We start from the raw sequence: 230686 nt of genomic DNA, 5'->3' as shown, positions 1-230686 counted from the left end.
AGGTCGGTGATAATGTCATCCTTAACAGTTTCAAAGCTATCAGAACTTCCTGCATCGATTGAATTTACTTTGAATATATATACACCGAAGCCGGTTTCTATCGGGCTTGTATATTCGTCAAGACCTAAACTGAAGAGTGCTTTTGCGGCATCTTCGCCATATAAGTCGCCAAATTCTTTTTCTGTCTGCTCTCCAAATGTGCTGTCTTCTGCCGTGTCGCCCGTTTTATCGGCAAGCACTTCATCGAATGATTTTCCGCTTTGCAGATCATTATAAGCTGCTTCCGCTGTTGCTTCATCATCCATCAGCATTTGCACAAAACCGCGCTTTTCAGGTTTTGTAAAATCAGTGAGGCGGGATTCGTATGACGCAAGAGCATCTTCGTCACTGATATCTATTGTGTCAGCCAGATCACTGGCGGAAATTTCAAAATAGCTGATATCACGATATTCAGGAGCCATATATTTGTTTGTGTTTTCATCATAATATGCTTTTAGAATTTCATCATTCATCTCACCAATGCCTGTCATGGTACTGGCCGGAATGGAAAGAATCTCAGATGTTCTTTGCTCAGATGCGAATTTTGTCAGTGTTTTGGCGGTAATTTCCGGGGCGACGACATCTTCAAGCAAGGCATTGAATAGTTTTGATCGCGCCAGATCCAGTCTTAATAGATTTTCAAATTCCCGGGTTGAATAGCCTTGTGTCCTGGCGATCTGGTCAAAATAACTGCGATTAAAAGTACCCGTCTGGTCCTGAAAGGCGGGAATACTGAAAATATAATCCCGCAGCTCCTCATCAGATGTCCGAAGGCCAAGGTTCTTTGTTTCAACATCATATGCCTTTGTTTCAACAAGTCTGGCAACGGCCTGTGCGCCAAGGCCAATCTGAACAGCAAGCTGTCTTGTAATGCCTTCACCGGCATTTTGCTGCAATCTGCTGAATTCATTTTCAAATGATCGGGCAAGATCATTGGGGGTGAGGTCTTCGTCACCAACCTTGGCAATTTCAGTTGAACCAAGTGTGCTAAGCGGGTCACCAATTCCCCATAAAGCAAAACTGACGATAAGAATGGCGAGCAAACCGCCGGCCAACATGGACCCCATGCCTTTTCTGAAAAAGTCTAACATAAATATTGTTACCTGTGTTTAAGCTTTTTGTGAGCATTCATAATATATGCTCTAAAAATATAATTGCGGCATAATAGTTACCTGCCTTGCTAATCGCAACCATAAAAGCGACTAAAAACCAACAATCAATATAGAAAATTTGCTAAATATCTGTTAGGTACATGTTCAATTATTAACTAGAAGGATAAAATATTCAATGACAGCACCCAAAGCACTTGTTGCCGGAAACTGGAAGATGAACGGACTTAAGGCTTCCGCCAGTGAATTATCTAAGCTCAATACCTTAATTCAGGAAAAAGGTGCAAAGTGCGATGTGCTGATTTGTCCGCCCTATACACTGATCAATGCATTCGTCAGTTTAAATACAAAAAATGTATCAATTGGGGCCCAGGATTGTCATATGAATATGAGCGGGGCCCATACGGGCGATATTTCAGCGGAAATGATCCGTGATCTGGGTTGCGATTTTATTATTATCGGTCATTCAGAGCGCAGGGCCGATCACGGCGAAAGCAATGAAATTGTAAAAGCAAAGGCGGTGGCTGCGCAGTCGGTTGGTGCAACGGCAATTATATGTGTCGGTGAAACGATAGAAGAAAGAGAAGCCGGAAAAGCGCTTCAGGTGGTCACGACGCAGCTAAAGGCATCAATTCCGGACAGTGCGAAAGTGGAGAATACAATAATAGCGTACGAGCCTGTCTGGGCGATTGGCACAGGACACACACCAACGGCAGGTGATGTTGAAGAAGTTCACCAAGCGGTACGTGAAGTGTTGCAGTCACGTTTTGGTGATGCAGGCAGCAATATAAGAATATTATATGGCGGTTCAGTTAAAGCCTCAAACGCTCTGGAACTTATGTCGGTAAAGAATGTCAATGGTGCCCTGGTCGGTGGTGCCAGCCTTAAGGCGGATGACTTTTACGGGATAATATCCGCTTATGATAAAATTGGCTAATTTTATACTAGCCATTGTCGGTTCTTTAGAGTAAAAGCCTCTTGTAATTAACATGAATAACGCTATTTATACGTAAAGCGAAATTTAAAAAGATAGAGTAAAATAAGATGGAATCAGTCATTCTTGTTATACATTTGATGTTGGCAGTTGCCCTTGTCATTACAGTATTACTGCAGCAGTCAGAAGGCGGAGCCCTTGGAATAGGGGGTGGCCCCACAAGTATGATGAGCAGTCGTTCGGCCGCGAATCTTCTGACCCGGATGACAACAATTATTGCGGGTTGTTTTTTTGTGACCACGCTTTTGCTGGCTTGGATGGCCGAGCAGGACGCCTCAAGAACATCAGTTCTTGATGGTGTGACCCCTCCGGCAGCAGTGCAAACTGTACCTGAAGTTCCCGAAGCACAAACGGATAACGCCCCTCAGGTCCCCGTTTCAAATTAATATAAAGCGGTACCCCCGGTGCCGCTTCATTTTTATAGTAAAAAAATTTAGTTCGTATTTCTGGATAGCAAATAACTAATGGCACGTTATATATTTATTACTGGTGGTGTGGTTTCCTCGTTGGGGAAGGGACTCCTCTCCGCAGCTCTTGGTGCATTGCTGCAATCGCGCGGATATTCTGTAAGACTTAGAAAACTCGATCCCTATCTTAATGTTGATCCCGGTACCATGTCGCCCTATCAGCATGGCGAGGTTTTTGTAACTGACGATGGTGCGGAAACGGATCTTGACCTTGGACATTATGAGCGGTTTACCGGAGTTCCGGCGCGCCAGTCGGATAACGTCACCACGGGACGGATCTATTCAGATATTATTGCCAAGGAAAGACGGGGAGATTATCTGGGCGCAACAGTTCAGGTCATTCCCCATGTAACCAATGCCATTAAGGAATTTGTCACATCGGATATTGATGATGATACAGATTTCGTTCTCTGTGAAGTTGGGGGAACTATCGGTGATATTGAAAGCCTGCCGTTTCTTGAGGCGATCCGCCAGCTTGGTAATGATCTGCGTGGTCAATGTATTTATGTCCATTTGACACTGGTGCCCTATATTGCCGCTGCGGCAGAACTTAAAACCAAGCCAACCCAGCATTCAGTGAAGGAACTTCGCAGTATCGGTATTCAGCCGGATGTACTTGTCTGCCGCACGGAACATGAAATTCCCGATGATGAACGGCGCAAAATCGGGCTTTTCTGTAATGTACCGGAAAGCGCGGTTATTCAGGCGCTTGATGCCAACAGCATTTATGAAGTGCCGCTAAATTACCACGCGGAAGGACTTGATATCGAAGTGCTTAAAGCATTTGATATTGATCCCAAGGATAAAACACCAGACCTGAGCCGCTGGCTTGACGTTTCCGATCATGTCAATGAGCCGGAAGGTGAGGTGACAATTGCCGTGGTTGGAAAATATGTGCAGCTTAAGGATGCCTATAAATCACTGTCCGAAGCCCTGGTTCATGGCGGTTTTGCCAATAATGTTGACGTCAAACTTGAATGGATTGATGCGCGCATTTTCGAAGATGAAAATGCGATGAGCGCGCTTGAAGAAGTGGATGGTATTATCGTTCCCGGTGGCTTCGGTGAGCGCGGTGCTGAAGGCAAGATTGCAGCGGCAAAATTCGCCCGCGAAAGAAAAATTCCCTATTTTGGAATATGTTTCGGAATGCAGATGGCCTGTATTGAAGCGGCCCGTAATCTTGCCGGTATTGAGGGCGCGAATTCGACAGAATTTGGCAAATGCGATGCCCCGATAGTCGGTCTGATGACCGAATGGGAACTGGATGGTGTGATCCATATCCGAAGTGAGGATGATGACAAGGGCGGCACCATGCGTCTTGGCGCATATGAAGCGCATCTTGAACCCGGCAGCCGGGTTGCCGAAATTTATGGCAGCGAGGTTATTTTTGAACGTCATCGCCACCGGTATGAGGTCAATATCAATTACCGGGAAAAACTAGAGGCAGCAGGGCTTAAATTTTCCGGCCTTTCCCCGGACGGAACACTACCGGAAATTGTTGAAATTCCGGATCATCCATGGTTTATCGGCGTACAGTATCATCCTGAACTCAAATCAAAGCCGTTTGACCCACACCCATTATTCGCTTCATTCATTGGGGCGGCACTGAAACAATCCCGACTGGTTTAATGAAGTAAGAGACAAATTATGACAGCAATTATCGATATCAAAGCCCGTGAAATATTGGATAGCCGTGGTAATCCAACCGTTGAGGTTGATGTAACACTGGAAACCGGTGCGTTCGGCCGTGCGGCTGTGCCTAGCGGGGCGTCAACCGGCGCTCACGAAGCGGTGGAACTTCGTGACGGTGGCAGCCGATATATGGGTAAAGGTGTTGAAAAAGCCGTCGAGGCCGTTAATACGGAACTTTATGATGCGCTCACAGGGATGGACGCGGAAGAACAGATTATTCTGGATAATGCCATGCGTGAGCTGGACGGAACAGATAATAAATCCCGTCTTGGCGCCAATGCAATATTGGGCGTCAGCCTGGCAACGGCAAAAGCGGCCGCTGACGAAGCCGCAATGCCGCTTTACAGTTATCTTGGCGGGCCGCATGCCCATATCCTGCCGGTGCCGATGATGAATATTATCAATGGCGGTGAACATGCTGATAACCCGATTGATATTCAGGAATTTATGATTATGCCGGTTTCCGCCGGCAATATCCGTGATGCGATCCGCATGGGTGCTGAAATTTTCCACACCCTTAAAAAGAACCTGTCTGACGCGGGGCATAATACCGGAGTCGGTGATGAGGGCGGTTTTGCCCCCAATTTGAATGGAACCACGGAAGCCCTTGATTTTATCATGAAATCAATTGAAAAAGCCGGTTATAAACCGGGTGATGATGTGATGCTGGCCCTTGATGCCGCTTCATCAGAATTTTATAAAAACGGTAAATATGTGCTAAGCGGTGAGGGCAAAACCCTGGATGCCGGACAAATGGTTGATTATTACGTTGACCTTTGCAGCAGATACCCGATCCTGTCCATTGAAGACGGCATGGATGAAGACGACTGGGATGGCTGGAAAGCTTTGACAGACGCTATTGGAAATAAAGTCCAACTTGTTGGCGATGATCTTTTTGTGACCAACCCGAAAAGACTTTCCAGTGGCATAAAACAGGGTGTGGCAAATTCAATTCTGGTTAAAGTCAATCAGATCGGCACCCTTTCTGAAACTTTTGAAGCGGTCGATATGGCGCATCGTGCCTCCTATACATCCGTGATGTCACACAGAAGCGGGGAAACCGAAGATGCCACGATTGCCGATCTTGCCGTAGCAATGAATTGTGGTCAGATCAAAACCGGATCACTGGCAAGATCGGACCGTTTGGCCAAATATAATCAGCTGATCCGCATTGAAGAACTGCTCGGCACTGCCGCGAAATATGCCGGTCAGTCAATCTTGCGCTGAATCAAATAGTTCTTGAAATACTCTAACCTACTACATCTAGTATGTAAGCTATGTTACTGACTCTAGGCGATTCTTTTTTTTGGGAAAACACTTGACCCGGCGAATCGGATGTGATTCTCTGAGGGAATGAGAAACACAAAACCAATATTTTTCCGTATGAAAAAAATGACAGTACCGTTTGTAGCGTTACTGATATCGGGTTATTTTGCGGCTCACGGCGTTAAAAGCGTTACGGCACAAAAGGTTTTAAAAGAAGAAATCAGGACTTTGGAGGCAGAGCAGGCAAGAATTGAAGCCAGTAAAAAAGACCTGGAACTTCACGTGGGTCTGCTGTCAAGCAATCATGTTGACCCCGATTATCTGGATGAGCTTGTCAGAAAAGATCTTGGCTTTACCCATCCCGATGAAATTGTCATTCCCGAGAAAAAATAATTCCTATAAAGTTATAATATTGCAAAAGTCTTTTGTTTTCATATTGTTACAGAGGCATTAACCATAGCTATAAAAAATTAACAATATTATTTAATTAACTCAAATTAAGTTAATTAAAAATAAGTGTTGTATTTCAATAACTTTTGGTGATTATAGTAATATGTTTTAAGGATAATCTTTATCCTTATTTAAGGCTTTTCTACATATCTTGCGGAAAGGCCTTATAGGACTAACATCAACAATATGAGTGAGGAATATGGCTAAAAAACCTGCCCCCCGCAAAACAAAAAGCGGGAAACCCGCCGCACGCCGCAAGGAAGTAAAAAAATCTGATCCTGCGGTATCCAACGAAGAACTAATTGAATATTACAAGGATATGCTGCTGATGCGCCGCTTTGAGGAAAAAGCGGGACAGATGTATGGCATGGGCCTGATCGGTGGTTTCTGCCATCTATATATCGGTCAGGAAGCTGTTGTAACCGGGATACAGTCGGTTCTGAAGAAAGGCGACAGTGTTATCACCAGTTACCGTGATCATGCCCATATGCTTGCCTGTAAAATTGATCCAAAAGTGATTCTCGCGGAACTGACCGGAAGGGAAACCGGTATTTCAAAGGGTAAGGGCGGTTCCATGCATATGTTCAGTGTTGAACATGATTTTTACGGCGGTCACGGCATCGTAGGAGCACAGGTTCCCATCGGTGCCGGTCTTGCATTTGCCCATAAATATCGCAAAAACGATAATGTATCCGTTACATATTTTGGTGATGGCGCCGTTAATCAGGGACAGGTCTATGAAAGCTTTAATATGGCTAAACTCTGGAATCTGCCGGTTGTTTATGTGATTGAAAATAACCAGTATGCCATGGGGACATCCCTTGCGCGTGCGTCTTCGGAAATTGAACTTCACCGCCGCGGTGACAGTTTCAAAATTCACGGTGAAGCCGTTGACGGTATGGATGTGTTGGCTGTTCGTGAAGCAGCGGCCCGGGCAGTTGCAAAATGTCGTGCTGGCGAAGGCCCTGCCTTGCTGGAAATGAAAACTTATCGTTACCGCGGACATTCCATGTCGGATCCGGCAAAATATCGTTCCAAGGAAGAAGTCTCCAAAATGCGGGCAGAGTTTGACCCGATTGATCAGGTTAAAAAACGTCTTCTCGATGGAAATATCATGACAGAGGACGAACTCAAGCAGATTGATAAAGATATTAAAGAGATCGTATCGGAAGCGGCTGATTTTGCCCAGTCAAGTGCTGAACCGGCAGCTTCAGAACTTTATACCGACATCCTGGTCGCAGAATAATAAGAAGGAATAATCATTATGTCAGTAGAAATTCTTCTCCCCGCTATGTCTCCGACGATGACGGAAGGGACAATTGCAAAATGGACGAAAAAAGAAGGCGATAAAGTATCTCCCGGCGATATCATAGCCGAAATTGAAACAGATAAAGCAACCATGGAGCTTGAAACAGACGAAGAAGGCGTGATGGGCAAGATCCTAGTGTCGAAGGCGCCGAAGGCATTGCCGTCGGTACGCTTATCGCTGTGATCCTTGAAGAAGGTGAAGATCCGAAAGATTCTGGAAGGGGTGACAGCAACTGTTCATCCGACACCTATCGTACCACCAACCGTAGTTGGTGCCGATGCCGCCGATGCGGTGCACCAGCCACCAACCCCGGTTAAGGCAGCCCTTCATGAAGATGATATTCCGGAAGGGGCAACCCTCGTTAATATGACTGTTCGTGAAGCGCTTCGTGACGCCATGGCAGAGGAAATGCGCCTTGACCCGGATGTATTTGTTATGGGTGAGGAAGTCGCCGAATATCAGGGGGCTTATAAAGTAACCCAAGGCTTATTGCAGGAATTCGGCCCGGAACGGGTTATTGATACCCCGATTACCGAGCAGGGTTTCGCCGGTCTGGGTGTCGGTGCCGCGATGGCAGGACTTAAGCCGATCGTTGAATTTATGACCTTTAACTTCGCCATGCAGGCAATAGACCAGATTGTAAACTCAGCGGCAAAAACACATTATATGTCCGGCGGTCAGATCAGATGCCCGATCGTGTTCCGTGGTCCTAACGGTGCCGCATCGCGTGTTGCAGCACAGCATTCACAGAATTATGCATCATGGTATGCCCATATTCCGGGACTGATTGTTATTGCACCATATTGCGCCGCTGACAGCAAAGGTCTTCTGAAAGCGGCGATCAAAAGCCCTAACCCTGTCATTTTCCTCGAAAATGAAATTACCTATGGTTACAGCTTTGATGTGCCGGATGTTGAAGATTATACCATTCCGATCGGCAAGGCCAAAGTGGCCCGCCCGGGTTCAGATGTAACACTGGTAAGCTATTCAATCGGCGTAAAGTTTGCCCTTGATGCGGCAGAAAAACTGGCAGCAGAAGGCATTGACGCCGAAGTAATCGACCTTCGGACCATCCGTCCGCTGGATATGGATACGGTAATTGAGTCGGTTAAGAAAACAAACCGCGTTGTCTGTGTCGAGGAAGGCTGGGCCACATGTTCAGTCAGTTCCGAGATTTCGGCCCGCTTGATGGAAGATGCTTTTGATTATCTTGACGCACCGGTCATGCGTGTCACCAATGAAGATGTGCCAATGCCATATGCGGCAAATCTCGAAAAAATGACAGTCGTGAATGACGAACGCATCATCAAGGCAGCCAAAGCCGTTTGCTATAAAGAAGGAGAATAATCATGGCGATTTCACTTACCATGCCGGCACTTTCTCCTACGATGGAAACGGGTACTCTGGCAAAATGGCTTGTTAAAGTTGGTGATACTGTTGAAAGCGGTACTGTCCTTGCTGAAATTGAAACCGATAAAGCGACAATGGAATTTGAAAGCATTGATGATGGTGTTGTCGGCAAATTGCTTGTGGATGAGGGAACAGAGGATATCCCGGTCGGACAATTAATCGCTGTCCTGCTTGAAGAGGGTGAAGATGCCTCAGCGGCAGATGCCATCAAGGCCGATGCTCCGACCGCAAAAGCGGAAAAAGCACCTGAAGTAAAAGCTGAGCCGAAAAAAGAGGCTGCACCGGCTCCTGAACCGAAGCCAGCACCGGCGGCGGCACCAGTTGCTGCGGCAAAACCGGCGGCTCCTGCGCCAAAAGCCGCATCTGGTGAACGCATCTTTGCATCACCACTTGCCAGACGGATTGCAGAGCAAAGTGGTTATGACATTTCACAAATTTCCGGTAGCGGCCCAAAAGGCCGTGTGATCAAACGGGATGTAGAAAATTATACGCCGGCCGCAAAATCGGCGACAACGGCGGGTGCCGTATCACTTGAGGGTGATGCACCATATGAAGTTGTCAAGCTGAGCAATATGCGTAAAACAATTGCCAAGCGCCTTAGCGAAAGCAAGCAGACCGTTCCGCATTTTTATCTTTCAGTGGATATTGAACTTGATACGCTGCTTGCCGCCAGAAAACAGCTTAATGCCATGTCGGATGACTTTAAAATTTCCGTCAATGATTTTGTGATTAAAGCCTGTGCTGCGGCACTGATGAAAGTGCCGGAAGCCAATGTGCAATATTTGGGTGATGTGATGCATCAGTTTAAGCGGGCCGATATTTCGGTTGCGGTGGCCATTGATGGCGGTCTGATCACACCGGTAGTCCGTGGTGCAAATCAAAAAGGTCTGCGTCAGATATCCGAGGAAACTAAAGATCTGGCCAAGCGTGCTCATGAAGGGAAGCTTGCACCCGAGGAATATGCCGGCGGGACTTTCTCCATTTCCAACATGGGAATGATGGGCGTTAAGCAGTTTGATGCCGTGATTAACCCTCCACAGGCCGCAATTCTTGCTGTCGGTGCCGGCGAACAGCGCCCGGTTGTTAAAAATGGTGAACTTGCGGTTGCCACTGTGATGACCGTAACACTTTCATGTGACCATCGTGCTATTGATGGTGCCGTTGGTGCGGCGTTCCTGGCAGCCTTAAAAACATTCCTTGAACAACCATCAGCAATGCTGCTTTAAAGGAGAAAGAGATGAGCAATCAAAAATTTGATATGGTCGTGCTCGGCTCCGGCCCGGGTGGATATGTTGCTGCGATCCGTGCAGCACAGCTGGGCTTTAAAACGGCGGTGGTTGAGCGCGCGGAACTGGGGGGGATCTGCTTAAATTGGGGCTGTATCCCGACCAAGGCGCTGCTAAGATCGGCTGAAGTGTTCCATAATATGAAACATGCGGCGGATTATGGGCTGGTTGCCGGTCAGCTGGGTTTCGATCTTGATAAGGTTGTTAAGCGCAGCCGCGGTGTTGCCGCTCAGCTGAGTGGCGGTATCAAGCATTTGATGAAAAAAAATAAAATCACCGTGATTGAAGGGCAGGGAACTCTTGTTTCACCGGGTAAATTGTCGGTCGAAAAGGACGGTCAGAAAACCGAAGTTGAAGCCACCGATATCATCCTTGCAACCGGAGCTCGGGCCAAGGAACTGCCCCATCTGAAAGCGGACGGGGAACTGGTCTGGACTTATCGTCATGCGCTGGTGCCAAACACCATGCCGAAAAAGCTGCTGGTGATTGGCTCAGGCGCGATCGGCATTGAATTTGCCAGCTTCTTTAATGAACTGGGATCAGAAGTGACCGTAGTTGAAATGATGGACCGCGTCCTCCCGGTTGAGGATGAGGAAATATCAGCCTTTGCCGCCAAATCGTTCAAGGCGCAGGGAATGAAGCTGATGACATCGGCCAGTGTGACCAAACTGGATAAGAAAAAATCAACAGTCGTCTGCACCGTTGAAAGTAAAGACGGCAAGTCCGAACAGATCGAAGTGGACCGTGTCATTATCGCTATCGGCATTGACGGTAACGTTGAAAATATTGGCCTTGAAAAAAACAATATCAAAATTGATCGTGGCCATGTTGTCACCGATGAATGGGGCCATACAGGCGTCAAAGGTGTTCATGCGATTGGGGACCTTACCGGTCCACCGTGGCTTGCCCATAAAGCGAGCCATGAAGGTGTTATTCTGGTTGAAAAAATTGCCCGTGATAAAGGCAATAAGGACATTAAGGACCTTCACCCAATGGATAAGGGTAATATTCCGGGTTGTACCTACTGCCGTCCGCAGGTGGCCAGTGTCGGAATGACCGAAAAAGCGGCAATTGCCGCAGGACACAAGGTTAAAGTTGGACGTTTTCCGTTTATCGGAAATGGAAAAGCCATTGCCATGGGTGAAGCAGAAGGCATGATGAAAACGGTTTTTGATGAAAAAACCGGTGAACTGCTCGGTGCCCATATGGTTGGTGCGGAAGTGACGGAAATGATTCAGGGCTATACAGTAGCCAGAACTCTTGAAACAACCGAAACCGAACTGATGCACACAGTCTTCCCGCATCCGACCATGTCTGAAATGATGCATGAAGCGGTACTTGACGCCTTTGGTAAAGCGTTACATATATAAACCGAACATATTTTATCGGATTGACTATGAGCGAAGCAGAAAAAATAAACGAAATTAAGCGTAAGCCGGATTGGATACGGGTCAAAGCCCCTGTATCCAAAGGATATAATGAAACCCGTAACCTGATGCGGGGGCTTAAGCTTAATACCGTTTGTGAAGAGGCGGCCTGTCCGAATATTGGTGAGTGCTGGACCAAAAAGCACACAACCGTGATGATCCTTGGCGATACCTGCACACGTGCCTGCCGTTTTTGCAATATTAAAACAGGAAAAGGCAATCCGGTTGATCCTGACGAGCCAGCCAATGTTGCAGAAATGGTTGTTGTGACAGATATGAAGCATATCGTCATTACGTCTGTTGACCGTGATGATCTGGAGGATGGCGGTGCTGATCAGTTTGTAAAAGTCATTGCCGCTGTGCGCGCGGCGTCACCCAATACCACAATAGAAATCCTGACCCCCGATTTCAGGAACAAACCCGGTGCCCTAGAAAAAGTGGTGGCAGCAAAGCCGGATGTGTTTAATCATAATCTTGAAACGGTTCCGCGCCTTTATACCCATATCCGGCCGGGAGCTCGTTATTTCCATTCCCTTAATCTGCTATCCAAGGTCAAGGAAATTGATCCGGAAATATTCACCAAATCCGGCATAATGGTTGGGCTTGGCGAAAGTGAAGTTGAAGTCATTCAGGTGATGGATGATATGCGCTCTGCCGATATTGATTTTATGACTATTGGACAATATCTTCAACCGACCAAAAAGCATGTGGCCGTCGAAGAATTTATTAAGCCTGATCAGTTTCTGAAATATAAAAAGCGGGCCATGTCAAAAGGGTTCCTGCATGTTTCGTCATCACCTCTGACCCGGTCAAGTCATCATGCCAGTGAGGATTTTGAGGTTTTGCAGGCAGCCCGTCGAGCCCAGCTTGAAAAGGCGGAAAGCAAACGTCATGAAGATGCGCCGATTGATATTGAGGAAATGAAAAAACATAATCCCAATTATGAATTCTAATGCCCAGCTTTATAGAAGATAGGATTTTTCCATACACCGTCAGACAAATGTATGATCTGGTGGCGGATGTAAGAAAATATCCTGAATTTCTGCCCTGGTGTATCGGCTCGCGTGTCTATAACGAAAAACCGACAGATTTTTACGCGGACCTGATCATTGGTTTCAAGGTTTTCAGGGAACGCTTTACGTCGCATGTCATCCTGTCCGATGGCAGAATTGAAATTGATTATATCAAAGGCCCGCTAGACTATCTTCATAATTTATGGGAATTCAGGGAAATGGAAGGGGGCGGCTGCGCCCTTCATTTTGAAGTGGACTTTGAATTTAAAAATAAATTATTTCAGAAAATGGTTGGCGGATTATTCACGGAAGCGGTACATAGAATGGTCATGTCATTTGAGGGACGTGCCGAAGAATTATATGGACATAAATAAGGATTATTTTAATGACAATGATTTTTGAACCAAAAGCCACCCCGACTGTGGAGATCGCCGGAACAGACAAAAAATTTCCGGTAAACCGGATTTACTGTGTTGGCTTGAATTATGTGGATCATGTCCGTGAATTTGGGGAAGATCCGGCAAAAATAAAACCTGTTTATTTCATGAAACCGGGCGATGCCGTGGTGGCAAACGGTGTCGATGTTCCTTATCCATCCCATACCAAAAATTTCCATTATGAAATTGAACTTGTCGTTGCCATTGGCAAACGCGCCTCATTTGTCAGCGAAGCCGATGCAGAAGATTATATTTACGGCTATGCAGTCGGTAATGATCTGACGCGTCGGGATATGCAGCTTGCCCTGAAAGACAAGGGGATGCCTTGGGATCCATCAAAAGGGTTTGATAGGTCGGCTCCGATTTCTGCCATTCATCCGGCAAGCGTCATCGGTCATCCGAAACAAGGGCGTATCTGGCTTAGCGTCAATGGCGACGTCAAACAGGACAGCGATATTGATCAGATGATTGCCGGAACCGCAAAAATAATTTCCGAACTATCCGAGCTTTATACCCTGGAGCCGGGCGATTTGATTTTTACCGGAACACCGTCAGGCATTGGCCCGGTGGTTTCAGGCGATCTGATGGAAGCGGGGATTGACGGCATTGATACCCTGACAACCAGGGTGAGCTAGGGAAAATCAGTCTGGTGGACCAATATAGACCGGATTATTCGGGTTACCGGCACCGTAAGGGTTGTTAATACTATCCGGGGAATTGGGATTACCATAGCGACCATAAGGATTTGATGTGCTCTCCGGATCAAAAGGGTTACTGCTTAAACGCCCACGATAATTTCCTTGTTTATCATAAAGTTTTGGTGCGTTGGTTGCGTAAGGATTATTGGCTGACTCATTGCTGAACGGGCTGCCGCGTCTGCTATAGGGGTTATTAACGCCGTCTGATTTAAATTGGCTGCCGGCGCCAAAAGGATTGTTGATACAATCCGAATCAAACCTTGAACAGTTGCCCACCTTTTCCTGTGCTGATGCAACAGCAGGAAAAACCAGAACCAATAACGCTATCATAAAATGTTTTATTTTCATATTTCAAAAATAGAACAAATGAAGAACATTGTCAATATTTATTTACGAATAATGTTCGCTGATGCTTCGGGATGACTGGTAATCATAAAATGGCTTGCCGGTTCAATGATTTCAAGCCGGCTGTGCGGCAAATGATTATTGAGTGTTTCTGCGATGGTTTTTGCCACCTGATTTGATTTGCCACCATGAATGATAGAGACCGGAAGTTCAAGTGATTGATAGTCATCCGGCTTGCGGCTGATTGAATTGCAGATTTTCCAGTGCCGCAGATTATTTTTAGTCATGAATGACATTTGTGTTTTTATGTGGTCGGGAATAAGATCGAATGATCCGGAACCACCCCAGAAATCAATCACTTTGGCGCAGGCATTTGCTTCTCCTTTACGGGCGGCTTCCTCATAGTCCTTTACAAATTCGGTCACAGTTTTTAGTGCCGGCTGATGATTGTATGTTTTTAATATTGAAACATAAACCGGTTCAAACAGGGTAAGCTTTTGAATGGGGAGGTTTAGGGAAAGCGCCGCTTCGAGCGCCACGACTCCGCCATAAGAATGACCAATTAGATGGATGTCATCAAACTTTTGTTGATGTTTCTCTATTTCATCTAAAATAACATCAAACTCAGGGCTTAATGTAGGCTGATCAAAATCAGTCGGGTCGATCAATCCACCATGCCCCGGCAAATTGATGGCCATCAGTTCATTTTGACCATTCAGATTCTCAATAATTTTTCGCCAGCTATTTGCATTGGCAAAAGAACCGTGAATAAAAATTTTAAGGGTTTGGTGATCACGTTTATTTAATGAGGTCATAGATCTGAACATTCATTTGAATTAAAGGACATATGGCTGACCTTAAATATGGGCTATAAAACACTATATTAAAATGACTATAATGTCATATATTTAACCGGAATATTATGTCATCGTAATAATTAAAATAAAATATTGGCTAATTAACGAAAACTTAAAGTTAAAACAATAGGTTATGAAAAATAAGAAGCCCTTCGATTGCGGATATGCCGGAGGAATAAAACAAGTCGGACCCGGAATGTCATAATGAAGAAAGAAATAAAAATTGGTTTTGTAGGGGATTTTTGTCTGGCAAAAACCCATTTGAAGCCGCGGTCCTATATTGAAAATATATTTGAAGTCTGCAGTAAGTTGAATAGCCAGGTCGATTTGGCACTGGCCAATCATGAATTCTGTATCGTGCCGCCGGGCAGTGGAAAAGTCGGTGGAATGGGATTGCCGGCTGAAAATGCCGATGAAATTAAAAAAGCCGGTTTTGATATTTATTGTCTGGCCAATAATCATATCGGTGATTTTGGTGACCAGGCGATTATTCACACGAAAGAGTTTTTGGAAAAACATGACTGCATGGCAGTTGGGGTAGGAAAAAACCGGGAAGAGGCGATTGAACCATTAATCACCGAAGTGAATGGTTTTCGGGTTGCCGTTGTCAATTTCTGCGATGCCACACAATATGCCGCCGGGAAAAATTCTATTGGACTTGCCCATATTGAAAAAAAACTGCTGAGCAAATCAATCTCCAAAGCCAGAAAAAATGCGGATCTGGTCATTGTCGTACTTCATGCTGATCTTGAATTTACGAATTATCCGTCACCTGCACGGGTGAAACTTTCCAGGGAACTCGCCACACTTGGTCCAGATATCATCATTCAGCATCATCCCCATGTGCTGCAGGGGATTGAATATTATGGGAATACGCTTATTGCCTATTCACTTGGGAATTTTGTTTTTCCGGTTTATGGATCCGGGTATGGTGATAAATATCATGATAATGCCAGTGAAAGTGTCTATTTATCGGTCCATGTAAAAGAAGACGATGGTGGTAAGCGGGTGATGACGTATGACGTTATTCCGGTGCAGCTTGATAAGCAGAATAATACTTATTTTCCAGCAGAAGATAAATGTGAAGCGATTAAAGCTGATCTGAATAAATATAGTGAAGCGCTGGCAGATGATAAATTCCTGCGGGAATTTTATTATCAGGAATGCCGTAAACAGATGCGTGATCTGGTTTATGATATTTATTACAGGTCTGCCAAACAAGGGATCATGGCGGGAATCAGATATCTTTTTAAGCATCTTGAGACGAAATCACACACAAACTGGATGCGTGGTTATTTCACTTTTGGCAGATACTAAGTTGTTATTTAAAGGATATTTTAATACTAATCATTTACCAGTAATATCCGTAACATTATTCAAAAAAATTATTAGCTAAAGCAACTCTATATGTCCGAAGAACCCAGCATCAAAAAGAAAACCTTTTTTGCCACATTATGGACGGTAAGTTCACGGATGGCGATCCGTTTAATTGGCATGGTCAGCCTGGTCATTATGGCAAAAATTCTGGGACCGGAGGATTATGGTCTGGTCGGCAAAGCAATGGTTGTTTATGGTTTTCTGGAACTGGTAACGGAACTTGGACTGGAAGCGGCACTGATTACAAACCAGAAAGCCAGTCAGGATCATTATAATACTGTCTGGACTATTCATATCCTGCGCGGGCTGTTTATTGCCTTTATGCTTCTTATCCTGGCCTATCCGGCTTCCATTTATATGAATGAAGAAGAAATCCGGCCCATTTTCTACTGTTATGCCGCTGTTTCATTTATTGGCGGGTTTTACAATATTGGTGTTGTCAATTTCCGCAAGGAAATGACTTTTTCCAAGGATTTTTATTATAATCTGGGCGGAAAAATTGCCGGTTTTGTGGTGGCGGTAACGACCGCTTATATCTGGGAAACCTATTGGGCACTGGTGTTCGGGATTGTTGCAAGTACGGTTTCAAAAATTATTTTAAGTTTTGCAATGTCACCGATGCGGCCAAAACTGTCGCTGGCCGAGTTTCAGTCGCTGTTTGATTTTTCAAAATGGATGCTGCTTAATGAACTGATCAGTGCCATTTCAAGTAAAGCTGACGGGTTTATGCTCAGTGTGTACACATCGACAGCAAATGTCGGTATTTATAATATGTCCTATGAAATTTCCGGTCTTCCGTCAACGGAGATAGCGATGCCCGTTGGGCGTGCCTGTACGCCGAGTTTTTCCAAGCTTAAGGAAAATATGGATGATTTTTCGGACATGTATATCTCCACAATCAGTATTGTTCTTGCGATTGTCATTCCAGCCGCAACAGGCGTCAGTCTGCTTGCAGAACAGGTGGTTTATCTTGTACTTGATGAAAGCTGGGTTGATGCAATACCGGTAATTCAGGTTCTTTCGATGTATGGGCTTTGCCGGGCCACTTTCCCGACATATATTTCAGCGATGCTGGCCTATAACCGGCCCGATATTTTAACAAAAACATCATTCATCAGCGTGTTTTACACTGTTGCTATTTCATATATAGGGATAACCCAGTTTGGGTTTATGGGGCTTGTCTGGGGTGTTCTGCTCGTCGGTATAATCAGAGTGTCTATTGCCCAGTTGATCGCCCGTCATTTAAAAATACTATCTTTCAGGTTGCTGGCCAAAAATATCTGGCGCGTCCTTCTTGCCAATTTTGCCATGATCGCGGGGTTATTATATTATCTTCAGTTTGATATTGCGGTTCTTGACGGCTTGCTATTGATCAAATTTATCCTGGATGTCTTTGTCGGTACTTCTGTCTTTTGCATAACCTTAATTACATTATGGGTCATGTGCGGCAAATGCGAGGGTCCCGAAAAAGCAATTCTCGGGACTTTACTAAAAGGGCGCTGGGGGACAAGCTAGTCTTTAGTTCACAATTTTCTTAATGGCTTCAAGAAATTTTATCACTTCATCCGTCGTGTTATAATGACACATGGAAACCCGTACGCAGTTTTTCTGTCCCAGCGGGATCAGGATATTTCCCGAAAAATAATCATTCTTTCGCACATGAACCCGGATTCCGGCCTCGCGAAGGGCAGTGACAACATCAACACTGTCCATGCCATCAACCCAGAAGGAAACCAGACCTTTGCGGTGCGGATTATCATTTCCACCGATGATGGTGACATTTTTAAGTTCAGCCAGGCCGGGCTGTCCGCCTGCGCCATGGATCATCTGATCGGTTATATCTTTTTCGTGATGGCTGACTGCTTTGCCCGCAGCAACAAGACGTTCACGAAGGTTTGCTGAATTGCTGAAAAAACCACCAAGCCAGTTGAAATAATTCACCACTTCCGAAAAAGTTGCGTAGGACGCCGTATCACGGGTCCCGAGTTCCCACTGATCTTCAGGGGAGCCGATCAGACGGTTATGGGGCAGGGTGGCAAGGCGAGGTGATACCCAGGCAATGCCATAACCATGTCTTGAGAAAACCTTGTAGGGTGAAATGACATAACCATCAATATCATAACCATCAATATCAAGCGCACCGTGAGCGGCATGCTGAATTCCATCAACAATAATAATACAGTCAGGTGAAACCTCGCGGATAGTGGCAGCAATGGATTTCACATCAACAGATATACCGGTCACTGGACTTGTATGTAAAATGGTCGCAACCCTTGTTTTTTCTGTAACAAGCGGGCGATAATCATCAGCACTGACGCTTCCGGTTTCGTTGTCGTGGATGACTTTGACATAATCAACCCCGGCAATTTCGGCCCAGCGCGTACAGGCACTGACCGATGCCGGATGCTCTAGCGTGCTTCCCAATACTTCGCTATCCTTAGGAATGCTGAGTATCGCGGCACTGATCAGCCGAAACAATAGCTCAGTTCCGCTTTCACCAACAAAAACGGGTCCATCTGATGCACCAAAAAATGTCCTGATGTCATTTTTGGCTTTATTGATGATATTTGAAAGCTCGATTGATGCCGGATTGTCGCGGCCCTGATTATCGGGTACTGCTGCCAGTTCTTTTGAGCGCTCAACCACTGACTTCAGGGTCAGGGCGCCACCGGCATTTTCAAAAAAAATTCTTTTCCCCTGATAAGGGCAATGGTCCACCAATTCAAAGTGGTCGCGGACTTTGATCATCAACTCATTATTAAACATTGGGCATAAACCTTAAATTAAAATATGTTTATTCATAGCGACAAAATGATCAATGATCAATCACAGTAATGTGATTAAATTTGGGTGGTTAATTTTTGTTGCTTCGCTAATCTGATCATTCAATTTATAACTCAGGGGAAATATCATGAGTGATGACACTATTCTATCTTCGCAGCGGCGTAATATTGAAATTTCATTGTTGCTGATGCGTCTTACTGTTTTTCTTGTCATGTTGGTTTGGACAATTGATAAATTTACCAATCCTGGACATGGGGCCAGAATTCTTGAAAGCTTTTATTTTATTGAAGGGGCTGGTGAAACCATCGTTATGGTGATGGGGGCAGTCGAAATCGTGCTAATATTTGCATTTGTTGCGGGCCTATGGAAAAAATATACATACGGTATAATTCTCATTCTTCATGGGCTAACCACTTTTGCATCATGGAAACAATATCTGAATATGAATTTACTTTTTTATGCTGCATGGCCAATGCTGGCGGCGTGTATTGCGCTTTATTTGCTTCGTGATCTCGATGTAAAATATACTTTATCCAGATGATATTATAATCTTAAAATAATGTCCGAAATCGCACATTTATGTTCGCTTTCGGACATATTTTTTGATACTTTGATAAAAAGATTTCTATAACTGATTGAACCAAAAGCATTTAATTTTTGGCATATTTTTTGCTCTTATTATTAAAAACGGTTACGATTTTGAAAATAGGGAAGGAAACGCCGATGTTCAAAAGTTATCTGACCAGTACGTTTCGCGATATTTTTAATAATAAAGGCTATAGCGCCATTAATATTATTGGTCTGGCGGTGGCCATGGCTGCCTGTCTGCTGATTTTCTTATTTGTTAATGATGAACTTGGCTACGATAAATTTATTCCCGACGCGGAAAGTACTTACCGCATTGAAGTCACTGCAAAATCGCCAAATCGTGCGGAGGAGAAATATCCATGGTTTATGGGCGCTTATGGCCCCCTGATAAAGGAAAGATCTCCTGATATTGATGACACAACACGCTATCAGACAAATAGATTGGCAGTTGGGGTAGGAGACAGGTTTTTTTATGAAAATATCACATTCACTGATCCAAATTTTCTGGATTTTATGGGCCTGACCGCCCCAAAGGATGTTTTAAAAGATCAGCAGTCGATTGTCATTACCCAAAAAATCGCCAATAAATATTTTCCTAATGAGGACGCGGTAGGCAAAACCATGACTGTCGCGGGGACTGTTGATTATCGCGTCGCCTATGTCATGCCGGACCTTCCACGCAAATCGCATCTGGCGATTGATATGGTGGCACCATATAATCAGGAATTTTTCAGCGGTGTTAATACGGAATATATGTCCATGAACAATGCGACATATGTAAGGATGAAGCCGGGTCGGTCACCGGAACTGTTAAGACCGCTTATCTCAACGCTTATTGATGAAAATGTCCCTCAGAATGATCAGGGTATAAAGGCCAGTTCAAGCCGTATTCCCACGTTCATTGCGGTGCAGGATATCTATTTAAAATCACCGGCCGGTGTTATTGGAAAAGCCAGCGGCGATATTACCGTCGTGGTAGGTTTCATCAGTGTCGCCATTCTGATTGTCGTCATTGCAACCGTTAATTATATCAATCTGGCGACAGCCAGGGCCATTAAACGCGCCCGCGAAGTGGGCATCCGCAAAGTCATGGGGGCGACAAGGATGCAGCTTATTTCCCAGTTTTTGGGTGAATCCGTCATGATCACGCTTATTGCGGCAATTTTTGCGCTTGCCTTTGTCGAGATAATTTTACCCACATTTAATGCAGCACTGGATCGCCAGATCAATTTTGCGTTTTTTGAAGAACCGTTGATTTTATTATTGTTTTTACTGATTACGGCTTTGATCGGCATCATAGCGGGGCTCTATCCGGCTTTTTATCTTTCCGCTTTTAACCCGGCGACAGTGCTTAAGTCTGATCAGGGTGATAAAAGCACAATATTTCTTCGCCAGTTTCTGGTGTTCCTTCAATTTACCATTGCCATAACCCTGATTGCCGGGACAACAGTTGTGGTGCGCCAGACCATGTTTGCCACCAATATGGACCCGGGCTATGATAAGGAAGGTGTTCTGACCATTCATAATTTGCGCAGTAATAACCTGCTGGAAAAAGTTGAGCTATTGGATCAGCAGCTTGCGACAATTGAGGGAATTACATCCGTTGCCGCATCACAGTTTGTGCCGACTGACCTCTATGATTTTACAACGGGGATGAGCTTTGTTGGAAAACCGGATGAACCATTTGCCATGAGCATTTTATCCCATGAAGCGGAATTTTTTGATTTATATCGTTTGCGATTAAATGCAGGTCGCAAGCTTGAGGAAAACAGGCTGAGTGATAAGATTAGCAAATTCCCGGAAAAGGATAATGAAACCATTGAAACAAATGTTTTGCTCAATGAAACGGCGTCCCGCATTCTGGGTTTTTCCAAACCTGATGATGCATTGGGTCAGCAAATAAAATGGGATTTACAGGGGCCGGGACAGGCTGCCATTTTTACTGTGGTTGGGGTGATTGAGGATTTTCACTTAAGGTCTATTCATAAACCGGTCCGTCCTATGCTTTATCTGAATGCGCCGGCATTTTACCGGACCTTAAGTCTGCGTTTTTCAACCAATGATTTTTCGGGCCTTATTTCCAGACTTGAACGAAAATGGGCCGAAATCGCTCCGGGTGTCCCGCTTGGTTATCAGGTTCTTTCCGAACAGGTCGATCAGTTTTATTCATCCGAAAACAAACAAATGAAGGTGTTTGTAACCTTTGCGGTTCTTGCCATTATTATTTCTGCGATTGGTCTTCTTGGCCTGACGGCTTTTTCTGCCGAACGGCGAACCAGGGAAATTGGTATTCGTAAAGTGCTGGGGGCACGCACATTTGATATTATCCGACTTATGCTCGGTCAGTTTTCAAGGCCGGTTCTTATTGCTAATCTTGTTGCCTTACCAGCTGCATGGTTTTTGATGGACCGCTGGCTTTCCGGTTTTGAATACCGCATTGATCTTGATGTTTTATGGTTTATTGGTGCCGGGTTGGCAGCGCTCCTGATCGCATGGGCCACCGTAATCGGTTATTCCTATAAAGCGGCGCAGGCAAACCCGGCTCAATCCTTGCGCTATGAATGATAATACGATTAAATTCTACTGACCGGCGGAAAGATGCTCAAGTTTTAGCCCTTTGGCGGTTCTGGGCTTAAATCCCCTCCAGCGATTGTCACCAGTACCGTCATTGGCTTCACTTTTCAGGGACAGATAGTCGTCCATTTTTGCATCATTTTTAAGAAGCTTGCCGAAATAGGCGGTCACAAAATGATCAGCTATATTATTCATCCGCAGTTGATCCCAGACCGGATCCGAATAATGGGAATAAGCAACGCTTTTGCCGTCATTATAGGTCGCGGTGAAGGCTTCAACCGGGGCCGGAATAGGGGCAGCAGTATTATGGTTGCCATTTTCAAATGTCAGCAGATAACGGTCCGTGTTCACGGCTTTTTTAAAGATCAGTTTTGTTCCCTTTTCATAGCCGGATACATCATCGACACTACCCGAAATAAAAAACATTGGTTTTTTAATGTTTGCAAGACCTGCATCATCCCAAAATCCGCGTTCCATCCCCCAGGGGGCAATTGCGACAATGGCTTTAAAGCGCGGATCAATCAGTTTTTTGAAATTATCAGAGCCCACTGTTATTTTTGAAAGAATGCCTTCAGGGGAAGCCTCGCCCGTTTCACTTATTTTTTGGCTAACCCCGCCACCGGCGGTAATCACCGCACCATACCCGCCCATCGAATACCCAATAAGGCCGGTATTTTCTGTATCAACTATATTTTCAAGGAAATGACCTTTCTCATTACTAAAACGGGCAATTTCATCAAGTACAAATTTCTGATCGTAAGGCCGGTTCAGGAGTGTGCTTGGAAAGGCACCGGCATCCTGATAATTGCTGTCGGTATGATCAATGGCAGCAACAATATAACCATTCGAGGCAAGATGCTCCCCAAAATGGCTCATAAGAAACCGATTGCCCGGATAGCCATGGGAAATAATGACAAGAGGGTATTTCGTGCCCGAAATCGGCTTCGCGTCACGGACGGCGGCCCCATAAAGATCAACAAGCGTTTTTCCATCGCGAAGGTAAACATTATTGTATGTTCCGCCCGTTTTATCTGTATCTGCCGGGTACCACACTTCCACGGTGAGCGGCCGGTCATAATGGGGAAGGAGTTTTCCTTTTTCGATATTGACAACGTCAATCTGGTTTTTATGGATTAATTGAAGAGTACGGACACCGATTTTATAGTGACCCGGTGATGCCAGATCGGGTGCATCCGGCCATAATCCGTCAACACTGTTATCACGGGCAACTGAACTTACTGTGGCAATCATATTTAAAATAATCAGGGTCGCTATTCTTTTCATATTGCAGCCAATATCTTTATTTTCAATCATGTTAGCATAATCTCTCTTTTGGTTTACTACAAGTTGAAAAGGCCAACAAAAATTCCTGAACCTTTATGATTAATATATATCTTGACTTTTCTTTAAATTCTGTTATTTCTGTATTAACAGAAAATACTGAATATTGGAAAGTGCCATGAAATTAACACCCGTTATGGAAAAATTTATACTCTTTTGGGGAGAGATGGGAATTCGTTGGGGGGTCAATCGGTCGGTAGCACAAATTCATGCATTGCTTTATTTGGCTGAAAAGCCGTTACCGGCCGATGAAATCCAGGATATCCTTAAAATTGCCAGATCGAATGTGAGTAACAGTATTAAAGAATTGCAGAGCTGGAAACTTGTACATCTTGTTCATGTTATGGGTGACAGACGAGACCATTTTACTGCTCATGATGATCCGTGGGATATGGTGATGGCCATTGCAGAAGGACGAAAGCAACGTGAAATAGACCCGGCACTTGAAATGTTATCTGACTGTAAAGAGCGCCTTGAAAAGGATAAGGAAACACCGGATCACGTAAGGCGAAAGATTAATAATATGGCAAAATTTCTGGAAGAAACTTCTGACTGGTATGAGCAGATGCAGAATGTGCCCCGGTCCACTCTTAAGCGATTAATCAAATTAGGATCGAAAGTTGTAAAATTTATAAATAAGTGACAAACAGTGAATTGGGGAAAGTAGAATGAATATCAATATAGCATTGCATCAACGTAGCAGATATCACCCATTAAATTGGTTTAAGCCTAATTACAGGGCTGTTAATGATAATGGTAAGGTGTGTGGTCACCACGGCGATTTCCGCCCTTTGGTGGCGGGTGGAGGTTGGTATAGTCTGAGCGAAGGCATCAAATCAAGGTTTGATGCGATGGCAGAAAATCCTGCATTGGTTCGTTTTATAGGCACTATGGAAGTGAAAAGATCTAAAATTGGTGTTGTTTTTGCCTGGTTATGTAAGATTTTTGGCTCGCCCCTTACTCATCATTGTGGCAATGACGTACCGGTGACAGTTGATGTTTTTCCTGTTCCAAGCGGCGGAATGTGTTGGCAACGCATATATAATTTTAACAGACATAATAAAGTTACGGTTCAATCAATTAAACTGGTTGATAAGGAATATGGTCTGCTTGAATGTGTTGGCGGGGGACTAGGTATGCGCCTTAATGTATTTGAAAAGGGCGGGGCATTGCATTTCAAAAGTAATAAATATTTTTTTGAAATGCTGGGATTTCGTATTTCAATACCCCTTATAATAACACCCGGCGCAATTCATGTTGTTCAATCTGATGTTGATGCTGGTTTTTTCCGGTTTTATCTTTCTTTCAATCATCCCTGGTTTGGTCAAACATTTTATCAAAATGGAGTATTCACCAAAGAGGAGAAAAGCAATGAATAATGTTTTTATAGTTCTTTTGGTACAGGTCTTGTTAGGCGGATTTGATAACTTATGGCATCATGAAATTACCGAAAAATTACCGTCAAAACCCAGTGCTCTTCATGAACTGGCCATGCATTCTGTTAGAGAGTTGATTTATGGTGTAATTTTTGTTGGTTTGGCCTGGTTTGAATGGCACGGTTATTTTGCATATATGCTGGCTGGCTTATTGTTCGTAGAACTGATTGTTACACTTATTGATTTTATTATAGAAGATAAAACCAGAAAGCTTCCTGCATTTGAGCGTGTGCTGCATACACTCCTTGCAATAAATATAGGGATATTTTTTGCTGTTTTATTCCCAAGAGTATCCGGTTGGGCCGCTCAGGCCAGTGAGATGGTCTACGTTACTTATGGACTATGGAGCTGGTGTTATAGCCTTTTTGGTTTAGGTGTATTTATCTGGGGTATTCGCGATGCAATTGCCGTTATGAAATTACGCATTTTAAAAATACCCCTATGGCAAAGAAAACCAGTTAGCCATAGTGTTAAGGAAAATCCAAAAACCTACCTCATCACTGGTGGAACAGGGTTTATTGGGACAGCTCTTGTACGTGCTTTAATTATGCGTGGTGACAAAATCATTGTCCTTACACGGGATTTGGCGAAAGCTAAATATCAATTTGGTCCACAGGTAAGAGTAATAGAAGCACTGGATGAAATTTCTGATTACGAGAAAATAGATACCATCATTAATTTGGCTGGAGAGGCTTTGGCAGGTGGACTTTGGACCAAGACAAGAAAAAAATCATTTTTTGATAGCAGGATAAATATTACCAGATCTATTTTTCGGTTGGGGGAAAGACTTATTCAGAAACCACAATTATTAATCAATGCTTCTGCCATCGGGTATTATGGGAACCGGGGTGACAAGGAGCTACAAGAAAACAGTGCTCCGGAGACTGATTTTATGTCTGACCTGTGCCAGAAATGGGAAGTGGAAGCGAGAAAACTCGAACAATTGGGAATTAATGTCGTAAGATTACGTATTGGGCTTGTTCTTGGTAGGACAGGCGGAATATTTGTGCCCTTTGCCCTTTCTGCGCAACTGTTCGGTGCCATGATTTTAGGATCAGGCGAGCAGTGGATGAGCTGGATTAGTCTGAATGATCTGATACGAATGATTTTATTTATTGATGATCAAAAAGTTCAAAGCACTGTTATAAATGCAACTGCTCCGAAAGCCGTGCGCCAAAGTGAATTTATTAAAAAGCTGGCATCAAGTCTCCATCGGCCCGTATTATTCAGAGCACCGGGTTTCATACTTCGTTTTATATTACGCGATATGGCTGATTTATTTTTAAACGGACAGAAAGTTTTGCCAAACAAAGCAGAAAAACTTGGTTTCAATTTTGCTCATGAAAATATTGATGAGGCATTTAAATCAATTCTGGAAAGTTAAAATGGCAAATCCTTTATTTGAAAGAAATCTTTTAAATTATGAAAAGCTTCCTTCTTTGATTAAAGATATGCATGATGTTCAATCCATAGTAACAGCTATTGGAATATCTGATGTGGTTCTGGGAAAGAGTAAAGCAGCAGTATTTTTAGCTCGTATTTTCGGATTTCCGGATGAAGGCGTAAATTTATCCATTACTGTTACATTTGAAAAAAAAGGCAATGATGAATTACTGTTTCGTGATTATGGGAGTAGGAAGTTTCAAACTATATTTAAAGACCATCCGCAGCCTGGTTATGTTTATGAACTGTTTGGGCCACTTTGGTTTGAAGTGCAATGTGAGTGCTCAGAAGACGGAATTAAAATGATTATAAAAAAATGTAGGCTTTGGAATGTTATCCCGCTACCGTTTTTCCTTCTTCCAAAGACCAATGCAATGGAAAAAGTAAACGATGATAAGTACCATTTTGATGTTGATATCAGTATGCCCTTAATTGGTCGAATAATTTGGTACAAAGGCCATTTGGAAAAAATTATTTCCAGTCAGGCGGCGTAATCAGATTGGCGAGCAGTCTGGCCGCTCCTGGCACCTGATGTTCAAGTTGATGATGAAGGATCAGCGAGCAATGATGATGCCATCCTTCACCGATTTTGCCGCTGATCAGGCCACCTTTCAGCGGCGGTTTGCCGCGGTCCGACATGCTGAGCAGAAATTCATATTCCTTCGAGGCATGATCAACAAAATATAGCCCGCGTTCCTGGTCCCAGTTTGCCCAGTCGGCTTTACTGATTTTATTGGGCGCATTAAGCAGATGATGATCGGGGAGTAGATAAGTCACTTTCGCATATGGATCGGTAATCCGCCAGCGGAACGACGGGGTGCCGATATAAATCGGACGTGGCGGCGTTGTTTCATTATTCCAGTCGTCATCGGTGCGGTTATATTGGGTCACCAGATTGCCGCCATGTTCCACATAACTGCGAAGGAATGGACTGGTGGCTGTCAGGTCAGCCCTGAAAGCGCGAATGCCAATCACTATTGTATCATAGGCTGATAAATCCTGGGTTTTAAGATCATCAACACTGAGCATGGTGACATTAACACCAAATTGCTGAAGCCAGTAATAAACGCGGTCAGCACCGCGATCAACATACCCAACCTTAAGACGTGCCGGAATTTCAAGGTCAATCGGCTGGACATCCAGAGTGTTTGGAACAATTTTACAGGTGTTCCTGATATGGGGATAATCCATCAGTCGCACATTTTCTTGAACCTTTTGACCATCAGCTGTGGCATAAGGGGTCATAACCAGACGATCACTGCTTGTTGGGCCGGAAATGGTGAATTTATATTTTGATGATCCGGGCAGGGTGCCCTTTTTTAACCCTGTAATTTGGGGGCATAACCGTCCAGCCGCTTGGGGCATCCAGTCCGATCCTAACATCGCTCGCCATATCGGTGAATTTATCAACCGAAAGCATGGCCTGGACCGGGTCACCGTCCGTTAAGCGGTTATAAAAAATGCCGCTGGCTTCCCAGCTGAGGTTAACGGGCGGCACCACAAGAACCGGGTTCGCCGGGAGCAGGTAAGCAAGTCCCCCATCACCAACACCAATAATGGCCGAGAAATGTTCAAGCCCCCAGAAGGGTTCATAATTTTTGTTAAGCGGATTATGGTAGGGTGCATCTTTCGGCACCGACAGACGGATTTTTATGTCTTTCCGTTCTCCCGGTTCAATTTTAAAATCTTTTAAATCGATGGCTTTTGGCATTGATAAATCCGTGCCAATCACGGAAAGGCTGACTTTCGTCAAGGGCTTGTCACTGGTGTTATAGAGGGAAATTTTGCCGGTAAATTCCTGCCCGGGGCTGACAAAATTACTGTCCCAGATAATTTCGGCCCTAAGGCCGGAGGCTTCATAAATGGCAATGCCAAGTTGCTTTCTTTTGAGTTCTAATCTATGGGCAAAATCCTCGGACAGATCGTCGGAAGCTGAGCTTAAAAGACTTTGTGCTTCGGATAAATTTTCAGAAAGCATATTTAAATGATCAAGCACACGTGCACGGTCAGGAAAAGAGGCAATGGCGTCATTGACATTTTTCTGGGCCTGATTAAGCGCATTGGCCAGTTTACCATCAGCTTTATCCGCCATATCGGAAAATGTCCGCATCAGGCCGTCAAACACATCCTTTTCCTGTAATGGAATATCTATGCGGCTGTTAAGGCGATGAAGGTGGCTTAATTCGGGTGCTGCATCATACCATCGTCCCATGCCCTGGGTTAAGTGCCTGACCCGTGACCATTCGCCGATCTGCCGGTATGTGGCACCATTTATCGGGTCATAAAGCCCGGTGGGAATGGCAACAGTAGCATCCGGCGGCGCTTCACTGTCATCATAGACGGTACCCGCCCCGCTTGATGCTGAAAGATAAAGTTTTTTAACTTTCCACGCTTTAAGACCGTCTTTAGTGATTTGGTCCGGATAGGCGTTCGGGTCCGCCGCCAGATCATAGGCATCAATCGTTGCCCGTGTTACGGCGCGGTGGTGGCCGTGTTGCCCGTCCACATCAAGAAAGGTGGGGGATAAAATATCGGGCTTTTGTTCACGGATAATGCGTACGAGCCGTTCACGCATGCGTTCCTTGCCCCAATGCTCCTCGGCCTCGGCCGGGTCGGTGGAAAAGCCAAAATCATCAATTTCATCACCAAAACGGGCCGAATAAAAATGCACCGACATGGGAATTTCACTTGCTGCCGCTTCAAGTTCCTCGGTCCGGAAAGCGCCAAGATCATCGCCGGCTTCGGTGCCGATGGCGTTTTGCCCACCCTTGCCACGGGTGGCGGTGGTATACATAACGCGCACGCCCTGATTTCTCGCAAGATAGGCAAGAATATGGGATCGCTCATCATCCGGGTGAGCGCCGCAGTTCATAAAACTGCCCACATGTTTCAGCGGCGTCAGCACATTCCAAAGTCTGTTTATTCCGCTGAGCTGATGTTGTTCGTTAATTCGGCGCTGTGATTCAGTCATGTGATTTGTCCCTGTTGTTATCCGAATAATTTAACGGCTATCACGCTTAAGTCAATAGACTGGAATTCAGTTATAATTCGGTTTATGGTACTTGGAAAATTGATCAAAGAAATAATGATGAGGGGAACACAGGAGTGCGGCTTTTAACTGCCATTATTTTTATGCTTTCAATCGCTGGCAATACCCATGCGGTTGAGATCGATTATTGGCAATATAGCTATAAAACCCGTGTCGACGCCATGGATGAGCTGATTGTCGCGTTTGAGGCGGAAAATCCGGATATAAAAGTCAATCAGACCACCTTTCCCTATGCCCAGTATCGGACCAAGGTGGCGGCGTCCGTTGGTGCCGGGGAAGGGCCGGACGTAGTGCAGCTTTATTATGGCTGGCTGGGGGATTATTTAAAGGCGGGGATTTTAAAGCCCTTAAGCGAGGATAATTTTCCAACCACGGAAATTGAAACTGATTTTTTCCCGATTGTTCATAACATGAAAGTGGAAGGTCATTATTACGCCCTGCCGACAGCGGTCAGATCGCTTGGACTTTTCTGGAATAAAAAGCTGTTCCGTGAAGCGGGCCTTGACCCGGATGTGCCACCCAAAACGCTGGATGAACTTACTGAATTTGCCAAAAGACTTACAAAACGGGACCGCGCCGGCAATATTATTCAGGTTGGCATCACTGTCGGGCCTATTGATCAGGATCATAACTGGTGGCGGGAAGTGCTGGTCCGTCAGTTTGGTGGTGCGCCCTATAACGCGGATAATACAAAAGTCACCTATGATGATGAGGCGGGGTTACAGGCCTTTGACTATTATGCGGGACTGGTCACTGATCATAAAGTAAGTGTGGTTGATTTTATGGATAAGGGCGAAATCGCCTTTAAAGCGGGAAGGGCAGCGATGCATATTGACGGATCATTCGCCCTTTCCACCTTTGATCGGGCCAGACACCTTGAATACGGGGTGGCGGAGCTTCCCACCCACGAGGGGATAAAGTCAAATTTCGCATCCTACTGGGTTAACGGCATCACCAGCAAGGCTGCCGGGGAAAAGCGGATGGCGGCAGAAAAATTCCTAAAATTCATCACGTCCGAAGCGGCTATGCAGCTATGGCTTGACCGGGTGGGGGAACTTCCGGCACGGCGAGCGGTGGCAAACCGCCCTGAAAACAGAAATAACCCGAAATTTGGCCCGTTTATCAGGGGACTGGATTATGCCCACTCAACAGAATTTTATTCGGAAGCGGAACAAAGGCGAACTGTGGTTGATATGCTGGATAGGGTGGTTTTAAGTGGAATGAGCGTCGCGCGCAGTTTGCGGATTGCCGCTGAAGAAGACCAGGCCATCATTGATAAGGCGAGGATGAAATGAGCATTGGAAAAAAACGAGCCATCACCGCCTGGTGTTTCATTTCTGTGCCTATTGTTTATTTTATTCTGGTGCGTTTTTACCCGACCCTTGATGCGTTCAGCATTTCGCTGACCGACTGGAATATTGTCGGCAAAAAAACCTATATTGGCTTTGATAATTTTATCCGGCTCTGGCATGATCCGGTTTTCTGGCAGGTGCTTGGCAACACGTTTGAATATCTATTGCTCGGGGTGCCGATTTCACTTATTCTTTCCTTTATCATCGCCCATTCGCTTGATCAGGTCCGTTTTGGACATGGTTTCCTGCGTGCCTGTTATTTTATCCCGTTTCTGACCACGGCGGTGGCGATGGCCTGGGTCTGGCGTTGGTTTTATCAGCCGGTACCGGTGGGGATGATCAATCTTGCCCTTGGTCAGTTGGGCATTAAGCAGCTTGATTTTCTCCGCTCCACCACAGAAGCGCTCCCCGCCGTGCTGGCCCCGGCAATCTGGGCCGGGCTCGGTTTTCAAATAGTTATTTTTATGGCAGGGCTTCGGGCCATTCCGCAAAGCTATTATGAAGCGGCGAAAATTGACGGGGCTGGGGCTTTCCGCATTTTACGGGAAATAACTCTGCCGCAGCTTCGTCCGACCATCGTGTTTCTGACCGTGATCAGCTCAATCGGGTTCCTTCGCATTTTTGATCAGGTTTATAACATGACGCAGGAAGGGGAAGGAGGCCCCCTAAACGCCACCCGGCCACTGGTGCTGCATATTTATAAGGCGGCGTTTGAGCGTTTTGAAATGGGCATGGCGGCGGCGCAGACAGTTATTTTATTCGTCATTCTGCTGATCATCACCATTATCCAACTTAGGGTGCTTAAAAATGACTGAAAATAAAGCACCGATCCGACCCGGCAAAATTATAATCTGGAGCCTTTTATTCATCGGTGCCGTGATTATGATGACACCGATTATTTTCATGTTTTCCGCCAGCTTTAAATATAATGATGAAATTTATGAACTGGCGCTAATAAGTTCAGAACCAACATTAAGTAATTATATTTATCTATTTGAAAATACGGAATTTTTAATATGGTTTAAAAATTCAATTCTTGTCGCACTTGCCTCAACCGTTTCTGTGCTATTTTTTGACAGTCTGGTTGGGTATACACTGGCAAAATTCCGCTTCCGCGGCCGTAAACTGGTCTTCATCGCCATTTTAAGCACATTGATGATCCCGACCGAAATGCTGGTGATCCCGTGGTATATACTGGCGCGCGATTTCGGCCTGCTTGATAGCTATATCGGGCTGATATTTCCAGGGATTATGACCGGGTTCGGGGTTTTTCTGATGAAACAGTTTTTTGAAAGTGTGCCCGATGATTATCTCGACGCGGCCCGCATTGACGGGCTTTCCGAATTTCGGATATTTACCGAAATTGCCATGCCGCTGGTGGCCCCGGCCTTATCCGCGCTGGCAATTTTTACATTTTTGGGCAACTGGACAGCGTTTTTATGGCCGTTAATTGTTAGCTCAAGTGCTGAACTTTTCACCATTCCCGTCGGGCTTTCATCCTTTTCCGGTGAATTTCAAAGCGAATGGGAAAAGATCATGACCGGGGCGGCGGTGGCGACATTGCCAACTTTACTGGTGTTTTTATTTTTGCAGCGGTATATCATCCGTGGCGTGATATTAGGAGGATTAAAGGGATAATCATGGCAAACAGGCAGGATCAGGCCGGCGGCGGCATCACTGACAATTCAAAATTCCCCAATGAAACCTATAAGGAAACGGTTCTAGCCCCGCTTTTTGAGGCATCAAAAACCACATTCGCCGATTATCATTTCCGCGTGAACCTGGCCCATGCCGTGATGCTGGCGGAACAGGGCATCTTAACGGCTGCGCAGGGTGCTGACATCCTGAAAAGCCTGATTGCCATTGAAGAAAATCTTGATCTGGCGTCACTTGAATATACCGGTGAGGTAGAAGATTATTTTTTCTATGTCGAGGGCGAGCTTAAAAAAGCACTGGGCACCGATCTGGCCGGGCGGCTCCATACCGGGCGCAGCCGCAATGATATTGACCACACGATTTTTAAAATGCATCTGATGGACCTGTCCGCCGTGCTGCTGACCGAACTGAACCAGCTGATCGCAACCCTGCTTCGGGTGGCAGAGGGCGGCAAATCAACCATTATCCTTGCCTATACCCACGGGCAGCCGGCCCAACCGACCACATGGGGTCATTATCTGGGGGCTTTTATCGAAATATTGCAGCGCGATGTGGAACGGATCACCCTTGGCCGCAACACTGCGGAGCTTTGTTCGATGGGGGCGGCGGCCATCACCACCACAGGCTTTAATTTAAACCGCGAAAGAATGGCGGCACTCCTGGGCTTTGCCGCGCCGCTTGAAAATTCCTATGGCTGCATTTCCAGTGTTGATTATGTCACCGGGCTTTATAGCGCGATGAAGGTCATGTTCCTGAATATTGGCCGCTTTGTCCAGGATCTGGCCCAGCGCAGCAGTTTCGAGCTTGGCCATATTTATGTGCCCAATGAATTTGTCCAGATCAGCTCAATCATGCCGCAAAAGCGAAACCCGGTGCCGATTGAACATATGCGCCTTATGGCGTCGCTTTCCGCAGGGCATTGTGACACAATCATAAACACCATGCATAATACGCCATTCACGGACATGAACGATTCTGAAACCGAGGTCCAGACCGTCGGCCACAAGGCTTTTGAAAGCGGGGTCCGATTATTGCGGCTTTTAAATGATTTTATTGGTGCGGTGCAGATTGACGAACAGAAAATCGCCCGCCATATCGGGCAAAGCTGCGCCACCATTACCGAAATCGCTGACAGCATCGCCCGCATAGAAAAACTATCCTTCCGTGATGCCCATGAAATCGCCGCCGACATGTCACGCGAGGCCATTGCCAAAAAAATTGCGCTCGATGAATTTGACTATGGTGAATTCAGCCGAATTTATAAGGATCACACTGGAAAGGCGCCAAAAATTGACGCTGAAAAATTAAAGGAAATTGCCAGCCCCGGATATTTCATTGCCGTGCGTAAAATTACCGGCGGCCCGGCCATTCCGGCCTTTGAGGAAAGCCTTAAAAAATATACAGGCCTGGCCATTGCCCAAAGCAATGAAAATGTCGCTTTTTTTGAGCGGCTGATCGGGGCGCGTGAAAATCTGGCTGACGCGGTAAAAAAACTGACACAGAATAAGGGGAGCGATTAATGGCGAGCGTGACATTATCGGATATTTCAAAAAGTTACGGCAAAGTTTCGGTCATTGAACATCTTGATCTTGAAATCAGGGATAAGGAATTTATCGTTCTGGTCGGCCCGTCCGGCTGCGGCAAATCAACACTGCTGCGCATGATCGCGGGACTTGAGGATATTACGGCGGGTAAAATCTCCATCGCTGAACGTATGGTCAATAATCTTGAGCCGCGTGACCGCGATATCGCCATGGTGTTTCAGAATTATGCGCTATACCCGCATATGAATGTTTATAAAAATATATCCTTCGGCCTTCGTGCCCGTAAAATGGCGAAAGCCGATATTGACTCCCATGTCAACCGGGTCGCCGAAATACTGGATATTAAAGACCTGCTTAACCGTAAACCGTCGGAGCTTTCCGGCGGGCAGCGCCAGCGGGTCGCCATGGGCCGGGCCATGGTGCGTAATCCGGCGGTGTTCCTGTTTGATGAACCCTTATCAAACCTTGACGCGAAATTACGTGCCAGCATGAGGGCGGAAATTAAAAAACTGCACCGCACTGTGGAAACCACCATGATTTATGTTACCCATGACCAGGTAGAGGCGATGACCTTGGCCGACCGCATTGTCATTATGGATCAGGGCAAAATTCAGCAGATCGGTACCCCGATGGAGGTTTACAATACCCCCGCAAATCAGTTTGTCGCCGGTTTTATCGGCAGCCCTGAAATGAATTTCATTAAAAGCAAAGATGGCATCACCCTCGGCATCAGACCCGAGGATATTTATCTGGCGGATAGTGTCACCCTTGAAAAAGGTAAAAATATCAAAGCGGTGGTGGAGGTGGTCGAGCCGCTTGGCGCCGAAACATTGCTGATCGCCCTTTATGTTGGCATCAGAATAACCGCTAAACTGAACGGACTTATTGATCTGGAAGCAGGATCAGAGGTCAAACTCACCCTTGATATGTCCCGCGCTCACCTGTTCAACAAGGACGGGGAGAGGGTTTAAAGGGGGGGGTATTTAATATAACTTTAATTGTTATTTTTCGATTTTTAGTATTTATGTGATTATTTTTTGTTCATATAATATTCATAACTTCTATATTAAAGTGTCCTTCTAAAGATGAATGCTAATTTTAATTGATTATTTTACATTTACTATTTAATGTGATTTAAATACTAAGTTTAAAGTAACATTTAAAGTTCCAGGTTAGCAGTAAAGAGTTAAGTAAATTATGATGGGGGTAAAAATGCAAAACCACACATCCAAATATTTTCAGATTAATCTTCTAACATTACTAATTGTTATTGGCAGTTTTGCTATGGTTCCTTTTGCCTATGCTCAGGATAATCAGGTTAGTACCAATGAGAAGAATTTAAAGTTTAAAGTCGCTATTGGTCGTTTCAGCAATGAAACAAATTATGGCAAAAGCCTTCTTAGGGATAATGATTTGGATCCTTTGGGAAAGCAGGCAGCTGATATATTAACGGCCTATCTGGCAATGTCAGATAAATTCCTTATTTTTGAAAGACCAGACCTATCCAAAATTGAGCGTGAACAAGGACTTTCAGGTGATACAGGAATTGTTGGAGTTGATACACTCATTATTGGCTCGGTTGTAGAATTTGGCAGAGCGGCAGATGGGCAGCGGGGATTATTTAACAGAAAAAAAGTACAAACAGCACATGCAAAAGTGGCGGTGCGATTTGTTGATGTGAGAACTGGCCTCGTCTTTCATTCTGCGACTGGTACGGGTGATGCAACCAATGAAACAAAAACAGTTCTTGGTGTAGGAAGTACAGCTGGGTTTGATGCTACCCTTAATGACAAGGCTATCTCGGTCGCTATTGAAGATATGATTGAAGAGTTGGTCAAAACTTTGTCTGGCAGAACCTGGAAAACAGATATTTTGGCAGTTGAAGGATCGAATGTATATATCTCTGGTGGTGAAAAACAGGGATTAAAAGTTGGCGATCGTCTTGCCGTAATGAAGGAAGGAAAAACCGTTAAAAGTAATCAGACCGGTTTTAATATTACGCTGCCTGCTTCTAAAGTAGGTGAGTTACAGGTAATTTCATTGTTTGGTGATAATGAAACCAATGAAGGTGCTGTAACGAATGTGGTTTCTGGTGAAATTGGTGATGGGCGACCAGAAGGTCTATTTGTAACAACAGTTAATTGATTGGGGGAAGTAATGAGAGTTTTCCTATTTAAAATCTTACTCACTTGTTCTGTTTTATTCGTTTCTGCTTGTGGAAGTCTTCCAAAGCATAATGAAATTAGAGCCGATGATAAGCCGACTTTGGCAATAGCCGATGATGGAATTGGGTCACAGTTATATGTTGATGGGACATATATGGGGGTTGTGGAAGACGGTCATCAGATCTTCAATATTTCTACCGGTAACCATGCAATTAGGTTGGTAAAACCTAATGGGGAACAGATTAATAGAGAAATATTTGTCCAAGGTAATACGAGGCGCGAAATTAGTATAAGCAACTAATATGAGTGCATTTAAATAGTTTTCAAATTCGTTTTGAGGGGAACAACATGAAATTAGTTAGTATGAAGTGCTGTAAATTTATTGTTTTTACGGTGTTAATAATTATGACTTCGGCATGCGGTAATAAAAGCATGTATAATTGGGGTGGCTATAGTAATAATCTTCTTGGGTATTATAAAAATATGGATGACGAGCAGCTGCAAAAATTTTCTGACTCTTTGTACGAAGGGATAGAAAAGGCAGAAATTAAAGATAATGTCCCACCAGGAATGTATGCCGAGTACGGATACACAAAATTAGAACTGAATGATGCTAATACAGCCGCTATTTACTTTCAGAAAGAATGGGATAAATGGCCTGAGTCAAGATTTCTGATGGAAAAAGTCATGAAGCGCCTGACAACAATGGCGCCAGAACAGACAACACCATCTACTACGGGGGAAATGTAATGAATAAAATTAAAATATTTGCGGCAATATTGTCTGCAATAGCTTTATCTGCATGTGCGACTGCACCAGACTATAAGGACTTCACAACATTTATTTCTGCAGACCCACATTCAATTCTGATTGTTCCTGTGATTAATCATTCCGAAGAGGTTGAAGCGGCAGACTTGTTTCTAACAACTCTTCCTGTCCCGCTTTCGGAAAAGGGATATTATGTTTTCCCCACCAATATGGTTAAAAAAATTATGGAGGAAGATGGCCTTGGCGATCCGTTATTGGTGCATTCAGCGGACACGACACGTCTGGCGGAACTTTTTGGGGCAGATAGTATAATTTATGTAGAAATTCTGGAGTGGACGAATAAATATAGTGTCCTGTCAGCCGGCGTTCAGGTCCATTTTCTTTATACCATTAAAGATGGCCATGATGGGAAACTGCTTTGGCAGGATGAACAAAATCTTATCGTTGATAAATCACAGGGAGGTTCGGGAAATATATTTGCTGATCTGATTGCAACGGCGATTGTTGCTGCCTCCGATAGTCTTAGTTCGGATTATACATATGTCGCAAATAGTGCAAATGCCGCTGCTATTTATTCGCCTGGACAGGGTATCCCTGCGGGTCCATATTCAGCATTATATAAATCTGATACAAAACAATTTCCGGCAAACGGTACGGGAAGAATCTCTGATGCAACTGTATTGGCGGCATCTTATCAGGCCGACCCAAATATAAACATGAAAAATAAAGAAGAAAAAGGTGACGAAAATTCTGAAGAAACTAATTCATCAGAAGATTCTGATCAGAATAATTCTAACTAATATTTTTCGGGTTTTTACCTAAGCTGACCCTTGATCTGTCCCGCGCCCATTTAATTGAAAAGGATGGGCGGCGGGATTAAGGGTTATCTGTATGTAACCTCGACATATCCAAGCATCATGTTGGTATTGGGACTGTTTTTACACATGGGGAAGGTAAGCTCGGTTGCGGTGACATAATTTTTATTTTCTTCCAGATATTCGACACGGGAATATAGCGGGATATTCTTTTCAAACAATTCATGTGAAAGCATCATTAAGCGGTTGTAAGTGGATTCCATTTGCGATTTCATACTGTTGCTACTGTTATTATCAAATATTAACTGATTGGTAAGTTCCCCATATACTTTTGCAAGTTTTGTCCCAACCAAAGTCATTTTCAAATTGACCAGCTGATTATTTTCATTAACCAGCAATTCAGCCATCCAGATATTCGGCAGAAAACTGGTAAATTCCTTCGGGTTAAAATCTGCACGGTCAAGGTGGGTATCCGTATCATCCTCACCAAATAATTTATCCCAGAATAATTTCTGTGTCGGGGTAAATAAATGTTTGCTTTCTTTTGCGGGAACGAGCGTATAATTATTTGCAATCAATATGATGACTTTCCGGATTTAATAATATTCGTAATAACTTATCATAGTTTACCAATTTGTCCAGATGGGGGTGGCACTTGCGTTTACTGTTGAGCTGAAATGTTTCTTATGGCGTAATATGTAGTCATCAGAATTGCGGCTAAAATGAACTGACTTATAACTTTGGGGCGGGCGCAGATATCTAACGTACCCTGTGGTATACGACGCACATTTAATTGAAAAGGATAGGCAGCTGGTTTAACGAATACCACGTAATCATTTAGTTATTGATTTTGTTATGACCAGAAATCTTGACTTGGGTTATTATTTTTTTTCAAATTCTCATATGCTATAGATAATAACGAATTAATTTTGCGCACTATATAATATTTAGTTAGAATAATATTTAGTTAGATTTTTTCTATTTGTTAGATTTTGGTGTAGTTAAGTGGGGGTATATTGAAATGTTTGATGTATCAGATTCTAAAACAGTGTATGCAGCAAAACTGCTTTTTGACAAGATAGCGATCAAAGAGGAAGGTATAGTTCTTTGGATAGGAGCTGGTGCAAGTTCTTGGAGTGGCTATCCTTTATGGAAAGATTTGGCTTTAAAATTTCATACTGATTATCAACGTTATGATCCATCGTATGATGTAAATAATGGTCTTAAACTAATAAACGATTCAAAATTCCCTGAGTATTTCCAAGAATGTAAAGATTTGAGTATTACGCACTATAATGAATTACTTTCAGAAAATTTTAAGTCAAAGCAAATAACACCTGTTTATTCAAGATTTATAAAGTCGGTTAGAGACCTTGCCCCAAAGTGTATATTAACTACAAATGTAGATGACTTGCTTGAGAAAAATCTTCCATCTTATACACTAATTGAAAAATCAAATATAGAAAGATGCCATTATTTACTTAAAAATAATGAACCATTTATTTGTAAGTTGCACGGTTCTATGGATAAAATTCAATCTGTAGTATTTACTTCTGAAGATTATAGTAATTTAGAATCTGACGAGAGTTTTATTAAATACCTAGAGAGAATAATATCTGCTTCAACACTAATATTTATTGGATATGGTCTTAAAGATGAATATTTAATCTCATTACTTCAGAAAAACCAGAACTTAGCGACACTATTTGGAGATGGACCTCATTTCGCTATTTTGCCAAATATAACCACAAAGTTACCATCAAGTGTAAAAATATTAAGGTATTTACCTATTCCGCATAAGGATCATCGAACAACAATTTCAATAATAGAAGAACTTAAATTTAGACGACCTAAAATCAAAAAAGCAAAGTTTGAACATGAACCGGCTGCTAAAGAAAATTTATTACGAAGTGCTCACTTATTGTTTGATGTTTTACCTCCTGGCACCTGGACAAGTTCTCATACTATCGAACTTGAAGGTCAACAAAGCCAAAAAATTCAAGCCATAGTTGGAAATGGGTTTACAACAAAAGAAGTTTCAGATCATAGGTCAACAGCAATGCATGATTTTCTTGTTGGATTAATTTGCTTTGATCAGGTTATTGCGCCTATTCAATCTTTAGGGCGACTTCATATATTAATTGGGAGTGATAGGTTTTGGGGATTAGTACGGGATGACATAGTCACTTTTATAAATTGGCAACAAAATGAAGCAGTATTTTTTCCAAGCCCTGATTCAATTAATTCAGGAGATCTAGGAACTTTTTCTACATTAAATTCTGATATGACAAAAAAAACGGTTAAAGATCAAATTAGAAGTCATCTTAAACCTTCTACAGGAAACGAACACGAGGCAGAAAAACTTTTTGAGGAACTTGAACCGAAAATATATGATATTTGTGATACCCCAAGTGAATCCATACCAAATATTGTTCGCAGCTTACTTCTACGTCCTTCAATCCGAAATTTACTAGGTATTAGTGGTGGAACACCTCTAAATTCAATTACTAGATGGCAAGTATTTTCAATTCTTAGGTTAGCAAATGTTGTTAGAATTGGCTCAGCATGTCGAAATTTGATGATAAGTTCTGCAAAGTTAGACTTTGGTACATCAAATTTAGCCGGTCCAGCGTTTGCTTCTGCTGCCGGAGTAGAATTTACAGATGATTCAGCTAGTTACGTAGTGTGTGGTCGTTTTAACTGTGATCTTGGCAATATTGTATCTCAAGATGTTACATTAATAGACAGTGTCCTTGCTTTTCGCGATACTATTGAAGGAATTAACTTGAGAAAAGAGATACTGAAAAACCTTGCAATAAGTAGTAGTGCAGACGTTAATATAGCTGTAAATAGTGCCCTAATAAAAAGCATTCCAAATAAATTGCTTCAGGAAGCAAGAGATAAGTTTGTCAGCCTCTTAACACCTCAAAAATCTATAGGTTCACCTATATCTGCTATATGGAATAATGATGTACGAGCAGAAGAATCTATAAATAAATGGAAACAAACTAGTAGAGAAATCCTTAAATCTATTTGCCAAAAAAATGGTATTACATCATACGATCCTTGCCCTTGTGGGTCTGGCGAAAAATTAAAATTTTGCTGCGAAGAGGCACTGCTTTTGAATTCAAGGGCTTAAGTCCTTAATAAGCAGACAGCATAAAAATAAAAAAATATTTTTTACGCCTGATAAATGGATATATCAACGCACTTTCCAATATGATAAAGAATATGAAACAGACCGGATTGTTCCGGTTTTATTTTTCATTTGAAAGTTCATGACATGATCAAGCATCCTAATTCCTCTTCCGCGCCATTTGGTGCTGTTCTGGGGTACGGGAAAGGCAACGTTCCTGTTTTTTCATCGGATTATGAGACTGTCAATAAAGAAGAAATGCCGGACCGTCGGTCTTTCAAAAGCTATGTTGACGGTGTATTTATGGGCTATAAATGGCAGTGCGTGGAGCTGGCCCGGCGCTGGATGTATATCAACCATGGCTATGTTTTTGACGATATTTCCATGGCCTATGATATTTTTAATCTTCGTGAGGTTAAAAAAATTTCAGACGGTACAACATTGCCGCTCTATTCCTTTCGAAACGGATCAAAAAGACTGCCCGAACCCGGTGCGCTCATGATCTGGAACGAAGGGGGCGAGTTTGAAATTACCGGCCATGTTGCCGTTGTCACGGAGGTAACAGCAAACGCGATCAGGATTATTGAACAGAATGTCGATCATGTCCGCTGGACAGATGAAACGTCATGGTCACGGGAACTTCCCATGAAAATTGACCCTGAGGGAAGGGTTTTTGTCAGCTGTACTTTTGATGAGGGCAGTATTCTCGGCTGGGTTATGCAGACAAATGATCCAACCTATGCGGAAGTCATTGAAGATCCTGACCCGGCGATTTTTAATCTGGTCTCAAAAATGGCAGAGAAACAGCCGGATGAATGGCTGGATATCAGTGAGCCGGATCAGGCCGCATTTGTGCACTATATGCATGGACATAGAATGGCAACGTCAGACGAAGACAGGGAACGTTATTTTCTGATTGGGGAAACAGCCCGTAAGGAAGTCAAGCGGGCGACCAATGAACTTAATGCCATGTTTATGCGTGCAACGGATTATGTGCTGGAACATGAGGATATACTGGCAAAATTTAATCTGCCCGTAGCACTCATCCCGCGCATTCAGCAAAGCTGGCAGAACCGGAAAACACATAATATTACCGGGCGGTTTGATTTTGCACTCTCTGAAAAAGGGCTCAAAGTTTACGAATATAATGCCGATTCCGCATCATGTTATATGGAATGCGGCCTGGTGCAGGGCAAATGGGCCGATGCCTCCAATGTTACGGAAGGGCGTGATGCTGGCGGCAGGCTGACCCAGTCCCTGATTGATGCGTGGGAAAAAAGCCATGTTGATGGGGTGCTCCATATCATGCAGGATGATGATCTGGAAGAAAATTACCATGCCCTTTATATGAAAAGGGCAATTGAGGGAGCCGGGATCAAATGCAAGATCATCAAGGGTCTGAATGGCCTCCACTGGGATGATGAGGGCTATGTTGTTGATCCGGATGGTGAGCGGATACTGTGGGTCTGGAAGACATGGGCATGGGAAACGGCACTGGATCAGCTCCGCGATGAAGCAATTGATGAGGAAGACTTTCTTTTAAACCACAAGCGAAATGAAATATTTACCCATCAGCCACGATTGGTCGATGTCCTTTTAAGGCCGGACGTGATGGTGTTTGAGCCCCTTTGGACCTTGATTCCAAGCAACAAAGCCATATTGCCTGTTTTATGGATGCTGTTTCCAAATCATCCTTATCTGCTTGAATCACATTTTGAACTAACGGAGAGCTTATCGAGTGCAGGGTATGTTATAAAGCCGATTGTCGGCCGGTGCGGAAATAATATTTCCCTGATTGACAAAAGCGATCAGGTGTTGGCGGAAACCGGCGGAAAATTTGATGCCCAGGACCAGATATACCAGAAGCTGTTCAAATTACCGGATATTGACGGACTTTGGGTCCAGGTCTGTTCATTCTCGGTCGATGGCTATGATTCCGGCGTTTGTGTCCGCTGTGATCATTCGTTAATCATACGCTCGGAAAGTGATCTGCTGGCCCTCAGAATTGTGCCTGATGACTATATCCTTCATCAGGAATGAACAGATTAAACTGACTTCACGACCAGCATCAATCGCAAATGCCTGGCTTTTTGGTCTAAAGAAACCAATCAATACTTGTTCTTATACAAAATGCGATAATCGTGTCTTATGACGGCTATCGACCCAAAGCGGACGTTATGAAAATCGGATTTAATTCCTTTTTGATTTCATTGGATAAATATATAATGTTACTCCAATTGTAAAAAATATTCCAAAGAACCATGCCCAATTTAACAAATAATATTCCATTACTGATATTATATTTAGAGTTACAGCTATCCAGTAAAGTAATAGCCCATATACAATATGGATGCTAGTAGCTAAAGCTGGTTCCAATAATCGGTGACTGTAAACATCTCGCCCCCTGAATGGTCCTCTTAAAACAACAATTACCAACCAGAATATGGGATTGATATAATAGAAAATTACAGGATAAAGCGATATCATAATCGCTCCAGAGACAGGAAAATTGTGTTTATACACCACAACTATTATACACCAAAATAAAAGTGAAATACTTTCTGCCGCACGAACCTGCAACCACTTCTAAGTTCTCCAATGTGGATCCATATTCATTTGCCCCAATATTACTAGGATTATCAATTTTATATTGAAACATTCCGTTTCTATCGTCAACTGAACAAGAAAGTGAGTGTCCGCTTTGGGTCGATAGCGGTCAGTCAGATTATGGCGGCTTCGTCCTATCTTTTTTCAATATTTCCCCCATTTTTTTTGGGTAATAGAACATAATCCCTTCCAATCCGCTAAAAAATGCAATAAAACTAGTGTGCATTATTTTAATGTACTACTTACTTAAACTGGTCATTGATTGCCAACGGGGGTAATTAATACCCAAACCGGACAACCAAACCCAAAATGGGCAACTAAATTAACGAGGTAATAATGAATACTCTTAAACTTTTACTGATCTCACTTTTCGCAACCGCACTGACCGCTTGTGGTGGTGATGACAATGGTTCTGCATCTGCGACAGCTGAAAGCGCATCTGCAACAGCAAACAGCTCAATGGCGGGCATGGATGCGGAAGCAAAAGCAAAAGCTGAAGAAGCACGCAAACTGGCTGAAAAACTGGCCGCTGAGCGTGACGCTATGGAAAATCAATAAGCGGTAGATAATACGCTTTAAGGTTTCAAACGTCCGTTATGGATTATTCCATGACGGGCGTTTATTTTTTCTGCCAAAGCTGGATTAAATTCCCTTCCGGGTCTTTCAGGATAAAAAACCGGCTATTGGTTAAATCATCGGTGATAATGTCGGTAACGGTTTCGATATTCCGTCTTTTTATTTCGTTAAATAAATCATCAATATTGGAAATTGTAAAACCGGCCTTAAAAAGCCCATGCAGGTTAAAGGATGCGTTTTCATCGTCCCGCGCTTTCGCCTGGTTATGCTTAAGCAGTTCAATCATTAATCCGGGTCTGTGTAGCAGGCGGATAGTAACGCTGCCGTCCGGTACATCAATCCTGTTTATGGTGGTCAGGTTAAAAAGCTTGGTGTACCAGCTTTCCATTTTTTCGATGTCATTGACGGAAAGGGCAAAAAATGTTTCCCTCTGATCGGATAGACTGGCTCCGCTTTGTTCCTGGTTTTGCGCTTTAACGGGGATGGTCAAAAAAGCCATGTTCATCAGGCCAAAAAAGGCAAAAATGATTAAAGGCGTTTTTGCCAATGCAGGTAAATAATTCAATAGATCGCCCCTTTCACGGCCGGAACAGGATTCATTTAAATTTGGTTTTATATTTTTCCGGAATATCCGGATAGGCATTAATAAAACCATCCCGGTTTGGCATTTTGACCTTGGGCAGGGTGTCTTTATTAATCACCTTACCTTCATCGATCACACCATTTTCATATAAAAGATAAGCGGTCAGCGAATAATATTCGCTGTTGGAAAGCGACATGGGCGCCACCAGCGGCATGGCGCGGCGGATATAATCAAATACCGTGGTTGGGTAAGGCCAGTAGCTGCCGATGGTCTGCTGCAGGTTTGTTTTGCCGTTTTTGTCCTTAATGCCGAATAATTTGCCGATCTGGTTTTTGGTCGGGTCATCTTCGCCGGGCAGGTTATGGCACATGTTGCAGTTGACTTCGAAAAGCTCTTTGCCTTTGTCAGCGGTTCCTTCGCCATCAGGAAGAAATTCACCGTCCGGAAAAATGGACCAGAAGCTTTTATCAATATCGGCCTGGCTCGCGGGCACGCCAAAATGGGGCTGCTGCGCCAATACCGGCTGAGTGGTCATAAGCAGGGCGGTAAAAAGGAGTGATTTAGGGAATTTAGGCATAGACATTTTTAATCTCCCCACTGCTGGCGACACCCCAGCTTTGAATGGCGTGGAAATGATATGTCGGTTTTCTGCCGCGGGCGGTGATCAGCTGGTTTCTGGTCGGCTGAATACGGCCAAATTCATCATAGGCACGGCTTTGCAGGATAGCGGGGCCGCCGTCCCACTGCCACGGAATGCGAAAGCGGGTCAGCATTTTGGGGAGTATAGGGTCCTGAAGCATCGCATCACCCCATGTTTTGCCACCGTCGGCGGATACCTCAACCCGAGAAATTCTGCCTTTCCCGGACCAGGCAAGACCGCTAACCTCATATAAGCCTTTCTGCTTCAGGCTCATGGAGTTGGACGGTCTGGTGATGATTGATTTTACATCCTGTTCCAGCGTGAATTGCAGCGACATATTATCGGGCATCATGTCGGTATATTTGACCGTTTCCTGTATCGACATAACGGGTCGGTCCGTGACATAGATGGAACGGAGCCATTTGACGGATGTATTTCCTTCAAACCCCGGGTTAAACAGTCGCATGGGATAGCCCTGGGATGGTCTGATCCGCTCCCCATTTTGGCGGATTGCGATCATGGTGTCGTCAAGGGCCTTATCAATCGGGATGCTTCGGGTCATCATGCCGTTGTCGGCTCCTTCGGCAATAATCCATTTGGCGTCTTTTGAAACGCCGCATTCATCAAGCAGGGTCGAAAGGAGTACCCCTGTCCATTCGGCGCCGGACAGCAGGCCGTGGATTGCCTGTAACGACTCGTTTGTCGGTGTCTCGCTCCAGAGGGTACCGCTGTTGCCGCTACATTCCAGAAAATACTGGCGGGCTACGGTCGGATAATTTTCCAGCGCGTTGATATCGAACTTTAGCGGGTTTTTCACCATGCCGTGAATGACCAGAAAATGCTGATCCGGGTCAATATCGGGAATGCCCTGATGGGTGCGTTCAAAATGAAGGCCGTTTGGCGTTATGGTGCCAAGCATATGATCAAGCGGGGTTCGCGCGGTATATTTTGTCAGCCTTAAATTATAAAATTCGTCCGTCATGGGGGTGAGGCGCCGTTTTACCCGATCTTCCTCAAACCGGGAACGGTTGCCGTAAAGCTCTGCACTGCTGCCCGGGATCAGTGTCCAGTCATCCTGACCTTCTCCGACCGCTTCCTGACCATATGCCGCGCGCGCGGTGGCAAGTGCCGCGGTGGTGGCTAAGGCTGAATTTAAAAATAGCCGACGGTTGAGCACGCCGCCCTTGGCGACATGGTCCGCTGCATCAATGACGATTGATTTTCCATATTTGTCCATAATCAAGCTCCCCTTTAAAGCTTTTTGTGTGATTATTTTTATAATTTTATGTGTTGTCAAAGAGCTTAGCTCAAATATTTGATCCGGTCAAAAGATCAATTTGTGTCTGGAAAGTCGTGATAAATGACACCAGAAAAATAATAAGGATAATTCTTGCTTAAGTGCGGGATTGCTGTAGGATATCTAATTATTAATTAATTAGGAGTTCGTAAGATGGGCCAATTTTTCAGGATAAATAAATTGCGTTATTTCATCGGGATTTTTCTTCTGACGGCCTGTTCGAACCAGGGAAATTCCGGTAAAGAATCGGATAAGGAGCTTAGCTATGACCGATTTATGGAAAAGCATATTGCGGCCATGGGGGGAAGACAGGCAATAGAAGCGGTAAAAACGGTTGATGTCGAGCTTGAAATTTCCGAACCGGACACATCGGCAATAAAGCAGGTGGCGGGAAGGTCGGTAAGGGCGCATTACTGCGCCAGCCGGGAAGGGAAAATGCGCATTGATGTTTATGTTGACGGGGAACGTGTCTTTACCGAAGCATTATCATCCCCTGACAGTGGCTGGGAACTTAACGGCGGGGAGGAAGTGGCAAAATCATCAAGCGAAGAAGGAAGAATAGCTTTATTGAACGGTATATATTCAAATCTTTATGGTCTTCATGAGCTTGTCAATGTGGGATATAAACTTGAATTTCAGGGATTACAGCAATTAATGGCTCAAACTTATTATGCAATCGACGTGACCAGCCCGAACGGCAAGTCTGAACGACAGTTTTTTGACCCAAAAACCTATCTTAAAACCGCCAGCATGGATGAAAGTGCGCTACATGTTGATGTTGACCCGACCAAGACGGTTAATGTATCAATGAGCAGCGATTACAGGTCTGTTGACGGGTTGATGCGGTCATTTGCGGGTGAAGTTATTGATATGGGCCAGAATAAAGTGATCCAGAATACTAAAATTTTAAAGATTGAATTTAATAAAGAGCTGGATGAAAACCAGTTCTTAAGGCCATAAGGAAATTTTATGAAAATTATCAGCCGTAGCGAAATTGAAGCTCTATTGCCAGGATTGGACCTGATGTCGGCAATTGAGCAGGGCTTTATCGATTATTCGGCGGGAAAATGCATTGTGCCGCCGATCGGCGAGCTGATTATGGATAAAGGCGAGGTTCATATAAAATATGGCTGCATTAAAGGTGATGATTATTATGTCATTAAAATCGCCTCCGGTTTTTATGGTAATCCGAAAATCGGCCTGCCCTCCAGCAATGGTATGATGATTTTATTTTCTCAAAATACCGGTGAAGTGGTGGCGGTGCTGCATGATGAATGTATTCTGACCGATATCCGCACGGCGATTGCCGGGGCGATTTCTGCCAAATATCTGGCCCCGAAAATAGTAAATGCCATTGGCATTGTCGGCACAGGTGTTCAGGCACGGATGCAGGCAGACTATTTAAAACCCGTGACCGATTGCCGCACCATCATTGTCTGGGGCAGGGATCCTGAAAAGCTGCTTTCCTATAAAAAGGATATGACGGCAGCGGGATTTAAGGTTTTTACCACCAGCGACATGGCGGAGCTTTGCGAAAACGCCAACCTGATAATCACCACAACACCCTCGCATCTGCCGCTGATCAGCGCTGATATGATTCGCCCCTGTACTCATATAACTGCAATGGGCTCGGACACTGTGGAAAAACAAGAACTGGACGAAGAAATTCTTGCCCGGGCCGATCTGGTGGTATCCGACAGTATTGATCAGAGCCAGAGCCGCGGTGAAATTCATAAAGCGCGCATTGCGGGAAAAATTACCGACGCGGAGCTTAAGGAGCTTGGCGCAATTATCACAAGCGGCGTTGGGCGCACGTCAGAAGAACAGATTACGGTTGCCGATCTGACCGGAGTGGCGGTGCAGGATATTAAAATTGCTGAAGCTGTTTACCGGGCCTCAACAAGCGCTTAAAATTCAATGCCCTTCGCATCACAGATAAAGGCCATTAAAGGTGCCGCCGCATCAAATGTTTTGGCGACCTCATCAAGGAAACTGGCATTCGTCGTAATTTTATAATCACCGCCGTTTTTCATGGCGAAGAAGCTTTTTCGCTTTAAATCCTCAATATATTTATGATCAGCGTCATAGCCGCGTGGTGGTCTTGAAAGGCCGTCACCGCGAACTCCGTCGAATGTGTTGATAAGCTCTTCATTTTCAATGACCGCCTGCCATTTTTTGGGATAATAACAGATGCGGTCCCGGATTTCGCCGAGTGTGGCATTATCCGGCATCCAGATACCACCACCATAAAAGATATTATCTTTTTCCAGATGAAGATAATAGCCGGGCGCATGGGCGTCCTTCCCCAGTTTATGGCGAAACTGGATACCGGCATTTTCCTTATAGGGTCTTTTGTCATTTGAAAAGCGGGCATCACGGTATATACGGAACATTGAACCGCCGCTGGCCTTTGCAATTGCGGTATAATGGGGGGATATATCCTTTAATCGCTCGCCCATATCAATAATGAAATCAAGGCATGGGGTGACAACATCTGCTTTATAGCGATCCTTATTTTCGGTAAACCATTCGCGATTGTTATTTTCTTTGAGTTCATCAAAAAATTGCCAGAATGGTTCCTGAAATCCTTTAAAATTTGCCATTTAATCCCTCTAATCCTGTTATCTAATGCCGAAATCAAGCGGGTCTTTAACAATAATGCTGAAGCCGTCAAACTGATATGTTCTTCGCTTGTCGCCCTGTATATATCGGGTGGACGGATTGATTATATCCATTGTCGCCTGACGCAATTTGTTTAAATAGGATACCGGTTGCATGGTTTCGTTATGCCCCGGCATCAGGTAATCAACCTGATCATGATAGTCAAACATGACCTGTGCGGAAATAAAGAATTCTTCGAAGCTCGCCTTTTCTGAATAAAGATAGATGGGGGCAGGGTAAAAGCTGTCCCCGGTAAACATCATGCGGTTTTGCTTATCCACCAGAATAACACTGTCCGGGGAGTGGCCAGGCGTATAAACAACTTCGATCGGGCGGCCACCAATATCGATAATATCACCGTCCTCAACAAACGTATCTATGGTGTATGGTTTGCTTTCATAGGTATCGAATGAAAAATTATCAGGCAGGTTTTTCCAGACTGTATCAGGGGTCATTCCGCCTTTCATTTCTTCATGATTGTGGCCTTTGGTGTTTTCCAGTGTATAGGGGGTGTTTACACCATAAATAGTGTCATACTGCCAGTTACCGCTGACATGGTCATAGTGGCTATGGGTATTCATGACGATAATGGGAAGAGTTGTGAGTTTGTCTGTCACAGCTTTTAGATCACCAATTCCCTGCAGCGTATCAATCAGCATGGCTTTTTCCGAACCGATCAGCAGATAGCTGATTGCTTCCTGCCACTGAAAAGGCTCATAAATAGCATAGGTGTTATCGGTAAGCTTATAAACTTCAAACCAGTTCTGCCCGGTATCAATTTTTTCAAATTTTGACCAGCTTTCTCTTGGCAGGGCATCATACCAGTTGCTCTGAGAGCCACTATTATCCCCATTGTCGCAGGCGGTGACTAAAATAATAGTGAGCAGGAGAAGGGTAATTTTTCTGATCATTGTGCTACTTTCTTAAGATGGGCTCTAAGCTCGGTTTTATCCATTGCTTCCAGGTCTTCTTCTAGCATTTTTTTGATACGGTCGTCGAGTATGTGATAAATATTGTTGAAATTTTCTTCCATATTTCCAAATTGCGAACTTGGATCAGGCAGTCCCCAATGGACATGGACCGAACCCCCGACATAGGCGGGGCATTTTTCCTTTAAAACCTTATCACTGAGCGTAATAACGATATCAGGACCCCAGCCAGAAAAACTGTCCCATGACTTGCTGACAAGATTGGTCGAACTGCAGTGATTATTTTTCAGGACCCTGAACGCAACAGGGTGGATATCGTCGCCCGGATGGCTGCCGCCGCTCATGGCTTTTATGCCTTTGGCTAAATATTTGCGCGTGATGGCTTCGGCGATAATGCTGCGCCCCATATTGTTTGTGCTTAAATATAATATTTTCATTCATTAGGCCATAAATTATTATAAATCAATTTGTTAAATTACTTTCTTAAATAGATACATTAATTCATCTTTAGTCATTTCTTCAAAAGAGTCACGAAGCAGCCCCTGGGCACGTTTTTCTAAAGTTTCTATTGTCCGGTCAAAATTTTCAATCTCATTTTTATCATCTTTGGAAGGATCAGGCAGCCCCCAATGTATTTTCAGGCTTTTGCCAAAATAGACAGGACATGTTTCTCCGGCGGCCTGATCGCAGAGTGTAATCACCACATCAGGTTCCCAGTCAGCAAAGTCATCCCAGGATTTACTGGATAAATTTGATGTATCGTACCCATGACGTTTTAAATGCTTAATCGTTAGTGGATGTACTGTTCCCCGCGGGCTGCTTCCGGCACTTTTAGCTTCAATGCGGGGAAAGGCAATTTTATTGAAGACTGCCTCACCGATGATGCTTCTACAGGCGTTATGTGTGCATATTAATAATATTTTCATTGGTCTACTCTATTTTTTTATGCAATATACAGGAAGTTGAAAATAAGAAGAACTGGAAAAAGGCGTGACTATGAAGTTTATAATATTGCCATATATTATGGGTGGATTTCTAACGTTGACGGTTGGTGCTGCGGCGCAATCTCCTGTGGCCAATAATCCTTTGGTTATTGCGGCATATGCCAAATCAGAAACCCCGTCCGGTGTTGCCTTCCGGGAAAAGGAATTTGATCATTCCAGCAGGGAATGGTTCGATGGCGACCTTAATACGGCCAATATAGTTTACACATCTGCCCCATTAAAGGAAAGTTCCTATAGCTGGCGGGGACGTCGTGAAGGGTTCCTTGGACATTATGCTAAAGCCATTGAGATTTTTACAGAAGGATTAGAGCTTTTTCCTGACAGTTATGCCCTTTATCGTTATAGAGGATATTATCTGGTCAGAAACTATCAGTTTGAAGAAGGGATCGCTGACCTGCGCAAAGCCGAAGACCTGATTGAAAAGACAAATGTTTCACCGGAACAGGACGGTATACCGGGAAAATCCAATTTTAGTCCGAGCACTTTCAAGCGAAATATCTATTTCTATCTGGCGCAGTCCAGCATGGCAACCGGTGATTATAACACAGTGATCGACTATATGGATAAGGCCGCTGCGGCCAATGAGCTGCGTGATAAAGATGATTTCCTTGTTTCGACCAGCTTTTATAAATATTTGGCTCTGAGGGCTATGGACCGCGATGACGATGCCGAGAAATTAATCAAGGCGGTCCCTCAAAAGCTCGATATCATTGCAAATTTTGACTATTTCGAAGCGGTTAAATTTTTACAGGGGCGCTATAGCCGAGAACAGTTTTTAAAATCCGCTGACAGTCTTGGAAAATATGCCATCGGTATGGTCGATCATTTTAAGGGTAACGACAAAGCTGCCAAAGATATTTTGACCGACGTAACCAAGAATAATTTCAAAGGATATTGGCTTGCTGAAGCAGAACTGCTAAAACTTGGAAGCTAATTATAATAATTTCTTTCAAGGGGAGTAATATGCGGTTTTTCTGCACTTTCGTATTTATATTTGCATCTTTTATTTCGGGGTCATTTGCCCAAAGCCATGACGAAGTGGTAAAAGCGGCCTACGCTATGACACAGACACCAAGTGGTCGAGCATTTCGGGAAACCAGATATAATCCGGAAACACAGAAAGAACTCGAAGAAGATCTTGAAATTGCCAAAGCGGCAATGGAAATCGCCCCTGACCGTGAAGACAGTTATGCCTGGCTAGGCCGTCGGTACGGTTATCTGGGAATGCTGCCGGAAGCCATTGAGGTCTTTTCAGCCGGGCTTAAAAAATTCCCGGAAAGCTATAAACTTTACCGCTATCGTGGTCGTCACCTTGCCCGTAATTATCAATGGGATCAGGCCATCAGCGATTATCGCATGGCAGCTAAACTGATCAAAGATCAGCCGGACAGTTACGAGCCAAATGGCATTGCCAATGCACTGGGACTGACCATCAGCACTTTTAAACAGAATATACCCTATTATCTCGCTCAGACAAGTATGGCGACCGGTGATTATGAAACTGTCATCTCCGGCATGGATGAAGCAATAAAAGTACCTGTTCTTTTTGCCTATATGGAAGAACTGATCCCGGTCAGTTTCTGGAAATATATGGCTTATCGGAAAATGGGAAAAGATGATCTGGCCGAGGCGGCAATTGCCGATATTCCCGACACATATACCCTGATTGAAAATGATACATATCATGCGGCGGTGAATTACCTTAAAGGTAAATATTCACGTGAGGAATTTTTAAAAACGGCGGATACAATTGGAAAATATGCTGTCGCCATGAAAGACCATTTTGAAGGCAGAAATAAACAGGCGATCAAGATCTGGAATGAGCTGACCGATGCCGGTCCTCGGGGCTACTGGCCGGCGGAAGCCGAGCTTCTGATGATTTCAAGAAAATAGTCAGTTGCCGCTTATAATTTCATCATAAATTTTCTGATCGGTTGCGCCTTCGGTTCCGAACAGTAAAATCCGTGAATTTTCGCCCAATGCGAGTTCTTTTTTTAGTGTAGGAGCTTTGGCAAGTTCCATCAGCATGGCAACACCGGCAACAGCGCTTTCACCGGCTTCAACCGATGGATCGTCCCCGACGCCAAGTGCCAGCAGACACATGGCAGCTTTCACATTATCATCAGAAATGGAGACAAAATGGTCGGCATTATTTTTTAAAATATCCCAGCCAATGATGGAAACTTCGCCGCAGGAAAGGCCGCCCATCATGGTTTCCTGCTCGATATGGACCATTTTTGGTTCGCCTGCTTTGGCACTCTGGTAAAGACAGTCTGCCGTTTCAGGTTCAACAACGATAAATTTCGGACGTTTGCTGCCCCATATTTTGGCAGCGTGAGCACATATTGCTCCGGCAAGGCCACCAACACCTCCCTGAATAATGATATGGGTGGGGATAGGATTATTTTGAAGTTGGTCTATGATTTCCTGTGTCATAACCGTATAACCGGCCATGACAAATTTGGGAACATATGTGTATCCATCGTAAGAGGTATCGGAAATTATATACCACTGGTTTTCAATGGCATCCCTTTTAACTTTCAGCAGACTGTCATCATAATTGCCTTCAACCCAGACCACTTTAGCCCCAAGCAATTCAACAGCGATCGCACGACTTTCGCTAACGCCTTTGTGCATATAAATAACGCAATTAATTCCACATTTCTGCGCACCCCAGGCAACTGAACGGCCGTGATTTCCGTCAGTCGCTGTGGCGACAGTAAAATTTTTAAGGTGATCTGCATATTTCCCGCTTAATATATCGGTCTCACTGATATTATTTTCTTTCAGAACCATAGAAAGATGTTCTTTTAGAACACGGACAACGGCATAGGCACCACCTAGCGCTTTGAAGCTTTTAAGGCTAAAACGCTGACTTTCATCTTTATAATAAATTGTTCCGACACCAAGTTCACTTGCCAGTCCATTCAGACGATGCAAGGGTGAGGGGACGTAACCAGGCCAGTTTTTTATGCTTTGGTAAGCCTCTTCAAACAATTTTGGATTTAATATATTATCTGTGTTTTGATAATTTGGACTATTTTTAAAATGACGCATTATTAATGTGATCCTAAAATGAACTGTTCGGTTCTTTCAGGAATTCTTCCTCTGCTTTTTTCATGCGTCTCCCCAAAATTTTATTTCTGTGCGGATAGCGGCCAAAACGATCAATGATCGCTTTATGTTTTAATTCAAATTCATAGTAATTTTCCATGCCTTCCGCACTAAATAATAGCTCAGCGGATTTGTGGATTTCCGGACTTTCACTATGCATCAGCGGCATATAGAGAAATGCCCGTTGATCTATGGTGAGTTCCTTGTCAAAACCCTTGTCAACGGCGACCTGTGAAAGGCATACGGCGAGGGGGTCGGTGGCAAAAGCCTGCTTTTTATCCCTGAACATATTGCGGGGGAACTGATCAAGTATGATAATTTCCGCGAGGGAGGAAAGTGGTTTATAGCGCCAGTCGACAAGTTCTCCAAGGGCTGCTTTTTTATATATTTCATAAAAACGTGATTTGACATCGCGGTCGAATGCGACGTCTTTTTTCCACCATTTCTCAGGACTTATTTCATGAAACCAGAAGTCAATGACCTGCGCAGATGTTATCGTTTTCTTTTTCACCATTACCTAACCCTTTTCCCGGGATAGTACTATAAATCTGCAAAAAGAAACAACAGTTAATAAATAGTTAATAAAAGATTAATTTTTAAGCAATCGGGAAGAAGCTATCAAAGTTTTCTTTTTCTGTTTTTATGGCGCATATAATAGCCCATATACGCTATAATAACACCAATCAGTGCCGGAACAACGGCAAGCAGGGTGATAAAAATGCTCGTTGAAGATTGCATTGTAGGCGCCGTAAAATAAGAAATACTAATCCCGGTAAACACCATAAATATAGTAATACCCAGATAAAATATAAAATTGGCAATCTGCGGTGATTTGTTGAGCATTATAGGGTATTCCTCCTTAAAAAATGCACTGACCAACAAAATAAACTCAGATGATAACAAAATGTTGTTACCAATTCGTAAAAATTGGCAATCATCAAATAATGGGCGATTTTTGTTTAAATTAAAGAAAAAAGCTTTTCCCCCAAATTTATGATGAGGGAAAAGCCTTGCTTAATAGATAATTCGATGACTTTTAGTATTAGTCTTTTGCAACACGTTTATCGAGATCGGATATGGAATTCCATGCGGACTCAATTGCGGCAAACATCCAGCCCATATGGATTGGTGCCATGCCATTACCGGAAAAGAGCACACGTTTTTCGCCTTTCATCAGGGCAGGCATTTTTGTTTCAATGTTGCGACGTGACCATTGTACCCATCCTGAAAGATTATACTTTTGTTTGTGCCAGGCCATGGAAATGCCTTTGCCGTTGAAATATTTACGGAAGCGGCCGGGGTGGATCAGTTCACCAATTTCAAGGCCGCGTTCAATCCTTTCCGCGCTTGATCGGTTGCCAAGCTTGATCGCGCCGCCACGGTGCGCATAGGAGGTAAGTAAGACTCCAGTTTTACCATTGAATAATTCAGAGGACGGGTAACTGATATTGCCGCTTTCATCAATATCATTGACAGTAATGCCGCCATAAATATCTTCCTGGGTTTCCCAGAAACGCTCTGAAAACTGAAGCCCCAGTTTCACAACTGGTGCAGAAGCAGGCGCTGTCAGGCCATCTATAACATCCTGACTGAAATCGGTTTTGATTTTGTTTAGCAGCGGGAAGGGCAGGCATGATATGGCATAATCGCCTTTAAAAGTTTTCATTTTTCCGCTTTTTGTGTCCATTACGGTCACTGTGACATCACTGTCTGACTGAGAAATTTCGGTAATTTCGCAGTTAAAATTGAAAACTTTTTTCGGGATTGCCCGTTCCATGGCGCGGGCGATCTGATCCATGCCACCAACAGGCTGGAACAGGGCAGGGGTATGCTCTGAATCAGCTTCTCTCGATCCAAGTTTCATTTTTAGAAGCTCGGTAAGTTTGAACGGATCTGCCAGTTTACCCATATCTGTACCAACGGTTGGCATTCTGTCCCATCCGCGGGTAACATTTGCATGATAGTCCAGTTCTTTTCTGTCAATAAGCCCGGTTGAGCGTAAATATTCAAGCAGTGCTTCCTGATCTTCAGTTGTGATCTTTTCTTCCAGTGTGCCGCCAGAAATACATTTGGCAAGAAGTTCCTGAACATATCCCATACGGTCAGCATCAACTTCGCGCTGGCGTATTGGAACGCCGGTCAACGGTCCTTCACCCTGACTTTGATAATAATAGGCATCGAATGATTTATTTATGAAAGGCTCCAACGCCACTCCTAGCTTCCGACAATAATATAGGGTCGAATGATGGGTTGGTGGAATACGCCATGGGCCAACATTAAGATACTGATTATTTTCAAAGTCACAAACCTGCCTATCGCCACCGACATCTTCAATCACGGTTCCCTTGCGGGCAGACATACAGCGACCACCAGCCGTTGGCTTTGCTTCAAGTATCTGAACTTCATATCCTTTTTCACGAAGCTCCATGGCGCAAACCATGCCGGATAAACCGGCGCCAAGGATTAATATTTTTTTGCCTTTTCCTTCTGTGGATAATTTTGGCGGGGCCATCATGGTTGAGGCCATGGCCATATTCCATCCGGCAAGTGTCGTCATCATTGCGGCCGTGCCGCTGATTAATCCCATGGAAGTTAAAAAGTCACGTTTTGTGAATTCATTTTTATTTTCGTCAGTCATTGTTATGTCCCGAATATGTTAATTACTGATTTTATCCTTTGAATGAAAAATGCCCCTGATTTTGTCAGGGGCATCTATTTTTTTATGATTTTGCAACTCTCTGATCGAGGTCAGCCATTGTGAACCAGGCACCTTCTATTGCGCCTGCTTGCCAGCCATCCAGGATAGGGGAAAGTCCATTTCCTGAGAATAGAACTCTTCTTTCACCTTTAAGAATTGTTGGAAGTTTTTGTTCACGGCCCCGTTTGGACCAGTTTACCCAGCCACCAAGTGAGTATTTTTCTTTATGCCACGCCATTGACATCGCTTTGCCGTTATAATGCTTTCTATAAAAGCCTGGGTGAACTTTTTCACCGGCATCAAGCGCTTTTTCAATCCGCTCTGCATTCGACAGGTTGGAATTGGCAACAGCCATAGCCGAGAATTCATAATCGGATAGCAGAACACCGCCATGGGGACTGTGAAGATCATTTGAAGGATAGCTGATGATGCGGTTTCCGGGAATGTCTGTCTGGGTAACGCCACCATAAATCATTTCATCCTTTTCCCAGAAACGACGGTCAAACTGAAGACCGATTTTATAGGCAGGTGAACTGCGCGGGCTTTTCAGCGCATCGACCATTTCGGCACTGAAATCATTGTTGATTTGATTTAGGACGCCAAACGGAATTGTTGAAACGCAGTAATCGCAATTGCTGACACTTTCCTTGCCCGATTTTGTATCGAAGTAGCTGATTTGTGCGCCATTTTCGGTTTGGGCAATATTGGTCACTTCCTTGTTAAATTTCACCATACCTCGGGGTAGGGCTTTATACATGGCCTTGGCAATCATATCCATCCCGCCTTTGGGTTGGAACATCACGGCCGGGTGGTCAGCCGTATCCCAGCGTGCACCCAGTGAAATATCCAGTAAATCGGAAAAATTATAAACATCTGAAAGAACACCGAAATTCATGCCTGCGCCGGGATAGCTTGAAAATCCACGGGCGCGGCCAGCGGCATAATTTAGCTGATCGCGGTCAATAAGTCCTGTTGATTTTAAATACTCCAGCAGCTTATCCCGGTCTTCTGCGGTCATTTTATCGTCAAGTGAACCATCAGATGCACATTTTGCCAGAAGTTCATAAACATTACCCGCACGGTCAACTTCAGCATGACGGGCGCGAATACGCTTTCCATTAAGGGGACCTTTGGCATTTTCTGAATATATATAGGTCTGAGCGCTTTGATTTATCATAGGCTGAAGTTCAACACCCAGCGTATGACAATAATAAAGGGTTGAATGATGTTCCTGGGCAATACGCCATGGGCCATGGTTCAGATACTGACCATTTTCATAGGTACAGTCCTGGCGTTCGCCTCCGATTTCATGAATGAAAGTCCCTTTTCGGGATGACTGGCAGCGACCGCCGGCAAAAGAGCGGGCTTCCAGAATTTCAACATTATATCCTTTTTTGCTGAGTTCAATACCAAGAACCATTCCGGCTAATCCGGCCCCAAGAACTGTAATTTTTGTCCCTTTGCCTTCTGTTGACATTTTTGGTGGCTCAGTCATGTCTGATGCCAGTGCCTTGTCAAAACCGCCAAGTGCAGTAATAACGGCAGCTGACCCGCCAATCATTCCTAGTGCCTGAAGAAAGTCACGCTTACTAAGACTATTTATAGTATCGGTCATTATATACCCCGTATTAAATTAAAAAAATAAATATGTAATATTATTACATCCAAAATTATTGCATTAACAAGGCATATTTTTGCCTTTTTCGAAATTATTTTTAAAAACGACAATTTTGACCGGTCTTTTTACATCGGTTTACATTTGCGCTACGCGTTTATCAAACTCGGCTAACATATACCATGCCCCTTCAATAGCCCCTGTCATCCAGGCACTGTGATAGGGTGAAATACCGCCTCCAGAGAAAAGCATGCGCTTTTCACCTTTTACAATAATCGGAATATATTTATTGCGCAGTCTGACGCTCCGGTAACTTGAAGCACCGCCAAGGGCATATTTATCCTTATGCCAGGCTTTTGATATTGCGTTGCCATTATAATATTTCCTGAATTTACCAGGATGCAGCTTTTCGCCGCAGGCCAGTGTATGTTCAATTCTTTCCGCAATTGTGTGATTGGAAAGTTCAACACTTCCACCACCAAATTTATAGTTTGCCAACATCACATCGCCCTGTTTGCCAAACAGATTGGATGATGGATAACTGGTCTGGTAATGACCTTCCATATCGGAGAAGGATGAGCCTCCATATATCATTTCATCTTCTTCCCAGAAGCGTCTGGTAAACTGAAGACCAATTTTATAGGCGGGCGAGCTGGTTGCCGATTTAAGGGCATCTTTAATGTCAGCACTAAAGTTATTTTCAATGCTGCTTAATACAGAAAATGGAATTGTTGAAATGACATAATCCGATTTGACTGTTTTTTGCCTGCCCGATTTGGTGTCCATATAAGTGATTTCAACATTATCATCAGAATGAACAATATTTGTCACTTCGGCATTATAGGTTATGCTGCCGCGCTTAACGGCCTTTGCCATGGCCATGGGAATCTGGTCCATGCCACCGGCGGCCTGGAAAACCACAGCCGGATGATCGGCGGTCGGCCAACGAGTTTCAATGTTGAATTTAAGCACATCCAAAAAATCAAATGGTTCGGATAATTTCCCGGCGTCCAATGCAGTACCGGGATATTCCGCATAGCCACGGGCACGGTTTGCACGATATTCATAGGTTTTATTATCCAGAAGACCGGTATTCGCCAGATATTCCAGAAGTCTTTCTTTATCTTCCGCATTAAAAGTTTCATCCAATGCGCCGTTTGTTGCTGCTTTTGCCAAAAGTTCTGAAACATTACCGGCGCGGTCAACATCAATTTCAACCTGACGAATGCGTTTTCCCTTAAGGGGACCATCAATATTTTCACTATAATAATATGCCTGAACACATTTATTGATCATTGGCTCCAATTTAACATCAAGGGCCTGGCAATAATAAATGACCGCACGGTGCTCAGCCGGAATACGCCATGGTCCGATATTCAGATATTGATTATTTTCAAAATTACAGACCTGTGTTTCGCCGCCCACTTCTTCAATGACCTTGCCCTTGCGGGCTGACTGGCAGCGACCGCCTGGATGATCGCGGGCTTCAATTATTTCGCACTTATAGCCTTTTTTGGTCAGCTCCAATGCTGTCACCAGACCAGACAGGCCGGCGCCCAATATTATGACTTTTTTGCCATTTCCTTCATTGGCGAGCTTTGGGGGCTCTTCCATTGTCGATGCATGTACCATATCCAGTCCCTGCATTGCCGTATAAAGTGCTGCAGAACCGCCAATTAGTCCTAATTTATATAAAAAATCCCGTTTGCTGATACCAGCAAACTCGTTTAACTGATCGCTCATTGTCTCTCCCTTTTAACAAGTCCCAATTTTTTGGGTATTTTTCTCGTTAGTTAAGAAGCGTTCATAACATAAACGATATAATATAACAATAAAAAAACCCCGCAGCTATGCAGGGTTTTGTTCAAATATTTGTGATAATGATTTTTAGCCCATTCCCACACGCTTATCAAGTTCGGAAATGGTAAGCCATGCCCCCTCTATAGCGCCAGCCATCCAGCCCGACAGTCTTGGGCAAATGCAGTCACCGGCAAAGAGGACGCGTTTTTCACCTTTTAGTATGGTGGGAAGCTTTTTAACGCTGTCGCCCCGCCAGCTTGACCAGCCGGACTTGTTATATTTTTCATCCTGCCAGACGATACCGGCTGCTTTGCCGTTAAAATTGCTTCTATATTTGCCCGGATGAACTTTTTCACCGATGCCTAGCGCATATTCGATTTTCTGGTCCATATTCATTTTACTGAAATCATCAGAGCGTCCGCCAAACAAATAGGACGCAAGCAATACGCCGCCATTTGGTCCATGCATATCTGCGGCAGGGTAAGCAATACTGCCAGCCATACTGGTGGAGGAATTACCGCCATAAATCATATCTTCTGTTTCCCAGAACCGTGTTTTCATCTGGAGTCCAAATTTGGCAACATGACTTGGGTCCGGCGTTTTCATGGCATCAATCATGGCCGGGCTAAAGTCATTGTCAATTTCAGTAATGACGGCAAAGGGGATTGTCGAAATACAATAATCCGCTTTTGCGGTTTGTTCGCGGCCAGATTTCGTATCTTTATAACTAATGGTCACTCCATCGTCACTCTGGGCAATTTTGGTGACTTCTTTATTCAGCTTAATTGTGCCGCGCGGTAATGCGTCACGTAATGCGAAGGCGATCTGATCCATACCACCGACAGCTTGGAACATTACCGCCGGATGATCGGATGTGAGTTCACCCATTTCCATATTCAGTTTGAGCAGATCGCTAAACGGATAGGGGTCTGATAGTTTGCCGTAATTTTCACCTGCCCCGGGATAGGAAGAATAACCTCGGATGCTGTTTGCCTGATATTCAAAAGTTTCCCTGTTGATCAGGCCTGTGCCTTTTAAATATTCCAGAAGCTTTTCCACATCTTCCTTATTCATTTTATCGTCAAGTGCACCGCCCATGGCACATTTTGCCAAAAGCTCAGCAACATTACCCAGTCTGTCGGCCCGTGCGTGAATTCTTCTTACGCGTTTTCCTTTAAGCGGACCATCAATATCTTCTGAATAGATATAGCTTTGGCTGCTATAATTGATCATGACTTCAAGCGGCACGCCAAGCGAGCGGGCATAATAAAGTGTAGAATGATGCTGTCCGGGAATTCGCCATGCGCCGCGGTTCAGATATTGACCATGTTCAAATTCGCAAGTATGCGTGGTACCATCAGCGTGGGTTGTTTTGGTGCCTTTTCGTTCGCATGAATCGCGCCCGCCAACAAAATCACGTGCTTCAAGGATTTCGACATTATAACCTTTTTTGCCAAGTTCAAGGGCAGCAACCATTCCGGATAATCCGGCCCCGAGAATGACGATATTTTTGCCTTTTCCTCCCGTTGACAGCATCGGTGGCTCTGTCATGTCAGAGGCAAAGCTATGTTCAAATCCGCTCAGTGCGGTCATAACAGCTGCAGAGCCGCCAACCATACCAAGGGTATGCAGAAAATCACGCTTTGTAATTTGTTTATTATTCTGGTTTGTCATTTTGTATGCTCCACGTCTAATGTTTAACTAGCCTGAAGTCCCGTTCTATTTTTTATTATTAAAATAACATAATAATTAAGGGGCTAAATGTGTCAAATAAATATTGATATTGCACTTGTAATATTCTTAAATCCCCTGCTATGATCAGGCATAAAAAAATAAATCATTAAGGGAGAGACAATGATTGACAGACGTAAATTTTTAGCTGGCGCGGCAGCGTTGCCACTGGCAGCTTCATTACCAAATTTTGCTAACGCTGAAGCCAAGGGAACTCCCTGGAACGGAAAATCATTCATTTTCGATGCTATGGGTGAACTTCGTGAAGTATATGAAGACAGTCTGGTGCAGGAAATTCTGGATAGTGGTATTCGCTCTATTTGCGTAACCCTTGCTGACCCGAAATATCAGGAGGATGTGGCTTATAATCTGACAATGGATCAGCTTTTATATTATAACCGTTTTCTGGACAGCAAACCGGAATTTTACATGCGCACGACAACTGTTGCCGATATTGCAAAAGCACGCAAGCAGAATAAAATTGCCGTCTTTTATCTGACACAGAATTCAACCCATTTCAGACGCAATCTCGATAATGTGGATGTATTTTATAACCTTGGTTTAAGATCCAGCCAGATTACCTATAATTACCAAAACTGGGCCGGGGCCGGTTGCAAGGAAATTAATGGCTCGGGCTTAACCACATTTGGTCATGAGCTGGTCGAAAAAATGAATGATATCGGCATGCTGATTGACACAAGTCATTCCAATGAGGCAACAACGCTGGACACAATTGAGGCTTCTAAAGAGCCGATCATTATTTCGCACACCTGCTGTAAGGATCTTTTCGAACATGAACGCAATATGCCGGACAGTATATTACGCAGACTGGCAGAGAAAGGCGGACTTGCCGGGATTACACAGATGCGCACCTTTATGACCCATGACCAGAATACGGAAGTTTATTACGATAATATCATGCATGCAGTTGATGTTTGCGGCATTGACCATGTCTGTATCGGCTCTGACCGTGATTATCGCCGTCTGGTTATGACCGAGGAATATATTGAGGAGCTCAAACGTGAAGAGGGTGCCCAATTTGTTGCCAGTGATTGGCCGCTATATTTTGAAGACCTGAACGGGCCAAGACGAATGGAAGTGATCTGGGACGGACTAAAACGTCGCGGGCTAAGCGAAGGTCAGCTTGAAAAAATTATGGGTCTTAATGTTCTTCGGCTTTATGAAGAAGTCATCGGCTAAATAATTTTTATAAATAAACAGACTTATATAGCCCCCTGATATCGGGGGGCTATACTTTCGCGGTAGGCATCAAGATCATATTGAGCGGCACCGAGCTCTGCCGTAAGCTGGGGTATTCTTTCTTTTAGCTCACCGGATTTTTCAGCTTTTTTCTTAATTGCAAGCGCTGTATCAATGCGTTCCTGATTGCTCATATCAGTGGTGGCGAGACTGAGTGTATCTGCGGTAATCTGATCCTCTAACGATTTAAGCTGCGCCTGGGCGGATGTCAGTTGCCGGTTAACGTCATTGACATGAATTTGCCGGTCCCGAAGACCAAGACCATCCTGGTAGGCATTAACAAAGGCCGCTTCAAGATTTGACGGGCAGACATTTTCATAGCGGACACCGCGATTACCGAGATCAAATCCACGTCTTGGCTGACAATAAGTCTGAAGCCCTTCATTGCGGCCATACAAATAGGCGTCGAGATCAGGAGAAACACCATATTCAGCGCAAATTTCCCGGCGTTTGGAAAGCCATTGCTCACTTCGGCCCATATTACCGTCTTCATAACCGATGGTGCGCCAGTCAGCAACGACACACTGGTTTTCATTCATCATTTTTGAACAGCCGCCAAGCACAAGAAAGGCGGGAATGACAAAGGCGAGCGTTTTTTTCATATTTTTCTCCGATCTACGGGTATTTTTACAGATGTCGGGTTAAAAATAGGTAAAATATAGAAGGAACTGTATTTAATGGCGTCTTTAGAGATTCTTTAAGCTTTTAGGGTATTCTGTCCCTCTTATTTTAAGAGGACAAAATGAATGTGCCGTTTTTTTGGGTATAAGGGGAACCCCGTAAGGATTGCGGATTTGCTGATTAAATCCGACAATTCACTGATCGTTCAATCCATCGATGCCAAAGAAAGTGTTAAACCGGTCAACGGAGACGGCTTCGGGCTTGGCTGGTATCCGGAACATAATGACCCTGAACCGGGTGTTTTTACGAGCATTGAACCGGCCTGGAGCAATCGTAATTTAAGAAGGCTTTCTGAAAAACTGGTTTCTCACTGCTTTTTTGCTCATGTCAGGGATGCGACCATTGGCATGCCTGTTACGGAACTGAACTGTCATCCGTTTCGTTATGGCAATTATCTCTGGATGCATAACGGTATGATTGACAGTTTCAAACTGATCAGGCGCTATTTGATGCGGGATTTATCTGACGAAGCCTATAACCTGATAGAGGGTAATACGGATTCCGAATTCAGCTTTGCTTACTTTATGAACCAGATCGGACTTAAAAAAGGGCTGTCCGGTGAAGACCTGGCCGCCAATATGATTGAGATGGTTGATAAATTAAGATCGGCACTAGCCCATCTTGAAATTACCGGACCCTCCATGCTTAATTTTGCTTTGACAGACGGCGAAAATGTCATCCTCACCCGGGCAACCGCGACGGCGGACCGTGAAGCACCAACCCTATATTATTCAAAAATCGGTGACGCCGTGATTTTTGCCAGTGAACCGCTGACCAAAGTGCGTCAGGACTGGGAAAAACTTCCAACCAACTCCGTGCTGACGATTGATAAAAAGAACAGTCTGGAAATTTTACAGATTTAAGGGCCATTTAATGGTCTAATATTAAGTCAGTTTATGTATGATCAATGCTCTTGCTGGCATGGTTTTTCCTGAAAATCATATGCTGAAATTGCAAATTGCGATGAAGTGAATTTTTTCTGCGATAAACGGTCGCCGGGCTCACTTGTGGCGAACCGTATTATGGTTATCTGAAACACATGGCGGTAATTAAACCACCAAATTTATTTAACGATGTAGAAAAAGGAAAAGAAGATGACTTTGACAATACCATACAGCTTTATGGACTTAATGAAATTTTATGGAAAAGTGCCAGCTGCCGTTCAGGAGCAAAATAGCTTCATGAATGAAATTGAAACCGGCTTCCAGACATTTATGGATTTTGTCGAAGAAACCACAGATGATTATGACTTTATCAAACTGGTTCAGGATAAGGGCATAAACGTCGCATCAATAAAAGATCCTGCCAATGATAATGAGCCGGAGTTTCGTAAAGCTTCATAATGCGCATGTGGTAACATCATTGTTACCACATGTCTCCCATGTGATATGATAAGATCGCACGAATAATTAGCGTGAAATTTCAGCCAAGGGAGATTATAAGTGAAAGACGATTTTACCAGACGAAAATTTATTCAAAAGACGGGACTGGCCGTCGCAGGGGCAGGAACAGCAATGGCAATAGCCGGTGGAAATAAAACTGATAAAGCACAGGCCGCACAAATGACTATGGCCGGGACGGATGGCAAGGCACCGGATGCAGTCGCCTTTGGTAAATCATTAAGCGGTGTCGGTTTTAGTTTATTGGTCAGTGATGTTCCGGCAGGTGTAGAATTTGCCAAAAAAATCCTGCAGGCGGATGCCATGTATGCTGATGATGGTTTTGCTATTATGCGTCATGATAGCAATGTCTGGATGCTCCATGCGGATGGGACCTATCACAGCAATCCGATGCTTGGTCTTGTTGAAGGACAGGATGGTCGCGGCCGTGGTGTTGAACTCAGGATATATGACCAGGACCCGGATATCGCGGAAGCAAGTGCCCGTGAATTTGGCTATAAAGTGCTTTATGAAAGCAAAAACAAACCCCATGGTTTAAGGGAATGTTATATCCTTGATCCTGACGGATTTTGCTGGGTGCTTAGCCGCCATCTTGAAGACGGTGAAAATTAATCTAGCAATAAGCTTCTTTTAACGTTGATATAAACGCTTTAAGGGCCGGACTTATCCATTTATCTTTATGGGTAATGATCTGTAGTTTTATTTGATCGTCAAATTTCTGATCCAGATTAACCCGGCTAAGGGCGCCGCAGGCAATATCCGCCTGACAGGCGATCTTTGGCAAAAAGGAAAGCCCCATATTACTGATGACACACTGTTTAATGGCTTCGGTATTTTCAAACCACATATTGGGCATAATTTTATGGCCGCGTTTTAACATTTCGCGTGTGAAAATATCCCGATATCCGCAGGTTGGCTCAGTCAGGATAAAATTCTCATCCTTTAAATCCTCCAGACTGACACGCTGCCCATCTGCAAGCGGATGATGATTGTTACAGACGACGATAATTTCTTCTGCTCTTAAAACCTCAACATTAAAATCATTCTGGTCAAACTCTTCCTCTAGCACAATCATCAGGTCTATTGACCCGCTGCGCAGTTCTTTGAAGGCGCGCTGGGTACTATAATGGGCACGAAGCCTGAAATTGACCCGCGGGTTTTCTGCCTTGAAATTGGTGAGCAATTTTGGCAAATGGTGAACACATATGGTATTTGGGGCATGGATGTTGAGCTCTCCTGATATTTCGCCGTCCCCTTTAAGGCTGGTGATAAATTCATCTTCAATCCTCATGAAACGATTGGCATATTCCAGAACATTTCTGCCTTCGTCTGTCAGCACCACTTTTTTACCCAGTCGGTCAAATAACGTGAGCCTCAGTTCATTTTCAAGTGACCTAATTTGTGCCGAAACTGTCGATTGGGCGAAGTTGAGTTCCGCCGCGGTTTTTGAAAAATTGAGACTTTTTGCCAGGTGACGAAAGGTGTTAAGTTGTTTTGTATCCATGATAAATTCCATTAATCGGATAATACGATTATTATAATCCAATATATTCGTTTTACTCGATTAAATAATATTTGTAGGTTCCGGTCAAGATCAAATATAAAGTGAAAGGAAATTAACATGATGAATATGTCAAGTTTGAGAACGAAAATAATGTCACAGATTGACCGTGCACCAAATATTGAGGTTTATAAGGTAAATTCATTTATCTATCAGGGGCAGGGTGGCAACCCGGCCGGGGTGGTCCTTGATGCCGATAAATATAGTAACGAGCAAAAGCAGGCCATTGCCCGTGAAGCGGGCTTTCCGGAAACGGCCTTTGTGTCAAAATCGGATGTGGCTGATTTCAAGCTTGAATTTTTTACCCCCAATAAACAGATTGCCCATTGCGGTCATGCGACCGTTGCCGCTTTTTCCTATCTTAGCCAGCTGGGCCGGATTGATAAAAAGTTTGCCGTAAAAGAAACCATTGACGGCAACCGTGATATACTGCTTGAAGATGGCTATGCCTATATGGAACAGATCCCGCAATATATTAAGGATATTGAGGAAAGTGATATTGATATCGTTCTAAAGTCATTATCCCTAAAAGTTGGTGACATGAAAAAGGGCTATCTGCCGAAAATTTCAAACACCGGCGTTTCTTTCCTGATTATTCCACTGGAAAGCAACGATGCATTAAGCGCCATTGAACCGGAATTAAAAGCAATCGAAATGATCAGTGAAAAATATGACCTGATTGGCTTTTACGCCTTTACCACTGATCCCGTTGATAAGGCCCACACGGTTACCACACGCATGTTTGCGCCGCGTTATGGAATTCCGGAGGAAAGCGCCACTGGCATGGCAGCCGGGAATTTAAGTGCCTATCTCTTTAATGAGATGGATTTTAAGTGTGATAAAATCGTGGTGGAGCAGGGCTTTTTCATGAAAAAGCCATCAAAAAGCGAAATTATCGTTAACCTGACCATTCAGGAAGGCAGATTGCTCAAACTGATGGCAGGCGGCATGGCAAAAGTTGAAAACAGCACATTTGTCAATATTGGATAATAGGGAAATGTAAAATTGTGGCCTGGTGCTTATTGCCGGGCCACAAGGAATGCCGTTTCGTAATCATTTTATCCAGTATAAATATAATTTACCTTGATTGTTGTTATGGTTAACCATTATGGTTAATTTTTTAGGGATAACAGTTGAGAGTAGTTTAATGCAGCGTTTTAAACACATCATTATAAAATTTTTTATACCACTTTTTTTGGTTTTAATACTTTTCGGATGCAGCACAATTGATGGTTTTCTGGGTGGAGGAATGAATGATCCGGAAAATGTCGCCGCCGCAAATGCAGAAAAAGAAAATGGGCAAATGGCCACACCGGAGCCTGCCGAACCTGCCATGCCGACAGTGGAAGAACAACTGGCGGAAAAAGATAAGGCGCTGGTTAATCAGGGTATGAGAATTGCTGCCACTGAACGCGAGCTTCAGATGATACAGGAGGAAAATAGTAGCCTTAAAGCGGAGCTTAACGCCCTAAAAGCCGAAGCCGACGAAACAAAAGCAATGCTTGAGCAGGCCAATGAAAGCCAGGTAGCCGCAGCGTCAGAAAATGCCAGATCAAATGCCCCCAGACCAAAGGCCCCGAATGGCGGGTATGGTCTTCATTTAGCATCATATCTTCATATGGAAAGTATTGAACCGGGACTTAAAAATCTGGAAGCAAAAATTCCGGTTCTGATTGAAGGAAAACCCATTAAAATTGCCAAAGCCACAGTCAAGGGTCAGAATTATAATCGTCTGATTGTCGGCAAATTTGATAACCGGGATGATGCGCAGGCCGAATGCCGTCAGGCACTGTTGCTGATTTCTTTTTGTGAAGTTGTTGCCTTTGACGGGGAAGATTATTAAAACAGAGACAACAGGTTTATTTAAATAGGATGTCACGTGTTTAATCAGGCAAAATTTATCGGGGTGGCAATGATCGCCCTTACCATTTCCCAAAATGCATATGCGGAAGATCAGAAATGCACAGGTCCCGGCCTTTCAGCGCTTGTCAATGTTGATGTTTCAGGGTTTCGCAAAGAAAAGCTCGAAGCATCCTTTGCCAAGGCGATGGGCGGGGCGGATGCATACGCCTATTTCGATGGCGATAAGTTAAAAAAAATCACCGCTTCTTTTTCGAGCAATGCGGGAAAGGCGGATATGAATTTTTATATTCAGGACCGAAATAATTACCTGATGGAATATCATATCCTGCAAAACAGTAATTTTTATGCCGAAGCGGACAGTGTGTTGCTCACCGATGAAAAATCATTTTATCATGTCTGTGATGATAATCTACTGGCGCCGGCCTTTGGCGGTATTATCAACGAAGAAGTTTATGATAATATGAAACTGGTCTATCAGATGATCCTGACCGAAGTTGATAGTAAATAGACGAATTTAATTACTTTTCATCCATTTCAGTGTGAAATATATCAAGCGTTTTAAGGGCCAGTAAAAAATGATTGGCCTGATCCTGATTGGCTGGCGGGGCATTGCCGACATTTTTGGTAAGCGCCACCGCCCGGTTATGATCAAGGCAGAGAATCATCATGGTCAGCCCGCCGGTGCTGCCCCCCGAATGCATCACCGTATGGGGGTGACGGTCCATCATGGCGATAACATCAGCCGCCTGTTCCGGGTTTGCGGTGAAGGCCGCGCGGTAACGGTCAAAGCCGACAACCCAGCCGATCCCGTGGGGGGAGACATCACCACGGGTGAACATTTCACTTAAACTTTCCGCCCTTAAAAAACCCGGTGTCGCGTGTGCCATGGCGAATTTAACCACATCGGTGGGTGTCGCCAGAAAACCGCCCCCGGCATATTTATAACTGCTGTTAACGGCGGGGGAATTGACCAATGCACCTTCAATATAATCGTAGGATCCCTGCCGATTGGCGATAACCGGTTCGGCGTCATCAAATGTGGTGTCGGTCATGTTAAGGGGGGTGAGGACCTCATCGCGGATGATTGATTTAAAGTCCCGGCCTTCCGCCGCTTCCATCGCGGCGCTGATCAGGGTCCAGCCATAAGTGGAATAGCTATACTGGCTGCCGGGCGCGAATTTAAGCGGGTCATTTTTAAGAATATTAAGCGCATCAAGGGTGCTGTCATATTGGACGTTGGACGCAAATTCGTCGCCCTGATAATGGCGGACCCCGGCGGTATGGTTGGCAAGCTCGCGGATGGTTATTATTGCGTGGGTCCTCGGCCAGTCGGGGACATAGGTCCTGATATCGGCATCAAGGTCAATTTCCCCGCGTTCAACCTCCTGCATCAGGGCGGCGGTGGTGATCACCTTGGCGACTGAACCAATCCGCATTTTGGTCGCGGGGGACATCGGGGTTTTATCCTCAAGATTGGCATAACCGAACCCTTCCGCCCAGATCACACCGCTGCTATCTGCAACCGCCACATTGATCCCGGGGATATAGGGAAGGGCGGCAACCTCGTTAAACATCTGCTCAGCTTTTTCCGCGGCCTTATCCAGCGGCGATGAACAGCCAAATAAAAACAGCGCAAAAATAAAGGCCAGCATTATTTTGACAGATTTAATCATTTTCCCACTCCCTTTTTTTCTCCCGAGTTTAACAAAGGTCATAAATTTGGCAACGGATAAATGTTATCTTGCCTTTTGACGAGAATTGCGCTTAAGATTTGGGAAAATATTAAAGGGTGGATTATGAAAAAAATATTGCTAGCTTTGATGCTGTTGCCGATCGTTGCCAATGCGCAGGAAAGGCTGCCGGATACTATTGAAGCCGGGTGGAAGGGAAAACCGGTCTGCGTCGTGCTTTATGAGGATGATAAAATCCGCACCGGCACTTGCACCTATCCACCGGGGGTGGGACAGGACCGCCACACACACGGGCCCTATTTTACCTATGTCATTTCCGGTGGGACACTGCGGGTGACAACGGAAAACGGCACACGCGAAAGCACCAGTGTGACCGGGCGGTCAGGAAACAGCATGGGGACCAAATGGCATGAGCTTTTAAATGTCGGCGATACAACAGTGCAGTTTTTCTTCATTGAACAGAAATATCTGAACAATCCTGCGCAATAAGCTTAATCAACAACCTCAACCCGCACACGGGCAAGGCCAGCACCGATAAAATCAAGCTCTTTTGCCGCGGCGTAGGACACATCAATGATACGACCCTTAATGAAAGGCCCACGGTCATTAACGCGTAGAATGACCGATTTACCGTTCTCGAGATTGGTGACAAGCACACAGCTGGGCAGCGGCAATGTGGTATGGGCGGCTGACATCGCATTCATGTTAAATGTTTCGCCGCTCGCGGTCTGGTTTCCATGATGATTTTTCCCGTAATAGGAGGCAAGCCCGGTTTTATTATAATCCGGGTCGTGGCTTGGCACATAGCGCACCCCGCGCACCGTATAGGGACGGCCGACTTTACCGGCATCGGCTATGCAGCTGCCAGTGGTGCTGGGGGCCGCCGGTGGGGTCGGTTTTGACGCCGTGACGTTGGGGTTTTCCGGGCTGGGCGCACGGATCACCGCCACATCCGGCGTGCTGGCACAGGCGGCCAAAGTCAGGGTCAGGGCAATCAGCCCTATGGTGCGATAAAATTTCATTTTGATATTAAATCACAGGGTATCTTAAGACAGGGTTAATAAGTTGTTGACCCGGGGCATGCTTCACCGTAGCTTCACTTTCAAATGGAAACTTTAAACCCAAAAATTAATGATCCCTTTATTGCTGTGATCGGCGGTGCCAACATGGATATTTGCGGCGCGTCGACGGGGCCGCTGGTCGCTCGGGATTCAAACCCCGGTCGGGTAAGCTTAAGCCCCGGCGGCGTTGCGCGCAATATTGCTGAAAACCTGAGCATGCTTGGGGCGAACTGCCGGTTTTTGGGGGCGGTGGGTGACGATCTTTATGGCGATCAGCTGATCCGTGCCGGGGAAGAAAGCGGTATTGATATGAGCGGCGTTTTAAGGGCAGCGGGCAGGCGTACGTCAACCTATCTTGCCGTGCTTGACGGGCAGGGCGATATGGCAGTTGCCATCAATGATATGGATATTATGGAGACTCTCACCCCCGAATATATAAAAAGCCATCAGAAAACCATCAAAGAGGCCGCGGCGATCGTCATGGATACCAACCTGACGGAAGCTGCGATTGCTGAAATAGCGGCATATGGGAAAACCTGCCCGATATTTGTTGATGTGGTTTCCACTGCCAAAGCCCCAAAAATATTGCCTCACCTCGCGAACATACACACACTTAAAGCCAACAGGGAAGAAGCGGAAGCAATTTGCGGGCGGATCGCCGATCTTGATAAAATGGCGGGCTGGCTTCATGAAAAGGGCGTTCAAAATGTCATCATTACCCTTGGCGCGGAAGGCGTATATTATAGTAACGGACTTGAGCATGGCATTAATAAATCGGACAGTGAGACATCAAGACCGGTCAATGCAACAGGAGCGGGGGACGCCTTTGTCGCCGGTCTGGTCTTTTCATATCTGCAGAAATGGGATATGCCGGAAGCAATAAAATTTTCGACCTCCGCGGCAAAGCTGGCAATGGCGCATGAGGGGACAATCAACCCGGCCATGTCGGTGTTGATGGTGAAAAAAATAATGGATAATAAAAATGGTCAATAAACATATGAAAAGTTACCTTGATATACTGCCGGAAATTGCGGCGGCGATAGACGCGGGAAAGCCGGTTGTCGCCCTGGAATCGACGATCATTTCCCACGGAATGCCTTACCCGAAAAATGTTGAAACCGCGAAAGAGGTTGAACAAATGGTCCGTGACCATGGCGCTGTCCCCGCGACCATTGCCATTCTAGGCGGGCGGCTTAAAGTCGGCCTTAATGACGGGGAACTTGAATATCTGGGGAAAAGCGGACTGGACGTGATTAAAGCCAGCCGCCGTGATATCCCCTTTATCGTCGCAAATAAGGGCGACGGTGCAACCACGGTGGCGGCAACCATGATTATTTCGGCGCTGGCGGGAATTAAAATATTTGCCACCGGCGGCATCGGCGGTGTTCACCGCGGCGGCGAGCTTTCAATGGATATATCCGCCGACCTTCAGGAATTATCAAAAACCAATGTCAGTGTGGTTTGTGCCGGGATTAAATCAATCCTGGATATCGGCCGCACGCTTGAATATCTGGAAACGGTGGGGGTGCCTGTTGTCGGTTATAAAACCGATCATGTGCCCGCCTTTTATGCCAGAAGCAGTGGGTTTAAAGTTGATTACCGCCTTGATAGCGCAGGCGACATTGCGCGGGCAATGAAAGCAAAATATGATCTTGGGCTTGAAGGCGGGGTGCTGATCACCAACCCGGTACCGGAGGAATTTGCCCAAGACCCGGACAAAATAGAAGCCACCATTAACGACGCGATTAGGGAAATGGACAGGCGCAGTATTACCGGCAAGGAGACGACACCATTTCTTCTGGCGCGCATTGCCGAACAGACCGGCGGCGAAAGCCTTGAAACCAATATAAAACTTGTCCTTAATAATGCGAAGCTGGCGGCGCAGGTGGCGGCGGATTATAGCCGCCTCGAAAATGAATAAAGGCAATCAGATGGGCGGAAAAGAAAATATTGAAACACTGGCGCGCGTTGATATCGGGGCCTTTATTGACGGGACTGATGCCGAGCGGGGCAAAATTGCTGATCAGGTGGATGACATCTGCCGGGAAATAGGTTTTCTGATCATTGAAAATCATGGCATTGATCAAAAAGTGATTGATAACGCGTGGAAGGCCGCCGAACAGTTTTTTGCGCTGTCAAATGAGCAGAAATTAATGTCAAAATCAGCGGAAGCTGGCTCCCCACGCGGTTATGTGCCGGTGGAGGGCGAAAATCTCGCCAAAACCATTGGCGATGAACTGCCGCCGGACCGGAAAGAGACATTCAGCAGCGGCCCGCTGAGCCCGCCCGTGGGTCATCATGGCCATGAAGACGGATTTGATTTCTTTTATGGGGATAATATCTGGCCCGCCGAACCCGCCCTGTTCCAGAAATACTGGATCAGATATTATCTGGGTATGGATCGGCTTGGGGGGCGGATTATGGAAATGCTTGCCGTGGCCTTAAAACTGGATCCTGATTTTTTTATCCCTTATCACACCCATCATATCAGTGCGCTGCGCACGCAGAACTACCCTTCGTTATCAAGTAAAATTCTGCCCGGGCAGCTTCGCGCTGGCACCCATTCGGATTATGGCAGCGTCACGATTTTAAGACCAGACCCGCTTGTTGACGGGCTTGAGGTCAAATCCCCCCATGGCGGCTGGATCAAGGCCCCGGTGGTCAGTGACGGCTTTATCATTAATATTGGTGACCTGCTGGCGCGCTGGACCAATGACCGCTGGGTTTCAACCCTGCACCGGGTGGTGGAACCTGAACATAAGGACGGCGAGACACCAAAACGGCGACAGTCAATCGCCTATTTCATGAACCCCAATTATGATGGTATCATCGAAACCATTCCGACCTGTTTGAAAAAAGGCGAGAAAAGCAAATATGCTCCCGTTTCCGCCGGGGACTATCTGATGGCAAAATTCAGACAGTCAACCTGATCAGGCTCTATAAAGCCATTAAAATTATTTGATGAACAAATTTAAAATCAACGCCACCTTGGACAAATAATAAAAAAGAGCCTATAGTTTAAGGGGTAAACATCATGAACATTAAATTGGGGGAATTTATGGAAAAAAACACTGCTAAAAAGCAGATTGCTTTAGGGTCTGACGTCACGGCGCAGCAGGCGCAGGCTGCCTTTGTCTCGATGAATGGACCGTTTAAAAGTAAAAAATTCAAATTCCATCAAACCGATCCCAAAACGCGGGAACGCAAAGTCATGGAACTTGAAGGCAAAAAATGATGAGGTTTGGGGGTAATTTAGGTTTTTTGTTGATGGCGTTTACACTTCTTTCCGGGTGTATGGATGGCCGCCAGGGAAATTACTATCAATCCTATATTGATCCCTTAACCGCTGGAAATGTCATTGCATTAGAAGAAGGTGAGCAGCCGAAGCTGATATTTAGTCAGAATATCGAAGCTGATAAGGAAAAATATCAAAATCTTGGGTTTGTCATTATCGGGCAATCAGAATTCGATACAACCGATGAAAAACGTTATTTAAGGCGAAATGTTGATAGCCATGCCCAGCGTGCCATTGAGCAGGCAAAAAAAGTACATGCAACGCATATTCTTTATCTGCGTGAAAAGGTCAGCGAAAATATGGAAACAACCATAAAAGACGGTAAATACGAAACGGAACGATTTGAAAGGTTCAAAAATGTATCTGTTTATTTGGTTAGGGGGACTAATTAAGCTTTTAAGGAAGGTTCATATTCTTCAAATTATGTAGAGTTATATGTTTTGTCTGAATTAAAAAATGAATTTTAAAGACTTTTAAAACCTAAGAAAGTATTGGGGCTATCCTATTGGAAAATTGTAAAGGGAAAATGACGTGGCAGTCGTAAATATAATTTTGGCAATTCTTATTATTGTAGTTTTTTTTATTACAGTGGCCATTGTACTGCGCCGTTTACTTAACGGAATATTGGTACTGTCTGATAAAAGCAGGTTTAATAATTGGTTGACGACTTTAAATAGCAAAACGGATTGGTTCGTAATATCTGTACTTATAATAACTATTGTCTTGTCTTTTTTGTTGAATCGGAATGGTATTTTTATGTTTGAAAATACTAAGGTGGGTAGTGATTTTGGGGGTGAATTGGTTTCTCTTGCAGATGATTGCGACTCTAAAGATTTAGCACAATTGAAAATTGGTATGTTGAAAAATAGTTTATTCCTAGCAAGTGTGGCATTTTGTTTTTTATTAACACATGCTTCAACTTATTCTATGCATATTATGAAGGTAGTATTAAAGAAGTTCGATGAGTATGACCATTCGTTTCGAAGAGGCTTAATAGCATATCCACTTATAATCTGTGTAGGAATTTGGCAAAGTTCTAGTATGGTTTTAGACCAATTTAGTGTGGAAGATATATGTGGTAGATCGGATATTGAGTTAGGAGATGTTATGTCTTTGTCGGTATTGCCGCAATTTGCAGGATATTTCATTTATATGCTCATTGCTTTGCCTAAAGCATACATTTTATATTTTAAAAAAACTAATTAACAGGGGGTATTATGTCAAGTTTAAAAACAGTAGATAATGCAGTGGATATTATTGAAATGCAGAATTCGGGAATTCAGGGGACAGTATATTTAATTAATGTTTTTTGTTCATTATGCTAGGTTCCTTCGATGGTCAGATTAGCCCGTCTTGTTCTTACTGAAGTCCCACACCATGTCACCTAACGTGTTTGCCGCAAGGGGGCATAAGCAAATATGCTCCCGTTTCCGCCGGGGACTATCTGATGGCATAATTCACACCATCAACCTGATTAAATTTAAAGCGTGCCAAAAATCCTGTCACCTGCATCGCCAAGCCCCGGAACAATATAGCTTTTTTCATTTAACCGCTCATCAATTGATGCCGTGTAGATCGGCACATCGGGATGGGCGGCTTTCATCGCCTTTACCCCCTCCGGCGCACAGAGAAGGCAGAGGAAAGTGATATCTTTTGCCCCGGCTTGTTTGATCCGGTCAAGGGCGGCAATGGCCGAATTGCCGGTCGCCAGCATTGGGTCCACCACCAGATTAAAGCGTTCATCAAGATGGGGGGGAACCTTAAAATAATATTCAACCGCGTGCAGATCTTCATGGCTTCGGTATAGGCCGATATGGCCGACCTTTGCCGTCGGGTTCAGATCAAGCAGCCCTTTCATCAGACCATCCCCGGCCCGTAAAATTGAATGAATGCACATCCTGCGTCCGGCCAGCGTCGGTTTTGATGTTTTTGCCACCGGTGTTTCAATATCAATATTATGAAGCGGTAAATGGCGTGTGACTTCATAACCGAGCAGAAAACTTATTTCCCGAAGCAGTTCACGAAAGAGAGAAGGCGGCGTTTCCTTTTTCCGCATGAGGGTCAGTTTATGCTGGATCAAAGGATGATCGATGACAATTGGCTGGCTCATTGGAACCTCCGGTTTGATTTTTACTTGTTTGCGGAGAGTTTACAGAGTGTGTCCTTTAATGCCAAGCCTTGAAAATAAATTTATGAATTATCAAAAAGTGGCAGGAAAAAAATTAAGCCGCATTGGCGCAAATTCTGGCTGCCGGGAAGGTGATGGTGGCCGATGTCCCGACATTTATTTCACTATCCAGGGCAAATAGCCCGCCATGAAGTTCAATTAGTTTCTGAACGATGGATAGGCCAAGCCCGGTTCCCTCAACCTGAAGTTCGGGATTGCTTTCAATCTGCTCAAACGGGTTTAAAACCATTTCCAGCCTGTCTTTGGGAATGCCAATTCCGTTATCCTTAATTTCCACGGAGACAGAACCGTTTTTGTTTCTTGTGGTGGTAATTTCCACCAGACCGTCATAATCAACAAATTTAACCGCATTTGACAGGAGATTGATGAGAATACGAACAACGGCATTCTGATCACCGATCAGGTCAATTTTTTCTTTGCTGTCATAAGTTATAGTGACATTTTTTTCCCGGGAATTCTGTTTAAGCATTTTGATGGATTTTTTAATGCTTTCATCAAGCGAGAAAATCTTTTCATTGAGCACCCATTTACCGGCTTCAATTTTCGATAAATCAAGAATATCTTTTATGACCACGGCCAGATGTTCACCGCTTGATTTAATATCGTTTAAATATTCCCTGTGCTTTGGAGAAGTAAGCGGTCCGCCAATACCGGCGATCATCGCTTCGGAAAAACCGATTATGGCGTTAAGGGGGGTTCTTATTTCGTGGCTCATATTGGCGAGAAAGGCCGATTTGGCGGCATTGGCATTTTCCGCGATGATCTGTGCCTGACGCAGTTTTTTCTCAACAGTGCGCCGACGGCTGATTTCCTTACGCAGGCGGTTGTTCCAGATCAATATTGCCGCGAGAATGATGACGGCGATTATAGAAACATTCCTGACCAGTGTAAAATCCGTGCCGTTTTCCAATTTAAGAGACTGCCATTTTTGGGAAATCTGGTTTCTTTCCATCGGCGTTATGGACTCCATAGCCTTGTTAATGGCGCTGGCGAGCAGGAGATATCTTCTGCTTATGCCCATAACCGTGTCTCCCTTGAATTCGGTCTGGCCGACGACAATAATATTGGCAAACCCATTATGGGAAATGTAATGTGACGTAGTCAGAATATCAGAGATAAAGGCGTCTGCCTTTCCGGCAGAAATCATTTTTATGGCTTCACCGATTGTATCGACTTCTATTTTTTTAATTTCCGGATAGTCGTGGTTAATCCACTGATTAACCGTATAGCCCTTGACCTGTACCAGAGTTTTTCCGGCCAGTCCCTCAATATTGCCAAAAATGGCGGCATCATCGCGGGCAAAAATCATATGATTGGCGGAGAGATAATTGCTGGTCAGGAAAAACTCTTTTTCCCGTTCCGGGGTAGGAGCAATAGCAGAGATTATATGGGTTTCACCGGACAGTGTACGTTCAATCCCTTCGCTGAAATTTTTAGTGCCGGACCATTTAAAAGTGACATTCAATTTATGGGCTATTAAGTCCAGAAAGTCACCGGCAATACCATCAATTTTTCCATCTTTATTAATAAATTCAATAGGTTCCAGCTGCGGGTCTGTTGAAACATTTATAACCGGATGAGCAGAAAGCCAGGCGCGTTCCTGCGGCGATAAATTAATAGTCTGCTGGCTGGAAAGTGGAATCTGCCATTTATTCGCTATGGCCTCCAGTTCGTTATTGCTGATTGCTTTTATGCCTTTATCAAGTATATCCCTTAAAATTGGCTGGTCTTTACGGCTGGCAAGGCGAAGCTGCTCATTTTCAAATTCTTTTATGAAATTTTCTGTGCTGAGATTTTTTAAACCGGAAATAAAATTCTGGGCTATATAATAGTCAACGGTAACCGACGAAGCCGTAATTAAATCAACATCATTATTGGCAAGGGCCATTACGACACTGACTGAATCCGGATATTCAATAAGGGTGAGATCAGAATAATTTTTTGTGTAATAATTGGCATATATTGAACCGCGCACAACCCCGATTTTTTTACCCTTAAGATCTTGTGCGCTTTGGATTTGTGCCATGCCCACATGTCCATAAATTGTCGCATAGGATTCAATATAGGGGGATGTAAAATTTAAAAACTGATCGCGTGTGAAATCCTCGGAAATACTGTGAAAGACATCTATCTCATTATTTTTAATTTTCTCAAGTGCTTCCGGCCAGGTTGCCGGTTCAGCGAATGAGACGTTCAAGCCTACTTTTTCAGCTGTCAGCTTTAATATATCGACGGAAAATCCTCTGGCTTCACCGTCCCGGGAAAAATTAAACGGAACATATTGGGAAATGTTTGCGGCTCTGATCGTCGGGTGAGCTTTAATCCATTCACTTTCCTCGATCGTTAATTTTGGTGTCTCCGGCACGCTCTGTGAATAAGCAGACAGCGAAAGAATATTCATCAATAAAATTATCATAAGCTGTGCGTAAGATAGCTTTAATATGATTTTTTTTAAAAAGTAGTTAAGGTTCATCCGGTGTCTAACAAATGCATCTGATATTAATTGTGCTCAAGGGTATCCTAAAATTATTATAACTAGGTTAATTAACTTGTTAAATGACAAGCTTTTCGGCATATGATCTGATTTTTGAAAGAGTACTGTCGGGCAGGGTTTTGTCACGGTGGCCGGCAATAAGGCCGCTGTTTAATATTCCAACCGGATCGGCACCGATTATTTTTGCCGTATATTTAAGCTGGCCGGTTGTGCCGTAAAACCAGCGGGCAAGGAAACCAGGTGCCGCGGAGGAGGTGATTAAAACAGCCTTTTTTCTGGTTTCTTTTTCTTTTCTGAATTTTGGTCCATGTGCTCCCCACGGCCAATATGCATAAACGGCAAGACGTTCCATAAAACGCTTGAATATGGCGGTGATGGACCCAAGATTGGTTGGTGCCGCAAGGACATAGCCATCCGCTTCTTCAATTTTCCGGACAATCATTTCCATGGCGTCCTGCTGGACACAGGGTTCGGGTGATGGGCCTGGTTTTTGCATACATTCGCGGCAATTCAGGCAAAAATGAATAGGGTGATCCCTCAGCATAATGGTTTCTGCATCGGCACCAAGCTGCGTCAGGGCACGGCTCATTTCCTCCACGGCCTGATCGGTAATGCCATCATCCCGGTAGGAGCCGTCAATGATTAATATTTTTGTCCTTTTTGTCATGTGAAAAATTATATCAAAGTCATTCTTTCCCGACTTTGACAAAGATCAATGAATCATAATTTTTTAAGCCAGACGGTAAAATCACAATCGGTGGCAAAATCATTGATACGGTGGGCAAACAGTTCCTCAAAGGGTAGAGTATAAGACGGTTTATATCCAAGCCGGTCATACCAGACTTTCAGGAATTCCTTGCTGTCATTTTTCCAGTGGCGTGGGGTCAATAGCTCTAATCTCATGGTCTTAAATCCTGTGTGGCGGGCCCAGCTTTCCGCTGCATTGACCAGCTTGCGACCGATACCGATTCCGCGCATGGCAGGGTCCGCTGCCAGCATGCCAAATTCCCCAATTTCATCGCTCTCAATACTGATTTTGCAGACGCCGACAATATAGCCATCTTTTTCTGCGATAATAAGCATCTTTTCCCGAATAAAATTTTCAACTTCTTCATTGTTGGTCCGGTTCGCCATTCCCGCTTTCCAAAGATCGGATTCAGCATCGGCATAAACCTGATTAATCAGATCGGTGATCCGTTTTATGGTTGTGGGGCCAAGGTCCTTATCATTAACAAGTCTGGTGCTGATCATAATACCCCCTACCACGCTTTTTTGGATTTTAAATGAAAAAAGCCGCCACTCGGGCCATCATCCGGCAATGTCGCCAGCCAGACCACGGTTTCCGCCCCATCAGCGGCAGTGAGCGGCGCATCGGACCCGCCCATTTCAGTTTTGAGCCATCCGGGATGGACCGAATTGACCTTGACATTCTTTGGCATTGAACGGGCCATATTCATGGTCAGCGCATTAAGGGCCGCTTTGGTCACCGAATAGGAAACAGGCCCGGTCAGCCCGTCCGCAAAGGACCCCCAGTCCGATGTTACATTGACAATGCGGCCATATCCCCGTTCCACCATATCCGGCAAGATGATCTGGATAAGGTCAAATGCGGCAATCAGGTTCACCTGAACACTGTCATAAAAATCCGTTTCTTTAGCATCCAAAATAGACCCGTTTTTTAGGATTGCACCGTTATTGACCAGAATATCAATCGGCCCATGGTCCCGAAGCACCGCTTTTGCCTGGGCCCTTAGCTTGCTGGAATGAGAAAGATCAATATAGACGGCTTCCACGTCACCGGGGATGCTGGCGGCAATTTTTCGACCGTCCATAATATCCCGGCATCCCAGCAATATTTTTATGCCCTGTGCGGCCAGGGCTTTGCAGACCTCAAGTCCTAATCCTCTGTTACCACCGGTGACAAGCGCCTGTTTCGTCATGATCGTTCCTCCATATTTTTTTGAAGGTCAGTCTATCATGTAAAGGCAATGTTTCAACGGTGAATTATTCATATCTGAGTGCCTTGATCGGGTTTTGTCTGGCGACGGCATAACTGTTCCCGGCGACGGTGGCCCAGGCGATAAGCAGGGCGGTAAGCCCGGCCATCAGGCAAAGCGCAATAATCACCATATCGTCAATGCGGTATACGAAGCTTTCCAGCCAGCGGCTCATGGCAAGATAGGCAATTGGCCAGGCAATAATATTAGCAATCAGCACGGGTTTGCTAAACTGCCAAACCAATAATTTCACAATCTGCCAGACTTCTGCCCCGAACACTTTTCGGATACCAATTTCCTTGGTCCGCCGCTCCGCGGTAAAACTCGCCAGGCCAAACAACCCCAGACAGGCAATGAAAATGGCAAGACCGGAAAAAGCCGCGAACATAATCATCTGGTTTTGTTCTTCGGCATATTGCTGCGCAAAAGAATCCGTTGCAAAGTTAAACCCAAAGGAAACACCGGGCATCTGTTCTCGCCATATATTTCTTGCCTGATTAACGACATCCATTGGGTCACCGGAATAACGAAGAATGACATAAAGCGGTTGATCTGCGGTCAGCTGATAAAATTCCGGGAGCACTTCAGATCTTAAATCTGTAAGATGCACATCATCTATGACACCTATAACGCTTAATTCTGTCTCCAGTTTTTTCTGACCACCATCATCACTGACTGAACCCACATTCATATAAAGCATTTTTCCTATTGCCTGTTCCGGTGTGCCAAGACCAAGACGACGGACAGCAGATTTATTAAGGATAATGGATGCTGTATATCTTTCTCCTGCCTCAAGCTGTTCGTTTGTTGGTCTTTGATCCCTGTGGTTTCGGTCAAAGTCACGCCCGGTAATCAAGGGGATGCCAAAAGTCTTTAAAAAGTCATATCCGACACTTCGGGATGTCATCAATACCGGGTCAATTACGTCTGAACTTTTTGCTCGCAAGGGCCTCGTTTGCGTAAAGGTAAACTTTGTTCCCGGTTTAAAATTAGCAGTGTAGGTTACATTGGAAACGCCTTTGATTTTATTAAAACGATTGATGATTATCTCAATGTTTTCGTTAAGCTTTTCAAGGTTATCGCCCTCAATTGAGAGTAAATTTTCTCTCTCATATCCGATGTTCATATTATTGACATAAATGATTTGGCTGAAAATGACGGCCGTTGATACAAATAGTGTGATTGAAATAGTAAACTGAATAGCCACCAATAGGGTTCGAAACCGGATTGATCCATGTGTGTCATTGGATTTATTCGAATGTAATATATTTGCGGGGCGAAAATTTGATAAGATAAATGATGGATAAATCCCTCCGGCAAGTCCAATACCCATTGTGAAGATGAGGACGCATAAAATATCAAATGAAAAATAATCAAGGGTCAGGTTAATGCCGATAAATTTACTATAAAAAGGCAGTGATATTTCAACAAACATGAAAGCAATGACAAGCGCAAATAGCGCAATCAACAAAGCTTCACTTAAAAACTGAACCATAAGATTTTCACGTTTAGCACCCATGACTTTTCGTAAACTTACTTCTTTGGCCCGCTGGCTTGCGCGTGCGGTGGTTAAGTTCATGAAATTAATCGCTGCAATGATAAGGATGAGAAGTGCGACAAGTGTGAACACGATAACATTGTTTTTATTCCCTCTGGGAACTGTTTCATAATCACCACGGGCATCAAAGTGCAGATTTTCTACATTCATCAGCGATAAATGGACAGCAGTGCTGGGTTTTGTTCCAGGGGGGCCAAAGGATAAGGCGGGATAATTATTGTCAATAAATTGAGGCAGATTGTCATCAATTTTTTGAACATCTGATTTATTGGAAATTGTGACAAAAGTCTGTGTGAAATTATCATACCAGGCAGACCATAAATTGACCTTGTAGTCTTCCTCCGCCAATACGACCATTCCATGAACTTGCATAACCGTATTTTCCGGCGGGTCCTGTATCACAGCGGAAATTTTATAATCTTTAATATGATCAAAAAATTTAATGGTAACCGATTTTCCAACAGGATTAGTATCGCCAAAGAATTTTTTTGCCTGGCTTTGGTCCAGCACCAGACTGCTTTTATCATTTAAGGCATAATTTAAATCTCCATAAACGGTCTTAAAATCAAAAATATTAAGTATGTCAGGATCAACAAGGGCAAGAGAAAGTTCAAAATTATTATGATCTATGATAATCGTTTCCTTGATATCAACCAGTCGGGCAACTTCGTCAATTTCAGGGAAATTTTTTTTAATGGCCTCAGCAAGCAATGGGGTTACGCCGTTATAATATTGTGGATCCTTTCCCGGAACATCCATCCTGTTGTGAATCCGGTATATATTACCCGAATTTTTCCAGAAGTTGTCGTAGCTGGTCTCGTAGCGCACATAAAGGGCGATCAGCATGACGGCGGCGAGGCCGATCGCCAGACCCATAATATTGATGATGGAAAAAAGCTTGTGCCGCAGAATATTGCGCCAGGCCGATGTTATGTAATTGGTGATCAGCATATAATTTTCCCCTTTTTGTCATACCCGGGTTGATTGGGCATCCGTTGCCATAATTTCCCCCTTTTTGTCATACCCTGACTTGATCGGGGTATCCAAGTAGGTATGGATAGAATTATCCATTTTGAAATGGATTGCCGCTTTCGCGGCAATGACGCGGTGTGTGGTTTATTCATATCTGAGCGCCTTGATCGGGTTCTGCCGGGCGACAGCGTAGCTGTTCCCCGCCACAGTCGCCCAGGCAATCAGCAGGGCGGTGAGCCCGGCGATAAGACAAAGCGCAATAATCACCATATCATCAATGCGGTAAACGAAGCTTTCCAGCCACCTTGACATCGTCAGATAGGCAATCGGCCAGGCAATGATGTTGGCAATCAGCACCGGTTTTGAAAACTGCCAGACCAATAATTTCACAATCTGCCAGACTTCTGCCCCGAACACCTTGCGAATGCCAATTTCCTTGGTCCTTCGTTCTGCGGTGAAAGACGCCAGGCCAAACAACCCCAGACAGGCAATGAAAATGGCAAGCCCGGAAAAGGCCGCGAACATGACAGCTTCTGTAAATTCGGATTTATATTGGCTAGTAACCAAATCTGAAACATAACTAAAAGTGAAAGGTAATTCGGGTAATTGTTGTTTCCAGAGGTTTCTTACATCTCTGGTAATGGATGATTTTTCCCCGTTATATCGCAGGGATATGAATGGTCCGTTATCGGGCATTAGAAAATAGACTGTTGGGGCAATTTCCTTCTTAAGGCTATAAAGATGAAAATCAGGAACAACTCCTACAATATTATATTTACGTTCAAGTTTTTCATCAGCCTCTCCAATCTTCATAAAGAGTGTTTTTCCTATAGCCGCTTCCGCAGATCTGAAGCCGAATTTCTGCAAGCTTGCACGATTAAGAATAATTGAGCTTATTTCTCCGTTTCCGGAACGAATTTGCTCTAACGTAGTTTGTTTATCCTTTCGGTTTACATCAAATTCTCTACCTGCAAGTAATGGAATTTCATAAGTCTTAAAAAAATTATAGCCTATACCATCACTATTAATTGATATGGTTTTTCCGTATTCCATTTCAGAAGTGCGAAAATCGTCAATAATTTCATTTGTTCGCCCGGGTGCAAAAGAGGAAGTAGTTACATTGGAAATACCTGGAATTCTTTTGAGTTCACCAATTAGCAACTTCTGTTTTGCTAAAACTTTCTCATTATCAGTATCTTCAATGAGAATTAGATTTTCTTTTTTGAAACCTAGGTCTTTTATGCTGGTATATAAGATTTGGCTGTAAACGACTGTTGTAATAACAATAAGCAAAATTGATGTTGAAAACTGAATTACGACAAGAAAGAGCCTTATTTTTGATGCATAATTACTTTCACCGTTCATGTTGGATTTAAGCACTTGAACAGGCCTATATGATGATAGAACAAAGGAAGGATAAAGGCCGGAAACAATACCTACGCTAAATGCTATAATTATAATTTTAAGCATATCCCAAGAAAAATAATTTAATTTTATTTCCGCACTTATAAAATTTGATAGGAAAGGCAGTAATACTTCAACCAAACAAATTGAAATTAATAGGGCTATAGTAGTCAGCATAACTGCTTCACCAAGAAACTGACGAATAAGCATTCCGCGATTAGCCCCGGCTATTTTACGAATGCCAACTTCTTTTGCGCGTCTTGTTGAACGGGCAGTGCTTAAATTCATAAAATTAATTGATGCAATTATCAGAATAAATGACGCGACGATTGAAAAATTGATAACATTAGCCATACTTCCACGAGGCTTGGGTTCACCAATACCTTCTGCCTTTAGGTGTATATCCTGAATATTTATAGAATTAAAAGTTAGATAATCCGAATTTTTATTATCTGGTTGTAACGCTGAAAACCGGGCAAAATATTGATCCAATACATTTGGCATTTGGCCATTAATTTGATCAATATTAACCCCGTCATTCAAGCTGAAGTAAGTTTGGGTGACTGGAACGTACCAGTTTTCAAAACGTCGAGTATACTCCTTCCACTTATTTTTATTAAATAATACCATTGATGAAATATCAATCTGACTATTTGGCGGAATATCCTCAATGATAGCTGAAACAATATAATCCTGTTTAAAAAAGTTAAAATCCAGAGTTAAAGTTTTTCCAAGTGCGTCGGTATTTGGAAAATATTTGTTTGTCATTGACTGATTTAGAATTATGGCATTTGAATTTTCCAATGCTACATTGAGATCACCTGAAATGACTTTAAAATCAAATATTTTGCTGATTTCAGTATCAACCATTTCAATATTTTCTTTTGTGTAATCAGAATTATTTTGAATGATTGTTTGGGTTTTTATTATGCGACTGCCATATTTAATTTGTGGAAATGCTTTTTTTATAGTTTCTAATGTTTGGCTGGAAACATTTGTAAAACTATACGATCCAAGGCCCGGAATTTCCGACTGCATTTGCATCCGGTAAATATTATCAGCATTTTTCCAGAAGCTGTCATAGCTGGTCTCGTACCTGACATAAAGGGCGATCAGCATGACGGCGGCGAGGCCGATAGCAAGCCCCATAATATTGATGATGGAAAAAAGTTTGTGCCGCAGAATATTGCGCCAGGCCGACGTGATATAATTTGCGATCAGCATATAAACCCCCTTTGCCGAGACTCTCCCAAGTCCAGATCATTTTTACAGTTAATTTCCCATTTTAAATTGTAGCAAGGACTATGCCAGAAAAAAATATGTTTATTATCAATAGCTTAATTTTTTGATGTTCATTATCGTACAGTTGAGTTGTCCGATAATGAACGTTTTACGCGTTTCAGTCGTTGCCAACTATGCCGATTTCTGACAAAAAGTGTGAAGGTAAAATTGGAAGGGTCAGTATCATTTTGAAGCAAACCTATTTTGGAAAAACCGGGCAGGGGCCGGTGACGGAAAAAACCGGCATGGCGGCAACGTCCCACCCGCTGGCGACGGAAACGGCGCTGGATATTTTAAAAGCCGGCGGCAATGCCATGGATGCGGCTGTGGCGGCCTGCGCCGTGCAATGTGTGGTGGAGCCACAGTCAACAGGGATCGGCGGCGATTGTTTCTGTCTTTATTCACCGGAGGGGAAGGCCGATTATGTTGCCTATAACGGTTCTCCGGCCGTGCCCCGACGGCGGCAAACGGGGCATGGTATCGGGAGCAGGGGATCAGTGAGATTGTCGAAAACAGCCCCCATGCGGTGACCATTCCCGGCGCGGTGGATGCCTGGGCCAGGCTTATCGCCGATCATGGTAAATTTAACCTGGCGGAACTGTTAAAACCGGCAATTGGTTTTGCTAGAAACGGCTATAAAATTTTGGACCGGGTCGGGTTTGATTTTGCCCGCGGGGCGGATTACCTAAAGAATAGCGAGCATGCGGCAAAAGTCTTTATACCGGATGGTGTCATGCCCAAAGCGGGGGATATTCATAGACAACTGAAACTCGCTAAAACCCTTGAAATAATTGGTGAATATGGAAGAGACGGCTTTTATAAGGGTGAGGTCGCCGATGATATTGTCGGATATCTAAAATCGCTGGGCGGACTTCATACGCTGGATGATTTTGCGGGATATAGCGGCAATTACGTGACGCCGATTTCTGCCAATTACCGGGGCTATGACATTTACCAGTGCCCGCCCAACGGGCAGGGAATTATTGCCCTGATGCTGCTTAAAATTATGGAGCGGATTGAGGTTGAAAAGGACGGCCCCTTAAGCGCCAAACGCATCCATCAGGAGATTGAGGCTGGCAGGCTGGCCTACCATCAGCGGGATTTGTATCTGGCCGATCCGGATTTTAAGGATGTGCCGGTTGATAAATTGCTGGGGGAGAAGAATATAGAACGGCTGGCCGCCGCGATCACGGACAGGCGGATTGAAACGCTTGATCCCTATGACCTGCCGGATCATAAAGATACGGTTTATATCACTGTGGTCGATAAGGACCGGAACTTTTGCAGCTTTATCAATACAATTTTCCGGCAGTTCGGCAGTGGCCTTATGGCGCCGAGGTCCGGCGTGCTGCTTCATAATCGGGGCAGGGGTTTTTCCTTAAAAAAAGACCATCCCAATGAAATAGCCGGCGGTAAAAGGCCGCTTCACACAATTATCCCGGGCATGGTTGCCAAGGACGGTCGCACGGTAATGTCATACGGCGTGATGGGCGGGCAGTATCAGGCATTCGGCCATATGCAGTTTTTAACTCGACTTCTTGATTACGGACTGGATATTCAGGCGGCGATGGATTTACCACGCTTTTTTTCCGACCCGTTCTGCGGCAATGTTGAGGTTGAAAATGATATTGATGCAACTGTACAAGACATTATACAAACTAAAGGTCATAAAGTTGTGACCCCGAAAATTCCGATCGGTGGGTCGCAGGCGATCTGGATCGACTGGGAAAAAGGAACGCTGATTGGTGGATCAGACCCGCGAAAAGACGGATGCGCCGCCGGGTATAGCTAACTTAAAAAGTAACCCGGTAACTGGCTTGAACCTGCGTTTCATTGGTTTTTGCCGGTAGGCCGAAGTCGGCGCGGTCGGACCGCTTGCTGGTAAGCTGCAGCAGTTCAACAATAAAGCGCTGACCGTTGGTGACATCAAGCGCATAGGCCAGCATCCAGGCATGGCCGTCTTCGTCATTATTGTTTCGCTCAATCAGGGTTTGATCAATCATGGCAAAATCATCATAGCGGGCGGAAATGCGGTGTGGACCAACTTGCCGGCTGAGCATGATATAAAAGCTTTCATAATTGGCGTCCGCCGGCCTAAAACCCAAATCGGGACCCATTTTGGTGTTGCCTTTTAAGAACTGGCCGAAAATTTCAATATCTTTTACGAAATCGACAGTCATACCGATATTTAAAAAATCAGATTCCCAGCCATATTGCCCGCCGATGCGGGCGTCTGGGATGGCGCGGTTGTCATAATAAAGGGCATTTAAGGATAGATAACCGAAATATTCCCAGTTAAAGCCGACAAAATAACCCGGCCTGTTATCAATTTCATAATGGGGTATGGTGTAGGGATCCTGTCTTCTGAATATTCCGGTCGGGGAAAGCGCATTCACAGCGGGAAGTGGAAATTGACCAAACAGGGTCGTTTTGCTGTCATGCAGGGCCCAGCCACGATAAAAAAGCAGCGTGCCGGACGTATCATTAACGCCAAACAGGCCGGCATTGATTTTCAGGGCCTGATTTTCAAATTCCTTTTCAGCGGAAATTTCGATACCGGTGGTTTTTATTTCCTCACCAATCCAGCTATTAATGGCAGATGGGGTGATGGAATAGGGGCTGGTCCAGGCAATATCATAATTTTCAAGGGAAATATGGGGATAAAACGCGCCAAGACGCACTTCCAGTTTATAGCCGGAGGTCAGAAGTTTGTTATATTTGAAATAGGCTTCAACAACGTCAATGCTATGTGGTTGCTCCGGGTCAAACTTCAAATTGACGAATGAGGATAATTCCCATGAAAATTTGGTATCAACCAGCAGTGCCGCTTCGGCGAGATTTAGCCGGACTTCATCATTTCCGTCCGGGTCGGACCCGTATCTGGTTTTTCCAAGGCCGCATTCAAGCCAACTGGGTTCGCCGCTAGAATAACTCAGGCGCGCGTCAGCATAGCCGGTAAAAGAAAATTCCGGAAAATGATCCTGCGCAACGGCCGGGCTGACCAAAAAACCAAGACAGCATAGCAATATTGCCGTTATCCTGTAATTCATATTCATTTTCGCATCCATTTTCATTCTGGAATTCAAATGTCCATTGAGTACATGATTACATAAAATCATTAAAAGATCATAAATCGCAGAAAAGTCAGTTTTTTAAGGGCAAATTAAGGGAAATTTAACAGAGAAACGATATAAAAATTACCGGATGTTAAATGGTTACTGGCAAAAGATCTGAAAATGAAAATAAAAATGAGAGATTATAAGATTTCGTTCATGCGGGTCGTCCTTTACATAATGGCAACCTTTTTGCTGCCTGTTGGTCATAGTTTTGCGGTTGATATAAACGCTCTGATAACCGACGAAGATGGAAACCCACTTGAATATGCCGTCATAACACTAGTTGGTGAAAGTCCGGCTCTTGAAAGTAAAAATGCCGTCATGCCGCCACCGGTAATGACACAACAGAATATTCAGTTTTCGCCATTTGTCCTGCCTGTTGCTGTTGGGACAACTGTTTCCTTTCCCAATAAAGATAAAATCCGCCATCATGTTTATTCCTTTTCAAAGGTAAAAAGATTTGAACTTGAGCTTTATGGTGAAGATGAGGAAAAATCGGTCGTTTTTGATAAGGAAGGGATCGTTGCCCTTGGATGTAATATCCACGATAACATGCTGGCCTATATTTATGTGGCCCGCTCTCACAGTTTTGCAACGACAGATGAAAAAGGCGGCGCAACAATCGTCAATGTTATGCCGGGGACTTATGATGCCTATGTCTGGCATCCACGTCTGAGCGGCGAAGAAGAGGATTATAAAAAACAGATAACAGTGACAGATCAGGGAATTGATCAGCTTAAGTTTGAAATCCCGCTCAAACGCGAGCGTAACCGCAGCAGAAGTAAATATTGAAGTTTGAAGGAAATATATGTTTAAAAGTTTTCAAACCAAACTTGTGATCTTATTTGCACTTCTGTTCGTTTTAGTTCAGGCACTCATTTATTCTTCGGTTTATTTTGCGACAAAAAACAATCTGGAAAAACAGGCAGATGCACAGTTGATTTATAGTAGCACTGTTTTTAACCAGGCCATGAAAGCCAAAATTGACAGCTGGCTTAGTGAAGCGAATATATATTCAACGGATTATGGGTTCAGATCAGCTGTAACCACAGATGATAAGGCAACGATAATATCTGCACTAGAAAACCTGTCCAGCCGGGTCGGGGCCAGCCGCGCCATGATATTTTCAACGGATTATAATGTATTGGCCGAAATTTCGGATGATGGTACAAAAGCGGCACAAAAGGATATTTTTCAAAAACTGATTGATACCGCTGATGATGCGGGTGAATCCTACAGCTTTATAAAAATTGCCGGCAATGTTTATCAGTTTACAATTGTCCCGGTATTGGCACCTATTCCTGTTGCCTGGGTGGCGATCGGTGACAAGCTGGATCAGACATCCTTAAATGAATTAAAGAAAACATTGCCGGATGGCATTGATATAACTCTGGTTGAAAAAAAGCCAGAAGGGAAACTGATTTCTCTTATATCAACACTTGATCATCAAATTGCAGCGGATGTGACAGATCAGTTCGATTTGGCGGAAAGTCAGGGCGAAATAGACTTGCATGAAGCACTTAATGATCATTTTATGGCACACAGAACGGCGCTTCCAAGCTCAATCGGAGAAAGTCCGATCAGTATTCTGCTTACCTATTCGCTTGATGCAGCCTATAGTCCCTATAGGCCGTTGGCATATGTCCTAATGGCATTGGCGGTATTGGGGCTGGTTTCCCTGATTATGGGCAGTATTACTGTTGCCAAGACGGTTTCAAAGCCGTTAGAGCTGCTTGCACGGGCAGCGCACCTAATTCAAATAGGTCGATACGAAAAAGTAACGGCAATAAAGCAAAAAGACGAAATCGGTCAATTAGCGGAACATTTTAATCAGATGATTATCGGTATTCAGGACCGTGAAGAGAAGATTTTGTATCAGGCGGAACATGATCTGGAAACAGGCCTACCGAACCGCAATAATGTTGATAAATATCTGCAGATTTTGTTTAACAATCAGGTTGATACGGGTCAGATGTTCAGTGTGCTTCAAATATCCATAGATAGTTTTGATGAGGTAAGAAATACGCTGGGTTATGACACGGCAAGGGAACTATTAAGAAAAATTGGTATCCGGCTTCTGCAAAAAGCCAACAGTAATAATTTTGTCGCGCGCTTAAGTTCGGCACATTTCTGTCTTGTGTTTGAAGGCGGCAACAGTATCAATTCGGTCAGTCTGGCTCGGGAATTGCTGGCCATATTTGATGATCCATTCATGGTGCATAATTTCACCATTGATACGAATGTCAGCATTGGTATTTCTTGTTCGCCAGAGCATGCGCAAACGGCGGATTTACTGTTACAGCGCGCAAGTATTGCCACATTACATGCAAAAGATGATATCAACCGCATTTGCATTTATGATAAAAAAATCGATGGGTATGATGCGGACCGACTTTCATTAATGGGAGATTTCAGAAAAAGTCTCGAAGAGGGGGATGTGAAATTTTATTACCAGCCGAAAGTTGATCTTAAATTGGGCCATATAACCCATGTTGAGGCGCTCGTTCGCTGGATCCATCCCGAGCGCGGTTTTATTCCGCCAGATGATTTTATCACCATGGCGGAGCAGACCGGCCATATCCATCATCTTACCTTATGGGGACTTGATGCCGCTATAGCGCAGTGCCGCGACTGGATAGCTGAAAATATTGATCTGAAAATGGCGATTAATCTTTCGGCGAGGGACCTTTCCAACCGTAAATTGCCGGAAATCATCATTAAGCTTTTAGAAAAATACGGCGTGCCAAGAACGCGGCTGGTTCTGGAAGTCACTGAAAATGCCATCATGCAGGATCCGGAACTGGCCCTTGGGGTTTTAAACGATCTTTATCAGCATGGATTATTGCTATCTATTGACGATTATGGAACTGGCTATTCATCCATGAGCTATCTTAAAAAATTGCCGGTTAAGGAACTAAAAATAGATAAGTCATTCGTTCTTGATCTGGCAAAAAATAAAGAGGATGAAATTCTTGTCCGGTCAACAATTGATCTGGGACATAATCTCGGTCTTAAAGTCACGGCAGAAGGGGTGGAAGACGAAGCATCAATGGAGATCCTCCGTCAGCTTGGCTGTGACCTGGTGCAAGGATTTTTTATCAGTAAACCGCTGCCAATTGCGGACCTTTATGAATTTATTGAAAACTCGCCCTATGGGCTTAATCAGGAAAAGCGTGTCATTAAACGAACAGATCCAATGGACAGCCCGGATTCAATGATCAAATCAATAGAACGACGCCTGTCAAAAATCTGAACAACCTGAAATGAAGAGCCCGCCGAACTTTTGTTAAAGCATTATTGCCTTAGAAGAACGGCGGGTTACCCATTCAGGAGGGTGTTAGTGTGACAGGTAAACAGAAAACTGCTGATTGCTGAGAAGATCCTTTGTTGCGCCGCCAAAGACAATTTCCCGAAGTCTTCTATGGCCCCAGGCCCCTGCAATGATCATATCGGCGTTTATCTTTTGAGCCGTTTCCAGAATTGTATCGCTGACTGAATCGCTTTCGGAAACGGTCAGCGCTTCTGCATTAACACCGTGGCGGTCCAGTTTGATGCAAATATCTGCTTCAGGCAGATAATCCTTATCTTCTTCTGATACGGTCAGAACGGTTACTTTGTCAGCTGCCTTTAGAATAGACAAGGCATTATGAGTGGCCTTGGCACATTGACTACCGCCGTCCCAGGCAATCAGAATATTCTTAAAATCGACCGGCGCACCTGCTTCTGGCACGACAATCACGGGCAGTCCGCCTTCAATAATAAAATCATGCATCACGCTTAAAATATCATCAATAGCATCCCCTTTTTGGGTTAGTACAGTCAGATCAGCGGTTCTTGAATGCATGTTCAGAAAATCAAGCAGGTTGCCCTGTTGCTGGCACCAGTCATAGCGTACACCTGTTGCTTTCAGCTGCTTTTCATATCTCTCGCGGTATCTTTCCGCTTCGGCCTTAAGGTCCTTTTCATATTGGTTGAATGCTTCTGCTGTATAGGCTTCCACAGGCATGGACTTAAACATATCGCCGGCAGGCGTCATAACGTGAAGGGCCCGCACATGGGCATCATATTTATCGGCTAGTTTCGCGGCCATGGCCACCCGGGCCTCTGTGCCTCTGTCATGTCCGATCGGGACTAAAATTGTTTTTATCATTTGAATTCTCCTGAATGTATTTATGGTTCATAAACTGATCTGATATTAGGAATTATAGGAAATACCACCTTGATACAGGTCAAAATTTGACAGAATTAATAAAAAGACTTGTTTATAAAACTTATACCTTATAGTTTTTTTATAAATCAAATTATGAGTAAGATAATATGAAAGAACCTGCCTTATTACAAGTTTTCGAACTGATTGAAAAAGCGGAAGATAATCTTGTAAGGTTATGTCAGGATCTTGTCCGGTTTCCAACCGTGAACCCGCCCGGAAGGGATTATAAGCCCTGCGTTGAATATATCGGTAACCGCCTTAAAAACAGCGGTTTTACCATTGAGTATGTCCGGGCAAGAGGGACGCCGGGCGACAATGCCGATTATCCGCGCTTTAATGTAATTGCCCGTTATGAAACAGGCCGTCAGGGGCCTTGTGTCCATTTTAACAGCCATATCGATGTGGTCGAAACCGGTGATGGCTGGACCCATGATCCATTTGCGGCAGAGCTCGTTGACGGAAAAATTTATGGCCGTGGCACCTGTGACATGAAGGGGGGATTGGCCGCATCCATCATTGCTGTTGAAGCCCTCATTAACAGCGGGATTGAGCTGAGAGGCGCGATCGAAATATCAGGAACAGCGGATGAGGAATCCGGCGGGCTGGGTGGTGTTGCTTATCTGGCCGAGCAGGGATATTTCAGCAAGGACCGGGTTGATCATGTCATCATACCGGAGCCGCTTAATGTTGATCGTGTCTGTCTTGGTCACCGGGGTGTCTGGTGGGCGGAAATTGAAACCCATGGACGTATTGCCCATGGTTCAATGCCGTTTCTGGGGGACTGTGCCGTGCGGCATATGGGGGCCGTTATTGCAGAATTTGAAGATAAACTCTACCCGGCCATGGCAGCACGCCATACAAAAATGCCGGTTGTGCCGGAAGGTGCCAAACAATCTACACTGAATATCAACAGCATTCATGGCGGTCAGGAAGAAGGAAATGACGGCCTCCCTGCACCTTGTGTGCCGGACAGCTGCAGAATGATAATTGATCGGCGCTTCATTGTTGAAGAGCAGCTTGACGAAGTGAAAAATGAGATTAAGGGCATTCTGGCGTCGCTGGAAACGTCGCGCGAAGGGTTTAAATATGAAATCCGCGATATGCTTGAAGTTATTCCCAGCATGACAGATGTGAATGCTCCCGTGGTTAAGGCGACCTCGGCGGCAATTGAAGATATTCTCGGCAAAAAACCGGACCTGATCTGTTCTCCAGGGACATATGATCAGAAGCATATTGACCGTATCGGCAATCTTAAGGACTGCATTGCCTACGGCCCCGGCATACTTGAGCTTGCCCATCAGCCCGATGAATATGTGGTCGTGAAAGATATGATTGATTCTGCAAAAGTAATGGCATCTGCGGCTTATAAATTGCTAATGCAGAGATAATATTCCCCTGTTCAGGGGATTTCACAATAATTTATAATTCCTATACTGACTGTCTGTTTTTAATAATAGTCAGGAGTAGGGAATGACATCAAAAATTTGCAATCTTTTTTTAGCCATGATTATCCTTTGCTGGACAAGCCAGGCATTTTCCGCAGTGCTTCCACCACTTGAAGAAAGATATGGCGGGCTGGCATATTTTGATCCGCAGGTAAATGTCACATTTGTTGCCAATACAAATTCACAAGGCCAGCTTTCTTACCAATCAGCCATGGATTGGGCAGCGGGGCTTGATATAGGCGGTATTACCGGCTGGACACTTCCGTATTTTACACCCGGGCCGACAGCAGGGTGCGATGAAGCCTGTCTAATAGCACAGGGATTATTTGCATATTTATACCATATTCGGGGCATTACGGCTTCAGCGCCCGGGCCATTCACAAATCTTGGCGGGATATATTGGGCGTCCAATAACAATTTCGAATATTCAATCGGTGCTTATGTTAATGCACAATATAATTTTGATACAGGTTTTGGAAATGTATTTTTCGGCTCTCCAACCAATCTCGCAAATGCCTGGGCATATAAGGCAGGAGATCCTCTAAATGGACTAAACGTAGAATTAAGTGCTGTACCACTTCCGGCTGCTATCTGGATGTTTGGTCCCATTGCACTGGGGTTTGGCGCCCTTAGAAAAAGGCGCAACAGATAATTTAAGGCTGATATTTACTTTACAGAAATAATTGTTTCAATACGGGAAATATGAATTTCTTGTGTAAATAATTTTTACACATGGATTTTAGGTAACAGTCTGTTAACCATATAGTTCTTTGTAAAATAACAAAAAAATCATTCTGGCACGCTTTTCGCATAATAATAGATAAAAGTTTATCTTTTTATGTTTTGTATGCTGTTGCATCAAAATGGGAAATGTAAATTTTGAGTATTATGTTTGAGTAAGAGTAGTTCGTGTTTGAAGGATAGTAAAATGTATTTGGGCTTATTAAATAGCACCTGCTGTATTCTGATGATTGCCGTTGGTCTTTTGATCTTGGATTATACCTATGGATTTTCTGACGATCATTATGTTCAGGTAGGAAATCTGATAAGATTACTCAAGTCTGTTTTTTAATAGTTTTACTTTCCAGGTGAGAGGCAGGATACCGGATCCTGCCTTTTTCTTTTTTGGGAATTTATTTTATAATTTCAAGGTCTTTAAGCTGAAAATAAAACGGGACAAGCATGATCAACTTGCCCCGTAAGTGATCACTTCTAATTGGGGTAAGGAATGATCACTTTGTCTGTTTGAATTTTCAGGTTGTTGTTATGACTTCTTTACAACCATGCATAAGTATTGAATATATTAACTTTCCAAGTCAAGCGAAATGTACGATTTTAGTGCGTGAAATTTTAAATTTATCGGTCAATATTCAATAAATGACCGGAAAAAAAAGAAATTGGATATCCGAACGCATTAAATTGCTTGGTAAAAAGAAAAAGGATCTGGCAGAAATATTAGGTCTGCCTCATACGCGTATTTCGGATATGATAAGTGGAACTCGGGCATTAAAAATTACCGAAATTGTGAAATTCGCGGACTTTATGGAAATGAGTGTTTCTGAAGTATTGTCCGGTTTTAACAGTTCACAATCCCGCCCTAATGAAGAAGTTAGAGGTTCGTCGCAATATCAGCTTTTGGAAAAAGATGAGAATGATGTACTGGCCCTTTACCGTGGGCTTTCAGAACCGGAAAAACAAAAATTCCAGCATCTTGTATCCACTGTCAAAAATGAAGAGAAGAAATAACCCCTCTCTCATTGATAATTTTCTTATTAAGGCTTTAATCTCAATCAGGTTGGGGCTAATGTATATTTCAGTTTTCAGGAAATGATGGAGCCTATATGAACGAACATAAATCCCTAAAATTGACAAGACGCGGCTTTAACGCAGGTCTCGGGGCGGTTTCATTGTCTGCGGGGCTTCCTTTGCGGGCATTAGCAGAACAGGAAGGGCCTGATATGGCTGATGCGCTTTTGCAGCTTCGTGGTGACGGCAAACTGGTGATTTATTCGGGAGCCGGGCATCTTGGTCCTTATGGTACTGAAAACATCATTGATCAATTGACCGCCTTATCCGGGAAAAAGTCAGGCGATATTATTTTTGCCCTTTGTGGTAACCCGGAACAGCTGCCGGCAGTTTTGGGACAATATAGCCATCATATGAGCTTTACATCGGTAAAAACCATAAAGAATGCGGTAAAATTGCTATTACAGGCATTGCCAGAGAATAAAACGGACCAGAAGTCAACCAGATATATAATTGACGAGGGCGTATGCCCGGCGACACTAGAAATGATGAAAAGATTAGAACCGGACGGAATCATCGTTGCTGCGAGGCAGGTCTCTGTATGAGAAAATTAGGGTTTCTGCTGCTTTTTTACCTGACATCAAGGACTACCGCTTTTGCGGTCATCCTGAATGTAGGCTTGCAGCTGGAACCACCGAACCTTGACCCGACATCGGGGGCTGCTGCTGCCATTGATGAAGTGGTTTACGGCAATATATTTGAAGGACTTGTCAGGATAGATAAGGATGGTGAAGTTCGACCGGGCCTTGCCCTGTTCTGGGAAGTTTCAACCGATGGCCGTTCCTATGTTTTTCATCTGGCGGAAGGGGTAAAATTCCATGATGGCAGCGATTTCGATGCAGAAGATGTGAAATTTTCATTCAACCGGGCGAGGGCCAAAAATTCAACAAATGCCAAGAAATATATTTTCGCGCCGATTGTACTGATTGATATTCTGGACCCGCTGACCATTATGATGACGCTTGATCATGCCCGTCCGGATTTTCTGTTTAATATCGGACTTGGGGATGCGGTGATCGTGGCAGAGGAATCAGCGGCGGGAAACGCGTTTAACCCGGTGGGGACAGGGCCGTTCCGGTTTAAAAAATGGGTGCGCGGGGATCGGGTGGAACTCGTTAAAAATGATGATTATTGGGGCCTTGAGCCACGACTTGACGGGGCCACTTTCAAATTTATCCCGGATCCCTTATCGGCTTATACGGCGATGATGGCCGGGGATATTGATACTTTTCCCAATTATCCGGCCCCGGAAAATCTGTTTCTGTTTGACCGTGACCCGCGATTTGATGTGGTGGTCGGGCTGACCGCGGGGGAAACGATCCTGGCAACCAATAATAAAAAATCACCGTTTGACAATATCCTGGTCCGAAAAGCCATGGCCCATGCCATCAACCGCAAGGAAATAATCAATGGCGCCATGTTTGGCAATGCGGTACCGATTGGAACCCATTTTGCCCCGAACCATCCCGATTATGTTGATCTGACGGGGCTTTATCTTTTTGATCTTGGTAAGGCACGGGCACTGATGAAAGAAGCGGGTTACACGAACGGTTTTGATGCCACTTTGAAATTGCCACCGCCCACCTATGCCAGACGGACGGGGGAGCTGATTGCCGCTGAGCTGGGCCGGATCGGTATTAGGATAAAAATAGTAAATATGGAATGGGCCCAGTGGATTGATCAGGTGCTTAGAAACCGTAATTTTGATCTGACGGTCGTATCCCATGTTGAGCCAATGGATATTAATATTTATGCCAATCCCAATTATTATTTTGGCTATGACAATGCTGATTTTCAGGAAATCATTGCAAAAATTGATGAAAGCACCGACGCGGACGAGACCAGCCGTTTATATAAGGAAGCCGAGCGCAAAATTGCTGAGGACGCAGTGAACGGATATCTTTACCAGCTTGGAAAGTTTGGGGTCTGGAAAAAAGAAGTGAAAGGCATGTGGGCCAATTACCCGATCCGATCCAATGATCTTCGTGATGTCTATATCGAGGGGGCGGACTGATGGCGCAGTATATCTTAAAAAGGCTGCTATCGCTAGTGATGACTTTAATTGTCGCAACGATTGTTATTTTCCTGATTATTGAAGTGGTGCCGGGCGACCCGGCCGCTTATATGATGGGGCTTTCCGGCAGCACTGAGGCCGCTGATGCGCTTCGCGTCGAATTGGGTCTGGATAAGGGGGCGCTCGAAAGATATTTCAGCTGGGTTGGCGGCATGCTGTCCGGTGATTTTGGCATCAGTTATACCTACCGCGTGCCGGTTTCGCAACTGATTGGCGAGCGGACACTTGTTTCTGTACCGCTGACCCTTTATGCGTTGATTTTGTCAACACTTATTGCCATTCCGGTGGGGGTGATCAGCGCGTCGCGGCGGGGCAGTGCTGTTGATACCACGCTTATGGGGATGGCGCAGGTCGGTGTGGCGATCCCCAATTTCTGGTTTGCCATTTTAATGGTGCTTATTTTTTCAACATCGCTTGGGTGGTTTTCCGCTGTCGGCTTTCCCGGCTGGGATGCCGGTTTCTGGCCCTGTATCAAGGCATTGACCATACCGGCTGTATCGCTTGCCCTGCCGCAGGCCGCGATCCTCGCGCGGGTGATGCGCTCATCAGTGCTCGAAGTTATGCAGGAAGATTATATCAGAACCGCCCGCGCCAAGGGCTTAAGCAGGAGGCAGGCACTGATCCGTCATGGACTAAGGAATGCCATGATCCCGGTGCTGACGATCCTCGGGCTTCAGTTTTCCTTTCTGCTGGCGGGGGGGATAATCATTGAAAGTATATTTTCACTGCCTGGTCTGGGCCGGCTGGTTTTTCAGTCAATCGCCCAGCGGGACCTGATTGTCGTGAAATCAATTGTGACACTCTTGGTGCTGGCTGTGGTGATGATCACATTCATTGTGGATCTGTTTTATGCCATTGTTGATCCGCGCCTTCGGGAAGGGGGGCAGCGATGAACCGTTTCCCCTTTAGTTTCATTGTCGGCGGGGTACTGACTTTTATTTTTACCTTTGTCGCCATTCTGTCCTTTTTCTGGACACCCTATGATGTGGAAGCGATCAATATTGCCGGTAAGTTTGCGGCGCCGGGGCTTGACCATCTTATGGGGACAGATCATTTCGGCCGTGATATTTTTTCAATGGTGATGGTGGGGACAAGAAATGCCATTGCCGTATCCCTTGTGGCGGTTGGTATTGGTATGATATTAGGCGTGCCGCTCGGGCTTTGGGCAGCAGGCAGCCGCATGAATGGCGGCAGTCTGATTGATGAAATGCTGATGCGGGGCAATGATCTGGTTTTTGCCTTTCCGTCACTCTTGATGGCGATTATGATTACCGCCGTTTTCGGCCCTGGGGCAATCAACGCCATTATTGCCATTGGCATATTTAATATTCCGGTTTTCGCCAGAATGAGCAGGGGGGGTGCCTTAAGCCTCTGGACCCGTGATTATATCATGGCGGCAAGGGTTGCGGGCAAGGGCATGATGCGGATCAGTTATGAACATATCCTTCCCAATATATTAAATATTCTGATTGTTCAGGCGACAATCCAGTTTTCAATAGCAATTATCGCCGAAGCCAGCCTCTCCTACGTCGGGCTTGGAACCCAGCCACCGAATCCGAGCCTGGGCAGGATGCTGAATGATGCCCAGACCATGATCTTCTTTGCGCCCTGGCTGGCATATTTCCCCGGTGGTGTGATTGTGGCGATGGTGCTTGGACTTAACCTGATGGGGGACGGCCTGCGTGATATGCTTGATCCGAAATTAAAGAAAAGAAAGACCGGCGATGTCACTGCTTGATATACAGGATTTAAGCCTTTCCATTCATGGCACCACTATTCTTGAAAAAGTGAGCCTCAGCATTGAAAAAGGACAGGTTGTGGCGATTGTCGGGGAAAGCGGTTCGGGTAAATCCATGACTTCATCCGCCGTGATCCGGCTTCTGCCGGATGGGGCGACTACATCAGGGGCCATCTGGTTAAAGGATCAGAATATCAGCGAAAAGCCGGAAAAGGAAATGTGCGCGGTTCGTGCCAACGATATCGGTATGGTGTTTCAGGAACCGATGACCGCGTTAAACCCGGTTGAGACCATCGGCGCACAGGTGATGGAAGCGATCCGGATTTCAGAACCCGGTCTTGGCCGCGCAGAAGTGCGGGAGCGGGCGGAGCTGGCCTTGCACCGGGTTGGCCTTGATAATCAGCGTTTCCCATTGAATACCTATCCCCATAAGCTTTCCGGCGGGCAGCGACAAAGGGTGGTGATTGCCATTGCCATATCCCAAAAACCGGCACTTTTAATTGCGGATGAGCCGACAACGGCACTTGATGTGACGACACAGGCAAAAATTATGACACTTCTTAAAAAACTGGTTGATCAGGATAAAATGGGCCTGCTTTTGATCAGTCATGATCTTGCGGTGGTTTCTGATATTGCCGATCATATTGTTATTATGAAAGACGGTAAAGTGGTGGAGCAGGGACCAAGGAACGGTTTTTTTGAAAATATGAAACATGACTATACAAAAATGCTGTTTGCAGCCGCCCATCATAAATTGCAGCAGAAATTTATTGTAGAGGATGCGGAACCCGTGCTTGAAGTGCGGAACTTAAGCAAGGAGTATAAAATCGGACGTAAAGACAAACTGCGGGCGGTCAATGATGTAAGCTTCACCATAAAAAGGGGGGAGAATATTGGTCTTGTCGGGGAAAGTGGCTGCGGTAAATCAACCCTGACCCGCTGTATTTTGGGACTTGAGGATTTTCAGAAAGGGGAAATTCTGATTGCGGGACATAAATTTAATGGTGAACGACGCTTAAGGCGCCATATAAATGTGGTGTTTCAGGACCCATACGGCAGCTTTAATCCACGCCATAAGGTGGGCCGACTGGTGGCTGAACCTTATTATGCCCTTGATAATCCACCCAGTGCCTCCGAGCAAAAAGAAAAAGTTATTGAAATGCTCGACCATGTAGGCTTAAGCGTAAGTGATATTGATAAATATCCGCATGAATTTTCCGGCGGGCAGCGCCAGCGCATTGCCATCGCCCGGGCGCTGATTACGGAACCGGATATTATATTGCTCGATGAAGCGACATCAGCCCTTGATGTCCTGATCCGGGACCAGATACTCGAACTTCTCGCCAGACTTACATCCGTATTCGGGATTTCCTATCTGTTTGTGTCGCACGATCTGACGACGGTGAAGAATATTACAGACCGGGTGCTGGTAATGAAAGACGGGGTTATCGTTGAGGAAGGAATAACAGCAGAGGTTTACCAGAACCCCAGCCATCCATACACAAAAGCATTGCTCGAAGCGAGCCCGGACATTACAAAGAGTAAAGTAAAAAATAAGGAACAGTTTAATGACAATATCTTTCAACACTGAGCAGATTCTCATCGGTGGTCAGTGGCGTAACGCGGAAAATAACCGCACCCTTGACCTGATAAACCCGTCAACCGGGGAGCTACTCTGCAAAATCGGGCGTGGCTCGGACAAGGATATTGATGATGCAGTGAAAGCGGCGCAGGCCGCCCTTGACGGTGAATGGGGAAAAATGACCGCGACCCAGCGTGGACGGATACTCACGAAAATTGGTGAAAAAATACTGGAACATGTTGATGAACTGACCCGTCTTGAAAGTCTTGATGTGGGAAAACCAACCACCCAGGCCAGAAATGATGCCATTGCCATGGCCCGTTATATGGAATTTTACGGTGGGGCCGCTGATAAGGTAATGGGCCACACAATTCCCTATATGGATGGATATACTGTTTATACACTGCGTGAGCCGCATGGTGTCACCGGTCACATTGTGCCCTGGAATTACCCGATGCAGATTGCAGGGCGCTGCATTGGCGGTGCACTGGCCATGGGTAATACATGTGTATTAAAACCGGCGGAAGAAGCCTGCCTGACCGCGCTTTTATTTGCCAGAATAGCCGAGGAATCGGGACTGCCAAAAGGAGTTTTAAATGTGGTCACCGGGCTTGGCAATGAGGCGGGGGCAGCCCTTTCCAGCCATCCCGGCGTTCATCATATCAGCTTTACCGGCTCAGTCGGTGTCGGTAAACTGATTGAAAAAGCGGCCGGGGAAAATATTGTGCCGGTGACACTGGAACTTGGCGGGAAATCACCACAGATTGTCTTTGATGATGCGGATCTTGAGGCCGCTTTACCTTTTCTTGTCGGTGCTTGTATCCAAAATGGCGGGCAGACCTGCTCCGCCGGAAGCCGGCTCATAATCCAGCGCGGGGTTTATGAAAAAGTGATCAAAATGGTTTCTGAAAAAATAAGCGCCATGAAAGTGGGGCCGGCAACAGATAATCTGGATGTCGGGCCGCTTATTTCAAAAAAACAGCAGGATGTGGTTGAAGGCTATATTAATGCCGGGCTAGAAAGCGGATTAAAAATTGCCGCGCAGGGGCAGATTATGGACGGATGCCCGGAAAATGGCTGTTATGTAAGGCCAACCCTTTTTCGCGATGTGCCACCGGATCATAAACTGGCGCAGGAAGAAATATTCGGCCCCGTTCAGGTCGCAATCCCTTTTGACAGCGAGGAAGAAGCGGTGGAAATTGCCAATGGCACTGATTATGGGCTGGTGACCGGGGTCTGGACCCGCGATGGTGGTTGCCAGATGCGCATGGCCAAGGCGATCAAAGCCGGACAGATATTTATCAACAACTACGGGGCCGGGGGCGGGGTTGAGCTGCCATTTGGCGGTATGCGTAAATCAGGCTTTGGCCGGGAAAAGGGGTTTGAAGCCCTTTATGGCTTCAGCGTTCTTAAAACCGTCGCGGTTCGTCATGGTTAATGTAAAAGTTTAAAAAAAAGTGATAATATTATGAGATTAAATGAAAAAATAGCAATTGTAACAGGTGGTGCATCCGGTTTTGGTGCCGGGATTGTCCGCAAATTTGCGGCTGAAGGGGCCAATGTGGTCATTGCCGATCTGAATATCACGCTGGCGGAAAATCTGGCCGCCGAACTTGGTGAAAATGTAATGGCGGTTGAGGTCGATGTTTCGGATGGGGAAAGCGTTAAGGCCCTTGTTGAAAGAACGGTTTCAGCGTTTAAAACAGTTGATATTCTGGTCAATAATGCCGGGATCGGCCATATCCCCCAGCCGCTTGACCAGCTCCCTGAAAGCGATTTTGACCGGATTTTTAATGTCAATGCCAAATCGGTCTATAACACGGCGAAACATATTGTCCCGATTATGAAAAAGGCCGGAAGCGGCGCCATTTTAAATGTGGCGAGTACCGGCGGTGTCAGCCCGCGTCCCAATCTGACCTGGTATAATGCGTCAAAGGGCTGGATGATTACGGCAACCCGCGGCATGGCGGTTGAGCTTGCCCCCTTTGGTATTCGGGTCAATGCCATTAACCCGGTTGCGGGGGATACGCCGCTGCTGAAGACCTTTATGGGTGAAGACACACCGGAAATAAGGGCAAAATTCCTCTCGACCATTCCGATCGGCCGCTTTTCAACACCGGAGGATATGGGCAATGCCGCCTGTTATCTGTGCAGTGATGAGGCGAGCATGGTTACCGGGGTGGCGATGGAGGTTGACGGCGGACGCTGTATCTAAATCGGGCAATGTATCTAAACGAAACATGGCTTAATGGCTTGTTTAAAGGGTTATTTCAGCATAAGCTTAAAAATAAAAAGGGATAGGACTAAAAATGTTTAAACCGGGACCACAGAATTTAATCACCGATGTTGAAGGGATCAGTGTCGGACATGCCGAAGACCAGAAGGTCAGAACCGGAACAACGGTTCTTTACTGCCCGGGTTCAGTCACCGGCGGGGTTGATGTACGTGGCGGTGGTCCCGGCCTTCGTGATGTGGAGGTATTAAGCCCGGAAAACCTGGTCGGGCGGGCCGATGCAGTTGTGCTTTCCGGTGGCAGTGTTTTTGGCCTTGCTGCCGGGGATGGTATTGCTAAAGTGCTTTCCAAACAGAATGTCGGCCTTAAATTTACCGAAAATATGCCGGCGGTGCCGATTGTGGTCGGAGCGATCCTGTTTGATTTGGTCAATGGCGGTGATAAGGACTGGGGCCTTGAAACGCCCTATCATAATCTTGGTATTAAAGCGCTTGAAGATGCGCAGAAACGAAATGGCAAAGCCTTTCCACTTGGTAACTACGGGGCAGGTTTAGGGGCAAGGGCCGGTAATAAGGAAGGTGGGGTTGGTTCCACGTCCATTGATCTGGGGGATGGTCTTATTGTCGGGGCACTTGTCGCGGTCAACTGTGTGGGTAGCGTCTTTATGCCGGACGGGAAAACATATTGGGCGCAGCCCTTTGCTTACGGTGATGAACTGGGCGGGCAAAAGCCAAATCCGAACCAGGAAGCCGCCATACAGCCCTTTCCCGATGACAGCAAAACCGGGGGGTCAAGACCGGGGACAAACACCACCATTGGCATCATTGCCACATCGGCCAAACTGACATCGGCCGAGTGCAAACGGGTGGCGATGATGGCTCATGACGGTTACGCCAGAGCAATCCGGCCTGTTCATACATTATCGGACGGGGATACCATCTTCTGCATTTCCGGTGGCACAAAGGAAATCCCCGATGGGCCAAGACGATCAAGGGCCATTTCTGAAATTGGCGCCGCCGCAGCGGACACCATGGCACGTGCCATTGCCCGCGGTGTTTTTGAAGCACAATAACTGCGCAATATTTCCCAAAATCCTGCAGGGTCCACCACTTAGAATCCAATAAATTCTGCTTAAAAATTTAGCTAAAATTTAGGGGAACTTTAGGACTTTCTTAATTTGAATCGCTTACTCTTTTCTGCGATTCATTATTAGATTGGCGGGAAAATGTTTACCTATTTTTCTAAATTTATAAAGATTGGCCGTGAATTACGGCGTAATCAAAAGGGGGCCATCCTTTTTCAGGTGGCTCTTTCTGCAACTGTGTTTATTGGTATTCTTGGAATTGGTGTTGATCTTGGAAGGGCATATTTATATCGCTCGCAGCTTTCCGGTGCCCTTGATGCTGCGGCCCTTGCCGGGGCAAAATCATTTCATTCTGCAACGCGGGATGCCGAAATTCAGGCCTTTTTTGACAGCAATTTTGATTCAAGCCTGATGGGCGGTCAAGTCCAGACGCTTAATATCAGAGAAGTGGACACCGCAACCAAAACATTGGAAGTTTCCACTTCAGGCACGGTTAATACTGTTTTTATGCGGCTGTTTGGTTTTGATACGGTGTCCATTGCCGCCGATGCGGAAACCACCAGCAAGCAAACCGGTCTTCAGCTGGTCATGGTGCTGGATAACACAGGGTCTATGAGGCAATATGCTAGCGGAACAAAAAAAATTGATGCTTTAAAAACATCCGCAAAGGCCATGGTTAATAACCTGTTTGGCAATGATGCGACAAATGACAAACTTGAAATAGCCATTGTTCCCTATGTGACGACGGTCAATATCGGGCATTTACTGGACAGTTCATATATTGACACATCAACTATGCCGGCCAGCTATACCTATGATGCCAATAACCTTTCCAAATGGAACGGCTGCGTTGAAGCGCGTCATACCAACAGCGATTTAAGCGCTGCTGATGCCTATGACGTCAAAGTGGAACATGAAGGGGTGGACTGGGTTCCATTCCTGTGGCGGCCGCATTATGACAATGTTTATAGCTTATCGGACTTGAACGGTCCAAATGGTGAAGTCTGGCCCGCACCGGATTATCAGCACGAAGGCGGCAGTGGGGAAAATGTCAATGCGGATGGCGGGCCCAATATTAACTGCCCGGCGCCGGTGCTGGATTTTACATCCACCAAAGCGGATCTGAATACCTATATCGACAGTCTTTATTATTCCTATAACCGTGGCGGTACTATTGCCAATATCGGGATGATCTGGGGCTGGCGAATGCTCCATACCGGATCACCGTTTTTTAACGATATCGCCTATGATGATGACAAAATGGTTAAAGCTGTGGTTCTTATGACCGACGGTGAGAATTGGGTAATAGATAGAAGTTCAACCAATCCCTATTATGATAAGCAAGACCGTAATAGTGATAATGATGATGCCTGGGATGATGACGGTGATGGCAAATGTCCGCAATGTGTAAATGCTCAATATGATGGTGGCGATGAAACATTCGGGTATGATCGTAGGTATAGTGGGGATTATTCGGGCTATGGTGTTCGGGATGAGGGCCGCCTTGATGGTGCGACAACTCAGTCTTCCTCAAGTAGCGCCATTAATAAAAGGTTAGCCTATGTCTGTTCGGCCATGAAAGGGATGGGGATTACTGTTTATACAATTACCTTTGGCAGCGGTGCAACCAACACAACTCTTAAAAACCTTTATGAAGGGTGCGCCACAGACAGCGGTAAATATTTTCATGCGCCGGATGCAGCGGAGCTTGACGGTGCCTTTGAGGCAATTGCAAACGATCTTGCTGATTTAAGATTGAGTAAGTAAATCCGGGGAATATCTAACAACCCTCATTTTATTTTCCTGATAAAATAAAATGGTAACTTGAGCCGGCAATGAAACTCCACTTCCATTGCCGGCTTTTCTTTTAGCTTTTAATTACAGAGATAAGGTAATTTAGGAACAGCTGTTCGGGGCAGACCCGTCAGCAACAATATTTTCAATTGTTCCCCGGCGTGGACGGAAATAGGCATCATATTTAATATGACCTTCCAGGGGTAGGATGCCGAGGATTGGCTCAAACGTATAGTCAACCTCCGTCACCACAAGAATTTGCGATGTTGTTACAATCGAATTGGTCGGTATATCGGCACTATCAACGGTACTGCCGGCAGCACCAAATGATGGCGTTGACGAATTCGGACCATAGCAGCGCTGCCAGGCGACGGAATAGCTGGTGGCAGCAGCGCCATCAACACCTTCGCCGATAATGGCGGTAATGGTTGCTCTGCCGTTATCCGAAATATTAAATGGCTTGCTCACCTGATCAAGGGCGAGCATCATATCGCTTACCTGGGATTCAGTCAGTCCCTTATCCATTTGTGTCATCAGGTTGGACATGGTGTAGGCTGATCTTGAAATACGCTGGTGAGCCACAAGATAATAGGTCAGATCAATACAGCCCATCAGCAGGGCAGTAAGGAACGGTGTCACAACCGCAAATTCAATCAGGGCAACACCTTTCTGGTCCCGAGACAGTTTGACATTGTCCTGAAGGCCTTTATTTTGGCGGAAACCGATTTTTTTTAAAAATTTTGATTTTGATATCATGTGACTGTCCCTAGTTGCATGATCTTACGGTATCGCTTGGTTCCCAGGCGATGCCACCATATGGTTCATTTCGGACAGCGGTTGACGTAGACAGATTGATATTTTCTTCATGACTGAAAGCATCAATAATGCCGTGCATCATATAGGGAAGGGCGACGTCAATTTCCATGACCATAATATTTTCTTCGCCGCCGGCACCATTTGCCCCCATATCCTCGTCCCAGGTGTTGTTTCCATTGACATCGGTATAAAATTCACCGTTATTGCAAATGAGGTCAGCATTTTCATCAGTGAAGGGTTCAGCAGATCCAATGTCGGAAAAACTGTCATAGACTTTCATGCTTATATTGACACCGGCATCTATGCCGAAATTTTCAAGGGAATCTTTGACATAATCCTTGATATAGTCTTCTGTCGTTGCGTAGCCATCCGGAATATTACCGGTAATGGAAATCCGTGTGGATTCTGTTACGGCCCCCTCAAGAGCCGAATAAACCATCAGAATGCGCCCTATTTCCATTGACCCTAACGTAAGAACAAGAAAAACAGGAAGTATAAGGGCATATTCAACGACAGTTGCCCCTTTTTCATTTCTTGCAAATTTGGTAAACCACTTTGTCAGATTAGCAGCCATTTTGTAAAATTTTCCATAAATACTCAATTTAGGAAAAGCTAACAGAAGACTGTTAATATGTTCTTAATAATTAGCCAAAAAATAACTAAAATTATATCTAGTTATTGATCCCTAATGGGAAAAGAAAACGGCTATTTCCTGATTGGTAAAGAGTGCTTTGGTAACACCCCCAAAAATTATTTCAAGCAGGCGTTTATGTCCCCACGCTCCGGCAACAATCAGATCAATATCCCATTCATTGGCCAGTTGAAGCAGTCTTTCAGAACGGTCCGGATATTCACCTTCTTCCACGCCTTTTGCCTTTACGCCTGACCGTTCCAGCATAGAGCAGATATCGTCCAGTTGGCTATTATGTTTGCGATCTTCATTAATTGTAACAACTGTAACCTCTTCTGATTTCAAAAGAAATGGCATGGCATCATGTACGGCGCGGGCGGCTTCTGCGCTGGCATCCCAGGCTATCATGATATTGGTGCCCACTTTTTTATCAAGTCCGCCCGAGGGAACAGCAAGAACGGGAAGGGAGCTTTCCATCATAAACCGGGCCATTGATCCCATAACATCGGAATAGGTGTCTTCTCCCTGGCTTATAATGGTCAGGTCACATGATCTGGAGACGAGTTTAAAGGACCGCATAAAATCGCCTTGTGCTTCCCGCCATTCATAATCATCATAATTTTTCTTCATATAATCGAGAAAATGTTTTTTCTGCTCTTCCGCCTTTTGTTTCTGGGTTTCCCATATTTGCGTGTAAAGATCGTATGAATAATAGGCATAGGGTGTGAGCTGTTCCAAAGATTTAAGAGTGGGGACGGCATGGAAGCCTTTTAGATGTGAAGAAAATTTCTTTCCCAGAATAACGCCCGCCTTTATCCTTGTTTCCGCTTCTTCGTCACTGCCAATGGGTATCAAAATGGTTTTAAACATTTTCAGCTCTCCTATATCTTTTAGATGTCAGACCGTGTTTTTTTATCGTCAGATCGTATAGTATAGATATTTTTCATAAATTGATTTGCATCAAGGAATGGAAATTTTGAAAAAACGGCCGACTGCCTTAAGGTTTTTATATTTTAGTTTACAGAAAGAATAAAAAAGTTATGCTAGCGCCGGGTAATAAATAAACAATACAGGCATTATGAATAAAATTAAGAAAATACTGATCGCAAACCGGGGCGAAATTGCTATCCGGATAATGCGGGCAGCGACGGAACTTGGAATAAGAACTGTTGCAATATATTCACATGAAGACCGGCTGGCGCTTCACCGTTTTAAAGCTGATGAAAGCTATCTGGTCGGGGAAGGGCTCGGGCCGGTAAAGGCCTATCTTGCCGGAGACGAAATATTGCGAATTGCCAAATCGGTTGGTGCTGATGCCATACATCCGGGATATGGCTTTTTATCTGAGGATCCTGAATTTGCTGATGCCTGCCGTAATGCCGGGTTAATTTTTGTTGGCCCTGAAGCACAGGCCATGCGTGATCTTGGCAATAAAGTTGCCGCGCGTAACATGGCAATCAGCGCTGGTGTTCCGGTTATTCCTGCATCAGAGCCACTCCCAAAAGATATGAAAAAAGTTCATAAACTTGCTGATGAAATTGGCTACCCGATCATGCTTAAGGCCAGTTGGGGTGGCGGTGGCCGCGGTATGCGTATTATCCGCAGTGAAAAAGAACTTGAAAACCAGGTCAATGAAGGCCAGCGTGAAGCGGCCAATGCCTTTGGCAAGGATGAAGTCTATCTTGAAAAAATGATTGAACGGGCCCGCCATATCGAGGTTCAGATACTGGGGGATACACACGGAAACCTTGTTCATCTTTTCGAGCGGGACTGTTCGGTTCAGCGCCGCAATCAGAAAGTGATTGAGCGGGCGCCGGCCGCTTTCATGACCACGGAGCAAAGGGAATATTTATGTGGCCTTGCCATAAAGCTTGCTAAATCAGTCAGTTATTCCAATGCAGGAACCGTTGAGTTTCTGATGGATGCCGACACGGGCAAGTTTTATTTTATCGAAGTAAACCCGAGAATTCAGGTCGAACATACTGTAACAGAAGTGGTAACCGGTGTTGATCTTGTCAAGGCGCAGATTTTAATCGCCGATGGTGAAGAAATTGGCAGTAAAAGATCCGGTATTCCAAAACAGAAAAATATCAAGCTTAACGGCTTTGCCCTTCAGTGCCGGATAACCACGGAAAATCCGGAAGATAATTTTGTGCCTGATTATGGCCGGATTACCGCCTATCGCGGGGCGACCGGTTTTGGCATTCGACTTGACGGGGGAACGGCTTACTCCGGGGCAGTGATCACCCGCTATTATGACAGTATGCTTGAAAAAATTACGGCCTGGGCGCCGGACCCGGAGCAGGCAGTAAAAAGAATGGGACGGGCGCTTCGTGAATTCCGAATTCGGGGTCTTGCCACCAATCTGAACTTCCTGGAAAATCTGATCAATCACCCCACATTCAGGGACGGGACCTATACCACAAGATTTATTGATCAGACGCCTGAGCTGTTTAATTTCAAACCGCGTAAGGACCGGGCAACAAAGCTTCTGAATTTCATTGCCGAAGTCACGGTAAACGGGAATAAGGAAGTGAAGGGAAGACGGCTTCCGATTGAAAGCCCGACCCCTAAAGCGCCGCCACCGGTCAGTGCGGATATTCCGGAAGGAAGCCGGGATATTTTTGAAAAACTGGGTGCGGAAGGGTTTGCCAAATGGATGCTCGATCAAAAACGGCTGCTTATGACCGACACCACGATGCGGGATGCCCATCAGTCACTGCTGGCAACACGGATGCGTACCTATGATATGGTAAAAATTGCCCCGGCCTATGCCCAGAAAATGTCAGGGCTTCTCAGTCTTGAATGCTGGGGCGGGGCAACATTTGATGTGGCGATGCGGTTTTTAAATGAAAGCCCGTGGGAGCGGATCAGGGAAATTCGCGCCGCAGCCCCCAATATTCTGACACAGATGCTGCTTAGGGCATCCAACGGTGTCGGCTATACAAATTATCCGGACAATGTCATTCAGTATTTTATTAAAAAAACAGCAGAATCCGGTATTGATATTTTCAGGGTATTTGACAGCCTGAACTGGGTTGAAAATATGCGCATTGCCATGGATGCGGTCATTGAAAGCGGTAAAATCTGTGAAGGAACCGTCTGCTATACCGGGGATATTGATGACCCGGACCGGGCAAAATACAGCCTCAAATATTATGTCAATATGGCAAAAGAGCTTGAAAAAGCCGGGGCACATATTCTTGGACTTAAGGATATGGCCGGTCTCTTAAAGCCGGCGGCAGCGACAAGGCTGATCACCGCCCTTAAAAATGAGGTCAGTATACCGGTTCATTTCCATACCCATGATACCAGCGGGATCAGTGCGGCGAGTGTCCTTGCCGCGGCCGTAGCAGGTGTTGATGCGGCGGACGCCGCGATGGACAGTTTCAGTGGACTTACTTCACAGCCAAATCTTGGATCAATAGTCGCGGCACTTAAAAGTGGTGACCGTGATACCGGACTTGACAGTGCGACAATCCGCACAATTAGTGATTATTGGGAACTGGTCCGCCGTCAGTATATGGCATTTGAAAGTGATATTCGTGCCGGTGCTTCAGAAGTTTATCTGCATGAAATGCCGGGTGGGCAGTTTACCAATCTTAAGGAACAGGCCCGTAGCATGGGGCTTGAAGAACGCTGGCATGAGGTGGCAAGAACCTATGCCGAAGTGAACCAGATGTTTGGGGATATTGTCAAGGTAACCCCGTCTTCAAAAGTGGTTGGGGATATGGCGATTATGATGGTGTCAGGAAACTTGACCCGTGCAGACGTGGAAAACCCGGACAAGGATATTGCGTTTCCGGCCAGCGTTGTCAGCCTGTTTAAGGGTGAGCTGGGACAGACAGTCGGTGGATTTCCAAAAGACTTACAGAAAAAAATTCTGAAAGGGGAAAAGCCGCTGACCGAACGGCCGGGAAAAAGTCTACCGCCAGCGGATCTGGAAAAACTGCGGGCCGAGGCAAAAAAAGCGACCGGCAATGAAATAAACGATTTTGATCTGTCCTCTTATCTGATGTATCCGAAGGTCTATACGGATTTTGCCGAAACCCGTAATCAGTTTGGACCGATCAGCCATCTTCCGACCAAAGTATTTTTCTATGGTATGGAGCCGTTTGAGGAAATCATGGTTGACCTTGAAGCCGGGAAAACCCTTGTCATTCATTGTCAGGCGATAAGCGGTGTTCATGAAGATGGCACTGTCGAAGTGTTTTTTGAACTGAACGGTCAGCCGAGGGTTATCAGGGTCAGAAAGAACGATGCGACTGTAGCGATCAAGGTCAATAAAAAAGCCGATAGCGGCAATGCCAACCATATCGGTGCACCGCTTCCGGGGATGGTTTCAAATATTGCCGTTCAGGCTGGACAGAAAGTGACCAAGGGTGATTTGCTGCTCAGCATTGAGGCGATGAAAATGGAAACCACCCTTCACGCTGAAAAAGACGGCAGAATTGCTGAATTGCTCGTCGGTGTTGGCGACCAGGTGGATGCCAAGGATTTGCTGATTGTAATGGGCGCTGATTAAGGTTCTGGCCACGGTGCGTTTTAAGGTAGCGATATAAAGAGAATTTTCTGAATGGATTGATTTTATAAAAATCTTTCAACTATGAGTAAAAATAATTTGAAAAACGGAAACATTTTATTATTCTGATTATGGTTCGGAAAAGAATCAGGGTGAATGGAAGAAATACTACTGCGAGGGCGCTGACTGAAATAAAGTCAAAGTCGGTATATTTTATTCTCTCAAAATGGTTTTGAGCCTGTTGTCTATAAATGGAGGGAAAACGTGCTGGATAAACGTGCGCGGCATCATAAGATTAATTATATCGAATTTGCTGCAACCAATCTTGAAGCGACAAAGAAATTTTTTAATGACGTATTCGGCTGGGAATTCACAGATTACGGACCAGACTATACGGCTTATGAAGGACGTGGCATTGATTGCGGTTTTTATCAGGCTGAAAAAGTATCCGACTCTTCTAATGGAGCGGCATTACCGGTTTTTTACAGCGAAAACCTGGAAGAGAGTGAACGACGCATCATAAGAGCAGGCGGCACAATTGTTCGGGAAATATTTGACTTTCCCGGTGGCCGCCGGTTTCAGTTTCGTGAACCAAGTGGTAACGAACTTGGTGTCTGGAGTGACATTACCTGAATATGCCTTTAATGGGCAAAGAGTACAGGTATCTGCTGATTGTTGAACAAAGTTTTCGTAACACCGCCATAGATCAGTTCGGTCAGCCGGCTATGTGCCCAGGCTCCTGAAACGATAAGATCTGCTCTTTTTTCCAGACAGACTTCCAGTATTTTTGCCCCCGGATTTACATGAAGCGGAATGGTCATGCCAGATATATTTACATCATGTCGGGCAAGGTTTTTACAGATATCAGCCGTTTTGACCTCATCCTTATTTTCTTCACAGACGGATAGGACAGTTACATTTTTTGCCAGTTTAAGTAGCGGCAGGGCCGCATGAATGGCTTGAATACTTTCTTTGCTGCTATTCCAGGCAATAAATATATTCTGGGCAAAAGATTTTTCCCGTCTTTCTCTTGGGACGGCTAGACTGGCTATGCCGCTGTTAAGAATAAAATCCGGAATATCGCCCATGACATCGCCCAGCTGGTCCTCTCCCTGGGGAACGATGGCAAGATCAGATGTTCTGGCATGATGTTTCATAATATGCCCAAAATGACCTTCTGTTTCCACCCATTCATAATTTACAGTTGAGCCACCAAAAAACGCGTTAAACGCGGCTTTGTCTTTTTCAGCCAGTTCGGTTTCATTTTCCATAAGCTGCTGATAAATTTCAAATGAGACAAACTGATGATCCGCTATACTCTGAAGTGACTGTAGACTTGGAACAATATGAAGTCCGGTCACGTGTGACGTAAACAGGCTTCCGACCTCCATTGCCGCTTTTTGTAAAGGCATTGATCTTTCGACACCATTTACAGGGATGAGAATTGTTTTATACATTTTGCTTCCTTTTTATTTATTTTTGAAGGAATTATAGCAGTTTATCAGTATCCATGCATTGATAACAATCAATGATCTGGCAATTGATTGCCTGGAAATTTTTTAGAGGGTTTTCTTTTTTTCCTCGTCTCTTATTTTTTTTACCGTCTGTGTCTGCGGATGATTTTCTCCCAGGCTGCTTTCCATGATTGTGTAAGCTTTGTTATAATATTCCAGAGCTTTATCGTGTTCTCCCATTTTACTGTTTACTGAGCCGATATTGTTGAGGATAGAGGCCACATTGGGATGATTATCGCCAAAATCCTTTTTGTCTATTTCCAGAGCTTTATGCAAAAAATCCAATGAATTGTTGTACTCACCCAGTTTCATGGCCATATAGCCCGCCCCATTTAAATAGGTAGAATTGCCGGGATCAAGTTTGACAGCGGATTTTAAATGCTCATAGGCGTCCTGATCCTGCTCTTTCATCATGGCAATGTTTGCAAGGTCATATTCTTTGACAGAAGCATCAATATCCTGATCACTGGGTTTGGCCATGAGAGTTGAGATCGCGAGCAGGTAAATAAAACTGATAATGATGACTTTTTGCATAATGTACCTCGAAGCTTTTCGTTATTTTTAAGGCAGGCAATGGCCAAGTACAAGTGATTTGACCGTTAGGGGTAAGTTTTTTTTAATGAATTGGCGTTAGTCTAGTCTATCAGCATAAAAAAGGTAGTTTTATGACGCGCCACCGCTTAACAGCAAATATTGACCAGGCTTCCGAAAATCTTGAGGAACTGACCAGAATCCGCAAGCAAGCGGCCCGTCTTGAAGCGATTGTCCATAGTCAGCCGGATTGCGTAAAAATTGTCAGTTCAGATTATAAACTCATAGATATGAATGAAGCCGGTCTGGAAATGGTGGATGCCGGCTCACTGGAAGACGTGAAGGGGGCCTGTCTTCTTGATCTTGTTGATCCTGAGTTTCATGAACTCTTTAAAGAGAGCGTTGATCTGGCGTATCGTGGAAAGCCATCCGAAATTGAATTTAATATCACCGGGTTAAACGGAAGCAAAAGACGTATGAGTCAGCGTGCAGCGCCCATTTTTGACCGGGATAATCCGGACCATGTCATTGAAATGGTTGCTGTGACCCGTGATATCAGTGATAAACATGCAACCCTTGCTTCCCTTGAAGATGCAAAAATTATGGCTGAGGAAGCCAGCAAGCTAAAATCTAATTTTCTGGCAACGATGTCTCATGAGTTCAGAACGCCCCTTAACGCCATTTTGGGGTTCAGTGAAATCATCAAATCTAAAAGCCTGGGTGAAATTGGCATTCCGAAATATGAAGAATATATTGAAGATATCTATAATAGCGGCAGACACCTGCTTGATATTATCAATGATGTTCTGGACATTTCCGAGATTGAGGCAAAGAAGCGGATTTTTCTAAAGGAGGAAATTGACCTCGAAGATGTTGCACTCGAATGTCTGAGTACGGTCAATATACTGGCGCAGGAAAAGCAGATTATAATGTCAGCCAACATCGGAGCCAACCTGCCCAGGATTTATGCTGACAAGCGGTCCATAAAGCAGATTTTGATTAACCTGCTTTCCAATGCGGTTAAGTTTTCTCATGATGGTTCAGTGGTCATATTAAGCATATATGACAATGGTAAATTTCTAAAAATCAATATCAAGGATACAGGCATTGGAATTTCCAAGGAATTTATGAAAGATATCGCCAAACCATTTTTCCGGGGTCAGGCAGAAGCGGATATAACGGCCCCCGGCACTGGCCTTGGCCTTTCCATTGTAAAATCACTGATTAGTGAACATGATGCACAGATGGAAATTGAGAGTGAAGAGCATGTGGGCACCACAGTAAAGCTCTCCTTCCCCATTAATTCATAGGGGATAAAAGGTCCCGTAGATCAATATCCGGCATTTTTGGACTTCTGGGAAAATGGAGGTGCGGACCGGATTTGAACCGGTGTACACGGATTTGCAATCCGCTGCGTAGCCTCTCCGCCACCGCACCATTAGGAAGTGAGTATTTCGCATACTCCCCCGATTTATTCAAGTGCTAAATTCTTATTTGTTGAAGCTTTTCTTGTAAGGGATGGGAAAAGGAAATAGTTTTGTCATATACTGTAAAAATGCAGGAGATCCCGAAATGAGCAGAAAAAAATTTGAGTCCCACTTTGAGATAATGGAACAGGCAGAGATTTTATTTCCGCTTTTTTCGGCAGAAGGAGAAAAACTCTGGGTGCCGGACTGGGATTATATTGCCGTTTCGGAAGGGACAGAGCTCCATGAAGACTATGTCTTTATGACATCAAATCATGATTTTGCCACCACAAATGCCATTTGGCTGGTCAAACGCTATGACCCCGGGAATTATTTAGTGCAGTTTTATAAAATTGAACCGGAAGATAAAATTGCCATTGTCTCTGTTAAATGTGAACAGATGGAAAACCAACGCACCAGAGTGACTGTATGTTACGAATATATTGGGCTTTCGCAAAAAGGGCGAGATTTTATTGAAGACCATGGGCAGGGAGATTTTGTGGCCTTTATCAAGGAGTGGAAAATACTTCTTGAACACTATTTAAGTGCTCTTTAGACGGCTATTCAGCCATGATTAAGGTTTCCCTGATAAGCTGAGGATATATTAATTGAGGTGTGTCATGAGACTATTGTTCAGTTTATCTCTTATACTGTTGCTTGGCGCCTGTGGCGCAGGGTCATACGGATCATCTTACCAGGGTTATCTGACGCCGGACATGGCGGCTGATGTCGTTATGCTGGGGGATGATCAAGACCCTAATCTGATCCTTTCGAATAATCTGGACCGGGATGTGCAAAGCTACCGTGAACATAATTATATCGTCATTGGCGAAAGTGCTTTTAATGGTCTTCAGGAAAGTCCGCAAAATGCGGTAAAGCAGGCGAAGGAGGTCAGGGCTACCCATGTTATTGTCTCTTCCGCCTATACCGGAACGGAAAGCAGGCTGGATTATGATTATCAGGATGTATATCACACGGTTTTTGTAAACAATGTAAGAACTATAAACGGCAAAACGGTCAATGTTACGGAAGCCGTCACCGTTCGGGACACGGTAACGGTACCTTATATGCGTCAGTATGATAAGTTTGATCAGTGGGCGGTTTACATGGTTAAATCTTTGCAGCGACATAAGCTCGGTATACTTATGCGTGATTTAAATCCTGGAGACCGGATGACTTATAAGCGAAATACCGGCGCTGTCATTGACGTCGTGCTGAGCAATTCACCCGCTTTTCTGGCGGATATCGTCCGTGGGGATGTTCTTCTGGCAATTAACGGAAGTAAAATAATAAATGGTGACGATGCCGTCTCAAAAATTCAGGCTCTTGATGTCAACGGTACAAAAGTCGTGTTGTCGATGCTAAAAGACGGGCAGGAAAAAGAAATTACTCTGGAATTCAATGACAGGCACTAAATTGTTTTCTGATGGCATCGGCTTCTGCTGCATCCATGCTTAAATTCCATTTTCTTTTTATATCTATCCAGTCCTGTAAGTAGGCACAGCGGCCAGGAACATAAGACGGTGAATATCGGCTTGGATCATCGGTATTTTTTGGGATGCGGTTGGTCCAGCGATGTGTGATCCTAAGTGGGCTTTGCGGCCCAAGATCATTGGCATAGGATTGCTTTTTCTCAGCACTCCAGGCATAGCCGCCGCTGATGTGAACTTCATAAAGAGGGACCAGATGATCAATATCGACATCCTTTGCCGATTTAAAGGTAACACCGGTATAACTGTCAAACCATCGTCCGGACTTTACCGTTCTTTTTTTGTCATTGGTGAAAGTGACAGGAGAGAGTGATTTCCTGATCAGGATTTCTGCTCTCGTATTCTGGCCATCATGGTCACTGTCCTCACCATAGGCATAAAGGCGTCTTTCATAGGGAACAGACAAATTTATGGCGCGGATTTTTATACCATAAAGTGGATCGGAATGACTGCCAAAACTATAGCTGTTCATTGTTATAATTGCGACAAATAAAAATACACTAAAAAGTAGTATGTTTATAAATTTCATTATAATATATCCGTAGAATAATTTCTATAAATATACCATAATATATTGAAATAATAAATAAAAAAATAAATGTTTTAAAAATATATCAAAACTAATAGTAGAATATATTAAAAAATTTATTTTTTATGTGTTGACGATGTATAATATTATAGATAGAGTTATATTTCCAAGAGTACAACTTTTTGTATTATATTCATGATCAAAATACAAAGGGTTAAGGGGGTTTGCATTATGCTGTCAGGGGTAGGCAATTAAATAAACATATTTTTGACATACTGATGACAAATTATTCTGCATAATCAACCGGTGAACAATATTATCAAAGTTGGTATGGGAGTTAGTATGAATATGTCGGTTAAATTGGGGGACTATTTCATTGTCACTAGTGGATATTCTGAATATGGGGGATTGGTGAGCAAGTCGAAAGAGGCGCTGCTGTTTCTGGCTGTTGGCAGGAATTTATACAGGGAAGCGTCAAGTGATGAAATCAAGAAATTTCAGGATAAACATCCGATCTTAAAATAGCATATTAAATTCTTCATTTGTTTACACTTTTCTAAGAATTTAGTCTTAAGCTGATTTTATAGATCAGTTTAAGGATAAATGTAACGTGGCACTGAATAATTTTAGAGCAAAAAAACCGGTCATTTTTGGTCGCAAAAAGCAGGTTGTCGGGGACAGTCAGGATGATGATACTCTTGATATGCTGCTTCATTATGCCAAGGCGGGGATGGAATATGCAGAACAGTCTTTAAAAGACTCTCCGGAGCTGTTCAGTCCTGCCGAAATTGCTGCCTTTGATCAGAATAAAAATATGCTTGAGCAGGCACCATATCTTATTAACAGCTATAAATCTAAAATGGCTGAATATGATGCCCTTCATAAAAAAATGATCGGTATCTTAAGGAAATGTGAGGAGATCGTTGCCGCTGGCGATGAACAGGCAAAGCAGGAAATCAACAAGGTTCTGAAAGAAGCAAAGGTCTTCAGTTACAACGAAGATGGAGACCTGGTGCTTAAAAGAGGGGTATCCTGATCAGTTCAGGCAGGGATAATAATGACAAAAAAACAGCCAATTACTTTTGACAACAATCAAAGCAAAAATTTTGTTGAAGGGGAGCAGACAATGGATTTACTGCTCCATTATGCGCAGAGCGGTATTGCTGAGGCAGAGAAAGCAATGCGTGAACAGCCTGAGTTATTTTCAGAACGGGAAATAATGGATTTCGCGGCCAATAAGGTCGTTCTTGCGAAAGCACCGGATATCTTAAGTGATTATAAAAAGAAAGTGGAAGAATTTGAACGCATGCATGAAAAAGTGCAGAGCGTTGTCGGTAAATGCCAGAAAATTGTCAGAAATCATGAAATAAGAAAAGCCCATGATCATGACAGTTTTGTGGACCCCCACCAAAAGAAACAGAAAGTTCATAAAAAACCTGCAGCAGGTGTAATCCGTTATACCGATGATGGACAGGTGCTGATGGGGGGAGACCCACTCAGTGAGTCACGCAAGAAAGTGGTCATTGAGCTCCCAAAACACGGAAAATATTAATCTGACTGAATTTGTAAGTGTTTATTTCTTTTTCACAAATTCGGTTAAAATAACAATCTGCTGACCTTCAACCCGGCCTTCTATGTGTTTTTCATTATTTGGATCAAGCGAAATATTGCGGACGGCGGTGCCGCGTTTGGCCGTAAAATTTGCGCCTTTTACATTGAGGTCTTTTATCAGGATAACAGTGTCACCGGCACTGAGCTGGGCGCCGTTACTGTCAATATGACGAAGGCCATCATCTGCGGCGTTCGTTTCCGGTCCGGCAGCAGCCCAGGCGGCTGTTTCCTCGTCAAGATAGAGCATATCCAGCAGATCCCGGGCCCAGGCTTCGTCACTCAGGTCTTTTAACTTGCGCCAGGCAAGAACCTGTACAGCCGGAACTGGGGTCCACATACTGTCAGCAAGTGCGCGCCAATGATGGACATCGGCTTTTTCCGGATGTCTGCATACGTCACAAAGCAGAACAGTCTGATCAATGGTAGCATCGCTGTCAGGACCGACTTCAAATATATCCAGCTCATCTATGGAACCACAAAGTTCGCATTTATGGTTGCTTCGTTCAAGCAACTGATCTTTTATTGTCATATTTTATTTCCCGTCATCGAAAACGACTGATAACGCTTCCACATCGCCACTGAATGTGGCCGTTTTTAAGTCACCGCGCCCTTCGACATTGACTGTATTGATCTGGTCTGTCCAGATGTCTCTAAGGGCATTGTCGATGATCGTCAAGCCTTTAATATTTTCTGGTGCCTTCACTTCCTGATAGACCCAGAAATAAATCCTCTCAATTTCAAAACCGACAGAATTTAATTTCAGTTCCGGTCCGTCCAGTGGTTTAAGAGCAAAACGCCAGTCGACATAATTGGCAAACAGTTCCTGGGTCTCTGCCGAATTTCTGATGTCAGCATTTTTATCAAAAAGTATTTTTACAGCATGCTCAGTATCATGAAGATAGAAACGGTGCATGACTTCAATATTGCCGGTGCGTTCATTAAAGAGGACTTTGGTGAGGGCCGCCCGTTGCCTGTGGGCGGATACGGGTGTGACCAGCACACCCGCAACCATCAGAATAAGAAGGAAGAGCCTTTTCATTTCATAAAGTCTTAATCCTGATCTGGCTTTTTAAGTTCGGTTTTAATATCATGCATGATATCACGACGCTTAAGACCTGTTCTCGGCTTGGCTTTGTAGGCTTCAATACGGCTTGGAATGATGCGGCGCGGATAATAATTGTTTTCAATATCAACATCAGCTGTTTCCCAGCGTGGGTCAATAACGACCTGCTCAATTTCCTTATCCAAAACAAACAGTTTTTTGACTGAATGTGCATTTCGCCGCCAGATTTCGGCCGGAATATTCATAAATTCTGTGCTGCCGTCCGCATAGGTAAATTCAAGCAGGATCGGCATAACAAGACCGCCCTTGTTGGAAAATTCAAGCACATAATATTTTTTGTCCTCCTTGACCGCACGTTCAAAAACGGCACGGTCCCGATCATCCAGTCCCTTCAGGAAGTCATTATATTCATTACGTTCCTTATTGGTGACGGTGAACTGATCATTTTCATCATGGAAGTCACGGACATCCGGGTTGCTTTCAACCCAGGACTTCATTCCCGCTTCCTGATTGCGGGTGATGTAAAGGGAAGCCGGTTTCTGATTAAATTCATTACGCCGACGGGAAAAATCAATATCCGGATCTTTGGTGTCCAGACGCATCTGGTAAATATGATCAAGCGAAATATCAACATGATCCGTTGTATAGTACCAGCCTCGGAAGAACCAGTCGAGATCAACACCGGAGGCTTCCTCCATCGTGCGGAAGAAATCGGACGGGGTCGGGCGCTTGAACATCCAGCGGCGGGCATATTCTTTAAACGCGAAGTCGAATAATTCCCGGCCCAAAATGGTTTCGCGTAGGATATTTAAGGACACGGCCGGCTTAGTATAGGCATTTGGTCCAAGATGAAGGACGCTGTCCGACTGGGTCATGACCGGAACCTGATCCTGGGATTTCATATAGTCAATGACATCCATCGGTTCGGTTGAGCCCATATTATAATCCCATTCACGGCCACCGACGCTATCAAGATAACTGTTCAGTCCTTCATCCATCCAGGTCCATTGCCGTTCGTCGGAATTGACGGTCATCGGGAAATACTGATGGCCGATTTCATGGATCACCACGCCGATCAGAAATTCTTTTTCCGCGGCTGTATATGTGCGGCTGCCATCATCATGCAGAATGGTTCTGGGGCCGTTAAAGGTGATCATCGGATATTCCATGCCGCCGACCGGTCCGTTGACGGACTGGGCAACAGGGTAGGGATAATCAAATGTAAAGCGGGAATAGACTTTTAAAGTATGGATAACGAGTTCCGTTGAATATTTTTCCCAAAGCTCGCCACCTTCTTTCGGGAAGAAAGACATGGCCATTACGAATGGATTAGCGGCACCGCCCTGATTATATCCTTTGGCATCCCAGGCAAATTTGCGGGAGGATGCCCAGGCAAAATCGCGGACATTATCCGCTTTGAAATGCCATGTCTTGGTGCCGTTGGTGCCTTCTTTTTCATTTTCAAGGGCTTCCTGAGGGGTCACAACATAAACCGGTCTGTCGGCCGTTTTCGCCCGCTCAAGCCGATCGCGTTGTTCCTGTGTTAATACAGCATTGGGGTTTTGCAGCACACCGGTTGCCGAAACCACATGGTCATCCGGAATGGTGAGGGAAACATCAAAATTTCCAAACTCCTGCGTGAATTCGCCGCTGCCCAGAAATTCCTTGGCGGTCCAGGCTTCATAGTCGGTATAGGCGCCCATCCGTGGATACCACTGGGATACTTCATATATATAGCCGCCACCTTCAATTTCATCATCCGGGAAATGTTCATAGCCGCCCCGGCCGCCCATAACATCGCTTTCAATAATATTAAAGCCGTAACCGACAGAAAATGTGTAACTTGAACCGGAGGCAAGAGGCGAGGGCAGATCAACCCGCATTTTGGTGCCGACTATGGTAAATTTCAGATCACGACCTGACGATTTGACCTCTTTAATTTCAAAGCCGAACGTCTGGTCTTCACTTTGCTGTTGTTTACGAAGCTGACCAAGGCTTAAACGGGCCGGGTCTGCATCAAAGCCTTTTAAACTGGCAGGAGAGGCAAAGGTCGCCGTGCTATTTTCCATGCTGTCTTTTTTAAAACGGTTCTGGTCAAGCTGAACCCATAAAAAGCGCATCGTGTCAGGAGAGTTATTATGATAGGTAATTTCAACATTGCCATCAATGCGGTGTTTTTTTTCGTCCAACGTTGCTTTTATTACATAATCGGCACGCTGCTGCCAATATTCATGGCCGGGCTCACCACCTGCGGTTCTGTATGTATTGGCCGTCGGCAGAATTTCATCCAGTTGTCTGAATTTATCAACAAAATCCCCTTTGGTCTGCTGTACCTGCGCACTGGTAAATGCTGACATTGAAAGGCTTAATGAAACGAATAGGATGACTGTGCGAAACATGGAAATAATGCTCCCTTTTGTTTTATTCCAGATTAGGTGAAAATATAGCGGGCATAGAAGTCTCTGCCTAGTAAATAATGCATTTTTTTATGCACAAACAATGAAATCAGTTGTCTTCCAAAATTGGTGTCACCTGCACATAAACAACTTTCCATTCACCGTTTCGTTTTTCGAAGGTATCAGCATACCGAAAATGTTGCTTGAACGGATCGTTATTTGTTTTACCCAGAATAATGCCATCCGCTATGACTGTTGCAACATCAGGTCCAAATTCTAAAATTTCACGGTTTGTAATTATGAATTTTTCAAATGTAACCTCGGGGTCAATGAAAATTGAAATAAAACCGTTTCGGTCAGTAAATTCACCGGTACTTTTCACAAATTTGAAATCCTTGGCAAGAAACACATCCAGTAAAGCTTTGTCTTTATAAAACTGGGCATCATCAAAAGCGCGCGAAGCTGTTTCAATGTCTTTTTTATTATCATATGAAACTGGCTGTCCGTTGGTCATTGATAGACAGCTTAAATATATACCAAAATAAATGATAAACTGACGGAACATTGTTACATTTCCTTTGTAATTTGGTTGATGGAATTTACGGATTACGACAATTGAATATTTGTAACTATAGATATAGCCGTAATATTTTTTAGCTTTTATGTTTCTAATCTTTCCTATAAAATCTATTTTTCAAATAAAATTATTAATAAATCAAATTAAAAAACTATATTATTCAAATTCTAAAGGGGCCTATTATGAGTGATCAGAATAATTCCTATGATGTTGTTGTTGTCGGGGGCGGATCAGCAGGTATATCAACAGTTTCAAGTCTTCTGAAACGACGTCACTGGCTGAAAATTGCCGTTATCGAACCGAAAGAGGAACATTATTACCAGCCGGGCTGGACACTGGTTGGCGGCGGCATTTTTGTTATGGATGAAACAATTCGTCCGGAACAGAGTGTAATGCCGGAAGGCGTGACCTGGATTAAGGAAGAGGCGGCAACATTTGACCCTGAAAAGAACAGTGTCGGACTGGCTTCTGGCGCAAGTGTTAGCTATAAATCGCTTGTGGTGGCACCGGGCATTAAAATTAATCTTGATGCGGTTAAGGGATTAAAGGAAACGCTGGGAAAAAATGGCGTAACCACCAATTACCTGCGCGAAACTGCGCCATATACCTGGCATCTGGTTGAACATCTTCATTCGGGTAAGGCAATTTTTACGCAGCCGCCACCCCCCTTTAAATGTGCCGGTGCACCGCAGAAAGCCATGTATCTTTCCTGTGATGAATGGCAGAAGAAAGGATTGCTTGATAAAATTGATGTTGAATTCTGCACGGCGGCACCATCGCTTTTCGGGGTGGCTGACTATGTTCCGCCCCTTATGGAATGGGTTCAGAAATATGGCGCGAATTTAAGTTTTTCCAAAAATCTTGTTGCCGTTGATGGCGATAAAAAAATTGCCACATTCAATGTGACCGGCGCGGACGGAAAAGTCAGTCAGGTTGATGAGAAATTTGATATGCTGCATGTAAGCCCGCCGCAATGCGCCCTTGATTTTCTGGCAAAAAGCCCGCTGGCAAATGAAAGTGGCTTTATGGCCGTGGATGACCATACTTTGCAGCATCCGAAATTTGCCAATGTTTTCGGGGTTGGTGATGCGATTGCAACGACAAATGCCAAAACGGCTGCTGCTGCCCGCAAACAGACCGTTGTCGTGGCAGAGAATTTGTTGGCGCAGGTTGATGGCAAAGAGCTTACCTCGCTTTATATGGGCTATGGCTCATGCCCACTGACGGTTTCGCGGGGGCGGGTGATCTTGGCTGAATTCGGCTATGGCGGAAAACTGATGCCGACCTTCCCCAAATGGGTCAACAACAGTCTAAAGGCAACGATCTTCGGCTGGATACTAAAGGCAAATATTTTGCCCTGGGTTTACTGGAACCTGATGCTGAAAGGCAGTGAATGGTTTGCCGGATCAACCAAAAAAGAAACAGATCATCATTAACAAGACAATGAGCTGGACTTGAATAGGATTTTCAGGTCCAGCGATCTCTTTTTATATCATCGTCTTCTTTGGCGGCTACCCAGTGTTCGCCCTTATCAGTTTCTTCCTTTTTCCAGAAGGGAGCGTCGGTTTTAAGCCAGTCCATCATAAACTGTGCCGCTTCAAATGCCGCTTCTCGGTGGTGAGAAGCGGTAATCACCAAAACGATATTGTCACCGGGATATAAAGGACCAAAGCGGTGAATGATGGTCAGCTCTTCGAGGGGCCAGCGGGCTTTTGCCTGCTTAGCGATTTTTGTTAGTTCTTTTTCCGCCATGGCCGGGAAATGTTCAAGGGTCATTTTTCGGATAACCTGATCACCATGAATATCACGAACCAGTCCGGTAAAAGTGGCAATTGCGCCAAGATCGGTGCGGCCCTGTCGAACTTTCTCAATTTCTTCGCCGATATTAAAATCTTCAGCCTGAACGGAAATACGCATTTTAACCCCCGGTCATTGGCGGGAAGAGGGCAATTTCATCTTTATCAGTGATTTTATAATCTAGCCCGACATAATCGTTATTTACAGCAACCCGTATCAGATCACTTTCTGCAAATGCGGATTTGTACTGATCGCCTTTATCTTCAAGAAAACGGATGAGATCACTGACGGTCACTACCCCGGATGGCAGGGTTAATTCTTCGGAGCTAATGCCGATATTTTCACGAATGCGCGCAAAATAGAAAATATTCATATTTTTCTCACATATGTTTTAGACCGGCGCGCAGATAATCATAACCGGTATAAAGGGTCAGAATAGCGGCAGCCCATAAGCAAAAATCACCAATCATGACGGCCGGAATGATCGCAGGAGCAGCCTTGCCGACCAGCAAAAACCCAAGGGCAAAAATCTGAAGGGTTGTTTTCCATTTGGCAAGATAGGTCACCGGAATGCCAACTTTTAAGTCAGCGAGAAACTCACGCAGACCCGAAACCGCAAATTCACGGCAAAGGATAACGACGGCAGCAAGTACTGTATATCCTTCAATCCGGTCAAAAGCGACCATCATCATCAGAGCGGTTGCAATCAGGAGTTTGTCGGCGATCGGGTCCATAAAGGCCCCAAGCTTTGATGTCTGATTAAAACGGCGGGCAATATAGCCGTCAAAAAAATCGGTAATACCGGCTGTCACAAAAATAGCAAATGTAAGCCAGTAACTGACATTGCCTTTAATATAAAAGGCCGCCACCATCAGCGGAATAAGAAGGATCCTTGAAAATGTCAGTATATTGGCAAGATTATTCATAATATAATTGTCTTTAATTCATCATCGGCAATTGTAGTAAAATAGTGCTGGAAGGCAACGAAATAAATCTTATGGATGAAAATAATCATAAATCTGCGTCGCCAGTGCCTGTGAAATACCATCCACCCTTTGCAGATCATTTATAGCGGCGTCTGAAACCGCTTTGGCAGACCCGAAATGCATAAGCAGGGCTTTTTTACGAACGGCACCGACTCCGGGCAGACCATCAAGCAATGATTTATGCATTTTCTGTGCCCTTTTGCTGCGGTGGGACCCAATTACAAAGCGGTGAGATTCGTCGCGCAAACGCTGAAGATAATAAAGAACAGGATCATTGGGCGGTAACTTAAACGGGGTCTTGCCGGGAAGATAAAAATCCTCTCTTCCGGCGTTTCGGTCCGGTCCCTTGGCAATGGAAACGACAGGAATATCGGTCAGTCCCAGATCCTCAAGGACACTGCAAACGGCTGAAAGCTGCCCTTTGCCGCCATCAATCAGCAGAAGATCAGGCCAGGTTGGCGCATTTCGGTCCGGATCTTCCCGAAGCTGGCGTTTAAAGCGTCTGGTCATGACTTCGCGCATCATACCGAAATCATCTCCCGGGACCAGATCTTCAGATTTTATATTGAATTTTCTGTAGGCATTCTTTTCGAACCCTTCCGGCCCGGCAACAATCATTGCACCAAGAGCGCTTGTTCCTGAAATATGGCTGTTATCATAGACTTCGATCCGGTTTGGCGGGGCATCAAGGTCAAAAAGATCAGCCACACCCGCCAGCAATTTTGCCTGGGATGATGTTTCGGCAACTCTGCGTTCAAGCGCTTCACGGGCATTTTTTTCTACCATTTCCACCAATAGCAGATTGGCGCCCCGTTGCGGCATAGTGATTTTGACTTTATGTCCTGCATTCATGGAAAGCGCTTCTTCAAGCAGGGCTTTTTGTTTTATACTGCTGTTGATCAGTATCTTTTTAGGGGGCATTTTATTGTCGTAAAACTGGGAAATAAAGGCGGGAAGGATTTCACCAACCTGCTGATCCTTGTCATGACGCGGAAAATAGGCCTTATTGCCCCAGTTCTGTCCTGCGCGATAGAAAAAAACCTCGATACAGGTCTGACCGCCGTCCTTATAGGCGGCAATCACATCGGCTTCTTCAAGTTTGCCGTTGGTCGCATCCTGGCGGCTTTGTACAGCGACAAGAGCTTTGAGCCTGTCACGATAAACGGCGGCAAGTTCATATTGCTGGTGCGAGCTGGCTTCATTCATCTTTTCAGTGAACCGCCGTTTTATGGAGTCGCTTCTGCCACTTAAGAAATCATGGGCTTCATTGACCAGCGCGTCATAATCCTCTTCTGATATTTTGCCGACGCATGGGGCCGAACATCTTTTGATCTGATAGAGCAGGCAGGGCCGGCTTCTGCTATTAAAGATACTGTCACTACACGTTCTAAGGGAAAAAGCTTTCTGTAAAATATTTAAAGAGGCATTGACGGCACTCGCCGAAGCGAAGGGACCAAAATAATATCCATCCTTTTTCTTGGCCCCCCGATGCTTGAGGACACGGGGGCTTGGGTGGGTTTTATCAATCAGGATATAGGGAAAGGATTTATCATCGCGTAGCAGAATATTATAGCGCGGCTTATAGCGTTTGATCAGATTGGCTTCAAGGAGCAAAGCCTCTACTTCTGTATGGGTGCTGACAAACTCCATTGACCGGGTGAGGGAAACCATTTTGGCAATCCGGTATGATTGGCCGCGCAGGTTCGTATAGCTTTTGACCCTGTTTGAAAGATTTTTGGCTTTTCCGACATAAAGAACATTTTCATCGCCATCAATCATGCGGTAAACCCCGGGATTATTCCCAAGGTTTTTCAAATAGGATTTTATGGTTTCAATGCCTTCATTCATAGTAAATATTTATATCAATTCACATCTCAATGTCTACGTTCATTATTCGGTTTCATATGTAACTTTTTTGATAAATATGCTTAACAGTTTATAAATATTCAACAGATTCAAGGACTAACGCCAAGCGCTCGGATTCGTGAAAAACTTATCCACGAAAGCTGTGGATAAACTGGTGTATAACTTTTTATTGGCAGTAAAAGATGGCGGAACTGTTGAGGATTCAGCAAATTGCACAAATTTTAGGCAAATAATCTAAGGCTTTGAAAACAAATACACTTTTTATTGTCAATAAACTTTTTCAATATAATTTTAAATAATTTTTTTCCGGGTAGGATTAAAAAATTGAATTTTTCATTGCTGTTGACAACTTTTCAGAAAGAACAAAAAAGAACAAAAAAATATATGCTGATTTTTCAATGATTTAACAAAAATGAAATATATATTTCATATGAAAGTCCGGAAAAATTACAAGCTTTTATGTCTTTCAATTTCAACGCCGACACTGGTGGTGTTTTCTATTGCTTCCAGTTTCTCAACACGGACCCTGACCGATAAAATGCGGGGGTCAATTAAATTAAGATCGGCAATTTTTTCGGCAAGTGTTTCGACAAGATGAACATGTCCGGAATGGACAATGTTCTTAATACCTTCGACGACTTTTTCATAACAGACCACGTTTGCATAATCATCATTGAGTGGACCTTGTTCTTCTTTAACACTGAGATCAATATTGATTCTTATTTTTTGTTCTTTTTCTTTTTCATGGTCGTATATGCCGATTGAACTGCTCAAAATTAAATCACGAACAAATACATGACGTAAGCTGCGGGAAGCGTCGGCATATTTGATGGGGGAAAGGTTACTTTTATAAAATTTGCTTGTCATGTCCGGATGTCCTGTCTAACTACTGCCCAGCATCTGTAGATATATAATATATCCGCCTGTAAATACCAGTCCTATTACACGGGAAAAGCGTAATTTCCAAACAAGGAATGGAATGAGTATGACGGATGAGAGTGCCATAACCCATAAATCAAGATGAAGAAAACTTATCGGGATGGGAATATCACTGATAAATGCAGTTCCGCCCATGATGGCATAAAGATTAAAAATGTTACTGCCTATGACATTGCCCAGGGCAACATCACCATGATCTTTTCTGGCAGCAATAATAGAGGTGACAAGTTCCGGCAGGCTGGTGCCAATGGCAATGATGGTTAGACCGATGATGGCTTCTGATACATTGTAGGTTCGGGCAATTTCGACACCACCATCAACAAGCATTTTTGCACCATAAATCAGGCCAGACAAACCGGCAAGCAGATAAATTCCGGACCGGACTGTCGGTAGCGGTGTTTCGGGAAGCTCGTCCAGATCCTCATAAGCTTTTTCGGAAACTTTCTTACTCTCCTTATGCTGGCTTTCATCGAGCCGCCCGACTTTATAGGAATTGATTAAAAAGGCCCCAAGCAGGATAAACAGTAAAATTCCTTCAATATAGGTAATAGGCCCCATCCAGCAAAGAATGATGAAAAGAGCGGTGCCGCCGAGCATAATATAATAGTTTCGTCTAATTTCGCTGCTATCGCAATCAAAGGGATAAAATACAGCAGGGAGGCCGATCACCAGAAGAATATTGGCAATATTGCTGCCCACCGCGTTCCCGAGTGCCATTGTCGGCACACCTTCGTAGGCTGCCTGGAGGCCAACAACCAGTTCTGGTGCTGATGTACCAAAGGCAATGACGGTCAGGCCGATGACAAGTTTGCTGAGTCCCAGATTTTCAGCAATCGATACGGCCCCGCGGATCATAATATCACCAGCAACGACCAATAAAATCAGTCCGGCGATAACGGTTAAATAAGCCAATGAAAATCCAAATTAATAAATTAAACTTTACGCCTGTATAGTTGGTTCTCACCAAGTTGCAAAGAATAATCACAATTAATCTGCCAAATTTTAGGCTAGTTGTAATTTATTACATTTCTTGTTATATTGAGCCGTTGTCCTTTTGAGGGAAAGGACCCCCGCTTTTGTTCTTTATGTATGCGTTATCGGGCGAAATAAGCCTTATATCTGGGCAACATTAACTTGACCAATCAACAGAATATAGTAAGGGGATATTATGCTAAAAAAATTGATAATTTTAAGTCTGTCCACCATATTTGTCTGGGGGCAAACATCAATCGCATTTGCGCAGAACCTTCATTACAGTGCATTTGATCAAATGAAAGACAGTTATTTCAAGGGTAAGATTAATTCCCGTGGATTAACCGGTCAGGTAGGGCTGACAATACCTTTTGGGGATAGAAATACAACGAAGAAAAAAGCATTTTACGGTTTTAAAATGACTTATGGACAGGAAATGAGAAATTCCAATCCGTTTCAATATGGCTATACCCGTGATTTAAATCTATTCAGTACCGGAATTAACAATAACGGCGTCAAAAGTCTGAGCCTTGCAAATTATGAGTTTCTTGATGAAAGTCAGCGTAAAAATATCTTTGGCAACGGTAACGGTAACGGTAATGTTATACTTTGGACCTTGGGCCTTGCGCTTGTAGCAGGGGGCATTTGTTGGGCTGCCGGATGTTTCGATGGTAATGATAGTTCAAGCACAAGCGACTTATTGTCAAATTAAACGAAAAGTACAGTATTTTATTTCACTGGTCATGAGTATTCTCATGACCAGTGGATGTGCTTATACAACCGCAGAAAAGGTTAAATCCGAAGTAGGAGCCCCGGAACCGGAAACAACCATGTTCAGCCACTGTTCTTCCTATGGGTGCCATGTAGTACAGCAGACTTCTTTTGACCCTGATGAATGGGCACAGATCGAAGCAATTTTCGACACTCCACCTGCTACAGCAATTGAAGAACGGGAAAGGATTCCGAAAGCAATCGGGCTAATGGAAAAATTTATTGGCCCTAAAACCGGTACCAGCGATGATATCGCCAAATCATGGCTTTTTACCTTTGCCCCGAAAGGACAGCTTGACTGTATTGACGAAAGCATAAATACAACAACCTATTTACAGATGCTGAATAAAGCCGGGCATGTGAGATTTCATGATATAGGCACAATTGCCATAAGAGGAAACAGGTTTGGTCTGATGCTCCTTCATAACACAGCAACACTGATTGACCGTGAAAGCGGTGTATCTTATGCGATTGACAGCTGGTTTCGTGCCAATGGGGTAGCACCGGATGTCGTGTTGCTTGATGAATGGATTGATGGCTGGAAACCCAGTAGTTAACTTACACTTGAAATTCATTTTTATTTCGATATATAAGTATTTATATTAATATTAATATAAATGGTGATACATTATGAGCGATGAATTGTTTCTTGAAATTGGCATAGGAACCCGTTGCCGACGAAATTTTGAATATTTGTCATCGGAAATCGATAAAATCTATAAAGCAGAAAAAGTAGATATGAGCGGGCGAGAGTTCCCGATTGTTTATTGTGTTCTGAAACGTGGCCCGTTAACTATAGCAGACATTCAACAGCTTTCCGGTCTTTCACATTCAGCCGTCAGTCAAACAGTCAAAAAACTTGTTACCAAGGATATTCTATTTCTTGAACCGGGAGACGACGCCCGAAGTAAAATTGTAGCACTCACGGACGTCGGCAATAGACTTATGGAAAAACTTAATCCTATTTGGTCAACGGCTAAGGACGCGATGAAGACAGTATTGGATGAATGCAATACAAATATTCTGGATGCTCTTGCCGATTATGAAGCAGCACTTGCAAAAAAATCATTCTCACAAAGATATTATGAACAAAAATCTGAACACTCCGAGAGAAAAATAGAGATCATTGCCTATGATGTAAAATACCGCGAATATTGGCGTATCATTAATCAGAAATGGATAGAAACCCTGTTCGAAATGGAACAGGAAGACATCATAAATCTCAATGATCCGGAAAAATATGTTCTGGATAAGGGTGGGGAAATATATTTTGCACTGCTTGATGGGGAGCCGGTAGGGGCCATTGCCCTTAAAAAATTTACACCAACACGATTTGAATTAAGCAAAATGGGTGTTCTTGAGGAAGCACGTGGCCATGGCATTGGAAATCTTCTCGTTGAAAAAGTTCTTGAGCGATTTAAGGCAAGGGGAGGGAGAGAACTATTCCTTGAAACCAACTCAAGTTTGGTTCCTGCTATTACGCTTTATAAAAAATATGGTTTCAAGGAAGTGCCACCACCTGAAAATACGCCTTATGCCCGTGCAGATTATTTCATGGAGCTGGCGGAGGAGTAGTCGGCTCTTCCGGATTGCCGGCTGAAAAAGGCTGATTTAATTCACTATCTGATTTTTCGTTCTGTTGTTCAGTCTGCTCCTGCGTTTCAGGCTCTATTTCTTCTGATGGCCGGCTGGGTTTAATCATAATATAAATGGCCCCCCAGAGCATCATGCCAAAAGCACAAATCAGTAAAATCGGATTAATATCAGCAAAGAATGTCATATAAATTGCACTCAGGCTCATCATAACATAGGCGGTAATTTTTGCTTTTATCGGGATCATCCGATATTTATCCCAGTCACGAAGGGCAGGGCCGAACCGCGGATGATGATAAAGCCAGTGATGCATGGTTTCAGAGCCTTTGGAAAAGCTCCAAAGGGCGATGATCATGAAGACAGTCGTCGGCAGGCCAGGCAGGAAAGCGCCGATAAAGCCGACAGCAAACATCAGCCATCCAAAACCAAGATAGAGAAGCCTTTTTGTTTTGTCTTTCACCTGTTAGCCTTATTGTTTTATTGGGTGAACATGATGAAAATCATAGCTGAAATCAGTCCGGTTTGACAGGGCTTTCATGGTAAAGGCGGCAATTTTTCCATTTTTATCACTCTCAAACATGACATAACTGTCGGCTTCATGGGTGCGATCATCCCAGCGGACAATGAAGGTATTTTCCTTAAAATGGACCATTTTGCCGCGAAGTGACTGTGAGCGTATTGAGGTAAAATAAAGACCGTTTTCATGTTCTGTAATTTTAATATCATCCCACCAGTCATCCTTATAAGTACCAATATAAGAATTTAAAGGCAGTGGAGGATTGCCGCTTTCCTTAATTTCAGACAGTCTTTTAACTTCAGTCAGACGGGCTTTTTCGCTTTTTTCATGAATTTCTGCCGGTGTTTCAGTATTTTTCACATCCATGACAAAATTAATCATCATGGTCTTTAAGACAGTATAGGCATCGCCGGATTGCTGATTGGTAACGATGGCAATGGCAAAATCAAGTTCCGGGATCATTGCCAGATAGGAATACATTCCGACCAGTGCGCCGCCATGGGAAATTATTTTAACACCGTGATAGTCATTCAGATTATAGCCAAGACCATATCCACGAAAATGGGTTTTATCGCGATTGATCTGATCCTGCGTAACATCCATGGCGGTATTGACCTGCCAAAGGGCGTTATGGGTTTCTTTTTTCATAAGGGGCTCGCCACCTTCAAGATGCATTTTTTCCCACTTGAGAAGATCATCGACCGAGCATTCAATACCTGCTGCTGCGGCGCCGCCTACGACAGTGTCAAGCTGAAGATATCTTTTGATCTGCTGCAGTTTTGCTTCAAGAATTGCATGGGGTTCGGCCACATTGGGATCATTGGCCATTATTGGTGTATTGGCGGTGCAGCGGTCCATATTAAGCGGGTCAAAAATACGCTTTTGCAGAAAATCCTGATAGGACTGACCAGTCACCGCCGGAATAAGGGCACCGGCCACAATAAAGGGCAGGTTGTTATAGGCATAAGTCGTGCGAAATTCACGGTCCGGCTTCAAGAACCGCATTTTTGAAATGACTTCCTGCGGGGAATAATTGGCATCCGGCCACCACATAAGATCGCCAGAGCCCAGCGGCAAACCAGTATGATGGGATAGCAGGTCACGTATCATAAAATGATCCGTGATATATGGATCCCACATTTCAAAATCCGGCAGATAATTTTTAACAGGGTCGTCCCAGCTTATTTTTCCTTCTTCGACCAGTAGGGCAAGGGCCGTGGCGGTAAAGCCTTTACTGTTCGAGGCAATCCCGAAATAGGTGTTTTCATCGACGGCGCCGCCATCATTAAGGGATCTGACACCATAGCCTTTTGCATGGCTTACCTGACCATGCTGAATAATGCCGATGGCCATGCCGGGTATGGAAAATGTCTTCATCACTTCGCCAACCATGGCATCAATATCGGATGATTTTAATTCCTTTGCCCAAACTGTGCCGTGAAAAAGGCAACATACGAGCGCAGCGATTAAGGCCCTGGTTTTATGGCATATTCTGTTCATCTGGCTGCCCCGGTTTTGGGTCAATGATATGTAATTTTGTCTGGCGTTCGCCAAAATAATGAAAAGCGGTGCCGTCAAAATATCCGTCCTGCTCAAGTTTTACTTTGACCGGGTCTTTGCTCCAGCCACCGGGCACTTTAACCTCGGCTGTCAGCTCAATGGAATAGGCGGTATTTGCATGTATTGGATAATTGCCACTGCCCGGCACGCCGTCCTGCTGGTCCCACATGCCGATTGTTGTGCCGGCGGCATGACCATGAAGGCCAATCGGGTGGGTATATATAATCGGGCCTATGTCATTGGCGATAGCCTGATCCCGGGTCATTTTAAGAATTTCATTGCCGGTTCGGCCAACCTGTATATTGCCGGTCAACATATCCTGAAGGCTGTTTCCCCCTCTGAGGGCAATTTTTAAATCTTCCGGTGCGTCACTTTCCCCGTCCAGAAGGATATAGGCCAGTTGCTGGGTATCGGTTTGAAGGCCGAGATAGGAAATACCAAAATCAATATGGACCAGATCGCCCTTATAAAGGACAGATGGGTCAAGATTATTTTTTTCAATAGTATCCTTTGAGGCGTCTGAGCGTTCCATATCTATACTTGTATGAAACCAGGTGGACAGGCCAAGATCGTTAATCCGCTGTCTGTACCACCAGGCAAGATCTTCACTTGTGGTGACACCCGGGGTTATAACTTTGCCTGAAAAGCCTTCGGCTATGATCGCGTGGGCAATGTCCATCACATTATTATAAAGGGCCAGTTCCCGGTCGGTTCTGGTTTCCAGCCAGCCAACGGCCAGTCGCTCGGCTGATACAATGCGGGTTCTAAGGCGGTCCGGAATGTTGGAGACAAAATCCCGTTGTTCGCTATAGGTAAGCCCGTCAGCGTGTGCCCAGTCATCAGAATAGTTAAGGGCAATTGTGTCTGGGTCAAAATCATCAAGTATCTGGGCAATTCGCCGCCACTGGTTTGGAAACTCATCCGGGTTCCAGCTTCCTTTGAACAGGTCCCCAACATCATAACGGGAAACGGCAAGTCGCTCGACCCCTTCATCCGGACCATGGTCAAGGAATATCAGAACCGTCCGTCGCCGCGCACTGAGCCATGTCGCCGGCAGCATGGTTTTCATCACCGGGTCTTCATTATATTCTCTTGATATGATCACCCAGGCAGTGATTCTTTCCCGTCTCATCAGTTCGGGGATCAAAGTATCCAGACGGTATTTTGTCATCTCATCCATCTGGGTTGCCCGTTCGCGCAGCGGTAAAATTTCTGGAGCCTGATTTGGGGTGTCGATGACCTGTGCATTACCCTGACTACTGATCAGAAATAACAAAGAGAGAGATATCAATAATTTTTTCATAATGATGAAATGATCCTGTATTATTATCTTTTCCATTGCATAATTATGCAGAAATTATGCTTTTAAAAAAGGGTTTTATAAAAAACTCTAATGTTTTAATGTAGAATCTGTATATAAATACGGCAATAAAAAATAAATTGGAAATAAGGAAACAATATGAAAGCTGTTGGATCATATAAAGCGCTGCCTGTTGACGAAGCGGAAGCTTTTCTTGATGTGGAACTGGACGTACCGGAGGCGACAGGACGCAATCTTCTCGTCGCTGTTAAAGCGGTTTCGGTAAACCCTGTTGACACAAAGGTCAGAAAACGCCCGCATCCTGATGAAACTTTAAGAGTTCTGGGATGGGATGCGGCCGGTGTGGTTACAGCAGTTGGCGATGATGTCACCATGTTTGAGGTTGGTGACGAGGTTTATTATGCCGGCTGCATTACAAAGCCGGGGTCAAACAGTGAATATCAGCTTGTTGATGAACGGATTGCCGCCAAAAAACCGGCTAAGCTCAGCTTTGCGGAAAGTGCCGCATTGCCGCTCACCACTATTACCGCGTGGGAAGCCTTGTTCGAGCGTCTTGGCGTGTCACTGGGCGGAAAAGATGCCGGAAAAACAATTCTGATGATTGGCGGGGCTGGGGGTGTTGGCTCAATCGCCATTCAATTGGCAAAAAAACTCGGTAACCTGACGATTATTGCCACGGCATCGCGTCCGGAAAGCGCGGACTGGTGTAAAGCGCGCGGGGCCGACCATGTCATCAATCATTATGAGGATATCCCCGAACAGCTTGATACGCTGGGTCATCCGCAGGTTCATTATGTCCTTTGTCTGACCAATATTGCCGGATACTGGAAAACCATAACCGATGTAATCAGACCGCAAGGCAAAATATGCACCATCGTTGATTTCTTCGGCGACAGCAATCTTGATCTTTTAAAACCAAAAAGCGCGACATTTGCTTTTGAATTTATGTTTACCCGTTCGATGTTTCAAACCGAGGACATGGGCGAAATCAATGCACTGCTTTCTGAAACGGCAGCCATGATTGACAGTGACGAGCTGATCACAACTTTAAGCGAAGTGATCAGCCCGATTAACGCCGACAATATCCGAAAGGTCCACAGAACCATTGAAGAGGGCCGGGCCATCGGCAAATTCGTGCTGGAGGGCTGGTCCTAGCCCTCTTTGCCGGCAACCATCGTCTTTAAAAATTTTGGCCAGTAACGGGTGAGAAAAAGTATCTTAAGATAATTTGGCTCATCCGGCAGGCCTTCAGGGTGGCCCATATGGTCGGGCGGCACAGGAATGCCGTCCTTCTCCGGCATATAGTAAGTACCCAGTATTTTGTCCCACAGATTTAGGCCGACACCATAATTGACGGCATATTTATGCCCTTCAGGGGTGACTGTGGAATGATGCCAGCGGTGCACTTCGGGTGTCATAAAAATGGAATTGAGCAGCTTTCCTGATGGGGCGCCCGAGCCACAGTGAGAAAAAATGCTTGCTGTGCTTAGAAGCCCGGCACTGAAAAAAACAGCCCCTTCATCAAACCCGACCAGTCCGAGGATCATCCCCGGTAACACATTGCGTAAACCATAGTCAAACGGGTGGGAAACAAACAGATTAAGCATACGGATATCGGTAACCGAATGGTGATAGGAATGGAGTTCCCACAGAAACGGAATTGTATGCTGAAGCCGATGGACGGCATAGCGGATGAAGCTATAAAAGAAAAAGACCAGAATTAACTGAAGCCAGAAGGGACCAAGCTTATCGGATGAGTTGAAGATCACGTCGCGTCCAAAAATCATATTTGGCAGGAACAGAATAGACGGTCCTAGCAGTCCATGAAGAATGGAGCTGGTATAGAAACCGTTTAATATAGTTGAGGCAATATCTCTGGTCAGAACCCTTCGTTGTGATACCGCATTTTTATAATGATAAAGCTGCTCCAGAATAAACATGGACAGCAGGGTGAGCATAAATATCAGGCCGGGAATGAGCACACGGAGACTATAGCCGATTTCATAAACTTTAAGAAAATAGGTCACAATGAATGCTGTAGGGAAGGCAATTAGACTACACGCAGCAATTAGCTTTTTAAATATCATACTCGATACTCCATAAAGTGAAACATACTTAAAAAAATGCTTCAACTTAAAAACTAAGCTAATTAAAGTCATAAAATATCTTGGTATTAAACATTATTTTTGCCAAAAAGTCAATGTAGAGCAAATGGTGAAATAGTCTGTAAGCCGCTTATTCTCTAGGTTGTAGACTATTGGGGCGGAAATTTAAGGGTGATTTTCAGAAAAATAAATATTGAATAATGAGGTTGGAATAATTGATAAATCATATTCCCATATCTGATTTTAAAAGAATAACAATTGAATAAAAATTTTTATCGCTGTAGTGTTTTTAAAAAAAGATCCGGCCTTTTGATCAAATGGCATCAAACTGTAAAACTATGGGAAATAAAGGGAATTATCGTTGAGTTCACAAAAAACACCAGGATTCTGGCATGCGTTGATCTGTTTTGGCGGTATTTTGGTGATGATCGTTACCGGTGTTGTCGCATTTCGGATCAGCATTCAGGTGCTTCTTATCTTAAGCATTATCTGGACCAGTCTTCACAGCTATTTTCTTGGCTTTAAATTTTCGGAAATTAAGCAGATCATGTCTGATGGCATTTATAATGCCCTTGGGGCGGCCTATGTTTTTATTCTGATTGGCGTGGTCGTCGCCAGTTTTCTGGAAAGCGGAACAATTGCCAGTATTGTTTATTATGGTCTTGACCTGGTCCATCCGGCCGTGTTCCTGCCAATGGGGCTTATTTTATGCAGTTTTATGTCGGTCTGTGTCGGGACCATGGTCGGGACGGTGGCAACAGTCGGGGTGATCCTGATCGGCATTGGGGCCGCTATGGGGGTACCACTTCCCATCGTTGCCGGGATGGTCATCGCCGGGGCCAGCTTCGGCGATAAAATGTCGCCGGTGTCGGACACCACCAATATGGCGGCGCTGACGACGGGGACGGACCTATACACCCACATAAAATCAATGCTTTATACCACCATTCCCACTTATATTATCTGTCTGGTCCTGTTTACAATGATCGGGATGAACTATACGGAACAGGCCTTTTCGCCTGAAGGGATCATCGAATTTAAAGCGGCCATTGAAAATCATTACACTGTCAGTCTTTGGGGGTTTTTGCCGCTTGTTGTTTTGTTCGGGCTCAGTTTTAAAAGGGTGCCGGCTGAGCCGACAATGATTTTGGCGTCGCTTACGGCTATTATCATTGCGCTTTTACAGCAACATCATAATATCATTTCAATACTCAGCAGCCTTCAAACAGGCTATAAGGCGGCGACAGGCAATGCGGACCTTGACCGGCTTCTAAACCGCGGTGGCATTATGGGCATGATGGGCACTTTTTCGATCGCGCTTTTTTCCATGGCACTGGGTGGTCTGCTGGACAAAGTCGGGTATTTGACGGCACTGCTTTCCGGAATACTCAATCACTTAAAAAATATACTCTCACTGCTTGCGGCGACAATGCTGACCGGGATTGTTGCCAGTATCGCAACCGGTCAGTCCTATATTTCCATTGTTTTAACAGCCCAGCTTTTCAATAATAAATACCGGGAAATGGGACTAAAGCGGCGCATGCTCTCCCGAACCATTGAAGAAAGCACGACGCTAATTACGCCACTGATGCCCTGGTCATTAGGGGGTGCCTTTTATTCGGGGGCGATGGGGGTCGCTGTGTTTGATTATGCGCCCTGGGCGTTTCTTAATTACCTGAATTTCATAGTCGCACTGATCATGGCAGCGTTGGGACTGGCTATATTCAGAATAGATCCAAATGAAAAAACTTCATAAATAACTTTAAGAAATACCAATAATCTTATGAGTTTGAAGACTTAATTTCCATTTCGGATGATGAAGGCAGTAGTCCACGACCTCTTTTGTGTGATCAATACCCGCTTCATCCTTCGGCTGCAGGTAATAATGGGTAAATTTCAGCTTTTCAATATCCTGTGGCTGCACATTATCCTGCGGATAGACAAGTTTCAGTTCATCGCCTGATATCTGAACCAGTTGGCTCATATCCTTCGGGCTGACACAGACCCAGTCCAGTTCCTTAGGGGCTTTTATGGTGCCGTTGGTTTCAACCGCGACTTCAAACCCGTGTGCCTGAAAGGCTTTGATGAGTGGTACATCAAGCTGTAAAAGCGGTTCGCCACCGGTGCAGACAATATAGGGTTTTCCCTGATCCGCATGGGGCCAGAGGCTGGCAACTTTATCGGCAAGCGCATCAGCATCTTTAAATTTACCGCCATTTTCGCCGTTTGTGCCGACAAAATCGGTGTCGCAGAAGTTACAGATGGCGTTTTCCCGGTCACGCTCAAGCCCGGACCAGAGATTGCAGCCGGAAAAGCGGCAAAAAACGGCCGGGCGACCGCTTTGGGCCCCTTCGCCCTGTAATGTATAGAATATTTCCTTTACTGAATAGGTCACGACTGATACCTGATCGGGTCTTTAGTGCCGGCCTCAGCAAAGCCCTTAAGGCGCAGCAGGCAGCTGTCACATTGACCGCAGGCAATGCTGTCCTGATCCGGGTCATAACAGCTGGTGGTCAGGCCATAATCTACGCCTAGCGACAGACCGGTTTTAATGATTTCGGCCTTGCTCATATTTATGAGTGGTGTGTTAATCCTAACCCCGGCGCCTTCAACACCGGCTTTGGTGGCAAGCCGGGCCATATCCTGAAACGCAGCAATATATTCGGGGCGGCAATCGGGATAGCCGCTATAATCCAGAGCATTGACACCGATGAAGATATCATCACTTTTTAAGGTTTCAGCAAAGGCGAGAGCGAAGGACAGAAAAATCGTATTGCGGGCAGGGACATATGTGACCGGAATTTCACTATCCATTTCTTCCGACGTTCTTCCTTTTGGGACATCTATATTATCGGTCAGGGCCGAGCCGCCAAAGGCACGCAGATCAATATCTATAATCACATGCTTTTTGATGTTCATGGCCTTTGCCACCGCTTCGGCGGCATCCAGTTCATGGGTATCACGCTGCCCATAACGGAAGCTGAGCCCATAAACATCGAAGCCCTGATCCTGTGCAATCGCCACACAGGTTGAGCTGTCAAGACCGCCACTAAGTAAAACAACCGCTTTTTTCGTCATATCATCTTCCCGGATTTTTTCCTGAAATAACCCATTAGCACAGTAAATACCATGACTAAATTCATTTAATGGGATATAAATTAGACAGTTTAAGTAATATTTGGGAACGCTCAATGCCATTATCAGCACCGGCCGCACGAAAAAAAATCCATACCCGCAGCATCGAACTGAACGGTTTTCACCGTGAAGACGGGCTATGGGATATTGAAGCCCATATGACGGATATCAAAAGCTATGACATTGAAAACCGCTGGCGGCAGGGGATCAAAGCAGGCGAGCCAATCCATGAAATGTGGGTGCGACTGACAGTGGATGACCGGTTTTTAATCCGTGATGTTGAGGCGGCAACTGACAATAGCCCGTTTGAAATGTGTCCGGCCATCGTAGATGCCTATAAACAGCTGATCGGTATCCGTATTGGTCCCGGATGGCGCCGCGCCATAAATGAAAAGGTTAAAGGCAGGAATGGCTGCACCCATATCACGGAACTGCTTCAGCCACTCGCAACAGTGTCCTTTCAGACATTGATGGGCAATATTCAGAAAAATGCCGCCAGAAAGCAGGATCATGAAGACCATGTGAAGCCAGTAGTGCTCAATAGCTGTCATGCCTGGGCGGAGGATAGTGAAGTGGTCAAAATGCATTTGCCGGATTATTATAAGCCCGGTGAAGAAAGTGACGCTTAATCGTCGCGTTTATGGGCGCTCAAATCCTTTTCACGCTTTGCTTTTTTTGCTTCAGTCAGTTTCTTTTCCGCTTTTGTCCTGCCGAATTTAACACGATTTTCAGTGGCGCGATTTTCTTTCTCGGCGCGGGTCTTTTTCTTTCTTGCTTTACTGAGACTGAGAATTTCTGCCATATCAAAATGCCGATCCGACCCTGAACAACAGACTGGTTGCACTTTTAATGCTTCTTAAATGCCCGGGATTTAACTGGTGCAGCAAATTAAACTGAAGTCTGGCACCATGAAAATCAACAATGGAATAGGAGAGCTCAAAATCCTGCTCACGCCCTCCGGGAGTGAGGGAAAAGCGGTTATAGGCCATTGTAAAATCGTTCGTAAGGTAATTTCGGTCAATGGCATGACTGATTGTTGCATAACCCGTTTGAAGTCTGAGTGGCTGGCTCATTGTCAGCGAGACCTGATCGTTTTCAAATATCAGGCCGCTTGATTTAAACCCGACAAGATAGCTCATTGATTTTAATGTTGAAATATTGCTTATGAGGCTTTTGCCGCTTTGATCCACATTGGTAAGACCGAATGATGCCCGGGCAAAAAAGCTGCTGTTATCTGAAAGTCTGTAATCCATATTGGTGCCGCTGAACGCGGTCCGGGCACCGGACCCGATTTCGAGAGCACCCGTTGAAACGGCCCCGAGGACGCTGCCTTTTTCATTTAGAAGGCCAAGATCAACACTGATCAAAAACTTATCGGATACAAAATGCGAATAACGGTTCATAAGCAGTGTGCTTTCGCTTTTTATATTAAAACCAAAGAGATTTTCGTTAAATGTCATTCTGCTGCTGGCATAAGCGGTTTCAAATGTGCTGTTTTTACCAAGCATGGTTTTATAGGAAAGAGCACGAAGACCATGTGCATTTAAAAGGGAACTATATCCGAATTTTCCCTGGGCAATATAATCGTCAGGGCGGTAATCCTCCATCATTTCGGCAATTGACATGCCACCCGAAATTTTTGCAATTTGTTTATCGCTTAAGTCATAGGCAAGGGACATACGAAGGTTTTCTGCTCGTCTCTCACGCCCAAGATGACCGCTAAAAATGCTTTTATCAATTTGATTGAATCTTGTGTCATGCTGCCAGCCGAGTTTTAATGTTGTGCGGTCATTAAGGCGCATCTGCTGATTGCGGCTGCTTAAATTATTTTCTAAATAAGTATCAAGTGCCATCACCGGCTCAGGGGCATATATGCCGCCGGAAAAATCAATTTGAAAAGATCGTTGATACTTATCCAGCACCATAATATCGTTAAATTCGCCAGAAAAAGAAATATCCGCCCCGAATGCGCCCCCTGAAAAAATAAGGTTCTGCTGGGCAATGCTGTCTTTTGTGCCTATGTCCACGCCTGCTGCTATTCCTGTTCCGGCAATTGATAGCGTGCCCTGGGCGCTAAAGGCTTCAGCAACATTGACAAGTCCGCGACCATAAATGGCATCTACGCCAGGATCGCCAAGGTCCGTTGCTGTTGTAAAGAGCAGATCAGCAACCTGGGCAGCAGTAAGGTTTGGATAAGCTTCCATCAGCAAAGCAGCGATACCTGAAATCTGCGCTGTTGAGGCTGAAGTGCCCTGAATTTCAACATACTGATAATCATTATCCAGATCATGATCCGGGGCAATGATTCCACTGCCCGGTGCCATCAGATAAACATTTTTGGCGGCGTCACCAGCCTTAAAGCTGAAGTCGGAAATGACATTATTTTCATCAACGGAACCGGCAACAATGATCTGCCCGTTTGCCCAGTCTGCATAGGCAACTTCTGATGACCTTTCAATACTGTCGCCTGTTCCCGGAGGATCACCGGCAGATATATTTCCTGCAGGCAGAACAATTAAAAGTCCGGCTTCAACAGCATTTTTCGCGGCAAGCTGTAATGAAGGACTGCTTGGGGTATCAGACCCAAGGCTTTCATTAATGATTCTGGCATTATGAGCAACGGCATAATCATAGGCAGCGGCAATATTTGAATGATAAAAGGAGCAATCGGTAAAATCGGTGCAATCAGCGGACGTTGTTGAATTTATATTTAAAATTTGGGCATTAAAGGCCGAGCCATGCATATTAAAGCTATTAAAATTTGTATCCTGATCACGGTTGGCGGCAATGATCCCTGCCATTGCTGTTCCATGGCCGTTAAAGTCATCACCATCATTTGGGTCACCCGTTACTATGTTTGTACTGCTTGGATGAAGTTTACCCTGAAGCTCCGGTACTTCAGTAACGCCTGAATCAATAACAGCAACCAAAATACCATCACCTGTGATGCAGTTTAAATATGCTGCCTGCACATTCATCTGTGCCAGCGACGGATTCTGGCGGTATTCCGCTGTGTTATAGGCAATTGGTGTTGGTGTTGGATTAGGATCCGGAACTGGCGCAGGCGGGTTAACGATAGTTGGGCCGGTCGTGCTGCCCCCGCTGCTTGCTCCGCCACCACATCCTGTCAACAACAGGGTTATGATGCCTATAAAAGGCAATATTTGCTTAAATGGTAAACTTGTTCTTTTTTCCGAGATCACTGGGCATCCGTTATTTAATGAATATATCGTAGCGTTATTTTGAAAAAATACTAATGATAAATGATTAAGATAAGCTAAAGTTAATATGTTATTTTTAAAATAGTTAATTTTCTTCTGTGAACATTTTTCGCAAGCTGTTTATTCCGATCAGTGCCCATACGCCATTCAGAAAAACCAGTGCCATGGTCCCATAATAATAAGTGTTGCTGATCAGACAAAAACTGCCGATCAGGTTTAAATACTGATAGAGCTTTTTGCTGGCATCCAGTTTTCCGTTTGAGATAAGCAGATAGGCAATCAGTAAGGACAATGCCCCGATCCAGCCAATACTATCCATTATTAATTTAAGATTATTCATATCAGTTATCCTTATGAAAAAAAGTCATGTTCAGACTATATAGGCTTGTGAGAAGAAAGGGAAAAATATACAGTAAAATTTTATCAGGAAATTGAAAAATTTCTTGCCAAATATATAAAGGAACCATGAATTGACTGAAGCCGCCGATATTTTCATTATAGGTGGCGGTATTAATGGCTGTGGTATTGCAGCGGATGCCGCAGGGCGGGGACTTAAAGTTATATTGGCCGAACAGAATGACCTGGCCAGCGGCACATCATCAGCCAGCACCAAGCTTATTCATGGCGGACTTCGTTATCTTGAATATTTTGAATTTCGCCTTGTTCATGAAGCCCTTACTGAACGCGAAGTCCTGCTGAATGCGGCGCCCCATATCATTAAACCGATGCGCTTTTTGCTGCCGCAGAAAGGTCTTCGCCCGGCATGGTTCCTGCGTCTTGGGCTGTTTATTTATGACCATCTCGGGGGGCGAAAAATATTGCCGCCGACAAAAACGGTTTCCTTAAAAAATGAACCATTCTCAGGCGTTCTTGAACCGGGGTATAACAAGGCTTTTGAATATTCAGACTGCTGGGTTGATGATGCGCGTCTTGTGCTGCTTAACGCCATTGTTGCCCGTGATCATGGCGCGGAAATCCTGACCCGGCATAAATGTATAAAAGCTGTGCGTGAGGACGGATTATGGCAAATCACCCTGCTGGACACAGTGGGTAATGTTGAAAAAAAGATAAAGGCCAAAGTGATTGTTAATGCCGCCGGCCCATGGGTTGATCAGGTTCTAAGCGATGTTTTTCTTCATCATGACAGGAAAATGATCAGGCTGGTAAAAGGCAGCCATATCATCATCAAAAAATTATATGATCATGACCGGGCGTATGTTTTTCAGGGAAAGCAGGGCAGGATTATTTTTGTCATTCCCTATCAGAAAAATTTTACCCTGATCGGGACGACTGATCAGGATTTTAAGGGCAATCTGTCAGATATTCATATCGACCAGAGCGAAATTGAGTATTTATGTGAATTGGCCAATGATTATTTTCAGAAAGATATTTCGCCCGACGATGTGATCAGCCATTATGCCGGTGTCCGCCCGCTTTATGATGACGGCGCAAGCAAGGCACAGGCGGCCACAAGGGATTTTGTTCTAAAGCTTGATAAGAAAAATGCCCTGCTGAATATTATCGGTGGCAAGATCACCACTTATCGGGCGCTGGCGGAAAAAAGCCTTGATCAGTTAAAGCATTTTTTCCCTGACATGCCGGGACATTGGACAGCGGGAAGTTCGCTTCCCGGGGGCGATTTTAAATTCGCCGACTATGATCAAAAATATCAGAAATTCTGTGTTGATTATCCATTTCTAAAACCGGAAATGGCCACCAGACTTTTTCGAAGTTACGGAACGCTTGCCTGGACCGTCCTTGAAAAAGTGAGATCGGTTGACGACTTGGGTCAGTATTATGGTGCGGGCCTTTACGAGAAGGAAGTGGTCTATCTGAGCAAATATGAGTGGGTCAGATCAGCCGATGACCTGCTCTGGCGGCGAAGTAAACTTGGCCTTCACATGACAGAAGAAGAGATAAAGAAAATTAAAAACCGGTTTAACGAAATATGAAATTAGTGACATAAACTGTTGTTCACAAAATTGTTTATTGCAAATACCGATTAATCCATGCACTGTGATTTGCGCAAAATCGGGAGAATGGAATAATGCGTCTTATCACATTAATTTTATCATTAGTGGTTATTACAATGACAACAGCAATTGCCGCAGAAAAAATCGTCGTTGCCCACCGTGGGGCCAGTGGGTATCTTCCTGAGCATACCATGCCGGCAAAGGCAATGGCCTATGCCATGGGCCCTGATTATATTGAACAGGATGTTGTGATGACCAAGGATAACCGGCTGGTCGTGCTGCATGATCATTTTCTTGATCAGGTCACTGACGTTCAGGAAAAATTTCCAAGCCGCAAGCGCGCGGATGGGCGCTATTATGTGATAGATTTTACACTTGCAGAAATCCTGACCCTTAATGTGCTTGAGAGGTTTCATATTGATGACGGCGGAAAAAGGGTTGCTTATTTCCCCGGGCGTTTTCCCTTGGGGAAATCAATATTCAAAGTTCATACGCTGGAAGATGAAATTGAAATGATACAGGGACTTAATAAATCAACCGGACAAAATATCGGGATTTATACAGAATCAAAAAGCGCCGCATTTCATCTTTCGGAAGGGAAGGATTTAAGCAAAGCCATTTTACAGACATTTAAAAAATATGGTTATGACAGTAAAAACAGCAACGCTTACTATCAGACCTTTGAATTTGATGATCTGAAACGGGTTCATGATGAACTTCTGCCAGAACTGGGGATCGATATCAAACTGGTTCAGCTTATGGGGGAAGAGGATGATTACAAAGATATAATAACGAGAGATGGCCTCATAGCCCTATCAAAATACGCCGACGGTATTGGCCCGAGCATATCCATGATCACCAAAGCGGATGACAGTGCCGCCGGTTATCATATTACCGATCTGGTAAAGAATGCCCATGATGCGGGACTAGTGGTTCATCCATATACTTTTCGGGCTGAGCGCTTTGCTATGCCAAAATTTGTCGGCAGTTTTGAGGAGCTCTTAGACATATTTTATAATAAAGTCGGGGTTGATGGCCTATTCAGTGATTTTCCGGATCGGGTTGTCAGGTTTTTACATAAAAAATAAAAAAGGGTAAGGGACAATGATAGGATTTTTAAAGCCCGCGGCACATATCGAGGCAATTGATGAAGCCAACGTGGATAGTGAATATAGCCGCCTCAGGCTTCAGGTGTTTATCGGCATATTCATTGGATATGCTGGTTTTTATCTGGTCCGGAAAAACTTCACCCTGGCGATGCCGTCATTAATTGAGGAAGGTTATTCAAGAACTGAACTGGGTTTTGCCTTGTCCGGTGTTGCCATTGCTTACGGCGTGTCCAAATTTATTATGGGCAGCGTATCTGACCGCAGTAATGCCCGTTATTTTATGGCACTTGGCCTAATGGCATCGGCGCTGACGATGATTATGATGGGAACGATGGCCTGGGCCACTAGTTCGGTTGCCATAATGTTCACATTACTTCTTATCAATGGCTGGTTTCAGGGTATGGGCTGGCCGCCGTCGGGCAGGGTGATGGTTCATTGGTTTTCTCCGTACGAACGCGGGACAAAAATGGCGATCTGGAATGTTGCCCATAATGTTGGCGGAGGCATGGTCGGCATACTGGCAATCTGGGGAATGAAGATTTTTAACGATTATCATTCGGTTTTTTATTTTCACGGTATGATTGCCGTCGCGATTTCTCTGTTCATTCTTTATATGGTGCGGGATACGCCGCAGTCGCAAGGCTTGCCGACGATCGAGGAATATCATCATAATTACCCGACCGCATTTGAATATAATAAAAGCCATGAAAAGGAATTTTCAGCAAAAGAGATTTTTCTGGAATATGTCCTGAATAATAAACTGCTCTGGGCAATTGCGGTGGCCAATGCGTTTGTCTATCTGGTCAGGTACGGGGTGCTTGACTGGGCCCCGACTTACCTGCGCGAAGTCAAGGGTTTTTCATTTGATGATAGTAGCTTAGGCTATGCTTTTTATGAATGGGCCGGAATACCGGGAACCATTATCTGCGGCTGGATATCGGATAAATATTTTAAGGCACATCGTTCGCCGGTACTGGTTATTTTTATGGCGATTACGATGGTCTGTGTGCTGGTTTACTGGCTTAATCCGGCGGCTAATCCGGGCCTTGATATTGCCATGCTGATTGCGATCGGATTTTTTATTTATGGTCCTGTAATGCTGATTGGTCTTTTCGCGCTTGATCTTGTCCCTAAAAAAGCGGCGGGAACCGCTGCCGGATTTACCGGCCTTTTCGGATATGTCGGTGGTACGGTATCAGCCAATATTGCGATTGGCTATGCGGTCGACAGGGCGGGATGGGATGCCGGATTTATGCTAATTGTCGGATCCTGCATTATTGCGATCATTCTTGTGTCCCTAACCATGAAGGCAGAACGGCACGCCCGGAGTTAGGTGAATTTTAATGTGCGTTTTTACTGATGAAACCGACAAAAACGGTGCCGATCAATATTTGAAGATCAAAAAATAAGGACCAGTTTTCGGCATAATAAACATCATATTTTACCCGACTTTCCATTTTATCAACGGTGTCAGTGATCCCGCGGAAGCCATTAATCTGGGCCCAGCCGGTAATGCCGGGCTTAACCCGGTGACGGGCGAAATAACCATCAATCACTTTTGCATAATCTTCATTATGGTCAACCGCATGGGGGCGGGGACCCACCAGCGACATGCTGCCGTTTAGCACATTGAAAATCTGTGGCAGTTCATCGAGGCTGGTTTTTCGGATAAATTTACCAACCCGGGTTACCCGCGCATCATTTTTGGTGGCCTGTTGGGTTTTTCCTTCCTGAACCGGGTTATGGGTCATTGATCGGAATTTATAAATTTCGAAAATTTTATTGTTATAGCCATATCTTTTCTGGCGGAAAATGACGGGCCCGGGACTTTCGATCCAGATTGCAGCGGCTATGATTAGCATCAGCGGAGCAAAAATGATGAGGGCAACCAGTGAGAAGATAATATCCTCAACCTTTTTGATAAAAATCATCCAGTCGGAGAAGGGGGTTTTGACCACTTCAATCATCGGAATGCCGATAAAATGATTGGTTGAGGGCTTATAGGGTATGCGGTAGCCGACCAGATCGGAACTTAAATAGATATGTACCGGTAATTCCCGCAGTTTTCTTGCAATGTTATAAAGCCGGTCATCGGCGCTCCAGGGCAGGGTGATAATAACATCATCAACTTTATTATTCCTGATATACCGCGTTAGCTCATTAAGGTCCCCCAGAACCGGATAGCCACAAACTTCCGGTCCGGCCCGTTCTTTTCGGTCATCAAAAATGCCAATGATATTATTTAACTTGGGATATTCACTTTCAATTTTATCTATAAGCATTTCGGCACGGCGATCACTGCCGACGATGATCACATTTCTGGAGAAAAGCCTGTTTTTCGCCATTGTTTTTATGACGTAGTACCCGACAACCCGCCCCAGAATGACCAACGTGATAGAACTGGCAATAAAATAATAAACCCATTGTTTGTTAAAATAGTCGGTTACAGAGAGCGAAAAGGCAATTGATATAAACAGGCAGAATGCTGTCGCCAGCACCACAATAAATTTCAGCATATTCTGATATGGGCTAATAAATGTTTCAAATGTATAAAGGCTTGCAAAATGGGAAAGGAACCAGGAACAGAAAACGACAAAAATGATGGCAGATGAATAAATTTTTGAGTTCACAACGGAAAAATTGAAAATAAGGTAATAACAGATTGCTCCGCTCGCAATTATCCAGAGGCCATCAAACATGACATAAAGCACGGTCAGAACCGCATTGGAAATAGGAATATTTCTCACGGAGCCGTGTTTATCCTTTGATATTGTTTTATTTTGCGTCAAAATTTTACCTTTTAAATTTTTTGCTTAAAAGCCTATAAAAAATTGAGTGCTATATTATGCGCAGTTCATGAATAAGCAATTAATAGTTCCGATTTTTTTTAAAAGACCCCTATAAATGAACAATAGTTAAAATTTATAAAAAATTTTATGTTCAAAAGATTCATTTTGCTATATAAGTGATTGCTGTATGGCAAATTGGTTATGTGACTGAAAAAAACCATGTGTCCCAAAGTAGGATTGGTAATTTAAAACTGTTAAAAATCTTTACAATTGGATATGCCGGTTATATATAGACCATGATTAATGTGTTGAAAATAAAGGGTAAAATAAAGTTGGCATGATTATTGCTAATATTGTGTGTGATAAGTTTGGTAATAAGTTTTAGCCAATTATTATAAAAAATTCGAAATAACCGTTGAGGAACGAAAGTTATGTTTAAAAAATTATATATTGTACTAAGTGCTCTAGTCGTATCGACATTTATGGCAGTAAGTGGTGCACAGGCCGTATCAGTAGATCCGAGCTTTTTTGCCAGTTACAATAACGATGTTGGTGCCGGACAAGGCGGAACAGCCATTAATGATGTTTACTCATTTACTGCATCTGAAGATACAAATCTCAGCTTTGCTGTCAGCGTAAACCATCCTACAGCACTTAATAACTATGGTATTTCAAACCTGGTCCTTACTTGGGATCTGGGTGGTGTACAGATAGTTACAAATGGTTTGGGTGTTATGCTTTCAAATCCGTTTCCTGAGTTCTTCCATGCTTTGACAACAGGTCAAACTGGTACAATGACTGTAACAGGTAACTTCCTTTCAAATGGTGGTGGTTATACACTGACAGTGGCTGCTGTTCCACTTCCACCAGCTTTGATTGCCTTCTCTACAGCGATGCTTGGTGTTGGTTTCCTTGCTCGCCGCAGAAGAAAAACTAAAGCTGTATTTGCATAATTAAATTCCTCCCGGGGCGTATAATCAAAGTTATACGTCCCCGGTTTCGGGGTTTATTTTTTGGCTAATAGTATAATGTCAGGTGCTTTGCGCCTGATTTTTTGCGTCTGGAGTTGTTTTGGGAAAGTCTGTGTCGCCACCGGGCCGGAGTTTTTTTATTAGATCCGGACAGTTAAATTTTCAATCAGCCGGTTTTCAATCCTGTTAAAATTGATTTTGACTATAGAAAAATTCAATTTGTCTTTTTAGCTTTTCTATAAAATTCTGTAAAATTGTGACTGGAAAAAGTCAGAAAGTGACATACTTACAGGCAACTTATTGGCAAAGAAAAAAATGATAATTATCAATTGTTAATTATTTTATTTTATAAAAGGGTAAAATATTATAACTTAGTGAAAATTATAAAGAGAACTGGTTGAAATATAAATGAAATCTATATCACTGCTCATATTGGCTTTTGCCGGATTGCTGATTGGGACATCTTCTTTGCAGGCGCAGGCATTGACCGGGTATACATTAAATCCCGGTGATCAGCTTCATATATCTGTCTGGCGCGAAGATACTCTGGATAAGGAAGTAACGGTACTTCCGGATGGACATATCACTTTTCCGCTGATTGGTAGCGTTAATGTTGTCGGGGTTTCAAGTGTCGAACTTGAAAAGATTATTGAAGAAAAACTTTCTGACACTATTCCAGGGGCCGAGGTAACCGTTCTCGTATTGTCTGTAACGGGAAACAGGGTTTATGTCATCGGGAAAGTTCTTAAGCCGGGGGAATTTATTATGAGTTCCCAAATGACCATTGCACAGGTTTTAAGCCTTGCCGGCGGGCTAGACCGTTTCGCTGATGGTGGCGGAATAAAAGTGCAAAGAATTGAAAATGGCAAAGTCAGATATTTCCAGTATAATTATGATGATTTGCTGTCCGGTAAAACTATTGATTCAATGAGCTTTATTTTAAAAGCCGGTGATGTGGTTATTGTTCCGTAAATTATTTTAAAATCAGATAAGGGTGATCAAAAGTGTCCAGAAAAAAAATAATAACTAAAAAGCCACTGAAGGCTGTCAAAGGACGGCTGTTTCTTGGTGTTTGCTCTGCAGCCTTATTGTCGGCACAATATACCAATGCGGCAGTAACGGATACGACTTTTGGGCTTTCCGCCGAAGGATCTTATGATGATAACCGGTACCTCAGCAGCACTAATAAACAATCAGTCTATATTTTAAACATAAGACCAACCGTTGGTTTAACGATAGAGGATGAAGGCTCACAAACAACCTTTACCGCCTATGGTGCTTATGCATTATCATCTGACCAGGCGATACAGAAAGACAGATTTAATTTCGGTGCTGATGTAAATGGTGTTTATGAATATGAATATTCGACGTTAACATTGGGCGGCGGATTTGATCGTCAGTCCGTTTTTGAAACCGAGTTTCTTGATACCGGCATTTATGCCGGGAACAATGGATGGAGGGATCGTGGGAATGTCTCATTCGGATTAAAAACCAGTTTAAATGAAACCTGGTCATTAAGATTTTCAGACAGCTTTCAAATACTCGACTATTCGACAATAAATTATAATAATTATTGGAGCAACGTTGCTGGAGTTGGCCTCGACGTGGCTCTTAATGAAAGAACTTCACTGGTTCAGAATTTCTCTTACCTTCGCTATGAACCCGATAATATATTTATGAGACCCTTAAACAGCTATAGCTATCTGGCCGGATTTAGTTATGAATTTGATGAAAATACACTTGTCACAGTGACCGGCGGAGCAACGTATCTTTCAGGTGATTACCGCTGGAGTGCGATTGTCGAGCTCAATCATCAACTTGAAAATAACCAAATATCACTGCGGGGCGCACGGGAATTGCTGCCCAGTGGTCTTGGTGGTGTAAGACAGTCAGATTCTGTTGAGTTTAACACGACTTATAATTTCTCTGAATCAGTAAATTACGGGCTCTCGGCATCCTGGCGACGCAGTAAGGATCTGAATAATATTACCCAGCTGAATAATGAGTTTTTTGGGGTTAGCCCCTGGGTAAGTTTTGAAGTGATGAGAGATCTGAACATAAGGCTGCGTTATCAGCTGCGCCGACAAAGAATTGGCCTGAGCAATGACTGGGGCATTTCTAATCTTTTCTCAATTTCCATAGCATATTAAAAGGCCGAATTGAAATGGAATATTCTGAAGCAGAGTTAACGTTAAGAGATTATTTCGCAATATTGAAGCGGCGATATCTATTTCTGATTATTCCGTTTGTACTTGTGTTAGCAGTGAGTATTGGTGTGGCGCTACTTATGGCTCCGGTTTACCAGTCCACCGGTACAATTATGGTTGAATCGCAACAGATACCGGATAATTTTGTTCAATCAACAGTCACCAGTTATGCTGATGAAAGAATTGGCGTGATTACCCAAAGGGTTATGATCCGGGAAAATCTTCTGAGAATAATTGATAAATTTAATCTTTTTGGTGATGCCAGAAGAAGCATTCCGGCATCGGATCTGGTTGAGCGGATGCGCAATATGGTTTCAGTGGAAATAATAAGCGCTGACGTTCAGGGCCAGAAGAATAATGGCAAAACGGCAATTGCTTTTAGAATATCCGTAGAGCACAGCAAACCCAATCTTGCGTTTAGTGTTGCCAATGAATTTGTGACACTTTTCCTGGATGAAAATGTCAGAAACAGAATTTCCCGCGCTTCTGAAACAACTGATTTTTTGAATAACGAAACAACAAAGCTAAAAGACCAGCTCGAAGATATTGAAAATCAGGTAGCCGACTACAAACAGCAAAATAGCAGTGCATTGCCGGAACATCTTGACCTTCGCATTAATCAGCGTGAGCGTGCGGTCCGGGCCGCTGAGGATATTGATCTTTCCATTAAAACACTTGAATCACAAAAAAGTCTGCTTGAAATTGATCTATCCTCAAGGACATATAGCACAGATAATGGCCAAAATGAAATTTCCGCCAACCCGGAACAGGAACTGGCAAAACTTGAGGCACAGCTAGCAGAAAAATCAACAATTTATGGTGATGCCCACCCTGATATTGTTTCCCTGAAACGAAAAATCAGTCAGCTAAAGGAAAAAATTGCTGCCGGAGGCGGAGGCGGTGATGGTTCACCGGAAATTGTTGGCGACCCGGTTGCAGCAAAAATACAGGCGCGAATTGCATCAATTGACGATACAATCAAAACTCAATTGGCGCTTAAAAAAGAACTGGAAAAAAATATCGCTGATCTGGAGAAAACAATAATCCAGACACCTCAGGTCGAAAGAGGGCTCAGGGCTCTTAACCGGAATTATGAAAATGCTTTGGCGCAATACGAATCCATCAAAGCAAAACTTATGGATGCGCAGCTTTCTGAAAGTCTGGAAGAGGAAAAGAAAGCGGAACGCTTTCTGGTGCTTGAGCCACCGGTTCTGGCAGAAAAACCGATCCGCCCTAACAGACAGAAAATAATTATGCTGGGGTTCCTTCTCGCAGTAGCGGCTGGTGTTGGTGCCATATTCCTTATTGAAATGATTGATGGAAGTGTTTATGGCATGGCGCGACTTACCGAAGCAGTCCAACAGCAACCGCTTGCTAATATTCCATATATTGAAACCTGGGAAGAGACAGCCCATAGCAAAAACCGAATTAAGATAATTGCCGGGTTTTCTGTTGCCAGTATTGTGTGTGCGTTGGTGTTGGTACATTTCCTATATTTACCGCTCGATATCTTCTTTTTTAAAGTTTGGTCGAGGATCAGTTGATTTCCAGCAATTTGAAAGGGAAGCTTAATGGAGCGAATTAAACAGGCCATTGAAAAAGTAAAAAAACAGAACCTTGCTGCTGGCATTACTCCGAAAAACGGCAAGCATAAAAGGTCAAATGGCGCTTCAAAAGGTCTTGATGAATTTTCGTATGTCAATACGAAAACGGTTGACCTTGACCCCGCTCATCTGGAAAAGCACCGGATAATCGTTTATAATCAACAGGATGTAAAGTCGACCATTTTTGACATTCTGAGAACCAAAATATTATCAAAGATGCAGGAAAACGGCTGGAAAACTATTGCGGTTACATCACCGACGCAAGGCTGCGGAAAAACGGTTATCTCTGTCAACCTGGCGATTTCGATGGCAAGGTATAATGATTTCTCAATCATGCTTGCCGATTTTGATCTTAAGAAACCGGAAGTTTCCAAGAATCTCGGACTTATAACCAAACATTCAATAATGGACTATTTTGACGGTAAGGTAGAACTGGAAGAAATGCTGGTTAATCCAGGCATTCAAAGGCTTGTAGTGCTGCCAAATAACAAAGCCTATAAGGATAGTTCTGCTTTAATGTCATCCAGAAAAATGTCAGCCTTTGTTGAGGAAGTAAAAGACCGCTACGCTTCGAGAATTATTATATTTGATTTGCCGCCACTTCTTGCGACTGATGATGCTATTGCCTTTATGCCAAATGTTGATTGTGTTTTGCTGGTGGTGGGCAATGGGATGTGCTCCAAATCGGAAATTGAAGAAAGTATGCGCCTTTTAAGCAGCAAAAAACTGCTTGGGACCGTCCTGAATAAATCCGACGATGAATGGCGCGGATATACCTGACGTTTTTTATCTTCGGTTTGTTTCCAGAATATGGTTGAGCAGTTCTGTTTTGGCTATCCTGATGAAAGCACAGGCCAGTCCGAGCAGGCTCCAATAATATTGCTGAGAAATACTGATACTGCTCATTGTGAAGATCGTAACCATCACACCAATAATCGTGGCAAAAAGGGCCCTGTCCATCAGGAGCAGATCCCTGAACTTTATATTTTGTTTGAGTGTGGGCATTAATTTATACATTTTATAAAGAATAGAGGCGAAAATTGATAAAAACAGACCTAGCCCGATCAGTCCGTTTGAAAGGGCTATCTGCAGATAGCTGTTCACAATATCGATAATTCCTTCGCCCTGTCGCATTGTTTCCATTTCGGGGGCATCCATATAATTGGCAGACCCAAAGAACGGGTTTCTTTTTATAACAATCCATGACTGGTCAAGAAGTTGTTGACGATAACTAATCGTGCTGACCGCATGGATATTCTCATCACTGCTGACAAAGGGAATAAGCTCTACGAAACTTTTCCCGGCTTGGGTTGTTGATAATAAGGCAAGTATTAAAAAACCGGCAACCAAAAATTTCGAAAGTTTTCCGACCGCTTTTTGCCCGGTCAGGAAAAATACCAGTATCATGGTAAATGCACCAACCCATGGTCCCCTGGATAGACTGGCAAGCAGACCGCCAATAAAGACAGCAACACCAATCCAATACTGCTGTCGCATTCTTTTTTGTGCTTTCGGATAAAAATATAAAAAGAGCCCAAGGCCGATTGCTGAAATATACCCTAGTACTATAGGGTGGCCCAAAGCCGCAGAGGCGCGTAACAAATTATTTCGGCTAAGATAATTGCCCACACCCCATCTCAAGCCAAGGGAATTAATCGCCCCATTATAAAGATGCCAGCCTTTTAAGGTTTCGGCGATGCCAATGACGGATTGGAGAAAAATACCCAATATGGCGGCAAACATTATTTTCTTCAGATCATCTGTGTTATGCACCGATCTGCCAACAGCATAAAAGGGTATGATGGTTGCCAGTGCTGTAATGGTGGTAAATCTAAGAGCATTGGTAACGTTTGTGTCTCTGAAAGCAATGCCGGCGAGCAGCAAAAAATAAACAAACGCCAGTATATTTACTGATTTAGTGGCATTTAACCCTCGTCTGCCGCTGATCAACAGAGGTAACAGCAGAACCAGAATGATAACATGATGCGGTCCGGTATAAATAAAATAATTGATTATGCCAAAGCCGGGCACCATAACCGTAGCAGCAGGAATTGATGGCAAAAGCAGAAAAAACAGGCATAATTTCAGAATGGGCTTATTCCTGGTCAGAAAGATCAGAAAAATTGATAGGATGACTGCATATATCCAGAAATTAGGCGCAAGAAACGCGAGGAGCGTGGTAAAAACCCAAACAGAAATCCAGATTTTAACGTCCCGTTTTAATCCTTCCGAAGAAGAATAGCGTAAAAACAGGAAGAGAGGAACGCTGACAATAACAGCAATAAATATCAGCGCTCTAATTTCTTCTGACATTAAATTCCAGTCCGTTAATTAAATTAACACTACATTGATATATAAAGTTGGCATTTGCAATTATATATTGGTAATTGATGTTATATATGAGCCGGATAAACAAAAGTCTAATGAATAAAAAATTTAGAACGGGAATGATGTTCAGACATGGAAAATGGGTTGGAAAATAAAAATAACCTGTGGTCGCGTGTCATAAAAGCCGGACTATGGGCGCTTACCGGTTTTGGTATGAGTCAGGTAATAAGACTGGCAAATAATCTGATAATGACCCGGTTGCTTGTGCCGGAAATGTTCGGAATTATGGCTTTGGCCCAGGTTTTTTTATTTATGATGACACTGATTTCCGATATCGGTATCAAACCCAGCATCATAAGAAGCAGACGCGGCGATGATCCACAATTTATCAATACGGCCTGGACTATTCAGATTATAAGAGGGACTATCGTTACAGTTCTGGTTCTTCTGGTTGCCCTTATTATAAAAGTCGCAAATGAATTTGGACTGTTTTCTGAAAACTCGGCTTATACGGCGCCCGAGCTTCCTATGATTATTGCCGTGATGTCTTTGACGTCACTGATTAATGGCTTTTCTTCTATGAACATTATTATCGCCAACAGAAAAATGCTGCTGGGCAGGCTGACGATTATTCAGATCTTTTCCCAGATTGCCGGTATTTTTATTATGATTGCCTGGGCTTTATTAATTGAACGGTCTGTCTGGGCACTTGTCTCCGGGGCAGTTCTGTCTTCCTTGATCATGACAATTATGTCCCATACCTCGTTTCCGGGGGCCAAAAGCCGGATTGAATGGAAAAGCGATGTATTCTGGGAAATTTTTCATTACGGTAAATGGATACTGGTTTCCAGTTTAATATCAGCATTTCTGGCTCAGGGGGATAGGCTGATTCTGGGAAATCTGGTCTCCGGAGAAATTCTTGGAATTTATGCCATTGCTTATTTTCTGGCGTCCGCTGTCAATCAGGCTATTTTCAAATTAAATTTCACCGTCTTTTTTCCGCTGTTCAGTGAAATCAATCGCGACAATGAAAAGGAAATCGCCTCAATTTACTATAAAGTCAGGCGGGTGTCTGATGGCATATCAATGTCGCTGGCAGGTTTTTTATTTGTTTCCGGAGGAGCAATCGTCAACTTACTTTTCGATCAGCGCTATCATGATGCCGGCTGGATGCTCTCTGTACTTTCATTTTCCCTTATTTTTACAGGGACCAGCATTTCAGACGCACTTTATTTTTCTGTTGATAAACCAAAATATCCATCAATTAAAGCCGTCATTAATACTGTTATTTTGCTTGGCGGGTTGCCGTTTATTTTTAATGTCGGGGGATTTGAATGGGCAGTCTGGCTTTTGGCATTATATCTAATTGGCAGCTTGCCATTGGATTTTTACCTCAAAAATAAACTTGGGGTCTTAAATATCTTAAAAGAGTTTTATATGTTGCCGATTATGCTGGTGGGCGGCGCAGCGGGATATATATTTAATAAATTGGTTTCGTTGATTGTTTAGAATATTCAAAATTCATTTAAAACAATGATTTATTTGATCAATTCGCGTATATAAGCAAAGCATATTAATATAAATGAAAGAAATCCCTATTATTAATAGGGTTCAAAGATCATAAGCGTATGAAAGTCTGAAAATGTTATATGAAACCCAGTTTGAAAATATCTTTGACGCCAATGATGATATTAATCTGAGCAGCTATGAAAAGCGTGTAAAAGAATTTTTAGCAACGCTGCGTGAAAAGCGCAAATATGGGAACAACAGACGTAAATTTTTATACCCCTATCTTCAGCTTCCCAGTGAGCGGGATGACCTGACGGATATTCGCAGAACCGCTGACAGGATTTCAAAACGATTTAAGGATGTTGTGGTGCTTGGTACAGGGGGATCAAGTCTTGGTGCACAAATGCTTGTCGCGCTGACCGGTGAGCAGCTCTATGTGCCAAATGGCAAGGCGCGAATTCACTTTCCTGATAATCTTGGCCCCCACACAATGCATCAGCTTATTTCAGAGCTGGACCTCGGGAATACCCACTTCCTGGTCATTTCAAAATCCGGTGGGACAGCGGAAACAATAGCCCAGATGCTGGCCTGTTTTTCTTATATGAGAGCCCTTGTTGGGGATAATGAAGTACAGAACCATTTTACCGTCATTGTGCAGCCGGGGAAAAGTTTCCTTCACGATTTTGCGGTTAAATGGCGGCTCCCTATACATTATCATGACCCTGATCTGGGAGGACGGTTTTCAGTATTATCAATTGTCGGACTGTTGCCGGCCATGATCGTTGGGCTAGACGTTGTTGCCTTGCGTGATGGGGCACAGCAGGTTCTCACCAGAATGATGAATGCAGAGAAAATTACCGAAATGGCCCCGGCAATGGGGGCAATTGCAGTTTATGAACTACAGAAAAGCCGCAATATTAATATCAATGTCATGATGCCGTATGAATGCCGGCTGACCGGCTTTTCAAACTGGTACAAGCAACTATGGGCGGAAAGTCTTGGTAAAAAAGGCAAGGGGACAACACCTTTCAGTGCGCTTGGTCCGATGGATCAGCATAGCCAGCTTCAATTATTTCTTGATGGCCCAAATGATAAATATTTCACCGTCATCACCGTTTCGAGCAAGGGTGAGGGGCCAACCATCGATTCAATGCTGATTGATGATAAAGATTTTTATTTTATGGCCGGCTCAACCATTGGTGATCTGGTAGAAGCAGAAGCAGACAGCACAGTGGAAGCTTTGGGAGAGCGGGGCAAACCCGTCCGGCAGATTAAAATTCGTGAAATTAATGAGCGCATATTAGGGGCGCTGATTATGCATTTCATTCTGGAAACAATCATAACAGCGGAACTGCTTGGGGTTAACCCGCATGATCAGCCATCCGTTGAATATGGAAAGAACCTGACCAAGGAATATTTGTCGAGACTTCATAACGTCAATCAGACCATTTCTGTTCCCGGTGCCAATATTTTGCCAAAAAAAGGTGGAAAGAAACAGTCCGCCAAAAATAAGGGGAAAGTAAAATGAAACCGGTAAGAAAAGCCGTTTTTCCGGTCGGTGGTATGGGTACAAGGTTCCTGCCGGCAACAAAATCAATGCCCAAGGAAATGTTGCCGGTTGTTGATAAGCCGCTTATTCAATATGCGGTTGAGGAAGCAAGAGCCGCCGGAATTGAGGAAATTATTTTTGTGACCGGCCGCGGAAAAGCTGCCATCGAAAATCATTTTGATCATTCCTATGAACTTGAAGATATGCTGGCCAAGAAAAATAAAACGGAAATTCTGGATCAGCTGATAAATCTTTTGCCAAATGAGGGCAGCATATCCTATACCCGCCAGCAGGAAGCACTTGGACTTGGACACGCAATATACTGTGCCAAGAATATTGTCGGTAACGAACCATTCGCAGTATTGCTTGCGGATGACCTGGTAAATTCTTCAAGTCCTTGCCTTAAGCAAATGATGGATCTTTATAATGAAAAAGGCGGCAATGTGGTGGCGATTGAGGAAGTGCCGCGGGAAAAAACCTCAAGCTACGGTATTCTTGATGTTGCAAGCAGGGAAGGAAAGGTTATTGAAGTCAAAGGGTTGGTAGAAAAGCCGGATCCAAAAGACGCGCCATCCACTTTTTCCATCATCGGCAGATATATACTCCAGCCGGAAGTTTTTAGCCACCTTGAGAAAAAAGTCATCGGTGCTGGCGGGGAAATCCAATTAACGGACGCCATGGCACAAATGCTGGGTCATATTCCGTTTCACGGACTGCTTTTTGAAGGTGAGCGCTTTGACTGTGGGGACAAAACCGGATTTATTTTGGCAAACCTTGCCTTTGCAATGGACCGTGATGAAATGCGGGAAGGTATCAAAGACTATTTGGCCAAAAATAAGGACAGGCATTAAACTGTCCCTCGGTAAGAATGTTCCTTATGGATTATATTGAAAAAATCAGAGAGAAAATTAAAACCCCAAAATCCGTTGACGTTTTGACGGAGGATATGATGTGGCAGCATCAAGGACCGTTGCTTTGGAAAGCAGACAGGTTTGATGGCATGCCCGCCTTTTATCCGGTTTATCGATATAATAACTATTATTCCTATTCGCCATTGGCACTTATACTTCATAAAAACACTCTCCATTTAAACCCGGCGGCTGTCAAAAAATTAAACGCAAAAGACTTCATTTTGCTCGGACACGATACACCCATTGATCAGGATGTTGAACGAATTGGCGCTTCACATGGTTTTACGGAAAAAATTACGGATGCCGAAGACTATTGCCGGATGCTGGTTGAAGCCATTAAAACGGACATTGCTGAAATTGAAAAGCTTAATCCCGGATTTATCAATGTGATTATGTGCGGGGGCAAGGATAGCCTGAACCTGCTATTGCTGCCCTGGCAAAATCCGGTCGTTGCCTATAGTGCTGTACCGAATTATCCGCTGGTGTGCGACTTTGTGAAAGAGAATAATCTTGATATAGAGGTGCGTCTTCTGGAAGACAGTTTTGACGAAAACTATCTGCAGGATGAAATCGCTGAATTATGCTGCAGGCTTGATAGCGTTCATTGGCGCTGGGGACACCATATAAAAAAAATAACGGACGATTATTCGAAGAAGCTTATTATCTGGAAAGGGCAGATGGCCGATGCTTACTTCGCGCCACGGTGGAAGACTTATATTTATCCGGAAAATGAACCTAGGCTCTTTTTCTGTAAAGTTTATAATAAACTGTCACCCTATCTGCCCATGTTTTTATCTGTCCCTTTCGGACACTTGATAAGCAGGATGGTTGCGGATACAGTATGGAATAAAGGGGCAATTTCGCAGGGGGATCATATGGCCTTTATCAGGGCGTTAACGGATACTCTCGTATTATCGGCATACCATGGAAAAAATGTGCAGAAAGTCCTGTCCTCTGTTGATCTGGCAAAAGCGGTTCAAAAGGATGTCAGAATGAAAATAGGGGAAATGCTTCATGGCAAACCGGTTATATATCCATCCAGTAACCCGTCGCCGAAATTGTCGGGCTTTAGGGAAGGGTCTCATAAACCGGAAAAGTTTATTGACCTGCTAAAAAAGCATGGCGTGGATATTATCGGGCAGAATGGGTTATCAGGAAATGGTCACTGACTATATTGAAAATCTAAGAAACAGGATAAAGGAGATCCGGCAGGTACCCTGCCTTACCGAAGAAATGGTATGGCAGCATCATGATATTTATATCTGGCAGGCGGATAAGTTTGAAGGGTTGCCGTCATTTTATAATGTCTATCGTTATAAGAACTATTATTCATTTTCCATACTGGCGCTCATTGTGCTTAAAAATAGCATGAAGCTCAATCAAACGGCTGTTGATACTATTTTTGCAAAAAATTTCGCGAACCATCCCGGAAATTACACCATTGATCAGGAAATTGTGAAAATCGGTGCGCCGCATGACTGCTGCTTTGACATAACCGATATTGATGACTATTGCCGATTGACAGCAGACGCTCTGAAAAAAGATATTAAAATAATAGAGGATAAAAACCCCGGCAAAACAAATATTATTATGTGCGGCGGTAAGGACAGCATGAACCTGCTTTTACTACCCTGGGAAAATCCGGTCGTTGCCTTAAGTGCCGAGCCGAATTATCAACTGGTAAAAGAGTTTGTTGCTCAAAATAATCTGAATATAGACGTTTTGAAACTGGATGATACCAATGACCGGGGCGAACTTGATTATGAAATTGTTGAGGCCTGTTGCCGGGCCGATCTGGCCCATTGGCGATGGGGGGCGGATTTAAGGAAAATAGCTGACACCTATCAGCATGAAGCCATTATCTGGAAAGGCCAGCTTGGGGATGTTTATTATACCAATAACTGGAAAAATTTTATTACCCCCTATGTAGAACCGCAGCGAACAGTCAGGCGTCTTTATAAAAAATTCTCATATCTCCTGCCGCAGTTTATTAATAAGAAAATTGGTCACAAATTTCAGCCGATTGTTATTCGGCGGGTTTGGGAAGTCTGCAGCAGCCTTCAGGGCGGACATATGTCATTTTTGAGAGGGCTAATGGATATGCTGGTTTTATCAGCCTATCATGGACCAAATATGTCTTCCCTTATTAAAAAGGCTGATCTTGGTGCCCTGTGTCAAAATGATATCAGGCCAAAAATCGGGAAAATACTTTTGGGGCGCGATGTATTTTATCCGGAAAGTAATCCGACGCCGAAAATGTCAGACTTCAGAACGGGATTACATTTGCCGGATAATTTTTGCGCTCTTCTGGAACAGGCGGGTATTGAAGTTATCCGTGAGAGCCAGTAAAAAATTTAAAACTATCAATATTTTAACCACTTCATTATAAAATATTCTAATGACAAAAGATGATGCAGTAACAGAGAACGGCATGTTGAAAAATGCAGGGGTCGTCATTATTGGCCGTAACGAAGGTCAGCGGCTTAAAGCCTGTATTGAATCAGTTTTAAATTCTGGTGTCAAACATATTGTTTATGTGGATTCCTGTTCGTCAGACGGCAGTGCCAATCTGGCAAAATCCTTTAAAATTAATGTGATTGAGCTTGATCAAGAGTGCCCCTTAACCGCCGCCCGGGCCAGAAATGCCGGTTTTAAGTTCCTGAATGAAACCGTTGAGGGGCTTCATTATGTGCATTTTATAGATGGTGATTGTGAACTGGATGAAAACTGGCTTGAAAATGCGATCAGCGCCTTTGAAGTTTCAGCGGACGTTGCGGTCATTTGCGGGAGGCTTCGTGAAAAATATCGTGACTTAACGCTCTATAACAGGCTATGTGATATGGCGTGGTATATCAAGCCGGGTGAAATTAATTCCTGCGGCGGCATTGCCACCATCAGAGCAGATATATTCCGTAAACATGATGGCTTTAATACAAACCTGATTGCGGGTGAAGAGCCGGAATTTTATCATCGCCTTAGAAAAGCGGGACAGAAGATCATGTGCCTTGACGCGCCCATGGGTTTTCATGATGCGGCCATGATGCATTATAATGCGTGGTGGATCAGATCGGTCCGGACCGGTTTTTCCTATGCCAATGCTGTGGAATGGGGGCGCTGGGCCAGAGAACGAAAAAGTCTGGTGATTTGGGGTGGACTTTATCCGCTTGTCCTGATCGCTACGTTTTTGAAATATCCTTTACTGGCTCTTTTTATTCTTGCGCTTTTTCCCATTCAGATACTGAGAATTTATAAGGGATTGAATATGCCTTATTCATCCGGGGACAAGTTTTTATATGCAACATTTTGTATGATTGATAAAATTCCGGAATTTTTAGGATTTTTAAAGTATCACTACGGTAAGATCAGCGGAAGCAAACAAAATATCATCGAGTATAAATAAAATTACACTATTGAAAGACGGGAACAGGAAATAAATGTCTGAAGTATCAGCGGAAATACCGGATTGGAGCCGGGAGAAGCCAAGACGTTTCTGGGATCCCGGAAGGCGGTTGCTTCGGGCAATCAGAAAATATCAGGCGCTCGAGCAAGGTCATAAAGGGTTCTTCACCAAAGCAGCACAAAAATATTGGGTCCTGTCCCATCGGTTCTGGTCGGTGGTGACAGGGGCGGAAATTGATCTTATGTGCAATATTGGTGGCGGGCTTCTCATCCCCCATCCCAATGGGATTGTCATTCATCCTGCTACGGTGATTGGCCCAAACTGTCTGATTTTTCAGCAGGTGACATTGGGAACATTGATCGGTGGAGCCCCGAAAGTTGGCGGGCATGTTGACATCGGTTGTGGTGCAAAAATTCTGGGGGAAATTACATTGGGGGATCATTCGCGGGTAGGGGCAAATGCCGTCGTACTTAATGATGTTGCCCCAAATCAGACAGTAGTGGGCATACCCGCTGCACCGTTAAAGGTTGAGACAAAATAAATGGCGCTTAAGGAGAAAAATATCGCCTATCTGGCGCCCGCAATTCCGGCATTATCGGAAACATTTGTCTATAATGAAATTTTTTCCTTACGTGAGCGTGGTTACAAAATTTTTCCCCTGTCAATTCATCAACCTGTGGATGTTTCGCCCGCAGTAAAAGAAAAAATGGGACCTGTTCATTATCTTTATAAGGATGGGGTGATTATTTTTATCATTGCTTTTTTTCAGTGTCTTTTCACAAGGCCTTTGGGGACAGTGAAAGCACTGGGGCTATTGATATCAGATTTTTTTCATGTTGGGCTTTTCAATCTGGCGGCTTATAAGCTGATTTATCAGTTTTTTGCTGCCTGTCGGGCGGCGCGGTTATTCATAAAAAACGGTTGTGAACACATTCATGTTCATTTTGCCAATGTGCCATGTCAGGTTGCCATGTATGCGTCGGTCATCAGTCATAAACCCTTTACTGTAACGTCCCATGCCAATGATATTTTTGAACACGGCCTTCTTTTAAAAAGAAAAGCGGAGCGTGCGAAATATTTTGTCACTATTTCCGATTTCAACAGGCGCTTTTTAATGGAAATTGGCCTCCCGGCAAACAAAATACGCATTGTGCGCTGCGGGGTCGATCTGAAATATGAAGGGGCGGAAAAAGAGGCAAGCGAGAAAATCAGGCTTTGTTCACTGGGCCGTCTGGTGGAAAAGAAAGGGATGCTGACCTTAATTGACGCCGTGGCGCTTTTAAAAGATAGAGGGGTACCGGTATTACTGTCCATTGCCGGCGATGGACCCGAACGGACGCAGATTGAAAAAAGAATTGCTGAGAAAAATGTATCCGACTGCGTGGAAATGATCGGCGCCCTTGATAATAAGGATGTGGGGCGATGGATGGCAAAACATGATATTTTTGTTTTGGCCTGTCAGAAAGATAAAAATGGCGACATGGACGGTATTCCCGTTGTGCTGATGGAAGCGATGATGCTTGGTCTAGCGGTTATTTCAACAAGGATATCGGGGATACCGGAACTGATTATAGATGGGAAAACCGGTCTGCTGGTTGAACCGAAAGACGCTGATGCACTGGCGGAAGCAATAGTAAAACGTGACATTCAGCATAGTCTTATCGATAATGCGGCAAGCCATGTTCAAAGCGAATTTGGTCGCGATGTTAATATTGACAGGCTGGAAGTGCTGTTTAACGGATAAGATGAGAATATGAGCTATTTAATTATATCACCCTGCCGGAATGAGGCAAAATTTATGCGCCAGACGCTCGACAGCGTTGCCGGGCAAAGCATATTGCCGGAAAAATGGGTTATTGTTGATGACGGCTCAACCGATGAAACAGCGAACATTCTGAGCGAGTATGCTGAAAAATATACCTGGATTTCGGTGATCACCAATGAAAACCGTGGCGCCCGCGCCGTTGGACCCGGCGTGATTGAAGCTTTTTATAAAGGCTATGACAGTATAAATCCCGCTGAATTTGACTATATCTGCAAACTGGATATGGATCTGATCCTGCCATCCGATTATTTCAAAATTCTGATGGAAAAGATGGCAGAAAATCCAAGACTTGGCTGTTTCAGCGGAAAACCCTATTATATGGATGGTGACAGACAGGTCAGTGAAAAGTGCGGCGATGAAATGTGTGTTGGTGCATCAAAATTTTACCGCCGACAATGTTTTGAGGAAATAGGCGGCTTTGTCCGTGAAGTCATGTGGGATGCGATAGACTGTCATCGCTGCCGATTTCTTGGCTGGATCGCCTGCAGCAGTGATGACCCGAAAATCAGATTTATCCATCTGAGACCGATGGGATCAAGTCAGAATGGCATACTGACCGGCCGGATGCGCCACGGATACGGACAATATTATATGGGAAGCAGTATACTATATTTTATGGCAACCGCCGCATACCGGATGGTGCGGCCACCCTATATTATTGGCGGGCTGGCTATGGCATGGGGATTTATTAAAAGCATGATTTGCCGAAAGCCGCAACAATCAGACAGAAAACTGATTTCATTTATCAGAAAATATCAGCGAAGGGCATTGGTGGTTGGCAAAAAGCGGGCCATTGATGAAATCAATGACGCAATGAAGCCAAAGTGGGAGCAGGCGCACCATGAACGCTGACCGTGATATATATAATTTGTTGGGATTAAGCTTTGATGCCGTGACCATGGAGGAAACGGCCACAAAAATAATCGACGCTATCAACAATAGAAATAAATTATTTTTATCGACACCGAACCTGAATTTCCTGATTGCCGGTCAGCATGATGAACATTTCAGAAAGTCTGTCCTCCATTCTGATTTAAGCATAGCAGACGGCATGCCGATTGTGTTTATGTGTAAACTGCTTGATATCCCCATCAGAAAACGGGTTGCGGGGTCCAGTCTTATTGATTTTCTGAAATATGATGACCGCTGCCGGAAAAAACCGATAAAGGTTTTTTTCTTTGGCGGTCAGGATGGCATAGCGGAACAAGCCCATGAAATATTAAATGAAAAAAAATGCGGACTGGAAAGTGTCGGTTACCTGAACCCCGGCTTTGGCAGTGTCGAAGACATGAGCAGCAACGAAATTATTGATGAAATTAATGAAGCGAAAGCCGACTTCATCATTGTTTCGCTAGGTGCGAAAAAAGGCCAGGCCTGGATTGAAAATAATCGTGACAGTTTAAATGCTTATGTGATCAGCCATCTTGGGGCAGTTGTCAATTTCATTGCCGGGAATGTGAAGAGAGCACCGGAATGGGTGCAGAATTTTCATCTGGAATGGCTATGGCGGATTAAGGAAGAACCGGAATTATTCAGCAGATATTGGAATGACGGTTGTGCCTTTCTAAAATTGATTTTTAAAAATATTTTGCCATACAGATCTCTGATCAAAAGGCACACCACCCGGTCAACGCCATATATTTTGCCGGTTTTTAAGAAAAAGACCGTAATATTAAAAGGTGATCTGACGATAGAAATACGGGACAGGATTATCGCTATGTTTAACGAAATTCTGAAACGGGACGGGGATTTTGAGCTGGATATGACAAAAGTCGGTTATATTGATCCGTCAATTTTGGCTCAATTATTGCTATTTAATGAAGAAATGGAAAGCAATGGGCATAAATTAACCCTGATAAATCCAAATAAATTCATTAAAAGAATATTTCATCTTAATTGCCTTGATTTCAATATCGCTACCAATAAAACAAAATAAATCAATAAAATAGACAATAAACTTAATAATTTAATCGAGCCCACATACACTGTTTTTTTACTTTTCTTTGTGATAATCTCGTCAAATTATAAAACGCAATAAAAAATTAAATGGATGAGTATTATTTCTGACACGGCACACCCCAATATAATCAGGCAGCATCCTGTTCAGTTTATCCTGCTTGGCGTCTCGCTGTTTTTCAGTCTGGCGGCATTCAGTGGTGGATTATTAAACCAGTATGGGCGCTGGTTGACACAGGATGAGTATAGCCATGGTTTTCTGATTCCGGCTATATCGCTCTGGATGCTTTGGGACAGACGAGATGCGCTGGCAGCCAGCATAGGCAAGCCAATGTGGGCAGGTTTTGCTGTTATTCTGGTCTCCGGCTTTATGCTGCTTGTCGGGGAACTAAGCGCCATATTTATTCTGGTACAGACGGGCTTTATTCTTTCGCTGCTTGGTATTTCCCTTGTCTTTGGCGGCATGGCGTTATTACGTCTGACAGCATTGCCAATTCTGTTTTTGCTGTTTGCAATTCCGATGCCTTATTTTCTTGATTCAATTATGTCCTGGCGCCTTCAGCTTATTTCTTCGGAACTTGGAGTCTTTTTTATAAGACTTTTGAGTATACCCGTCTTTCTCGAAGGAAATGTAATTGATCTTGGCAGTTATAAGCTTCAGGTGGTGGATGCCTGTAGTGGCCTTCGTTATTTATACCCGCTTACCAGTCTTGGGTTTTTGGTAGCATATCTTTTTAAAGCGCCATTTTGGCAACGGGCAATTGTTTTTATTTCGACAATACCGATTACAATTTTCATGAACAGTTTCAGAATTGGCATGGTTGGTGTTCTGGTTGAATATTGGGGTGGTGGAATGGCCGATGGTCTTCTGCATTATTTTGAAGGCTGGGTTATTTTTATGGCCTGTGCGGCAATTTTATGCGGTGAAGTCTGGCTCTTTATCAAATTCACCAATGGCGGTGATTTTTTTGAACTTTTCGATCTTCCGGAAATTGAGGCCAAGCCGCTAAAGGCAAATGAAAAGGGTGAAAATATTTTACCGATAGCCTTTACTGCCGGGTTTATGGTTTTGGCGACATTTGGGATATTAAATATCACGGATCGTCAGGAAATTGTACCTGAACGGATGAGGTTTGTTTCCTTCCCGAGTGAAATTGATGGCTGGGAATCAAGAAAAACATATCTTGAGCCGAATGTGGAAAAAGCCCTTGGGCTAGATGATTATATTCTTGCTGATTACAGATCACCGATGCGCAGCATGCCTGTTAATCTTTATGTGGCCTATTATTCATCACAAAGAAAAGGAATATCACCGCATTCGCCGAGGGTCTGTATCCCAGGTGGTGGTTGGCTGATTACAGAGTTTGATCGCATTGAAATCAACGTTCGCGGACAAAGCGAGCCAATGCCGATAAATCGTGCTATAATCGAACGCGAGCGGGACAGACAGCTTGTCTATTACTGGTTTGATCAGCGCGGGCATAAAATGTCGAATGAATATCTGATGAAATGGTATCTGGTAAAAGACGCTATTTTCAGAAACAGAACGGACGGATCGCTTGTCCGTCTGACAACACCAATTTTTGAAGGTGAAGAGGTAGAGGATGCCGAGAAACGGATACAAACCTTTCTTGATGAAATTGCACCGGATCTACCTTCTTATTTACCGAATTAACAAATTGATATGAGTACTGGAAAAAAAATGACCAAGCATATTGAAATTAAAGCAGTTAAAAAAACAGTTCGTGCCCTGATGATGGGTGTCTGTTTGATTGGCTTTGCTGCCTGTAGTTCACCGGAAGAGGTGAAACAGTCCCATTATGAACGCGGCATGGAACTGCTCGCCGATCAGGATGTGGTCAAGGCCAGTATCGAATTTCGAAATGCTTTGCAGATTGATGATACATTTGTTCCTGCCTGGTATGGTATGTCACTTGTTGAAGAAAAGAACGAGGAGTGGGGCAAGGTCATCGCGCTGCTTAATAAAGTGATTGAGCTGGACCCCACCAACATAGAAGCCCATACCCGTCTCGGGACTTTGCTGCTGATGGTTGGGGAGCTGGATAAGGCAGTGGAAATCAGTGAAGCCGCCCTGCTTATTGATAACCAGAACCCTGAAGTGCTGGCCCTTAGAGGGGCAACTCTTTTAAAGCTTGAAGATGCAAAAGGGGCTGTTGAATTTGCCAATAAGGCGCTCTCCATTGAACCGGGCAATTTAAAAGCGATACAGATTCTGGCAGCAGAGCGATTTGCAGCCGGCGATTATGATGGTGCCCTTAAATTTATTAATGATGCACGTGATAATCTGGCCGCAAATAAAGATCTTATGCTGATCACTATTCTGATTTATGAAACGAAAGGGGATATTGATAAAGCGGAAGAGGTTTATAAAGAACTTGTTGCCGCTTATCCCGATGATCAGAAAGTGCACCTGTCCTTTGTCAATTTTTATGTCAACCATAATAATACCGATGCGGCAGAACGGGAAGTCAGAGCAATTGCCACGGCTGATCCGACCGATTACGAAAAAAATATTAATGTCGTTCGTTTTCTTAATTCCTACCGAAACAGTGCTGCTGCCGAAGCGGAACTTAATGCCCTGATTGAAAGAGGGGTGGATGTAGTTCGTTACCAGCTTGCACTTGCGGAATTTTATCTCAGCAATGGCAAAAAGGATGATGCAAAAACTGTTCTTAATAAAATTGTCGACAGGACAGGCAGTTCTGAAGATGGTCTGATTGCCCGCTCAAGACTGGGACAGATGGCCATTGACGATGGAAATATTGAGGAAGCGTCCGATATTATTGCTGAAATTCTAGACATTGATTCAAAGAATGTGTCCGCGCTTGAAATGCGTGGAGGAATTTCGCTTGCAAAAAATGATTATGATAACGCGATACAGGATCTAAGGATTGTGCTGAGTGAAACACCGGATTCCGTGCGCGCATCGTTGCTCCTTTCCAGAGCGTATGAATTAAGTGGGTCAATTGAACTGGCTGATGATACATTTGCGGATGCACTTCGATATAGCAATGAAGACCCGTCTGTGGCCGTTGCCTATTCTGAATTTCTGATAAAACAGTCAGCGGCACCAAGGGCAGAACAGGTTTTGATCGAAGCATTGAAAGTGAATGCCAATAATGTACAGCTTTTAAAATCGCTGGCACAGATCAAACTGATGCGTCAGGATTGGAGTGGTGCACAGGATGTGGCCAATATCCTTGAGCAGGTTGATAAGGATGATGAAGCCAGTACCGAAATTAAAGGGTTTGTCTATAGAGGTCAGCGAAATTATGACCAAAGCATCGAATCCTTCCGGAATGCCTATTCAAATTCCGGTGGAGCGAGCCGTCCGCTCAATTCTTTGATCACGGCTTATATTCAGGCAGGAAAAGCGGGTGAAGCAAAAACATTCCTGAATAACCTGATTGCAGATGATGAAAATAATTATCAGGCCCTTGTCCTGCTTGGTCAGGTCAATATGGTTTCAAATAATAATGATGAGGCCGTAAATTCATTTAACAGGGCTATTGAAGCTGATCCGACAAAAGACGTGGCATTTTCCAATCTGGCTGCTTATTATATCCGTCAGGGAAATCTGGACGAGGCCATGAACGTCATAGACCGGGGCATTTCATCCGTTGAAAATAATACCGGCCTTAATCTTTATAAAGCCAATCTTTATGAGAGGGAAAAAGATTATGAAGGAGCAATCGCCGTCTATGAAGACATGTATGCACAGGATGCTACAGTCGATATCGTGGTCAATAACTTAGCCAGCCTGCTTTCAGAACACCGTACCGATAATGAAAGTATGCAAAGAGCCCAGCAACTGGCAGCACGCTTCCGTCAATCAGCAATACCGCATTTCAAAGACACTCTGGGATGGATTTATTATAAAGTTGGTGATATACAGAATGCGACATCGGTTCTGCAGGATGTTGTGGAGAAGATGCCGAACAATGTGTATTTCCGGTATCATCTGGGAATGAGTTATATGGCAGGCGACAGAAATGCTGCTGCGGCCAGAGAATTTGAAGAGGTTGTTAAACTGGCAGAAAACCAGCCATTTGAGCAACTTGACGAGGTAAAAGGGCTCCTTGCGGATTTAAAACCGTAAGCGAATTAAGGGTAAGTTTAGGTTAAGATGTATAATGAATTTTATGGGCTGACAGAAAAGCCGTTTTCGATACTGCCGGACCCTGATTATATTTATTGGGGTAAGAATCATTCTCTGGCATTCAGTATGCTGGAATACGGAATTATGAACCAGGCAGGTTTCACCGTCATCACTGGTGAAGTGGGCTGCGGCAAAACAACCCTTATTCGACATCTGCTCAATAATATGAGCGAAAATCTTAATGTTGGCCTTATTTCTAATGTGCAGGATGACCGCGGCGACCTGTTGCAATGGGTGCTGCTTGCTTATGGTCAGCCATTTGATGAAGTTTCAAGCGTGAAACTGTTTGACCAGTTTCAAAAATATCTCATCGCTGAATATGGCCGGGGCAGAAAAACTGTCCTGATCGTTGATGAAGCCCAGAATCTTGGCCTTAAGACACTGGAACAGCTAAGAATGCTTTCCAATATAAATGCGGATAAAGATCAGCTTTTACAATTAATCCTGGTTGGTCAGCCGCAATTGAAAGATTTACTGCAAAGGCCTGAACTGGTTCAGTTCTCACAGAGAATTTCATCTGACTTTTATCTGAAGCCTTTTAATCTTGAAGAGGTCGAGGCCTATATTGAACATCGCCTGAAAGTCGCTGGGTGTAAGGAAAAGATCTTTGATGATGAAGCCTGCACCTATATTTATATGGCCAGCAGAGGCGTTCCGCGACTGATCAATATTATCTGTGATACGGCGCTGATTTACGGTTTTTCTGAAGATAAAAAACATATAACCCGGGATATCATTGAAAGGGTTGTTGCTGAGGGGACGTCACGGAATTCTTCATTATTCAGAAGTCAATGAAAGCAAAACCAATAAATTATATGAAATCCCGGATTCACGGGATGGGCCGGCCCTGATCATTCATGATCAGAATCTTGCCAAATATCTGCTTAAAAAAGCTAAGCAGTAAGTCTATTTCATATAAAACTTTTTGTATCTGCGGGCAGTTGGGATTGCCACTGCGACAGTGAAGAGTAATATGGAACCGGTTATAGACACTGGATAATTCAATCCCATAGCAACAAACAGATCTTTAAGTGGGATTACTAGGCCATGGCCAATGTAAATCCATAAGGAATATGTGCCCAAAACCGCGACAATACGGAATAAAATGTTTGGTATTTCGGATTTATCGATGACATAGCTGTATTTTAAGGCCAAAGAAAGCATAATAATGACAGTTCCAAAATAAGAAATGTCCATCCAGATTGGTGTTAATTCAATTGTCAGCCAAAGATCAATTTGCTCTGTTTCGTAAGAAACAAGAACGCCTAAGAAAATGAGCAATAATCCGACGCTGAGTAAATCATGGCCTTTTTGTTCTGTCTTTAACAAATTATTGATATATACACCAAGCGCAATGCCCATAAAAACAACAGCGCTCATATCAAAATAATTATATTTTGCTTCTATCATTAACCCCGCTAAGCGTACGAAGCCATTTAATCCGGCACTTGGAAGTAATATTTTTGCGAACATCAGCAAGAGCATACATGATTAAAGATGCAAAAAGAGGCAATCATCACATTTTTGAATTTGTTTAAAATGTAATACCATAAGGAAGTATGGAAGCAATTGCCAATAGGTAATAAAGTAAAACTGAAAAAATAAGGACGCTGGCAGAAGGTTTAAATTAATACTTCCCCTTCCAAGATAGATAATTAAACTTAATTGCGGCCAGTATTAAAATGGCAATTGCAAGTACGAAAAGGATTTTCGTAATCATGTGATCCTTTTAGGATCGGTTTAAAAATCTTTGAAAAATATAAAGCCCCATAGAAAGACCAAAAATCATGGCAAATCCCGGCGTTGCAATTCTGAATATAGGATTGGTTATTGCCAGATAATCCCATGAAAGTCTTTCAAACACTCCAGGCGACCAATGAATGAAAATTAAAAGCAGCACCATTAGTCCACGTGTTACATTGACGGCTTCACTTGTTTGAATAGACAACAATGATTTTATATCAGTCGAATTTGTAGCAGTTCCTGTTATTTGCAATTTATTTGCTTTCTGTTGGGGATTTTAACGCAAGCCAATAGGAGTCTAACTTTTCATCAATGGAAATTTTATAAGATCCATTATCATAACTTGTCGGTAATTCAAACTGCTTACCATACTTATTTATCAGGTAAAGTTTTAATCCCGCGGCGGCAGTGACGATTATTGTGCCCGAAGCAGGTTCGGATAAAAATGGCATTTTATTGCCGGGGGAAGGTTCGGTTCTGGTTGCCAGGGTAATCAGAATATTTTCAGAACTTGAAAGCGGCCTGTTATCAAGGCTTTGAACAGCCACAGCAGCATTTCTGTTATCAAACTGAACTTTAATATTCTCCAGTTCAATATTTTTGCCGCCGATCCAGCCAAGGGCTGCCTGTGATTGCTGGGTGTTGATGGTATAAACCCCCTGAACCCAGTCACGGGTCAGTTCCCCGGTGTCCGAGCGGACAAAATTCTGACCTTCAGGAATAAAATCCTTGTTTTCATCGGTGACTTTTATAACGTCACTACCAAGCGGGACTGTTTTAAGCCAGGGAAGTTCGTCAGTTTTTGGAATATCAATAACCAGTTTACTTTGTTCCATCAGGGTTCTGATGGCAGCAGAGCTGCTCGGGCTGATGCTTTTTCCGTAAAAACTGTCTTTACCAAGCGAAAGGGCATAGGTCTTCTTTGCGCCTGAAACGTGCCCCTGACGGTATATGAGAGCGGCAACAGGCATCATGACCATGGAGGCCGGGTCATTAAAGGTCGTATAGTTACTGGGACGTCCCTCATTATTAAGGGGTTGCTGGCTATAACCATATTGCATGAGCGCATCCCATCCCTGCAATGCCGAAACAGCCGCCAGATAAACAGGGCTGGAAAAACGGTCAAATGTATCCGGGAAAGGTTCTAAATTCCATTCACTGTTGGCAATCGGTTTGCCATTAACCTGAGCCGCACCGATCCAGCTGATAAAATTATCCTTTACATGCGGATTGGCTTTAAAAAAATCCATTCGGCCATAGGAATGGGTATCAATCAATGTGCTGTCGGTGAGGGCAGGCAGGCTGTAAAGCGGCATATACCCCCAGGAATTTGTTGTTGAAACCAGCGATTTAATACCAATTGACTGAAGATGATTAATTTGGCGGGTATTAAACTGATGTTCCAGCTCATTCAGGAATATTTTTGGTGATCCGGTTTCCCATGACCGCCAGACTTTATTTCTGGGAAGATCAAATTTATCTGCAAAGTCATTAGCCTTTTCAGTATATTTTTTATTTGCGTTTGGTACATTTTTGTCCGGCAGCAGCGAATTACCAAAATGATGTGTCAGATCATTTTCATTTGTGATCAGCATATTGATGATGGCCGGGTCATCCTTATAAGCAAGTCCTGTATATTCATTGACATGATTAAGATACTGATCATTGAATTCTTCCATTCGTTTTTCAATATCATCTTCCACATAATTATATCCCCTAGGGGAGAGCCGGTCTTTTCCTTTTGCCAGTTCATCAAAATTTTCAATGCCGTCAGTTTTGCTGAATTCCCGTCCGACATTAAGATCGAGCCAGATATATATTCCTTCGTCCTTAAGGGCTTTAATCCATAGGTCCAGCATCTTGAATGAGGTTGCATTAAGGGTCAGGGTATCCGGTGCTTTATTCCCGAAAATATTGGGATTGACCCAGTTTGAATCGTGATGATGAAAGCGCACCAGATTGAAACCAAGCTTGGAAAGCCGCTTGGCATGTTCTCTGATCTGGCTCGGGCTCGTTGAAAAGAGAGCATAGGCCTGAATATTTGTGCCCCAAAAGCGGGCCAGCTTTCCATCCCCGAATACAAGGTTTTCACCGTCCGCCTTTAAAAAGCCATGCTTTCCGGCGGGAATTTCGTCTTTGTTAAGATAGCTCAGATCAACAGGCGAATAGGACGGTTGCAGCATATCCTTATGCCAGCGCAGGTCAGGCTCGCCACCAAGCTGCTCTGCCATAGTGCCGGTGACTTGTGCATCAAGTGGTAATGAAACACTCATACTATTATTGGTAACACCGGCTTCAACCTGCTTATCATAAAAGAAGGCACGGATCTGGCCTTTATTGCCACGTTCAAAATAAATGTTTTTTACGGGTTCGGAAAAGCGGACAATGACCCTTTGGCAGCCCGCATCGCCATACATGCTCCAGCCCATATTGTCAGGAAGCAGTTCAATATCAACATTATCTATTTGGTCTGGGCTAAGCCTAAAAACGATGCCGCCACCAATGACATTATCGATGTCCTTTGCCGCATTAAAGTTATAGGTCCAGTTTAGCTGGTTTGGTTCGCTGACCTTGGCAGTGCCGGAAAAAGAAAGCCTGAGAAGATCCACAGACGAATTGAAGCTGTAATTTTTAGGGGCTACCGTCTCGGTTTCGGTTTTTGCGCCTGCCCAGCGCCAGTTTCCCCAAAAACCATAGTAAGTGGACACGAGTGCTTTTGAATTTGAGCTGACGCTAAAAAGTCCGCTTTTCTCATCAAACGACATTTTGCATTGCTGCGCAGAAGCATTTTGTGCAATGAGGGAAATCAGAAATGCAATTATAAATTTTTTGGCCGGGCCATAAGCTTAACACTACTCCAAAAATAAATCGTCATTTTTAAAATAAAACAATGAGCGTTTATTTAATGTAAATATTATGGTTATATATTGCGCTGTGTAAATAAAACTTTTGCGTTAAAAATGAGGTTTTTTGTGAAAATAATTGTAACAGGCGGGGCAGGGTTTATCGGAAGCGCTCTGATCAGGTATTTAATTGAGCATACAGAACACAGTGTCGTTAATCTGGATAAGCTGACCTATGCGGGAAATCTTGAATCTGTTTCGTCCGTATCGGATAATGACCGTTATCAGTTTTTTAAAGCGGACATTGGCGATACCGCTGCCATGAAAAAGCTTTTTCACGAATTTGAACCTGATATTTTTATTCATCTTGCGGCAGAATCCCATGTTGACCGTTCAATCGACGGACCCGGTGAATTTATAAAAACCAATATTGTCGGGACATTTGTCCTGCTGGATGTGGCAAGGGATTACTGGGCTTCGCTAACCGGGACAAAAAAAGAAAATTTCCGCTTTCATTATGTCTCAACTGACGAAGTTTACGGTGATCTGGGCCATACTGGCGAACTTTTTACCGAAAATACCTCGTATGACCCAAGTTCGCCATATTCAGCATCAAAGGCAAGCTCTGATCATCTGGTGCGGGCGTGGCACCGCACATATGGACTGCCAACCCTTATTACAAACTGTTCGAATAATTATGGTCCTTATCATTTTCCGGAAAAACTTATTCCGCATATGATTTTAAACGCCCTTGGCAGTAAACCGCTCCCCGTATATGGCGATGGCAGTCAGGTTCGTGACTGGCTTTATGTCGAAGACCATGTCAAAGCCCTATATCTGGTGGCGACAAAAGGAAAAGTGGGGGAGACATACAATATCGGCGGACATAACGAAAAAACCAACCTAAGCGTTGTCGAAACAATTTGTGCGTTGCTGGAACAGCTGGAACCCGAAAAACCGGAAGGTGTAAAAAATTATAAAGACCTTATTACATATGTAAAAGACAGGCCCGGTCATGACCTTCGCTATGCCATTGATGCAACAAAAATTAAGAATGAGCTCGGTTGGGTGCCGGAAGAAACATTTGAAAGCGGGATGATGAAAACAGTAAAATGGTATCTGGATAATCGTTCATGGTGGCAACGTGTGCTGAGTGGGGATTATAAACTGGCAAGACTTGGAAGTGACGGACAGGAATAAAAATAATGACAAAAAAATATAAAGGAATAGTTCTGGCCGGCGGTGCAGGATCAAGGCTTCATCCGATTACTCAGGGCGTATCAAAGCAGCTTCTGCCGATATATGATAAACCTATGATTTATTATCCGATTTCGGTACTGATGCTTTCCGGGATTAATGAAATTCTGATTATCTCTACGCCGGAGGATCTTCCATATTTTAAAAGATTGCTTGGCAGTGGCAACCAGTTTGGTGTCAAATTCAGTTATGCCGAGCAACCGTCTCCTGATGGACTGGCGCAGGCCTTTATCATCGGTGATGACTTTATCGGGTCTGACAATGTGTCCCTCGTATTGGGTGATAATATATTTTACGGCCAGCATTTCACCAATAAACTTGATGATGCCGTGATGCGCAAAACGGGGGCTACCGTCTTTGGTTACCACGTGGCGGACCCTGAACGGTTCGGTGTGGTGGAATTTGATGGAAATGGCCGTGCCGTTTCAATCGAGGAAAAACCCAAAAATCCGAAATCAAATTATGCGGTCACGGGTCTTTATTTTTATGATAATGATGTGATTGATATTGCAAAAGGCATCAAACCGTCGGCACGAGGAGAGCTGGAAATTACAGATGTAAACCGGGCCTATCTTGACCGCGGTGATTTGAATGTCAGCCTGCTTGGGCGCGGGTTTGCATGGCTTGATACCGGGACCCATGACAGTCTGATGGATGCAGGGCATTTTGTTCAAACCATTGAAAAACGGCAGGGGTTTAAAATCGCCTGTCTTGAGGAAATTGCCTATTCAAAAGGCTGGATTTCCAATGGTGAGCTTAGGGAAAGAGCATCCTTTTACGGAAAAACTGACTATGGCCGGTATCTGGGCCGTTTGGCGGACGGATTTAAATAGATGCGGGTTATCAAAACAAATATCGACGGTGTCGTCATTATTGAACCAAGGGTATTTGGTGATGAACGTGGTTATTTCCTGGAAACATTCAGCAGGGAACGTTACCGGAAAGAAGCGGGTATTATGCTCGACTTTGTTCAGGATAATCAGTCCTGGTCCCGCAGAAGTGTGCTTCGCGGTCTTCATTTTCAAAAAGAAAAACCGCAAGGCAAGCTGGTACAGGTCACAAGCGGGGAAGTCTATGATGTTGCCGTTGATATCCGAAAAGGATCAGACAGTTACGGTCAGTGGGTCGGTGTTCATCTATCGGACGAAAATAAACGCCAGCTTTGGGTGCCGCCGGGATTTGCCCACGGCTTTGTCACCTTGTCGGAAAGTGCCAGATTTGAATATAAATGCACCGATTATTATAATCCGGGCGATGAATATTGCCTGCGCTGGGACGATCCGACAATCAATATCGACTGGCCGATAAAATCACCTCTTTTATCAGATAAGGACGGACGCGGTCTGTTACTGGAAGAATTGCCATAATGAAAATTTTGCTGACAGGGGCAGACGGGCAGCTTGGCCATTCAATCAGGAAAAATCCTCCAACCGAAGGACAGCTGATATCGCTGAATTCAAAAGAATTCGATATTACCGATCCGGTAAAAATGGACGAAATTTTTGTAAAATATAAGCCCGATGTGGTGATTAATGCGGCCGCTTATACCGCTGTTGACAAGGCGGAGGACGAAGAACAGAAAGCACGCGCCGTTAATGCATTGGGGGTAAAACGGCTTTCAGAAAAATGTCGGCAGACAGGCGCTTTCCTTATTCATGTATCCACGGATTATGTTTTTGATGGAAAATCACATACACCCTATTCTGAAACAGATAAAATAAACCCGATCAATATATACGGAAAAACCAAGGCGGAAGGCGAACAGGCAATAATCCGAAGTAAAGCCCATTTTGCCATCCTGCGCACATCATGGGTTTTTAGTGAATATGGTCATAATTTCTTTAAAACCATGATAAAAATAGGAGCTGATAAAAAGCACTTAAAAGTGGTCTCCGATCAGATTGGGGCTCCCACTTATGGCGGGGATATTGCGGGCGCTTTATCAGCACTAATTCTGCATAGAGATAAAATTACCGGCGACATTTTTCACTTTTGCGGTGATAAAATCACCAACTGGGCGGATTTCGCCAGATATATCTTTAATGAAGCTTTTGAGCAGGGAAAATTAGCACACAGTGTTGAAGTCGAGGATATTTTATCCAAAGATTATAAAGTTGCCGCCAAACGGCCTAAAAATTCGGTGCTGGATTGTAAAAAAATTAACACTCTCTGTGATATTCAGTTAAGCGACTGGCGCGGAGCCGTCAGAAAAATTCTGTCTGAGAATTATTAAAAATAAAGAAGTACGGAAAGTAACAATATTATTATGAGTGAGAAGAATAAAATACCTGCCGTCGTTATCGGGCTGGATATTAATGGCTTGGGGGTCTGTCGCTGGCTTCATCATGAAGGGGTGCCGGTCTATGCGCTCGATAAAAATTTTTCCAAGCCAAGTGGAAAAACATGGTCCGCAAAAAAGCATACTATCCGTGATGTGGAGGGGGATACGCTGATTGATGACCTGATCGAATTTCGCGCAAGCCTAGATGAAAACCCGGTTTTGTTCATCACCATGGAAAAATCACTGCGCACAATTTCAGAGCAGAGGGAAAAACTTAAACCCTATTACCGCTTTACCATGCCGGAACATGACGTTTTGATGTCGCTCATGAATAAAAATGGTGTGCTTGAAGTTGCGGAAAAAGCAGGGATCAGGTACCCGAGAACCTTAAAAATTACAGCACCAGGTCTGATCGATGGGGCTAAAAATTTTAATTTTCCCTGCATTTTTAAACCCGCAGTGCAAAATAGCACATATGGCGATGAAATTAAAAAAGCCTATAAAACCAATTCATTACAGGAAATAAAAGACATTTATGATGAAATCAAGGACCGTATCAGCGATATGGTCATTCAGGAATGGATTGAGGGAACAGACAGTGATATTTATTTCCTGCTTGAATATGTGAATAAGAATGGCGATGTTGTTGCCGATTTCCCGGGCAGAAAAGTCCGCTCTTGGCCGCCAAATGTGGGTGGAACGGCCAGCTGCACCAGCGCCTATGAGCTTCTTGACCAGATGCGCGAAGCAACAGGCAAATATTTTAAAGCCTGCGGTTTTACCGGGATGGGCGGTATGGAATTCAAGCGAGATAGCCGCAGTGGTGAGCTTTTAATGATTGAGCCGACAGTGGCACGGACCGATCTTCAGCATGAAGTGGCGATGGTTCATGGTGTTAATCTGGTTTATGCCCAATATTGCACGGAAACAGGTCAGGATTTTAATCCGCCACTGAACAGATCAGAACAGAAAATTTGGAAAGTCGATCCGATAAACCGCTATTCACGGGAAACCCAGAATAGTCCTGAACAGGACGCGATTGAACAGAAATACCCGTCAGTTGAGGCGATTAAAAGAATTTCCGATCCTTTACCATTTATATATTATTTCTGCGCTAAAGTGGTCGACAAGATAAACCATATATTAAAAAGATAAGTAAAAGGGCGTGGATTATAAAAATGAAGGCACTGATTAAAAAGCTCATCCCGGATAGCGTTATGCGCAAATACCACAACTGGGAAGAATTTAATTCTCTTTCGCCCGATGGACAGGCTGAGGTTAAAAAGGATAATAATGAACCGTTACCGGAGGATCCAGGAAAGAAGGTGACTGTTGTGGCCGCCCTTGACTGGATATTACGGGCGCAGAAAAATTCAGCCAGCCATGATGGCGGTATTGCCCGTGATTTTTCGGTTAAAAAAGGCTGGGCGACTTCTTATCCTGAAACAACGGGCTATATTATTCCGACCCTGATTGATGGCGGTCATTATTTCGGCAATCAGGCCTATATTGATGCGGCGAAAACCGCCCTGGACTGGTGCGAAAAAATTCAGCTTGATAGCGGTGCCTATCAGGGTGGGCGAATTGAAAATGACCCGGTACCCGTGACCTTTAACACCGGGCAGATCCTGATTGGGCTTGCTGCCGGGGTAAAGGAATTTAACCAGTATCATAATGCCATGAACAAAGCGGCAGCGTGGCTTGTTGAGACGATGGATGATGATGGGGCGTGGCGTAAATTCAGCACACCTTTTGCTGAAAAAGGGGAAAAAGCCTATGAAACCCATGTTGCCTGGGGGCTACTGGAAGCGGCGAAAGTCAGCGGCAATAAAGACTATGGCGATGCCGCGCTGAAAAATATCAAATGGGCCCTTACCAAGCAGCTGGAAAATGGCTGGTTTAAGGATTGCTGTCTTGATCAGCCGGAAAGCCCGCTTACCCACACGTTGGGTTATGTGCTTCGCGGGATTATGGAAGGCTATCTTTATTCCAAGGATGAGAAACTTCTTCAATGTGCTTTAAAAACAGCAGGGGCCTTTACCACTCTTGTGGATGATGAAGGTTATCTTCCGGGCCGCTGGTATCGGGACTGGACACCGGCCGTATCCTGGGTATGTTTAACGGGTGCAGTACAGATCGCTCATTCATTGCTTCTTATTTATAAGGAAACGGGTCAGGAAAAATATTTAAAAACGGCGCTTAAGCTTAATAAATATGTACGCCGGACAATAAGACTTCAGGGCGAAAATGATGCCATGATTGGCGGGGTTAAAGGGTCTTACCCCATTGATGGTCTCTATGGTCGGTTTGAATATCTTAACTGGGCAGCGAAATTCTTTATTGATTCAAATATGCTTGAAGCAGAAATTATGGGTGAAAAGCTCAAATAAAAAAAGGCGCTTAACAAAGCGCCTTTTCTTTTTCAATTGTTTAATTTAGCTGGATAATAACCCGTCGGTTGCGGCGCTCACGAACGCCATCGTCTGTCTCCACTTCAAGGGATCTTTCCCCATGACCGTCAATCAGAATTTTATCCTTATCCACACCATTGGCAATTAACGTTTCTTTGACGGCATTGGCGCGTTCAAATGATAAATTGTCATTATAGCCGGTCGGGCCGGAACGATCGGCATAGCCGTCCACTTTTATGATAATCTGATCGGCTTTTGCACTTTCAACCAGTGCTTTTCGAATGACATCGCGGGCGTTGGTGTCAACAAAGCTGCTGTCCCAATCAAAATAAACCGAATATGGACCCCGATCAATCACCGGTGCAGGGGCAGGGGCAGCCGGGGCAATATCGGCAACCGGCGTTGGGTCTGGCTCAGGCGATTTTTCAGCAACAGCGGGCAGGGGTTGAGGCATTTTTGCCATTCTGTCGTCATTACGGGCACCAAATTTATACCGGAAACCTAGGACAAAATCATGTGTATCATAGGACGATTTAAAAGCCTGTCCAAGACGATCTGTTCTGTTGGCATCATTGGTGCCTAAATAACGGTATTTTAGGGAAATATCGATATTTTCGCTCACAGGGACGCGAAACCCGGCAAAAGCCTGATAGGCAAATACATTATCAGAGCCATGGGTATAGGCGGCAGCATTGCCTGGCGCCGTTATATTGTTCCAGGCAACATTTGAAAGCCCGAGGCCGGCCCCGATAAAGGGTTCAATATTTTTATCCGCAAAAGGACCATTAATATCAATCACGGCATTGACCATATAATGGGTCATATTGGATTTCCCGGAAGTGGCATTACCGGACGTGATACCGAGCCCCGCCGCGTTATTAACCGTATAACTTTTGGCGTTATGATAATGCTTGCCGATTTCGCCTTCCAGTCGGAACTGACCAAAATCATATCCGACAATGCCGGCAAAGCCACCACCAAATGTAAATTTATTCTGGACATCTAAAGTGCTGCCATCTGACTTTTCAGTGCCAAGAAGACTGGCAAATCCGTCAAGTCCGGCATAGATGTTGCCTTCCTGCGCCTGGGCATTACCGCCAGCCAGAGAAACTGTAGATAAACCAACAATAATCAACTTTTTCATTTTCTACTCCCGTCATGCTTATTAAATTGAATAGGAATTTAATAAAATTGTTCCTATTGACCAATTAAGCACGATAAAATGTCAGCAGTATGTCAAAAAAATGTTATTTTGAAAGCGTTCTTTTGACGGCATTGTGCCAACCGTCATAAAAGGCTTCACGGGTCTTCGCATTCATTTCGGGTTCAAATCTTGTTTCAAGAGCCCAGTTTTCAGCAAAATCATTTTGATCCGGATAAAACCCGGCCCGCATACCCGCCAGCCACGCCACACCAAGTGCCGTTGTTTCCGTGATAATTGGTCTATCAATCGAAGTGCCCATTATATCACTTAAAAACTGCATCGTCCAATCAGAAGACGCCATGCCGCCATCAACACGAAGTCGGGCGTTTACGGCATGGGGTATATCCTGCTTCATCGCTTCATAAAGATCGCGGGTCTGATAGGCAACACTTTCAAGGGCAGCACGGGAAATTTCGGCTGGCCCGCTGTTTCTTGTAAGTCCATAAAGGGCCCCACGGCAATCCGGATCCCAATAGGGGGCACCAAGACCGGTAAAGGCCGGAACCAGATAAAGTTTTTGATGCTCATCGGCCTTTTCCGCCAAATTGGCGGTCTCGGAAGCATGTTCAATAATACCCAGTCCGTCCCGAAGCCACTGAACGACGGCACCGGCGATGAAAATTGACCCTTCCAGGGCGTATGTAATCTTACCGTCCAGTCGATAGGCAATGGTGCTGAGAAGCCGGTTCTTGGAATGAATAAGTTCCGGCCCGGTATTAAGCAGGGCAAAGCATCCGGTACCATAGGTTGCTTTCATCATACCTGGTTTGAAGCATGCCTGACCGATTGTTGCGGCCTGTTGATCGCCAGCAACACCAAGGATGGGGATTGTTCCCCCAAGCAATGTAGTTTCACCAAAGTCAGCGGCGCAGTCCATGACATCCGGCAAAATTGTCATCGGTATGTCAAACAGGGCGCATAATTCAGCGTCCCAGCAGCCTTTTTTGATGTCATAAAGCATGGTGCGCGATGCGTTGGTGGCGTCTGTCATATGGGATTTTCCACCCGTAAGCTTCCAGATCAGGTAACAATCAACCGTACCAAACAGAAGTTCACCCGCCTTTGCCCTTTCATGGGCACCATCAATATGATCTAGAATCCATTTTATCTTGGTGGCTGAAAAGTAGGGATCAAGCAATAGACCGGTTCTTTCACTGATCAATGGCTCATATCCCTTATTTTTAAGCATTTCACAATATTGCGATGTGCGGCGGTCCTGCCAGACAATAGCGTTATAAATTGGCTCACCAGTATGCTTGTCCCAGATCAGGGTGGTTTCGCGCTGGTTGGTGATGCCGATGGCGATTATATCATTTGCAGTTATCCCCTGTTTTTTGATAACCCCTAGGCATGTTTCCATCGTCGAGGACCAGATTTCATTGCCGTCATGCTCGACCCGTCCGGATTTGGGAAAAATCTGCTTAAATTCCTGCTGTGCAGTGGCAACATTATGCATTTTATCATTAAATAAAATGGCCCGGCTTGATGTTGTCCCCTGATCAATTGAAAGAATATATTTCATATTTTACAACAATTTAAAAAATATTATTAATGTAATACATTAAATATTATAAGGTTTGGCATATTACCTGGTTCTTATAGTCAGTCTAGCGCAGCATTGGCATTTTGCAAGTGAAAGAGTGTATTGACTTATTGATCATGACCTGTAGGAATAAGGAATAAAAATTAGGGAGAATGGACCATGTCAGCAAATTACTATGCATCACTTATAAAACCACTTGTGATTGGTGTGGCATTATGTGCTCTTATGGCCTGTGATAAGGGAAATAGCGAAGCCAGTTTATATAAAAATTCCACCCTTATCGTCGATGAAATTCCGGGCAGGGCGGTTAATGACCCTGATTTTCCGCCGGGAAGGCTGCTTCATATAGCCGAAAATGGAGAAGTTATCTTTGATACCAATATGCTTAAAATGCCATATGATGCCGTGACCATGCCGGATGGAACATATTGGGTCAGTCTGATCCGTGAAAATGCCCTGTGGCGCATCAACCGGAACAGCGAAGTGGTTGAAGTGCTTTATGTTGGCGTTTATCCGACCGCTTTTTCAGTGCTTGATAATGGGAATATCCTTGTTTCCGGCTGGGATGATGATCATCCGGGCTTCGTCCGTGAATATAATGCGGCCCACGAAATTGTCTGGCAGATAGAAGACCTGAAATGGCCATGGAAAGCCCAGCGCCTGAAAAATGGGAATACTTTGATCGCTGATGCCGGTCTAAACCGGGTATACGAAGTGACTAAAGACTTAAAAGAGGTCTGGTCCTTTGACAATTTTGGACCGGAAGTGAATGAGCTTTTTGATGGACTGGGCCCGATATATGTGCAGAGGCTGGATAATGGCAATACGCTGATATCTGCCCGTGCTATCAGTAAAATTGTTGAGGTTGATCAAAGCGGCACTGTGGTCTGGGACGTGGGAAAACCGCTGATCGATACTCAATATTCGGCTGTCCGTCTTAAAAACGGCAATACATTAATTGCTGATGCCGGACATACCCGGGTCATAGAAATTGACCCGGATAAGAATATTGTCTGGGAAAAGGACGGTTTTGGCTACCCGGCCAAAGCATACCGAGCGGAATAGGATTTAAACTTCACCACCATGTTCAAGCCAGTGGGCGGCGTCAGGTGTCATTGCCTTGGCGACGGCCTTGTCATATTTATCCAGTTCTTCTTTGGTCAGTAAATCGCGCCAGCGGCCGTTTGTGCCTTTATTCATGAAGTTTTTGGCGCCTTTTTTCCAGATTTCCTCGGCTTCTGGCATGATTTTACTGAAGCCTTTTTTCATGGAATCAAATGATATCCTCTCAAGAATGCCGGGCATTTTATCTTCTTCAATTTCAATATCCAGAAACTTGGCAATTCTGCGGATGGCTTTTTCCGGGTCCTTTAAAAGATCACTGAAATGGACGAAAAGAATATTATCCAGATGGCGGTAATTCCACCAGCTCTGGACATGTGACAAATGTGACCAGCAGGGAAAGCCGTCATTTTCCCATGGAAACCAGCTTTTTCCGATCCAGTCGGCGAAAAATTCATGATGATCCTTATAATCAACTTTGAAATCTTTTCCCATAGCCTGTGCCTTTTCAGTGCACATGCCTTTCATCATGTCACTATAATTACTGTGGTGGTTCCAGAAGGACATAAAGACATCCCGCCCGTCACGGCCGACATAAATATATTTGGCCGTGTCATAATAGGGAATACCATCCAGTGGCAGGTGGGTTTTAATGGAACGACGCCCGGTCTGGGCTTCAAGCCCGGCGATTAATTCATCAATCGGCATCATATCCATATCAAGCCATGGCGACATGACGCTGACCGGGGCAGGAAAATTGCCGTCCTGGTAAAGGAGATTGGCCACTATCGTCTGCATCCAGGTGGTTCCGGCCTTATAGGCGGTCGTGACAATGATATCGCCCGGTCGGTGTTTATAAGCCTGCCAGCGTGATCCGTTGATAATAGGGTGCCCGTCATAGTCGCGTGTTTTTATTGGCAGTGCGTGTGCCATGATTTACCCTCCTGATTTACCTTTTGTTTTGGACGTAAGCTTACGCCTCGAACCGAAATATGTAAAGCTGGATAAATTGTTCTCGTCTTGGAGATTATTATCCTATTGACGCCAGAAAACGGGGGAAAAAAGAACAAGAATTGAAAAAATCTCAAGTCGTCCCAAAAGCATTGCGAAGGTCAAAATCCATTTGGCGCTATCGGGCAGGGTTTTAAAATTACCGGCTGGTCCGATTATATCACCGACACCCGGGCCAACATTGGAAAGTGCTGTACCAGCGCCGGAAATAGCTGTCTGAAAATCAATACCAACCATGGTCAGGGCAAGGGTCAGAAAGGCCAGGCTGCCGGCAAATAAAAACATAAAGGCATAAACCGAACTGGTCACATTTTCAGGGATGGTCTGGCCACTGTAACGGGGAACAAATACCCCGTTTGGAAACATATATTTTTTAAGATGACTAACCAGAGTTCGGATAATAATCTGAAAGCGGAAGATTTTTATTCCGCAGGAGGTTGAACCGGAACAACCCCCAATAAACATAATGATAAAAAACACTAAAATAGATAAATTTCCCCAGGCCGTATAGTCGGTTGAGGCATACCCGGTTCCAGTTATCACCGAAATCACATTAAATGTCGTATAGCGTATCGAGTTAAATAACCCATGCTCACTGCTCATATAGAGCCAGATGGACATGGGAAGAATAATGACCATCAGCAGGATCAGAAATCCTTTCACCTGAACATCGGTAAAAAGTCTTAAGGACTTGCCCGAAAGCATTCTCAGATAAAGGATAAAGGGGAGACTGCCGACAACCATGAAAAAGGAAATAATAAATTCAATCAGGGCACTGTCAAAATGGCCAACCGAAGCGTCAGAAGTTGAAAAACCGCCTGTGGAAAGTGTTGTAAAGGCGTGACAGGCCGCTTCAAACGCGTTCATTCCCGCAAGCCAGAGAACCACTGCACAGATCAGGGTCAGACCTGCATATAGCAGCGACAAAGATAGGGCGAGCTTGGTTGACCGGGGAATAAAATTTTCCCTTACATCAAACGCTTCGACCCGGAAGAGCTGCATTCCTCCGATCTGCAGAAGCGGCATGATCGCAACCCCCATGGCAATAATACCGACACCGCCCAGCCATTGCAGAAGACTGCGCCAGAGAAGTATGCCCGGTGGTAATCCGTCAAGGCCGGTAATTACTGTCGATCCGGTTGTGGTAACCCCTGACATCGCTTCGAAAACGGCGTCAGTATAACTTAAGTTTAGCCCAGAAAAAACAAAGGGTATAGCCCCCATTAATGGTACCGCAAGCCAGGTGGAGGCGGTGATAAGAAAGCCCTGCTTTATGGTAAGTGACGTGTATCTTGCCTGATTGGCAAGAAACAAAAGGCCGCCAACAACAATCGATAAAGATGCACAAATGGCAAAAACCTGCCAGTCCGGATTATCCTGCGCGGCATCAACAATAGCGGGGATATACATGACCAATCCGAGGATTATGAAAAACAGCCCGATATTGAGATAAACAATACCCAGTTTACCACTATTATTTTCGGTTCGAAGCATTTTAATGGCTTCAATTTTTGATTTCGGAGCGCTGTCAGCCATCGTTTTTTATCAGAATGTGGATCAATTTTTTAAGCCGGGCAAAGATTATCCGGAATTTGAGCAGAAATAAAGGCAGTTCAGCATTACACAAGACGATTTTTACTGTAAATGGTCGATTACATATTTTTCGAAATGTTGCGAAACCGCTCAAGAAGCGGGTCTATATATTTTCTGGTATCTTCCCGGTTATAGGCAAGATAAGCTGGTTGTTTGATCACGGGTGCTTTATTGACAATTATTAACGTGCCAGCATCAAGATATTCGGAAACCATTGATCTTGGGAAATAGCCACACCCACCAAACTCGACAATATATTTTATGCCGTAAAGCCCGATATTAACCGATAATTGCGGAACGGCAGTGGCAGGGAAATAATGTCTCATGGATTCCTTAAATTCTTTCCCCCAATCCACCTCGACATAATTACTGTTAAAAATATCGGCCAGAGGCACGTCTTTTTGCGGGGTGCGGGGATTGGCAACAAGTACAAAATTTTCCAGATAAAGTTCTTCAACGGCAATGCCCGGAATACTTGGTGCAGAAAGTAAAATTGCAACATCGATAATGCCTTCTTCCAGCCGTCTGATAAGGTCGGTGGCTATGCCAAATTCCACGCGGTAAGCGATATCAGGAAATTTTGCCTTTGCCCATGGCAGCCAGGCCATTATTACAGGTTCCCAAAGGCCCGGCCTTGCCCCAATGGAAATATAATCCCTGTACATATCCTCGCTTGAGACTTTCTTTACCGCTCTTTCCCAGAGCTGAACTAAGCTGAGTGCATATTCCTGAAAATATATTCCGGCCTGGGTTAGGCTGGCCCCTGATTTATTTCGGACAAAAAGGGTTTTACCCAACTGATCCTCAAGTGCTTTAATCCTGGCGCTGACTGTTGACTGTGTAACATGAAGCTTTTCAGAAGCAATCCTGAAATTGCCAACTTCAACTATCGTCAGAAAGGTTTTTGCCAAGGTTATATCCATTTAGAATAGATACAAAATAATTGCATTTATGTATAGATAAATTTGATTCATAAAATTCTGAACAAGGAAGTGGCCTATTATTTAATTTTCAATTCGAATAATTTGATGTTAAATTGCTTTCATATTTTTTTATTTGCGGGTTAACATTATTTTATAATGAATATTAATTTTTCCAGTTTGAAGTTCGATTTTTTTGGCGGTCTGACGTCAGCAATTGTGGCACTTCCGCTTGCTCTTGCGTTCGGCGTTGCCTCCGGACTGGGGCCAACGGCTGGACTAATTGGTGCGATCGTTTTGGGCTTTATTGCATCATTACTCGGTGGAACACCCATGCAGATTTCCGGCCCGACAGGCCCGATGACGGTGATTGTCGCAGGACTTGCCCTTAAATATAACGGCAATATGGAAATTATTTTTTCCATTATCATTTTATGCGGAATTATACAGGCACTTTTTGGTGTGTTCCGGCTGGGGGCATATGTGAATTATGTGCCACTCCCGGTAATATCCGGGTTCATGACCGGTATCGGGTCAATTATCATTCTTATGCAATTGCTTCCTGTGCTTGGGGATTATTCAAATCATAATGGCTTACGGGACATTATTGCAGCTATACCCGGCGCAATTAAAAATAGCCATGCTCCTTCCTTAGGATTCGGACTGGTTACTTTTTTATTTGTAAAATTTTTTCCAAAAAGTTTAAGCGGTTATATTCCGCCACAGCTGTTGGCGCTTACGGCAGGAACGGCAATTGCGGCTTATTATTTTCCTGATCTTAAAACGATCGGGGAGATTTCAACTTCAATGCCGGAACTGAGAAATTTTTCCCCAACCTATAATCTGTTGCCGGAGATTATCACGGCATCATTCATGCTTGCACTATTGGGGTCAATTGATACACTTTTGACGTCAACTGTCGCTGATAAAATTACAAAAACAAAACATGATTCTGACAAGGAACTGATTGCCCAGGGCATTGGAAATTCTCTTGTCGGTTTTGTCGGCGGGCTTCCCGGGGCAGGAGCGACCATGCGGACAGTGGTTAACATCAAAGCCGGGGCAAAAACACGTCTTTCCGGAATGCTTCATTCAATTGTTATTTTGATTGTGGTCGTATTTCTGGCAAATGTTGCAGAAAAAATTCCCCTTTCAATTCTGGCGGGTATTTTGCTTAAAGTTGGTATTGATATTATCGATTGGGATTTTTTACGGAAGCTCAGATTTTATCCAAAAGATAAAGTTTTGTTGATGTTCACTGTGCTGATCCTGACGATATTTTCAGATCTTGTAACATCAATAGGACTTGGACTTATCCTGTCGCATATGATTTATTCAAAAAAAATGCATAAATCACAGCTTAACCAGATTCAGGTTTTTGAAATTGAAGAAGATGACACTCCTGAATTTAGTGAACTTGTACAGATTGAAAAAGAAAATAACAAAAGCGCACGGGTGAAACTGAGCGGAAGTCTGAATTACAGTGTTGTCAAAGACCTGACCCAGCTGATTAATAATACCGCCGCTACCCACCGAAATTTAATATTGGATTTTGAAGATATAATCTCAATAGACATAAGCGTTGCTTCGGCTTTGGAGGATATTTTAAAATCACTGAAAGGCGAAAAAACCGTTAAAATAAAAATTAAGCAGGATGATACCTATAATATGCTTAATTCTCTTGGAATTTTAAAATTGGTTGAAACAGCAAATATTCAGATTATAGAAAAAGACGGTCAATAAAATGCCTTTTAAATTCATATTTCAGCATCAAATGGAAACACACCGCGAAACTTTATATAAGTTTCTGATTTTACTTGCTGTTCTCATTCTGTATTTTAGTTATTTAAGTTATGAATATGGCATTTTAACCGGTGGTATTGTCTCTGCTATTACTTGGAGTTTCTTTGTCCTTTGTACGCCCATTGCCGATGCCGGTTTTTTGCTTGATTTTCCCATAAGACTGCTTTTTGGCATTCGGATGCTTCATAGCGAATTGCTGGTCTGGGCCATCGCTTTTTCCATTAATGGCTATACATTATATGATGATCCGTCAATTTATGATAAAACCGTGCTGACTGCGCTTCTTAAAAAAATTATTCTGACCCCATATCCATATTGGAGCATCATTATTTTAAGTGCTATTGGGACATTTTATTCCGTTTATTTTGGTGATGAAATGCTTGATGTTTTTCGCCACCGTGACCGGCAGAAGTTTCATGAACATGGTTTTAAGTTTCGTCTGATCGGGGCCATTACTTTGTTTGCACTGATTTTTACAGCCTATTATTTTCTACTTTCGAAATTACAGATTGAAGTGTCTTAATCTGGCCTAAAAAATATCCATAATTTTCCATATGGCTTAAGATGAATTTCAAATAATATTATCAAATATGAAATTGGCTTGATATAGTGAAAAATCAAGGTTTATAAGGCAGCAGACTTCAATAAAAGGAACAGTTCACTATTTTTTATTTTAATTTGAAACGTAGTCTTAAAACTGCCGGAAGGCTTATTGCATTTGCTTTGATTTTAATTTCGGCAGAGGCCAGTTTTACTGTGCCAATATATGCCGCTGATCAAATCACATATCAGATCAGCATCAGGGGGTTGGAAGGTGATGAATTCAAAACTATATTGGATGTTTTTAAAGAGTCATCCATTCTCGAAAATAAAAAATCATCAAAACTGATTTCTCTCACCAATCTTAATGGCCGTATTGAAACGGATGTTGAGCTGTTAAATCAGATCATGCGATCCGAAGGCTATTATGGGGCAGCGATTACTGACCAGCTGGCGCGTCGAAACAACCAGTTTGAAATAACATTAATGGTCACGCCGGGACCAATATATAGATATGGGGACATCAGGATTGACTTTCAGGGCACTATTCCGCAAGAGGATATAAAAGAAAAATTACATAAAGCGATGTTGATTAAGGCAGAGCAGCCGGCAAGGGCGCAACCCGTAAAATCAAGTCATGATAATATTCTGGTCACGCTGCCGCAACTGGGATTTCCATTTGTTCAGAAAATTGATGATAATTTTGTGGTTGATCATCGCAGTCAGCTGATGAATGTCACGTTTACCATTGATACCGGGCCAAGACGCCGGATGGGAACAGTAAATTTTGATGGTTTGGGATCGGTCAATGAAAGCTTTGTCTCCAAATTTATCATATGGAATGAGGGGGATACATACGAGCAGCGATATGTTGATGGCCTGCGGGACAGATTATTACAGTCAAATTTATTTTCCGGGATCGATGTCAGTGTAACACCAAGGGATCAGGATTTTGCGGATATCAGTGTCAAACTGACACCGGCAAGGCAGCGAACAATCGGCACATCGCTCGGATATTCCACAGCAGAGGGGATCAGCGGCGAAGTTTCCTGGGAACACAGAAATATATTTGGCAGTGGACAGCGCCTGAATGTGATCGCCCATGCCGCCGAAATTGAACAGTCGCTGACAGGTCGGCTTGAAATTCCCCATTTTAAAAGACTTGATCAGACACTGTCATTCGAAGGCGGCCTTAAACGGCAAAATACGGATGCGTTCCGGGCCTATACCGTAAATACCCAGGCCGGGATTGACCGGGTGATCACGGATCATATTGCCTTACTGGCCAATGTGGTGCTGGATTATAATGTGGTGACAGACGCCCTTGGTAAAAATGATTTTATGCTGACCGCACTGCCATTCGGTTTTCGCTGGGACAGCTCAGATGATCTTCTGGACCCGAGCTCCGGCCTGCGTGCATCGGTGATTACCGCGCCCAGCTTTGGGGTGGGAAAGACCAGTTTTACCTTTTTGAAAAGCGAAATCAGAGCCAGCGGATATTATCCAGTCACAGCAAAAAAGAATGTTGTTCTGGCGCTAAGAACCCGTCTTGGCTCTATCATAGGTGTTGAAAATGAAACACTGCCCGCAACGAGCCGCTTTTTCTCCGGTGGTGGCGGTTCAATCAGGGGATATGCCTTTCAGCGGGTAGGGCCACTTGCCGTAAATAGTGACCCGCTTGGTGGACGCTCGGTGTCGGAAGTGGCCGGTGAGGTCAGGTTTAAATTTGAGAATAATCTGGGACTGGTTCTTTTTTCTGAAGGGGGCAATGTCTATCTGGATACGACGCCCAAATTCAGTGATTTTCGCTGGGCGGCCGGTATTGGTGCCCGTTATAGTACAGGGTTCGGCCCGATACGATTTGATATTGCCTTTCCGCTCAATAAAAGAGTGGGGGATAGCAGTTTTCAGATCTATATCAGTTTAGGGCAGGCTTTTTAATGACTGATATTAAATCATATCTGAAAAAATTTCCCTATCGTAAGCTGGCAAAATATTTGGGCGGCCTGGTCGGCTTTCTGTTTGTCGGTATAATCGGCATCCTATTCTATCTGGATACACAAACAGGCCGGGATCAGATTAAGCGATATATCAATAATGCGCTTCAGTCGGAAGATAGCGCGATTATCATTTCAAAGCTGGAAGGGGCATTATATTCAGAAATTCGGATCCCGACTATAAGCTTTAGGGACCCTGATGGAATTTGGCTTGAAATTAAAAACACGAAAATATACTGGTCGCTTGGGGATATTTTTAACGGGCGATTGTCTGTTGCGCGCTTATCCGCAGATCAGGTCAATTTTATGCGTAAACCGGTTGGTGATGATGCGCAGCAAACGACTGACAATGACCCATTTACCATTCCCGAACTTCCCCTTGACATCTATATAGACCGATTTGAAATAGGCCGGATTGAGGTAGCAGAAAATATTGCCAAAAAACTATCAACCTTAACGGCAAGCGGACTTTTAAAACTGACGGAAAATGATGGCCTTTTGACCAAATTTAATCTGATGACACAGTCGGGATCGGACAGTGATTTGTCAGAGGATCAGATCCTTGTCGATATTTCCTATCCCAAAACCGGTGAAGCCCTGAATGTGGATATTGGTTTAAACGCACCGGAAGACGGTCTTTTTGTTGCGCTGGCCGGACTTGAACCCCGACAATCAATCAGCGCCCATTTTAATGGAACCGGACCAATTGATAACTGGAGCGGCAAACTGGAAGCCCGGGCAAGCAGTAAAGTTTTTGCCATGGCCGGGGTCAATTACAGAAAAGGTGAGTTTTCATTACAGTCAAATTTTGATCCGAGTGGATTTGTCAGTGGTGAAATTGCCAGTCTGATAGGCAATGCAAATTCGCTTGAACTGGTCATTGCCCCCACGGACCAGGCGGATTTGTCAGCCCTTAAGTTTATGTATCAGGCAAAAATTCTGACATTAAATGCAAATGGAATAATCAGTGCAGAAAAACCTGAAAATGCGGGAGGCATCATTTTTGATGCCGAGCTTAGGGACACTGAGCCACTGAACAGCTTAATAAATCCCACATACATAGAACCATTTAAACTAAAAGGAAGGCTGGATAATCCGTTCCAGTCCCCAAAAATCACTCTTGATATCGAAGGCGCAAATTTAGGTCAGCTCGAAAATGGCGAGGTTTCCATTTCCGCCTTATTATCCGGCCATTTTGAAACGCTTTTTGATAAAGGAAAAATCATAAATTCATCCAGCGGTAAGCTTTCTTCCCTAAAAATGAAAAATGACGGAAATGCTCAGGCACTATTTGATAAGGAAATTAACTGGTCAACGGGCATCGGATATGATCCGGCAACATCAATGATTAGCATAGACCGTCTTTTTCTGGAAAATGATTTTGTAAATCTAACGGGAAATGGTGTCTTTAACAGCATTGACGGTCAAGTAGCCGGGACAGTAACCACAGTTGTTGATAATATTGCTGCCCTTGCGGAAAAAATGGATATATCCCCTGCGATGGCTGGAAAAGTGGAATTTTCCGCAAACATATCGCGGACTGGAATGGAAAGCCCGCTTTCCGCCGACCTGGATCTGAAGACAACGGGTCTTGACCTGGGCAATGAGCTTATTAATGAAATTATAGGCAATCATCCGACATTCCGTGCAAAAATCAGACAGAATGCTGACGGCGCTATTACCCTTTCTGATACTGTTTTAAACGGCGCCTATACAAGCCTGAATGCGGCCGGTGAATTATCGGCCGATCAGGAATTTAAACATTCCGATTTTACGCTTTCCATTTCCGATATGGATAAGATAGAGAGCCTTGAAGGTGCTGCCCTTGCCGGAAATATTGATATTAACGGCACCCTGGAAGGGGATGTGAGTGCACCGAAAATCACCCTCGAAACCGGTTTTGACAGTTTGGATATTCAGGGCATTGAGCTAGAGAATTTTAAAGCGCAGCTAAAAGCCGATGATATTATCAATGCGCCAAGGGCAGAACTGACCCTGAAGAGCGGAACCAGCTTGGGCGCTCTGTCACTAACATCGGAACTTTCGAGCGGGCAGAATGGGTATAAAATTGAGGGAATTCAAATTTCCCTCGGTGCGTTCGAAGCAACGGGATCAATCGACCTGCCGACAGGGAAACCCGTGAAAGGGTCAATTTCCATTGCCACCGATGAAAATAAAAGTCATCAGGCAGGCGTGGAAGGGGTAGTCACTGCAAAAATTGATCTTTCCGATCAGGAAAATATACAGGATATTGTTTTTGATGGTACCGTAGAGAATCTTACCCTGCCGCTCACCGGGCGTGGTCTGTTGGGCATTCAGTCTGCAAAAATTAATGCGGATGCAAGGCTGTTTGAGCAAAAACCAATTTTTAAGGTCAGTGCTGCAATTGAAAAACTGATGCATCCTTACATTCAGGCGGATCAGGCAAGGTTCAGTGCTAGTCAGGATGATCAGGAACTTTCCTTCAGTTTAAGTGCGGCTGGAAGCGCAGTAATGCCCTATCATGTGACGGCAACCGGAAAATCAACGGATGATCTTAATGATATTCTTGTCACTCTTGAGGGGGATATTGACCAGACCAATTTTAATCTGGCGGAACCCGCCCATATTTTAATGGGGGAGAAGTCTTTTGAGCTTTTGCCATTCAGCCTTAAAATGGGTGAGGGGGATATATCTGGGCAACTGAAAAAAGCGGGTAATGATTTTGGGGTTAATCTCACCCTTAATAAAATGGCTATTCGGCCAATTTCCGTTCTCTTACAGGACCGCCCCATGGTGGGGCAGGTAGACGGCCAGATCGGCCTTGAGGGCAAGGATAATATACTCTCCGGCAATTATTCGTTAAGGGTGAGCAATCTGGCCCTTGAAAGTTATCGTTCCTTGAGCGAGCAGATGATTGAATTAACGGCGGCAGGCACCATTAATAATGATACGTTAAGTTTGACCGGGGCACTTAAAGAGGATGGAATAAACAAAGCGGATTATTCAGCAAACCTGCCACTTGATGTTGATTTAAGTGCTTCAAAAATTGAAGTGACCACCGAAGAACCGTTCTCGGCCACCCTGAACTGGGATAATGATATTCAGTCAATTTGGCCAATGTTTAATCTGGCAAGTGATGATCTGAGAGGGGAACTTACCGCAAAGCTGACTTTTGGGGGAACACTTTCAAATCCTGACCTGGACGGAAGTCTCCGCCTTTTAAATGGCCATTATGAAAATTTAAAAGCGGGGTTTGTAGCTGACAATATCACTCTGAATGCGGGAATAAAGGACCGCCAGATCACACTGGACTCTTTTACTGCAACAGACGGTGAAGAGGGGCGGATAAGCGCAAGCGGGGTTGTAAAGCTTGATGAGGATTTTCATTATACCGCAGAAGCGGCGCTTAACCTTGTCAATGCCCATCTGGTTCGCCAGCCGGAGCTTCAGATCATTGCGTCTTCTGATTTATCCTTTGTTAAGACGGAAACGTCGGCGAATTTGAGCGGCAAAATTATTGTTGATAATGCCAGCATTGGCGCGGTTGAACAAAGCGCGCCGGAAATTGTCCAGCTTGATGTTACCGAAATCAACAGTGAAGGGCAGGAAATAAAAAATAATAATGAAACGGTTAAACCTATTGATCTTGATCTGACCCTTGATGTGCCGGGTAAATTATTTATCCGCAGTTACGGGCTTGATTCAGAATGGAAAGCCGATCTGGCGGTGAAGGGAACATCGGAAGAACCGCTGGTCAGTGGGACCGCGTCCCTCATACGCGGTTTTTTTGAATTTTCCGGTAAGCGGTTTATCCTGACCCGTGGAAATCTGACATTCCCCGAAGACGGCTCAAACGACCCTATCGCCGATGTGGAAGCGGAACACCAGCTCAGTGACCTGCTGGCAAAACTGAATATTTCCGGACGGGTCAGCAAACCGACCATTAAAATGAGCTCTAACCCTTATTTGCCGGAAAATGAGCTGATGGCACGAATATTGTTTGGAACCTCCGTGTCCGAGCTTTCGGCTGTGGAACTTGTTCAGCTGGCGTCCGCCGTACATTCAATGTCCAATGGTGGCGGGCAGGGCTTTATGGGCGGGATCAGAAATGCTATCGGCATTGACCGGCTTTCTATTGATAATGATGCGTCCCGCGAATATGGCACCACCATTACCGGCGGAAAATATCTGACCAACAATGTTTATGTAGAAGTATCAACCGCGCCGGCGACCGGCGAAACATCAACGGCCGTGGAAGTTGACCTGACCAAAAACCTGTCATTGGTGACCAAAAGAACGCTAGACCATGATAACAGCCTGTCAATCCGCTGGTCTGGGATTACTGATCTTTTTGATTTCACTCTTACTAGTGATAATGATAAACTTGTGAGTGCCGTTAAATTATAGTTGCATCAGATAATAATTTTGGAAGGTATGTTGTGACAGGTTCAAAAAGCGATTTTCATATAGTATGTCAGGCTTGTGACGCAATAAACCGAATTGCTTCCGGGCGGATGGGTGATAATCCAATATGCGGCAAATGCGGTAAGGCTTTGTTTAGTGGACATCCTGTTACTTTAACAGCAAGGAACTTCAGCAAACATGTTTCACGAAGTGATATTCCGGTTGTGGTTGATTTTTGGGCACCATGGTGTGCCCCGTGCAAGTTAATGGCACCGGAATTTGAAAAGGCGGCAGGCGTGCTTGAGCCAAATGTCCGTCTGGCAAAACTCAATACGGAAAGTGAACAATCAATCGGTGCTCAATATGGCATCCGCAGCATTCCAACCATGGTGGTTTTTAAATCGGGTAAGGAAATTGCCCGTCAGGCCGGGGCAATGGGAATGTCCGATATTGTCCGCTGGATTAAAGCTCAAATCTGACAGGCTTTATTCTTTTTAAATTTTTCTAAACTCTGTTTTTGATAAAAAACAAATTAATTTCAGAGAATTTATTGCAATTATAATATTCGCTCCTATATATTAAAAATTATGATTAGAATCATTCTAATAATTTAATTATATTAATATAAATAAAGGAGATAATTTTATGGCATTACATATTGGCGATACAGCACCCAATTTTAAAATTGACACAACGAAAGGTGAAATTGATTTTCACGAATGGGCAGGAGATTCCTGGGTATTCTTTTTCAGTCACCCGGCTGACTTTACACCGGTTTGTACAACCGAAATGGGGCGGACGTCGCAACTGGCAGATAAATTTGCCGCCCTCAATACAAAATCACTGGGTCTATCGACCGATACGGTTGAAGAACATCTTAAATGGATTGCCGATGTTAATGATACCCAGAATACGAACCTTCAATTTCCGATCGTGGCTGATCCGGATCTCAAAATTGCGATGCTATATGATATGATCCATCCGGGAGAGAGCAGCACAGCTGCTGTTCGTTCTGTCTTTATTATTGATCCCAATAAAAAATTGAGACTGACAATGACTTATCCGATGAGCATTGGCCGTAATTTTGATGAAATTCTCCGGGTGATCGAAGCCCTTCAGCTTTCGGATAAAAACAGGATTGCAACCCCTGCTGACTGGAAACGCGGTGATAAGGTTATCATTCCGCCATCCATCAGCAATGAAGACGCAAAAAAAATCTTCCCCCAGGGTTGGGACGAAATTCGTCCTTACCTTCGGTTGACAGAAGTTAAGTAAAAGCCATACTTAATCTGTCAATTTAAGGCAGCTGTTTCGGCAGCTGCCTTTTTTATATTCAAAATAGGGTTTTTCGGCTTAACAGAATTCAAAATTCCTTATAGGATTATCTGAAATGATCAGAATACGGGACAAATTATGACCAGGATCGGTGAAAAAAGAAATATAGACGCAATGTTGCTGGCGCTGCTGCGCACTGAACTAGCAAACAGGCGGACGTTGCTTGCTTATATTAAAACCGCGTTGGGGACAGCCATTACCGCGATTGGACTTTTAAAATTTACCGAAGAACAATCTGTTTACGCGATGCTCGGGCTAATTCTGGTTCCGGTTTCATTTATTGTTTTGGGGGTTGGCATAACGGATTATCTTTTGACCAAGAAAAAGATTGAAAATGAAAAAAAAGACGCTGAAGTCTGATTATTTAAAAACTGGAGTGCTTATAAAAGCATGATATTGGAAATAATCATTAATACCGCCGGTGGATTGGCACTGTTCATGATGGCCATGACCATGATGACCGACGGTCTTAAATTATTTGCCGGAAATGCCCTGAAATCAATTTTGCAGCACTGGACGTCAAATGTTTACAGGGGGGTTATTTCAGGCGCGCTGATCACCGGCTTTGTTCAGTCCTCAAGCGCGGTGACGGTGGCGACGATCGGTTTTGTCAATGCCGGGATTCTGACATTGCAACAGGCGATTGGGGTGGTTTTTGGTGCCAACCTCGGTACAACCATCACCGGCTGGCTGGTCAGCATTATTGGTTTCGGATTTAATATTGAAGCCCTTGCCATGCCGCTTCTGGCATTCGGGGCGCTTTTCCATTATGCCTCTACTGGTAAACGATATCAGGGGCTAAGTCATTTTATGCTTGGTCTTGGGCTTTTCTTTCTGGCGCTTTCCATCCTGAAGTCTGCCTTTTCGGGTATATCCGATACTTTTGGGACGGAAATTTTCCGGGCCAATGAGATTACGAGCACATGGGTATTTGTTCTTTTCGGTTTTATCCTGACCGCTTTTACCCAATCCTCAAGCGCGGCAATAGCGATTATCCTGACAGCAGTAAGTGAAGGAGTTCTCGGGGTTAATCTTGCGGCTGCTGCGGTAATAGGTGCCAATATAGGGACCACGACCACCACCGTCTTTGCCACTATGCATGCGACCGCCAACGCAAGACGTGTTGCCGTCTGCCATGTTGCCTTCAATGTCATAACAGGGATTATAGCCCTTGCCATGCTGCCGCTGTTCATCTGGGGCGTGGCGGAACTGGGTCATATGATTGGCGTTAAGGACCAGCCGGCTCCGTTTCTGGCCTTATTTCATACGTCCTTTAATCTGGTGGGTGTTATTCTGCTGGTTCCCTTCAGTCGCAGGATTGGAAATATTGCCGAAAAAATGTTTGTCACACAGGAAGAAAGCCTGAGCCATCCGCAGTTTCTTGATAAAACAGTAAAACAGACTCCCGTACTGGCAATTGCGGCAATCTGGAACGAACTGGACAGGCTTTATAATCTGTCCTGCGAACTGGTGCTTATGGCTATTGCCGGCAGAAGCAAATCGGCAGGGATTGTAAAAAGACATGCAGATGCCATTTTTTCATTGGGCAGAACAATAAATGAATTTGCGACTAATCTGAGCATGGAAAATATGGCTCGCGAACAGGCTGAGGAATTAACCTCCACCATAAGAACGTCACGTTATCTGGAAGACGTGACACGGCTTTCCAACGAGATTTATAATTTATCACAAAGTGCCGATGAAATAGACAATGAAGAGTGTACTGTCCTGCTGGCGCAATATTTGAAAGTAACAGAGCATACTGTAAATATATTTTTCAGTGACAATAATGAGCAGGCACAGAAAGATGTCAAGCTTACGGCTTTAACAGATTATCAGAAAGCCTATCAGGATACAAAAGAAGGTCTTTTGCAGGTTACCGTTAAAAGGCATTTGAGTGTAGATCAGATCGATGAATTACTGGATAGCCTGAGTCATTCCAGGCGCCTCATCCAGCAGCTGTTGAAAGCGGATAGCAGAATTCACAAAATTCGAAACGGTGAGACCACAGATCAAAAAGATCAGGAAACTAATGAAGAGGACAGGGGAGATGATGAAACCGTCTCCGAAGTGGACGAAACCTGATTTAAGACTGGAAGTTTTTCTTCAGTGTATTGATCAGATTTGAGCGCGCTTCTTTAAAAATATCACTGTCTGAAAGCATTTTTGCCGTATCCATTTTGCTTTGCATAGCGACAAACTCACTATAATAGGGCGAGTTTTCACCATCCTCAAGAATAGAGCGTAACGTATTGCTATTAAACTGTTCGCTATATATAGACGCGAGCAGGGATACCCAGTCCTGACGATAGTGGTTCGTTGTATTTTGAATATTGGAGACAACCATATTTTTGACTTGCGGGAATCCATACTGGGAAATGGCATTTTCAACAAGAGTATCATTTTTCACTGAATCAAGCAGCAACAGGGAAAGGCTTTTGTGAAGCCCGGTCGAGCGGACAAACTGCATGGCAACTGAATAGGCGCCATCGGCTGGCTCAATTGTTCTTTTTGGCAAAACCTGCTCAAGCGCGTCTGATTGTCCGGGAATGGATAACCCGGTGACATTACCACCTGCGGCAAACGCATTGTCGCTAACGAGAGTAAATGAAATAGAAATTAAAACGAATGTTATATTTTTGAACATATGCCTTGATGCCCGACTGTAATATTAAAAAATTTAATGCAGGGCTATAAAAGCAGCTATTTGTGACACTGGTATTAATGGAAAGTTACCGTTTTATGAAGTTTTTGTGAAAGTTTTGTTAAATAACAAGAGGTTATCGCAAAAATCTTTGACAAATTTGCGATTCCGATGTTAGCTTGTACATACAACGTAATATTCGACGATACGATACTATCCGACAAATATTACACTAATATGACAAAAAACAAATTTTTATAAAAAATACAGAATAAGGAGTATTTTCATGAAGAAATTAGCATTTGGCCTTATAGCAGCAATCGGGTTTGGTGCGGGTGTAGCGAACGCGGATGAGCTTTCTTCTTCGTTGATCCTTCTGCAAGATAATTCAATGGCATCGGAAAAAATTGAAGCCCGTGACTGGTCAGCAGCCGAAGCGGAATTGGTTTCAACCGATTTTGCACCGGAAGATCAGGTATTTGCCAAAGTAAATCTGGCATTTCTTTACAGCGCAACCGGCCGTGCGGAAAAAGCACAGGCGCTATATCAGGAAATTCTTGATGGTCGCGATAACAGTTTTGCCATGACACTTTCCGGAAAGCCCAGAAAAGTGAAATATATTGCGAAAGACGGTATCAAAAGACTTGATAACTTGTAAGAAAGCAAAAAATAAGACACACTGCCGACGGTGACTTTTTATCAAACAGGGACTGTCGGTGATATATAAAATTCTTTTGGCCTTTTTGACCACAGCATCTTTTTTAGTGATGTTTTTGTCGGAGAGGCCAATTTATTTTGCAATTCCTCTCTGGGTTTTGTTATCAGCTCTTTGCTATTATGATTTCAAAACTCTGAAGCTTCCAAACAGCCTTACGGCCGCTGTTTTATTGTTGGGTATTTCTTATAGTATTTATAGTGATCAGGATCCCTGGCTTGCCGTTATATCATTTCTGATTTCATTTTCATTTTTGCTCATTGTTTCATATGCTTACTTTAAAGTACGGGGGTATCATGGACTTGGCATGGGAGATGTAAAATTATTTGCGGCCGGATCAGTCTGGCTAAGTCCGTACCTTCTGCCAATTGTTTTGCTGATATCATCCCTGACGGCAATTATTTATTTTTTTCTAATGAAGCAGCGTGGGGAAAGCGACCCATCAAAACAAAAAATCCCCTACGGTCCATTCCTGGCGATTGCTATTTGGCTAAGCTGGTTGTCTGGGGAAGATATTCTCTATTTCTTAAAATAGAATCGGGTACCGGCTTCCCGAAAGACTCCGCTTCACCGGTTATAATTTCAGTGCCGGTTAACCATAAATTTTCCCTCTATCAACAGGGAATTTTCAATTTTTGTTTTCTGAATAAGAATTGTTCTAAATTCTAAAGGATTGTTAACAAACAATTAATTTTAGCAATTTGGAGACGAATTGCTATTTCATAATTTTATCACACGTCTGAAACAAAAACATCATATTCCACGCCTATGTAGGAAAAGCTTAACGGGCTCGGGTGAGCTTATTTGAAATATCAGGCTGAACAAAAACTGTTCAATTTATTAATCAAAATGGGGTCGAAATGACAAATCTCAGACAAATAAGTAGGCTGCTACTCATAAGTATAGCAGCGGCTTCTCTTTCAGCTTTTACAGGTTGTAGTGATAAGAATACAGAATTAGCGTCTCTAGGTGAGACAGGTGAAAATCCGGGTACAGGTGGTACTGGCGGTACTGGTGGTGGAGGCGGCGGCGGGACCGTTGTAGCCTGTCCGACCGGAACAACCGAAGTTACTCTTGGTAGCGGTAAAGCCTGTCAGATTTCAGGGACTATTACACAGGATCTGACACTAACTGCCGATAATACCTATCTTTTAAGTGGTAAAGTCACCGTTGGACAGGAAACCCAGTCAGACGGAACAGGCGGAACCCGTGTTCAACTTACCGTAAAACCGGGTACAACGATTGCCGGCCTTGATGCAAATTCATTTCTGGTAGTGGCTCGTGGTTCAAAAATCAATGCGAGCGGTAATGTTGGCCAGCCAATTATTTTCACCTCTTCAGCCGATATATTAAGAGGCTTCAATGCCAATGCAAATGCATTATCCGAAACCTATACTTCCGAGTGGGGCGGTATCGTGCTTAACGGTCTTGCCACAATTAACGGCTGTGCGTCCGGTATTTGTGAAGCAACAGGTGAAGGTGACAGTGGACTTTATGGTGGTATTGATGATGACGACAGTTCAGGCGTTATGCGTTATGTCCAGGTCAGATACGCCGGTAACCCGATCACTGATGATGATGAGCTGAACGGAATCGCTTTTGAAGGCGTTGGCCGTGGTACAGTCATTGATTATGTCCACGTACATAACGGTGCCGATGACGGCGTTGAATTTTTCGGTGGTACTGTGAATGTAAAACATTTGATTGTCACCGGTGCAGATGATGACAGTGTTGACTGGACCAAAGGATGGCGCGGTAAAGCACAATATGTTCTGGTTATGCAGAATGACAATCAGTCAGCATCTGACCAGGGCATTGAGGCGGATAATAATGGTGATAACAATGATGCATTGCCATATGCCCAGCCAACGCTTGCAAACTTTACCATGATAGCTGGTCCAACACGCGGTGACATTGGTATGTTGCTTCGTGAAGGTACAGGCGCGAAAATTTATAATACGGTCGTAACCGGTTTCCATGATACCTGTCTTGACCTAGATCAGGCGGCAACATATGCCCGTCGTGATGGGGCAGACGGAATTGTTATTCAGTCAACTCTGCTTAGCTGTGCCAAGACTTTTGCGACAGACGCCGAAGATGGTGACCTTGAAGCATGGTTCCTGGGTCAGGCCAACAATAGTGCTCAAACATCCACACTTTCCGGATTTGTTAACGGTACTGCAGAAAATGGCGTGACAGCAACTGACGTTCATGCACTTGATACATGGTTTGACACAACAGACTTTATCGGTGCTGTTAAATCAAGCTCAGCCACAGATAACTGGACACTTGGATGGTCATATGCCATTAACCCGAATCCGACTTGTCCGGACGGAACAACATCTAATGGTGCGGGTGGCTGTATCCTTCAGGGTGTTTATACCGGAAATGTCCATCTGGCAGCCGGTCTTGATTACTTCCTCCGTGGCAAAGTGGTTATCGGTGATGATCTTGGTGGCGATGCTGCCAACCCGATTGCCGGCAGAGAAGCAGGCAACCTGACGATTGATGCTGGTGTTACTGTTGCCGGTGAAGATCCACTTTCTTTCCTTGTGATTTCTCGTGGTTCGAAAATCAACTCAAACGGTACAAAAGATGCGCCGGTTACGATGACTGCAACAAATGATGCAACACGTAACCTTGATACAGATACGTCCCTCTGGGGTGGTCTGGTGATCAATGGCCGTGCAACAATAAACGGTTGTGGTGTTGGCATCTGTGAAGCAACGGGTGAAGGTGATAGCGGATTATACGGCGGTAATGACGATGACGACGATAGTGGTCAGATTTTCTACACAGTTGTAAAATATGCTGGTAACCCGATCACTGATGATGACGAACTGAACGGTATCGCCTTTGAAGGTGTGGGCCGTGGTACTGAAGTTGACTATGTTCAGGTCCATAATGGTGCTGACGATGGTGTTGAATTCTTCGGTGGAACTGTTCGCCTGAAACATCTGGTGATTACCGGTGCTGACGATGACAGTATTGACTGGACCAAAGGATGGCGTGGTGCAATTCAGCATGCGGTTGTGGTTCAGAATGATAACCAGTCTGCGTCTGACCAAGGTATCGAAGCCGACAATAACGGTGATGATAATGATGCGACACCTTATGCCCAGCCGCTTCTGTCAAATATCACTCTGGTTGCCGGTGCAACACGCGGTGACATTGGTATGCTGCTTCGTGAAGGTACCGGTGCACGGATCGTTAATCTGGTGACAAAAGGCTTCCATGATACCTGTCTTGACCTTGATCAGGCGGCAACCTATGCCCGTCGTGACGGGGCAGACGGTATTACCATCACATCTACCTATCTTGATTGTCCAACAACTTTTGCATCAGATGCAGAAGATGGCGATTTGGCGGCCTGGTTTAATGGTCAGGCAAACAACGGAACAGGTGCAACAACTCTGGTTGCTCCGACCGGTGGATCGCATGCCTATATCAATGGTGCAACAGAAAATGGTGTGACCTTCACCAATCCTCAAACGCTGGATGCCTGGTTTGACACAACAACCCATATCGGGGCCGTTGATGCCGAAGCCAACAACTGGCTTGAAGGTTGGACCGTGTGGGTCAACGAATAAGGAAACGATAACGAAAGCTGTGGTGATGCGAACACATCACCACGGCATTTTGTAAATTTATTTATGAACGGTGACTAATATGAAAATGTTCAAAAGAACTTTAAAAGGCGCGTTACTCGCTTCCTGTGCAGTTATAATACCGCATCTTGCGTATTCCCAGGAAGCGCAACAGGCGGACCCGAACCAGGTTGACACAATTATCGCGGTCGGGCGTTATATTCCGGATGAAAAACGATCAACTTCTGAAATATCCAATGTTGTCAGTAGCACTGATTTAACACTGGCAGGGGATAGTGATGTCGCAATAGCATTGACAAGAATGCCGGGTATTTCCCCGGATGAGTCAGGTAAATTTGTGGTGATCAGAGGACTTAATGAGCGGTATACTTCTACGCTCCTTAATGGAATTGAACTGCCTTCTCCTGATCCACTTAAGCGGGCAGTGCCCCTTGATATCTTCCCGACCTCACTGGTGGGAAGTGTATTAATCCAAAAAACCTATTCAGCAGAGTTTCCTGGTGCATTTGGGGGCGGTGTCATTGATATCCGCACCAAGGTTGTTCCTGAGGAAACTTTCTTTGATATTGGGCTTTCAACCGGCTTCAATACGGCCTCAACATTTAAAGACGGCCTTGCCTATTATGGAAGTGGCACGGATGCATTTGGTTTTGATGACGGGACAAGAAAAATCCCTGATATTATTGCCGCACATCCGACGTTACAGGGGCTTACTCCGGCTGAACTTGAACAGGCCGGTGAGGCAATCCCCAATGTGTGGTCGATTGATTTTCAGAAAAACGCCCCTGATTTTGATTTTAATGTCGCTGGCGGAACCAATGTCGAAGTTGGTGATGAAGGAGAGCTCGGGTTTATTCTTGCTGTTGATTATGGCAGCAAGTTCAGAAATAAATTCGGTCAACGCAGCTCATATAAAGCGTCAAGTGCAACGGACTCAGGTCTGGAAGCAGACCGTGATTTTAGCCCGCGTGCCTGTGAGGCGGTCGGTGTTGATGGTGCAGACTGTGGTTATGACGTCACGACATGGAAAATTGATCTGAATTCCTTTGCATCCATAGGCTGGCAGATTAATCAGGACAATTCGATAAAATACTCATCACTTCTGCTTCGCTCAAGCCAGCGGGAAGTGGAAATTCAGCAGGGTAGAACCAATTCGGAAGATTTGGCCAACTTCACCAGACTTGACTGGATTGAACGTCAGGTCTGGTCACACAGCTTCGATGGGGAACATGCTTTTGATCTCTTTAACAGTGACATGACAGAGCTATTCTGGCACGCCAATATTACCAAGGCATCAAGGGATGTTCCAATGCGTAAACGTTATACATATGTTTACGACAAAAATAATGAAGTGTTTGAAATGCTTCGCCGTAGTGACAGTAACCGTATCGAATATGGTAATATGGAGGATACATCAAAAGATTTCGGCTTTAATGTCAAACAGCCGTTTTATGTTAATGATGTAGCACTCGACCTTAAATTCGGTGCCAGTTACAACAAAAAGGACCGAAGTTCAGATTATAAAAAATATGGCTTCAACCTGACACAGGTGTCCAACGATACCCTTCGCCGATATGTACCGGAAATTATTTTCGGCTCAGTCAATATTGATCCGAATGGTATATACTTAAGTGAATATTTTGACCCGTCCAGTGCGTTTACGGCGGAATTTGAAAATAAACAGTTTTTTGGTCAGGTAGATGCACAGGTAACGGATCAGGTTCGTGTCTCTGCCGGTGTCCGCTATGAAGATAGCCACCAGACAGTGGATTCAACCAACCGGACGACATTTGAGGATATCAGAATTACTCAGGATGTTCAGAAGTGGTTACCATCAGCAACTGTGACCTGGGAATTTGTTGAAAATATGCAAATCCGTCTGGCATTTTCGCAGACTGTGAACCGTCCTGACAGCCGTGAGCTGGCCCCAGTATATTTTGTGCGGGAAGATGGCCGAACAGAACGCGGAAATCCGGATCTTGTACCAGCCAATATCCGCAGCTTTGATGCCCGGTTTGAATGGTATTTCGATGCCGGGGAAAGCTTCACGCTTGGGGCTTTCTATAAGGAAATTGACAATCCAATCGAACAGTCGATTTTTGCCCGTGGCGATGGGGAAGCTGACACAATTGCCAATGCCGAAAAGGCAAAGCTTAAAGGTGTCGAAGCGGAACTTGAAAAAATTGTTGGCACCCTCGGTGACAGAGAATTTTTTGTGAAAGCCAATGCGTCCTACATCGACTCTGAAGTGGTCAGAAGTATTGAAAAATTTGACCAGGTTACCAATCTGGTTGGCCGCCTTCAGGGACAGTCAAACTATCTTGCGAACCTGCAGGTAGGTTTTGAAAATCAGGATGTTGGTGAAAAATTCAATATCATTGTCAATTTCCAGGGTGACCGAATTTACAGGCTTGGAACGTCAAACCGTCCTGATCTGCTTGAAGATATTCCGGTACAGCTTAATCTTCTTTATAGCCGTGATGTGAATATCTGGGGTGAGAACCCGGTTACTCTGACATTCAAGGCACAAAACCTGTTGAATGAAAAAGAGCTTCGCAAGCAGGGATCGGAAATAGCCGAATCCTACGAAATAGGGCGGACATTCATTCTTGGATTTAATTACTCATTCTAAATTTCATAATCTAATATACCCAAATGTTGAAAGCCCGGTTTACTGCCGGGCTTTTTTACTGTTTTTGACATATTACTGTAGCATTTCTGAAATATTAGCATAACAAAAGTTCGCTAAAACTGTAGGAGAAAAGAGAGAATCACCTGAAATTTAAGGGGCCATAATGGCTAAAAAAATATCATTAGCACCAAGCGACACGGAGGCCGTCAGGCTGCCGGTTTATTATCGCACTGCCCTTATTTTTCTTGAAATAGTGGCTGTAATTCTTCTTGCGCTAGTCTGCTCAAATATAGTCGTTCAACTCTTAAATTCGGACGATGAAATTGGTTTATCTGCGCATTTGCCACTAGCCAAATTTACAGAAAAGCAAAATGCCCGTCAGGCGGACTATAATTATTTAAAAACTGTAGATGCCTTTTATGGTTTGTCCAAAAATATTATCGTCACGCGGTCGGATGATATTCCGGAAAGTACCCTTGATATTCAGATTTTTGGCCTACGCGCAAAAGGAAATGGTGATGGGACCGTTATTCTGAAATCGCAAGGGTCCGTCCAGAAACTTGCTAAAATTGGTGATGAAATAGCCAGCGGAACAAGGCTTGCAGCCATATATCCGGACCGCATTGATATCAGAAGAAACGGTCGGCTTGAAACAATTTATCTCAATAAGGATCGGGCAAATTCACGTCAGAATAGTCAGTCGCAGATTGCCGCTACGTCCAGCACGCCTCAAAGCAGTAACGACACTAAAAAGAAAATAGAAGATTTCATTACTTTGATGGATCTGAAACCCTTCCGTGAAGGAAAAAATATTGCCGGTTTTACTGTAGGTGATAAGGCCGAACCATCGCTTCTAACCCTGGCAGGTCTGGAAAAGGGTGACATCATCAGTTCGGTAAATGGAAACGAACTTCTTTCATGGGAACGGGTGAAGGAAATTTCCGACGGGGCCAGTGGCGGCACCCTTGATATTCAACTTGAAAGGGACGGCGAAAAGCGAACGCTAAAACTTTCCCAATCGGCGTTAGGACTTTAAATTGAAATATTTACTCAGCATTTTTTTGTGCCTTACCGCGCTACCGGCATTTTCACAGCAGTCTGATGTGACCTTAAATTATCAGGATGCGGAGCTTCGTTCATTCATTGAGGATGTGGCGCTCGAAACCCATAAAACATTTATCATTGACCCGCAGGTAAATGGCAAAGTCAATCTGATTTCATCAGAACCGATTTCCGGTGATTTATTGTTTGAAACGCTTTTGTCTGTCCTGAAAGTTAATGGCATGGCGGCGGTACCAACATCTGGTGGTGCCTATAAAATTGTCAAAAGTGAACTGGCGCTTGGGGATGGTGGACCGGTTAATCAAAATGCCACTGGCGATGCGCTCGTCACCCGGGTATTTCGGGTTAAGCATGCTGACCCGATGACCATTTCTGCGGCGATTAAGCCTTATATCGCCAGAAACGGCAGCAATTTTGCCCGTGAAGGACTGCCAATGGTGGTTGTCACCGATCATGCGGATAATCTGATCAGGATTGCCCAAATCATAGCATCTTTGGATGCGGATCAGTCAGTGATCAGAACTCTTAATCTTATTCACACGTCCCCCAATGAAATGGCGGAAATTGCCACGCAACTGACATCACAATCCGCTTTTAATGGTGAGGCAAAACCGCTTCTTCAAACCATTCCGGTCAGGGGCAGCAATTCCCTTATTTTAAAAGGAATGCCGGAAGTGCTGGATCAGTATATGCCGATCCTCGCTGATATTGATCAAAACAATGCCAGCCGCGGTGATATGCGGATGATCCGCCTTAAATATGCCACGACCGATAAAATGGTTCCGGTGTTGCAGCAGCTGGTCGATGCCATGCAGGGGGAAGACCAGAACACCCCCGGTAAATCCGGCAATAATGACGTGACCATTGCCGAATTTCAGGGCACCAATTCACTGGTGATTAATGCCGGTCCGGAAATGCAGCAAAGGCTGGCGGATGTAATCAATCAACTGGATATTCCGCAGGATCAGGTATTGGTTGAAGCGATCGTGGTTGAGGTATCGGAAAACGCATCCAAGGAACTGGGGCTTCAATATGTTCTCGCCGGTGGCGACAGCAGCAATATTCCCTTCACCGTTGCCAATTATTCAAATTCCGCGCCCAATATACTTGCCGCGACAGGGGCGATTGTTGTCAATGACGGGGACAGCTCATCCGGCACCAGTGCGTCTGATATTTTAAAGGCGGCCGCCGTGGACAGTTTTTTAGGGCTTGACGGTTTTGCAATCGGGGCAGCGGGCCGCCGAGCAGATGGCGGCGTATTTGGTGTGATCCTGAATGCTCTTGCCAGTGATACGGACAGCAATATTCTGTCAACGCCATCGGTAATGGCGCTTAATAATGAAAGTGCAACATTTCTGGCCGGGCAGGAAATCCCCATTACCACGGGCGAAGCATTGGGTAGTGCCAATAGTAATCCATTCAGGACAATTGAGCGAAAAAATGTCGGTATCCAGCTCGATATAAAACCGCAGATAAATGATAATAATGAAATCAGGCTTGATATCCGTCAGGAAGTTTCCTCCATTTCCGGTCCGGTAAGCGCCAATTCATCTGAACTTGTGACCAATAAACGGGAAATCCAGACCACCGTCAGGGTCAATGATGGTGAAATTATCGTGATTGGCGGTCTTATCCAGCAAAATGAGCGGATCAGTGTCGATAAAGTGCCGCTGCTTGGGGATATTCCGTTGCTTGGAAATGCTTTTAAAAGCCAGGGAAAAACCAGGGACAACACCAATTTGATGATATTCCTGCGTCCGACCATCGTTCGTGACAAGAATGATCGGACAAGGGTGACCAATAACAAAGTCAATTATATGCGTGAGCGTCAGGTGGTTTCAGGATCAAAACTGTCCATTGACGATCTGTTGCAGAATGTCATTGAAACGAACCAAAAACCAATGAGTGATGACCATGGGCAATGAGAAAAAAATAGAAAAACCAACCTATCGTGACCCTCATTTGCTGCCTTACAGCTTTGCCAAGGCAAACAGCATTTTGATCGGTGAGGATGACAATGGTTATACGCTTTGTATGGGGCCGGATGCAAACCGCAATATGATCCCGGAAGTGCTGCGTGTTTTTGGTTCTGTTGAAGAAATTAAAGAATTCTCGGCAGAAGAATATGGGGAAATTCTTTCAAGCATTTATTCCACACGCAATCTTCAGGATGATATTGATACCTCGACTGAGGAAAAACAGGATGAAGATCTCGATAGTATTCTGGAAGGGGTGGAAAGATCGGCTGACCTGCTTGGCGGTGATGATGATGCGCCGGTCATCCGACTGCTTAATTCACTCTTAAGTGAATCAGTGCGCTCCGGAGCGTCGGATATCCATCTGGAGCCTTTCGAGGATAGTGTAAAAATCAGAATTCGTATTGATGGTGTGCTGACGGAGCTGGCATCCCTGTCACCAAAACTGGCGCCTTATCTGGTTTCAAGAATTAAAGTGATGGCAAGGCTTGATATTGCCGAAAAACGCACGCCGCAGGACGGGCGGCTTTCGCTTACTCTTGGGGGGAAAGCCTATGACGTTCGCGTGTCAACATTGCCAATACGTTACGGCGAACGGGTGGTGATGCGGCTTCTTGATACGGATAGTGCAAAAATCAAGCTGTCCGATCTTGGGATTGACAGCAAAACCCTCAAAAGACTGCATGGTGCCTTATCCGAACCAAATGGAATCATTCTGGTCACAGGTCCGACCGGATCGGGAAAAACAACCACGCTTTATGCGGCGCTTACTTACCTAAATGACCAGTCACGAAATATTATGACCGTGGAAGACCCGGTTGAATATGCGCTTCCCGGCATCAGCCAGACCCAGGTCAATTCAAAAGTGGGGATGACCTTTGCCAGTGGGCTTCGTTCGATATTAAGGCAGGACCCTGATGTGGTCATGGTCGGGGAAATCCGCGATATGGAAACGGCGGAAATGGCAGTTCAGGCGAGTTTGACCGGGCATCTGGTGCTTTCAACGGTTCATACGAACAGTGCGGTTTCAGCGATTACAAGGCTTGTTGATATGGGTATTGAAAGATATCTGCTGGCATCATCGGTGAATGCCATTCTGGCCCAGCGGCTTGTCCGCAAACTTTGCAATAACTGCAAAACGGAAATTGAGCCGACGGAAGCCTTTCTCGCCCAAATGAATGTGGATATTGAAAATGCCAAAATGGCCTGTCGCCCTGTCGGGTGTGTTGATTGTAAAAATACCGGCTATCGGGGCCGTACCGCCATTTATGAGCTTATTACCGTCAATGATGATTTCCGGGTGCTTATACAGGAAGGGGCAAGTGAACAAAAAATGGCTGAGCTTGCCTTTAAAAATAATTCAACCATGGCGGATAATGGCCGTGAGCTGATCCTCTCCGGCATCACGACAATTGAAGAAGTGATGCGGGTTTCAAAATTACAGGATAATAGTGATGCCGGCCTATAATTATGAAGCATTGGACAGCGCCGGGCAGACCAGAAAAGGGGTAATTGCCGCCGATAGCCTTCGTGATGCACGGCAGAAGCTTAGGGCTATTTCATTATTTCCGGTTGATATAAAACTGGGAAAGGATAAAAGCGGACATACCATTGGTGGTTTGTCCTTTTCCCGACACAAAGCCATCAGCTCAAAGGATCTGACCCTTCTGACCCGCCAGATGGCAACAATGTTCAGTGCCGGCACCCCGATAGAGGAGGCGCTTGGTGCCCTTTCAAAACAAAGTGAAAAACCATTGCTCAGAAATATTCTGACCAAAATCCGTGCCCAGGTTTCGGAAGGATCAAAACTATCCGACGCCATGAAGTCAGAAAGTGCCAGTTTCCCGGCTCTTTACCGGGCGATGATAGCGGCGGGGGAAGCATCGGGAAATCTTGGCCCTGTTATGGAGCGGATTGCCGATTACAGTGAAAAAAGTCAGGACATAAAAAATAAGGTCAGCACAGCGCTGATTTATCCAATTGTGCTGAGTGTGGTGGCGACGGCGGTGCTGGTGATTTTGATGACATTTGTGGTGCCGAAAGTGGTTTCGCAGTTCGAAAATATTGGTGCCGAACTGCCGGGACTTACCCGCGCCGTGATGGCGATATCATCTTTTCTGGTGAATTACGGGCTTTTTCTGCTAATCGGCATCATCGGGCTTGTTTTCTTATTTATGTCATTGGGGAAAAGAAAATCGGTAAGGCTGAAAATTCATGGATTTTTGCTAAAACTTCCTTTTATCGGGCGCCTTATTTTATCGGTTTCCAGCGCCCGTTTTGCCAGAACAATGGGAACCCTGATTGATGGGGGCAGCCCGGTTCTGGAAAGCATCCGTGCGGCAAAAGAAACCGTCAGCAATGAAGTGATCAGGGATGCGATTGACACTGTTTATCTTAATGTGCGCGAGGGGCATTCGCTCTCCGTTGCCATGAAAAGAACCGGGGTTTTTGCGCCGCTGCTCATTTATATGTGCTCAATGGGGGAAAAAAGTGGGCGACTATCCTACATGCTGGTTAAAATTGCCGATTATCTTGAAGCGGAATTTGAAGGAATCAGTCAAAAGGCACTCAGCCTGCTTGAGCCGATGATTGTGATCATTATGGGTCTGATGGTGGGGCTTATTGTGATGTCGATCATGCTGCCGATCATGCGGCTTAACAGCCTGATTTTAATGTAAGGAATTTACTATGCTGATAAAAATATTGAATAAGCTGAAAGCATTATCGCAAGGGATTAAAGCGGAAGATGGTTTTTCGCTGATTGAGCTGATGGTGGTTGTGGTGATTATGGGCCTGCTGACGACAGTGGTGGTGATCAATGTCATGCCGAACCGTGACCGTGCCATGGTGGAAAAAGCAAAAGCCGATATCAGCACCATTGCCCAGGCCGTTGAAATGTATCGCATGGATCAGATGAAATATCCGAGTAAGGAACAGGGGATCGAAATTTTATCGAAAGCGCCTGAGGGCAGCAATTTCCGCAATCAGGGATATATCAAAACATTGCCGAAGGACCCATGGGGTCATGAATATCAATATCTGATCCCGGGGGAACATGGTACGTTTGATATATTTTCATATGGGGCTGATGGCCGCCTGGGCGGGGAAGGGCTTGACCTTGATATCGGCAACTGGACTGAGGAAGGCTGATGATGAAGGCGGCTTCCGCGCAGGATGGTTTTTCACTACTGGAATTGCTGGTGGCAATTGCGATATTGTCGCTTGCCGTTATTCCGATGATGGCGACCCAATCCACCGCGATCAGAAGCAGCAGTCAATTAAATGAAAAGGAAATTGCCCGCTTTGTTGCGGAAAATGCTTTAACTGAATTAAGTGTTTCAGAAATTCCACCGGAACCGGGAATGCGTCAGGGCACTGAAAATCAGGCAGGGTTTGATTATACCTGGCAGGCCGTTATTTCACGCATTCCGAACCAACCCTTAATGACCATCGCGCTTTCCGTTAGCCGGGAAGGGTCAACAGATACGCTTTACCGGCTTAACGGGTTTAGAAAAGTTAAATGAGTATGGCCCAAAATACCATAAAGCAGGAAGATGGTTTCAGCCTTATTGAAACGCTGGTGGCGGTTTTTATCCTGTCGGTTGTGTCCTTAATTACCCTGAGCATTATGAGTAATTTTGCCGATGCCAACCAGATGATGATGACCAGACTTGGTGATCTGAAGCAGATTGAAAAAGCACGCCTGCAAATTCGGGATGACCTGAGCCACGCCAGTCCACGGCCAGCAACGGAGCCCAATGAAACAGATGAAAAGGTAATAAAATTAATCGGTTTTACCAGAAGTGGTAGTGAGTTTGCCGCTGTTGATCAGACCATGTCGCCGGCGGAAACGGTTTATTATCTGGTCCGGGATAAAAAACTGGTCAGACGGTCATATGAAAGACCTTATATCACCGAAAACACGCCGTTTCGGGATTATATATTGCTGGATCATGTCGGTGGGGTCGCGCTTAAATATTATGACGGGTTTCTTTGGCAGGATAACTGGATTATGGCAGCGGGCCCCAATAAAGCCCGCTTTCCAAAAGCTATTGAAATGACCTGGCAGATAAACAATCCGGAGAACGGGCAACAGACATCCTACCGAAATGTATTTCAGATGGGGGCAGGGCAATGAATTTCTTAAAAAATGATGATGGCGCTGCCCTTATATCGGTTTTACTGCTTGTTTCGGTGATGAGCGCAGCGATGGTCGCGACATTTGATGAACTTGGGCTATTTACAAAAAATATCGTCAGCCGTTCTGAATATTATCAGGCGGATCAGTTTGCCCATGCGGCCGAAATTGTTGGCGCCAATCAGGCTGTGAAACTCGCTAAAAATCAAACGCTGGCTGCCGTGATGGGTATTGATGATGATCGTCAGAAGGTCACTTTCCCCATTGACGGCGGGACGGTTAAGGGCGAGCTCGCGGAATATTCCAATTGCTTTAACTTAAATTCACTGGTTGCGGCCAACAATGCAGAGGGATTTGAAGTCAACCAGATCGGCTATGAACAGTACATCCAGCTTTTAAGGGAAATTGGTATAGGTGAAAGACAGGCACAGTCATTGGCAGCGGCCCTTGTGGACTGGCAGGATACCGATGATCGGCCAATGCAATCCGGCGCTGAATCTTTCAGTTATTCGCAAGCCGAGGTTCCCTACCGCGCCGCCAATTATCCGATCCGTGAACTCAATGAACTACGGCTTGTGCGCGGCTATACACCTGAGCTTATTGAGGTCCTATCAAAATTTACCTGTGTTGACCCGCTTTTAATGCAAACGGTCGTTAATTTAAATTCCATCCGTCCCGATCAGGCACTCTTTATTCGGGCGCTTTTGGGGCCGGAATATCCGCTGGAAGCAGTAAGGTCTGTCATCGAAGAAAGACCGGCCGCCGGATATGATAATGTTGCGAGATTCTGGAACAATCCGCTCTTAATAAATAAGGAAATTGATAACGCGATCAGAAAGCAGTTTCAGGTGAGCGCTAAACGCTATAGATTAACAATCGAAGTGGAATATTTTGATGCCAGAATAAGCCGGCAAAGTGTCATACTGATTAAGGATGATGGCACATATGAGCTGATTAGCCGGATGGCAGGGACTTAAACGATGATTGAGCAGATCAAAATTATTGAAAGCGCGAATTACGCTGACACCGTTGCAATCCTTCCCGGGGAAGCGGTCAGTTTCTTCGTTGTGACGCTTCCTGATCTGCCATCGGCAAAGCTTTTGAAAATTTTACCCGGGGTAATGGCTGATTATCTGGCCGGAAATGTGGATGAAGTTCATATTTCAATAATAAAAAAATTTGAAAACGGCCAATATCTGATTGGTGTCTGCGATCATAAAGTCATGATGGCAGCAAAGGAAATGGCCGCGAAAAAAGGGAAAATTTTAAAAGCCGCCTGGCCGGATTATGCATTGATAAAAGTTCCGACAAGTGGAATTGCTATTTATAATGATGGCGAGCGCATATTGGCGCGCCGCAGCGATGGAACCGGTTTTTGCGTAAATGTGAATGTGCTTGACCATGTTGTAAAAGGTCATCAAACCCATGAGGCCACACCGTCGGAAGACATGCCGGATGGAGTTGGCTTAGCCAGCGGTAAATATAGTCCGCGGATGCCTATTATGGCTTATTTCCGGCCTGCCTACCGACTTGGGTTTATATTGCTTGCCGGGCTTATCATCTGGATCATCAGTATGTCATTGATGATTGCGGATAATGCAAAACAAAGACAGAGTTATGCCGATGCCTCCACTCAAATATTCAAAAAAACATATCCAGACGTAAAGCGTATCGTCAATGTCGAGGCGCAGATGAGAAACCTGACGACCAGTGAAAACGATGGCTCGGGACAGGCGTTTTTATCCCTTTCAGACACCATATTCAAAGCGGTCAGCCAGTCAGGTGGCGTAAGACTTGAAAGCCTTAGTTATGATAAAAATAGCGGTGAGCCGGTTATGAATATTACCGTGATTTCCGAGAATTATGCTGAGGCGACATCTTTTGAAAGTATGCTTGAGAATGCAGGGCTCACTGTCACGCAAGGGGACAGCAGCCAGGATGGAACCATGATTTTCAGCAGTTTCATGATTACAGGGGGTGTTTGATGAAAGCATTCTGGTCAGGACTGACGGAAAGAGAACAGCTGCTGATCTGCCTGTGCGGGTTAGTGGTTGCGATCTTTTTTATCTATCTGCTCATGATCAGGCCGCTGATTGAAAAAGAGCAAACCTCAAGGCGGGCAATGGAAGCGGAAAAAGCCGCTTACTCGAGAATTCTTGAACTTGCCTCAAAGGCGGAAGCTTCACGCGGTATTAAAAGCCCGGATCAAAAAATGGGAGCAGTTGACTTAAGGGAAGCGGCAACGATCGCTTCAAAAGAAACAGGTATTGCCATTTCCCGGATACAGCCGGGCCGTGATGGTGATGTATCCTTCTGGATTGATGCGGCAAAAACAGATCAGATATTTAACTGGCTTCTTTTAATGAATAGTCGTTATGACCGTGAGGTCAAAAAATTGTCGTTACAGAAAAACGCAAACTCAGAAAGTCTGCGGGGGCAGTTTGAATTTGCAGGGGATATAAAATGACAAGTTTAAGCCTTTCCGATCATTCCGTATTTCCAAAAAAATATCTGATTATTTTATTTGTTGCCGCTTTCGTTTTGCTGAGCATTTTCAATTTACCGGCAGGCATAATCGGCGGATGGTTAAGGAATACAGGCTTAAATTATCGCTCGATAGAGGGAACTCTCTGGCAGGTGGAAATCTATGATGCGATTTTTGACGGTTACCCAATTCATAAATTGGAGCTTGAACCCAAAATCGGTAAATTATTGCTGTTTCAGCTTGCAGCGGGTTTCAAGGCAGAAAATAATCAGGGGCAGATTACCGGAACCATAACAAGTGCTGGTCAGGGTGATTTTATTCTTAACGATATTCATGCTTCTGCGAACGTTATTGTTTCCAAAAATACCAATAGTTTTCCGACGGATTTTATTTTGAACTCAGATCAGCTGAAAATAGGTGAAAATGGACAATGCCGAGCCGGGAATTTTATGATTAAATCAAATCTGACGGATTTACTTTTTTCAGGTCTTGCGCTGGAATTGCCACCCCTAAGTGGGCAGGGTCAATGTGATGATGGCAATATAAATATGACACTTCAGACAAGCGGGCAGGGATTTGAAATTTCACTAAGCGGGGAACTTAATGAACAGGCATCAAAAGCGATGATAAATATAAAGCTGCCGGAAAGTCTTAACGATCTGCCGCGTGTGACCAATGAATTGTCGGCAAGGGGATTTACAAAGGCAAATGGTTTCTGGCAAACGGTTATGGAGATAGACAGATGAAAAAATTAACAAAAAAATCCTCATGGCTGCTTTTATCCCTTATTGTTCTATCCTTAGCCGGATGTAGTGCAAAAGTGGGACTTGGGCATCCACCGGGAATGCGTGGTGCCGGGCCGGGGCCCGGTCCGGTCACTTCGGCTCGGGTGTCATCATCTGTAAGAGCAACGGTGTTACTGACCCTGCCACCACAGGAAATGAATAAAGGGGAATGTACCATATTCCTCTGGGCGAAGCAGGATAACAGACCGCTGGTCTTTACCCAGAATATTGCCACCGATCAGGCAAAAGTTCTGGTCAGCGGGCAGGCACTGATCATGAAGCGGGATCAGGCCAGTGAAGCCGTGCTTCCCGGCTTTTACGCGCGGCAGCATTATGTGGGGAATAATGTTATTCTTGATATCAGGCTTGTCCCGGATGAGGGCCGAAATCTTTATGAAGGAATAAAAATTCCCAATGGTATAATGACCGTGAAAAATGCTGATAAAAGCGAAACGATCATTTCTGTATCGGGACTGCTTGGCTGCAATCTGGAAAACTAGTCCGGAAAGTTTCCACTTAAGCTTGCTGATAATTCATAAATATTATATGACTTTATGCAAAGAGGCATGATGTGACGAAATTCCGTCAACAGGTAAAAGACCCGCAAGAAAGACAAAATATTAATGAAGTTAGCATCTTTAAAAAGCGGTCGTGATGGCGCGCTTGTTGTTGTATCTAAGGATCTGAAGCGATATACCCCTGCTACGGCTGTCGCCAGCACCATGCAGGCGGCCCTGGATGAGTGGGAACAATCAGCACCGAAATTACAGAAAATTTATGAAGATCTGGAAAATGGTTCAATTGAGGGTGAACCGTTTGATCCGGCAAAATGCGATGCACCATTACCAAGATCATATCACTGGGCTGATGGCAGTGCCTATGTCACCCATGTGGAACTGGTCAGAAAAACCCGCGGGGCCGAGCTACCCGAAAGTTTCTGGACCGACCCGCTGATGTATATGGGCGCGTCTGATGCATTTCTGGGCCCCAATGATGATCTGCCCTTTGAAGTTGAAGAATGGGGCATAGATTTTGAAGCGGAAATCGCCGTAATAACTGATGATGTGCCGGCTGGTACCAGTGTCAAAGGGGCGGCTAAACATATAAAACTTATTTCCTTTTTAAATGATGTGACTTTACGCAATCTGGTGCCGAAGGAAATTGTTAAACAGTTTGGCTTTTACCAGACAAAACCATGGACGTCCTTCCCGCCGGTTTTTGTTACGCCGGATGAACTTGGCGCGGCGTGGGACGGCGGGAAATTATCGCTGCCGATTGTCAGCACATTAAACGGTAAGGAAATTGGGGCACCGGAAGCGGGCATTGATATGACATTTGATTTTTGTACGCTTGTCTCACACGCGGCAAAATCACGCTCACTAATGGCGGGGACGGTGATCGGGTCCGGTACAGTGGCGAATGAAGGTTCCCCGCTTGGCTCAAGCTGCCTTGCGGAGGTCCGCGCGCTTGAAATATTAAAGAAGGGGAAAGCGATAACCCCATTCATGCAGTTTGGCGACCGCATTGAAATTGAAATTTTTGACCGGGCCGGAAAATCCATTTTCGGTAAAATTGATCAGAAGGTCGTCAAATATACACCACCGGCAGATGAGTGATGAATAGGAGCGAAGAATAAATGGACGGAATTTTTAAAAAACTTAGTGCTTTATTCCTCAGTGCCGCGCTTATCATTCTGCCCTTGTCGGAAACGCTTGCCGCCAGAAAACAGTTAAAACTGGCGACCGGTTTTACCGGCAGTTCCATGCATATGTTTGGCACGGTGCTGGCGAAGCATTTACAGAAATCACTCCGCATTCGCGTGACGGCGCAGCCCTATATCGGGCCAAGTGTTTTTATCCCTGTGGTTAATAATGGTGATGTCGAAATGGGGCTCACGTCCATGGTGGATGGAGGCACGGCCTATGCCGGGATCGGCCGCGAAGCCAATAAAAACCTGCGGGCGGTTGCGCGGCTTTGGGCGATGCCCTTTGCCTTTATGACCAAAAAAGAGAGCGGTATTAAAACTGTTGCTGATCTTAAGGGTAAAAAAGTGGTGCTGGAAGTCACCGCAGCCCACGCCATAAACCTGATGGCCGGGGCTATGCTGGAAGCGGCGGGTTTGAGTGAAAATGATGTTCAGGTTGTGACCGTGTCCGGTGTCGGGCAGGGGATGGAAGCGGTTGTTGAAGGAAATGCCGATGCGTCCCCCGGCAGTCTTCGCATGGGGGTTGTAAAAAAAGCGGATGCCACCGTGGGGATAAATGTTCTTGATCTTGAACGGGATAGCTCAGCTGATCCCTTCATCAGTGATAAAGCCCCTGGCTTTGGCACTTATCCGGTTAAAGCGGGGGACTATCCCGGCGTTGAAAAAGACAAGCTAATTTTTGCCATGGATATTTACCTGATGGTGCCCGCGTCACTGGAAGATGAGGAAGTGGTCCGTATTTTGGATGTGCTTCATTCAGAATGGCCCGCCATGCAAAAGGAATTCAGCGGGATTGCGTCTTCAAAAATAAGTGATTTTGTTCACGCGTCACAGACTTTTCCCTATCATAAAGCGGCCATTGACTATTATAAAAGCGGTAAAGGGGAAGCCATCTGGGATGATAAAGCAGAACAGCGTAATCAAAAACTTCTTGATATTTGGGAACAGTAGCGGTGAGTGATATATCCGGTTTTTCAGAAAAGCCAACATGGAAAATAATAAATCTGATAATTTTCGGACTACCTATTTTGCTGGGCATAGTCTGGATCATGGGGGTGCCGCTTCAGCTTGGTCTTCATGTGCTGGATGGCAATTATCTGGCGATCCTGCTTGCCTTTGCGCTCTGCGCTTCCTTTTTATACTGGCCTTATGGGGAAAAGCCGGGAATTATTGATATTTTACTTGCGCTTATATCCTTTTTTGTCTGGATATTATGCTCCTATAATTATGAATACTGGCTACTGCATCAGCATGAACGGGATATATATAAATTCTCCGTTGCGGTTATTGCAATTTTGCTGCTGTGCGAAGGGGTGCGTAAAACCACAGGAAACGGCATGGCAGCGGTTATTGTCACTTCACTGATTTATGGACTTCTTGGCCATCTTGCCGGTGGTATTTTTGAAGGATCAAAGACTGATCCTGACCGCTTGTTCATCTATCTTTATTCTGATGGCAGTGCCGTTCTTGGTTTTATCCTGACCGTTGCCGGAACACTGGTGCTTGGGTTTCTGGTGCTGGGTCAGGTCATGCAAAGCAGCGGCGCGACGTCATTCTTTTCCGATATATCCATGTCTTTGATTGGCAAAAGGCGCGGCGGACCAGCCAAAGTGGCGATTATTGGCAGTTCAATGATGGGTACGGTCAGCGGATCAACCGTTGCCAATATCATGTCAACGGGTATGGTCTCCATCCCGCTGATGAAAAGACACGGATTTTCCGGGCATATGGCGGCGGGAATTGAGGCCGTGGCTTCAAACGGCAGCCAGCTTGCGCCACCGGTTATGGGGGCGACCGCCTTCATCATTGCCGAATATCTGGAGCTTCCCTATGCCACTATAGTTGCTTCAGCCATAATTCCGGCGCTGGTTTATTATCTGTTTTTATTTGCCCAGGTCGATTTTTACGCGCGGGACCGGGGGATGGAGGGACTTACAGACGATGAAATCCCAAAAATGAGGGGGGTACTCAAACAAGGGTGGATATTTATCATTCCGCTTTTCATTCTGATCTTTTTTCTGTTTGTTCTTGTTTATAATCCGGCCAAGTCAGCGCTTTATTCGACGCTTTCCCTGCTCATTTTATCCCTGATCAGATACCGGAAACTGCCAAATTGGGATCTGGTTTATAATTCCATCATTCAGCTTGGAAAACCGTTTACATTATTGGTAATGATCTGCGCCGGGGCAGGGATCATCATCGGGGTGATTAATATGAGCGGGATTGGCTTTAACCTCGCCCTTGCTCTTAGTGATATTGGCGAACTTTACGGTCTATTTGCCATGCTTGTGGTCACAGCGGCAATTGCCATCATTCTTGGCATGGGTATGCCGACATCGGCGGTATATATTGTGGTCGCCATGCTATTGGCACCGTCCATTGCCGATATGGGTGTGCCCCTTATTGCCGCCCATTTCTTTGTTTTTTATTTTGGGCTTGTCTCCATGCTGACACCACCGGTCGCCATTGCGTCCTATGCGGCAGCGGGACTTGCCAATTCAGATTTCAGGAAAACCAGCCTTGCTGCGCTCAGGCTTGGGCTTTCGGCTTTTATCATGCCGTTTTATTTTGTTTATAATCCCGGAATTCTTCTAATCGGGTCATGGCTGCAGATAATGATAGCCTCTATATCCTTAATTGTTGCTGGTATCCTACTCGCCCGGGCGCTTACATTATTGACAAGTTCGGCTGAAAAAGCCAAATTTCACGGGTTGATTGATTTAATTTTCTGTCTGATTGTCGGGTCCGCGCCCCATGTTTTGGGACCGGAAAATCTGCTTAATTTTGCGGTGATCATAGCGGGGGTGGGAATGATTATTTACGGAAACCGGTTTTTAGGAAAGCATTCAGTAAAAGATTAAGGATATTTCCAGGTGGAAATTGCGTTTTATGATCATCTAGTTACAAAGGATATTATTATAATAAAAATTTAACAGGTTTAATTTAACCATAAATTTATCATTCATTTTTATTATAGCTATAGTTGTTTAAAAAACTCAGTATTTTTTTTGGGGTTAGCTATTGAGAAACAGTTATAAAAGCGAAGCCGAATTTAGAATATTTATGCATTCCCAGAATGTAAAAAATATTAAAATTTTTTCATTTGTTATTTCAGCTATAATGCTCTTCCTTTCCCTTAGTAATAAAGGGGTAAACACTGATGTTCCCTATTATCAGATTATAAATCTTACAAATGTTTCCGGTGTATTTTCCATCATATATTTAGCAATCGGCCTTTCGTTAGCCTATTTTAAAAATATAACTATTCAGCATTTTTCCTTGTGGAGCGCTGTATTGTGCGGATATGCATTTGCTTTTCTAATTTCATTTATTTCTGTGATCGGGGAGGGAGGAATAACTGCAATTGCAATAGTATACTTAATCATTGCTGTATTTTTTTCCGCATCCCTTATTTATTTAATTCCTCTGGTAATTTTTAACAGTATTTTATTTTACGGTGTGGCGGCATCCGTGGACGTTATTCATGTTGAGTTTTTTGATTTAGGAATTTTTTCCGTCATGGTGCTTAGTATCCTGACATCAATTGTCCTTGAAAAGCAGAGATGGGAAATTTTTTACAATAGAAAAAAACTGAAGGAAAAGATTGATGAGCTGAATAAGGCTCTCGATGTCAGGGCCACTTTTCTGGGCCATATGAGTCATGAACTCAGAACGCCGCTGAATGCCATTATCGGCTTTTCGGAAATGCTCAAAAATAAGGACCTTTATGCCAATAATCTTGAAAAGGTTCAGGAATATGCTGAGTTTATAAATTCCGGCGGCAATCATCTTCTGTCTTTGGTGAATGATCTGCTTATTCATAAAAAAATTGAATCCGGTGAACTTAATCTGCATATGGAAAATGAAGATATACTCCATTTTCTGGAAACCTATATTGATGAATTAAGACCGGTTTCGGCAAGGAAAAATCAGAAAATAATCTTAAGCAGTTCTGACGAAAAAATTATGATTGATACCGACAGGCGATATTTCAAACAGGTTATTTATAATATTCTCTCAAACGCCTTAAGGCATTCACCGGTCGATGGTAAGGTGGAAATCAAGGTCACCAGACAGGGAAATGATCAAATTGAAATCAGAATAATTGATGACGGCAATGGCATAAGTGATCAGATTGCAAACCAGATTATGAATTGCGATAACCCTGAAGATACGCATCTGATCGCAAGCGAGGATGGCAATGGTCTGGGCCTGATTATTGTTCGAAAATTGCTTGATCATCTGCGCGCAAAAATTTCAATCAGAAAACTAAATAATGTTTCATCAGAAACGAAAACCGGCACTGAAGTAAGACTGGTATTTCCGGTCATCTTTAAGACCGCTTAAATGATCAATTAAGTTAACGGTCATTTAAACCTTTGCCATCAAGAATAGGGGAGATGCATTTTTCAATTCTTGCAAGGCGGGTTTTTGCCTGTTTGGCACCTGAAAAATACAGGTTATACCCTCTCTGCCGGCCAGGGGTAAGGGCATTGAAAGCTTTTTTCAATTCAGGCATTTCCTTGAGCTTTTGATTAAATTCTTCCGGAAAAACGAGGGTGTTTTTTTCTTTAAACTCAATTTTTAAACCTGAATTTTCAATGTCTATTGCTTCTTTTAAATAATCTTTCAGCAAGGGTTCAAGCTTTGATATTTCCTCAATATTTTTGAATTTAACCCAGCGCATGGCTTGCGAATTGTCACCGGGTTTTTGCAGTATAGTGCTTTTATCTTTAATCAGCGCCCCTTTAAAAAAGCCAATGGCACAATGGTCTTTAAGGCCATAAATCATGGCAACATTGCTTTTTTTATAGGTGTAACAGAGCTTGCCCCATTTCACATCTTCGTCCAGGCCACACCCTAAAATAATTTGATGAAGCTTTTTACGTTCTTCTTTCCAGTTTGAAGAATGATTTAAAAGGGCATCAATTTTCGATTTTAGGTCAGTCATTATTCGGTTTCTTATTTAGTAGGTAAGGTCACTTTATAGTCCATACAATAAATATATAGTCTAGTAATGCAATCGGCAATATCATCCAGATAGTCAATGAATTCCTCACCATCCTCTTCTGCCATTTTTCTAAATTCGGCCACTTCTTCTTCCGTTTCAAACCGAAGCCAGAGACGCTCGGCAAGCCCGAGTTCCGGGTTTGTAAAAACACTTTTTAAATAGATACACATCTGATGATAATCGACGCGATCATGGATTTCATAATATTCACGGAAAATCGCTTCCCATAAGCGGCACATTTCAAAAATGAGCGTATCCAGGGCATTTGAAATATCCCCGTATCCGTCCTTCTTATTTCCCGGATCAAACCCCATCTGTTCCTGAGCATGGGCCGATATGGTTTTCGACATTTTCTGGATAAGGCGAGGGGTGATTTCCGGCTTTTCGAATAGCTGAAACAAATAAATAGTGTAGGGGATGGCCCACCATGCGGTCATGGCACAGATATTGTTTTTAAACAAAATTGGCGGATTAATGCCACTGCTGACTATGGTCTCCAAGCAGCACTTCTCAAGTAAAGCCATACAAGGACCGGCATTTTTAGGCAAAAATCCAAACCAAAACCGGATCTGATCACTTAACGCCATTGATATTCCAATTTTAAATTAGTTTATCTGCTATAGAATAGTATAGAGTTCAGACAGCATTTAAAAGTGTATTCAATGATAGAGGGGTACAAATTCAATTTTTATGAAATTTTAAAAGTGGCTCCCATTCTTAACGCATTTCGAACTGATTATTATAAAGAGGCCTTACCTATAATTGACAATGTTCCCATTAAACTATGTGAAAAATGTAATTGAACTCATGTATGATCTATAAAAATAATTAATATCGATATATAATTACCCATTCATACTTTACTATCTTTATAGGGGGAAAGTAAGTGCTGTCAGACTTATTTAGTATTTCAGAAGCAGGGCAATCTTACGATGAAACTGGCGCATTGTATGAAGGTCGTGTTCTATTAAGGCTTGTTCATGCTGACGGATTAAGTGTGGTCATGCCACATTTTCTATTTGCTGAAATAGATAATCAGTGGGTTTTCTTTCAGCCAGCTTTTTTCGGCTCAAACTCATTTATAAAATTGGATGAAGATGAATTTTATGGATGTTTTTCATTAGATGTAAGAGCAACTAAAAGCAATTATGCAATAAGATTAATAATAAAGTTTAATTCTGCAGGTTATATCAGGACAGATGCAAGCGGTGCTCAATTATATGATTGTAGTTTCTATGGGCCAGTTGATTTAATTAAAAATTCTGGAGGTTTATGTGATTTTACACCAGATAATCAGGCTCTCATCAGAGTTCAGCACTTCACCACTGAAGATACAATTAATAAAATATTGAATAGTGCTCACCTGCGAGGTTCACCATGGAACTTGCAAGGTGTGAGAGAAGTTAATAACGCAACATTCTGTTATTTTACTAGTTTGAAATCTATTACTTCATCAAATGATCTGCAAAGAATTGCCATGTCGCCAACAGAGCAAATAAATTTTATGACAACTTCTTCAAATGGTGAACCTGAACAAATACTAAGAATGAAGGTTTATCGAGAGATCACAACAAATCGTACTCATGCTTTAACTTTTAAAGTACCCATTTCAATAATTACACCACAACCTGTTTGGTTTCATCGACCATTTAGCGATTTTGCATATTACGAAATTGTTTGTCCTGAGGTATTTAGAGTAGGGCTCATTCAGGGTGAAAACCTGTCATTTAACGAACATAGGATTATAGATGTTGATGAAGATATTTTGTGGCGTCCGAGTTTTGTAGTACTAGGTGATGCATCCAATTTAGAAGGTGTTAGAGCACCTTTTGATGAAGAGAACACACATCAAGTCTTTCACATAGAAAATTTGTCTGATGGTATGA

At 44.2% G+C, this 230686-nt stretch carries 212 protein-coding genes and 1 tRNA gene (1 of these 213 cut by a window edge); 139 read left to right on the top strand and 74 right to left on the bottom strand.

Going from position 1 to position 230686, the window contains the following annotated elements:
• Positions 1 to 1130: the 5' portion of a SurA N-terminal domain-containing protein gene (locus tag R3D86_01065; GenBank protein MEZ5756791.1), read on the bottom strand. The gene continues 799 nt to the left of window position 1, outside the view; the window shows 1130 of its 1929 coding nt (coding positions 1-1130); its start codon is at positions 1128 to 1130; the stop codon falls past the left edge of the window.
• A gap of 196 nt (positions 1131 to 1326) precedes the next feature.
• Here R3D86_01065 and tpiA point away from each other — a divergent pair, with 196 nt between their 5' ends.
• The 13 genes from tpiA to R3D86_01000 all read left to right on the top strand — a co-directional run bounded on the left by tpiA (position 1327) and on the right by R3D86_01000 (position 13534).
• Positions 1327 to 2085 (top strand): triose-phosphate isomerase, encoded by a 759-nt coding sequence (gene tpiA / locus R3D86_01060; protein ID MEZ5756790.1) that lies wholly within the window; start codon positions 1327 to 1329, stop codon positions 2083 to 2085.
• Positions 2086 to 2192: 107 nt separating this feature from the next.
• On the top strand, positions 2193 to 2528 hold the full coding sequence (gene secG / locus R3D86_01055; GenBank protein ID MEZ5756789.1) for a preprotein translocase subunit SecG: 336 nt from the start codon (positions 2193 to 2195) through the stop codon (positions 2526 to 2528).
• Positions 2529 to 2606: 78 nt separating this feature from the next.
• Positions 2607 to 4238, top strand: coding sequence for a CTP synthase (locus R3D86_01050; protein ID MEZ5756788.1), 1632 nt, complete (start codon positions 2607 to 2609; stop codon positions 4236 to 4238).
• Positions 4239 to 4256: 18 nt separating this feature from the next.
• A complete protein-coding gene (gene eno, locus R3D86_01045) occupies positions 4257 to 5528 on the top strand; it encodes a phosphopyruvate hydratase (GenBank protein MEZ5756787.1) in 1272 nt (423 codons plus the stop codon).
• Positions 5529 to 5693: 165 nt separating this feature from the next.
• Entirely contained in the window at positions 5694 to 5960 is a 267-nt protein-coding gene (locus tag R3D86_01040) for a septum formation initiator family protein (protein ID MEZ5756786.1), read from the top strand.
• A 256-nt stretch (positions 5961 to 6216) separates the two neighbouring features.
• Positions 6217 to 7263: a pyruvate dehydrogenase (acetyl-transferring) E1 component subunit alpha gene (pdhA, locus tag R3D86_01035; GenBank protein ID MEZ5756785.1), complete on the top strand. Its 1047-nt coding sequence runs from the start codon at positions 6217 to 6219 to the stop codon at positions 7261 to 7263.
• Between the two features lie 18 nt (positions 7264 to 7281).
• Positions 7282 to 7509 carry a biotin/lipoyl-containing protein gene (locus R3D86_01030; protein MEZ5756784.1) on the top strand — a complete coding sequence of 76 codons (228 nt, stop codon included), beginning with the start codon at positions 7282 to 7284 and terminating at the stop codon, positions 7507 to 7509.
• A gap of 12 nt (positions 7510 to 7521) precedes the next feature.
• On the top strand, positions 7522 to 8673 hold the full coding sequence (locus R3D86_01025; GenBank protein MEZ5756783.1) for a pyruvate dehydrogenase complex E1 component subunit beta: 1152 nt from the start codon (positions 7522 to 7524) through the stop codon (positions 8671 to 8673).
• A 2-nt stretch (positions 8674 to 8675) separates the two neighbouring features.
• Positions 8676 to 9962, top strand: coding sequence for a pyruvate dehydrogenase complex dihydrolipoamide acetyltransferase (locus R3D86_01020; protein MEZ5756782.1), 1287 nt, complete (start codon positions 8676 to 8678; stop codon positions 9960 to 9962).
• Between the two features lie 11 nt (positions 9963 to 9973).
• Positions 9974 to 11392: a dihydrolipoyl dehydrogenase gene (lpdA, locus tag R3D86_01015; GenBank protein MEZ5756781.1), complete on the top strand. Its 1419-nt coding sequence runs from the start codon at positions 9974 to 9976 to the stop codon at positions 11390 to 11392.
• A gap of 26 nt (positions 11393 to 11418) precedes the next feature.
• Positions 11419 to 12402, top strand: a complete 984-nt coding sequence (lipA, locus tag R3D86_01010; GenBank protein MEZ5756780.1) for a lipoyl synthase — start codon at positions 11419 to 11421, stop codon at positions 12400 to 12402.
• A complete protein-coding gene (locus tag R3D86_01005; GenBank protein MEZ5756779.1) occupies positions 12402 to 12836 on the top strand; it encodes a type II toxin-antitoxin system RatA family toxin in 435 nt (144 codons plus the stop codon). The genes lipA and R3D86_01005 overlap by 1 nt, the downstream gene beginning before the upstream one ends.
• Positions 12837 to 12847: 11 nt before the next feature.
• Positions 12848 to 13534 carry a fumarylacetoacetate hydrolase family protein gene (locus tag R3D86_01000; protein MEZ5756778.1) on the top strand — a complete coding sequence of 229 codons (687 nt, stop codon included), beginning with the start codon at positions 12848 to 12850 and terminating at the stop codon, positions 13532 to 13534.
• 6 nt (positions 13535 to 13540) lie between these two features.
• Here R3D86_01000 and R3D86_00995 read toward each other — a convergent pair whose 3' ends face one another.
• Both R3D86_00995 and R3D86_00990 read right to left on the bottom strand, forming a co-directional pair.
• Entirely contained in the window at positions 13541 to 13927 is a 387-nt protein-coding gene (locus R3D86_00995; GenBank protein ID MEZ5756777.1) for a hypothetical protein, read from the bottom strand.
• A 56-nt stretch (positions 13928 to 13983) separates the two neighbouring features.
• Positions 13984 to 14757, bottom strand: coding sequence for an alpha/beta hydrolase (locus tag R3D86_00990; protein MEZ5756776.1), 774 nt, complete (start codon positions 14755 to 14757; stop codon positions 13984 to 13986).
• 246 nt (positions 14758 to 15003) lie between these two features.
• Here R3D86_00990 and R3D86_00985 point away from each other — a divergent pair, with 246 nt between their 5' ends.
• On the top strand, positions 15004 to 16116 hold the full coding sequence (locus tag R3D86_00985; protein MEZ5756775.1) for a CapA family protein: 1113 nt from the start codon (positions 15004 to 15006) through the stop codon (positions 16114 to 16116).
• 90 nt (positions 16117 to 16206) lie between these two features.
• Positions 16207 to 17691: a lipopolysaccharide biosynthesis protein gene (locus R3D86_00980; protein MEZ5756774.1), complete on the top strand. Its 1485-nt coding sequence runs from the start codon at positions 16207 to 16209 to the stop codon at positions 17689 to 17691.
• 3 nt (positions 17692 to 17694) lie between these two features.
• Here the strand turns inward: R3D86_00980 and R3D86_00975 are convergent, their stop codons facing one another.
• Positions 17695 to 18942: an aminotransferase class V-fold PLP-dependent enzyme gene (locus tag R3D86_00975; GenBank protein MEZ5756773.1), complete on the bottom strand. Its 1248-nt coding sequence runs from the start codon at positions 18940 to 18942 to the stop codon at positions 17695 to 17697.
• Positions 18943 to 19087: 145 nt separating this feature from the next.
• On the opposite strand from R3D86_00975, the gene R3D86_00970 reads away from it, so the two are divergent.
• A complete protein-coding gene (locus R3D86_00970; GenBank protein ID MEZ5756772.1) occupies positions 19088 to 19501 on the top strand; it encodes a hypothetical protein in 414 nt (137 codons plus the stop codon).
• 182 nt (positions 19502 to 19683) lie between these two features.
• Complete coding sequence (locus tag R3D86_00965) at positions 19684 to 22113, top strand: FtsX-like permease family protein (GenBank protein MEZ5756771.1); 2430 nt, start codon at positions 19684 to 19686, stop codon at positions 22111 to 22113.
• Between the two features lie 15 nt (positions 22114 to 22128).
• Here the strand turns inward: R3D86_00965 and R3D86_00960 are convergent, their stop codons facing one another.
• Positions 22129 to 23436: a hypothetical protein gene (locus R3D86_00960; protein ID MEZ5756770.1), complete on the bottom strand. Its 1308-nt coding sequence runs from the start codon at positions 23434 to 23436 to the stop codon at positions 22129 to 22131.
• A 145-nt stretch (positions 23437 to 23581) separates the two neighbouring features.
• On the opposite strand from R3D86_00960, the gene R3D86_00955 reads away from it, so the two are divergent.
• Genes R3D86_00955 through R3D86_00940 form a run of 4 tightly spaced genes read left to right on the top strand, consistent with a single transcriptional unit; the run spans position 23582 to position 26836 of the window.
• Positions 23582 to 24106, top strand: coding sequence for a MarR family transcriptional regulator (locus R3D86_00955; protein ID MEZ5756769.1), 525 nt, complete (start codon positions 23582 to 23584; stop codon positions 24104 to 24106).
• Positions 24107 to 24131: 25 nt separating this feature from the next.
• Positions 24132 to 24842 carry a DUF4166 domain-containing protein gene (locus tag R3D86_00950; protein MEZ5756768.1) on the top strand — a complete coding sequence of 237 codons (711 nt, stop codon included), beginning with the start codon at positions 24132 to 24134 and terminating at the stop codon, positions 24840 to 24842.
• On the top strand, positions 24835 to 26283 hold the full coding sequence (locus tag R3D86_00945) for a TIGR01777 family oxidoreductase (protein ID MEZ5756767.1): 1449 nt from the start codon (positions 24835 to 24837) through the stop codon (positions 26281 to 26283). The genes R3D86_00950 and R3D86_00945 overlap by 8 nt, the downstream gene beginning before the upstream one ends.
• A gap of 1 nt (position 26284) precedes the next feature.
• On the top strand, positions 26285 to 26836 hold the full coding sequence (locus R3D86_00940; GenBank protein MEZ5756766.1) for a DUF4166 domain-containing protein: 552 nt from the start codon (positions 26285 to 26287) through the stop codon (positions 26834 to 26836).
• Here the strand turns inward: R3D86_00940 and R3D86_00935 are convergent.
• Together R3D86_00935 and R3D86_00930 are read right to left on the bottom strand one after the other, a co-directional pair.
• Positions 26814 to 27707: a hypothetical protein gene (locus R3D86_00935; GenBank protein MEZ5756765.1), complete on the bottom strand. Its 894-nt coding sequence runs from the start codon at positions 27705 to 27707 to the stop codon at positions 26814 to 26816. The two genes, R3D86_00940 and R3D86_00935, sit on opposite strands and share 23 nt — an antisense overlap.
• Complete coding sequence (locus R3D86_00930) at positions 27628 to 29313, bottom strand: PIG-L family deacetylase (GenBank protein ID MEZ5756764.1); 1686 nt, start codon at positions 29311 to 29313, stop codon at positions 27628 to 27630. Before R3D86_00930 ends, R3D86_00935 begins: the two co-directional genes overlap by 80 nt.
• A gap of 134 nt (positions 29314 to 29447) precedes the next feature.
• On the opposite strand from R3D86_00930, the gene R3D86_00925 reads away from it, so the two are divergent.
• The 9 genes from R3D86_00925 to R3D86_00885 all read left to right on the top strand — a co-directional run bounded on the left by R3D86_00925 (position 29448) and on the right by R3D86_00885 (position 37676).
• Positions 29448 to 30686, top strand: coding sequence for an extracellular solute-binding protein (locus R3D86_00925; GenBank protein ID MEZ5756763.1), 1239 nt, complete (start codon positions 29448 to 29450; stop codon positions 30684 to 30686).
• On the top strand, positions 30683 to 31558 hold the full coding sequence (locus tag R3D86_00920; GenBank protein MEZ5756762.1) for a sugar ABC transporter permease: 876 nt from the start codon (positions 30683 to 30685) through the stop codon (positions 31556 to 31558). The genes R3D86_00925 and R3D86_00920 overlap by 4 nt, the downstream gene beginning before the upstream one ends.
• Positions 31551 to 32381, top strand: a complete 831-nt coding sequence (locus R3D86_00915) for a carbohydrate ABC transporter permease (protein ID MEZ5756761.1) — start codon at positions 31551 to 31553, stop codon at positions 32379 to 32381. The genes R3D86_00920 and R3D86_00915 overlap by 8 nt, the downstream gene beginning before the upstream one ends.
• Complete coding sequence (locus tag R3D86_00910; protein ID MEZ5756760.1) at positions 32267 to 33919, top strand: argininosuccinate lyase; 1653 nt, start codon at positions 32267 to 32269, stop codon at positions 33917 to 33919. The genes R3D86_00915 and R3D86_00910 overlap by 115 nt, the downstream gene beginning before the upstream one ends.
• Positions 33919 to 34914, top strand: coding sequence for a sn-glycerol-3-phosphate ABC transporter ATP-binding protein UgpC (gene ugpC / locus R3D86_00905; GenBank protein MEZ5756759.1), 996 nt, complete (start codon positions 33919 to 33921; stop codon positions 34912 to 34914). The genes R3D86_00910 and ugpC overlap by 1 nt, the downstream gene beginning before the upstream one ends.
• Before the next feature lie 241 nt (positions 34915 to 35155).
• Complete coding sequence (locus R3D86_00900; GenBank protein ID MEZ5756758.1) at positions 35156 to 36088, top strand: CsgG/HfaB family protein; 933 nt, start codon at positions 35156 to 35158, stop codon at positions 36086 to 36088.
• Positions 36089 to 36100: 12 nt separating this feature from the next.
• Positions 36101 to 36409, top strand: coding sequence for a hypothetical protein (locus tag R3D86_00895; GenBank protein ID MEZ5756757.1), 309 nt, complete (start codon positions 36101 to 36103; stop codon positions 36407 to 36409).
• 47 nt (positions 36410 to 36456) lie between these two features.
• Positions 36457 to 36858 (top strand): DUF4810 domain-containing protein, encoded by a 402-nt coding sequence (locus R3D86_00890; protein MEZ5756756.1) that lies wholly within the window; start codon positions 36457 to 36459, stop codon positions 36856 to 36858.
• Complete coding sequence (locus R3D86_00885; GenBank protein MEZ5756755.1) at positions 36858 to 37676, top strand: DUF799 family lipoprotein; 819 nt, start codon at positions 36858 to 36860, stop codon at positions 37674 to 37676. Before R3D86_00890 ends, R3D86_00885 begins: the two co-directional genes overlap by 1 nt.
• A gap of 83 nt (positions 37677 to 37759) precedes the next feature.
• Here R3D86_00885 and R3D86_00880 read toward each other — a convergent pair whose 3' ends face one another.
• Positions 37760 to 38269, bottom strand: a complete 510-nt coding sequence (locus R3D86_00880) for a hypothetical protein (GenBank protein ID MEZ5756754.1) — start codon at positions 38267 to 38269, stop codon at positions 37760 to 37762.
• A gap of 443 nt (positions 38270 to 38712) precedes the next feature.
• Between R3D86_00880 and R3D86_00875 the strand changes: the two genes are divergently transcribed.
• The 3 genes from R3D86_00875 to R3D86_00865 all read left to right on the top strand — a co-directional run bounded on the left by R3D86_00875 (position 38713) and on the right by R3D86_00865 (position 43992).
• A complete protein-coding gene (locus R3D86_00875) occupies positions 38713 to 40830 on the top strand; it encodes an SIR2 family protein (protein ID MEZ5756753.1) in 2118 nt (705 codons plus the stop codon).
• A gap of 144 nt (positions 40831 to 40974) precedes the next feature.
• Positions 40975 to 42867 carry a bifunctional glutathionylspermidine amidase/synthase gene (gene gss, locus R3D86_00870; protein ID MEZ5756752.1) on the top strand — a complete coding sequence of 631 codons (1893 nt, stop codon included), beginning with the start codon at positions 40975 to 40977 and terminating at the stop codon, positions 42865 to 42867.
• A 903-nt stretch (positions 42868 to 43770) separates the two neighbouring features.
• Positions 43771 to 43992 (top strand): hypothetical protein, encoded by a 222-nt coding sequence (locus R3D86_00865; protein ID MEZ5756751.1) that lies wholly within the window; start codon positions 43771 to 43773, stop codon positions 43990 to 43992.
• A 61-nt stretch (positions 43993 to 44053) separates the two neighbouring features.
• Here the strand turns inward: R3D86_00865 and R3D86_00860 are convergent, their stop codons facing one another.
• The 3 genes from R3D86_00860 to soxC are packed head-to-tail and all read right to left on the bottom strand — an operon-like array spanning position 44054 to position 46470.
• A complete protein-coding gene (locus tag R3D86_00860; protein ID MEZ5756750.1) occupies positions 44054 to 44575 on the bottom strand; it encodes a VOC family protein in 522 nt (173 codons plus the stop codon).
• 31 nt (positions 44576 to 44606) lie between these two features.
• Positions 44607 to 45176, bottom strand: a complete 570-nt coding sequence (locus tag R3D86_00855) for a cytochrome c (GenBank protein ID MEZ5756749.1) — start codon at positions 45174 to 45176, stop codon at positions 44607 to 44609.
• Positions 45163 to 46470 (bottom strand): sulfite dehydrogenase, encoded by a 1308-nt coding sequence (soxC, locus tag R3D86_00850; GenBank protein ID MEZ5756748.1) that lies wholly within the window; start codon positions 46468 to 46470, stop codon positions 45163 to 45165. The genes R3D86_00855 and soxC overlap by 14 nt, the downstream gene beginning before the upstream one ends.
• 240 nt (positions 46471 to 46710) lie before the next feature.
• Between soxC and R3D86_00845 the strand changes: the two genes are divergently transcribed.
• On the top strand, positions 46711 to 47490 hold the full coding sequence (locus R3D86_00845) for a hypothetical protein (protein MEZ5756747.1): 780 nt from the start codon (positions 46711 to 46713) through the stop codon (positions 47488 to 47490).
• Positions 47491 to 47499: 9 nt separating this feature from the next.
• Positions 47500 to 48441: a hypothetical protein gene (locus R3D86_00840; GenBank protein ID MEZ5756746.1), complete on the top strand. Its 942-nt coding sequence runs from the start codon at positions 47500 to 47502 to the stop codon at positions 48439 to 48441.
• Here R3D86_00840 and R3D86_00835 read toward each other — a convergent pair.
• Genes R3D86_00835 through R3D86_00820 form a run of 4 tightly spaced genes read right to left on the bottom strand, consistent with a single transcriptional unit; the run spans position 48438 to position 51046 of the window.
• On the bottom strand, positions 48438 to 49133 hold the full coding sequence (locus tag R3D86_00835) for a DUF2461 domain-containing protein (GenBank protein ID MEZ5756745.1): 696 nt from the start codon (positions 49131 to 49133) through the stop codon (positions 48438 to 48440). The genes R3D86_00840 and R3D86_00835 overlap by 4 nt on opposite strands.
• 18 nt (positions 49134 to 49151) lie before the next feature.
• On the bottom strand, positions 49152 to 50102 hold the full coding sequence (locus tag R3D86_00830; protein MEZ5756744.1) for an MBL fold metallo-hydrolase: 951 nt from the start codon (positions 50100 to 50102) through the stop codon (positions 49152 to 49154).
• On the bottom strand, positions 50099 to 50557 hold the full coding sequence (locus tag R3D86_00825) for a hypothetical protein (protein ID MEZ5756743.1): 459 nt from the start codon (positions 50555 to 50557) through the stop codon (positions 50099 to 50101). Before R3D86_00825 ends, R3D86_00830 begins: the two co-directional genes overlap by 4 nt.
• A gap of 33 nt (positions 50558 to 50590) precedes the next feature.
• The gene (locus R3D86_00820; protein MEZ5756742.1) at positions 50591 to 51046 is read right to left on the bottom strand and encodes an arsenate reductase ArsC; all 456 of its coding nucleotides are present in this window, start codon (positions 51044 to 51046) and stop codon (positions 50591 to 50593) included.
• Positions 51047 to 51116: 70 nt separating this feature from the next.
• Here R3D86_00820 and R3D86_00815 point away from each other — a divergent pair, with 70 nt between their 5' ends.
• Both R3D86_00815 and R3D86_00810 read left to right on the top strand, forming a co-directional pair.
• On the top strand, positions 51117 to 52058 hold the full coding sequence (locus R3D86_00815; GenBank protein ID MEZ5756741.1) for a hypothetical protein: 942 nt from the start codon (positions 51117 to 51119) through the stop codon (positions 52056 to 52058).
• A 29-nt stretch (positions 52059 to 52087) separates the two neighbouring features.
• Entirely contained in the window at positions 52088 to 53017 is a 930-nt protein-coding gene (locus R3D86_00810; GenBank protein MEZ5756740.1) for a hypothetical protein, read from the top strand.
• Here the strand turns inward: R3D86_00810 and R3D86_00805 are convergent, their stop codons facing one another.
• The 7 genes from R3D86_00805 to R3D86_00775 form a co-directional block, all read right to left on the bottom strand.
• Entirely contained in the window at positions 53018 to 54181 is a 1164-nt protein-coding gene (locus R3D86_00805; GenBank protein MEZ5756739.1) for a diaminopropionate ammonia-lyase, read from the bottom strand.
• Positions 54182 to 54194: 13 nt separating this feature from the next.
• Positions 54195 to 54752, bottom strand: a complete 558-nt coding sequence (locus R3D86_00800) for a DUF924 family protein (protein MEZ5756738.1) — start codon at positions 54750 to 54752, stop codon at positions 54195 to 54197.
• 104 nt (positions 54753 to 54856) lie between these two features.
• A complete protein-coding gene (locus R3D86_00795) occupies positions 54857 to 55081 on the bottom strand; it encodes a hypothetical protein (GenBank protein MEZ5756737.1) in 225 nt (74 codons plus the stop codon).
• A 199-nt stretch (positions 55082 to 55280) separates the two neighbouring features.
• A complete protein-coding gene (locus R3D86_00790; protein ID MEZ5756736.1) occupies positions 55281 to 56876 on the bottom strand; it encodes an FAD-dependent oxidoreductase in 1596 nt (531 codons plus the stop codon).
• 82 nt (positions 56877 to 56958) lie between these two features.
• Complete coding sequence (locus R3D86_00785) at positions 56959 to 58551, bottom strand: flavin monoamine oxidase family protein (protein ID MEZ5756735.1); 1593 nt, start codon at positions 58549 to 58551, stop codon at positions 56959 to 56961.
• Between the two features lie 138 nt (positions 58552 to 58689).
• On the bottom strand, positions 58690 to 60294 hold the full coding sequence (locus R3D86_00780) for an FAD-dependent oxidoreductase (protein ID MEZ5756734.1): 1605 nt from the start codon (positions 60292 to 60294) through the stop codon (positions 58690 to 58692).
• 144 nt (positions 60295 to 60438) lie between these two features.
• The gene (locus R3D86_00775) at positions 60439 to 62025 is read right to left on the bottom strand and encodes a flavin monoamine oxidase family protein (protein MEZ5756733.1); all 1587 of its coding nucleotides are present in this window, start codon (positions 62023 to 62025) and stop codon (positions 60439 to 60441) included.
• A gap of 180 nt (positions 62026 to 62205) precedes the next feature.
• Between R3D86_00775 and R3D86_00770 the strand changes: the two genes are divergently transcribed.
• Positions 62206 to 63282, top strand: a complete 1077-nt coding sequence (locus R3D86_00770) for a membrane dipeptidase (protein ID MEZ5756732.1) — start codon at positions 62206 to 62208, stop codon at positions 63280 to 63282.
• Positions 63283 to 63305: 23 nt separating this feature from the next.
• Here the strand turns inward: R3D86_00770 and R3D86_00765 are convergent, their stop codons facing one another.
• Complete coding sequence (locus tag R3D86_00765) at positions 63306 to 63944, bottom strand: DUF2799 domain-containing protein (GenBank protein ID MEZ5756731.1); 639 nt, start codon at positions 63942 to 63944, stop codon at positions 63306 to 63308.
• A 144-nt stretch (positions 63945 to 64088) separates the two neighbouring features.
• On the opposite strand from R3D86_00765, the gene R3D86_00760 reads away from it, so the two are divergent.
• From R3D86_00760 to R3D86_00750, 3 genes are all read left to right on the top strand, one after another.
• Positions 64089 to 64886 (top strand): class II glutamine amidotransferase, encoded by a 798-nt coding sequence (locus R3D86_00760; GenBank protein ID MEZ5756730.1) that lies wholly within the window; start codon positions 64089 to 64091, stop codon positions 64884 to 64886.
• A gap of 231 nt (positions 64887 to 65117) precedes the next feature.
• Positions 65118 to 65366 (top strand): hypothetical protein, encoded by a 249-nt coding sequence (locus R3D86_00755; protein MEZ5756729.1) that lies wholly within the window; start codon positions 65118 to 65120, stop codon positions 65364 to 65366.
• Positions 65367 to 65465: 99 nt separating this feature from the next.
• Positions 65466 to 66035, top strand: coding sequence for a twin-arginine translocation signal domain-containing protein (locus R3D86_00750; GenBank protein MEZ5756728.1), 570 nt, complete (start codon positions 65466 to 65468; stop codon positions 66033 to 66035).
• A gap of 1 nt (position 66036) precedes the next feature.
• On the opposite strand, the gene R3D86_00745 is transcribed toward R3D86_00750, so the two are convergent.
• On the bottom strand, positions 66037 to 66927 hold the full coding sequence (locus R3D86_00745) for a LysR family transcriptional regulator (GenBank protein MEZ5756727.1): 891 nt from the start codon (positions 66925 to 66927) through the stop codon (positions 66037 to 66039).
• A 117-nt stretch (positions 66928 to 67044) separates the two neighbouring features.
• On the opposite strand from R3D86_00745, the gene R3D86_00740 reads away from it, so the two are divergent.
• The 3 genes from R3D86_00740 to R3D86_00730 all read left to right on the top strand — a co-directional run bounded on the left by R3D86_00740 (position 67045) and on the right by R3D86_00730 (position 69355).
• Complete coding sequence (locus R3D86_00740) at positions 67045 to 67974, top strand: PhzF family phenazine biosynthesis protein (GenBank protein MEZ5756726.1); 930 nt, start codon at positions 67045 to 67047, stop codon at positions 67972 to 67974.
• A gap of 157 nt (positions 67975 to 68131) precedes the next feature.
• Positions 68132 to 68827, top strand: coding sequence for an SPOR domain-containing protein (locus R3D86_00735; protein ID MEZ5756725.1), 696 nt, complete (start codon positions 68132 to 68134; stop codon positions 68825 to 68827).
• 36 nt (positions 68828 to 68863) lie between these two features.
• On the top strand, positions 68864 to 69355 hold the full coding sequence (locus tag R3D86_00730; protein MEZ5756724.1) for a hypothetical protein: 492 nt from the start codon (positions 68864 to 68866) through the stop codon (positions 69353 to 69355).
• A gap of 10 nt (positions 69356 to 69365) precedes the next feature.
• On the opposite strand, the gene R3D86_00725 is transcribed toward R3D86_00730, so the two are convergent.
• Positions 69366 to 70520, bottom strand: coding sequence for a serine hydrolase domain-containing protein (locus R3D86_00725; protein ID MEZ5756723.1), 1155 nt, complete (start codon positions 70518 to 70520; stop codon positions 69366 to 69368).
• A gap of 123 nt (positions 70521 to 70643) precedes the next feature.
• Here R3D86_00725 and R3D86_00720 point away from each other — a divergent pair, with 123 nt between their 5' ends.
• Positions 70644 to 71027, top strand: a complete 384-nt coding sequence (locus R3D86_00720) for a hypothetical protein (GenBank protein MEZ5756722.1) — start codon at positions 70644 to 70646, stop codon at positions 71025 to 71027.
• A 2-nt stretch (positions 71028 to 71029) separates the two neighbouring features.
• On the opposite strand, the gene R3D86_00715 is transcribed toward R3D86_00720, so the two are convergent.
• Entirely contained in the window at positions 71030 to 71560 is a 531-nt protein-coding gene (locus tag R3D86_00715; protein MEZ5756721.1) for a septal ring lytic transglycosylase RlpA family protein, read from the bottom strand.
• 84 nt (positions 71561 to 71644) lie between these two features.
• Here R3D86_00715 and R3D86_00710 point away from each other — a divergent pair, with 84 nt between their 5' ends.
• The 6 genes from R3D86_00710 to R3D86_00685 all read left to right on the top strand — a co-directional run bounded on the left by R3D86_00710 (position 71645) and on the right by R3D86_00685 (position 76100).
• Entirely contained in the window at positions 71645 to 72592 is a 948-nt protein-coding gene (locus R3D86_00710; GenBank protein MEZ5756720.1) for a PfkB family carbohydrate kinase, read from the top strand.
• Positions 72582 to 73520, top strand: coding sequence for a pseudouridine-5'-phosphate glycosidase (locus R3D86_00705; GenBank protein ID MEZ5756719.1), 939 nt, complete (start codon positions 72582 to 72584; stop codon positions 73518 to 73520). Before R3D86_00710 ends, R3D86_00705 begins: the two co-directional genes overlap by 11 nt.
• Positions 73513 to 74529, top strand: a complete 1017-nt coding sequence (locus R3D86_00700; protein ID MEZ5756718.1) for a 2-oxoglutarate and iron-dependent oxygenase domain-containing protein — start codon at positions 73513 to 73515, stop codon at positions 74527 to 74529. Before R3D86_00705 ends, R3D86_00700 begins: the two co-directional genes overlap by 8 nt.
• 104 nt (positions 74530 to 74633) lie before the next feature.
• Positions 74634 to 74834: a hypothetical protein gene (locus R3D86_00695; GenBank protein MEZ5756717.1), complete on the top strand. Its 201-nt coding sequence runs from the start codon at positions 74634 to 74636 to the stop codon at positions 74832 to 74834.
• 32 nt (positions 74835 to 74866) lie between these two features.
• The gene (locus tag R3D86_00690; protein MEZ5756716.1) at positions 74867 to 75286 is read left to right on the top strand and encodes a hypothetical protein; all 420 of its coding nucleotides are present in this window, start codon (positions 74867 to 74869) and stop codon (positions 75284 to 75286) included.
• A 139-nt stretch (positions 75287 to 75425) separates the two neighbouring features.
• A complete protein-coding gene (locus R3D86_00685) occupies positions 75426 to 76100 on the top strand; it encodes a hypothetical protein (GenBank protein ID MEZ5756715.1) in 675 nt (224 codons plus the stop codon).
• 274 nt (positions 76101 to 76374) lie between these two features.
• Here the strand turns inward: R3D86_00685 and upp are convergent, their stop codons facing one another.
• From upp to R3D86_00650, 7 genes are all read right to left on the bottom strand, one after another.
• Positions 76375 to 77004 carry a uracil phosphoribosyltransferase gene (gene upp, locus R3D86_00680; protein ID MEZ5756714.1) on the bottom strand — a complete coding sequence of 210 codons (630 nt, stop codon included), beginning with the start codon at positions 77002 to 77004 and terminating at the stop codon, positions 76375 to 76377.
• A gap of 112 nt (positions 77005 to 77116) precedes the next feature.
• Positions 77117 to 79498: a transporter substrate-binding domain-containing protein gene (locus R3D86_00675; protein ID MEZ5756713.1), complete on the bottom strand. Its 2382-nt coding sequence runs from the start codon at positions 79496 to 79498 to the stop codon at positions 77117 to 77119.
• Positions 79499 to 79634: 136 nt separating this feature from the next.
• Positions 79635 to 80243 (bottom strand): flavodoxin family protein, encoded by a 609-nt coding sequence (locus tag R3D86_00670; protein MEZ5756712.1) that lies wholly within the window; start codon positions 80241 to 80243, stop codon positions 79635 to 79637.
• Positions 80244 to 80296: 53 nt separating this feature from the next.
• The gene (locus R3D86_00665) at positions 80297 to 80827 is read right to left on the bottom strand and encodes a GNAT family N-acetyltransferase (GenBank protein MEZ5756711.1); all 531 of its coding nucleotides are present in this window, start codon (positions 80825 to 80827) and stop codon (positions 80297 to 80299) included.
• An 8-nt stretch (positions 80828 to 80835) separates the two neighbouring features.
• On the bottom strand, positions 80836 to 81516 hold the full coding sequence (locus R3D86_00660) for an SDR family NAD(P)-dependent oxidoreductase (protein ID MEZ5756710.1): 681 nt from the start codon (positions 81514 to 81516) through the stop codon (positions 80836 to 80838).
• Positions 81517 to 81580: 64 nt separating this feature from the next.
• Positions 81581 to 84082: an FtsX-like permease family protein gene (locus R3D86_00655; GenBank protein MEZ5756709.1), complete on the bottom strand. Its 2502-nt coding sequence runs from the start codon at positions 84080 to 84082 to the stop codon at positions 81581 to 81583.
• A gap of 165 nt (positions 84083 to 84247) precedes the next feature.
• Positions 84248 to 86731, bottom strand: coding sequence for an ABC transporter permease (locus tag R3D86_00650; protein MEZ5756708.1), 2484 nt, complete (start codon positions 86729 to 86731; stop codon positions 84248 to 84250).
• A 245-nt stretch (positions 86732 to 86976) separates the two neighbouring features.
• On the opposite strand from R3D86_00650, the gene R3D86_00645 reads away from it, so the two are divergent.
• Both R3D86_00645 and R3D86_00640 read left to right on the top strand, forming a co-directional pair.
• Positions 86977 to 87318: a gamma-glutamyltransferase gene (locus R3D86_00645; protein ID MEZ5756707.1), complete on the top strand. Its 342-nt coding sequence runs from the start codon at positions 86977 to 86979 to the stop codon at positions 87316 to 87318.
• Positions 87282 to 88580: a gamma-glutamyltransferase family protein gene (locus R3D86_00640; GenBank protein ID MEZ5756706.1), complete on the top strand. Its 1299-nt coding sequence runs from the start codon at positions 87282 to 87284 to the stop codon at positions 88578 to 88580. The genes R3D86_00645 and R3D86_00640 overlap by 37 nt, the downstream gene beginning before the upstream one ends.
• Before the next feature lies 1 nt (position 88581).
• On the opposite strand, the gene R3D86_00635 is transcribed toward R3D86_00640, so the two are convergent.
• Positions 88582 to 89844 carry a hypothetical protein gene (locus R3D86_00635; protein ID MEZ5756705.1) on the bottom strand — a complete coding sequence of 421 codons (1263 nt, stop codon included), beginning with the start codon at positions 89842 to 89844 and terminating at the stop codon, positions 88582 to 88584.
• Positions 89845 to 90036: 192 nt separating this feature from the next.
• On the opposite strand from R3D86_00635, the gene R3D86_00630 reads away from it, so the two are divergent.
• Both R3D86_00630 and R3D86_00625 read left to right on the top strand, forming a co-directional pair.
• Complete coding sequence (locus tag R3D86_00630) at positions 90037 to 90696, top strand: hypothetical protein (GenBank protein MEZ5756704.1); 660 nt, start codon at positions 90037 to 90039, stop codon at positions 90694 to 90696.
• Positions 90697 to 90712: 16 nt separating this feature from the next.
• Positions 90713 to 93157 (top strand): EAL domain-containing protein, encoded by a 2445-nt coding sequence (locus R3D86_00625; protein MEZ5756703.1) that lies wholly within the window; start codon positions 90713 to 90715, stop codon positions 93155 to 93157.
• Positions 93158 to 93241: 84 nt separating this feature from the next.
• Here R3D86_00625 and R3D86_00620 read toward each other — a convergent pair whose 3' ends face one another.
• Positions 93242 to 94054, bottom strand: coding sequence for a universal stress protein (locus tag R3D86_00620; protein MEZ5756702.1), 813 nt, complete (start codon positions 94052 to 94054; stop codon positions 93242 to 93244).
• Between the two features lie 167 nt (positions 94055 to 94221).
• On the opposite strand from R3D86_00620, the gene R3D86_00615 reads away from it, so the two are divergent.
• The 12 genes from R3D86_00615 (at position 94222) to R3D86_00560 (ending at position 107843) form a co-directional block, all read left to right on the top strand.
• Positions 94222 to 95502 carry an acetylornithine deacetylase/succinyl-diaminopimelate desuccinylase family protein gene (locus tag R3D86_00615; GenBank protein ID MEZ5756701.1) on the top strand — a complete coding sequence of 427 codons (1281 nt, stop codon included), beginning with the start codon at positions 94222 to 94224 and terminating at the stop codon, positions 95500 to 95502.
• An 82-nt stretch (positions 95503 to 95584) separates the two neighbouring features.
• Positions 95585 to 96211 carry a hypothetical protein gene (locus tag R3D86_00610; protein ID MEZ5756700.1) on the top strand — a complete coding sequence of 209 codons (627 nt, stop codon included), beginning with the start codon at positions 95585 to 95587 and terminating at the stop codon, positions 96209 to 96211.
• Positions 96212 to 96936: 725 nt separating this feature from the next.
• Complete coding sequence (locus R3D86_00605; GenBank protein MEZ5756699.1) at positions 96937 to 97305, top strand: helix-turn-helix transcriptional regulator; 369 nt, start codon at positions 96937 to 96939, stop codon at positions 97303 to 97305.
• Between the two features lie 95 nt (positions 97306 to 97400).
• Entirely contained in the window at positions 97401 to 97910 is a 510-nt protein-coding gene (locus tag R3D86_00600; protein ID MEZ5756698.1) for a hypothetical protein, read from the top strand.
• Positions 97907 to 99379 (top strand): ABC transporter substrate-binding protein, encoded by a 1473-nt coding sequence (locus R3D86_00595; GenBank protein MEZ5756697.1) that lies wholly within the window; start codon positions 97907 to 97909, stop codon positions 99377 to 99379. Before R3D86_00600 ends, R3D86_00595 begins: the two co-directional genes overlap by 4 nt.
• Entirely contained in the window at positions 99379 to 100332 is a 954-nt protein-coding gene (locus R3D86_00590; protein MEZ5756696.1) for an ABC transporter permease, read from the top strand. The genes R3D86_00595 and R3D86_00590 overlap by 1 nt, the downstream gene beginning before the upstream one ends.
• Positions 100329 to 101177, top strand: coding sequence for an ABC transporter permease (locus tag R3D86_00585; GenBank protein ID MEZ5756695.1), 849 nt, complete (start codon positions 100329 to 100331; stop codon positions 101175 to 101177). The genes R3D86_00590 and R3D86_00585 overlap by 4 nt, the downstream gene beginning before the upstream one ends.
• A complete protein-coding gene (locus tag R3D86_00580) occupies positions 101164 to 102768 on the top strand; it encodes a dipeptide ABC transporter ATP-binding protein (protein MEZ5756694.1) in 1605 nt (534 codons plus the stop codon). Before R3D86_00585 ends, R3D86_00580 begins: the two co-directional genes overlap by 14 nt.
• Complete coding sequence (locus tag R3D86_00575; GenBank protein MEZ5756693.1) at positions 102746 to 104197, top strand: aldehyde dehydrogenase family protein; 1452 nt, start codon at positions 102746 to 102748, stop codon at positions 104195 to 104197. The genes R3D86_00580 and R3D86_00575 overlap by 23 nt, the downstream gene beginning before the upstream one ends.
• Before the next feature lie 30 nt (positions 104198 to 104227).
• Positions 104228 to 104974, top strand: coding sequence for an SDR family oxidoreductase (locus R3D86_00570; protein MEZ5756692.1), 747 nt, complete (start codon positions 104228 to 104230; stop codon positions 104972 to 104974).
• 94 nt (positions 104975 to 105068) lie between these two features.
• On the top strand, positions 105069 to 106064 hold the full coding sequence (locus R3D86_00565) for a P1 family peptidase (protein MEZ5756691.1): 996 nt from the start codon (positions 105069 to 105071) through the stop codon (positions 106062 to 106064).
• 153 nt (positions 106065 to 106217) lie between these two features.
• A complete protein-coding gene (locus R3D86_00560; GenBank protein ID MEZ5756690.1) occupies positions 106218 to 107843 on the top strand; it encodes a pilus assembly protein TadG-related protein in 1626 nt (541 codons plus the stop codon).
• Positions 107844 to 107972: 129 nt separating this feature from the next.
• Here R3D86_00560 and tadF read toward each other — a convergent pair whose 3' ends face one another.
• The 3 genes from tadF to R3D86_00545 form a co-directional block, all read right to left on the bottom strand.
• Complete coding sequence (tadF, locus tag R3D86_00555; GenBank protein MEZ5756689.1) at positions 107973 to 108626, bottom strand: tight adherence pilus pseudopilin TadF; 654 nt, start codon at positions 108624 to 108626, stop codon at positions 107973 to 107975.
• Positions 108627 to 108636: 10 nt separating this feature from the next.
• The gene (locus R3D86_00550) at positions 108637 to 109260 is read right to left on the bottom strand and encodes a TadE/TadG family type IV pilus assembly protein (protein MEZ5756688.1); all 624 of its coding nucleotides are present in this window, start codon (positions 109258 to 109260) and stop codon (positions 108637 to 108639) included.
• A 111-nt stretch (positions 109261 to 109371) separates the two neighbouring features.
• Positions 109372 to 110187, bottom strand: coding sequence for a universal stress protein (locus R3D86_00545; GenBank protein MEZ5756687.1), 816 nt, complete (start codon positions 110185 to 110187; stop codon positions 109372 to 109374).
• 208 nt (positions 110188 to 110395) lie between these two features.
• On the opposite strand from R3D86_00545, the gene pyc reads away from it, so the two are divergent.
• Positions 110396 to 113842 (top strand): pyruvate carboxylase, encoded by a 3447-nt coding sequence (pyc, locus tag R3D86_00540; GenBank protein MEZ5756686.1) that lies wholly within the window; start codon positions 110396 to 110398, stop codon positions 113840 to 113842.
• A gap of 261 nt (positions 113843 to 114103) precedes the next feature.
• A complete protein-coding gene (locus R3D86_00535; GenBank protein ID MEZ5756685.1) occupies positions 114104 to 114472 on the top strand; it encodes a VOC family protein in 369 nt (122 codons plus the stop codon).
• An 8-nt stretch (positions 114473 to 114480) separates the two neighbouring features.
• Here the strand turns inward: R3D86_00535 and R3D86_00530 are convergent, their stop codons facing one another.
• Entirely contained in the window at positions 114481 to 115296 is an 816-nt protein-coding gene (locus R3D86_00530; GenBank protein ID MEZ5756684.1) for a universal stress protein, read from the bottom strand.
• Between the two features lie 102 nt (positions 115297 to 115398).
• On the bottom strand, positions 115399 to 115887 hold the full coding sequence (locus tag R3D86_00525; GenBank protein ID MEZ5756683.1) for a tetratricopeptide repeat protein: 489 nt from the start codon (positions 115885 to 115887) through the stop codon (positions 115399 to 115401).
• A 131-nt stretch (positions 115888 to 116018) separates the two neighbouring features.
• On the opposite strand from R3D86_00525, the gene R3D86_00520 reads away from it, so the two are divergent.
• Complete coding sequence (locus tag R3D86_00520) at positions 116019 to 117194, top strand: ATP-binding protein (protein ID MEZ5756682.1); 1176 nt, start codon at positions 116019 to 116021, stop codon at positions 117192 to 117194.
• A gap of 53 nt (positions 117195 to 117247) precedes the next feature.
• On the opposite strand, the gene R3D86_00515 is transcribed toward R3D86_00520, so the two are convergent.
• A tRNA-Cys gene (locus R3D86_00515) sits at positions 117248 to 117321 on the bottom strand.
• A gap of 135 nt (positions 117322 to 117456) precedes the next feature.
• Here R3D86_00515 and R3D86_00510 point away from each other — a divergent pair.
• Together R3D86_00510 and R3D86_00505 are read left to right on the top strand one after the other, a co-directional pair.
• On the top strand, positions 117457 to 117906 hold the full coding sequence (locus tag R3D86_00510) for a hypothetical protein (protein MEZ5756681.1): 450 nt from the start codon (positions 117457 to 117459) through the stop codon (positions 117904 to 117906).
• 64 nt (positions 117907 to 117970) lie between these two features.
• The gene (locus R3D86_00505; protein ID MEZ5756680.1) at positions 117971 to 118765 is read left to right on the top strand and encodes a PDZ domain-containing protein; all 795 of its coding nucleotides are present in this window, start codon (positions 117971 to 117973) and stop codon (positions 118763 to 118765) included.
• On the opposite strand, the gene R3D86_00500 is transcribed toward R3D86_00505, so the two are convergent.
• Positions 118749 to 119369: a hypothetical protein gene (locus R3D86_00500; GenBank protein MEZ5756679.1), complete on the bottom strand. Its 621-nt coding sequence runs from the start codon at positions 119367 to 119369 to the stop codon at positions 118749 to 118751. The genes R3D86_00505 and R3D86_00500 overlap by 17 nt on opposite strands.
• Positions 119370 to 119711: 342 nt before the next feature.
• Between R3D86_00500 and R3D86_00495 the strand changes: the two genes are divergently transcribed.
• The 3 genes from R3D86_00495 to R3D86_00485 all read left to right on the top strand — a co-directional run bounded on the left by R3D86_00495 (position 119712) and on the right by R3D86_00485 (position 120921).
• Entirely contained in the window at positions 119712 to 119894 is a 183-nt protein-coding gene (locus R3D86_00495) for a hypothetical protein (GenBank protein MEZ5756678.1), read from the top strand.
• An 85-nt stretch (positions 119895 to 119979) separates the two neighbouring features.
• Positions 119980 to 120405: a hypothetical protein gene (locus tag R3D86_00490; protein ID MEZ5756677.1), complete on the top strand. Its 426-nt coding sequence runs from the start codon at positions 119980 to 119982 to the stop codon at positions 120403 to 120405.
• A 21-nt stretch (positions 120406 to 120426) separates the two neighbouring features.
• Complete coding sequence (locus R3D86_00485) at positions 120427 to 120921, top strand: hypothetical protein (GenBank protein MEZ5756676.1); 495 nt, start codon at positions 120427 to 120429, stop codon at positions 120919 to 120921.
• 21 nt (positions 120922 to 120942) lie between these two features.
• On the opposite strand, the gene R3D86_00480 is transcribed toward R3D86_00485, so the two are convergent.
• The 4 genes from R3D86_00480 to R3D86_00465 all read right to left on the bottom strand — a co-directional run bounded on the left by R3D86_00480 (position 120943) and on the right by R3D86_00465 (position 125004).
• Complete coding sequence (locus tag R3D86_00480) at positions 120943 to 121509, bottom strand: PhnA domain-containing protein (protein ID MEZ5756675.1); 567 nt, start codon at positions 121507 to 121509, stop codon at positions 120943 to 120945.
• A gap of 3 nt (positions 121510 to 121512) precedes the next feature.
• On the bottom strand, positions 121513 to 122019 hold the full coding sequence (locus tag R3D86_00475) for a DUF6702 family protein (protein ID MEZ5756674.1): 507 nt from the start codon (positions 122017 to 122019) through the stop codon (positions 121513 to 121515).
• Positions 122020 to 122030: 11 nt separating this feature from the next.
• A complete protein-coding gene (locus R3D86_00470; GenBank protein ID MEZ5756673.1) occupies positions 122031 to 124442 on the bottom strand; it encodes a M1 family metallopeptidase in 2412 nt (803 codons plus the stop codon).
• A 106-nt stretch (positions 124443 to 124548) separates the two neighbouring features.
• Entirely contained in the window at positions 124549 to 125004 is a 456-nt protein-coding gene (locus tag R3D86_00465) for a nuclear transport factor 2 family protein (protein MEZ5756672.1), read from the bottom strand.
• 194 nt (positions 125005 to 125198) lie between these two features.
• Between R3D86_00465 and R3D86_00460 the strand changes: the two genes are divergently transcribed.
• A complete protein-coding gene (locus R3D86_00460) occupies positions 125199 to 126452 on the top strand; it encodes an FAD/NAD(P)-binding oxidoreductase (protein MEZ5756671.1) in 1254 nt (417 codons plus the stop codon).
• Positions 126453 to 126483: 31 nt separating this feature from the next.
• Here the strand turns inward: R3D86_00460 and R3D86_00455 are convergent, their stop codons facing one another.
• From R3D86_00455 to R3D86_00430, 6 genes are all read right to left on the bottom strand, one after another.
• Complete coding sequence (locus R3D86_00455) at positions 126484 to 126933, bottom strand: molybdenum cofactor biosynthesis protein MoaE (GenBank protein ID MEZ5756670.1); 450 nt, start codon at positions 126931 to 126933, stop codon at positions 126484 to 126486.
• 1 nt (position 126934) lies between these two features.
• Positions 126935 to 127186, bottom strand: a complete 252-nt coding sequence (gene moaD / locus R3D86_00450) for a molybdopterin converting factor subunit 1 (protein ID MEZ5756669.1) — start codon at positions 127184 to 127186, stop codon at positions 126935 to 126937.
• Positions 127187 to 127193: 7 nt separating this feature from the next.
• On the bottom strand, positions 127194 to 127739 hold the full coding sequence (pgsA, locus tag R3D86_00445; GenBank protein MEZ5756668.1) for a CDP-diacylglycerol--glycerol-3-phosphate 3-phosphatidyltransferase: 546 nt from the start codon (positions 127737 to 127739) through the stop codon (positions 127194 to 127196).
• Between the two features lie 69 nt (positions 127740 to 127808).
• On the bottom strand, positions 127809 to 129647 hold the full coding sequence (gene uvrC, locus R3D86_00440) for an excinuclease ABC subunit UvrC (GenBank protein ID MEZ5756667.1): 1839 nt from the start codon (positions 129645 to 129647) through the stop codon (positions 127809 to 127811).
• A gap of 465 nt (positions 129648 to 130112) precedes the next feature.
• Complete coding sequence (gene folB, locus R3D86_00435; GenBank protein ID MEZ5756666.1) at positions 130113 to 130532, bottom strand: dihydroneopterin aldolase; 420 nt, start codon at positions 130530 to 130532, stop codon at positions 130113 to 130115.
• A gap of 15 nt (positions 130533 to 130547) precedes the next feature.
• Positions 130548 to 131516: a calcium/sodium antiporter gene (locus tag R3D86_00430; protein ID MEZ5756665.1), complete on the bottom strand. Its 969-nt coding sequence runs from the start codon at positions 131514 to 131516 to the stop codon at positions 130548 to 130550.
• A 256-nt stretch (positions 131517 to 131772) separates the two neighbouring features.
• Between R3D86_00430 and R3D86_00425 the strand changes: the two genes are divergently transcribed.
• From R3D86_00425 to R3D86_00415, 3 genes are all read left to right on the top strand, one after another.
• A complete protein-coding gene (locus R3D86_00425) occupies positions 131773 to 132288 on the top strand; it encodes a hypothetical protein (GenBank protein ID MEZ5756664.1) in 516 nt (171 codons plus the stop codon).
• Between the two features lie 43 nt (positions 132289 to 132331).
• Complete coding sequence (locus tag R3D86_00420) at positions 132332 to 132904, top strand: hypothetical protein (protein ID MEZ5756663.1); 573 nt, start codon at positions 132332 to 132334, stop codon at positions 132902 to 132904.
• 73 nt (positions 132905 to 132977) lie between these two features.
• A complete protein-coding gene (locus R3D86_00415; GenBank protein ID MEZ5756662.1) occupies positions 132978 to 133922 on the top strand; it encodes a bifunctional helix-turn-helix transcriptional regulator/GNAT family N-acetyltransferase in 945 nt (314 codons plus the stop codon).
• Here the strand turns inward: R3D86_00415 and R3D86_00410 are convergent.
• From R3D86_00410 to R3D86_00400, 3 genes are read right to left on the bottom strand one after another with little or no spacing between them, the layout of a single operon-like run.
• Positions 133900 to 134400: a YbaN family protein gene (locus tag R3D86_00410; GenBank protein MEZ5756661.1), complete on the bottom strand. Its 501-nt coding sequence runs from the start codon at positions 134398 to 134400 to the stop codon at positions 133900 to 133902. The genes R3D86_00415 and R3D86_00410 overlap by 23 nt on opposite strands.
• 9 nt (positions 134401 to 134409) lie before the next feature.
• Entirely contained in the window at positions 134410 to 135957 is a 1548-nt protein-coding gene (locus R3D86_00405) for a serine hydrolase (GenBank protein MEZ5756660.1), read from the bottom strand.
• Positions 135938 to 137320, bottom strand: coding sequence for a M24 family metallopeptidase (locus R3D86_00400; protein ID MEZ5756659.1), 1383 nt, complete (start codon positions 137318 to 137320; stop codon positions 135938 to 135940). The genes R3D86_00405 and R3D86_00400 overlap by 20 nt, the downstream gene beginning before the upstream one ends.
• Positions 137321 to 137476: 156 nt before the next feature.
• Between R3D86_00400 and R3D86_00395 the strand changes: the two genes are divergently transcribed.
• Positions 137477 to 138493, top strand: coding sequence for a zinc-binding alcohol dehydrogenase family protein (locus R3D86_00395; GenBank protein MEZ5756658.1), 1017 nt, complete (start codon positions 137477 to 137479; stop codon positions 138491 to 138493).
• Here R3D86_00395 and R3D86_00390 read toward each other — a convergent pair.
• A complete protein-coding gene (locus tag R3D86_00390) occupies positions 138490 to 139425 on the bottom strand; it encodes a sterol desaturase family protein (protein ID MEZ5756657.1) in 936 nt (311 codons plus the stop codon). The two genes, R3D86_00395 and R3D86_00390, sit on opposite strands and share 4 nt — an antisense overlap.
• Before the next feature lie 379 nt (positions 139426 to 139804).
• Here R3D86_00390 and nhaC point away from each other — a divergent pair, with 379 nt between their 5' ends.
• Positions 139805 to 141199 carry a Na+/H+ antiporter NhaC gene (gene nhaC, locus R3D86_00385; GenBank protein MEZ5756656.1) on the top strand — a complete coding sequence of 465 codons (1395 nt, stop codon included), beginning with the start codon at positions 139805 to 139807 and terminating at the stop codon, positions 141197 to 141199.
• A 6-nt stretch (positions 141200 to 141205) separates the two neighbouring features.
• Here the strand turns inward: nhaC and queE are convergent, their stop codons facing one another.
• Positions 141206 to 141838, bottom strand: coding sequence for a 7-carboxy-7-deazaguanine synthase (gene queE, locus R3D86_00380; protein MEZ5756655.1), 633 nt, complete (start codon positions 141836 to 141838; stop codon positions 141206 to 141208).
• Entirely contained in the window at positions 141835 to 142641 is an 807-nt protein-coding gene (gene queC / locus R3D86_00375; protein MEZ5756654.1) for a 7-cyano-7-deazaguanine synthase QueC, read from the bottom strand. Before queC ends, queE begins: the two co-directional genes overlap by 4 nt.
• On the opposite strand from queC, the gene R3D86_00370 reads away from it, so the two are divergent.
• Positions 142635 to 143207 (top strand): DUF2889 domain-containing protein, encoded by a 573-nt coding sequence (locus tag R3D86_00370; protein MEZ5756653.1) that lies wholly within the window; start codon positions 142635 to 142637, stop codon positions 143205 to 143207. The genes queC and R3D86_00370 overlap by 7 nt on opposite strands.
• On the opposite strand, the gene R3D86_00365 is transcribed toward R3D86_00370, so the two are convergent.
• The 3 genes from R3D86_00365 to R3D86_00355 form a co-directional block, all read right to left on the bottom strand.
• The gene (locus R3D86_00365; GenBank protein ID MEZ5756652.1) at positions 143204 to 143380 is read right to left on the bottom strand and encodes a DUF4169 family protein; all 177 of its coding nucleotides are present in this window, start codon (positions 143378 to 143380) and stop codon (positions 143204 to 143206) included. The two genes, R3D86_00370 and R3D86_00365, sit on opposite strands and share 4 nt — an antisense overlap.
• A gap of 1 nt (position 143381) precedes the next feature.
• The gene (locus R3D86_00360) at positions 143382 to 145781 is read right to left on the bottom strand and encodes a S8 family peptidase (GenBank protein ID MEZ5756651.1); all 2400 of its coding nucleotides are present in this window, start codon (positions 145779 to 145781) and stop codon (positions 143382 to 143384) included.
• A 103-nt stretch (positions 145782 to 145884) separates the two neighbouring features.
• Positions 145885 to 146139 (bottom strand): hypothetical protein, encoded by a 255-nt coding sequence (locus R3D86_00355; GenBank protein ID MEZ5756650.1) that lies wholly within the window; start codon positions 146137 to 146139, stop codon positions 145885 to 145887.
• A gap of 130 nt (positions 146140 to 146269) precedes the next feature.
• Between R3D86_00355 and glpD the strand changes: the two genes are divergently transcribed.
• The 3 genes from glpD (at position 146270) to glpT (ending at position 150214) form a co-directional block, all read left to right on the top strand.
• Positions 146270 to 147751 carry a glycerol-3-phosphate dehydrogenase gene (gene glpD / locus R3D86_00350; protein MEZ5756649.1) on the top strand — a complete coding sequence of 494 codons (1482 nt, stop codon included), beginning with the start codon at positions 146270 to 146272 and terminating at the stop codon, positions 147749 to 147751.
• Between the two features lie 95 nt (positions 147752 to 147846).
• On the top strand, positions 147847 to 148860 hold the full coding sequence (gene glpQ, locus R3D86_00345) for a glycerophosphodiester phosphodiesterase (GenBank protein ID MEZ5756648.1): 1014 nt from the start codon (positions 147847 to 147849) through the stop codon (positions 148858 to 148860).
• A 16-nt stretch (positions 148861 to 148876) separates the two neighbouring features.
• A complete protein-coding gene (gene glpT / locus R3D86_00340) occupies positions 148877 to 150214 on the top strand; it encodes a glycerol-3-phosphate transporter (protein ID MEZ5756647.1) in 1338 nt (445 codons plus the stop codon).
• Between the two features lie 7 nt (positions 150215 to 150221).
• Here the strand turns inward: glpT and R3D86_00335 are convergent, their stop codons facing one another.
• Positions 150222 to 151628, bottom strand: coding sequence for an undecaprenyl-phosphate glucose phosphotransferase (locus R3D86_00335; protein ID MEZ5756646.1), 1407 nt, complete (start codon positions 151626 to 151628; stop codon positions 150222 to 150224).
• A gap of 473 nt (positions 151629 to 152101) precedes the next feature.
• Here R3D86_00335 and R3D86_00330 point away from each other — a divergent pair, with 473 nt between their 5' ends.
• From R3D86_00330 to R3D86_00310, 5 genes are all read left to right on the top strand, one after another.
• Complete coding sequence (locus R3D86_00330) at positions 152102 to 152623, top strand: hypothetical protein (GenBank protein ID MEZ5756645.1); 522 nt, start codon at positions 152102 to 152104, stop codon at positions 152621 to 152623.
• A gap of 426 nt (positions 152624 to 153049) precedes the next feature.
• Positions 153050 to 153613 carry a polysaccharide biosynthesis/export family protein gene (locus R3D86_00325; protein MEZ5756644.1) on the top strand — a complete coding sequence of 188 codons (564 nt, stop codon included), beginning with the start codon at positions 153050 to 153052 and terminating at the stop codon, positions 153611 to 153613.
• A gap of 32 nt (positions 153614 to 153645) precedes the next feature.
• Positions 153646 to 154791 (top strand): hypothetical protein, encoded by a 1146-nt coding sequence (locus R3D86_00320; GenBank protein MEZ5756643.1) that lies wholly within the window; start codon positions 153646 to 153648, stop codon positions 154789 to 154791.
• A 14-nt stretch (positions 154792 to 154805) separates the two neighbouring features.
• Positions 154806 to 156392, top strand: a complete 1587-nt coding sequence (locus R3D86_00315) for a Wzz/FepE/Etk N-terminal domain-containing protein (GenBank protein MEZ5756642.1) — start codon at positions 154806 to 154808, stop codon at positions 156390 to 156392.
• Positions 156393 to 156419: 27 nt separating this feature from the next.
• A complete protein-coding gene (locus R3D86_00310) occupies positions 156420 to 157232 on the top strand; it encodes a CpsD/CapB family tyrosine-protein kinase (protein ID MEZ5756641.1) in 813 nt (270 codons plus the stop codon).
• Positions 157233 to 157238: 6 nt separating this feature from the next.
• On the opposite strand, the gene R3D86_00305 is transcribed toward R3D86_00310, so the two are convergent.
• Positions 157239 to 158765 (bottom strand): O-antigen ligase family protein, encoded by a 1527-nt coding sequence (locus R3D86_00305; GenBank protein ID MEZ5756640.1) that lies wholly within the window; start codon positions 158763 to 158765, stop codon positions 157239 to 157241.
• A 147-nt stretch (positions 158766 to 158912) separates the two neighbouring features.
• Here R3D86_00305 and R3D86_00300 point away from each other — a divergent pair, with 147 nt between their 5' ends.
• The 13 genes from R3D86_00300 (at position 158913) to R3D86_00240 (ending at position 174905) form a co-directional block, all read left to right on the top strand.
• A complete protein-coding gene (locus R3D86_00300; GenBank protein ID MEZ5756639.1) occupies positions 158913 to 160289 on the top strand; it encodes an oligosaccharide flippase family protein in 1377 nt (458 codons plus the stop codon).
• A 133-nt stretch (positions 160290 to 160422) separates the two neighbouring features.
• Positions 160423 to 161817 (top strand): hypothetical protein, encoded by a 1395-nt coding sequence (locus R3D86_00295; protein MEZ5756638.1) that lies wholly within the window; start codon positions 160423 to 160425, stop codon positions 161815 to 161817.
• The gene (galU, locus tag R3D86_00290) at positions 161814 to 162689 is read left to right on the top strand and encodes a UTP--glucose-1-phosphate uridylyltransferase GalU (GenBank protein MEZ5756637.1); all 876 of its coding nucleotides are present in this window, start codon (positions 161814 to 161816) and stop codon (positions 162687 to 162689) included. The genes R3D86_00295 and galU overlap by 4 nt, the downstream gene beginning before the upstream one ends.
• Before the next feature lie 26 nt (positions 162690 to 162715).
• Positions 162716 to 163918, top strand: a complete 1203-nt coding sequence (locus R3D86_00285; GenBank protein MEZ5756636.1) for a hypothetical protein — start codon at positions 162716 to 162718, stop codon at positions 163916 to 163918.
• Positions 163893 to 165098, top strand: coding sequence for a hypothetical protein (locus tag R3D86_00280; protein ID MEZ5756635.1), 1206 nt, complete (start codon positions 163893 to 163895; stop codon positions 165096 to 165098). Before R3D86_00285 ends, R3D86_00280 begins: the two co-directional genes overlap by 26 nt.
• Before the next feature lie 49 nt (positions 165099 to 165147).
• Positions 165148 to 166149, top strand: a complete 1002-nt coding sequence (locus R3D86_00275) for a glycosyltransferase family A protein (GenBank protein MEZ5756634.1) — start codon at positions 165148 to 165150, stop codon at positions 166147 to 166149.
• Between the two features lie 34 nt (positions 166150 to 166183).
• Positions 166184 to 166690: a serine acetyltransferase gene (locus R3D86_00270; GenBank protein ID MEZ5756633.1), complete on the top strand. Its 507-nt coding sequence runs from the start codon at positions 166184 to 166186 to the stop codon at positions 166688 to 166690.
• Positions 166691 to 167893 (top strand): glycosyltransferase, encoded by a 1203-nt coding sequence (locus R3D86_00265; GenBank protein ID MEZ5756632.1) that lies wholly within the window; start codon positions 166691 to 166693, stop codon positions 167891 to 167893.
• Positions 167894 to 167902: 9 nt separating this feature from the next.
• Complete coding sequence (locus tag R3D86_00260) at positions 167903 to 168826, top strand: glycosyltransferase family A protein (protein ID MEZ5756631.1); 924 nt, start codon at positions 167903 to 167905, stop codon at positions 168824 to 168826.
• A complete protein-coding gene (locus R3D86_00255; GenBank protein MEZ5756630.1) occupies positions 168816 to 169910 on the top strand; it encodes a WecB/TagA/CpsF family glycosyltransferase in 1095 nt (364 codons plus the stop codon). Before R3D86_00260 ends, R3D86_00255 begins: the two co-directional genes overlap by 11 nt.
• A 114-nt stretch (positions 169911 to 170024) precedes the next feature.
• Positions 170025 to 171605 (top strand): VPLPA-CTERM-specific exosortase XrtD, encoded by a 1581-nt coding sequence (xrtD, locus tag R3D86_00250; GenBank protein MEZ5756629.1) that lies wholly within the window; start codon positions 170025 to 170027, stop codon positions 171603 to 171605.
• 27 nt (positions 171606 to 171632) lie between these two features.
• On the top strand, positions 171633 to 174050 hold the full coding sequence (locus R3D86_00245; GenBank protein ID MEZ5756628.1) for a tetratricopeptide repeat protein: 2418 nt from the start codon (positions 171633 to 171635) through the stop codon (positions 174048 to 174050).
• A gap of 27 nt (positions 174051 to 174077) precedes the next feature.
• Entirely contained in the window at positions 174078 to 174905 is an 828-nt protein-coding gene (locus tag R3D86_00240; GenBank protein MEZ5756627.1) for an AAA family ATPase, read from the top strand.
• A 111-nt stretch (positions 174906 to 175016) separates the two neighbouring features.
• Here the strand turns inward: R3D86_00240 and R3D86_00235 are convergent, their stop codons facing one another.
• From R3D86_00235 to R3D86_00225, 3 genes are all read right to left on the bottom strand, one after another.
• Positions 175017 to 175520: a hypothetical protein gene (locus tag R3D86_00235; protein MEZ5756626.1), complete on the bottom strand. Its 504-nt coding sequence runs from the start codon at positions 175518 to 175520 to the stop codon at positions 175017 to 175019.
• 319 nt (positions 175521 to 175839) lie between these two features.
• Positions 175840 to 176106: a hypothetical protein gene (locus tag R3D86_00230; protein MEZ5756625.1), complete on the bottom strand. Its 267-nt coding sequence runs from the start codon at positions 176104 to 176106 to the stop codon at positions 175840 to 175842.
• A 1-nt stretch (position 176107) separates the two neighbouring features.
• Positions 176108 to 178618, bottom strand: coding sequence for a hypothetical protein (locus tag R3D86_00225; protein MEZ5756624.1), 2511 nt, complete (start codon positions 178616 to 178618; stop codon positions 176108 to 176110).
• 207 nt (positions 178619 to 178825) lie between these two features.
• Here R3D86_00225 and rfbB point away from each other — a divergent pair, with 207 nt between their 5' ends.
• The 6 genes from rfbB to R3D86_00195 are packed head-to-tail and all read left to right on the top strand — an operon-like array spanning position 178826 to position 184624.
• Complete coding sequence (gene rfbB / locus R3D86_00220; GenBank protein MEZ5756623.1) at positions 178826 to 179896, top strand: dTDP-glucose 4,6-dehydratase; 1071 nt, start codon at positions 178826 to 178828, stop codon at positions 179894 to 179896.
• Positions 179897 to 179901: 5 nt separating this feature from the next.
• Positions 179902 to 180786: a glucose-1-phosphate thymidylyltransferase RfbA gene (gene rfbA, locus R3D86_00215; GenBank protein ID MEZ5756622.1), complete on the top strand. Its 885-nt coding sequence runs from the start codon at positions 179902 to 179904 to the stop codon at positions 180784 to 180786.
• Positions 180787 to 181320: a dTDP-4-dehydrorhamnose 3,5-epimerase gene (gene rfbC, locus R3D86_00210; GenBank protein ID MEZ5756621.1), complete on the top strand. Its 534-nt coding sequence runs from the start codon at positions 180787 to 180789 to the stop codon at positions 181318 to 181320.
• On the top strand, positions 181320 to 182186 hold the full coding sequence (gene rfbD, locus R3D86_00205; GenBank protein ID MEZ5756620.1) for a dTDP-4-dehydrorhamnose reductase: 867 nt from the start codon (positions 181320 to 181322) through the stop codon (positions 182184 to 182186). Before rfbC ends, rfbD begins: the two co-directional genes overlap by 1 nt.
• Positions 182187 to 182219: 33 nt before the next feature.
• The gene (locus tag R3D86_00200; protein MEZ5756619.1) at positions 182220 to 183389 is read left to right on the top strand and encodes a hypothetical protein; all 1170 of its coding nucleotides are present in this window, start codon (positions 182220 to 182222) and stop codon (positions 183387 to 183389) included.
• 23 nt (positions 183390 to 183412) lie between these two features.
• A complete protein-coding gene (locus R3D86_00195; GenBank protein MEZ5756618.1) occupies positions 183413 to 184624 on the top strand; it encodes a hypothetical protein in 1212 nt (403 codons plus the stop codon).
• A 40-nt stretch (positions 184625 to 184664) separates the two neighbouring features.
• On the opposite strand, the gene R3D86_00190 is transcribed toward R3D86_00195, so the two are convergent.
• Both R3D86_00190 and glpK read right to left on the bottom strand, forming a co-directional pair.
• Positions 184665 to 185789 carry an OmpA family protein gene (locus tag R3D86_00190; GenBank protein ID MEZ5756617.1) on the bottom strand — a complete coding sequence of 375 codons (1125 nt, stop codon included), beginning with the start codon at positions 185787 to 185789 and terminating at the stop codon, positions 184665 to 184667.
• 103 nt (positions 185790 to 185892) lie between these two features.
• Positions 185893 to 187371, bottom strand: coding sequence for a glycerol kinase GlpK (glpK, locus tag R3D86_00185; protein MEZ5756616.1), 1479 nt, complete (start codon positions 187369 to 187371; stop codon positions 185893 to 185895).
• 180 nt (positions 187372 to 187551) lie between these two features.
• On the opposite strand from glpK, the gene R3D86_00180 reads away from it, so the two are divergent.
• Entirely contained in the window at positions 187552 to 188457 is a 906-nt protein-coding gene (locus tag R3D86_00180) for a hypothetical protein (protein MEZ5756615.1), read from the top strand.
• A 3-nt stretch (positions 188458 to 188460) separates the two neighbouring features.
• Here the strand turns inward: R3D86_00180 and R3D86_00175 are convergent, their stop codons facing one another.
• The 3 genes from R3D86_00175 to R3D86_00165 form a co-directional block, all read right to left on the bottom strand.
• Positions 188461 to 189387: a sulfotransferase domain-containing protein gene (locus R3D86_00175; protein MEZ5756614.1), complete on the bottom strand. Its 927-nt coding sequence runs from the start codon at positions 189385 to 189387 to the stop codon at positions 188461 to 188463.
• 102 nt (positions 189388 to 189489) lie between these two features.
• A complete protein-coding gene (locus tag R3D86_00170) occupies positions 189490 to 191001 on the bottom strand; it encodes a TrkH family potassium uptake protein (protein ID MEZ5756613.1) in 1512 nt (503 codons plus the stop codon).
• A gap of 116 nt (positions 191002 to 191117) precedes the next feature.
• Positions 191118 to 191969: a LysR family transcriptional regulator gene (locus tag R3D86_00165; protein ID MEZ5756612.1), complete on the bottom strand. Its 852-nt coding sequence runs from the start codon at positions 191967 to 191969 to the stop codon at positions 191118 to 191120.
• A 168-nt stretch (positions 191970 to 192137) separates the two neighbouring features.
• Here R3D86_00165 and R3D86_00160 point away from each other — a divergent pair, with 168 nt between their 5' ends.
• From R3D86_00160 to R3D86_00125, 8 genes are all read left to right on the top strand, one after another.
• On the top strand, positions 192138 to 193721 hold the full coding sequence (locus tag R3D86_00160; GenBank protein MEZ5756611.1) for a SulP family inorganic anion transporter: 1584 nt from the start codon (positions 192138 to 192140) through the stop codon (positions 193719 to 193721).
• Between the two features lies 1 nt (position 193722).
• Entirely contained in the window at positions 193723 to 194304 is a 582-nt protein-coding gene (locus R3D86_00155) for a hypothetical protein (protein MEZ5756610.1), read from the top strand.
• Positions 194305 to 194504: 200 nt separating this feature from the next.
• Positions 194505 to 196262 carry an autotransporter assembly complex family protein gene (locus tag R3D86_00150; protein MEZ5756609.1) on the top strand — a complete coding sequence of 586 codons (1758 nt, stop codon included), beginning with the start codon at positions 194505 to 194507 and terminating at the stop codon, positions 196260 to 196262.
• Positions 196262 to 200707, top strand: a complete 4446-nt coding sequence (locus R3D86_00145) for a translocation/assembly module TamB domain-containing protein (protein ID MEZ5756608.1) — start codon at positions 196262 to 196264, stop codon at positions 200705 to 200707. Before R3D86_00150 ends, R3D86_00145 begins: the two co-directional genes overlap by 1 nt.
• A 32-nt stretch (positions 200708 to 200739) precedes the next feature.
• Positions 200740 to 201183, top strand: a complete 444-nt coding sequence (trxC, locus tag R3D86_00140) for a thioredoxin TrxC (GenBank protein ID MEZ5756607.1) — start codon at positions 200740 to 200742, stop codon at positions 201181 to 201183.
• 166 nt (positions 201184 to 201349) lie between these two features.
• Entirely contained in the window at positions 201350 to 201979 is a 630-nt protein-coding gene (locus R3D86_00135) for a peroxiredoxin (GenBank protein MEZ5756606.1), read from the top strand.
• 138 nt (positions 201980 to 202117) lie between these two features.
• The gene (locus R3D86_00130; GenBank protein MEZ5756605.1) at positions 202118 to 202399 is read left to right on the top strand and encodes a DUF202 domain-containing protein; all 282 of its coding nucleotides are present in this window, start codon (positions 202118 to 202120) and stop codon (positions 202397 to 202399) included.
• 30 nt (positions 202400 to 202429) lie between these two features.
• Complete coding sequence (locus tag R3D86_00125) at positions 202430 to 204124, top strand: Na/Pi symporter (protein MEZ5756604.1); 1695 nt, start codon at positions 202430 to 202432, stop codon at positions 204122 to 204124.
• 1 nt (position 204125) lies between these two features.
• Here R3D86_00125 and R3D86_00120 read toward each other — a convergent pair whose 3' ends face one another.
• Positions 204126 to 204686, bottom strand: coding sequence for a hypothetical protein (locus R3D86_00120; GenBank protein MEZ5756603.1), 561 nt, complete (start codon positions 204684 to 204686; stop codon positions 204126 to 204128).
• A 283-nt stretch (positions 204687 to 204969) separates the two neighbouring features.
• On the opposite strand from R3D86_00120, the gene R3D86_00115 reads away from it, so the two are divergent.
• The 20 genes from R3D86_00115 (at position 204970) to R3D86_00020 (ending at position 228136) form a co-directional block, all read left to right on the top strand.
• A complete protein-coding gene (locus R3D86_00115; GenBank protein ID MEZ5756602.1) occupies positions 204970 to 205341 on the top strand; it encodes a hypothetical protein in 372 nt (123 codons plus the stop codon).
• A gap of 109 nt (positions 205342 to 205450) precedes the next feature.
• A complete protein-coding gene (locus R3D86_00110) occupies positions 205451 to 205933 on the top strand; it encodes an A24 family peptidase (protein MEZ5756601.1) in 483 nt (160 codons plus the stop codon).
• A gap of 325 nt (positions 205934 to 206258) precedes the next feature.
• Positions 206259 to 208988, top strand: coding sequence for a hypothetical protein (locus R3D86_00105; GenBank protein MEZ5756600.1), 2730 nt, complete (start codon positions 206259 to 206261; stop codon positions 208986 to 208988).
• A gap of 79 nt (positions 208989 to 209067) precedes the next feature.
• Positions 209068 to 211638 carry a TonB-dependent receptor gene (locus R3D86_00100; protein ID MEZ5756599.1) on the top strand — a complete coding sequence of 857 codons (2571 nt, stop codon included), beginning with the start codon at positions 209068 to 209070 and terminating at the stop codon, positions 211636 to 211638.
• 163 nt (positions 211639 to 211801) lie between these two features.
• A complete protein-coding gene (locus R3D86_00095; protein ID MEZ5756598.1) occupies positions 211802 to 212674 on the top strand; it encodes a type II secretion system protein N in 873 nt (290 codons plus the stop codon).
• A gap of 1 nt (position 212675) precedes the next feature.
• The gene (gene gspD / locus R3D86_00090) at positions 212676 to 214625 is read left to right on the top strand and encodes a type II secretion system secretin GspD (protein MEZ5756597.1); all 1950 of its coding nucleotides are present in this window, start codon (positions 212676 to 212678) and stop codon (positions 214623 to 214625) included.
• Positions 214615 to 216144 carry a type II secretion system ATPase GspE gene (gene gspE / locus R3D86_00085; GenBank protein MEZ5756596.1) on the top strand — a complete coding sequence of 510 codons (1530 nt, stop codon included), beginning with the start codon at positions 214615 to 214617 and terminating at the stop codon, positions 216142 to 216144. The genes gspD and gspE overlap by 11 nt, the downstream gene beginning before the upstream one ends.
• Positions 216131 to 217354 (top strand): type II secretion system inner membrane protein GspF, encoded by a 1224-nt coding sequence (gene gspF / locus R3D86_00080; GenBank protein ID MEZ5756595.1) that lies wholly within the window; start codon positions 216131 to 216133, stop codon positions 217352 to 217354. The genes gspE and gspF overlap by 14 nt, the downstream gene beginning before the upstream one ends.
• Before the next feature lie 10 nt (positions 217355 to 217364).
• A complete protein-coding gene (gspG, locus tag R3D86_00075) occupies positions 217365 to 217826 on the top strand; it encodes a type II secretion system major pseudopilin GspG (GenBank protein ID MEZ5756594.1) in 462 nt (153 codons plus the stop codon).
• The gene (gene gspI / locus R3D86_00070) at positions 217826 to 218200 is read left to right on the top strand and encodes a type II secretion system minor pseudopilin GspI (GenBank protein ID MEZ5756593.1); all 375 of its coding nucleotides are present in this window, start codon (positions 217826 to 217828) and stop codon (positions 218198 to 218200) included. Before gspG ends, gspI begins: the two co-directional genes overlap by 1 nt.
• Positions 218197 to 218814, top strand: a complete 618-nt coding sequence (locus tag R3D86_00065) for a type II secretion system protein GspJ (GenBank protein ID MEZ5756592.1) — start codon at positions 218197 to 218199, stop codon at positions 218812 to 218814. The genes gspI and R3D86_00065 overlap by 4 nt, the downstream gene beginning before the upstream one ends.
• The gene (gene gspK, locus R3D86_00060) at positions 218811 to 219791 is read left to right on the top strand and encodes a type II secretion system minor pseudopilin GspK (GenBank protein MEZ5756591.1); all 981 of its coding nucleotides are present in this window, start codon (positions 218811 to 218813) and stop codon (positions 219789 to 219791) included. The genes R3D86_00065 and gspK overlap by 4 nt, the downstream gene beginning before the upstream one ends.
• 3 nt (positions 219792 to 219794) lie before the next feature.
• The gene (gene gspL, locus R3D86_00055) at positions 219795 to 220799 is read left to right on the top strand and encodes a type II secretion system protein GspL (GenBank protein MEZ5756590.1); all 1005 of its coding nucleotides are present in this window, start codon (positions 219795 to 219797) and stop codon (positions 220797 to 220799) included.
• Positions 220799 to 221281, top strand: a complete 483-nt coding sequence (locus R3D86_00050) for a type II secretion system protein M (protein MEZ5756589.1) — start codon at positions 220799 to 220801, stop codon at positions 221279 to 221281. The genes gspL and R3D86_00050 overlap by 1 nt, the downstream gene beginning before the upstream one ends.
• Complete coding sequence (gene gspN, locus R3D86_00045; protein MEZ5756588.1) at positions 221278 to 222045, top strand: type II secretion system protein N; 768 nt, start codon at positions 221278 to 221280, stop codon at positions 222043 to 222045. The genes R3D86_00050 and gspN overlap by 4 nt, the downstream gene beginning before the upstream one ends.
• Positions 222042 to 222584: a hypothetical protein gene (locus R3D86_00040; protein ID MEZ5756587.1), complete on the top strand. Its 543-nt coding sequence runs from the start codon at positions 222042 to 222044 to the stop codon at positions 222582 to 222584. Before gspN ends, R3D86_00040 begins: the two co-directional genes overlap by 4 nt.
• Before the next feature lie 123 nt (positions 222585 to 222707).
• Entirely contained in the window at positions 222708 to 223700 is a 993-nt protein-coding gene (locus R3D86_00035; GenBank protein ID MEZ5756586.1) for a fumarylacetoacetate hydrolase family protein, read from the top strand.
• 20 nt (positions 223701 to 223720) lie between these two features.
• Positions 223721 to 224740, top strand: coding sequence for a TAXI family TRAP transporter solute-binding subunit (locus R3D86_00030; GenBank protein MEZ5756585.1), 1020 nt, complete (start codon positions 223721 to 223723; stop codon positions 224738 to 224740).
• A 2-nt stretch (positions 224741 to 224742) separates the two neighbouring features.
• The gene (locus R3D86_00025; protein MEZ5756584.1) at positions 224743 to 226650 is read left to right on the top strand and encodes a TRAP transporter fused permease subunit; all 1908 of its coding nucleotides are present in this window, start codon (positions 224743 to 224745) and stop codon (positions 226648 to 226650) included.
• A gap of 610 nt (positions 226651 to 227260) precedes the next feature.
• Entirely contained in the window at positions 227261 to 228136 is an 876-nt protein-coding gene (locus R3D86_00020; GenBank protein ID MEZ5756583.1) for a HAMP domain-containing sensor histidine kinase, read from the top strand.
• Positions 228137 to 228149: 13 nt separating this feature from the next.
• Here the strand turns inward: R3D86_00020 and R3D86_00015 are convergent, their stop codons facing one another.
• Entirely contained in the window at positions 228150 to 228740 is a 591-nt protein-coding gene (locus R3D86_00015) for a DUF1801 domain-containing protein (protein ID MEZ5756582.1), read from the bottom strand.
• A gap of 11 nt (positions 228741 to 228751) precedes the next feature.
• A complete protein-coding gene (locus tag R3D86_00010) occupies positions 228752 to 229387 on the bottom strand; it encodes a hypothetical protein (protein MEZ5756581.1) in 636 nt (211 codons plus the stop codon).
• Positions 229388 to 229686: 299 nt separating this feature from the next.
• Between R3D86_00010 and R3D86_00005 the strand changes: the two genes are divergently transcribed.
• Positions 229687 to 230686, top strand: a 1000-nt coding sequence (locus R3D86_00005) for a hypothetical protein (GenBank protein MEZ5756580.1), incomplete at its 3' end; no start/stop codon positions are given.

The sequence above is a fragment of the Emcibacteraceae bacterium genome (assembly GCA_041396985.1).
Lineage (GTDB): Bacteria > Pseudomonadota > Alphaproteobacteria > Sphingomonadales > Emcibacteraceae > Pseudemcibacter.
The sequence above is the reverse complement of the archived record's forward strand: the minus strand, read 5'-3'. Positions and strand labels throughout refer to the sequence as shown.

Coding starts and splice junctions, on each gene's coding strand:
- secG (MEZ5756789.1), top strand. CDS start 2,193: ATGGAATCAGTCATTCTTGTTATACATTTGATGTTGGCAGTTGCCCTT.
- R3D86_01050 (MEZ5756788.1), top strand. CDS start 2,607: ATGGCACGTTATATATTTATTACTGGTGGTGTGGTTTCCTCGTTGGGG.
- R3D86_00780 (MEZ5756734.1), bottom strand. CDS start 60,294: ATGAGCGATCAGTTAAACGAGTTTGCTGGTATCAGCAAACGGGATTTT.
- R3D86_00110 (MEZ5756601.1), top strand. CDS start 205,451: ATGTTTTTGTCGGAGAGGCCAATTTATTTTGCAATTCCTCTCTGGGTT.
- R3D86_00125 (MEZ5756604.1), top strand. CDS start 202,430: ATGATATTGGAAATAATCATTAATACCGCCGGTGGATTGGCACTGTTC.
- gspF (MEZ5756595.1), top strand. CDS start 216,131: ATGCCGGCCTATAATTATGAAGCATTGGACAGCGCCGGGCAGACCAGA.
- R3D86_00965 (MEZ5756771.1), top strand. CDS start 19,684: ATGTTCAAAAGTTATCTGACCAGTACGTTTCGCGATATTTTTAATAAT.
- gspI (MEZ5756593.1), top strand. CDS start 217,826: ATGATGAAGGCGGCTTCCGCGCAGGATGGTTTTTCACTACTGGAATTG.
- R3D86_00510 (MEZ5756681.1), top strand. CDS start 117,457: ATGAGCAGAAAAAAATTTGAGTCCCACTTTGAGATAATGGAACAGGCA.
- R3D86_00135 (MEZ5756606.1), top strand. CDS start 201,350: ATGGCATTACATATTGGCGATACAGCACCCAATTTTAAAATTGACACA.
- gspG (MEZ5756594.1), top strand. CDS start 217,365: ATGCTGATAAAAATATTGAATAAGCTGAAAGCATTATCGCAAGGGATT.
- R3D86_00395 (MEZ5756658.1), top strand. CDS start 137,477: ATGAAAGCTGTTGGATCATATAAAGCGCTGCCTGTTGACGAAGCGGAA.
- R3D86_00785 (MEZ5756735.1), bottom strand. CDS start 58,551: ATGACCGATACTATAAATAGTCTTAGTAAGCGTGACTTTCTTCAGGCA.
- R3D86_00775 (MEZ5756733.1), bottom strand. CDS start 62,025: ATGACAAACCAGAATAATAAACAAATTACAAAGCGTGATTTTCTGCAT.
- R3D86_00285 (MEZ5756636.1), top strand. CDS start 162,716: ATGGATTATATTGAAAAAATCAGAGAGAAAATTAAAACCCCAAAATCC.
- R3D86_01000 (MEZ5756778.1), top strand. CDS start 12,848: ATGACAATGATTTTTGAACCAAAAGCCACCCCGACTGTGGAGATCGCC.
- glpQ (MEZ5756648.1), top strand. CDS start 147,847: ATGCGTCTTATCACATTAATTTTATCATTAGTGGTTATTACAATGACA.
- upp (MEZ5756714.1), bottom strand. CDS start 77,004: ATGAGCCAGCCAATTGTCATCGATCATCCTTTGATCCAGCATAAACTG.
- R3D86_00865 (MEZ5756751.1), top strand. CDS start 43,771: ATGAATACTCTTAAACTTTTACTGATCTCACTTTTCGCAACCGCACTG.
- R3D86_00415 (MEZ5756662.1), top strand. CDS start 132,978: ATGAGCGATGAATTGTTTCTTGAAATTGGCATAGGAACCCGTTGCCGA.
- R3D86_00975 (MEZ5756773.1), bottom strand. CDS start 18,942: ATGTTTAATAATGAGTTGATGATCAAAGTCCGCGACCACTTTGAATTG.
- R3D86_00455 (MEZ5756670.1), bottom strand. CDS start 126,933: ATGCGTATTTCCGTTCAGGCTGAAGATTTTAATATCGGCGAAGAAATT.
- R3D86_00735 (MEZ5756725.1), top strand. CDS start 68,132: ATGCAGCGTTTTAAACACATCATTATAAAATTTTTTATACCACTTTTT.
- R3D86_00705 (MEZ5756719.1), top strand. CDS start 72,582: ATGGTCAATAAACATATGAAAAGTTACCTTGATATACTGCCGGAAATT.
- R3D86_00915 (MEZ5756761.1), top strand. CDS start 31,551: ATGACTGAAAATAAAGCACCGATCCGACCCGGCAAAATTATAATCTGG.
- R3D86_00790 (MEZ5756736.1), bottom strand. CDS start 56,876: ATGACTGACGAAAATAAAAATGAATTCACAAAACGTGACTTTTTAACT.
- R3D86_00305 (MEZ5756640.1), bottom strand. CDS start 158,765: ATGTCAGAAGAAATTAGAGCGCTGATATTTATTGCTGTTATTGTCAGC.
- R3D86_00275 (MEZ5756634.1), top strand. CDS start 165,148: ATGACAAAAGATGATGCAGTAACAGAGAACGGCATGTTGAAAAATGCA.
- R3D86_00960 (MEZ5756770.1), bottom strand. CDS start 23,436: ATGATTGAAAATAAAGATATTGGCTGCAATATGAAAAGAATAGCGACC.
- R3D86_00190 (MEZ5756617.1), bottom strand. CDS start 185,789: ATGAAAAAGTTGATTATTGTTGGTTTATCTACAGTTTCTCTGGCTGGC.
- R3D86_00500 (MEZ5756679.1), bottom strand. CDS start 119,369: ATGAAATTTATAAACATACTACTTTTTAGTGTATTTTTATTTGTCGCA.
- R3D86_00240 (MEZ5756627.1), top strand. CDS start 174,078: ATGTATAATGAATTTTATGGGCTGACAGAAAAGCCGTTTTCGATACTG.
- R3D86_01030 (MEZ5756784.1), top strand. CDS start 7,282: ATGTCAGTAGAAATTCTTCTCCCCGCTATGTCTCCGACGATGACGGAA.
- R3D86_00690 (MEZ5756716.1), top strand. CDS start 74,867: ATGGCGTTTACACTTCTTTCCGGGTGTATGGATGGCCGCCAGGGAAAT.
- uvrC (MEZ5756667.1), bottom strand. CDS start 129,647: ATGAATGAAGGCATTGAAACCATAAAATCCTATTTGAAAAACCTTGGG.
- lpdA (MEZ5756781.1), top strand. CDS start 9,974: ATGAGCAATCAAAAATTTGATATGGTCGTGCTCGGCTCCGGCCCGGGT.
- R3D86_00935 (MEZ5756765.1), bottom strand. CDS start 27,707: ATGCCCCAAGCGGCTGGACGGTTATGCCCCCAAATTACAGGGTTAAAA.
- ugpC (MEZ5756759.1), top strand. CDS start 33,919: ATGGCGAGCGTGACATTATCGGATATTTCAAAAAGTTACGGCAAAGTT.
- R3D86_00710 (MEZ5756720.1), top strand. CDS start 71,645: ATGGAAACTTTAAACCCAAAAATTAATGATCCCTTTATTGCTGTGATC.
- rfbC (MEZ5756621.1), top strand. CDS start 180,787: ATGCGGGTTATCAAAACAAATATCGACGGTGTCGTCATTATTGAACCA.
- R3D86_00760 (MEZ5756730.1), top strand. CDS start 64,089: ATGTGCCGTTTTTTTGGGTATAAGGGGAACCCCGTAAGGATTGCGGAT.
- soxC (MEZ5756748.1), bottom strand. CDS start 46,470: ATGGACAAATATGGAAAATCAATCGTCATTGATGCAGCGGACCATGTC.
- R3D86_00810 (MEZ5756740.1), top strand. CDS start 52,088: ATGCGGTTTTTCTGCACTTTCGTATTTATATTTGCATCTTTTATTTCG.
- R3D86_00235 (MEZ5756626.1), bottom strand. CDS start 175,520: ATGATAGAAGCAAAATATAATTATTTTGATATGAGCGCTGTTGTTTTT.
- rfbA (MEZ5756622.1), top strand. CDS start 179,902: ATGACAAAAAAATATAAAGGAATAGTTCTGGCCGGCGGTGCAGGATCA.
- lipA (MEZ5756780.1), top strand. CDS start 11,419: ATGAGCGAAGCAGAAAAAATAAACGAAATTAAGCGTAAGCCGGATTGG.
- R3D86_01040 (MEZ5756786.1), top strand. CDS start 5,694: ATGACAGTACCGTTTGTAGCGTTACTGATATCGGGTTATTTTGCGGCT.
- pgsA (MEZ5756668.1), bottom strand. CDS start 127,739: ATGAATAATCTTGCCAATATACTGACATTTTCAAGGATCCTTCTTATT.
- xrtD (MEZ5756629.1), top strand. CDS start 170,025: ATGAGTATTATTTCTGACACGGCACACCCCAATATAATCAGGCAGCAT.
- R3D86_00260 (MEZ5756631.1), top strand. CDS start 167,903: ATGAGCTATTTAATTATATCACCCTGCCGGAATGAGGCAAAATTTATG.
- R3D86_00270 (MEZ5756633.1), top strand. CDS start 166,184: ATGTCTGAAGTATCAGCGGAAATACCGGATTGGAGCCGGGAGAAGCCA.
- folB (MEZ5756666.1), bottom strand. CDS start 130,532: ATGACAAGCAAATTTTATAAAAGTAACCTTTCCCCCATCAAATATGCC.
- R3D86_00980 (MEZ5756774.1), top strand. CDS start 16,207: ATGTCCGAAGAACCCAGCATCAAAAAGAAAACCTTTTTTGCCACATTA.
- R3D86_00985 (MEZ5756775.1), top strand. CDS start 15,004: ATGAAGAAAGAAATAAAAATTGGTTTTGTAGGGGATTTTTGTCTGGCA.
- R3D86_00830 (MEZ5756744.1), bottom strand. CDS start 50,102: ATGATCAGAAAAATTACCCTTCTCCTGCTCACTATTATTTTAGTCACC.
- R3D86_00255 (MEZ5756630.1), top strand. CDS start 168,816: ATGAACGCTGACCGTGATATATATAATTTGTTGGGATTAAGCTTTGAT.
- R3D86_00720 (MEZ5756722.1), top strand. CDS start 70,644: ATGAAAAAAATATTGCTAGCTTTGATGCTGTTGCCGATCGTTGCCAAT.
- R3D86_00940 (MEZ5756766.1), top strand. CDS start 26,285: ATGGCAAATCCTTTATTTGAAAGAAATCTTTTAAATTATGAAAAGCTT.
- R3D86_00280 (MEZ5756635.1), top strand. CDS start 163,893: ATGGGTTATCAGGAAATGGTCACTGACTATATTGAAAATCTAAGAAAC.
- R3D86_00625 (MEZ5756703.1), top strand. CDS start 90,713: ATGTTTAAAAGTTTTCAAACCAAACTTGTGATCTTATTTGCACTTCTG.
- R3D86_00695 (MEZ5756717.1), top strand. CDS start 74,634: ATGAACATTAAATTGGGGGAATTTATGGAAAAAAACACTGCTAAAAAG.
- R3D86_00160 (MEZ5756611.1), top strand. CDS start 192,138: ATGAATATTAATTTTTCCAGTTTGAAGTTCGATTTTTTTGGCGGTCTG.
- R3D86_00570 (MEZ5756692.1), top strand. CDS start 104,228: ATGAGATTAAATGAAAAAATAGCAATTGTAACAGGTGGTGCATCCGGT.
- R3D86_00755 (MEZ5756729.1), top strand. CDS start 65,118: ATGACTTTGACAATACCATACAGCTTTATGGACTTAATGAAATTTTAT.
- R3D86_00950 (MEZ5756768.1), top strand. CDS start 24,132: ATGAATATCAATATAGCATTGCATCAACGTAGCAGATATCACCCATTA.
- R3D86_00745 (MEZ5756727.1), bottom strand. CDS start 66,927: ATGGATACAAAACAACTTAACACCTTTCGTCACCTGGCAAAAAGTCTC.
- rfbD (MEZ5756620.1), top strand. CDS start 181,320: ATGAAAATTTTGCTGACAGGGGCAGACGGGCAGCTTGGCCATTCAATC.
- R3D86_00390 (MEZ5756657.1), bottom strand. CDS start 139,425: ATGATATTTAAAAAGCTAATTGCTGCGTGTAGTCTAATTGCCTTCCCT.
- R3D86_00660 (MEZ5756710.1), bottom strand. CDS start 81,516: ATGACGAAACAGGCGCTTGTCACCGGTGGTAACAGAGGATTAGGACTT.
- R3D86_00130 (MEZ5756605.1), top strand. CDS start 202,118: ATGACCAGGATCGGTGAAAAAAGAAATATAGACGCAATGTTGCTGGCG.
- R3D86_00480 (MEZ5756675.1), bottom strand. CDS start 121,509: ATGACAATAAAAGATCAGTTGCTTGAACGAAGCAACCATAAATGCGAA.
- R3D86_00635 (MEZ5756705.1), bottom strand. CDS start 89,844: ATGAATATGAATTACAGGATAACGGCAATATTGCTATGCTGTCTTGGT.
- R3D86_00315 (MEZ5756642.1), top strand. CDS start 154,806: ATGGAATATTCTGAAGCAGAGTTAACGTTAAGAGATTATTTCGCAATA.
- R3D86_00590 (MEZ5756696.1), top strand. CDS start 99,379: ATGGCGCAGTATATCTTAAAAAGGCTGCTATCGCTAGTGATGACTTTA.
- tpiA (MEZ5756790.1), top strand. CDS start 1,327: ATGACAGCACCCAAAGCACTTGTTGCCGGAAACTGGAAGATGAACGGA.
- R3D86_00895 (MEZ5756757.1), top strand. CDS start 36,101: ATGAGAGTTTTCCTATTTAAAATCTTACTCACTTGTTCTGTTTTATTC.
- R3D86_00585 (MEZ5756695.1), top strand. CDS start 100,329: ATGAACCGTTTCCCCTTTAGTTTCATTGTCGGCGGGGTACTGACTTTT.
- R3D86_00875 (MEZ5756753.1), top strand. CDS start 38,713: ATGTTTGATGTATCAGATTCTAAAACAGTGTATGCAGCAAAACTGCTT.
- R3D86_00560 (MEZ5756690.1), top strand. CDS start 106,218: ATGTTTACCTATTTTTCTAAATTTATAAAGATTGGCCGTGAATTACGG.
- R3D86_00650 (MEZ5756708.1), bottom strand. CDS start 86,731: ATGCTGATCGCAAATTATATCACGTCGGCCTGGCGCAATATTCTGCGG.
- R3D86_00355 (MEZ5756650.1), bottom strand. CDS start 146,139: ATGAATAATCTTAAATTAATAATGGATAGTATTGGCTGGATCGGGGCA.
- R3D86_00955 (MEZ5756769.1), top strand. CDS start 23,582: ATGAAATTAACACCCGTTATGGAAAAATTTATACTCTTTTGGGGAGAG.
- R3D86_00795 (MEZ5756737.1), bottom strand. CDS start 55,081: ATGCTCAACAAATCACCGCAGATTGCCAATTTTATATTTTATCTGGGT.
- R3D86_00545 (MEZ5756687.1), bottom strand. CDS start 110,187: ATGTTTAAAACCATTTTGATACCCATTGGCAGTGACGAAGAAGCGGAA.
- R3D86_00040 (MEZ5756587.1), top strand. CDS start 222,042: ATGAAAAAATTAACAAAAAAATCCTCATGGCTGCTTTTATCCCTTATT.
- gspL (MEZ5756590.1), top strand. CDS start 219,795: ATGATTGAGCAGATCAAAATTATTGAAAGCGCGAATTACGCTGACACC.
- R3D86_01020 (MEZ5756782.1), top strand. CDS start 8,676: ATGGCGATTTCACTTACCATGCCGGCACTTTCTCCTACGATGGAAACG.
- R3D86_00495 (MEZ5756678.1), top strand. CDS start 119,712: ATGAATATGTCGGTTAAATTGGGGGACTATTTCATTGTCACTAGTGGA.
- R3D86_00095 (MEZ5756598.1), top strand. CDS start 211,802: ATGGCTAAAAAAATATCATTAGCACCAAGCGACACGGAGGCCGTCAGG.
- R3D86_00550 (MEZ5756688.1), bottom strand. CDS start 109,260: ATGGCTGCTAATCTGACAAAGTGGTTTACCAAATTTGCAAGAAATGAA.
- R3D86_00900 (MEZ5756758.1), top strand. CDS start 35,156: ATGCAAAACCACACATCCAAATATTTTCAGATTAATCTTCTAACATTA.
- R3D86_00970 (MEZ5756772.1), top strand. CDS start 19,088: ATGAGTGATGACACTATTCTATCTTCGCAGCGGCGTAATATTGAAATT.
- R3D86_00715 (MEZ5756721.1), bottom strand. CDS start 71,560: ATGAAATTTTATCGCACCATAGGGCTGATTGCCCTGACCCTGACTTTG.
- pyc (MEZ5756686.1), top strand. CDS start 110,396: ATGAATAAAATTAAGAAAATACTGATCGCAAACCGGGGCGAAATTGCT.
- R3D86_00420 (MEZ5756663.1), top strand. CDS start 132,332: ATGACCAGTGGATGTGCTTATACAACCGCAGAAAAGGTTAAATCCGAA.
- gspN (MEZ5756588.1), top strand. CDS start 221,278: ATGACAAGTTTAAGCCTTTCCGATCATTCCGTATTTCCAAAAAAATAT.
- R3D86_00700 (MEZ5756718.1), top strand. CDS start 73,513: ATGAATAAAGGCAATCAGATGGGCGGAAAAGAAAATATTGAAACACTG.
- R3D86_00310 (MEZ5756641.1), top strand. CDS start 156,420: ATGGAGCGAATTAAACAGGCCATTGAAAAAGTAAAAAAACAGAACCTT.
- R3D86_00930 (MEZ5756764.1), bottom strand. CDS start 29,313: ATGACTGAATCACAGCGCCGAATTAACGAACAACATCAGCTCAGCGGA.
- R3D86_00670 (MEZ5756712.1), bottom strand. CDS start 80,243: ATGACAAAAAGGACAAAAATATTAATCATTGACGGCTCCTACCGGGAT.
- R3D86_00460 (MEZ5756671.1), top strand. CDS start 125,199: ATGAGTGATCAGAATAATTCCTATGATGTTGTTGTTGTCGGGGGCGGA.
- R3D86_01005 (MEZ5756779.1), top strand. CDS start 12,402: ATGCCCAGCTTTATAGAAGATAGGATTTTTCCATACACCGTCAGACAA.
- R3D86_00195 (MEZ5756618.1), top strand. CDS start 183,413: ATGAAGGCACTGATTAAAAAGCTCATCCCGGATAGCGTTATGCGCAAA.
- gss (MEZ5756752.1), top strand. CDS start 40,975: ATGATCAAGCATCCTAATTCCTCTTCCGCGCCATTTGGTGCTGTTCTG.
- R3D86_00505 (MEZ5756680.1), top strand. CDS start 117,971: ATGAGACTATTGTTCAGTTTATCTCTTATACTGTTGCTTGGCGCCTGT.
- R3D86_00995 (MEZ5756777.1), bottom strand. CDS start 13,927: ATGATAGCGTTATTGGTTCTGGTTTTTCCTGCTGTTGCATCAGCACAG.
- R3D86_00630 (MEZ5756704.1), top strand. CDS start 90,037: ATGAGAGATTATAAGATTTCGTTCATGCGGGTCGTCCTTTACATAATG.
- R3D86_00370 (MEZ5756653.1), top strand. CDS start 142,635: ATGCCATTATCAGCACCGGCCGCACGAAAAAAAATCCATACCCGCAGC.
- R3D86_00050 (MEZ5756589.1), top strand. CDS start 220,799: ATGAAAGCATTCTGGTCAGGACTGACGGAAAGAGAACAGCTGCTGATC.
- R3D86_00770 (MEZ5756732.1), top strand. CDS start 62,206: ATGATTGACAGACGTAAATTTTTAGCTGGCGCGGCAGCGTTGCCACTG.
- R3D86_00470 (MEZ5756673.1), bottom strand. CDS start 124,442: ATGTTTCGCACAGTCATCCTATTCGTTTCATTAAGCCTTTCAATGTCA.
- gspE (MEZ5756596.1), top strand. CDS start 214,615: ATGGGCAATGAGAAAAAAATAGAAAAACCAACCTATCGTGACCCTCAT.
- R3D86_00920 (MEZ5756762.1), top strand. CDS start 30,683: ATGAGCATTGGAAAAAAACGAGCCATCACCGCCTGGTGTTTCATTTCT.
- R3D86_00890 (MEZ5756756.1), top strand. CDS start 36,457: ATGAAATTAGTTAGTATGAAGTGCTGTAAATTTATTGTTTTTACGGTG.
- R3D86_00425 (MEZ5756664.1), top strand. CDS start 131,773: ATGCTAAAAAAATTGATAATTTTAAGTCTGTCCACCATATTTGTCTGG.
- R3D86_00835 (MEZ5756745.1), bottom strand. CDS start 49,133: ATGGCAAATTTTAAAGGATTTCAGGAACCATTCTGGCAATTTTTTGAT.
- R3D86_00520 (MEZ5756682.1), top strand. CDS start 116,019: ATGACGCGCCACCGCTTAACAGCAAATATTGACCAGGCTTCCGAAAAT.
- R3D86_00010 (MEZ5756581.1), bottom strand. CDS start 229,387: ATGGCGTTAAGTGATCAGATCCGGTTTTGGTTTGGATTTTTGCCTAAA.
- R3D86_00145 (MEZ5756608.1), top strand. CDS start 196,262: ATGACTGATATTAAATCATATCTGAAAAAATTTCCCTATCGTAAGCTG.
- R3D86_00170 (MEZ5756613.1), bottom strand. CDS start 191,001: ATGGCTGACAGCGCTCCGAAATCAAAAATTGAAGCCATTAAAATGCTT.
- glpT (MEZ5756647.1), top strand. CDS start 148,877: ATGATAGGATTTTTAAAGCCCGCGGCACATATCGAGGCAATTGATGAA.
- R3D86_00265 (MEZ5756632.1), top strand. CDS start 166,691: ATGGCGCTTAAGGAGAAAAATATCGCCTATCTGGCGCCCGCAATTCCG.
- R3D86_00805 (MEZ5756739.1), bottom strand. CDS start 54,181: ATGCGTCATTTTAAAAATAGTCCAAATTATCAAAACACAGATAATATA.
- R3D86_00105 (MEZ5756600.1), top strand. CDS start 206,259: ATGACAAATCTCAGACAAATAAGTAGGCTGCTACTCATAAGTATAGCA.
- R3D86_00615 (MEZ5756701.1), top strand. CDS start 94,222: ATGAAAGAACCTGCCTTATTACAAGTTTTCGAACTGATTGAAAAAGCG.
- R3D86_00675 (MEZ5756713.1), bottom strand. CDS start 79,498: ATGATAATTTTATTGATGAATATTCTTTCGCTGTCTGCTTATTCACAG.
- R3D86_00400 (MEZ5756659.1), bottom strand. CDS start 137,320: ATGAAAAAATTATTGATATCTCTCTCTTTGTTATTTCTGATCAGTAGT.
- R3D86_00330 (MEZ5756645.1), top strand. CDS start 152,102: ATGTTTAAAAAATTATATATTGTACTAAGTGCTCTAGTCGTATCGACA.
- R3D86_00605 (MEZ5756699.1), top strand. CDS start 96,937: ATGACCGGAAAAAAAAGAAATTGGATATCCGAACGCATTAAATTGCTT.
- R3D86_00300 (MEZ5756639.1), top strand. CDS start 158,913: ATGGAAAATGGGTTGGAAAATAAAAATAACCTGTGGTCGCGTGTCATA.
- R3D86_00035 (MEZ5756586.1), top strand. CDS start 222,708: ATGAAGTTAGCATCTTTAAAAAGCGGTCGTGATGGCGCGCTTGTTGTT.
- R3D86_00910 (MEZ5756760.1), top strand. CDS start 32,267: ATGGGAAAAGATCATGACCGGGGCGGCGGTGGCGACATTGCCAACTTT.
- R3D86_00990 (MEZ5756776.1), bottom strand. CDS start 14,757: ATGACCTCATTAAATAAACGTGATCACCAAACCCTTAAAATTTTTATT.
- R3D86_00620 (MEZ5756702.1), bottom strand. CDS start 94,054: ATGATAAAAACAATTTTAGTCCCGATCGGACATGACAGAGGCACAGAG.
- R3D86_00815 (MEZ5756741.1), top strand. CDS start 51,117: ATGAAGTTTATAATATTGCCATATATTATGGGTGGATTTCTAACGTTG.
- R3D86_00525 (MEZ5756683.1), bottom strand. CDS start 115,887: ATGCAAAAAGTCATCATTATCAGTTTTATTTACCTGCTCGCGATCTCA.
- R3D86_00665 (MEZ5756711.1), bottom strand. CDS start 80,827: ATGATCAGCACCAGACTTGTTAATGATAAGGACCTTGGCCCCACAACC.
- R3D86_00155 (MEZ5756610.1), top strand. CDS start 193,723: ATGCCTTTTAAATTCATATTTCAGCATCAAATGGAAACACACCGCGAA.
- R3D86_00365 (MEZ5756652.1), bottom strand. CDS start 143,380: ATGGCAGAAATTCTCAGTCTCAGTAAAGCAAGAAAGAAAAAGACCCGC.
- R3D86_00030 (MEZ5756585.1), top strand. CDS start 223,721: ATGGACGGAATTTTTAAAAAACTTAGTGCTTTATTCCTCAGTGCCGCG.
- R3D86_00565 (MEZ5756691.1), top strand. CDS start 105,069: ATGTTTAAACCGGGACCACAGAATTTAATCACCGATGTTGAAGGGATC.
- R3D86_00595 (MEZ5756697.1), top strand. CDS start 97,907: ATGAGAAAATTAGGGTTTCTGCTGCTTTTTTACCTGACATCAAGGACT.
- R3D86_00855 (MEZ5756749.1), bottom strand. CDS start 45,176: ATGTCTATGCCTAAATTCCCTAAATCACTCCTTTTTACCGCCCTGCTT.
- R3D86_00740 (MEZ5756726.1), top strand. CDS start 67,045: ATGATGAATATGTCAAGTTTGAGAACGAAAATAATGTCACAGATTGAC.
- moaD (MEZ5756669.1), bottom strand. CDS start 127,186: ATGAATATTTTCTATTTTGCGCGCATTCGTGAAAATATCGGCATTAGC.
- R3D86_00115 (MEZ5756602.1), top strand. CDS start 204,970: ATGAAGAAATTAGCATTTGGCCTTATAGCAGCAATCGGGTTTGGTGCG.
- R3D86_00485 (MEZ5756676.1), top strand. CDS start 120,427: ATGACAAAAAAACAGCCAATTACTTTTGACAACAATCAAAGCAAAAAT.
- R3D86_00725 (MEZ5756723.1), bottom strand. CDS start 70,520: ATGATTAAATCTGTCAAAATAATGCTGGCCTTTATTTTTGCGCTGTTT.
- R3D86_00065 (MEZ5756592.1), top strand. CDS start 218,197: ATGAGTATGGCCCAAAATACCATAAAGCAGGAAGATGGTTTCAGCCTT.
- R3D86_00765 (MEZ5756731.1), bottom strand. CDS start 63,944: ATGAAAAAAACGCTCGCCTTTGTCATTCCCGCCTTTCTTGTGCTTGGC.
- R3D86_00655 (MEZ5756709.1), bottom strand. CDS start 84,082: ATGCTGATCACCAATTACATAACATCGGCCTGGCGCAATATTCTGCGG.
- queC (MEZ5756654.1), bottom strand. CDS start 142,641: ATGGCATTGAGCGTTCCCAAATATTACTTAAACTGTCTAATTTATATC.
- R3D86_00800 (MEZ5756738.1), bottom strand. CDS start 54,752: ATGGTGAAAAAGAAAACGATAACATCTGCGCAGGTCATTGACTTCTGG.
- R3D86_00120 (MEZ5756603.1), bottom strand. CDS start 204,686: ATGTTCAAAAATATAACATTCGTTTTAATTTCTATTTCATTTACTCTC.
- R3D86_00465 (MEZ5756672.1), bottom strand. CDS start 125,004: ATGTTCCGTCAGTTTATCATTTATTTTGGTATATATTTAAGCTGTCTA.
- R3D86_00015 (MEZ5756582.1), bottom strand. CDS start 228,740: ATGACTGACCTAAAATCGAAAATTGATGCCCTTTTAAATCATTCTTCA.
- glpK (MEZ5756616.1), bottom strand. CDS start 187,371: ATGAAATATATTCTTTCAATTGATCAGGGGACAACATCAAGCCGGGCC.
- R3D86_00200 (MEZ5756619.1), top strand. CDS start 182,220: ATGAGTGAGAAGAATAAAATACCTGCCGTCGTTATCGGGCTGGATATT.
- R3D86_00825 (MEZ5756743.1), bottom strand. CDS start 50,557: ATGAAAATATTATATTTAAGCACAAACAATATGGGGCGCAGCATTATC.
- R3D86_00600 (MEZ5756698.1), top strand. CDS start 97,401: ATGAACGAACATAAATCCCTAAAATTGACAAGACGCGGCTTTAACGCA.
- pdhA (MEZ5756785.1), top strand. CDS start 6,217: ATGGCTAAAAAACCTGCCCCCCGCAAAACAAAAAGCGGGAAACCCGCC.
- R3D86_00610 (MEZ5756700.1), top strand. CDS start 95,585: ATGACATCAAAAATTTGCAATCTTTTTTTAGCCATGATTATCCTTTGC.
- R3D86_00945 (MEZ5756767.1), top strand. CDS start 24,835: ATGAATAATGTTTTTATAGTTCTTTTGGTACAGGTCTTGTTAGGCGGA.
- R3D86_00475 (MEZ5756674.1), bottom strand. CDS start 122,019: ATGAAAAGGCTCTTCCTTCTTATTCTGATGGTTGCGGGTGTGCTGGTC.
- R3D86_00820 (MEZ5756742.1), bottom strand. CDS start 51,046: ATGAAAATATTATTAATATGCACACATAACGCCTGTAGAAGCATCATC.
- R3D86_00175 (MEZ5756614.1), bottom strand. CDS start 189,387: ATGGCACACGCACTGCCAATAAAAACACGCGACTATGACGGGCACCCT.
- R3D86_00325 (MEZ5756644.1), top strand. CDS start 153,050: ATGAAATCTATATCACTGCTCATATTGGCTTTTGCCGGATTGCTGATT.
- R3D86_00530 (MEZ5756684.1), bottom strand. CDS start 115,296: ATGTATAAAACAATTCTCATCCCTGTAAATGGTGTCGAAAGATCAATG.
- R3D86_00180 (MEZ5756615.1), top strand. CDS start 187,552: ATGTCAGCAAATTACTATGCATCACTTATAAAACCACTTGTGATTGGT.
- eno (MEZ5756787.1), top strand. CDS start 4,257: ATGACAGCAATTATCGATATCAAAGCCCGTGAAATATTGGATAGCCGT.
- R3D86_00295 (MEZ5756638.1), top strand. CDS start 160,423: ATGTTATATGAAACCCAGTTTGAAAATATCTTTGACGCCAATGATGAT.
- R3D86_00580 (MEZ5756694.1), top strand. CDS start 101,164: ATGTCACTGCTTGATATACAGGATTTAAGCCTTTCCATTCATGGCACC.
- gspK (MEZ5756591.1), top strand. CDS start 218,811: ATGAATTTCTTAAAAAATGATGATGGCGCTGCCCTTATATCGGTTTTA.
- R3D86_00575 (MEZ5756693.1), top strand. CDS start 102,746: ATGACAATATCTTTCAACACTGAGCAGATTCTCATCGGTGGTCAGTGG.
- R3D86_00405 (MEZ5756660.1), bottom strand. CDS start 135,957: ATGAACAGAATATGCCATAAAACCAGGGCCTTAATCGCTGCGCTCGTA.
- R3D86_00225 (MEZ5756624.1), bottom strand. CDS start 178,618: ATGTCGTTTGATGAGAAAAGCGGACTTTTTAGCGTCAGCTCAAATTCA.
- R3D86_00100 (MEZ5756599.1), top strand. CDS start 209,068: ATGAAAATGTTCAAAAGAACTTTAAAAGGCGCGTTACTCGCTTCCTGT.
- R3D86_00885 (MEZ5756755.1), top strand. CDS start 36,858: ATGAATAAAATTAAAATATTTGCGGCAATATTGTCTGCAATAGCTTTA.
- R3D86_00245 (MEZ5756628.1), top strand. CDS start 171,633: ATGACCAAGCATATTGAAATTAAAGCAGTTAAAAAAACAGTTCGTGCC.
- galU (MEZ5756637.1), top strand. CDS start 161,814: ATGAAACCGGTAAGAAAAGCCGTTTTTCCGGTCGGTGGTATGGGTACA.
- R3D86_00840 (MEZ5756746.1), top strand. CDS start 47,500: ATGAAAATTATCAGCCGTAGCGAAATTGAAGCTCTATTGCCAGGATTG.
- tadF (MEZ5756689.1), bottom strand. CDS start 108,626: ATGATATCAAAATCAAAATTTTTAAAAAAAATCGGTTTCCGCCAAAAT.